Annotated in this window: 195 protein-coding genes, 2 tRNA genes, 2 pseudogenes and 1 riboswitch (2 of these 200 running past the window's edge); of the genes and pseudogenes, 93 read left to right on the forward strand and 106 right to left on the reverse strand. The window is 69.2% G+C overall.

What is annotated here, in order from left to right:
* Both F4553_RS14440 and F4553_RS14445 read right to left on the reverse strand, forming a co-directional pair.
* Nucleotides 1-1362, reverse strand: the 5' portion of a protein-coding gene (locus F4553_RS14440; RefSeq protein WP_184836249.1) for a pyridoxal phosphate-dependent decarboxylase family protein. It extends 30 nt beyond the left edge of the window; only the first 1362 of its 1392 coding nucleotides appear in the window; the start codon lies at nt 1360-1362; the stop codon falls past the left edge of the window.
* Nucleotides 1363-1388: 26 nt separating this feature from the next.
* Entirely contained in the window at nt 1389-3251 is a 1863-nt protein-coding gene (locus tag F4553_RS14445) for an FHA domain-containing protein (protein WP_184836251.1), read from the reverse strand.
* A gap of 143 nt (nt 3252-3394) precedes the next feature.
* Between F4553_RS14445 and F4553_RS14450 the strand changes: the two genes are divergently transcribed.
* Entirely contained in the window at nt 3395-3799 is a 405-nt protein-coding gene (locus F4553_RS14450; RefSeq protein ID WP_184836253.1) for a YjbQ family protein, read from the forward strand.
* 180 nt (nt 3800-3979) lie between these two features.
* Here the strand turns inward: F4553_RS14450 and F4553_RS14455 are convergent, their stop codons facing one another.
* Nucleotides 3980-4627 (reverse strand): ThuA domain-containing protein, encoded by a 648-nt coding sequence (locus F4553_RS14455; RefSeq protein ID WP_184836255.1) that lies wholly within the window; start codon nt 4625-4627, stop codon nt 3980-3982.
* Nucleotides 4628-4704: 77 nt separating this feature from the next.
* Here F4553_RS14455 and F4553_RS14460 point away from each other — a divergent pair, with 77 nt between their 5' ends.
* Nucleotides 4705-6459, forward strand: coding sequence for an ABC transporter ATP-binding protein (locus F4553_RS14460; RefSeq protein ID WP_184836257.1), 1755 nt, complete (start codon nt 4705-4707; stop codon nt 6457-6459).
* Between the two features lie 129 nt (nt 6460-6588).
* Here the strand turns inward: F4553_RS14460 and F4553_RS14465 are convergent, their stop codons facing one another.
* Genes F4553_RS14465 through F4553_RS14475 form a run of 3 tightly spaced genes read right to left on the reverse strand, consistent with a single transcriptional unit; the run spans nt 6589 to nt 9361 of the window.
* Nucleotides 6589-7428 carry a fumarylacetoacetate hydrolase family protein gene (locus F4553_RS14465; RefSeq protein WP_184836259.1) on the reverse strand — a complete coding sequence of 280 codons (840 nt, stop codon included), beginning with the start codon at nt 7426-7428 and terminating at the stop codon, nt 6589-6591.
* A complete protein-coding gene (locus tag F4553_RS14470; RefSeq protein ID WP_184836261.1) occupies nt 7428-8348 on the reverse strand; it encodes an amidohydrolase family protein in 921 nt (306 codons plus the stop codon). Before F4553_RS14470 ends, F4553_RS14465 begins: the two co-directional genes overlap by 1 nt.
* Nucleotides 8345-9361, reverse strand: coding sequence for an aldo/keto reductase (locus F4553_RS14475; RefSeq protein WP_312875212.1), 1017 nt, complete (start codon nt 9359-9361; stop codon nt 8345-8347). The genes F4553_RS14470 and F4553_RS14475 overlap by 4 nt, the downstream gene beginning before the upstream one ends.
* Nucleotides 9362-9446: 85 nt before the next feature.
* Here F4553_RS14475 and F4553_RS14480 point away from each other — a divergent pair, with 85 nt between their 5' ends.
* The 12 genes from F4553_RS14480 to F4553_RS14535 all read left to right on the forward strand — a co-directional run bounded on the left by F4553_RS14480 (nt 9447) and on the right by F4553_RS14535 (nt 22203).
* On the forward strand, nt 9447-10064 hold the full coding sequence (locus F4553_RS14480) for a GntR family transcriptional regulator (protein WP_246466336.1): 618 nt from the start codon (nt 9447-9449) through the stop codon (nt 10062-10064).
* Nucleotides 10065-10106: 42 nt separating this feature from the next.
* A complete protein-coding gene (gene gltX / locus F4553_RS14485; RefSeq protein WP_184836267.1) occupies nt 10107-11531 on the forward strand; it encodes a glutamate--tRNA ligase in 1425 nt (474 codons plus the stop codon).
* A gap of 134 nt (nt 11532-11665) precedes the next feature.
* Nucleotides 11666-12334 carry a hypothetical protein gene (locus tag F4553_RS14490; RefSeq protein ID WP_184836270.1) on the forward strand — a complete coding sequence of 223 codons (669 nt, stop codon included), beginning with the start codon at nt 11666-11668 and terminating at the stop codon, nt 12332-12334.
* A 31-nt stretch (nt 12335-12365) separates the two neighbouring features.
* Entirely contained in the window at nt 12366-13142 is a 777-nt protein-coding gene (locus F4553_RS14495) for an LppM family (lipo)protein (RefSeq protein WP_184836272.1), read from the forward strand.
* A gap of 83 nt (nt 13143-13225) precedes the next feature.
* Nucleotides 13226-14059: a hypothetical protein gene (locus F4553_RS14500; RefSeq protein WP_184836274.1), complete on the forward strand. Its 834-nt coding sequence runs from the start codon at nt 13226-13228 to the stop codon at nt 14057-14059.
* Nucleotides 14060-14108: 49 nt separating this feature from the next.
* On the forward strand, nt 14109-15287 hold the full coding sequence (locus tag F4553_RS14505; protein WP_376776217.1) for a PucR family transcriptional regulator: 1179 nt from the start codon (nt 14109-14111) through the stop codon (nt 15285-15287).
* Nucleotides 15288-15318: 31 nt separating this feature from the next.
* Entirely contained in the window at nt 15319-16821 is a 1503-nt protein-coding gene (locus F4553_RS14510) for an MFS transporter (protein WP_221469891.1), read from the forward strand.
* Between the two features lie 300 nt (nt 16822-17121).
* Nucleotides 17122-18285 carry an acyltransferase domain-containing protein gene (locus tag F4553_RS14515; protein WP_184836278.1) on the forward strand — a complete coding sequence of 388 codons (1164 nt, stop codon included), beginning with the start codon at nt 17122-17124 and terminating at the stop codon, nt 18283-18285.
* Nucleotides 18282-19220 (forward strand): beta-ketoacyl-ACP synthase III, encoded by a 939-nt coding sequence (locus F4553_RS14520; protein WP_184836280.1) that lies wholly within the window; start codon nt 18282-18284, stop codon nt 19218-19220. Before F4553_RS14515 ends, F4553_RS14520 begins: the two co-directional genes overlap by 4 nt.
* Nucleotides 19221-19304: 84 nt before the next feature.
* Nucleotides 19305-19541: an acyl carrier protein gene (locus F4553_RS14525; protein WP_184836282.1), complete on the forward strand. Its 237-nt coding sequence runs from the start codon at nt 19305-19307 to the stop codon at nt 19539-19541.
* An 8-nt stretch (nt 19542-19549) separates the two neighbouring features.
* Nucleotides 19550-20776 (forward strand): beta-ketoacyl-ACP synthase II, encoded by a 1227-nt coding sequence (fabF, locus tag F4553_RS14530; protein ID WP_184836284.1) that lies wholly within the window; start codon nt 19550-19552, stop codon nt 20774-20776.
* Nucleotides 20777-20790: 14 nt separating this feature from the next.
* Nucleotides 20791-22203: an acyl-CoA carboxylase subunit beta gene (locus F4553_RS14535; protein ID WP_184836286.1), complete on the forward strand. Its 1413-nt coding sequence runs from the start codon at nt 20791-20793 to the stop codon at nt 22201-22203.
* A gap of 39 nt (nt 22204-22242) precedes the next feature.
* On the opposite strand, the gene F4553_RS14540 is transcribed toward F4553_RS14535, so the two are convergent.
* Genes F4553_RS14540 through F4553_RS14555 form a run of 4 tightly spaced genes read right to left on the reverse strand, consistent with a single transcriptional unit; the run spans nt 22243 to nt 26106 of the window.
* The gene (locus F4553_RS14540; RefSeq protein ID WP_184836288.1) at nt 22243-23115 is read right to left on the reverse strand and encodes an LLM class flavin-dependent oxidoreductase; all 873 of its coding nucleotides are present in this window, start codon (nt 23113-23115) and stop codon (nt 22243-22245) included.
* Between the two features lie 21 nt (nt 23116-23136).
* Entirely contained in the window at nt 23137-23910 is a 774-nt protein-coding gene (locus tag F4553_RS14545; RefSeq protein WP_184836290.1) for a hypothetical protein, read from the reverse strand.
* A 19-nt stretch (nt 23911-23929) separates the two neighbouring features.
* Nucleotides 23930-25594, reverse strand: a complete 1665-nt coding sequence (locus F4553_RS14550; RefSeq protein ID WP_312875214.1) for a glycoside hydrolase family 3 protein — start codon at nt 25592-25594, stop codon at nt 23930-23932.
* 20 nt (nt 25595-25614) lie between these two features.
* The gene (locus tag F4553_RS14555) at nt 25615-26106 is read right to left on the reverse strand and encodes a DUF3145 domain-containing protein (RefSeq protein ID WP_184836291.1); all 492 of its coding nucleotides are present in this window, start codon (nt 26104-26106) and stop codon (nt 25615-25617) included.
* 255 nt (nt 26107-26361) lie between these two features.
* Between F4553_RS14555 and F4553_RS14560 the strand changes: the two genes are divergently transcribed.
* Nucleotides 26362-26694 carry a hypothetical protein gene (locus F4553_RS14560; RefSeq protein ID WP_184836293.1) on the forward strand — a complete coding sequence of 111 codons (333 nt, stop codon included), beginning with the start codon at nt 26362-26364 and terminating at the stop codon, nt 26692-26694.
* 171 nt (nt 26695-26865) lie between these two features.
* Here the strand turns inward: F4553_RS14560 and F4553_RS14565 are convergent, their stop codons facing one another.
* Nucleotides 26866-27504, reverse strand: a complete 639-nt coding sequence (locus F4553_RS14565) for a carbonic anhydrase (protein ID WP_184836295.1) — start codon at nt 27502-27504, stop codon at nt 26866-26868.
* Nucleotides 27505-27733: 229 nt separating this feature from the next.
* Here F4553_RS14565 and F4553_RS14570 point away from each other — a divergent pair, with 229 nt between their 5' ends.
* The 3 genes from F4553_RS14570 to F4553_RS14580 all read left to right on the forward strand — a co-directional run bounded on the left by F4553_RS14570 (nt 27734) and on the right by F4553_RS14580 (nt 33025).
* Nucleotides 27734-28408 carry a DedA family protein gene (locus tag F4553_RS14570; protein WP_312875215.1) on the forward strand — a complete coding sequence of 225 codons (675 nt, stop codon included), beginning with the start codon at nt 27734-27736 and terminating at the stop codon, nt 28406-28408.
* Nucleotides 28409-28517: 109 nt separating this feature from the next.
* Nucleotides 28518-30677, forward strand: a complete 2160-nt coding sequence (locus F4553_RS14575) for a HelD family protein (RefSeq protein WP_184836299.1) — start codon at nt 28518-28520, stop codon at nt 30675-30677.
* 197 nt (nt 30678-30874) lie between these two features.
* The gene (locus tag F4553_RS14580) at nt 30875-33025 is read left to right on the forward strand and encodes a carbohydrate-binding module family 20 domain-containing protein (RefSeq protein ID WP_312875216.1); all 2151 of its coding nucleotides are present in this window, start codon (nt 30875-30877) and stop codon (nt 33023-33025) included.
* Nucleotides 33026-33124: 99 nt separating this feature from the next.
* Here F4553_RS14580 and F4553_RS14585 read toward each other — a convergent pair whose 3' ends face one another.
* Together F4553_RS14585 and F4553_RS43135 are read right to left on the reverse strand one after the other, a co-directional pair.
* Complete coding sequence (locus F4553_RS14585) at nt 33125-35677, reverse strand: ABC transporter permease (RefSeq protein ID WP_184836301.1); 2553 nt, start codon at nt 35675-35677, stop codon at nt 33125-33127.
* A 175-nt stretch (nt 35678-35852) separates the two neighbouring features.
* On the reverse strand, nt 35853-38576 hold the full coding sequence (locus F4553_RS43135) for a cellulose binding domain-containing protein (RefSeq protein WP_312875217.1): 2724 nt from the start codon (nt 38574-38576) through the stop codon (nt 35853-35855).
* 202 nt (nt 38577-38778) lie between these two features.
* Between F4553_RS43135 and F4553_RS14595 the strand changes: the two genes are divergently transcribed.
* Nucleotides 38779-39063, forward strand: a complete 285-nt coding sequence (locus F4553_RS14595; RefSeq protein ID WP_184836305.1) for a GNAT family N-acetyltransferase — start codon at nt 38779-38781, stop codon at nt 39061-39063.
* Between the two features lies 1 nt (nt 39064).
* On the opposite strand, the gene F4553_RS14600 is transcribed toward F4553_RS14595, so the two are convergent.
* Both F4553_RS14600 and F4553_RS14605 read right to left on the reverse strand, forming a co-directional pair.
* A complete protein-coding gene (locus F4553_RS14600) occupies nt 39065-40276 on the reverse strand; it encodes a type II toxin-antitoxin system HipA family toxin (RefSeq protein ID WP_184836306.1) in 1212 nt (403 codons plus the stop codon).
* Nucleotides 40277-40282: 6 nt separating this feature from the next.
* Nucleotides 40283-40555, reverse strand: coding sequence for a helix-turn-helix domain-containing protein (locus F4553_RS14605; protein WP_221469893.1), 273 nt, complete (start codon nt 40553-40555; stop codon nt 40283-40285).
* Nucleotides 40556-40723: 168 nt separating this feature from the next.
* On the opposite strand from F4553_RS14605, the gene F4553_RS14610 reads away from it, so the two are divergent.
* The 3 genes from F4553_RS14610 (at nt 40724) to F4553_RS14620 (ending at nt 45346) form a co-directional block, all read left to right on the forward strand.
* The gene (locus tag F4553_RS14610) at nt 40724-42922 is read left to right on the forward strand and encodes a transglycosylase domain-containing protein (RefSeq protein ID WP_184836308.1); all 2199 of its coding nucleotides are present in this window, start codon (nt 40724-40726) and stop codon (nt 42920-42922) included.
* Between the two features lie 65 nt (nt 42923-42987).
* A complete protein-coding gene (locus tag F4553_RS14615) occupies nt 42988-44406 on the forward strand; it encodes an ATP-binding protein (protein WP_184836310.1) in 1419 nt (472 codons plus the stop codon).
* A gap of 298 nt (nt 44407-44704) precedes the next feature.
* Nucleotides 44705-45346 (forward strand): PASTA domain-containing protein, encoded by a 642-nt coding sequence (locus F4553_RS14620; protein WP_184836312.1) that lies wholly within the window; start codon nt 44705-44707, stop codon nt 45344-45346.
* Between the two features lie 157 nt (nt 45347-45503).
* On the opposite strand, the gene F4553_RS14625 is transcribed toward F4553_RS14620, so the two are convergent.
* The 6 genes from F4553_RS14625 to F4553_RS14650 all read right to left on the reverse strand — a co-directional run bounded on the left by F4553_RS14625 (nt 45504) and on the right by F4553_RS14650 (nt 54807).
* The gene (locus F4553_RS14625) at nt 45504-46544 is read right to left on the reverse strand and encodes a LacI family DNA-binding transcriptional regulator (protein WP_184836314.1); all 1041 of its coding nucleotides are present in this window, start codon (nt 46542-46544) and stop codon (nt 45504-45506) included.
* A gap of 78 nt (nt 46545-46622) precedes the next feature.
* Nucleotides 46623-47891 (reverse strand): alpha-L-fucosidase, encoded by a 1269-nt coding sequence (locus F4553_RS14630; protein WP_184836316.1) that lies wholly within the window; start codon nt 47889-47891, stop codon nt 46623-46625.
* A gap of 92 nt (nt 47892-47983) precedes the next feature.
* Complete coding sequence (locus F4553_RS14635) at nt 47984-50080, reverse strand: glycoside hydrolase family 6 protein (protein WP_281395012.1); 2097 nt, start codon at nt 50078-50080, stop codon at nt 47984-47986.
* A 154-nt stretch (nt 50081-50234) separates the two neighbouring features.
* A complete protein-coding gene (locus F4553_RS14640; protein WP_184836318.1) occupies nt 50235-51872 on the reverse strand; it encodes a nickel/cobalt transporter in 1638 nt (545 codons plus the stop codon).
* Nucleotides 51873-52018: 146 nt separating this feature from the next.
* On the reverse strand, nt 52019-53203 hold the full coding sequence (locus F4553_RS14645; RefSeq protein ID WP_184836320.1) for a tetratricopeptide repeat protein: 1185 nt from the start codon (nt 53201-53203) through the stop codon (nt 52019-52021).
* On the reverse strand, nt 53200-54807 hold the full coding sequence (locus tag F4553_RS14650; protein ID WP_184836322.1) for a DUF4331 domain-containing protein: 1608 nt from the start codon (nt 54805-54807) through the stop codon (nt 53200-53202). The genes F4553_RS14645 and F4553_RS14650 overlap by 4 nt, the downstream gene beginning before the upstream one ends.
* 193 nt (nt 54808-55000) lie before the next feature.
* Here F4553_RS14650 and F4553_RS14655 point away from each other — a divergent pair, with 193 nt between their 5' ends.
* The gene (locus F4553_RS14655) at nt 55001-55561 is read left to right on the forward strand and encodes a hypothetical protein (protein ID WP_184836324.1); all 561 of its coding nucleotides are present in this window, start codon (nt 55001-55003) and stop codon (nt 55559-55561) included.
* Nucleotides 55558-56886 carry a DUF4407 domain-containing protein gene (locus F4553_RS14660; RefSeq protein WP_184836326.1) on the forward strand — a complete coding sequence of 443 codons (1329 nt, stop codon included), beginning with the start codon at nt 55558-55560 and terminating at the stop codon, nt 56884-56886. The genes F4553_RS14655 and F4553_RS14660 overlap by 4 nt, the downstream gene beginning before the upstream one ends.
* On the opposite strand, the gene F4553_RS42430 is transcribed toward F4553_RS14660, so the two are convergent.
* Nucleotides 56863-57873 carry an AAA family ATPase gene (locus F4553_RS42430; protein WP_184836328.1) on the reverse strand — a complete coding sequence of 337 codons (1011 nt, stop codon included), beginning with the start codon at nt 57871-57873 and terminating at the stop codon, nt 56863-56865. The genes F4553_RS14660 and F4553_RS42430 overlap by 24 nt on opposite strands.
* Nucleotides 57874-57936: 63 nt before the next feature.
* On the opposite strand from F4553_RS42430, the gene F4553_RS14670 reads away from it, so the two are divergent.
* Nucleotides 57937-58656, forward strand: a complete 720-nt coding sequence (locus F4553_RS14670; protein ID WP_184836330.1) for a PP2C family protein-serine/threonine phosphatase — start codon at nt 57937-57939, stop codon at nt 58654-58656.
* A 108-nt stretch (nt 58657-58764) separates the two neighbouring features.
* Here F4553_RS14670 and F4553_RS14675 read toward each other — a convergent pair whose 3' ends face one another.
* The 3 genes from F4553_RS14675 to F4553_RS14685 form a co-directional block, all read right to left on the reverse strand.
* Nucleotides 58765-60432, reverse strand: a complete 1668-nt coding sequence (locus F4553_RS14675; protein WP_184836332.1) for a serine/threonine-protein kinase — start codon at nt 60430-60432, stop codon at nt 58765-58767.
* A gap of 290 nt (nt 60433-60722) precedes the next feature.
* Nucleotides 60723-61382: a Crp/Fnr family transcriptional regulator gene (locus F4553_RS14680; protein ID WP_184836334.1), complete on the reverse strand. Its 660-nt coding sequence runs from the start codon at nt 61380-61382 to the stop codon at nt 60723-60725.
* Nucleotides 61379-63061 carry an adenylate/guanylate cyclase domain-containing protein gene (locus F4553_RS14685; RefSeq protein WP_184836336.1) on the reverse strand — a complete coding sequence of 561 codons (1683 nt, stop codon included), beginning with the start codon at nt 63059-63061 and terminating at the stop codon, nt 61379-61381. Before F4553_RS14685 ends, F4553_RS14680 begins: the two co-directional genes overlap by 4 nt.
* Nucleotides 63062-63137: 76 nt before the next feature.
* On the opposite strand from F4553_RS14685, the gene F4553_RS14690 reads away from it, so the two are divergent.
* The 7 genes from F4553_RS14690 to F4553_RS14720 all read left to right on the forward strand — a co-directional run bounded on the left by F4553_RS14690 (nt 63138) and on the right by F4553_RS14720 (nt 71548).
* Nucleotides 63138-63806: a hypothetical protein gene (locus F4553_RS14690; protein WP_184836338.1), complete on the forward strand. Its 669-nt coding sequence runs from the start codon at nt 63138-63140 to the stop codon at nt 63804-63806.
* A gap of 12 nt (nt 63807-63818) precedes the next feature.
* The gene (locus tag F4553_RS14695; RefSeq protein WP_184836340.1) at nt 63819-64388 is read left to right on the forward strand and encodes a DUF6529 family protein; all 570 of its coding nucleotides are present in this window, start codon (nt 63819-63821) and stop codon (nt 64386-64388) included.
* Between the two features lie 26 nt (nt 64389-64414).
* Entirely contained in the window at nt 64415-64888 is a 474-nt protein-coding gene (locus F4553_RS14700; protein WP_184836342.1) for a Rieske (2Fe-2S) protein, read from the forward strand.
* 57 nt (nt 64889-64945) lie between these two features.
* On the forward strand, nt 64946-65680 hold the full coding sequence (locus tag F4553_RS14705) for a lysophospholipid acyltransferase family protein (protein WP_184836344.1): 735 nt from the start codon (nt 64946-64948) through the stop codon (nt 65678-65680).
* A 65-nt stretch (nt 65681-65745) separates the two neighbouring features.
* Complete coding sequence (locus F4553_RS14710) at nt 65746-66681, forward strand: acyl-ACP desaturase (RefSeq protein ID WP_312875218.1); 936 nt, start codon at nt 65746-65748, stop codon at nt 66679-66681.
* Between the two features lie 334 nt (nt 66682-67015).
* Nucleotides 67016-70420, forward strand: a complete 3405-nt coding sequence (locus F4553_RS14715) for a glycosyl hydrolase (RefSeq protein ID WP_184836346.1) — start codon at nt 67016-67018, stop codon at nt 70418-70420.
* 90 nt (nt 70421-70510) lie between these two features.
* Complete coding sequence (locus F4553_RS14720) at nt 70511-71548, forward strand: damage-control phosphatase ARMT1 family protein (protein WP_184836348.1); 1038 nt, start codon at nt 70511-70513, stop codon at nt 71546-71548.
* 44 nt (nt 71549-71592) lie between these two features.
* On the opposite strand, the gene F4553_RS14725 is transcribed toward F4553_RS14720, so the two are convergent.
* Complete coding sequence (locus F4553_RS14725; protein ID WP_184836350.1) at nt 71593-72330, reverse strand: carbohydrate-binding protein; 738 nt, start codon at nt 72328-72330, stop codon at nt 71593-71595.
* A 141-nt stretch (nt 72331-72471) separates the two neighbouring features.
* Here F4553_RS14725 and F4553_RS14730 point away from each other — a divergent pair, with 141 nt between their 5' ends.
* Complete coding sequence (locus F4553_RS14730; protein ID WP_312875219.1) at nt 72472-72978, forward strand: SigE family RNA polymerase sigma factor; 507 nt, start codon at nt 72472-72474, stop codon at nt 72976-72978.
* Nucleotides 72975-73568, forward strand: coding sequence for a hypothetical protein (locus F4553_RS14735; RefSeq protein ID WP_184836352.1), 594 nt, complete (start codon nt 72975-72977; stop codon nt 73566-73568). The genes F4553_RS14730 and F4553_RS14735 overlap by 4 nt, the downstream gene beginning before the upstream one ends.
* Nucleotides 73569-73656: 88 nt before the next feature.
* Here the strand turns inward: F4553_RS14735 and F4553_RS14740 are convergent, their stop codons facing one another.
* The 12 genes from F4553_RS14740 to F4553_RS14795 are packed head-to-tail and all read right to left on the reverse strand — an operon-like array spanning nt 73657 to nt 83480.
* Nucleotides 73657-75747: a LysM peptidoglycan-binding domain-containing protein gene (locus F4553_RS14740; RefSeq protein WP_184836354.1), complete on the reverse strand. Its 2091-nt coding sequence runs from the start codon at nt 75745-75747 to the stop codon at nt 73657-73659.
* Between the two features lie 39 nt (nt 75748-75786).
* On the reverse strand, nt 75787-76200 hold the full coding sequence (locus F4553_RS14745) for a hypothetical protein (RefSeq protein ID WP_184836356.1): 414 nt from the start codon (nt 76198-76200) through the stop codon (nt 75787-75789).
* Nucleotides 76197-76634 carry a TadE/TadG family type IV pilus assembly protein gene (locus F4553_RS14750; RefSeq protein WP_184836357.1) on the reverse strand — a complete coding sequence of 146 codons (438 nt, stop codon included), beginning with the start codon at nt 76632-76634 and terminating at the stop codon, nt 76197-76199. The genes F4553_RS14745 and F4553_RS14750 overlap by 4 nt, the downstream gene beginning before the upstream one ends.
* A 1-nt stretch (nt 76635) precedes the next feature.
* The gene (locus F4553_RS14755; protein WP_184836359.1) at nt 76636-77055 is read right to left on the reverse strand and encodes a TadE family protein; all 420 of its coding nucleotides are present in this window, start codon (nt 77053-77055) and stop codon (nt 76636-76638) included.
* A gap of 3 nt (nt 77056-77058) precedes the next feature.
* The gene (locus F4553_RS14760) at nt 77059-77244 is read right to left on the reverse strand and encodes a hypothetical protein (RefSeq protein WP_184836361.1); all 186 of its coding nucleotides are present in this window, start codon (nt 77242-77244) and stop codon (nt 77059-77061) included.
* A 16-nt stretch (nt 77245-77260) separates the two neighbouring features.
* Complete coding sequence (locus F4553_RS14765; protein ID WP_184836363.1) at nt 77261-78136, reverse strand: type II secretion system F family protein; 876 nt, start codon at nt 78134-78136, stop codon at nt 77261-77263.
* On the reverse strand, nt 78136-79050 hold the full coding sequence (locus tag F4553_RS14770) for a type II secretion system F family protein (protein ID WP_184836364.1): 915 nt from the start codon (nt 79048-79050) through the stop codon (nt 78136-78138). Before F4553_RS14770 ends, F4553_RS14765 begins: the two co-directional genes overlap by 1 nt.
* Nucleotides 79047-80546: a TadA family conjugal transfer-associated ATPase gene (locus tag F4553_RS14775; RefSeq protein ID WP_184836366.1), complete on the reverse strand. Its 1500-nt coding sequence runs from the start codon at nt 80544-80546 to the stop codon at nt 79047-79049. Before F4553_RS14775 ends, F4553_RS14770 begins: the two co-directional genes overlap by 4 nt.
* Nucleotides 80543-81337 carry a P-loop NTPase family protein gene (locus tag F4553_RS14780; protein WP_184836368.1) on the reverse strand — a complete coding sequence of 265 codons (795 nt, stop codon included), beginning with the start codon at nt 81335-81337 and terminating at the stop codon, nt 80543-80545. The genes F4553_RS14775 and F4553_RS14780 overlap by 4 nt, the downstream gene beginning before the upstream one ends.
* 2 nt (nt 81338-81339) lie before the next feature.
* Nucleotides 81340-81996: an SAF domain-containing protein gene (locus tag F4553_RS14785; protein WP_184836370.1), complete on the reverse strand. Its 657-nt coding sequence runs from the start codon at nt 81994-81996 to the stop codon at nt 81340-81342.
* A 27-nt stretch (nt 81997-82023) separates the two neighbouring features.
* Complete coding sequence (locus F4553_RS40145) at nt 82024-82926, reverse strand: hypothetical protein (RefSeq protein WP_221469895.1); 903 nt, start codon at nt 82924-82926, stop codon at nt 82024-82026.
* The gene (locus F4553_RS14795) at nt 82920-83480 is read right to left on the reverse strand and encodes a hypothetical protein (RefSeq protein ID WP_184836372.1); all 561 of its coding nucleotides are present in this window, start codon (nt 83478-83480) and stop codon (nt 82920-82922) included. The genes F4553_RS40145 and F4553_RS14795 overlap by 7 nt, the downstream gene beginning before the upstream one ends.
* 230 nt (nt 83481-83710) lie before the next feature.
* On the opposite strand from F4553_RS14795, the gene F4553_RS14800 reads away from it, so the two are divergent.
* Entirely contained in the window at nt 83711-84385 is a 675-nt protein-coding gene (locus tag F4553_RS14800) for an A24 family peptidase (protein ID WP_184836374.1), read from the forward strand.
* Nucleotides 84386-84595: 210 nt separating this feature from the next.
* Here the strand turns inward: F4553_RS14800 and F4553_RS14805 are convergent, their stop codons facing one another.
* The gene (locus F4553_RS14805; RefSeq protein WP_184836376.1) at nt 84596-85999 is read right to left on the reverse strand and encodes a GH1 family beta-glucosidase; all 1404 of its coding nucleotides are present in this window, start codon (nt 85997-85999) and stop codon (nt 84596-84598) included.
* Nucleotides 86000-86298: 299 nt separating this feature from the next.
* Here F4553_RS14805 and F4553_RS14810 point away from each other — a divergent pair, with 299 nt between their 5' ends.
* From F4553_RS14810 to F4553_RS14835, 6 genes are all read left to right on the forward strand, one after another.
* Nucleotides 86299-89778 carry a discoidin domain-containing protein gene (locus F4553_RS14810; RefSeq protein ID WP_376776218.1) on the forward strand — a complete coding sequence of 1160 codons (3480 nt, stop codon included), beginning with the start codon at nt 86299-86301 and terminating at the stop codon, nt 89776-89778.
* Nucleotides 89779-89924: 146 nt separating this feature from the next.
* Nucleotides 89925-90977 (forward strand): LacI family DNA-binding transcriptional regulator, encoded by a 1053-nt coding sequence (locus tag F4553_RS14815; RefSeq protein ID WP_184836377.1) that lies wholly within the window; start codon nt 89925-89927, stop codon nt 90975-90977.
* Nucleotides 90978-91516: 539 nt separating this feature from the next.
* Nucleotides 91517-92809 carry an ABC transporter substrate-binding protein gene (locus F4553_RS14820; RefSeq protein ID WP_184836379.1) on the forward strand — a complete coding sequence of 431 codons (1293 nt, stop codon included), beginning with the start codon at nt 91517-91519 and terminating at the stop codon, nt 92807-92809.
* Between the two features lie 77 nt (nt 92810-92886).
* On the forward strand, nt 92887-93783 hold the full coding sequence (locus tag F4553_RS14825) for a carbohydrate ABC transporter permease (protein WP_184836381.1): 897 nt from the start codon (nt 92887-92889) through the stop codon (nt 93781-93783).
* A 107-nt stretch (nt 93784-93890) separates the two neighbouring features.
* The gene (locus F4553_RS14830; RefSeq protein ID WP_246467003.1) at nt 93891-94685 is read left to right on the forward strand and encodes a carbohydrate ABC transporter permease; all 795 of its coding nucleotides are present in this window, start codon (nt 93891-93893) and stop codon (nt 94683-94685) included.
* Nucleotides 94682-96076, forward strand: a complete 1395-nt coding sequence (locus F4553_RS14835; RefSeq protein ID WP_184836385.1) for a GH1 family beta-glucosidase — start codon at nt 94682-94684, stop codon at nt 96074-96076. The genes F4553_RS14830 and F4553_RS14835 overlap by 4 nt, the downstream gene beginning before the upstream one ends.
* An 85-nt stretch (nt 96077-96161) precedes the next feature.
* Here the strand turns inward: F4553_RS14835 and F4553_RS14840 are convergent, their stop codons facing one another.
* Together F4553_RS14840 and F4553_RS14845 are read right to left on the reverse strand one after the other, a co-directional pair.
* Nucleotides 96162-96965, reverse strand: a complete 804-nt coding sequence (locus tag F4553_RS14840) for an Fpg/Nei family DNA glycosylase (protein ID WP_184836387.1) — start codon at nt 96963-96965, stop codon at nt 96162-96164.
* Between the two features lie 9 nt (nt 96966-96974).
* Nucleotides 96975-98120 (reverse strand): ABC transporter substrate-binding protein, encoded by a 1146-nt coding sequence (locus F4553_RS14845; RefSeq protein WP_184836389.1) that lies wholly within the window; start codon nt 98118-98120, stop codon nt 96975-96977.
* A 127-nt stretch (nt 98121-98247) separates the two neighbouring features.
* Between F4553_RS14845 and F4553_RS14850 the strand changes: the two genes are divergently transcribed.
* Nucleotides 98248-98631: a DUF2784 domain-containing protein gene (locus tag F4553_RS14850; RefSeq protein ID WP_184836391.1), complete on the forward strand. Its 384-nt coding sequence runs from the start codon at nt 98248-98250 to the stop codon at nt 98629-98631.
* On the opposite strand, the gene F4553_RS43140 is transcribed toward F4553_RS14850, so the two are convergent.
* Nucleotides 98599-99846 carry an alpha/beta fold hydrolase gene (locus tag F4553_RS43140; RefSeq protein ID WP_184836393.1) on the reverse strand — a complete coding sequence of 416 codons (1248 nt, stop codon included), beginning with the start codon at nt 99844-99846 and terminating at the stop codon, nt 98599-98601. The two genes, F4553_RS14850 and F4553_RS43140, sit on opposite strands and share 33 nt — an antisense overlap.
* Before the next feature lie 162 nt (nt 99847-100008).
* Between F4553_RS43140 and F4553_RS14860 the strand changes: the two genes are divergently transcribed.
* Together F4553_RS14860 and F4553_RS14865 are read left to right on the forward strand one after the other, a co-directional pair.
* A complete protein-coding gene (locus F4553_RS14860; protein ID WP_184836395.1) occupies nt 100009-100284 on the forward strand; it encodes a hypothetical protein in 276 nt (91 codons plus the stop codon).
* A gap of 117 nt (nt 100285-100401) precedes the next feature.
* A complete protein-coding gene (locus F4553_RS14865; protein WP_184836397.1) occupies nt 100402-101679 on the forward strand; it encodes a diguanylate cyclase domain-containing protein in 1278 nt (425 codons plus the stop codon).
* A gap of 207 nt (nt 101680-101886) precedes the next feature.
* Here the strand turns inward: F4553_RS14865 and F4553_RS14870 are convergent, their stop codons facing one another.
* Nucleotides 101887-102222: an ArsR/SmtB family transcription factor gene (locus F4553_RS14870; protein WP_184836399.1), complete on the reverse strand. Its 336-nt coding sequence runs from the start codon at nt 102220-102222 to the stop codon at nt 101887-101889.
* A 117-nt stretch (nt 102223-102339) separates the two neighbouring features.
* Here F4553_RS14870 and F4553_RS40975 point away from each other — a divergent pair, with 117 nt between their 5' ends.
* The gene (locus tag F4553_RS40975; protein ID WP_184836401.1) at nt 102340-102552 is read left to right on the forward strand and encodes a DUF2795 domain-containing protein; all 213 of its coding nucleotides are present in this window, start codon (nt 102340-102342) and stop codon (nt 102550-102552) included.
* A gap of 293 nt (nt 102553-102845) precedes the next feature.
* Here the strand turns inward: F4553_RS40975 and F4553_RS14880 are convergent, their stop codons facing one another.
* Both F4553_RS14880 and F4553_RS14885 read right to left on the reverse strand, forming a co-directional pair.
* Nucleotides 102846-105011 (reverse strand): glycoside hydrolase family 3 protein, encoded by a 2166-nt coding sequence (locus F4553_RS14880; RefSeq protein ID WP_184836403.1) that lies wholly within the window; start codon nt 105009-105011, stop codon nt 102846-102848.
* Between the two features lie 218 nt (nt 105012-105229).
* Nucleotides 105230-109498, reverse strand: coding sequence for a discoidin domain-containing protein (locus tag F4553_RS14885; RefSeq protein WP_184836405.1), 4269 nt, complete (start codon nt 109496-109498; stop codon nt 105230-105232).
* Between the two features lie 694 nt (nt 109499-110192).
* Here F4553_RS14885 and F4553_RS14890 point away from each other — a divergent pair.
* Nucleotides 110193-110846 (forward strand): ribonuclease FAU-1 family protein, encoded by a 654-nt coding sequence (locus F4553_RS14890; RefSeq protein ID WP_184836407.1) that lies wholly within the window; start codon nt 110193-110195, stop codon nt 110844-110846.
* Here F4553_RS14890 and F4553_RS14895 read toward each other — a convergent pair whose 3' ends face one another.
* Together F4553_RS14895 and F4553_RS14900 are read right to left on the reverse strand one after the other, a co-directional pair.
* Complete coding sequence (locus F4553_RS14895) at nt 110847-111824, reverse strand: hypothetical protein (RefSeq protein WP_184836409.1); 978 nt, start codon at nt 111822-111824, stop codon at nt 110847-110849.
* Between the two features lie 9 nt (nt 111825-111833).
* Nucleotides 111834-113771 carry a caspase family protein gene (locus F4553_RS14900; protein ID WP_184836411.1) on the reverse strand — a complete coding sequence of 646 codons (1938 nt, stop codon included), beginning with the start codon at nt 113769-113771 and terminating at the stop codon, nt 111834-111836.
* A 603-nt stretch (nt 113772-114374) separates the two neighbouring features.
* On the opposite strand from F4553_RS14900, the gene F4553_RS14905 reads away from it, so the two are divergent.
* On the forward strand, nt 114375-115409 hold the full coding sequence (locus F4553_RS14905) for a hypothetical protein (protein ID WP_184836413.1): 1035 nt from the start codon (nt 114375-114377) through the stop codon (nt 115407-115409).
* A 381-nt stretch (nt 115410-115790) separates the two neighbouring features.
* Nucleotides 115791-116570 (forward strand): DUF4184 family protein, encoded by a 780-nt coding sequence (locus F4553_RS14910; protein WP_184836415.1) that lies wholly within the window; start codon nt 115791-115793, stop codon nt 116568-116570.
* On the opposite strand, the gene F4553_RS14915 is transcribed toward F4553_RS14910, so the two are convergent.
* The 6 genes from F4553_RS14915 to F4553_RS14940 all read right to left on the reverse strand — a co-directional run bounded on the left by F4553_RS14915 (nt 116559) and on the right by F4553_RS14940 (nt 128362).
* Nucleotides 116559-117596 (reverse strand): class I SAM-dependent methyltransferase, encoded by a 1038-nt coding sequence (locus tag F4553_RS14915; RefSeq protein ID WP_184836417.1) that lies wholly within the window; start codon nt 117594-117596, stop codon nt 116559-116561. The genes F4553_RS14910 and F4553_RS14915 overlap by 12 nt on opposite strands.
* A complete protein-coding gene (locus tag F4553_RS14920; RefSeq protein WP_184836419.1) occupies nt 117593-119122 on the reverse strand; it encodes an Hsp70 family protein in 1530 nt (509 codons plus the stop codon). The genes F4553_RS14915 and F4553_RS14920 overlap by 4 nt, the downstream gene beginning before the upstream one ends.
* A 43-nt stretch (nt 119123-119165) precedes the next feature.
* The gene (locus F4553_RS14925) at nt 119166-119942 is read right to left on the reverse strand and encodes a hypothetical protein (RefSeq protein ID WP_184836421.1); all 777 of its coding nucleotides are present in this window, start codon (nt 119940-119942) and stop codon (nt 119166-119168) included.
* Between the two features lie 61 nt (nt 119943-120003).
* On the reverse strand, nt 120004-123807 hold the full coding sequence (locus F4553_RS14930; protein ID WP_184836423.1) for a P-loop NTPase fold protein: 3804 nt from the start codon (nt 123805-123807) through the stop codon (nt 120004-120006).
* Nucleotides 123808-123891: 84 nt separating this feature from the next.
* Entirely contained in the window at nt 123892-124860 is a 969-nt protein-coding gene (locus tag F4553_RS14935) for a 50S ribosomal protein L11 methyltransferase (protein WP_184836425.1), read from the reverse strand.
* 691 nt (nt 124861-125551) lie between these two features.
* Nucleotides 125552-128362, reverse strand: coding sequence for an amino acid permease (locus tag F4553_RS14940; protein ID WP_184836427.1), 2811 nt, complete (start codon nt 128360-128362; stop codon nt 125552-125554).
* Between the two features lie 157 nt (nt 128363-128519).
* On the opposite strand from F4553_RS14940, the gene F4553_RS14945 reads away from it, so the two are divergent.
* Nucleotides 128520-129434, forward strand: a complete 915-nt coding sequence (locus tag F4553_RS14945) for a hypothetical protein (protein ID WP_184836429.1) — start codon at nt 128520-128522, stop codon at nt 129432-129434.
* Between the two features lie 123 nt (nt 129435-129557).
* Here the strand turns inward: F4553_RS14945 and F4553_RS14950 are convergent, their stop codons facing one another.
* From F4553_RS14950 to F4553_RS42975, 3 genes and pseudogenes are all read right to left on the reverse strand, one after another.
* Nucleotides 129558-130079 (reverse strand): DinB family protein, encoded by a 522-nt coding sequence (locus F4553_RS14950; protein ID WP_184836431.1) that lies wholly within the window; start codon nt 130077-130079, stop codon nt 129558-129560.
* Nucleotides 130080-130222: 143 nt separating this feature from the next.
* Nucleotides 130223-132145: a LamG-like jellyroll fold domain-containing protein gene (locus F4553_RS14955; protein ID WP_221469897.1), complete on the reverse strand. Its 1923-nt coding sequence runs from the start codon at nt 132143-132145 to the stop codon at nt 130223-130225.
* An 85-nt stretch (nt 132146-132230) separates the two neighbouring features.
* Nucleotides 132231-132722 (reverse strand): annotated as a pseudogene (locus F4553_RS42975) (ThuA domain-containing protein); the annotation flags it as partial.
* A gap of 50 nt (nt 132723-132772) precedes the next feature.
* Here F4553_RS42975 and F4553_RS14960 point away from each other — a divergent pair.
* Nucleotides 132773-134425, forward strand: a complete 1653-nt coding sequence (locus F4553_RS14960; protein ID WP_221469898.1) for a copper resistance CopC/CopD family protein — start codon at nt 132773-132775, stop codon at nt 134423-134425.
* 204 nt (nt 134426-134629) lie between these two features.
* Nucleotides 134630-136672, forward strand: coding sequence for a GmrSD restriction endonuclease domain-containing protein (locus F4553_RS14965; RefSeq protein WP_184836433.1), 2043 nt, complete (start codon nt 134630-134632; stop codon nt 136670-136672).
* Nucleotides 136673-136679: 7 nt separating this feature from the next.
* Here F4553_RS14965 and F4553_RS14970 read toward each other — a convergent pair whose 3' ends face one another.
* From F4553_RS14970 to F4553_RS14990, 5 genes are all read right to left on the reverse strand, one after another.
* A complete protein-coding gene (locus tag F4553_RS14970) occupies nt 136680-137159 on the reverse strand; it encodes a hypothetical protein (RefSeq protein WP_184836435.1) in 480 nt (159 codons plus the stop codon).
* Between the two features lie 2 nt (nt 137160-137161).
* A complete protein-coding gene (locus F4553_RS14975) occupies nt 137162-138094 on the reverse strand; it encodes a ParA family protein (RefSeq protein WP_184836437.1) in 933 nt (310 codons plus the stop codon).
* A gap of 469 nt (nt 138095-138563) precedes the next feature.
* The gene (locus tag F4553_RS14980) at nt 138564-139547 is read right to left on the reverse strand and encodes a hypothetical protein (RefSeq protein WP_184836439.1); all 984 of its coding nucleotides are present in this window, start codon (nt 139545-139547) and stop codon (nt 138564-138566) included.
* 65 nt (nt 139548-139612) lie between these two features.
* Nucleotides 139613-140176 (reverse strand): flavoprotein, encoded by a 564-nt coding sequence (locus F4553_RS14985; RefSeq protein WP_184836441.1) that lies wholly within the window; start codon nt 140174-140176, stop codon nt 139613-139615.
* The gene (locus F4553_RS14990; protein ID WP_184836443.1) at nt 140173-141516 is read right to left on the reverse strand and encodes a hypothetical protein; all 1344 of its coding nucleotides are present in this window, start codon (nt 141514-141516) and stop codon (nt 140173-140175) included. The genes F4553_RS14985 and F4553_RS14990 overlap by 4 nt, the downstream gene beginning before the upstream one ends.
* A gap of 1693 nt (nt 141517-143209) precedes the next feature.
* Here F4553_RS14990 and F4553_RS14995 point away from each other — a divergent pair.
* Nucleotides 143210-145000 carry a serine/threonine-protein kinase gene (locus F4553_RS14995; RefSeq protein ID WP_184836445.1) on the forward strand — a complete coding sequence of 597 codons (1791 nt, stop codon included), beginning with the start codon at nt 143210-143212 and terminating at the stop codon, nt 144998-145000.
* Between the two features lie 286 nt (nt 145001-145286).
* On the opposite strand, the gene F4553_RS15000 is transcribed toward F4553_RS14995, so the two are convergent.
* From F4553_RS15000 to F4553_RS15035, 8 genes are all read right to left on the reverse strand, one after another.
* Entirely contained in the window at nt 145287-147227 is a 1941-nt protein-coding gene (locus F4553_RS15000; RefSeq protein WP_184836447.1) for a DUF3987 domain-containing protein, read from the reverse strand.
* Entirely contained in the window at nt 147224-147421 is a 198-nt protein-coding gene (locus F4553_RS40990; protein WP_184836449.1) for a hypothetical protein, read from the reverse strand. Before F4553_RS40990 ends, F4553_RS15000 begins: the two co-directional genes overlap by 4 nt.
* Before the next feature lie 116 nt (nt 147422-147537).
* Complete coding sequence (locus F4553_RS40995) at nt 147538-147846, reverse strand: hypothetical protein (protein WP_246466348.1); 309 nt, start codon at nt 147844-147846, stop codon at nt 147538-147540.
* A 430-nt stretch (nt 147847-148276) separates the two neighbouring features.
* The gene (locus F4553_RS15015) at nt 148277-150367 is read right to left on the reverse strand and encodes an FtsK/SpoIIIE domain-containing protein (protein WP_184836451.1); all 2091 of its coding nucleotides are present in this window, start codon (nt 150365-150367) and stop codon (nt 148277-148279) included.
* Nucleotides 150364-151413, reverse strand: coding sequence for a hypothetical protein (locus F4553_RS15020; RefSeq protein ID WP_184836453.1), 1050 nt, complete (start codon nt 151411-151413; stop codon nt 150364-150366). The genes F4553_RS15015 and F4553_RS15020 overlap by 4 nt, the downstream gene beginning before the upstream one ends.
* Nucleotides 151410-151661, reverse strand: a complete 252-nt coding sequence (locus tag F4553_RS15025) for a hypothetical protein (protein ID WP_184836455.1) — start codon at nt 151659-151661, stop codon at nt 151410-151412. The genes F4553_RS15020 and F4553_RS15025 overlap by 4 nt, the downstream gene beginning before the upstream one ends.
* A complete protein-coding gene (locus F4553_RS15030; protein ID WP_184836457.1) occupies nt 151658-152065 on the reverse strand; it encodes a hypothetical protein in 408 nt (135 codons plus the stop codon). The genes F4553_RS15025 and F4553_RS15030 overlap by 4 nt, the downstream gene beginning before the upstream one ends.
* Nucleotides 152062-152334 (reverse strand): helix-turn-helix domain-containing protein, encoded by a 273-nt coding sequence (locus F4553_RS15035; protein ID WP_184836459.1) that lies wholly within the window; start codon nt 152332-152334, stop codon nt 152062-152064. The genes F4553_RS15030 and F4553_RS15035 overlap by 4 nt, the downstream gene beginning before the upstream one ends.
* 241 nt (nt 152335-152575) lie before the next feature.
* On the opposite strand from F4553_RS15035, the gene F4553_RS15040 reads away from it, so the two are divergent.
* The 4 genes from F4553_RS15040 (at nt 152576) to F4553_RS15055 (ending at nt 156344) form a co-directional block, all read left to right on the forward strand.
* Complete coding sequence (locus F4553_RS15040) at nt 152576-153415, forward strand: sigma factor-like helix-turn-helix DNA-binding protein (RefSeq protein WP_184836461.1); 840 nt, start codon at nt 152576-152578, stop codon at nt 153413-153415.
* Nucleotides 153408-154220, forward strand: coding sequence for a hypothetical protein (locus tag F4553_RS15045; RefSeq protein ID WP_184836463.1), 813 nt, complete (start codon nt 153408-153410; stop codon nt 154218-154220). Before F4553_RS15040 ends, F4553_RS15045 begins: the two co-directional genes overlap by 8 nt.
* Before the next feature lie 232 nt (nt 154221-154452).
* Complete coding sequence (locus tag F4553_RS15050; protein ID WP_184836465.1) at nt 154453-155763, forward strand: AAA family ATPase; 1311 nt, start codon at nt 154453-154455, stop codon at nt 155761-155763.
* Nucleotides 155760-156344, forward strand: coding sequence for a hypothetical protein (locus tag F4553_RS15055; RefSeq protein ID WP_184836467.1), 585 nt, complete (start codon nt 155760-155762; stop codon nt 156342-156344). The genes F4553_RS15050 and F4553_RS15055 overlap by 4 nt, the downstream gene beginning before the upstream one ends.
* Nucleotides 156345-156521: 177 nt before the next feature.
* Here the strand turns inward: F4553_RS15055 and F4553_RS15060 are convergent, their stop codons facing one another.
* The 4 genes from F4553_RS15060 to F4553_RS15075 all read right to left on the reverse strand — a co-directional run bounded on the left by F4553_RS15060 (nt 156522) and on the right by F4553_RS15075 (nt 160045).
* The gene (locus tag F4553_RS15060) at nt 156522-157790 is read right to left on the reverse strand and encodes a tyrosine-type recombinase/integrase (protein WP_184836469.1); all 1269 of its coding nucleotides are present in this window, start codon (nt 157788-157790) and stop codon (nt 156522-156524) included.
* Nucleotides 157791-157869: 79 nt separating this feature from the next.
* A tRNA-Ile gene (locus tag F4553_RS15065) sits at nt 157870-157946 on the reverse strand.
* A 45-nt stretch (nt 157947-157991) separates the two neighbouring features.
* Nucleotides 157992-159455, reverse strand: coding sequence for a DUF2207 family protein (locus F4553_RS15070; RefSeq protein ID WP_184836471.1), 1464 nt, complete (start codon nt 159453-159455; stop codon nt 157992-157994).
* Nucleotides 159456-159457: 2 nt separating this feature from the next.
* Nucleotides 159458-160045: a LemA family protein gene (locus F4553_RS15075; RefSeq protein ID WP_184836473.1), complete on the reverse strand. Its 588-nt coding sequence runs from the start codon at nt 160043-160045 to the stop codon at nt 159458-159460.
* 374 nt (nt 160046-160419) lie between these two features.
* Here F4553_RS15075 and F4553_RS15080 point away from each other — a divergent pair, with 374 nt between their 5' ends.
* Nucleotides 160420-161322, forward strand: coding sequence for a hypothetical protein (locus F4553_RS15080; RefSeq protein ID WP_184836475.1), 903 nt, complete (start codon nt 160420-160422; stop codon nt 161320-161322).
* Between the two features lie 52 nt (nt 161323-161374).
* Here the strand turns inward: F4553_RS15080 and F4553_RS15085 are convergent.
* A tRNA-Asn gene (locus F4553_RS15085) sits at nt 161375-161450 on the reverse strand.
* Nucleotides 161451-161612: 162 nt separating this feature from the next.
* Here F4553_RS15085 and F4553_RS15090 point away from each other — a divergent pair.
* Nucleotides 161613-161810, forward strand: a pseudogene (locus F4553_RS15090) (hypothetical protein); the annotation flags it as partial.
* On the opposite strand, the gene eboE reads toward F4553_RS15090, so the two are convergent.
* The 6 genes from eboE to dnaG form a co-directional block, all read right to left on the reverse strand.
* The gene (eboE, locus tag F4553_RS15095; RefSeq protein ID WP_184836479.1) at nt 161782-163041 is read right to left on the reverse strand and encodes a metabolite traffic protein EboE; all 1260 of its coding nucleotides are present in this window, start codon (nt 163039-163041) and stop codon (nt 161782-161784) included. The pseudogene F4553_RS15090 and the gene eboE overlap by 29 nt on opposite strands.
* A 150-nt stretch (nt 163042-163191) precedes the next feature.
* Nucleotides 163192-164013, reverse strand: a complete 822-nt coding sequence (locus F4553_RS15100) for an ABC transporter permease (protein WP_184836481.1) — start codon at nt 164011-164013, stop codon at nt 163192-163194.
* A gap of 5 nt (nt 164014-164018) precedes the next feature.
* Complete coding sequence (locus F4553_RS15105; RefSeq protein WP_184836483.1) at nt 164019-164786, reverse strand: ABC transporter permease; 768 nt, start codon at nt 164784-164786, stop codon at nt 164019-164021.
* 3 nt (nt 164787-164789) lie between these two features.
* A complete protein-coding gene (locus tag F4553_RS15110; RefSeq protein WP_184836485.1) occupies nt 164790-165719 on the reverse strand; it encodes an ABC transporter ATP-binding protein in 930 nt (309 codons plus the stop codon).
* A gap of 45 nt (nt 165720-165764) precedes the next feature.
* Complete coding sequence (locus tag F4553_RS15115; protein ID WP_184836487.1) at nt 165765-166193, reverse strand: hypothetical protein; 429 nt, start codon at nt 166191-166193, stop codon at nt 165765-165767.
* Entirely contained in the window at nt 166190-168043 is a 1854-nt protein-coding gene (gene dnaG, locus F4553_RS15120; RefSeq protein WP_184836490.1) for a DNA primase, read from the reverse strand. Before dnaG ends, F4553_RS15115 begins: the two co-directional genes overlap by 4 nt.
* Before the next feature lie 103 nt (nt 168044-168146).
* Here dnaG and F4553_RS15125 point away from each other — a divergent pair, with 103 nt between their 5' ends.
* Nucleotides 168147-168848 carry a hypothetical protein gene (locus F4553_RS15125; protein ID WP_184836492.1) on the forward strand — a complete coding sequence of 234 codons (702 nt, stop codon included), beginning with the start codon at nt 168147-168149 and terminating at the stop codon, nt 168846-168848.
* Nucleotides 168849-168921: 73 nt separating this feature from the next.
* On the opposite strand, the gene F4553_RS15130 is transcribed toward F4553_RS15125, so the two are convergent.
* The 3 genes from F4553_RS15130 to ppdK all read right to left on the reverse strand — a co-directional run bounded on the left by F4553_RS15130 (nt 168922) and on the right by ppdK (nt 173237).
* Nucleotides 168922-170124 carry a deoxyguanosinetriphosphate triphosphohydrolase gene (locus F4553_RS15130; protein WP_184836494.1) on the reverse strand — a complete coding sequence of 401 codons (1203 nt, stop codon included), beginning with the start codon at nt 170122-170124 and terminating at the stop codon, nt 168922-168924.
* A gap of 10 nt (nt 170125-170134) precedes the next feature.
* Nucleotides 170135-170494, reverse strand: coding sequence for a VOC family protein (locus F4553_RS15135; RefSeq protein WP_246466350.1), 360 nt, complete (start codon nt 170492-170494; stop codon nt 170135-170137).
* Between the two features lie 70 nt (nt 170495-170564).
* Entirely contained in the window at nt 170565-173237 is a 2673-nt protein-coding gene (gene ppdK, locus F4553_RS15140; protein ID WP_184836498.1) for a pyruvate, phosphate dikinase, read from the reverse strand.
* Between the two features lie 343 nt (nt 173238-173580).
* Between ppdK and F4553_RS15145 the strand changes: the two genes are divergently transcribed.
* The 3 genes from F4553_RS15145 to F4553_RS15155 all read left to right on the forward strand — a co-directional run bounded on the left by F4553_RS15145 (nt 173581) and on the right by F4553_RS15155 (nt 176049).
* Nucleotides 173581-174765, forward strand: a complete 1185-nt coding sequence (locus tag F4553_RS15145) for a cytochrome P450 family protein (protein WP_184836500.1) — start codon at nt 173581-173583, stop codon at nt 174763-174765.
* A 21-nt stretch (nt 174766-174786) separates the two neighbouring features.
* Complete coding sequence (locus tag F4553_RS15150) at nt 174787-175356, forward strand: DNA-3-methyladenine glycosylase I (RefSeq protein ID WP_184836502.1); 570 nt, start codon at nt 174787-174789, stop codon at nt 175354-175356.
* Between the two features lie 63 nt (nt 175357-175419).
* Entirely contained in the window at nt 175420-176049 is a 630-nt protein-coding gene (locus F4553_RS15155) for a pyridoxamine 5'-phosphate oxidase family protein (protein WP_184836504.1), read from the forward strand.
* On the opposite strand, the gene F4553_RS15160 is transcribed toward F4553_RS15155, so the two are convergent.
* The 3 genes from F4553_RS15160 to F4553_RS15170 form a co-directional block, all read right to left on the reverse strand.
* Entirely contained in the window at nt 176050-177537 is a 1488-nt protein-coding gene (locus F4553_RS15160) for a long-chain-fatty-acid--CoA ligase (RefSeq protein WP_184836506.1), read from the reverse strand.
* A gap of 11 nt (nt 177538-177548) precedes the next feature.
* A complete protein-coding gene (locus tag F4553_RS15165; RefSeq protein WP_184836508.1) occupies nt 177549-178418 on the reverse strand; it encodes an alpha/beta fold hydrolase in 870 nt (289 codons plus the stop codon).
* A 91-nt stretch (nt 178419-178509) separates the two neighbouring features.
* A complete protein-coding gene (locus F4553_RS15170; RefSeq protein ID WP_312875220.1) occupies nt 178510-179157 on the reverse strand; it encodes a TetR/AcrR family transcriptional regulator in 648 nt (215 codons plus the stop codon).
* 115 nt (nt 179158-179272) lie between these two features.
* Between F4553_RS15170 and F4553_RS15175 the strand changes: the two genes are divergently transcribed.
* Together F4553_RS15175 and F4553_RS15180 are read left to right on the forward strand one after the other, a co-directional pair.
* Nucleotides 179273-180274, forward strand: a complete 1002-nt coding sequence (locus tag F4553_RS15175; RefSeq protein ID WP_184836512.1) for an extracellular catalytic domain type 1 short-chain-length polyhydroxyalkanoate depolymerase — start codon at nt 179273-179275, stop codon at nt 180272-180274.
* Between the two features lie 99 nt (nt 180275-180373).
* A complete protein-coding gene (locus F4553_RS15180) occupies nt 180374-180820 on the forward strand; it encodes an NUDIX domain-containing protein (protein WP_184840772.1) in 447 nt (148 codons plus the stop codon).
* A 143-nt stretch (nt 180821-180963) separates the two neighbouring features.
* Here F4553_RS15180 and F4553_RS15185 read toward each other — a convergent pair whose 3' ends face one another.
* On the reverse strand, nt 180964-182319 hold the full coding sequence (locus tag F4553_RS15185; RefSeq protein ID WP_221469901.1) for a flavin monoamine oxidase family protein: 1356 nt from the start codon (nt 182317-182319) through the stop codon (nt 180964-180966).
* Nucleotides 182320-182499: 180 nt separating this feature from the next.
* Here F4553_RS15185 and F4553_RS15190 point away from each other — a divergent pair, with 180 nt between their 5' ends.
* The 7 genes from F4553_RS15190 to F4553_RS15220 all read left to right on the forward strand — a co-directional run bounded on the left by F4553_RS15190 (nt 182500) and on the right by F4553_RS15220 (nt 191652).
* A complete protein-coding gene (locus tag F4553_RS15190) occupies nt 182500-186246 on the forward strand; it encodes a S8 family serine peptidase (protein WP_184836514.1) in 3747 nt (1248 codons plus the stop codon).
* A gap of 220 nt (nt 186247-186466) precedes the next feature.
* Nucleotides 186467-187432 (forward strand): helix-turn-helix domain-containing protein, encoded by a 966-nt coding sequence (locus tag F4553_RS15195; RefSeq protein ID WP_184836515.1) that lies wholly within the window; start codon nt 186467-186469, stop codon nt 187430-187432.
* 154 nt (nt 187433-187586) lie between these two features.
* Nucleotides 187587-188006 (forward strand): DUF4259 domain-containing protein, encoded by a 420-nt coding sequence (locus F4553_RS15200; protein ID WP_184836517.1) that lies wholly within the window; start codon nt 187587-187589, stop codon nt 188004-188006.
* Between the two features lie 8 nt (nt 188007-188014).
* Entirely contained in the window at nt 188015-188812 is a 798-nt protein-coding gene (locus F4553_RS15205; RefSeq protein ID WP_246466354.1) for a YunG family protein, read from the forward strand.
* A 227-nt stretch (nt 188813-189039) separates the two neighbouring features.
* Nucleotides 189040-190551 carry an alkaline phosphatase family protein gene (locus F4553_RS15210; protein WP_184836519.1) on the forward strand — a complete coding sequence of 504 codons (1512 nt, stop codon included), beginning with the start codon at nt 189040-189042 and terminating at the stop codon, nt 190549-190551.
* A 244-nt stretch (nt 190552-190795) separates the two neighbouring features.
* A complete protein-coding gene (locus tag F4553_RS15215; protein ID WP_184836521.1) occupies nt 190796-191500 on the forward strand; it encodes an alpha/beta fold hydrolase in 705 nt (234 codons plus the stop codon).
* A complete protein-coding gene (locus F4553_RS15220) occupies nt 191497-191652 on the forward strand; it encodes a hypothetical protein (RefSeq protein WP_184836523.1) in 156 nt (51 codons plus the stop codon). The genes F4553_RS15215 and F4553_RS15220 overlap by 4 nt, the downstream gene beginning before the upstream one ends.
* On the opposite strand, the gene F4553_RS15225 is transcribed toward F4553_RS15220, so the two are convergent.
* Nucleotides 191637-191993, reverse strand: coding sequence for a hypothetical protein (locus F4553_RS15225; RefSeq protein ID WP_184841284.1), 357 nt, complete (start codon nt 191991-191993; stop codon nt 191637-191639). The genes F4553_RS15220 and F4553_RS15225 overlap by 16 nt on opposite strands.
* Nucleotides 191935-192915: a helix-turn-helix transcriptional regulator gene (locus tag F4553_RS15230; RefSeq protein WP_184836525.1), complete on the reverse strand. Its 981-nt coding sequence runs from the start codon at nt 192913-192915 to the stop codon at nt 191935-191937. Before F4553_RS15230 ends, F4553_RS15225 begins: the two co-directional genes overlap by 59 nt.
* Nucleotides 192916-193007: 92 nt before the next feature.
* Between F4553_RS15230 and F4553_RS15235 the strand changes: the two genes are divergently transcribed.
* Nucleotides 193008-193733 (forward strand): alpha/beta fold hydrolase, encoded by a 726-nt coding sequence (locus F4553_RS15235; RefSeq protein WP_184836527.1) that lies wholly within the window; start codon nt 193008-193010, stop codon nt 193731-193733.
* 16 nt (nt 193734-193749) lie between these two features.
* Nucleotides 193750-194400: a class I SAM-dependent methyltransferase gene (locus tag F4553_RS15240; protein WP_184836529.1), complete on the forward strand. Its 651-nt coding sequence runs from the start codon at nt 193750-193752 to the stop codon at nt 194398-194400.
* Between the two features lie 97 nt (nt 194401-194497).
* Here F4553_RS15240 and F4553_RS15245 read toward each other — a convergent pair whose 3' ends face one another.
* On the reverse strand, nt 194498-196675 hold the full coding sequence (locus F4553_RS15245) for a hypothetical protein (RefSeq protein ID WP_184836531.1): 2178 nt from the start codon (nt 196673-196675) through the stop codon (nt 194498-194500).
* 164 nt (nt 196676-196839) lie between these two features.
* Nucleotides 196840-197772 carry a threonine/serine dehydratase gene (locus F4553_RS15250; protein WP_184836533.1) on the reverse strand — a complete coding sequence of 311 codons (933 nt, stop codon included), beginning with the start codon at nt 197770-197772 and terminating at the stop codon, nt 196840-196842.
* Nucleotides 197773-197829: 57 nt separating this feature from the next.
* Between F4553_RS15250 and F4553_RS15255 the strand changes: the two genes are divergently transcribed.
* Nucleotides 197830-198678, forward strand: coding sequence for a PhzF family protein (locus F4553_RS15255; protein WP_184836535.1), 849 nt, complete (start codon nt 197830-197832; stop codon nt 198676-198678).
* Nucleotides 198679-199024: 346 nt separating this feature from the next.
* Here the strand turns inward: F4553_RS15255 and F4553_RS15260 are convergent, their stop codons facing one another.
* A complete protein-coding gene (locus tag F4553_RS15260; protein ID WP_184836537.1) occupies nt 199025-199996 on the reverse strand; it encodes a quinone oxidoreductase family protein in 972 nt (323 codons plus the stop codon).
* 112 nt (nt 199997-200108) lie between these two features.
* Nucleotides 200109-202217, reverse strand: a complete 2109-nt coding sequence (locus F4553_RS15265; RefSeq protein ID WP_184836539.1) for a DEAD/DEAH box helicase — start codon at nt 202215-202217, stop codon at nt 200109-200111.
* Between the two features lie 164 nt (nt 202218-202381).
* Between F4553_RS15265 and F4553_RS15270 the strand changes: the two genes are divergently transcribed.
* The 7 genes from F4553_RS15270 to F4553_RS15300 all read left to right on the forward strand — a co-directional run bounded on the left by F4553_RS15270 (nt 202382) and on the right by F4553_RS15300 (nt 207672).
* Complete coding sequence (locus tag F4553_RS15270) at nt 202382-203044, forward strand: hypothetical protein (RefSeq protein WP_184836541.1); 663 nt, start codon at nt 202382-202384, stop codon at nt 203042-203044.
* A 42-nt stretch (nt 203045-203086) separates the two neighbouring features.
* A complete protein-coding gene (locus tag F4553_RS15275) occupies nt 203087-203470 on the forward strand; it encodes a VOC family protein (RefSeq protein WP_184836542.1) in 384 nt (127 codons plus the stop codon).
* Nucleotides 203471-203766: 296 nt separating this feature from the next.
* Nucleotides 203767-204087: a hypothetical protein gene (locus F4553_RS15280; RefSeq protein ID WP_184836544.1), complete on the forward strand. Its 321-nt coding sequence runs from the start codon at nt 203767-203769 to the stop codon at nt 204085-204087.
* 9 nt (nt 204088-204096) lie between these two features.
* Nucleotides 204097-204420 carry a hypothetical protein gene (locus tag F4553_RS15285; RefSeq protein ID WP_184836546.1) on the forward strand — a complete coding sequence of 108 codons (324 nt, stop codon included), beginning with the start codon at nt 204097-204099 and terminating at the stop codon, nt 204418-204420.
* A gap of 13 nt (nt 204421-204433) precedes the next feature.
* Nucleotides 204434-206581: an AAA family ATPase gene (locus F4553_RS15290; RefSeq protein WP_246467029.1), complete on the forward strand. Its 2148-nt coding sequence runs from the start codon at nt 204434-204436 to the stop codon at nt 206579-206581.
* A gap of 16 nt (nt 206582-206597) precedes the next feature.
* The gene (locus tag F4553_RS15295; protein WP_184836550.1) at nt 206598-207293 is read left to right on the forward strand and encodes a hypothetical protein; all 696 of its coding nucleotides are present in this window, start codon (nt 206598-206600) and stop codon (nt 207291-207293) included.
* 10 nt (nt 207294-207303) lie between these two features.
* Entirely contained in the window at nt 207304-207672 is a 369-nt protein-coding gene (locus tag F4553_RS15300; RefSeq protein ID WP_184836552.1) for a hypothetical protein, read from the forward strand.
* A 46-nt stretch (nt 207673-207718) separates the two neighbouring features.
* Here the strand turns inward: F4553_RS15300 and F4553_RS15305 are convergent, their stop codons facing one another.
* Nucleotides 207719-208885 carry a DUF5685 family protein gene (locus F4553_RS15305; RefSeq protein ID WP_184836554.1) on the reverse strand — a complete coding sequence of 389 codons (1167 nt, stop codon included), beginning with the start codon at nt 208883-208885 and terminating at the stop codon, nt 207719-207721.
* 33 nt (nt 208886-208918) lie between these two features.
* Complete coding sequence (gene dusB / locus F4553_RS15310; RefSeq protein ID WP_312875221.1) at nt 208919-210040, reverse strand: tRNA dihydrouridine synthase DusB; 1122 nt, start codon at nt 210038-210040, stop codon at nt 208919-208921.
* Nucleotides 210041-210107: 67 nt separating this feature from the next.
* Here dusB and F4553_RS15315 point away from each other — a divergent pair, with 67 nt between their 5' ends.
* The 3 genes from F4553_RS15315 to F4553_RS15325 all read left to right on the forward strand — a co-directional run bounded on the left by F4553_RS15315 (nt 210108) and on the right by F4553_RS15325 (nt 213012).
* Nucleotides 210108-211139, forward strand: coding sequence for a S66 family peptidase (locus F4553_RS15315; protein ID WP_184836558.1), 1032 nt, complete (start codon nt 210108-210110; stop codon nt 211137-211139).
* A 155-nt stretch (nt 211140-211294) separates the two neighbouring features.
* A complete protein-coding gene (locus F4553_RS15320; RefSeq protein ID WP_184836560.1) occupies nt 211295-211825 on the forward strand; it encodes a SigE family RNA polymerase sigma factor in 531 nt (176 codons plus the stop codon).
* A 5-nt stretch (nt 211826-211830) separates the two neighbouring features.
* Nucleotides 211831-213012: a hypothetical protein gene (locus tag F4553_RS15325; RefSeq protein ID WP_184836562.1), complete on the forward strand. Its 1182-nt coding sequence runs from the start codon at nt 211831-211833 to the stop codon at nt 213010-213012.
* A 148-nt stretch (nt 213013-213160) separates the two neighbouring features.
* Here F4553_RS15325 and F4553_RS15330 read toward each other — a convergent pair whose 3' ends face one another.
* The 3 genes from F4553_RS15330 to F4553_RS15340 all read right to left on the reverse strand — a co-directional run bounded on the left by F4553_RS15330 (nt 213161) and on the right by F4553_RS15340 (nt 215510).
* Nucleotides 213161-214537, reverse strand: coding sequence for a glycine--tRNA ligase (locus F4553_RS15330; protein WP_184836564.1), 1377 nt, complete (start codon nt 214535-214537; stop codon nt 213161-213163).
* A 138-nt stretch (nt 214538-214675) separates the two neighbouring features.
* Nucleotides 214676-215167 carry a hypothetical protein gene (locus tag F4553_RS15335; RefSeq protein WP_184836565.1) on the reverse strand — a complete coding sequence of 164 codons (492 nt, stop codon included), beginning with the start codon at nt 215165-215167 and terminating at the stop codon, nt 214676-214678.
* Nucleotides 215168-215180: 13 nt separating this feature from the next.
* Nucleotides 215181-215510 (reverse strand): antibiotic biosynthesis monooxygenase family protein, encoded by a 330-nt coding sequence (locus tag F4553_RS15340; RefSeq protein ID WP_184836567.1) that lies wholly within the window; start codon nt 215508-215510, stop codon nt 215181-215183.
* A gap of 154 nt (nt 215511-215664) precedes the next feature.
* Between F4553_RS15340 and F4553_RS15345 the strand changes: the two genes are divergently transcribed.
* From F4553_RS15345 to F4553_RS15365, 5 genes are all read left to right on the forward strand, one after another.
* A complete protein-coding gene (locus tag F4553_RS15345) occupies nt 215665-216558 on the forward strand; it encodes a metal ABC transporter substrate-binding protein (RefSeq protein ID WP_184836569.1) in 894 nt (297 codons plus the stop codon).
* Entirely contained in the window at nt 216555-217352 is a 798-nt protein-coding gene (locus F4553_RS15350; protein ID WP_184836571.1) for a metal ABC transporter ATP-binding protein, read from the forward strand. The genes F4553_RS15345 and F4553_RS15350 overlap by 4 nt, the downstream gene beginning before the upstream one ends.
* The gene (locus F4553_RS15355) at nt 217349-218242 is read left to right on the forward strand and encodes a metal ABC transporter permease (RefSeq protein WP_184836573.1); all 894 of its coding nucleotides are present in this window, start codon (nt 217349-217351) and stop codon (nt 218240-218242) included. The genes F4553_RS15350 and F4553_RS15355 overlap by 4 nt, the downstream gene beginning before the upstream one ends.
* Nucleotides 218239-218625: a Fur family transcriptional regulator gene (locus F4553_RS15360; RefSeq protein WP_184836575.1), complete on the forward strand. Its 387-nt coding sequence runs from the start codon at nt 218239-218241 to the stop codon at nt 218623-218625. The genes F4553_RS15355 and F4553_RS15360 overlap by 4 nt, the downstream gene beginning before the upstream one ends.
* Nucleotides 218626-218700: 75 nt before the next feature.
* Complete coding sequence (locus F4553_RS15365) at nt 218701-219225, forward strand: YcxB family protein (protein ID WP_184836577.1); 525 nt, start codon at nt 218701-218703, stop codon at nt 219223-219225.
* Between the two features lie 54 nt (nt 219226-219279).
* Here the strand turns inward: F4553_RS15365 and F4553_RS15370 are convergent, their stop codons facing one another.
* The 3 genes from F4553_RS15370 to F4553_RS15380 form a co-directional block, all read right to left on the reverse strand.
* Complete coding sequence (locus F4553_RS15370) at nt 219280-221175, reverse strand: acyl-CoA dehydrogenase family protein (RefSeq protein WP_184836579.1); 1896 nt, start codon at nt 221173-221175, stop codon at nt 219280-219282.
* A 76-nt stretch (nt 221176-221251) separates the two neighbouring features.
* Nucleotides 221252-221989 carry a TIGR03943 family putative permease subunit gene (locus F4553_RS15375; protein ID WP_184836581.1) on the reverse strand — a complete coding sequence of 246 codons (738 nt, stop codon included), beginning with the start codon at nt 221987-221989 and terminating at the stop codon, nt 221252-221254.
* 127 nt (nt 221990-222116) lie between these two features.
* Nucleotides 222117-223130: a permease gene (locus F4553_RS15380; protein WP_184836583.1), complete on the reverse strand. Its 1014-nt coding sequence runs from the start codon at nt 223128-223130 to the stop codon at nt 222117-222119.
* Between the two features lie 78 nt (nt 223131-223208).
* Nucleotides 223209-223312: riboswitch (TPP riboswitch) on the forward strand.
* A 99-nt stretch (nt 223313-223411) separates the two neighbouring features.
* On the opposite strand from F4553_RS15380, the gene F4553_RS15385 reads away from it, so the two are divergent.
* The 4 genes from F4553_RS15385 to F4553_RS15400 all read left to right on the forward strand — a co-directional run bounded on the left by F4553_RS15385 (nt 223412) and on the right by F4553_RS15400 (nt 226655).
* A complete protein-coding gene (locus F4553_RS15385) occupies nt 223412-223990 on the forward strand; it encodes an ECF transporter S component (RefSeq protein ID WP_184836585.1) in 579 nt (192 codons plus the stop codon).
* 4 nt (nt 223991-223994) lie between these two features.
* Nucleotides 223995-225335, forward strand: a complete 1341-nt coding sequence (locus F4553_RS15390; protein WP_184836587.1) for an ABC transporter ATP-binding protein — start codon at nt 223995-223997, stop codon at nt 225333-225335.
* Entirely contained in the window at nt 225332-226087 is a 756-nt protein-coding gene (locus tag F4553_RS15395; protein ID WP_184836590.1) for an energy-coupling factor transporter transmembrane component T family protein, read from the forward strand. The genes F4553_RS15390 and F4553_RS15395 overlap by 4 nt, the downstream gene beginning before the upstream one ends.
* Before the next feature lie 115 nt (nt 226088-226202).
* Nucleotides 226203-226655: a cupin domain-containing protein gene (locus tag F4553_RS15400; protein WP_184836592.1), complete on the forward strand. Its 453-nt coding sequence runs from the start codon at nt 226203-226205 to the stop codon at nt 226653-226655.
* 82 nt (nt 226656-226737) lie between these two features.
* Here the strand turns inward: F4553_RS15400 and F4553_RS15405 are convergent, their stop codons facing one another.
* From F4553_RS15405 to F4553_RS15425, 5 genes are all read right to left on the reverse strand, one after another.
* A complete protein-coding gene (locus tag F4553_RS15405; RefSeq protein ID WP_184836594.1) occupies nt 226738-227391 on the reverse strand; it encodes a DUF1345 domain-containing protein in 654 nt (217 codons plus the stop codon).
* A 177-nt stretch (nt 227392-227568) separates the two neighbouring features.
* A complete protein-coding gene (locus tag F4553_RS15410; RefSeq protein ID WP_184836596.1) occupies nt 227569-228378 on the reverse strand; it encodes an isoprenyl transferase in 810 nt (269 codons plus the stop codon).
* Nucleotides 228379-228387: 9 nt separating this feature from the next.
* Complete coding sequence (recO, locus tag F4553_RS15415; protein WP_184836598.1) at nt 228388-229140, reverse strand: DNA repair protein RecO; 753 nt, start codon at nt 229138-229140, stop codon at nt 228388-228390.
* A 209-nt stretch (nt 229141-229349) separates the two neighbouring features.
* Nucleotides 229350-229931: a DUF4276 family protein gene (locus F4553_RS15420; protein ID WP_184836600.1), complete on the reverse strand. Its 582-nt coding sequence runs from the start codon at nt 229929-229931 to the stop codon at nt 229350-229352.
* A gap of 20 nt (nt 229932-229951) precedes the next feature.
* Nucleotides 229952-230686, reverse strand: the 3' portion of a protein-coding gene (locus tag F4553_RS15425; protein WP_184836602.1) for an AAA family ATPase. Its footprint extends 549 nt past the window's final position; the window shows 735 of its 1284 coding nt (coding positions 550-1284); the start codon falls outside the window, past its right edge; it ends in the stop codon at nt 229952-229954.

Genomic DNA, 230686 nt, shown 5'->3' on the forward strand with positions numbered 1-230686 from the left:
GCCCAGCGCCTCGTCGACGTGGCTGCGGTGGGTACGGTGGCTCAGCACGCACAGGCGCAGCGCGTAATCGCCGTTGATGCGGGTGCTCGTCAACGCCACCCGGCGGCTCGCGTGGATGCGCTCCAGGAGCTGCTGGCTCTCCTTCTCCCCGCCCGGCGCCCGGAAGGTGTGCACGGTCAGGTCCGGCTCGCTGGTGGCGATCACCGGCAGCTCCCGCAGCTCCCGGCGGACCACCTCGGAGAGGTCCAGCTTCTCGTCGAGCTCCGACCGGAAGGCGTCCACGCCGTAGAGGTGCAGCGGCAGCCACAGCCGCAGGCCGCGGAAGGGGCGGGTCAGCTCCGTGCCGTGGTCGGCCCAGTTGGGCAGCTCATCGCCGAGGGCCAGGTCCTGGAGGTAGTCGGCGTCCATGCTGTGCGCGGATCGCAGCAGGCGCGGATCGCGTACCAGCAGGATGCCCGTGCTGTAGGGCATGAAGAGCGACTTGTGCGCGTCGAGGGTGATCGAATCGGCCTGCTCGATGCCCGCGAGCTTGACCCGGCCGCGTGCCGTGAGCTGGAACGCCCCGCCGTAGGCGGCGTCGACGTGGAACCACAGCCCGTGCCTGCGGGCGACCTCGGCGAGGTCGGCGAGCGGGTCGATCGTGCCGGTGTTCGTGGTTCCCGCCGTACCGATCAGCAGGAACGGCCGCAGCCCGGCTGTCCGGTCCGCGGCGATCATCTGCTCGGCGGCGGTGGGATCCATCCGGAAGTCGGCGGTGACCGGCACCAGGCGTACCTGGTCGGGGGTGAACCCGGCGATCATCGCGGCCTTCGCCACCGAGTGGTGCGTGTGCTCGGTGACATAGAGCGTCCCGGTCCGGTCCGGCCCGCCCAGCCGGTGCTGCCGTGCCGTGACCAGCGCCGAGAGGTTGCCGCTGGAGGCGCCGCTGCTCAGCACCCCGCCGGCGGTCGGCGGCAGGCCGAAGACGGAGCAGAACCACTGGATCACGCCGTGCTCCATCGCGACCAGCTTGGGCGCCATCGCGCCCGAGCCCGTGTAGCGGTTGACGGTGGCCGCGAGCAGCTCCGCGAGCGCCGAGGCGAAGAGGCCGCCGCCGGGAAAGTAGGCGTAGAACCCCGGACTCACCGTCTCGGCCGCCTGCGCCGCCGCGTCCCGGAAGGTGGCGAGCAGGTCGTCGAGGTCACCCGGCCGGTCGCCGGGCGGGGCGAAGAGCTCGGTCAGCTCGCTCGCGGGGAAGTCGAGCGGGGCGGTCGGCGCGGTGTCGACGGAGCCGAGGAAATCGGTGACGAGCGAGGTGGCGGCGGCCATCATCGCCGCCACCTCGTCCCGACCCGGCTCCATGGCTGGATGGCGATTGGACATGCCGGTCACTCCTGGTGGCTCAGGGATCAGCGAGGCATGGGCGCGGCGAGCTCGGCCGGCATCTCGTCGCGGTCCTCCGGGTGCGAGTCCTGCAGCGGCGGCAGCGGGAAGGCGTAGCGGCGTCCCGGGTACATCACCGGCCGACGCCAGTCGGAGTGGTCCAGCGGCAGCAGCGAGTGGCGGTGCCGCCGGGTGGCGTCGATCGCGGCGGCCCGGTCCGAGGACTCCTTGCCGCTCGCGCGGGCGATCTCCTCGATGCGCGCCGAGCCGAAGTTGATCGGGGCGGCCTGGCTGAACTCCTGGGCGCTGACGTGCAGCCAGTCCTCGGTGTCGGTCTTGATGCCGTCGGCGAGCCGCCGGATCGCCGGGGCGGGCTCCACCCCGTCCAGCCGGTCCTGCCAGTAGTGCAGCACCCGTACGCCGTGCCCGACCATGCCGGTGATCGCGCCACCGCTGGTCATGAAGTGGCCGTTGCCGAACGAGTCGCCGCCGACGACGCCGTTCGCCGCCACCAGGGCGTCGGCGCCGATCCGCTCGATCATGCTGAAGAGCTTGGGGCCGTAGCCCATCTGCACCTGGGCGAGCTCCTTCTTCGGGATCTCCAGGATGTGCGCGCTCTGCTCCAGGTAGAAGTCGCGCATCAGGTGCTGGTAGCCGGCGAAATACTCCGGGGAGTTGCGGTCGGTGCCGGCCGGGACGAGGCCCGCCCGGATCGGGTCGAAGGCCTTGAAGTCCGGCACCTGCACCAGGACCCAGCCGACCGCCGGGTCGCCCTCGTGGCCCACGGCGATCTGGCGCACCCAGTACTCGTTGCCCTGGCTGTCGAACTCCGAGGCGATGCGGCGCCGCAGCCGGCCGTCGACGAGCACGTCCATCAGCCCGGCGAGGTAGTCGGCCTGCGCGACGACGGGTCCGCGACCGTCCTCGTGGTCCACGAGCACATCGCTCTGCTGGAAGCCGAGCCGCCGCGCGTCGGTGCTGTCGAAGCCCTGGGCGATCATGAAGAGCTCCGGCACGCCCAGGTCGATCACGCCCGACCCCGGTGCGCGTACCCGGCGGAATTTGCCCTTGTAGTCGAGCTCGCGGATCGCTTCGATCCGGACTCCCTTGCGCCCGCCGGGCCTGTCGACGAAGCCGCCGCCGCGCGAGCCGCGCCGGAACAGGCGCCGCAGCCGGCCGCCGCCCTCCTCGTCGGCGTCGGGGATGACCCGGTGGCTGGTGAACAGGCGGACCCGGGGCACGGCGACGCCGCTCGCCAGGTCCATCCGCTCGATCTCCTCCAGGTAGCGGCGGAGCAGGATCAGCACGTCGGCGGCGCGGGCCTGGAACATGGACGGTCCGTCGAGGACCTCCGCCATGCTCCCGCCCATCCGCTGCGGGTCGGGCCCCGCCGGCGGGCTCGGCGGATCGAGCACGGTGATGATCCGGTGCGGCCCGCCGTCCTTCCAGCGGTCGTCGATGAACTCGGTGTGCTCGATGGTGCCGACGATGCGCGCGTCGGCGTTCATCGAACCGAGAAACCCGCTGACCAGGTCGTCCGCGGCGACCGGACCGGCCGGCCAGTCGGAGCGGTACATGCTCTCGGCGAGCAGCAGCAGTCGGCCGTCGCCGCGGCGGGGGATCCCCTGCTCGCCGTAGCGCTCCATCATCATCTGGTCGATGAGGCCGAGGTGGTGGTAGAGCTCCTCGCGGATGTTCCAGTGCACGCCGAGCGAGGGGCAGACCCGGATGTCGACGCCGACGGCGCGCTTGCCCATCGCGACCGACCAGAGCATCGCCATCATGTTGGTGCCGCCGAGGCCCAGTGCCAGGAAGTCCGGGTCGCGGACACCCTTCAGGTCCACTTCCTGATCACCCTGGTCGATGCGGACGAAGTCGAGCTCGTCCACTGCTTTTCTGCTTTTGCTCATTGCGTATTCACCACGTCCACCTGGAAAAATGCGCCGAATGTAGATAATGCATCGACATATATCGTTGATCTATGGCGCGGGGAACCGCACCCTCTGGCGTGCGCTGCCCTAGGGTGGTCGGCGTGGAGAGCATCCTGATCACGGTTCGCACCGGGTCCCGGCCCAGCGTGACGGACCTGACCGACGAGGCGGCCGGATTCGTCGCCGGCAAGGGTGACGGGCTGCTGCACGTCTTCGCGCCGCACGCCACCGCCGGGATCGCGATCATCGAGACCGGTGCGGGCAGCGACGACGACCTGCTCACCGCACTCGACGACGTGCTGCCGACCCACGACCGCTGGCGGCACCGGCACGGCTCAGCGGGTCACGGCCGCGATCACGTGATGCCCGCCTTCATCGCGCCCCATGCCACGCTGCCGGTCCTGGGCGGTCGGATCGCTCTGGGCACGTGGCAGTCGATCTGCCTCGTCGACCCTAACGGCGACAACCCCACCCGCCAGGTCAGATTGAGCTTCCTGGCCGGCTAGCAGGTCCCGCGCCGTCGGCTGATCTCGTAATCTGCCGCGGAGCGTATCGACCTGGAGGTGTCATCGCGGCGCGACCGGTTCTCCCTGAATTTTAATGCTGGACACGCCGTCCACAGTGCAACAAAGGTCAGGAAGCTGAGCTTCCTGACCTTTGTTGCGGATTTCTCGGCGTGTCCAGCATTAAAATTCAGGGCGGGCGGCCCAGAGCAGGCCGCGCTCGGTGATCGTGCGGATCTCGGGGACCTCCAGGTCGGGCAGGTGGTGGCCGACCGTGCTGACGAAGACCCGGCCCCTGCCCCACCGCCGGGTCCAGACCGCGGGGTGCGTCGTCGGGCGCGACCACGGCTCGCCGGGCTCGACCGGGAAGGTCACCGTCGCGAGCACGTCGCTCGCCGGATCGGCGAGCAGCCAGTAGCGCTCGGTGTTGAGCGCGACCCGGTCGATCCCGGCCACGATCGGGTGGTCGGCGACGACGACCAGCTCATGCTCGACGAAGTCGCCCGGGTGGCAGACGAAGCAGGCCCCGGTCATCCACTGGTAGCCCCGATCCGCGAAGGCCGCGACCACGCCGCCGTGCCAGCCGCCGAATCCGGTCCCGGCCGCGACCGCTGCGCGCAGCCCGGCCGACTGGTTCGCCGTCAGCTCACCGTCGGTCCAGCACTGCACGATCAGATGGGTACGCCGCAACAGCCCCTCGTCGAGGTAGACGTCCAGATCCTCGGCGATCTCGACGTCGAACTCGGCCGACCGCAGAAACGGCAGGAAGCTCTCGGTGGTCCGGACGGGCTCGTGGAACTCCGCCCCGCCCCGGACGATCAGCGCACGCATCCGCGCAGAGTAACCGTTTTCCACGCGGCGTACCAGCGCAGCGGCATACTTACCGGGCGGCAGGTAGACTCGCGCGCATGCCTCCTGAGCCAGCGCAGCCCAAGGTCGGACTTCGCACCCTGGGTCCCTACGTCCGCGCGCACCGAGGGTCCCTCATCGTCGTCGGAATCCTCTCCCTGATCACCGCCGGCGGCACGCTGATGCAGCCGCTGCTCACCCGGGATGTCCTCGACGCCCTCGGTGCCGGCGACCCGATCGGCCGGGCCGTCGGCGCCCTCGTCGCCGTGCTGCTCTTCGTGGCCGCGCTCGACGGGATCCGCTCCTACCTGCTCCAGCGCACGGCGGAGGGGCTCGTCCTGACCGCTCGGCGCCGACTCGCCACGCACCTGCTGCGCCTGCCGATCGCCGAGTACGACGGTCGGCGTACCGGTGACCTCCTGTCGCGCGTGGGGGCCGACTCGACGCTGCTGCGCGCGGTCGTGACATCGGGGCTCTTCGAGACCGTGACCGGCGCGCTGATGGTGGTGGGCGCGGCGACCGCGATGATCCTGCTCGATCCGGTGCTCTTCGCGGTGACGCTGGGCGGGCTCGCGATCGGCCTCGCCGGCGGCGTCTTCTTCGCCCGCAAGGTCCGCGGGATGTCGGCCGACGCGCAGGCCCGGATCGGCGAGATGACCTCGGCGGTCGAGCGGGCGATCAGCGCGGCCCGCACGATCCGGGCCAGCCGCGCCGAGGAGCGCGAGACGGCGACGGTCGTCGAGAGCGCCCGCCAGGCCTACGACGCGGGGCTGCGCATCGCGAAGCTGCAGGCGATCCTCGGCCCGGCGATGGTGACCACGGTGCAGGCGTCGTTCCTGCTGGTCCTCGGCGTGGGCGGCGCCCGGGTGGCGAGCGGCACGATCTCCGTCGGCGACCTGGTCGCCTTCATCCTCTTCGTCTTCTTCCTGGTGATGCCGCTGGGCCAGGCGCTCAACGCCTATACGCAGCTCCAGGCCGGGCTCGGCGCGCTGGGCCGGATGGAGGAGATCCTGGAGGTGCCGCTGGAGGCTGCGGTCCCGCTGCGAGGATCGGCCGCACCGAGCCCCGGTGCGCCCGCCGTCGAGTTCCGCGATGTCTCCTACGGCTACGCGACCAGCGCCGACACGGTGCTGCGAGAGGTCACCTTCACCGTGCCCGCCGGGACCAGGACCGCCCTGGTCGGCCCCTCCGGTGCGGGCAAGTCCACGCTGCTCTCCCTGGTGGAGCGCTTCTATGAGATCGACTCCGGCGAGTTGCTGATCAACGGTGTCGACGTGCGGGCACTGCGCCACGACGAGCTGCGCGCGCAACTGGGCTATGTCGAGCAGGAGGCACCCGTGCTCGCGGGCACGCTGCGGGAGAATCTGCAGCTGGCGACCCCTGCGGCGACCGATGCGCAGATGCTGGACGTGCTGCGCGCGGTCAACCTGAGCGACCTCGCCGAGCGCACCCCGCTCGGCCTGGGCGAGCAGGTGGGCGAGGGCGGGGTCCTGCTCTCCGGCGGCGAGCGGCAGCGGCTGGCGATCGCGCGGGCGCTGCTGTCGAAGCCGCCGATCCTGCTGCTCGACGAGCCGACGAGCAACCTCGACGCCCGCAACGAGATGGCGCTGCGCTCGGCGATCGACACCGTCTCCACGGGCCGGACGCTGCTGATCGTGGCGCACCGGCTCTCGACCGTGGTCGACGCCGACCAGATCGTGGTGCTGGACCAGGGCCGGGTGGTCGCGACGGGAACTCACACGGAGCTGCTGACGAGCAGTGCCCTCTATCGCGAGTTCGCCGAGCACCAGCTCCTCGTCCCGGCAGCCGCCTGACGCGGCGATGATCGCGCTGTTTCCCGGAAGCAACGCCCTCGCACACCTGCGGAGGGGCCACCTTCCGGGAAACAGCGCGATCATGCCCGTTTTAGCACCAACTCTTGAAGAGTTGCGCCGATCGTGACGTCAGGCCGCGGTGACCGGGGTGCGCTGGCGGCCCAGGCCGGCCACCTCCACCTCGACCACGTCGCCCGGAGCCAGGTAGGGGAAGCGGCCCGAGAGCCCCACCCCCTCCGGCGTACCCGTGTTGAGCAGATCGCCCGGCTCCAGCACCGTGAACTGCGACAGGTGCCAGATCAGGAACGCCACACCGAAGATCATGTCCTTCGTGGACGAGTTCTGCCGTGCCTCCCCGTTGACCCAGGACCGCAGCGCCAGCTCGTCCGGCGACACCCCCGGCACGAGATAGGGCCCGAGCGGGTTGAACGTCTCGCAGCTCTTCCCCTTGGACCACTGCCCGCCGGACCGCTCGATCTGGAACTCCCGCTCCGAGACATCGTTGCTGGTCACGAGCCCGGCGATGCACTCAAGGGCGGCCTGCGGCGAGTCGAGGTAACGGGCCGTCCGCCCGATGACGACGGCGAGCTCGACCTCCCAGTCGGTCCGCGTCGAGCCACGCGGGATCCGGATCTCGTCGTGCGGGCCGACGATCGTGTTCGGCGCCTTGTAGAAGATCACCGGCTCCACCGGCGGCAGCGAGCCGGACTCGGCGGCGTGCGCCGCGTAGTTCATCCCCACGCAGAGCACCACGCCCGGCCGGGCGATCGGCGCGCCGATCCGCTCACCGGCGACCTCGGTCTCCGGCAGCTCTCCCCGGTGCAGCGCGGCGCGAGCCAGCTCGATCCCGCCCGCACCGAGAAAGCGCCCGTCGATGTCGGCGGTGAGCCCCCGCAGGTCATAGTGGCGATCGTCGGCGAGCAGCACCGGTCGCTCGGCCCCGGCGACCCCGACACGCATGAACTTCATCAGTCGATCTCCAATTGGTATGTCCGTGCGGCATTGCCGCCGAAAACCGCGTCGTGGTCCTGCGACGGCACGAGCGCGCGGGCGGTGGCGAGCCAGCGCACGGCGTCGGTGGCGAGCTCCGCCACCGGCCAGTCCGAGCCCCACAGCAGCCGCTGCGGCCCGAAGACGGCGAGGGCGTGCGCGACGACCGGTGCGAGGTCGTCGTCGGTCCAGCGGGCCCAGTCGGCCTCGGTCACGAGCCCCGACAGCTTCGCGACGACATTCGGTCGCTCCGCGAGCCGCGCGACCTCGTCCCGCCACGAGGCCAGCCCCGCGCCGCCCGCTGCGAGCGGCGGCTTCCCCAAATGATCAAGAACAAACCGCCCCAGGGGTACGCCGTCAGCCGCCACCCCGGCACCCGCGAGCTGGTCGGGCCGGACGACGAGGTCGACGACGAGCCCGAGTTCGGAGATCCGCCGCAGGCCCGCCACCACCTCGGGCCGGGCGAGCCACCGGGGATCCGCGTGCGCCTGCACCTGGTCCCGCACGCCGACGAGCTTGGCCGGCCGCTCATAGGACCAACTCTTCAAGAGTTGCGACGATGGGGGCGCCGCGCCGGGGATGGCGGCGAGGGCGGCGATGGCTGCGGGATCCGTCGAGGCGCCCGCGGCCGTGGGATCGGCGAGCGCGGCGAAGTCGAGCCAGGCGACCACACCGGCGATCTCGGGGGTCTCGGCGGCGAGCGCCAGGAACTCGATCGACTCGGCCGTGTCGCAGCGGGCGGCCTCGACCAGCACCGTGCGGTCGACACCGGTCGCCGCGAGGTGTCCGCGCAGGTCGGAGACGGTGTAGTCACGGCGGATCGGCGCCATCGCGGGCTCGTCGAGCCAGCCGTAACCGCCGTCGAGGCGCCACAGGTGGTGGTGCGCGTCGATGATCATTCGCGGATGAACCCCTCGTCGGCGAGCGCGGTCCAGAGTGCGGCCGGGACCGGGGCGGTGATCGCGTCCACCGCGTCGTCGACCTCCGCCGGTGACCGCGCTCCGACCAGCACCGAGACGACGGCGGGGTGCCGCAGCGGGAACTGCACCGCCGCCGTGCGCAGCGGCACGTCGAAGCGGGCGCAGACCTCCCGCAGCGCCTGCGCGCGGGCGAGGATCTCCGCGGTGGCGGGTTCATAGTTGTAGGTGACGCCGGGCCGGGGATCGGCGAGGATGCCGGAGTTGAAGACCCCGGCGGCGATCACGGCGACCCCTCTCGCCTGCGCGAGCGGCAGCAGCTCGTCGAGGGCGACCTGGTCGAGGAGGGTGTAGCGCCCCGCGAGCAGGACGCAGTCGAGGTCGGCCTCGCGGATGCAGCGGGCCAGCACCTCGGCGCTGTTGGCACCGACGCCGATCGCGCCCACCCGGCCCTCGGCACGCAGCCGTTCCAGGGTCGGCGCGGCCTCGGCGAGCGCCTGCGGGAGGTGGTCGTCGGGGTCGTGGATGAAAGCGATGTCCACATGCGACAGATTGAGCCGGTCGAGGCTCTCCGCCAGCGACGATGCCACCCCGGCGGCGGAGAAGTCGAAGACCGGCGCGATCCCCTGCTCGACGCCGGACCAGAACTCCTGCGCAGCTTCCGGCGCGCCCTGCGGGGCTTCCTCGCTCCGCTCGGTCACTCCTCGTGCCGGCGCATCCTCACCGGCAGCGCGGAGCAGCCGTCCGACCTTGGTGGAGAGGGTGAACTCGGCACGGGGCCGATCGGCGAGGGCTCGTCCGGCGCGGCGCTCGCTGTGCCCGTACCCGTAGAGGGGAGCCGTGTCGAAGTAGCGCACGCCGCGCGACCAGGCGTGGTCGATCGTGGCTCGCGCCTGCTCCTCGCTCACGGCGGAGTAGAGACCGGCGATCGGCGCCAGGCCGAGGCCCAGCCGCGTGACCTCGAGGTCCGTCCGCCCCAGGGCGACTCGCTGCACTGGATCTCCTTCCACCGTGCCCCGAAATCCTATAGGATCGTCCCCGCGAGACGAACCGGTGTCAAGTGCGGAAAGAATGGTCCCCATGCGGTCTGCGCTCAGTGACGATGTCTACTCCGCCCTCAAGTCCCTCATCATGGATCACGAACTCGCGCCGGGCACCCGGGTCACCATCGACACCGTCGCGAAGAAGCTGAGCGTCTCGCCGACCCCGGTCCGCGAGGCGCTGGCCCGGCTGGAGGCGGACGGGTTGGTGACGAAGCGCCCGATGGCCGGATACACGACGACGGCGCTGCTCACCCGGGAGGAGTTCGAGCACCTCTTCGAGATGCGGCTGCTGCTGGAGTGCGCAGCCGCCGCCCACGCCGCGGACCTGCGCTCGACCGCGGACTTCCCCGATCTGCCGACGATCTCGGAGGGCCACGGCTACGCCACCCACGCCGACTTCACCGCCGCCGACGCCGCGTTCCACGACGCGATCGCCGCCGCCTCGGGCAACCCGCTACTGCACGACGCGATCACCCGGCTCCACTCCCATCTGCACCTGCACCGGCTGCACTCGCCCACCGACGTCGGCGGGCGCAGCCAGCAGGAGCACGACTCGATCGTGGCCGCGATCCGGGCGGGCGAGGCGGCCCGGGCCGACATCGCGATGCGCCTGCACCTGGAGGCGTCTCGCGACCGCCACCTCGCCAAGTGGTAACCCACAAGCCATGACCCATGGGTACCCCGTAGGCTGGGTGGCGTGACGGTACGCGTTCGTTTTGCCCCCTCTCCCACTGGAATGTTCCATGTCGGCGGAGCCCGCTCGGCCCTGCAGAACTGGATCTACGCCAAGCAGCACGGCGGTGCCTTCGTGCTGCGGATCGAGGACACCGACGCGGCTCGCAACCGCCCGGAGTGGATCGAGGGCATCCTCTCCGCGATGGAGTGGATCGGCATCGAGCGCGGCAGCTACGAGGGCCCCTACTTCCAGTCGTCATACGCCGACGAGCAGCGCGCGGCGGCGCAGCGGCTCTTCGAGGGCGGCCGGGCCTACTACTGCGAGTGCACCCGGGAGCAGGTCCAGGCCCGCGGCGGTAATCAGTACTCGGGCTACGACGGCTTCTGCCGCGAGCGCGGCCTGGGCCCCGCCGAGGGCCGGGCGCTGCGGTTCAAGACGCCGACCGAGGGCGAGACGGTCGTCGTCGACCTGATCCGGGGCGAGCCGACCTTCGACAACAAGCTCATCGAGGACTTCGTCATCGCCCGCGGTGACGGCTCGCCCGTCTTCCTGCTCGCCAACGTCATCGACGACATCACGATGAAGATCACCCACGTGATCCGGGCCGAGGAGCACCTGCCCAACACGCCCAAGCAGCAGCTGCTCTGGGAGGCGCTCGGCGTGACGCCGCCGACCTGGGCCCACGTGCCGGTCGTGGTGAACGAGAAGCGGCAGAAGCTCTCCAAGCGCCGCGACAAGGTCGCCCTGGAGATGTACCGCGACGAGGGCTACCTCGCCGATGCCATGCGCAACTACCTGATGCTGCTCGGCTGGGCACCGTCGGGCGACCGCGAGATCGTGCCGTGGCAGGTCATCGAGGACGAGTTCCGGCTGGAGGAGGTCAACTCCTCCCCCGCCTTCTTCGACGAGAAGAAGCTGCGCGCCTTCAACGGCGAATACATCCGCGCGCTGTCGACCGAGGATTTCATCGCCGCCTGCCGGCCGTGGCTGACCGGCCCGTTCGTCACGGCCGAGGAGAGGGCCGAGTCCGGCTTCGGCATCGTCGCACCGCCGTGGGCACCGCAGGACTTCGATCCGGAGACCTTCGCCCAGGTCGCGGAGCTGGCGCAGACCCGGATCGCGGTGCTCGCCGAGATCTCCTCCTATGTGGACTTCTTCTTCCTCGACCAGCCGGTGATCGACGAGGCCGCGTGGGCCAAGGCGTCGAAGGACGCCGGGATCCTGCCGGATGTCATCGCCGCATTCGAGGCGTTGCCGTCCTGGGACGCCGACTCCATCAAGGCCGCGGTCGAGACGGCCGGCACCGCCCGGGAATTGAAGCTGGGCAAGGCTCAGGCGCCGGTCCGGGTGGCCGTGACCGGCCGTTCCGTCGGCCTGCCGCTCTTCGAGTCGCTGGCGGTTCTGGGTCGCGAACGAACGATTGCCCGCCTTCGCGCCGCCGCATAGCAGGAGAGATCCCAATTCGTGACCTGATTGAGATCTCACCGTCGCAACTATGACGCGTTCTGGATTGTCTTTGCATATGGACTCTTAGAAGCTAGAAGTCCGTTTACAGCGACATCCATCGAACGGGGCAAGGCATGGATCGCAACGTCACCCGCCGCCTGTTTCTCCACGGCGCCGTGCTGGCCGTCCTCGCCGCGCCCGTGGCGGTCGGCCTGGCCACACCCGCCGCCGCGGCACCCGCGGCAGCACCCTCGGCCGCGCCGAATCCGGTCAACAGCATGACGATCGCCGGTGTCGGGCTCACCGAGCCGCTCACCATCGACGCCACCGACAACCAGCGTGAGTTCGAGGCGATGCTCAGCGAGGTCGACTGGCTCGCGGTGCGGCCCGGCGTCTCGGTGAAGTCGCCGACCGCGGAGAAGCTCGGTCCTAAGTACACGGTGACGCTGCTCGTCGACGGGGTCGCCAAGCAGCAGTACGACCTCTATCCGCTCGCGACGGGCGGGCCCCGGGCGTACCGGTCGGACAAGCAGCCCGACAAGCGCAAGGTCGCCGCGGGCTGGTTCTACGGCCGGTTCACGATGCCCACCGCGATGCGCGCGGCCGGCGTGCCGCTGACCGGCGTCTCCCTGCCGCCCGGCGCGGGCGGTGGCGGCGGTGGCACCGGCGCCACCGAGCAGGAGCAGGACATCAGCTCGATGTTCGGCGAGTGGCGCGGCGTGGTCGCCCTCAACGGCGTGGTCGCGCTGCTCATCGCGGCCGGCCTCTTCGGCATCGCCTTCGGCATCCGCCGCAAGATCTGATCCGCTGGACGCGCTCGCGCATACTGTGCGGATGCCGATGCGGAAGCTGACCACCCCCCTCCGGTCGCTCGCGATGCTCGCGATCGCGGCCGTCACCCTCAGCGGGTGCATGAAGGTCGACATGGCCTTCACGATCAACCCGGACGACACCGTCAGCGGCACCGCGGTCTTCGCCGTGGACAAGCGCCTGGCCGGGCTCGCGGGCAGCGAGGACAACCTCGTCCGCGAGATGACCAACCGGCTCGGCAACGTCCCGACGGCGACCGAGGAGAAGCGCTACTCCGAGGGCGACTTCATCGGCACCACGTACACCTACACCAAGACGCCGCTGAGCAGCTTCTCCGGCAGCATCCTGAAGATCGCGCACCGGGACGGCAGATACACCCTCGACGCGGTGCTGGACCTCAGCGCCTACCGCCTCGACGACCCGGCGATCAAGGCCTTCGCCGACAGCTTCACGGTGAAGATCGCGATGACCTTCCCCGGCAAGGTGACCTCCGGCAACGGCACGATCGACGGCAACACGGTGACCTGGACGCCGAAGGCCGGTCAGAGCACCAGCATGCACGCCGTCGCCGAGGAGGCCTCGACCTTCCCCGTCCTGCTGGTCTCGCTCTTCGGCGGGGTCCTGCTGCTGCTCGTCATCGTCGCCGTGGCCATCGTCCTGGTGGCCTCGCGACGCCGGAAGGCGACGGCCGACGAGCTGCCGGCGATCGGGCACACCGCGCTGCCCACCACCGACTCCACCGTGATCGAGGAGCTGCCGACCGGAGACGCGCACTCGCCGTCCGGGGAGGCCAGACCCTGATGGCGCGGGGGCACAGCCATGCGGCCGGGCCCCCGCCGTGCAATGCTGGCTCCCGGTCGTGACCGTCGTATGAAAGGCGTTCGATGCGGCAACTCCTCGCACGTCTCACCACCCCGACCGGATTCCTGCTGGCCGGGCTGTGCTTCCTGCTCCCCTTCGCCGCCGTCTCCTGCGAGGCACCCGGCGGATACGGGCGAGCGGCACCCGGCGCCACCACCACCTACAGCGGGCTGACCCTCGCCGTCGGCGGCGTACCGAAGGTGGACAAGCCGACGCAGCTCCTGCCGAAGGCGCAGCGCAAGGAGGACGAGCTTCCGCCGCAGCCCTTCGCGATCGTGTCGCTCGCGCTGATCATCGTCGGCCTGCTCGCCTCGATCGTGCTCTACAACCGGCGGTCCCGCTTCCCCGTCGCCGCCGCCGTCTCCACGCTCGCCACGGTGCTCGTGATCGCCAACCAGGCGATCGTCGAGGCCTCGTTGGAGAGCCGGCTGCAGGAGCAGCTCAGAGTGGCGATGCCGGCGGGCAAGCACCCGACGGACTACGTCAACACGGGCAGCGGATTCGGGCTCTGCCTGCTGATCCTCGCCGGCCTCGTGCTGGGCAGCCTGATCGGCTGGGCGCGCCGGCCGCCACCGCCCCGCGCCGTGCCGATCCCCTTCCAGAGCCGCCGGGAGATGCGGGCCCGGGGCGAGGTGAAGGCCGCCGAGAAGGCCGCGCGGATCGCCGCCCGGCTCGCGGCCCGGACGGGTGACGGATCGCGTACGGATCCGACGCCGACCCCGACGCCGGTCCTCTCCGAGCCGTGGCTGGACGACCCGCTCCTGCCGGTCGACCCCGTCGCGGCACCGGATCGGCGGGCCGACGAGGAGCATCACGGGCCGCCCGGCGTCGATCCGTGGCCGGACGCACCGGTCTGAGCCGTCTCGCTCGGCCAGGACCGGCCGACGGACGCCCTAAGCTGTGGCTGTGACCGGTGAACCAGCGCTCGCGGCGACGCTGAAGCAGATCGAGCGGTCCGCCGGTGCGCTCGCCACGTCGAGCGTCTCCCGGATGGACGATGCGCTGCCGTGGTTCCGCGGGCTCCCCGCCGACCAGCGGGCCTGGGTCATGCTGATCGCGCAGTCCGGCGTGCGCTCCCTGGTGGAGTGGCTGCGCCAGGGCGGCGGCGCCTCGGGTACGCAGGAGATCTCCGACGAGGTCTTCGACGCGGCACCCCGGGCGCTGGCCCGCACGATCAGCCTCCAGCAGACCGTGGCGCTGATCAAGGTCACCATCGATGTCGTCGAGGAGCAGGTCAGCCACCTCGCCGCGCCCGGCGAGGAGACCGCGCTGCGCGAGGCGGTGCTGCGCTTCTCCCGCGAGGTCGCCTTCGCCGCCGCCCGCGTCTATGCCCGCGCCGCCGAGACGCGCGGCGCATGGGATGCCCGGCTCCAGGCCCTGCTCGTCGACGCGCTGCTGCGCGGCGACTCCTCCGATGTCGTGGCGAGCCGCGCAGCCGCGCTGGGCTGGTCGGACGCGCCGCCCGTCGCGGTCGCGGTCGGCCGGTCCCCCGGTGGCGAGTCGGCGGCCGTCCTGCACGTGATCTATCGGCTGGCCCGGCGGATCGGGGTGGAGACGATCGGCGGCGTGCACGGCGACCGGCTCGTCGTCGTCATCGGCGGCGCCACCGACCCCTTCGCCGCCACCGAGAAGATGATCTCCGGCTTCGGTGAGGGTCCCGTGGTGGTGGGGCCGACCGTGGCGAGCCTGGAGGACGCCACCGAGTCCGCGCGGGCCGCCATCGCCGGGTTCCGCGCGGCACCCGCCTGGCCCGCCGCGCCGAGGCCGGTGGAGGCCAACAACCTGCTGCCGGAGCGCGCGCTCGCCGGGGACGCCGAGGCCCGGCGCAGTCTCGCCGCGGTCTTCAGCACGCTGGCCCGCTCCGGCGGGGAGCTGCTCGCCACGCTCGACGCGTTCCTCAACGCGGGCAGCGTGCTGGAGTCGGCGGCCCGTGGCCTCTTCGTGCACCCCAACACCGTCCGTTACCGGCTCAAACGGGTGTCCGAGCTGACCGGCTACGCGCCGATGACGCCCCGGGACGCCTTCACCCTGCGCGTGGCGCTCGCGATCGGCCGTCTGGACCCCGCCGCGCCCCAGCACCTCTAGAATTTGCCCCACCATGGGGCATATTTCCAGTTTGAGCAAGAGTGGTCGCTGGACCGTCCTCGCCGTCCTCTGCGCCAGCCTGCTGCTGGTCGCCCTGGACGCGACCATCCTCAACGTCGCGCTGCCGTCGCTCATCGACGACCTGCATCCGGACGCCATCCAGCAGCTCTGGATCATCGACATCTACGGGCTGCTCCTGGGCGGCCTGCTCGTCACCGCCGGGGCGGTCGGCGACCGCTGGGGCCGCAAGCGGCTCTTCCTCGTCGGGGTGGCGGCCTTCGGCATCGCCTCGATCATCGCCGCGACCTCGTCGAGCCCGGGGCAGCTGATCGCCGGACGCGTACTGCTCGCCTGCGGCGGCGCGATGATCATGCCGTCGACCCTCTCGCTCATCCGCAACGTCTTCAGCGATCCGCAGGAGCGGACCCGGGCGATCGGCGTGTGGGCCTCGGTCGCGGGAGCCGGTGCCGCGATCGGGCCGGTGCTCGGCGGGCTGCTCGTCGAACGGTTCGGCTGGGCCGCCGCCTTCTGGGTCAACGTGCCCATCGTCGTGATCACGCTGGTGGCCGGGTGGTTCATCCTGCCCGAGTCGAGAACGCCCGGCGAGTCCCGGCTCGACTGGTTCTCGGCCGCGCTCTCCGTCGCCGGCACGATCACGATCGTCTGGGGCATCAAGCACGTCGCGGCCGACGGGGTGCTCTCCCCCGCCCCGCTCGCGATCATGGTCGGCCTCGGCCTGCTGATCGTCTTCGCCCGGCGGCAGCTCCGCCTCGACGACCCGCTGCTCGACGTGCGGCTCTTCACCAATCCAGCCTTCACCGGTGCCGCGATCACCACGCTCGCCGCGATGATGGCGATCGGTGCGGCGCTCTTCCTGCTCTCCCTCTGGCTGCAGTATGTCGAGCAGTTCAGCCCCCTCCAGGCCGGCCTGCGGATGCTGCCCGCGGCGCTCGCCACCCTGCTCGCCGCACTCGCCACACCACGGCTGGTGGCCCGCCTGGGGGTCCGGACGGTGATCGGGTCGGCGCTCGCCACCCTCACCGCCGCGTTCGCGATCCTGGCGCTGGCGCCGCTGACCTACCCGGTGGTGGTGATCGCGCTGGTCGCCTTCGGGATCGGTGACGGCATGGCGATCACGGCGGCGGCGACCACGATCGTCTCGGCCGCGCCCGCCGAGCGGGCCGGAGGTGCCGCGGCGGTCAACGAGACCTGCTACGAACTCGGGGTCGGATTCGGGGTCGCCATCCTCGGCAGCATCGCGGCGGTGGGCTACCGCAACGGGCTCGACGGGCTCCGCCTGCCACCACCCGTCCGCGACGTGGTGAGCGGCTCCATCGGCGGCGCGCACGAGATCGCCACGGATCTGGGCGGACCTGCCGGTGAACGGATCATGGTGGTCGCGAGGGCCGCCTACGTCGATGCGCTCACCCTGACGAGTGTCATCTCGGCGGTGCTGGTCGCGGCTGCCACGGTCGTCGCCCTGTGGCTGATCCCAGGCGGCTTCCAGCAGGCCGACAACCCCCCTGAATTTTAATGCTGGACACGCGGTACGAAGTGCAACAAAGGTCAGGGAGAAGGTGATCCTGACCTTTGTCGCGCTTTCCGCGGCGTGTCCAGCATTAAAATTCAGGGGATGGGGAGCGGGGAGTGTCGCAGAACACTTCGGTACGGGTCCGCCGGGGGGAAATGCCGCAGATCTTCGCGTACCGGAGCTGGCCTGGAAGAATTCGCTTAACCTTCCATCAATCCTTGTAGGGTTCCTACAAAGACTCTCGTAGGATTTGGTCCTCGCCGACAACGCGCGCTACCTGAGTGATCCCTCAGGGTTGAAGACGTGCTCGCCGTACTCTCTCCCGGCCAGGGTGCCCAGAAGCCTGGCTTCCTGGCCCCATGGCTCTCCGTCGATGGCGTGGAATCCCAGCTCCGCTGGTGGTCCGCGCTGACCGGCGTCGACCTTGTCCATCTCGGCGTCGAAGCGGATGCCGAGGAGATCAAGGACACCGCCAAGACCCAGCCGCTGCTGACCGCCGCCGCGCTCGTCGCCGCCGGCCAGCTCCGGCTGCCCGATGTCTGCGTGGTGGCCGGGCACAGCGTCGGTGAGCTCGGCGCCGCCGCCGTCTCCGGTGTCCTCGCCCCGGAGAACGCCATCGCGCTCGCCGGCATCCGGGGACGCGAGATGGCCGCCGCCTGCGCGCTGGAGCGGACCGGCATGGCCGCGATCCTCGGCGGTGACGAGGCGGAGGTGCTCGCCGTCCTCGCCGAGCTGGGCCTTTTCCCCGCCAACCGTAACGGCGCTGGCCAGATCGTCGCCGCCGGTTCCCTGGAGGGCATCGCGAAGCTCGTCGCACAGCCGCCGGCGAAGGCGCGGATCCGCGAGCTGCAGGTGGCGGGCGCGTTCCACACGCCCTACATGGCGAGCGCGGAGCAGGCCCTGGGCCTCGTCGCCGCCGGGATGCGCCCCGCCGACCCGCACAAGATCCTGCTCTCCAACGCCGACGGCTCCTCCGTCGCGAGCGGCACCGACCTCGTCGCCCGGCTCGTCCGCCAGGTCACCGCCCCGGTGCGCTGGGACCTGGTCATGCGCACGCTGGAGGACCTCGGCGTCACCGCCGTGATCGAGCTGCCGCCGGCCGGCACGCTGGCCGGGCTGGTCAAGCGCAGCATCAAGGGCGTCGAGATCGTCACCGTGAACACCCCGGACGACCTCGCCGCCGCCCGCGACCTCATCTCGCGCCACGGCAACGTGCCGAGCCACGAGCCGACCCTGCACTTCATGGTGGTCGTCGCGGCCAACTCCGGTACCTTCGCGCCGATCGAGGGCCTCAGCGAGGGTGACGAGGTCAAGGCCGGCCAGGTGATCGGCCAGGTCGTGACCCGCCAGGGCGGCGTCGACGTGGCCGTCAACAAGGCGGGTGTGCTCACCGAGTGGCTCGCCAACCACGATGACCCGATCGCGCAGGGCCAGCCGTTGGCCCGCATCGAAGGAGTAGGCCTGTGACCGGCAGCAAGATCGTCTCGATGGGTCACTACCAGCCCTCCCGAGTGCTGACCAACGCCGAGCTCGCCCAGATGGTCGAGACGAACGACGAGTGGATCCAGTCCCGCGTCGGCATCAAGGAGCGGCGCATCGCCGGGGACGAGAGCGTCGCGGACATGTCCGCCGCCGCCGCCTCCAAGGCGCTCGCCGCATCGGGGCTCAGCGCCGCCGACATCGACCTGATCATCGTGGCGACCTGCTCCTCGTCGGACCGCAGCCCCAACGTGGCGTGCCGGGTCGCGGAGCGGTTGGGCGTACCCTCCGCTGCTGCTTTTGATCTGAACACCGCGTGCTCGGGCTTCGCCTACGCGCTCGCCAACGCCGACCACGCGATCCAGGCCGGTGCCGCGAAGCATGCGCTGGTGATCGGCGCCGAGAAGCTCTCCGAGATCACCGACTGGACCGATCGGTCGACCTGCGTCATCTTCGGCGACGGCGCGGGAGCGGCTGTCGTCAGCGCCACCGCCGACGGCGAGCCGACCGGCATCGGCCCGGTCGTCTGGGGCTCGGCCCCCAGCAACGCCATCGCGATCGAGGGCTGGCGCCCCTACATCTACCAGGAGGGCCAGACGGTCTTCCGCTGGGCGACCACCGCGATCGCGCCGATCGCACTGCAGGTCTGCGAGCGCGCCGGGGTCGACCCGGCCGAGATCGCCGCGTTCGTGCCGCACCAGGCCAACCTGCGGATCATCGACGGCATCGCGAAGAAGCTGGGCATGCCCAACGCCATCGTCGCCCGCGACATCGTCGAGTCCGGCAACACCTCCGCGGCGAGCATCCCGCTCGCCTTCTCCAAGATGCTGGAGCGCGGCGAGGTCAAGTCCGGGAGCCCCGTGCTCATCATCGGCTTCGGCGGAGGCCTGACCTACGCAGGTCAGGTCATCCGCTGCCCGTGAGGCGAGGCTGCAGAGCCGAGCCGCACGAAGTCAGCGTTCACGCCGTCCGGGCCTCACCGGCCGGTCACCTAGGAAAGGAAAAGTATGACCCGCGAAGAAATCACCGCTGGCCTCGCCGAGATCCTCGAGGAGGTCGCCGGGGTCAGCCCCGAGGACGTCTCCGACGAGAAGTCGTTCACTGAGGACCTGGACGTCGACTCGCTGTCGATGGTCGAGGTCGTCGTGGCGGCCGAGGAGAAGTTCGGTGTCAAGATCCCGGACGACGAGGTCCAGAACCTGAAGACCGTCGGCAACGCCGTTGATTTCATCCTGAAGGGCTGATTTTTCCCTTGTCTCGTCGTGACGTAGTCGTCACCGGGCTCGGCGCGACGTCCCCGCTAGGCGGGGATGTCGCGTCCACCTGGGACGCCATGCTCGCCGGCCGCTCCGGAGTCAGCAAGCTGACCCAGGACTGGGCGGAGCAGTTGCCGGTGCGGATCGCCGCTCAGCTCGCGGTCGAACCGTCCGAGGTGCTCGATCGGGTGCGGCTGCGCAAGCTGGACCGGTCCGAGGCCGTGGCGCTCATCGCCGCAGCCGAGGCCTGGGCCGACGCCGGTTTCGCCCCCGACTCCATCGACACCGAGCGGCTCGCGGTCGTGGTGGGCTCCGGCATCGGCGGGGCACAGACCCTCCTCGCCCAGGACGACATCCTGGAGGCCTCGGGCGCGCGGCGGGTCAGCCCGCACACCGTCCCGATGCTCATGCCCAACGGTCCCGCCGCCTTCGTCGGCCTGGAATACGGTGCGAAGGCCGGCGTGCACGCGCCGACCAGCGCCTGCGCCACGGGCGCCGAGGCGATCGGCTGGGCGCTGGACATCATCCGGTCCGGCCGCGCCGACGTCGTGATCGCCGGTGGCACGGAGGCGGTCATCCACCCGCTGCCGATCGCCGGGTTCGCCTCGATGCGCGCCATGTCGACCCGCAACGACGACCCCGAGCGCGCCTCCCGGCCGTGGGACAAGGGCCGCGACGGCTTCGTCCTCGGCGAGGGCGCCGGCATCCTGATCCTCGAGTCGGCAGAGCACGCCGCCGCGCGCGGGGCCAGGGTCTACGCGCGTCTCGCGGGAGTCGGCATGACCTCCGACGGGTACGACATCGTCCAGCCCCACCCCGAGGGCGCCGGTGCCGTGCGCGCCATCCGAGCCGCCTTGCGCGACGCGGACATGGCCGGCCTCGACATCAAGCACGTCAACGCTCACGCGACGTCGACCCCGGTGGGCGACATCGCGGAGATCGTCGGACTGCACCTCGCCATCGGTGACCACCCCGTGATCACCGCGACCAAGTCGATGACCGGCCACCTCCTCGGTGCGGCCGGTGCACTGGAGTCGATCGCCACGATCCTCGCGATCCGCGACAGCGTGGTGCCGCCGACGATCAACCTGGACGACCCGGATGACGGGCTCACCCTGGACGTGGCCGCGCTCAAGGCCCGCCCGCTGGACATCCCCGCCGCGCTCAACAACTCGTTCGGCTTCGGCGGCCACAACATCGCGCTGATCTTCGCGCGAGCCTGATGGGGGAGACATACGTGACCACCACCTCCGCAACCACCGATGAACCCACGGTGGACTACCGCGACCCCGAGGTCCGGCTGAAGCAGCTCTTCGACCGCGGCTCGATGCGTACGATCAGCTCCATCGACGACTCCGGCGTGCTCGCCGGCCGCGGCGAGATCGACGGCGCCCCCGTCATCGCCTTCGCCACCGACGCCACCCGCATGGGCGGCGCGATGGGCATCGACGGCTGCCGCCACGTCGTGGACGCGATCGACGCCGCCGTCCGGGAGCGGGTCCCCGTGATCGGCCTCTGGCACTCCGGCGGCGCCCGCCTCGCCGAGGGCGTCACCGCGCTCGACGCCGTCGGCCAGGTCTTCGCCGCGATGGTCCGCGCTTCCGGCCGGGTGCCGCAGATCTCCGTCGTGCTCGGCCCGGCCGCCGGTGGCGCCGCCTACGGCCCGGCGCTCACCGACATCGTGATCATGTCCGACACGGGCCGGATCTTCGTGACCGGTCCCGAGGTCGTCCGGTCCGTCACCGGCGAGCAGGTCGACATGGAGCGCCTCGGCGGTCCCGACCCGCACGGCCGCCGCTCCGGCGTCGTCCACATCACCACCAAGGACGACGCGTCGGCGCTGGTCGAGGCACGCAAGCTCGCCTCGCTCCTGGGTCACCAGGGCCGGCTCAGCCCGGACGACATCGACGACGACGTGGACATCTCCGCGTCGATGCCGGCCGAGAACAACCGTGCTTACGACGTCAAGCCGGTGGTCAAGGCGCTGCTGGACGCCCCCGGTGTCGAACTGCACGCCAAGTGGGCGCCGAACATCGTCACCACGCTGGGTCGCTTCGCCGGGCGTACGGTCGGGGTCATCGCCAACAACCCGCTGCGCCTCGGTGGCTGCCTCGACTCGACCAGCGCCGAGAAGGCGGCCCGCTTCGTGCGGATGTGCGACTCGCTCGGCGTACCGCTGATCGTGCTCGTCGACGTCCCCGGCTACCTGCCCGGCCTCGGCCAGGAGTGGGACGGCGTCGTGCGCCGCGGTGCCAAGCTCCTGCACGCCTTCGCCGAGGCCGTGGTGCCCCGGGTGACCCTGGTGACCCGCAAGTCCTACGGCGGTGCCTACATCGCGATGAACTCGCGCTCGCTCGGTGCCACCGCGGTCTTCGCCTGGCCCAACGCCGAGATCGCCGTCATGGGTGCCTCGGCCGCCGTCAACATCCTGCACCGCAAGAAGCTCGCCGCCGCCCCGCCGGAGCAGCGTGAAGAGCTTCGGCAGCAGCTCATCGACGACCAGACCAAGGAGGCCGGCGGTGTCGCGCGGGCCCTGGAGATCGGTGTCGTCGACGAGGTGATCAAGCCGGCCGAGAGCCGTCGCCGGATCGCCCAGGCCCTCGCGGCGGCCCCGGCCGCCCGGGGCGCGCACGGCAACATCCCGCTGTAACGCACCCTCGAAATAGCACCGACTCTTGAAGAGTTGGTGCTATTTCGCGTTCAGCACCTCGGCGGCGACCTTGTCGAGAACGGCTTCGCTGCCCGCGTACCAGCTGGATTCGCGCGGCCAGTGGGTCATCACGTCGGTGAAGCCGAGCTCGGCGGCCCGCCCGGCCGCCTCGGCGAAGAAGTCCACGCTCACCAGCGAGAAGGTCGGGCCGGAGTCGAGCGAGAGGTGCTTGGTGACGGTGGCGGGATCGCGCCCGGCGGCGGCGAGGGCGTCGTCGAAGCGCTGGGAGCTCTCGGCGACCGACCGCCACCACTGCTCCTGATCGTCACTCGTCACCCCGGCGGTGACCCAGCCCTGACCGAGCTTCGCGGCGAGGGCGATCGACCGCGGGCCGTTCGCCGCCATGACGAACGGCACCCGGGGTGCCTGCACGCAGCCGGGCAGCGTCCGGGCGTCGACGGCGGCGTAGTAGTCGCCCTGCCAGGTCACGTGGTCGGTCCGCAGCATCAGGTCGAGCAGCTCGACGAACTCGGCGAAACGGTCGACCCGCTGCCGCAGGGTGAGCTCCGGCAGGCCGAGCACCCTGGCGTCGAAGCTGACCCCGCCCGCTCCGACACCGAGGGTGATCCGGCCGCCGGAGATGTCGTCGAGCGCCAGCACCTCGCGGGCGAAGTGCACCGGGTGGCGGAAGTTGGGCGAGGCGACCATCGTGCCGAGCCGGATCCGGGAGGTCACCTGCGCGGCGGCGGTGAGCGTCGGCACCGCGTCGAACCAGGGCCCGTCGACGAGGTCGCGCCAGCCGAGGTGGTCATAGGTCCAGGCGTGGTCGAAGCCGAGCTCCTCGGCTCGTTCCCAGCGACGCCGGGCGACGGACCAGGGCTGGTCGGGCAGGATGCAGATCCCAAAGCGCATGCCGAACACGCTACGGGACGGTCAGCGGGACTTGCGGAGTTCGGCCTGGCGGGCGGTCTCGGCCGCCGCGTAGGCGGCTCGGGCAGCCTGGTCCGCTGCGGCGGCCTCCTGGCCACGGGCACGGGCGATGGCATCCATGTGCTGGGCGTTGCGCCGCGCCGGGGCCAGAGCCTCCTCGGCGGCCTCCAGCGCCTTGCGCAGCTTCGTCTCCTCGACCCGAAGCCGGGAGAGCTCCTTCTCCCGCTCCTCGCGGACCTCGTCCCAGCCGTCGACCCGCTTCCACACGGCGTGCAGCTCATCGACGGAGATGTCGCCCCGGCGGTAGGCCGCCAGCGCCGCCCGGCCGACCTCCTTCTGCGCCTCGTCGACGGTGGGCTCGGGCATCGCCTTCTGTGCGGCCTTGACCTGCACGATCGATGCCTTCACCTGCTCGTGCGCCTGCGCGGCGGCGTCCCGGACGACGGTCAGCCGGGCCAGCTCACCACCGGCGTGGGCGGCCTGCTTGGCGGCTGCGCGGGCGGTGAGCACGGCGGCACCGGCGGCCGAGGCTATCTGCTGCGCGGTCACCTGGAGCTGCACGTAGTCGGGGCGGCTGGAGATCGCGATCGGGTTCTTGGGCGCGACGGGCTTCGATCCCCACCCGGGCTCCGCCGAGGCGGCCGGCTTGGTGACCTTGGCCGGCCGCTTCTTCTTCCGGCCGCCCGAGTCGGAGCGGAATAGAAGAACGAGAATGAGCAGGGCGATAGCCGGGCAGGAAATCAGAGCTATCCATGTCCCGATGCCCGTACCGCCCACGGCAAGAGCCTAGTGAAACCTAGGCGCATGCGGAACGGGGTAATCCGACGACTTCAACCGGTGACCGTCCGGATGGCTTCGCCGAACCCGCCAGCACCCGCGCCAGAGCGGTCAACGAGACCGCGCTGGACGAGTAGGTCGCGAGGAGAACGGGGGAATCGGCGTGGCGCAGGAGATACGGAGTGTCCATCGCCACCGTCACGGCGGCGCCCTTGTGGAGGTCGGCGCGCTGGTCGCCGTACCCGACGAGGTGGATGACCTTGCCGCCCTGCTCGACCACCGAGACGCCCGCGGCCTTGAGCTCGGCGACCAGCTTGGCCTGCGCGACCTCGCGACCGCCGGAGGCGGTGACCCGCACCGGGCCGGTGACGAGCGGTTTCGTGCAGGAGCCCTTCAGCAGGGTGATCGACTTCTGGGCCAGGCCGAGCGCGGCCGCCGTGTTCGCGGCGCTCGCCAGGACGTTCTGGCCCTCGGCCGCCGGAGCGAGGCCGAACTTGAGCGTGAGGACGCGGGTCGCCGCCTGGACGAGCCGCTCGCGCGGAACGCTGCCGTTCTTGACGCCAGCCAGGATCGCGTCGTAGGCGGCGGCCGGGTCCGGCGGCATCAGCAGCAGGTCGTTGCCCGCGAGCAGGGCCTTGACCGCGGCCTCGCCGGCCGGCCAGCGCTGCGCCGGTGCCATGTTGAGCGCGTCGGTGACGACCACTCCGGTGAAGCCGAGCTCCGTGCGGAGCAGGTCGATGAGGATCTTGCTGGAGAAGGAGGCGGGCAGGCCCGGGTCGATCGCGCGGACGTCGAGGTGGCCCGACATGACGAGCTTCGCACCCGCACCGATCCCGGCGACGAACGGCGCCAGGTCGGTCCGGGTCAGCTCCTGCCGGGACTGGCGCAGCTCGGGCAAGTCGTCGTGGCTGTCCGCGGCCGGGTTGCCGTGGCCGGGGAAGTGCTTGAGCGTGGCGGCGACCCCGCTGCCCTGCAGGCCTCGCGTCGCCGCGACCACCTGCTCGCCGACGATCTTGGGTTGATCGCCGAAGGAGCGGGAGCCGATGACGCCGGAGGCGCCCTGCACGTCGGCGACCGGGGCGAAGTCGACGTTGATCCCCATCGCCAGCAGCTCCGACCCCGCCGCCCGCCAGGCCGCCTCGGTCGCGGCCGGATCGTTCGCGGCGCCGAACGCCATCGCGCTCGGCAGCTGGGTCACCCCCGACTTGATCCGGGTGACGATGCCGAACTCCTGATCGGTGCCGATGAGCAGCGGCGCCTTGGCGGTCAGCCCGCCCGCCGCCGCCTGCAGGCCCGAGGTGAACTCGGTGACCTGCGCGGGGTCGGCGATGTTGCTGGTCTGCTTGGCGGTCGGGTCGCCCGCCTCGAACCCGACGAGGATGAGGCCGCCGAGGCGGTATTTCGCGATCATCTCAGCGGGTGTGCCGACACCGACCAGCTTCTTGTTGGCCGCCGCCGCGCCCTCGGTGACGTTCGTGGCGTGCTGGCCATAGGCGTAGGGCATCAGCACCTGGCCGACGAGGTCCTCGTCGGCCAGGGTCGCGACGAGGGCGGCCGCGCGGGCCGCCGGCTCCAGCTTCGGCTGCTCGGTCACGCCGCCGTGCCACTCGCTCGGCGCCGCCGGCTTCGAGCAGGCGGAGGCGAGGACGAGCAGACCAAGAACAGACCATCGGAGAGTACGCACACAGGGCAGGCTAGCCCGTATCAGCTAGCCCGCGTAAGCAGCGTGACGGGCGCACCATCCCCGGCCCATCGGTAGGGTTCGAGCTCGGCGTCCCAGGCGGAGCCCAGCGCACGCTCGACGGCGACCGCGAACGCCTCGGGGCTGCGGGCCTGCGTCATGAGCTGGCGGAGGTGGTCCTCGCCGATCTGGATGTCACCGGCGGCCCCCATCGTCGAGCGGTGCAGGCCTCGCCCGGGGACGTGCATGTATCGCTCGCCGTCGACACCGGCGCTGGGCTCCTCGGTGACCTCGAACCGGATCATCGGCCACTGGCGCAGCTCGGTGGCGATATCGGCGGCCGTGCCCGGACGACCGGTCCAGCCGGACTCGGCCCGGCGCGCACCGGGGTCGGCCGGCTGCAAGGTCCACTCCAGGCTCACCGGGACAGTGAGGACACGCGCTATCGCCCACTCGACGTGTGCACACACGGCGAGCGGGGTCGAGTGGACGTAAACGACGCCTCGCGTGGACACTTCGGACCTCCCTGGAGCGACAGGTGCGTCTTCCCCTACGACCTGGCGTCCTGGCGGATCGTGTCCGTTTTTAGCTGCTATGGGGTCTCGTGGATGGTGCTCGGCTGCTTCATGATGACGCCTGGGGCGGATGAGGCGCCAGCGAATCGGGAAACTCGTCACCGATTTTTCCTGCCCGCAGCACACGCGCTATGCTTTCTCGGGTTCGTCTGCGGACCTCATTGATTTTGACCGCCTGGCCCAAGGAGTAACTCGGTGGCTGCCAATACCTCCAAGACCGCGCGCGCGTCAGTCCGGGCCGGTGCGGCCAAGGACGGTTCCATCAGCGTGCTCGGTGAGTTCAAGTACGTGATCCCGCTGAACGGTGGCAAGCACGCTTACGTCCGCAACCTCACCAACGGCAAGACCAACCACCTCTCGACGACCTCGGACGCCTTCGTCGAGGAGATCCGGGTCCTCACCGCGGCCGGCCACGGCCCGAAGATCCGCATCGAGCTGGCCAACCTTGCGAGCGCGTACCCCGGCCACGGCTGGGACGCGACCGAGGAGCGCCTCGTCGCCGCCGGTGTCTTCGAGCCGGCCGCCTGATCTAAGCGCATACAGCAAAGGAAGCCCCTGCCGTCGGCGGGGGCTTCCTTTGCTGTATGCGTGAGCTGCTCGCTCGACATGAGCACGAGATTCAGGGAGTCAGACGTCATCACATTCCATGATGATGTCTGACTGCCCGAAGAAGTCGAGATCGTGAAACGCCGACAGAACTCAGAGCAGGTCGACGACGCCGGTGTCGAGGTCGTAGACGGCGCCGACGATGCGCACACCCGTGTGACGCATCGCCCGGGCCAGCGGGATCTCGTCCTGGAGCTCCTCGACCGTGTGCTGCGTGTGCAGGCGGAGGGCTCGGCTGTAAACGTCCTCGGCGTCGATCCCGGCCGCGACGACCGCCGGAGCGATCTGCTTGACCAGGTAACCGAGGGCGCCGGTGGGGGTGCGACCGCGTCGCAGAGCCTCCACCGTGGCGGCGATGGCACCGCAGCGCTCGTGTCCGAGGACGACGACGAGCGGCACGGCGAGTTCGGTGACGGCGAACTCGACGGAGCCGAGAACGGCCTGGTCGAGCACGTGAGCACCGGAGCGGACAACGCAGATGGAGCCGAAATTCTGGTCGAAGATCGCTTCCAGCGGAACGCGGGAGTCGATACAGCCGACCACGACCGCGTCGGGACGTTGAACTCCGGAGGCCGCGGCGGCGGCCGTGATTTGGTGACCGTACCGTGGCTGCCCTGCCACGAACCGTCGATTACCAGCGACCAGCTCAGCGAGCGCATCGTCAGCGCTCAGCCGCTCAGTGGTGGAGGGCGCGAGGCCGTCGGGCGTCGCGGTCGTTGACTGCGGCGTCATAGTCATAGCTTGTACGACCTTCGCGGGCAACGGAAGGCGTTGTTGCAAAGCTGCGAGACTTCTCACGCCAGCGACAACCGTCGTTCGCCGACAGGTCACGATCCGATCGCTCCGGAAACGGACAATCGTCGGCGTACTTCTCAGGGTTTGCTCAGGGTGCGACCCGATGTGGTGCGCCGGGCGGACAGGTAGGGTTTCGGTCGACCCCAGAGAAGGCGAGCCCCCGGCCGTGTTCGAACACCTTCAGGATTGGCTGGCTGCGTTCCCGCCCGCCGTCATCTACATCATCGTCGGGCTCATCATCGGCGCGGAGAGCATGGGCATTCCGCTGCCGGGCGAGGTGACCCTGATCAGCGCAGCCCTGCTCTCCGCCTCCGGCGTGGGTGAGCCCTGGTGGGTGGCGATCGCCGCCGCGACCGGCGCGATCATCGGCGACACGATCGGTTACACGATCGGCCGCAAGGGCGGTCGGCCGCTGCTGGAACGGGTCGGCCGGCGCTTCCCCAAGCACTTCGGCCCGGCCCACCTCGCCAAGGCCGAATCGCTCTTCGCCCGCTGGGGAGTCTGGGCCGTCTTCTTCGGCCGCTTCGTGGCGCTGCTGCGCATCCTCGCCGGTCCGCTCGCGGGTGCCCTGCGGGTGCCTTACACCCGGTTCCTCGTCGCCAACGCCTCCGGCGGCATCGTCTGGGCCTTCGGCACCGTCTTCCTCGTCTATTACGTCGGGGCGAAGGTGGAGGCGTGGCTCAAGGGCGCGTCCTGGGTGATGCTCGGCGCCGCGCTGCTCTTCGGTGTGATCACCACCATCATCCTGAAGCGCAAGGCGCAGCGGGCGATGGCAGATCCGCAGGTCACAGCCTCGGAGGTCAGCATCGTGCCTACCGATTCCAGCCTATCCGGCAAGTGATCGGGTCCGCATCGGCCCCGTGCTCGATTTATTCGGCGGCGGATACCCGTAGGCTTTTCTCCTCAGCCCGCCGCCCACGGGCCGAAGAAGACAAGACCCCGGGAGTCGCATGTCAGCCACGCAGTCCGATCCCAGCCCGCTCGAACAGGAGATAGCTGCCGAGCAGCGGCACGTGGATCGCGTCTACTCGCAGCTCACCAGGCTCCGCGAGACTGCGGCCCGCTCCGAGGCTGAGGGATACCGGATGGCCGGTGCCCGAGTGCCCGGGTCGCTGGTCGAGCGCGACGCGATGGTGTTCCACGCGGCGCGGCGGCGCCTCGTGCTCGACACCGAGCACGAGGGGCTCGTCTTCGGCCGGCTCGACCTGCGCGATCACGAGGCCCCCCGCTATGTCGGGCGCATCGGGATCCGCGAGGAGCAGACCCACGCCGAGTCGCTGCCCGACGCCGAGCGCGCCGAGCCCCTCGTCATCGACTGGCGGGCACCGGCTGCCGAGCCGTTCTACCGGGCCACCGCCGCGCATCCGCAGGGCGTGATCCGGCGCCGCATGATCCAGTCGGCGGGCGAGACCGTCATCGGCATCGAGGACGACCTGCTCGACCCCGAGGCCGCGCCGCCCGGGATGACCGTGATCGGCGACGGTGCCCTGCTCGCGGCACTCAGTCGGGCCAAGGGCACCGGGATGCGCGACATCGTCGCCACGATCCAGCAGGAGCAGGACGTCGCGATCCGGGCACCGGGCGGCGGCATCACGATCGTCGAGGGCGGCCCCGGTACGGGTAAGACGGCCGTGGCCCTGCACCGTGCCGCCTACCTGCTCTACTCCGACCGGGCCCGCTTCGCCGGAGGTGGCGTGCTCATCGTCGGCCCCTCCCCCGTCTTCGTCGACTACATCTCCTCGGTGCTCCCCTCGCTCGGCGAGGACACCGCGACGCTGCGCTCCCTCGGCCAGCTCGTCGACGGGCTGAAGGCCCGCCGCGAGGAGACCCCGGACGTGCACGCGCTCAAGGGGTCGCTGCGGATGCGGCAGGTGCTGCGCCGGGCCGCCGAGGACGCCGCACCCAGCGCGGCCGGGCTGGGGCTGCGCATCCGCTACCGGGGCGAGTGGCTGGAGCTGCCGGCCCGCGAGGCGGAGCGGATCCGTCGGCGCGTCGGCAAGGGCGCCAAGCGCAACGAGATCCGCGCCCGGGCCTTCACCGCCGTGCTCGACGTGCTCTGGGCCCAGGCCGCACCCCGGCTGAAGACGCTGGAGCAGTCCCAGTTCGACGAGGAGCTCGCCGACCACGAGGAGTTCCGCACCTTCCTCAAGCGCTGGTGGCCCCGACTGCGCCCGATCGATGTCCTGCGCTTCCTCGCCGAGCCCCGCCGCCTGCGGTGGTATGCGGAGGGCATCCTCTCCCCCGCCGAGCAGCGGCAGCTCATCGCCTCGATCCCGGACCTCGACACCGAGCCCTCGATCGACGACGTGGCCCTGCTGGACGAGATCGACGAGCTGATCGGCCGCCCGCCGAAGACCCGCAAGCGGGCCGGGCAGGCGTTCACGGTCGGCGGCGTCCGGGAGGTCACCACCTTCGCCGATCGCCAGCGGGCCACCCGCAACGTGGAGCCGCGGGAGGGCGACTACCGCGACTTCGCGCACGTGATCGTGGACGAGTCGCAGGACGTGACGCCGATGCAGTGGCGGATGCTCGGCCGGCGCGGGCGGATCGCCTCCTGGACGATCGTCGGCGACCCGGCCCAGTCGGCGTGGACCGGTGACGCGACCGAGGTCGCCCGGGCCCGGGACACGGCGCTCGGCTCCCGAGCCCGGCACCGCCACGCCCTCACCACCAACTACCGCAACCCGGCCGAGATCTTCGAGGTCGCGGCGGAGGAGATCCGGCGGATCGCACCCGATCAGCCGCTGCCCCGGGCGGTCCGGTCGACCGGCGTGGCGCCGGTGCACCTCATCGTCGAGCCGGGCGACCTGGAGAAGTCGGTCCTCGACGCGCTCGGCGACCTGCGCAACGAGGTGGCGGGCACGGTCGGCGTCATCGCGCCGGACCAGTCCACCCGCGACCTGATCATCGGGTGGCTCGGGGCCGAGCTGCCGGATCGGGTCCAGGTCGTGACGGGTCTCCAGGCCAAGGGCATGGAGTACGACGGCGTTCTCATCGTCGAGCCGGGCGTACTGCGTGCGGACTCGACGGCCGGCGTACGCACCCTCTATGTCGCCCTGTCCCGCGCGACCCAGCGCCTCACCACTCTGGCGACGACGCCCTGGCGCTGAAATCTCTTGCAATAGATCCTCTGTGTACGGCATGGGGCTCCAGCTGCGGCTGGGGCCCCATGCCGTTGCCCGCACTGATTTCGGCACCAGGAAGGGCTTCACGGGACTGAAACACGGTGCTAACGTTCCGGCAACTCCTGCAAGACTTTGCAGGAACCCACCCGCTCTGACTCCCCCATCCTTCCGAGGGAGCAACAGTGAAACATCGCCATCTAGCGGCGGCGCTCGCCAGCGCGCTGTTCGCCGCAACGGCGGTCGCGGCGTTCGCCCTGCCGCAGACCGCCACCCCGCAGACCGTCCCGGTCAGCGCCAACTCCAGTCCCGGCACCCGCGACGTCATCGTCCACCTCTTCGAGTGGCCGTGGGCGTCGATCGCCAGCGAGTGCACCAACGTCCTGGGTCCCAAGGGCTTCGGTGCGGTGCAGGTCTCGCCGCCGCAGGAGCACGTCGTGCTCTCCGGCCAGTCCAACCCGTGGTGGCAGGACTACCAGCCCGTCAGCTACCAGCTCGTCAGCCGCCGGGGTGACCGGGCGGCTTTCGCGAGCATGGTCTCGACCTGCCACGCGGCGGGCGTGAAGATCTATGTCGACGCGGTCCTCAATCACATGGCGGGCGGCGCGTCCACGGGCGTCGGCTCGGCGGGCTCGACCTATTCGCAGTACAACTACCCCAACGCCGGATACACCACGAACGACTTCCACCACTGCGGACGCAACGGCAACGACGACATCGTCTCCTGGGGCGACCGCTGGGAGGTGCAGAACTGCGAGCTCGTCGACCTGTCGGACCTGAAGACCGAGGCGGGCAACGTGCGGGGCAAGCTCACGGCGTACCTCAATGACCTGGTCGGGCTCGGCGTGGACGGCTTCCGGGTGGACGCGGCGAAGCACGTGCCCGTCGCCGACCTGCAGGCGATCTACGGCGGCGTCAGCGGATCGCCCTACATCTATCAGGAAGTGATCGAGGGCGGTTCGGGCGAGATCTCGCCGAGTGAATACACCGGCATCGGCGACGTGACCGAGTTCCGCAGCGGCGACGTCGTCGGCAACGCCTTCCGGGACGGCAACCTGTCGGGCCTCAACGGCCTGCCGGGCAGCATGCTGCTGAGCTCGGGCGACGCGGTCACCTTCGTCGACAACCACGACACCCAGCGCAACGGCCGGGCGCGGCTGACCTACAAGAACGGCAGCACCTACGGGCTCGCCGAGGCGTTCCTGCTCGCCTACAACTACGGCACGCCCGCGCTGATGTCGAGCTTCACCTTCAGCAACAACGAGGCCGGTCCGCCCACCGCGGGCAACGGCACCACCAACCAGGTGACCTGCGGTTCCGGCTGGGAGTGCGAGCACCGCTGGCGCACCATCGCCAACCTGGTCGGCTTCCACAACGCGGTGGCCGGAACCTCGGTCACCAACTGGTGGAGCAACGGCAGCAGCCAGATCGGCTTCGGCCGGGGCGCCAACGGCTACGCCGTCTTCAACCGCGGATCGTCGCTGACGCAGACCTTCACCACCGGCCTGCCGGCGGGCACCTACTGCGACGTGGCGAACGGCGACTTCAGCGGCACGAGCTGCTCCGGTGCCGTCTACACGGTCAACGGGTCGGGCCAGTTCACCGCCACGGTGGCGGGCGGCTCGATGCTCGCGCTGCACATCAACGCGCGTACCAGCGGGAATCCGTCGCCCAGCCCGAGCAGCACGCCGAGCGGTTGCACGACCGTGGCCGTGACCTTCTCCGTGACCGCGGCCACCACGAGCGGCCAGAACGTCTTCGTCACCGGCAGCATCACGCCGCTGACCAACTGGAGCACCACCGCGCCGGTGGCGCTCACCTCCGGCGGCAACCAGATCTGGTCGGGCACGGTCAACATCCCGGCGGGGCAGGCGTTCGAGTACAAGTACATCAAGAAGGACGGTGCCGGGGCGGTGACCTGGGAGAGTATCAGCAATCGCAGCCGCACCGTACCGACCGGGGTCTGCGCGGTGACCGTCAGCGAGACGTGGAACAACACGACCCAGCCGAGCCCGTCCCCCACCGGTGGCGCCTGCACCTCGGTCGCCGCGACCTTCGCGGAGAACGCGACCACGGTCCTGGGCCAGAACGTCTACGTCGTCGGCAGCATCCCGCAGCTCGGCACCTGGGCTCCGGGCAGCGCGATCCTGCTCAGCTCGGCGACCTATCCGGTCTGGACGGGCACGGTCACGCTCCCGCCGAACACGACCTTCCAGTACAAGTACATCAAGAAGGACGGCTCGGGCAACGTGATCTGGGAGAGCGACCCCAACCGGTCGCGTACCACCCCGAGCACCGCACCCTGCACCGCCACCTACAGCGAGTCCTGGCGCTAGCCAGACCCAAGATCGCCGCAACTCTTCAAGAGTTGGTGTTAAGGCCCGGCGGCCTGAAGCACCAACTCTTGAAGAGTTGCGGCGATCTTGCCCGGCGGCTCACTCGGCGGCGAGGCCCGCGATGATCGGGGCCCGGGCCGCCCGGCGCGCGGGCAGCAGTGCCGCGATGATCGCGGTGACGACGGCGAGGCCCAGGTAGAGCCCGAAGTCCAGCCACGGGATCACCGGATCGGCGTGGCCGTAGGTGTCGATCAGCCCGCGCGCCGCGAACCAGCCGATCCCGCCGCCGAGCACGATCCCCACCCCGCCGCCGACGAGCGCCACCAGGACCGCTTCGGTGAGCAGGGCAAACCTCAGCTGAGCACGCCCCAGCCCCAACGCCCGCAGCGTCGAGGACTCCCGGGTCCGCTCGAAGACCGACAGCGCCAGGTTGTTGGAGATGCCGAACATCGCGATCAGCACCGAGACCGCGAGCAGCCCGCCGAAGATCGTCATCAGCTCGCTGAACTTGCCGCTCAGCTCGTCCCGGCGCTCGGCCTGGGTGTCGATGCGGACCAGCGGATGAGCCGCGAGCGCCGCCGTGACCGCCGCCCGTCCGGCCTCCAGCGTGACGCCCTCCTTCAGATCGACGAGTGCCCGATCGGCGTCGCCCTGGCCGTAATCGCTGGTGAACTGCGCCCAGTCGAGCAGCACCTGCGCTCCGGTCGGCCCGTCGTCATAGACCGCGACGACCGTGACCCGCCCGGATCGCTCCAGCTCGAAGCTGTCGCCGACACCGAGGTCGAGCGACGCGGCGAGGTTGCGCCCGATCGCGACCGAGCCCGGCGCGAGGCCGTCCAACGACCCCGCGGTCACCTCCGGCCGGATCTTCCCGGCGAGCTGGTCGACGCTCCAGACATCGGTCCGCTCACTGTCCGCGAAGACATATTCGCGGGTACGCACAGCAGCCACCGCCGCGAACTCCCCGCCCGGGTGCCCCCGCAGATCGGCGAGGACCGACGGATCCAGCGTCGGCGACGGCCCCCCGATCCGAGCCGGGATCGGCGACACCTGGAAGTCGATCGGGAAGTTCTCCGCCAGCTCTCGCTTGGACTGGTCCTGTGCCGTGGCGACGAGCACGGTGAGCGTGGACATCAGCGCCACCCCGATCATGAGTGCCATCGCCGTGGCCGCCGTACGCCGGGGATGCCGCCCGGACTGCGTCGCCGCCAACCGCGCCGGTACGCCGAAGATCTTCCCCGGCAGCCAGCCGACCCACTGCACGATCCTCCCGGCGACCAGCGGAGCGATGATGACGACGCCCGCACCGAGCGCGGATCCCCCGGCGAAGACGACCGGCATGGCGATGAACCCGGGCGGCGCGACCGCGATGAGGGCGAGCCCGAAGAGGGCGAATCCACCGGCGACGAGGATCCGGATGATCCGGCGCCCGGGCCGCACGGCGGCGAGCTCGGCCGTCCCCGACTGCCCCAGCGCGCCGAGCGGCGACACCTTGCTCGCCTGCCAGGCCGGGAGCAGCGCGGAGAGCACGGTGACGACGGTTCCGGTGATGAGGGCGATCGCGACCGTGGCGGGCTTGAGGACCAGCGCGTGATCGGGGATCTCGGTGGCGACCGCCTCCCGCCCGGTGAGCAGCACCCACCCCATCAGCAGGCTGGCGAGCACCCCGACGGCCGAGGCGGCAAGCCCGACGACCCCGGATTCGAGCAGCACCATGCCGTAGATCTGCGATTTGGTCGCCCCGACGCAGCGCAGCAGCGCCAGCCGGCGGGCACGCAGGGCGCCGAGGATGGTGAAGGTGTTGATGATGACGAAGCCGGAGACGACGAGCGCCACGATCGCGAAGGCGACCAGCACATAGAGGAAGCCGTCGACATACTTCGCGGCGTCGACGGCGAGGTCGTGGCGCAGCTCGGAGCCGGTGATGATGTCGACGTCGCGGCCGCGGTTCTCGATCTCGGCACGGATCGCCGCGGCGAGCTCCTCCTCGTCGACGCCGGGGCGCGCGGTGGCGACTATTTCGGCGTACCCCCAGGATTGGGTCAGGTCCACGAGCTGAGCGGGAGTGAGGACCGCGACCGAGAGGCCCGACCAGCGCTTGTTGATCCCGAAGTCGAGGATGCCGACGAGCGTGAGCTTGGTGGTCCGCTCGTCGGTGCCGATGACCGTGACGGTGTCACCGACCTTGAACTGCTGCTCCTCGACGGTCCGCTTGTCGACGGCGACCTCACCGGCGGCCGCGGGGAGCCGACCGGTGCGGAGGTCGAAGACCGCGAGGGTCGGGTCGCCCGGCACGGAGAGCCCGACACCGGGCCGGTTGAAGTTGGTGAGCAGCTTGCCGTCGGCTCCGAGCAGACCCAGCTGCTCGACCCGCCGCGCGTCGACGTGGGCGACCTCCGGTACGCCGCGGACCCGGTCCAGATAGGCCGGTTCGAGGCGGCCGATGCCCTGCCAGCCGGTCTGGACGGAGACGTCGACGTTGCGCGCCGCCCGGGCGAGGTCGTCATAGAACGCCGCCGAGGCGGTGTCGCCGTAGACGAGCGTCCCGGCCAGGAAACCCACGCCCCCGATGATCGCCGCCGCGGTCAGCAGCAGCCGGGTCACGTTGGTCCGGCACTCGGCGAGCGCCAGCCGGATGATCGGATGTGTCACCGCGCCATTGTGCCCGCTTCACCTGTGAGCCCACCCCGTCACGTTGTGCAGCAAAGCGGGGCCATTCCCTTCAGAATGGCCCCGCTTTGCTGCAAAACGTAGCCGTGGGGATGGGAGCGGATCGGCCGCCGAGCCGACCCGCTCCCTTTCTCCACCGCCCGAGGAGGATCCTTGGTCAGCTCGCGGTGCAGGTCACGTTGGTCGGCAGGGCGTTCGCCGTCGTCCAGACTCCGTTGAAGCCGAACGTGGTGGTCGCCGACGGGGTGAGTGCTCCGTTGTAGCTGAGATTGGTGACCGTGACGTTCGCCCCGGTTTGGGTGAGGTTGCCGCTCCAGAGCGACGAGATCGTCTGGCCGTTGGCGTAGGTCCACTTCACGGTCCAGCCCGCCGTCGCCACGGTGCCGGTGTTCTTCACCGTCACCGTGACCCCGAAGCCACCGGGCCACTGGTTGGTCTGGACGTACGCCGCCGAGCAGGACTTACCCGGTTGCGGGCTGCTGCTGGGCGACGGTGAGGTGGACGGCGACGGGGAGGCCGAGGGCGATCGGGACGCCGACGGCGACACCGACGGGGAGGCGGACGACGACGCCGACGGCGGGGGCGACGCGGAGACCGAGGGCGACGTGGTGCTGATCCGGTCCCCGACGATGATGCCTCGTCCGTTGGTGCCGACGTAGACGCGGCCGAAGATCCTCGGGTCGCCGGTGATCGCCTCGCCGATGTTGCCGTACTGGTGCTGGTCGTCGTTGATGCGCAGCCACGTGGTGCCCGAGTTGTAGGAGGCGTAGATGCCGCGGACGCCGTCGACCTGCGCCACCGTGAACAGCGTCGGATAGGTCGACCCGCTGGCCGCCTTGCCGAAGCCGATGTTGTTGGCCTGCTGCACGTTACTGAGCTTGGTGAAGCTGGCCCCCGAGTTCGTCGAGTGCCACAGCCCGTAGACGCCGGTGACGGTGTCGCCGCCCGCGAGCCAGATGTCGCCCTCGCGGCCGGCCACGGCCTTGAAGTGCGTGCTCACGGTCGGCAGGCCGGTCGCGGCGGTGGCGGTGAAGGTCTGGCCGCCGTTGGTGCTGACGTAGAAGGTGCCGCCGGACCAGGCGTAGAACTTGTTGGGGTTGACCCGGTCCGACTCCACGATCGCCCCGGCCGGTACGCCGGTCGACGAGCTCCAGGAGCTGCCGCCGCCGTAGCTGACCGCAGCGCCCTGCGGTGCCCAGACGATCTTGCTGCCGTCCGACGCCACCGCGACGGTGCCGCCGCCGGTCACCCCGGACGGCTCCTGCCCCTGGTACCAGTTGGCGCCGTTGTCGTTGGAGATCCCGATGCGGTTGGTGTTGGGGCTCGCCGTCTTGTCGACGTTGCCCACGCGTACCACATAGTTGGGGTTGAGCTCGGCGAAGTCGGTGCTGGTGGTCGAGACGAACGCGGGCGTGGTGAACATCATCGACGGCACGGCGTCGAGGTTGGTGTGGCGGAAGCCGCCGATGTCACCCAGCGACGAGATCAGGTTGGCGCCGCTCGGCGGGCTGTCGAGATCCAGTACCGCCGTCTCCTCCAGGCCCTTGGCGAAGACCTTGATCGAGAACGGCGTGTTGGTGTCCCAGTTCTTGAGCTGCTCGGTGCCGTAGATCGTGGCCCCGGTGCCGTAGAGCATCCGGTTGCCGTTGAACGGGTCGATCTCCAGCGCCTCGTTCATCCAGCCCAGCTTGGGCGTGACCTCGGGCAGCTGCGGCTGGGCGCCGAAGGTGAGCCACGGTGCGGCCGAGATGTCCATCGTGTAGCGGTAGGTCCGGCTGGGGTAGCTGCCCCAGTCCCAGATCCGGGTCCAGGTCGCGCCGCCGTCGGTGCTGCGGAAGAACTGGGCATCCGGCCACCAGGAGATCTGCGTCGCCACCATGATGGTGTTCGGGTTCTGCCGGTCGATCGTCAGACCGCTGTAGCCGAAGTAGTCGTCGGTGCTGCTGGACGGGATCGGGCTGATCTGGGTCCAGGTGCCGGTCGCGGTGGCGTACTTCCACACGTCGCCCTTGGCGCCGTCGTAGGGGCCGCCGGTGTCGCTCGTCGCGATGTAGAGGTAGCCGCCGGTGGTGTCCAGAACACCCTTGTGCGCGATGTACCCGGTCGGCTGGCCGGCGACGCGCTCCCACGTCGTACCCCCGTTGGTGGTGCGGTAGACCGTGTTGGCCTTGTCCGCGACACCGACGTAGATCGTCTGGGTGGTGTTGCCCGCGGTGCCGGTGCGCTTGTCGAAGGTCACCCAGACCACGCCCTGGTTGTCACCGAGGTAGGGGTCTCCCGGCGACTGGACGTAGTTGCCCGGGTTCGGGAACGCGGTGACCTTGGCCCAGGTCACGCCGGAGTCGGTGCTGCGCCACAGGCCGTTGCCGCTCGGCGCGCCGAAGTAGAGGACGCTGTTCTTGTTGGGGTCGATCGCGAGGCGCTCGCCCATGCCCCGGCCGGGCATGTTGCCGCCGAGCTTGAACGGCAGCGGGCTCGTCGCCCAGGTCGCACCCTTGTCGCTCGAACGCAGGATGGCACCGTTGTTGGGATCCCAACTATTGGTATACATCCCGGCCGCGACATAGACCTTATTGGGATCCACGGAGTCGGTCGCGAGGCTGACGACGCCGTTGTAGCCCCAGTTGTTGAAGCCCACCCAGTCCAGCAGCGGGATCCACTTCTGCCCGGCCTGGTCCCAGCGGTAGGCGCCGCCGATGTCGGTCCGGGAGTAGATCAGGTTCTGCTGCGTCTGGTTGAAGATGATGCCTGGGACGAAGCCACCACCAACGACCTGGGCGTTCTTGAATGCGTAGGGGTCCGACGCCGCTGCCTGCGCGGGCGTGGCAGGCACGAGCTGGGTCACGACCGCGGTGACGGAGGCGACGAGCCCAGCCGTCACCGCACTGATCAAAGTTCTTCGCAGCTTGCTGTGTTGCATGTGGGTGTCCCTTCTGGACGCGTCCGTGGAGTGGCGCGCTTGGGCGTGGGAGCGTTTCCATCAGATTTCACAATCAGACGCTGTCAATGTCAATAGTTTGGCGTGCCAACGAACTAGTTCCCTGCCGCGCGGCCGGTCCCGGCCGCGGATTAAGATCGATCCCATGGAGATCACCGTCGTCGACTCACTCGATAACAACCGATTCGAGGGGTACGCCGACGGCACGCTCGTCGGTTTCCTCAACTACTCGCGCCGGGACCCGACCGTTGTCGCCCTGACCCACGCGGAGACCCTGCACCCCCACGGCGGCCAGGGGGTGGCCTCGGCGATCACGAAGTTCGCGCTCGACGCGATCCGCGCCGAGGGAGTGCTGGTCCGGCCGTCCTGCCCGTTCGTGGCCGGTTACATCGCCGACAACCCCGCCTACGCCGACCTCGTGGCCAGGTAACTCAGCCGCTGGTCAGCATCCGTCGACGGAAATCGACTATCTTGCGCAGCTTGCGTATCTGACCGCTGTCGAAAGGCAGCGAATCCAGGCCTGGCAGCCACAGGTCAGCTCGGTCGCAGAGTTCGGTGATGGCGCTGCGCGTGGAGCGCTCGGGCAGCCCTAGCGAAGTCCCGAGCGCGATGAAGCTCCGAAGAGGGATATCAGGTCCACGCCTCCCATTGATCGACAGTGCCATCGTGTGATCGTTGTAGATCGCGGAACTCGGGACGTCGAAGGCGGGCGAGATCCGCCACTCGCCGCGTGGATTCTGAAGTACCGCGAGGTTCTTGGCATGGGCATCGCCGTTGCCGGTGAGGTAGGCGAAGGAGAGCTGGCGCAGCAATTCTCGACCGGCCACCCCTCGCGATCGGGTGAGGCTCGCAAGCGTCGCGCAGACCGCCTCGGATGTCAGCCCGTACTTCTGTGCCGGATAGCGGCCCATCGCCTGGCACGCATCCTCGAAGGCGAGCGGGCGGAACCCGCCCTCGCCGGGGATACGGTCGAACCGGCGTACGAGCAGCCCCACTGCTCCCTGATTGTCCGTCACGAGATTGGCATCGGATGCCGAGAGCCCACTCTCGCGCGCGGCGCGCAGGAAGAACGCCTCGTTCTCAACGAGGTGGGCAAACTCGGGCGGATTGAGTTTCAGAATGAAGCGAGCGTCCCTGTCCGCCACCGGCAAGGAGATCATCCGGGCGGAGACCTTCTCCTGCACACCCGGCAAGCCGACGCGATCGGGATCCTCTCCGATCGACATGGCGAAGACCTCCGCGAAGGAGATCTGAGCGAAGTCGGGTACCTCCAGTTGCGGCCGAGGCTCCTCCAGCTGATCGCCCTCCGGCACCACGGTCACATCGCCGGGCATGTCGGAGCCCACTGCCAGGAGCAATGAAAGATCATCGTCCGCCGACGTTTTGACCGCCCGGCGCAGTGCCGACAGACGCCGCCCTTCTGGCAACAACCCGGCGAAGAACGGCGGCACCGCGCCGGCTGGATACATAACCGCCTGCGGTCCCATCGGCAGCGTCGTGGCGACCGGCGGGCCCTCGTAATCGGTGACGTAGCGAAACTCAACCCCCTCAGCCAAGCGAGTCAAGGTGGCCGCCAACACCCCCTGCTTGTAAACATCGGCCCGATCGACGGTCGGCAATGATTGGAGTTCCGGAGATGCCATCTCGGGTTACACCTCACCAACGATGAGGCCACCCGGGCCGGGCTGCAGTTCAAGGGTGAAGCCCAGCACCTCCAACACGTCGAGCATCTTGTCCAGCCGCATCGTCTCTTTGGCGTTCTCCATCGAATGGACGAATCGGGCCGAGCACTCGGCGAGTTCGGCGAGTTGGTCCTGCCGCAGTCCGAGTTCTTCTCGACGCGCGCGCACGGCGATCGCCAACGCGGCAACCCTGGATGCACGATCGTGCAGCGGCGGCTGCGCTTCCCTCGGCTGGCCCATGCCGCCGACCCTAGCATGCACGATCGTGCATGCTAGGGAACTATCTCGGCTCTCAGCCCGCAAAAGAGGAACCGTAGTGCACGATCGTGCATCCTGAGGGGATGTCGGTGACGCGACAAACGACACACATACCAGACAACTCCCAGGTCGAGCGGGCACTGTAGGCGGGTGACCGCCCCCAGCCGCCGCAAAGCCCTGTCCAAGCTCGCCCTCGCCGTTCTCATCGCGAGCGGCCTCATCGCCGGTGTCGCGATCCCGGTGACCGCGGCCGCTGCCTGGGCCCTGGACCACGCCGGGGTGGCCTACGACGAGTTGCCCTCGGAGCTGCGCAACCCGACATCGGTGCAGGCGAGCTACCTCTACGCCAACGACGGCAAGACGCTGATCACCACCTTCTACGACCAGAACCGGCGGGACGTGAAGCTCGCCGACGTGGCCGAACCGATGCGCAAGGCGATCGTCGCGGCCGAGGACGCGCGCTTCTACGAGCACGGCGGGGTCGATGTCAAGAGCATCTTCCGGGCCGCGGTCGCCAACGGGACCAGCGGTGACGTGGAGCAGGGTGCCTCGACGCTGACGATGCAGCTCGTCCGCAACGTGCTGAAGAACGACCCCAATCTGACGGCGGAGGAGCAGGCCGAGGCCGTCGAGCAGACTCCGGGGCGCAAGCTGCGCGAGGCCCGGTACGCGATCACGCTGGACCAGACGCTCAGCAAGGACGAGATCCTGGAGCGCTACCTCAACATCGCCTACTTCGGTGCGGGTGCCTACGGCGTCTACGCCGCGAGCCACACCTATTTCGCCAAGGACCCGAGCAAGCTGACCGTCGCGGAGTCCGCGCTGCTCGCGGGGCTGCTGCAGTCGCCGGAGGCGGACAGCCCGATCAGTGGTGACGAGACGAAGGCGCTGGGTCGGCGTACCTATGTGCTCCATGCGATGAGCGCGATGGGCGCGATCAGCGAGACCACCGCGAAGGCCGCCGATGCGGAGAAGCTCGTGCTCACGCAGGGCGCGACCCCCAACGACTGCACGGCGGTGCCGTCGGCCCACAACGACTGGGGCTTCTTCTGCGACTACTTCCGCGACTGGTGGAGCGCGCAGGCCGCCTTCGGGGAGACCGTCGCCGACCGGCAGACCGCGCTGCGCACCGGCGGATACCGCATCGTCACGTCGCTGGACCCGACGGTGCAGGCCGCGGCGCAGAAGCAGGCGCTGACCGTCTACGGCTACAGCAACAAGCGCGCGGCGCCGATGGCGGTCGTGCAGCCCGGCACCGGGCGGGTGCTCGCGATGGCCGTGAACCGGAAATACAGCGTCGCGCCGAACCCGAAGGGGCAGAAGAACTACCCCAACACGGTCAACAAGCTGATCGCCGGTGGCGGTGGCATCCACGGCTACCAGGCCGGCTCGACCTTCAAGATGTTCACGATGCTCGCGGCGCTGGAGTCCGGCCAGACCCTCGACACCGGTTTCAACGCGCCCGGCAAGCTCGTCACCGAGTATCCCGACGGCGGCGAGAACGCCTGTGACGGCTACTGGTGCCCCGGCAACGCCAACCCGAGCTGGATGAACGGCTACCGCACCATGTGGACGGGCTTCGGCAGGTCGGTCAACACCTACTTCGTCTGGCTGGAGCAGCAGATCGGCGCCGAGAGGGCCGTCGCGATGGCCGAGAAGCTGGGCATCAAGTTCCGCGACGAGGAGAGCGCCGACCTCGCCGCGAACTCGCCCGGGTCCTGGGGTGCCTTCACCCTCGGCGTGGCCCTCACGACGCCGCTGGACCTCGCCAACGCATACGCCACGATCGCCTCGGAGGGCACCTACTGCTCTCCCCTGCCGGTCGAGTCGATCACCGATCCGGCGGGTAAGGCCCTCGACGTCGCCAACCCCGCCTGCCACCGGGCCATCAGCGCCGACGTGGCGCGCGCGGCCACCGACGCCGCGCGCTGCCCGGTGGGCCAGCAATCGGCTTTCAACCGCTGCAGCGGGGGTACGGCCACCCAGGTCGACTCGCTGCTCGGCGGCCGTGACGTGGCGGGCAAGACGGGCAGCACCGACGGCAACACCACGGAGACCTTCGTCGGCTTCACGCCTCAGCTCGCGGCGGCGATGATCGCGGCGAACCCCGACGACACCCGCGATGCCGTCGGCGGACCGATCCAACAGGACGTGATCGAGGCGGTCGCGCGTACGCTCGCCGCCTCGCTGAAGGGCCAGCAGAAGGCCGAGTTCACGGCACCGTCGCTGAAGCTGGCGTTCGAGTCCGGGCACAACTGGACCCGCCCGAAGAAGCGTGACGGCGACGAGGCGCCCAACAGGACGCCGACGCCCGGCACCACCAGCCCCAGCCCGCCCTCCGTACCCTGAGATACTAGCGGTGGCGATACTATTCCTTAAGATAGTATCGCCACCGCTAGTATCTGGAGGCTGGAGTGGCCGACTTCATCGGGCGGCAGCGCGAGCTGTCATCGTTGACGCAGAGCCTGGACGAGGTGCGGGCGGCGGTCGCCGCTGAGCGCCCCGGGCAGTGCCTCATGCTGCGCGGGCGGCGCCGCATCGGGAAATCCGCCCTGGTCGAGGCGTTTCTCGAAGCGAGCGGTGCACCCTACGTCTTCCACACCGCCGAGATCGGCACCGGCGGCGACCCGCTGCTCGCCTTCACCGAGTCGGTGAGCTCGTCGTCGCTGCCCGAGGCGGCGGTCTTCAGCGAGTCCACCCCCGGCAACTGGAACGCCGCCCTGCGCCAGCTCGCGAGCATCCTGCCGGAGGACCAGGCCAGCGTCGTCGTCATCGACGAGCTGCCCTACCTCATGGACGAGTCCGGCTCCTTCGAGAGCGTGCTGCAGCGGGCCTGGGACCGGGAGCTCTCCCGCAAGCCCGTGCTGCTCATCCTGGTCGGCTCGGACCTGGCGATGATGGAGGCGCTGACCTCCTACGGCCGCCCGTTCCACCAGCGGGGCATGGAGATGCCGATCGGGCCGCTCAACCCGGCCGACGTCGCGGCGATGACCGGACTCGACGCCGCCGAGGCCTTCGACGCCGCCCTGATCACCGGCGGCCTGCCGATCGTCTGCGCGCGCTGGAAGCACGGCGAGGGCATCTGGTCGTTCCTGGCCCGGGAGCTCGCCAACCCGGTCAGCCCGCTGCTCGTCTCCGCACAGCTCTCGCTCGCCGCCGAGTTCCCGGAGCAGGCCCAGGCCCGGGCGGTGCTGAGCGCCATCGGCTCCGGCGAGCGGACCTTCACCAACATCGCCCGCGCCGCCGGCGGGATCGCGCACACGACGCTGACCAGGGCTGCCGAGCTGCTGGTGGCGAAGCGCGTCATCGTCGGCGACCTGCCGATCTCGCTGCAGGTCTCCAAGGAGCGGCGCTACCGGATCACCGATCCCTACCTGCGGTTCTGGTTCACCTTCCTCGGTCCGCACCTGGCCGAGATCGACCGGCTGCGGTCGGACCTCACCCTGGCGCGGATCAGGGACGGCTGGACCGGGTGGCGGGGCCGGGCGATCGAGCCGCTGGCCCGCGAGGCACTGGCCCGGCTCCTGCCCGCACACGGGATCCGGGCCGCACCGGCGGTCGGCGGCTTCTGGACCCGCAGCAATGACATCGAGATCGACATCGTCGGGGCGGACCGGCCGGCGATCGCCAAGGAGCTGCTGTTCCTCGGCTCGATCAAGTGGTTGGAGCACTCGTCGTTCGACAACCACGACCTGGCTTCACTGCAGCAGCACCGGGCCCGGATCACGGCCGAGCCGCTGCCGCTGCTCGCGGTGACCCGCTCGGGCAGCACGGCCCGCAACCTCGACGCCGTCTTCGGCCCGACCGACCTGCTCAGCGCCTGGCAGGCGTGACCCACTTAGCACCAACTCTTGAAGAGTTGCGCCGATCTTGGCCTTCGGCACTGGGGCCCGGAGGCCGGCAAGAGTGGCACATGCGTTCTGTCGCTGAATCGAGATGTTCAGGTTGCTGGATTGACTAGACGGGGTGGCCTGCGGATCATCGAGGGATCATGGCCGCCCGATAGTCCGGAATCTGACCACGTCCTGACCATTCAGCGGACCAATACGTACCTGGCGGGCGTTGCCCTGATCAGGTTGTTGGACGACGATGTCTTGCTGTACGCGCGTACAAAGGACTTGAGAGGCCCCAGTGTCGGAAACCCCCACCCCAGAGCCGTCTGAGCCCACGCCGCCACCGCCGGCCGACGGCTCTGACCTGCCCCGCGATGCGCGGGGCCGGTACCTCACCCGTCAGCAGCGCGAGGAAGCGAAGGCTGCTGCGGCTGCCGGCGCTTCCGAGGAGAGCGAAGAGGAGCGCGCACGCCGGCGTCGTCGGCGCATCATCCTGCTCCTGCTGCTGTTGCTGATCCTGCTGCTCGTCTGCGGCTGCGTCGGCTACTGGTGGCGCAACAAGAACACCACCGCAGACCCGGCGACGTCGCCGAGCGCCGTGGCGACCAGCGCTGCCGCTTCACCGACGGGTGCGGCCTCGCCGAGCCCGTCCGCAGCGGTGACGCCGTCCGCCAGCCCGTCTGCCGCTCCTTCGCCCTCGCCTACGACCGCCGCGACCATCGCGGTGCCGAACGTCGTGGGCAAGAAGTCCAACGCCGCCGAGTCGATCCTGACGGCCGCCGGGTTCACGAACGTCGTGTTCCAGGACGCCTCGGGCGCGACCGTCACACCGTCGATCAGCTTCGTCGTCGTGAGCCAGACGCCGAAGGCCGGATCGAAGGTGACCGCGGACACCCAGATCGTGGTCGTGGTCAAGCCGCAGAGCAGTGGTCTCGGCTGACCCAGCACCGAAGCAGATCGTGATGAAGGGGCGGAGACGATGTCTCCGCCCCTTCATCACGTCCGGCCGTAAATTCGCGTTGATCAAGGGAAGACTCACCATCTCAGGTGTCCGATATGCGGCGAGTCTTCCCTTGATCAACGCGAATTTACGGGGGTTACCGCGTCGCGGGGCGGACTGAGTTGCGGATGACGACGTGGGTGCCGAGCATTACCTGCTGCCTCGACGGGGCTCCGGTGCTCTTCGCCAGGGCCAGGCGGACCGCCGTGCGGCCCAGCTCGTCCAGGGGGACGTGGACGGAGTTGAGGGCCGGCCACAGGTCCTGGGCGAAGGGCGAGTCGTCGTAGCCGATGATCGAAACGTCCTCGGGGCAGCGCAGGCCCGCCGCCCGCAGCTCCATCAGGGCACCGGCCGCCATCTGGTCGTTGGCGGCGAAGATCGCCGTGAACGCCGTCCTGCCCGCGAGCAGCTCCCGGACGTGTCGGCGGCCCTCCTCGTGGCTCATCCAGCCGTGCCGGATCAGCGCGGGGTCGATCGGCGCCCCGAAGGCGGCCATCGCCCGGCGGTAGCCGTCGATCCGCTCGTCGGAGGTGGTGAGGCCGGGCTCGCCCGCGAGCATCGCGATCCGCCGGTGACCGCCGGAGAGCAGCTGGCTCGTCGCGGCGAAGGCGCCGCCGGCGTTGTCGTACTCCACCGAGATCGCCGGGAAATCGGGGCCCAGCGACGGGCGGCCGCAGAGGACCAGCCGGGTGCCCGCGTCCTCGAGGCCCTGGGCGTAGCGGTACATCCGCTCGCGGTAGTCGGCGTTCTCTACCACGCCGCCGACGAGGATCACGGCGTCGGCCTGCTGCTCGCGCATGAGTTTGATGACCTCGAGCTCGCGGTCCGGGTCGCCGTGGGTGGTGCAGACGAGGCAGAGCCGGTGCGCCTCCGTCGCCTGCTCCTCGACACCGGCGGCGATCCGGGCGTAGAAGGGCGAGACGACCTCCCGGACGACGAGGGCGACGACCTTGGAGGTGGTGCCGGAGAGTGCTCGGGCGTGCGCGTTGACGACGTAGTCGAGCTCGCGGACCGCCCGCTGCACCCTGGTACGCGTGGCGCCCGCGACCGGGTAGTCGCCGGAGAGGACCCGGGAGACCGTGGCGACCGAGACACCTGCAAGAGCCGCGACATCCCTGATCGTGGGTCGCTTCGTCATGGGTCGTGGGCTCCAGAAACAGGTTGTGTAATCGGTTTCTCGGGATCCTACGCCCGCGGGTGCGCGTTGCGGCTGTGGTCAGGCTCGACCGGTGCCTCGGTAGAGGTCCAGCTCTCCATCCAGCTCCACGGCGATGATCGTGGCGTAATCGTCGAGGTCGGCCGGGGCGGGTGCGGTGATGACCGTGACGCCGGGGACCTCGCCGTGGCCGCCGGACCCCCGGTGGGCGAGCTCGGCGCCGGAGCCGACCACCCGGACCCGCCGCACGGCATTGCGCAGCCCCCGGATCGTGACGATCTCGCGGGGGATGTCCAGGCAGGTCAGGTAGATCGTGCGCCGGTCCGCCGAGAGCGTGCTGGGCCCGTAGTGGTGCCCGGGCGGCAGCCCGGCGACCGTGCCGTAGACCGCCTCCGCGTGCTTCGCGATCCAGTCGCCCAGGCCTTCCAGGCGCTGTACCGACTCGGGCGGGATCGTGCCGTCCTCGCGCGGACCCACGTCGAGCAGCAGGTTGCCGCCCGCGCCGATCACCTCGGTGAACCAGCGGACCAGCTCCCGCACCGACTTGAAGTTGGTGTCGCGGTGCTGGAAGCCCCACGAGTCGTTGACGGTGAGGCACAGCTCCCAGGGCCCGTCCGGCGCCACGATCGGCAGCCCCTGCTCCGGGGTGGCGTAGTCGCCGTAACCGCCCATCCGTCCATTCAGGATGGTCTCGGGTGCCCACTCGGCGAGGGTGTCGCGCAGCTCGCGCATCCGCCACTGCCGCTCGCCGCGCTCCCACTCGCCGTCGAACCAGAGCAGATCCGGCCGGTACGCCGACACGAGCTCCCCGATCTGCGCCTCCCGATAGGCGAGGTACCGCTGCCAGCGAACGGGATCCGAGGTCCCGGGGGCCGCCGTGGCGAACCGGTTCCCGTCGTCCCACTCCCGGTCCGGGTCGACGAAGGGCACGCTTGCGTAGTCGGGATGCGACCAGTCCGAGTGCGAGTAGTAGAGCCCGACCCGGAGCCCGACGGCGCGCAGGGCGTCGACGTAGGGTCCGATGAGATCCCGCCCGGCCGGGGTACGCATGACCGACAGGTCCGAGACCGCGGTGTCCCAGAGGGCGAAGCCGTCGTGGTGGCGGGCGGTGAGGACGGCGTACCGGGCGCCCGCCCTGGCGAAGAGGCGGGCCCACTCGGCCGGGTCGTACTTCGCCGCGGTGAATCCGGCCGCCTGCCTCAGATAGGTCTCGTAGGGGACGTCGCCGGTGTAGAAGGACCACGACTCGGCCACCCCGTCCACGGCGTAGATCCCCCAGTGGATGAAGATGCCGAGCTTCGCGCCGGGGAACCAGGGCTGCATTGTCATGGCGTTGCCTCCGATTTCTGGACTCTGCGGCGGGCACGAAGAAGGCGGGGCGCCCGCGATGGACGCCCCGCCCTTCCTACTTACCGTGCGAATTACGAGAGCGGCGGGTACGCGTTCTGCATGAGCTGCTGGAACTGCGCCGAGAACCAGGCACCGGAGATCGGGGCGCCCGAGAGCGCACCGGTCATGCTGTTGCCGTTGCGCTCGTTACCCGTGTAGGTCGGGTCACACATCCGGTCGAAGCCCTTGCCCTCGTTGTTCGGGATGAGGGAGCTGGAGCCGTCGGACTCGCCCGGAGGCTTCACCCAGACGTAGGCGTCGATGCCGGTCGCCGGTGCGGCCGTGGGACGCTCGCCGAGGCCGGCGCCCGCCTGGTTGCACCAGTTACCGGCGTGGATACGCCGGTCGATGCGGCCACCGTTGACGAACGCGTCGACGCTGGTCGTCGGGCCGGGGCCCGTCGGACGGGCGGAGCCGCCCCAGCCGTTACGCGAGGTGTCGATCAGCATGCCGATGTTGGCGTTGAAGCCGGTCTGGACCAGCTTGGTGCGGAACGCCTGCGCGAACGAGAGCTCGTCGACGTAGAAGTTCCAGTCGACCCACTTGGCCTGGCGGACCGAGGTGCCGTTCACCGTCGAGTTGATGGTGAAGTTGGGCTCGACCAGCGCGGAGTAGTTGGCCGTGTTGGTGATGAAGCCGTGCACGTTGTTGACGTTGCCCGAGGCCACCGCGGCCTCGTACATGATCTGCGCGGACGGGCCGAAGTTGGTGTCCCAGCCGATCCAGCCGTGGTGCGCGGCGTCGATGTAGTTGTAGGTGTTGGCGAGGGCGCCGAGCTTGTTCAGGGCGTAACCGATGCCCTGGACGTAGCCGCCGTTCGCCTTCATCGTGGCGCAGGTGGCCACGTTGGTGTTGGTGACGAGGTTCGGCAGGGAGTCGATCTCGATCACGTTGATGATGCGCAGCGGGGCGTACTTCGACTGCGCCTCGATCGCGGCGATCGGGTCGATGTACTCCGCCTTGTAGCGGGCCAGGTCACCGGTGCCGAGCTCGCCGTTGGAGGCGAGCGCCGAGCAGTCGCGGCCGGGCAGGTTGTAGATGACGAACTGGACGGTCAGCGGACCGGTGCCGGCGTTGTACTGAGCCAGCGCGGCGTCGAGGTGGTCAGCGAGACCCATCGAGCCGTTCGAGCTGCTGCCCGAGGTCCCCGCGATGGCGGCGATCCGGTCCAGCCACACCGCGGTCGGGGTGTTGGCGATCCGGCTTCCACCGGTTTCGGCCTGCGCCTTCGCCTTCCACTCCGGGTTGACGTAGCCACGGGCACCCGCGTACGGGTTGTCCACGCGACCGACGATGTCGTTGTCCGCCTCGGTGATGTTGACCGACGCGCTGGTGTAACCGCTGGCGGTGGCCGCGATCGTGGCCGTGCCGTTGGTCTGGTCGCTGTCCTCGGCCGCAGCGATCGACGCGTTGACGCCGGTGCTCCAGTTGGCCGAGGTCAGGGTGACCGACGCCGGTGCGGTGATGCTCGTGTCACCGGTCCGGGCCAGCGCCACCGTCACGTTGGCCGTGGGGGCCGCGCTCAGCTTGACGTTGACCGTGCCGGTGCCGCCCTCGGCGACGACCAGGCTGGTCGGCGTCAGGATGATCGACTTGACGCTGGTGCTCGGGCTCGTCGACGGCGAGGCCGAAGCCGAGGGAGACGCCGACGCCGAGGCCGACGGGGAGGTCGACCCGCTCGGGGTGACACCGCCGGTGCAGATGACACCGTTGAGCTTGAACTGCGCCGGGACCGGGTTGCTCGTGGTCCAGGTGCCGTTGAAGCCGAGGCCCGTGCTGGCGCCGGTGCCGAGGTTGCCGTTCCACGAGAGGTTCGTGACGGTCACGTTCTGGCCGGACTGCGACCAGTTGCCGCTCCAGCCCGATCCGACGGCCTGGCCGGCCACCGGGAAGGTCCAGGTGAGGGTCCAGCCGGAGATCGGGTCACCGAGGTTGGTCACGGTGACGTTGGTGGACGATCCTCCGGGCCACTGGCTGGAGATCGTGTAATCGACGCGGCAGCCAGCGGCGGCGCTGGCCGAGGTGGCCACGCTGACTACCATGGTGGTGCCGAGCGCCACCGCTGTCGCGGCGACCAGCGCCCGACGCAGCGGTGACTGCGCGATACCACGCAGGGGGGTGAATCTCATCGGGTGCTCCTCGTTGAGATTTTGTCACGGTCCGTGGAGTGGGCTGTGACGCATCCGTGGGGGGTGAATTGACCGCCATCATGTCATGGGAACGCTCCCACCGCAACAGTCTGGAAACGTTGGCGCAACTCCCGGCAAATGTCGGTTGTGGAGCTCAACCGAGCAGGCCAGCGGCCCTGCCGATGAGTCCACAGCCGAGCGCGATGACCAATCCGGCCGTGACGGAGGGGTGTGTCGCCGTCAACCGCGACATCCATCGCCGCCCAGCCCAGCGGTCCCGCAGACGCAAAATCACCAGTCCGGCGACGGTGAGTGTCATCGCCATCCCGAGGCCGTAGGCGAGAACCAGAAACACACCGAATCCCGTTCGCCCCAGACCCACCGCGCCGAGCAGAACGACGAGCGCCGAAGGGCTCGGCACGAGCCCGCCCGCGATCCCCATCCCGGCCAGTCCCCACCCGCCGTGCCGATGCCCGCCGTGGCCGTGTCCGCCATGGGTGTGGTCGGCTCCATGTCCGTGGCCGTGTCCATGGTTGTGGCCGTGGACATGCTGGTGTCCGTCGTGGCCGTGCTCGTGACCTGCCGGATCATGATGAGGTCCGATGTGGGCATGATCGTCGCGGTGCTGCCCCTGCCCGCCGTGCGTATGCGCGAGCATCGGGTCGCCGTGGTCGGTCCCCCGGCTGCGGCGGTGCCGCAGCGCTCCCAGCAGCATGCCGCCACCGACGAGGATCACCAGCGCTCCGCTGGCGATCCCCAACCAGCCGAGCAACGACTCACCGCTGAGACTCGCGGTCGTGGTCAGCAACAACCCCACGATGAGTACGCCACCGGTGTGCGTCGCCGTCACCGTGAGGCCGACGGCGAGCGCGTCCCTCGGCCGGCCCGCCCGGCCCGCCAGGTAGACCGCCATCACGGTCTTGCCGTGGCCCGGCAGCGCGGCGTGCCCGGCACCGAGCGCGAGGGCGAGCAGCACAGCCAGCACTCCGACCAGCGGCGTGATCCCGTCGGACCCCACCACGTCCCGCAACCAGATCTCGGCCCCCCACAGCCCGGCACTCTCCATCGCCGACGACGCCCCCGCCGCCCCGGCGCCTCCCGCAGCCCCGGCGCCTCCCGCAGCCCCGGCGGCGGTTCCGTCACCACCGCCCGCCCCCTGCCACGTTTTGCTGCAAAGCGTGGCATCGGACCCCTGCGGAGACCCCGTTCTGCTGCAAAACGTGGCGGGGGTGGCCGTGAAGGTGGCTGCTCGCATGTCGAGCGGGGAGGTGAGCAGGTCGCGGGGGTAGTCGCGCAGTTCGTCGCTGACCGAACGGCTCGGCGGGGCACCCGCGCCGAGCGCCACCCCGTCACCGGTGGCGGTCAGCTCCCGCCAGCCCACCCGATCGGCGAAGACCCCGTCGGCGATCCGGACCTCGGCCACCGACCTCAACCGGGCTGGTGCCGTGAACCCGCAGGTCAGCAGACTTGTCTCCAGCCCGGCCGCGCCCGGGTGATAGGCGAGGGACGCCGTCGACAGCGTCCAGCGCAGCGGCTCGCCCGCCACGGTGACGGCGAGGTCGGTGGCGAGGGCCGCGCAGGGCCGCCTACCGGTGGTGTCCATCGTGGACTTCGCTTGCAACGTCGGCAGCTCGGCGAAGTCGACGATGACACGCAGGTCCACCCGCTCGGGGTGCAGTTCCAGGGCGGCGAGATGGTTGATCGAGAAGTTGCCGAGCGGGTGCGCGCTCGCGGCGGCGGCCGGGCCGAGCAGCACCAGGGCGACACCGGCGAGCAGACCACCCAGGATCACGGACATCACCCGCCCACGCCGCCCGTCCCCTGCGCGCCGGCCAGGCACGCCGCGCAGCCTGGCCAGCCCCCAAGATCGCCGCAACTCTTGAAGAGTTGGTGCTAAGGGGGCAGCGCCGCCAGCGGCCACGTGGCGGGCGATCGGTTTCATGACAGGCTCCGTTCGATGGCGGTCAGGTGCGTGGCGTAGGTGGCGCTGCGGTTGCCGAGCGCCGTCGCGCGGCGGGCGAAGGTGAGTGCCGTGCGGTCGTCGCCCGCGAGGTGCAGCGCCCAGCCGAGGACATCGGCCACGTCGGCGTGCTGGCGTCGCTGCCACTCGCGACGGGCCAGGCGTACGGCGTCGGCCGGTTGCCGCCGGGCGATCGCGAGCTCGGCGGCGGTCAGGTCGTCGGCACCGCCACCGGCCGCGAAGAGCTTCAACGCCGCCTCGGCCAGGTCGAGCTGGGCCGCCGCCTCGGAGGGGCGACCGGCGTCGTGCAGGCGGTGGGCGTACTCGATGAGGAGGGTGGGGGTCGGTGCCGCCTGGACCAGCGACGCCCACTCCGTGAGCGAACCGCTGACCCGGGCCCGGCCGTGCCGCAGGCCGATCAGGGTGGGCTGGGCGGCGAGCCCGAGGCCGTATTCGCGGGCGGCCGTGACGGTGTCGCCGGTGTTCCAGGCGAGATCGCCGAGCTGCTGGCGGACATAGGCCTGCTCGGCGGGGCCGGTCGCGTCGGCGAGGGCCCGGCGCCACAGGTCGCCCGCCTCGTCGACCCGCCCGTGCTGCTCCAGGTCATAGGCGGCCCTCGCATAGGCGGGCAGCCCCGGCCGCAGGTCCAGCATCCGCTGCACCGCGTCGGTCGCCGCAGCCGCGTTGCCGAGCTGCGTCTCCGCATCGGCGAGCACCCCGGCAGCCTCCGCGGACCAGGCGTTGGCGGCGAGCGCCGTGCGGGCGAGGGTCCGGGCCGCGCCGAAGTCGTGGCGGGCGTTGGCGAGCGCGCCCAGGCCGGTGAGCGCCTCCGGATTGCCCGGACGCAGCCGGGCGGACTCGGCGAAGGCGCCCTCGGCCCGGGCATAGAAGCCGGGATCGACGGTGATCCGCGCCCGCTCCAGGTAGGCCATCCCCAGCGCGGCCCAGGTCTGCCAGTCGCCGGGCAGGTCGCGCAGCCGCCCCTGCATCCGGGTGATCGAGGCTTCGAGCTGATCGTCGGCGCTGGTCAGGACCACGGTCTGCCCGGTGTCGTCCGGCGCGGTGGCGGGGCGGACGGCGAAGGCGCCCAGGGCGAGCAGCGCCGCCACCACGGTGAGGAGGAGGGGGGTGCGGCGAACCGCACCCCCGATCGACGTTCTCATGGACTGACTTCCCCCGCGGGCTTGCGGCGCATCCGCCACCACCAGCCGGCGACGAAGAGCAGCAGCAGGGCGAGCCCGCCGCCGACGGCGACGATCGCCAGCGTGTCGTCACCCGCACCCGTCGCCCCTGCGGCCGCCAGGGAAGGGGTGGCCGCAGCGGTGGACGGGCTCGGCGCGGCCGCTCCCGGTACGGCGCCACCGCCCCTGGTCAGGTGGGGCAGGGCCACGAAGGGGAAGGTCTCCCCGAACGCGGTGTCGTTGGCGTCGACCTTGTCACCGGTGGCGATCGCGTCGACGATCTTGCCGGTCTGCGCGGCGCCCATCAGCGCCTGCAGCCCGATGTCGACGACGTCGTCGGTGAGCCGCCGACCGTTGGGGAAGCCCTGCAGGTCACCCGCGATGACGCCGAGCCGGTTGGGCGTCGCGGCCTGCGGGACGGAGAGGTTGAGGCGCAGTTCCTCGGCCGGCTGGAACTTCTTCGGATCGACATCGGCGTTGTTGAGCTGCGAGTTGAGGTCCGCCTTGATCGGACCGTTCGCCTTCGTTGTGATGCCGGTCAGGAAGATCTCGACCAGGTCGTTACGCGGTGCCGCCGGTGCCGGCACGTTGTAGATCGCCTGGATGAGCTTGGGTACCTCGGGATCGGTCACCCGGGCCACGACCGCCGGGATCTTGGCGTCCTTGTCGGGGCTGATCGAGTTGAAGGCGTCCTTCAACCCGGCCGGTACGACCACCTCGTTGACGAGCGGGTTGCCCAGGCGCGACACCTGCACCCGGTCCTTGCCGACCGGCGCCGCCTTGCCGGAGACGCGGACGCGGGCCCGGTCGGTGGTGCTCCAGACACCGATGACGGGATTGCGGCTCGCATCGGCCTTCAGCGCCACGTCCTTGAACGGCACCTCCAGCACGATCGTGTTGACGTTGTAGCCCGCGAGGGTGTCCCGGCCGACCTCGCTCAGGTCGCCGCCGTAGAGCAGGTCGAAGACCCGCAGGTCCAGGAAGAACGGGTCGTCCGCCTGCCCGGCGAAGATCCGCCAGCCGCCCGGCAGCTTGATCGCCGCCTGATCGCGCAGGACCTTGTAGTCGGGCATCGAGGCCTTGCCCACCCGCGACGGCGCCACCGGGGTCTCGGTGCTGCGTACCTTGAAGGGCTCGCCGTTGAACGACGACTCCAGCGTGTAGGTCTGCCTGAAGAGCAGGTTCTCGTCGTCGAGCGAGGTCACCGGCCCGTTGGCGTAGAGGAAGGTGCCGTTGCCGCGCTTGTCGACGTTCTCGAAGGTCCACCGGAAGACGGCGTCCGCCTTGGCGTCCCCGTCGTTGTCGACATTGATGTTGTAGACGGCGTCGGTGGCGAAGGGGTAGAAGTTGGGGCCGCCGTCGGGGTCCTCGAACGGCACCCAGTTGGCCACGAAGGTGACGTAGCCGGGGCGGTCGGGGCTGACGAAGGCGTAGAGGTCGGTGTTGTCGGCCGCGGGGTCGGCGGCGATCAACGGTGCCTCACGGTGGCTGGACGCGACTGCGCCCGAGGGGCCGAGCCCGTGCCACGCGGCGAGAAGGAGCACGCCGCTCAGCGCGGTCAGGGCCACCGCTCTGCGTCGGATCATTGGTCGTTCCTCCCAGTGTTCGCGGCCGCGAGGGGCGCGTCCGCACGAGCACTTCGACACGGTGACGGCCCTGGATGTGCGCTTGTCGGCCTTCGGTCACCCACCCATCCACACGGTGAACGGCATCGAATGCTCTACTCGGGACGGCCGGTGGGACAGCGCGATGGCCACCGGCGCGGATACGATCGCGCTCATGGGGGAGCCGTTTCCGGTGCTGGAAGAGCAGATCCTCGCGCCCGCACCGAGATCGCGGCTCGGCGTACGCAGACGAGACCTCGATGACCTGCCCGTCCGTCGACCCGGCACGACGCTGGTGTTCGATGTGGACGGTGCCTACCGGGTGCGTCCGGTGCACGGACCGCTGCGGCCGAACGAGCACCACGTCGTCGTGGCGACCGCCGTCGCGCTCGTCGACATGCGGCCCAGGACCGTCGAGGTCGAGTTCCCGGTCGCCTCGCCCGATCCGGCCGCCGACTTCTCCGCCCGGATCAGCTTCCTCTGCCGGGTCCTGGACGCCGCAGCCGTCGCGCAGCAGGGCCTGAGCGACCTCGCACCGCTGCTCCTCGGCCATCTCGGCCAGGATCAGCGGATGCGCTGGCTCGCCACCGAGTTCGACGCCACCCGGATGCCCGAGGCGGCCCGGCAGGTGCACCGCCGCATCATCGCGCAGCTCGCGCTGGCACCACCCGACATCCCGGGCCTCGCGATCCAGGTGGTCCAGGTCGAGATTCGCATGGAAGGGACCGGCCTGTGACGACGACCGACGACCCCACTCCCGCTCCCCCGCCGGCACTCGCGCCCGCACCGGGCGGACCGGCACCGATGCCCGGCCGGTGGAACGTCGGGCGGCTCTTCCGCCGCTTCGCCGGGGTCGACGAGCAGCTCCTCGCCTGGGTGCCGCAGGAGCGCCCCCGCTACACCGGGCTCGGCGGCGCGGTCCTCACCACCGCCACGCTCGCCTTCTTCTCGATGTCGTTCGCCGTCTCGCAGGCCCTCGACATCGACAGCCCGCTGGTCATGCTGCCCGCGCTGGTCTGGTTCGTGCTGATCCTCAACTTCGACCGCTGGCTCGTCGCCACCCCGCTCGGACCCGACCTGCGCCGCCGCCTGCCCACGCTGCTGCTGCGCATCACGATGGCGGTCTTCTTCGGCATCGTCATCGCCGAGCCGCTCGTGCTGCGCGTCTTCGAGACCGCCGTCGAGCAGCAGGTCCGTGACGACCGGACGCAGGCGGTCGCCGACTACCGCAGCAGGCTGGAGACGTGCAACCCGCTGCCGCCCGTCGCGAAGGCGCCCGCCGGGTGCGACGGCTACCTCGTCCCGGTCTCCAAGGACCTCCAGGCGATGCGCGACGAGCTGGCGTCCAAGAGCGCGCTCGCCGCGACGCAGAAGGCCGAGGTCGCCGACTTCGACAAGGCCCTGGCCGTCCTGCGGGAGAACGAGCGCCGCGAGTGCGCGGGAGTCTCCGGCAACGGGCTCACCGGCCGGTATGGCTACGGTCCCAACTGTCGCCGGTTGAAGGCCGAGGCCGACGCCTACGAGAAGAACCACCAGGTGCCGCTGCGCCACCAGCAGCTCTCCGCCCTCGACGCCACGGTCGTCAGCCTCACCACGAAGATCAGTGATGCGACGGCGTCCTGGGGGCAGACCCGGGGCGCCTTCATCGAGGGACAGGTCGCCGAGAAGCGCGACCACCAGCGCGGCATCGGCCTGCTGGAGCGGATGGAGGCGCTGCACAAGCTCGGCGAGCAGCACTCCAGCCTGGGCCTGGGCATCTGGGCGGTCCGGCTGCTGTTCATCCTGGTCGACTGCGCGCCCGCGCTGGTCAAGTTCACCGGCGGTGCCACGACCTACGACCGGCTCTACGCCCGGCGCCTCGCGGTCGGCGAGCAGAACTTCGAGGCGGCGGCGGGCGCCGAGGCCGACGGCTCGCGGGCCTGGTCGCAGCGGCGGCGCAGCGAGCTCGCCGTCGACGACGTCCGCCACTCCGCCGGGCTGCTCTCGCAGCGCGACGGGATCGTCGAGGACCTGGAGCAGCGCTGGTCCCGGCCGGGCTCAACCCCGTCGCAGCGCCCATAGCGCGACCTCGGTCCGCGAGGCCGAACCGGTCTTGCGGAGCAGGTTGGAGACGTGCACGGCGACGGTCTTGACGGAGATGTCCAGCGAGCGGGCGACCTGCTTGTTGGACATCCCGGCGGCGAGGCAGGCGAGCACCTCCTCCTCCCGCCCGGTCAGGTCCGCCCCGGCCGAGGTGAAGAGCGTCTCGGCCGACTCCGACAGCGGTGCCGCGTCGAGGCTCAGGTGGGCCGGGAGCGGCTCGGTGACGAGCGCCTGCGGTTCGTGTCCCCGTACGGCGGCGAGCAGCTCCATCAGCCAGTAGGGGTTGCCGTTGGTCCGCGACCAGACCGCCTCGGCGAGCTCCGGCGTCACACCGTCGCCGAACCGGTCGTCGAGGAACTCCGCCACCTCGGCCACGCTGAGCCGGCCCAGGTGCTGCCGGATCGCACCGGGGGCACCGGCGAGCCGGGCGACCGTCCGCGCCACCAGCGGATGCTCCGGTGGACGGCTCGTGATCAGCAGCAGCGCGGGCAGGCCCGGCTCGTCGGCGAGCTCACCGAGCAGGTTGAGGCTGGCCGGGTCGAGGGCGTGCAGGTCCTCCACGACGAGGCAGGCCGGTCCGGTGCCGATCAGGGCCCGGACCGTCCGCACGGCGATCCGCAGCAGGGCGCCGGGGGCGTAGCGGACCGCGGGCGCGTCGGGGTGCTGGGCAAGCCAGGCGAGCCCGTCCGGCGGCAGGGAGGCGTCGTGGACGTCCCGGCGGCTCAGCACGGCGGCGAGCCAGTCGTAGGGCGCCGGATCGTGCAGCCTGGCCGTCCCGGCGAGCACCGGCACGGGCGCGGGGGTGAAGGAGTGCAGCGCCTCGCGTACCAGTCGGCTCTTGCCGATGCCCGACGCGCCGGTGATGACCGCGACACTGGGCCCGGCCTGGACCGACGTCACGCGGGACCAGGCCCGGGTGAGCTCGGCGAGCTCCCCGCGCCGGCCGATGAGGGCTGTCGGTGTCACCGGCTAACAATAGGCAGAACTGCCTAGAGACAATTCGACGGTCGACAGGGCAGGCTATGGACCATGAGCCTGATCCTGCATTCCGTGGCCGTGACCGACCCTGGTCTGATTCGGCCAAATAATGAGGACTCGGCACATGCCGGACCGCACCTGATCGCCGTCGCGGACGGCATCGGCGGGCAGCCCTCGGGTGAGGTCGCAAGTCAGATCGTCATCGCCGCCCTGGCGAAGGTCGAGACCATGGTCAACAACGAGGACCCGTTGACCCTGATGCGAGCCGCCATCGACGCCGCCAACCAGCGGATCCGGCAGGTGGCCGAGACCGATCGGGCGACCGACGGCATGGGCACGACGGTGAGTGCCCTCTTCCTGCGCGAGGAGCGCCTGGCGATCCTGCATGTCGGCGACTCCCGCGCCTACCGGTTGCGCGACGAGAAGCTTGAGCAGCTCACGAGGGACGACACCTACGTGCAGTCGCTCGTCGACCAGGGCCTGCTCCCCCGCGAGGAGGCCCGGCACCACCCGCAGCGTTCGCTGATCACGCAGGCGGTGCAGGGCGGTCACTTCGAGCCGACGGTCGCGATCATCGACGTGCGGGTCGGCGACCGGTTCCTGATCTGCAGCGACGGACTCTCGGACATCGTCACCGACCAGGCGATCACCGAGGTGCTCGCCGCCCATCCGCGGCTGCGCCTGTGCGCCGACCGGCTGATCAAGCTCGCGCTCCAGGCGGGCGCACCGGACAACGTCACGGTCGTCGTCGCCGACGCAGTCACCGCCTGACCCAACCACAAGATCGCCGCAACTCTTCAAGAGTTGGTGTTAAGGCCTGGCGGCCTGAAGCACCAACTCTTGAAGAGTTGCGGCGATCTTGGCGTGAAACGCGCTACGTCAGGACGACGGGCTCGCCGACGGCGACGCCGGCTGGGTGCTGCCGGAGGTGCCGTAGATCCGGACGTTGGTGAAGTGGGCCTGGTGCGCCGGGTCGTTCGAGCCCTCGTCCTTCTGGAAGGTCCCGAGCGAGACCCAGCCCTTCGCCACTTCGACGTTGGTCCAGGCGCCGATGGAGACGCCGTCCTGGTAGAAGGTGATCTGGCTGCCGATCATCACGACGCCGATCCGCGTGGGCTTGTCGTTGACGGGAGCGTTCAACGTCATCGAGTAGTTGTCCGTCGACGCCTTCCGGTGCACGCCGAACTGGGCGATCAGATCGCAGAGCTGCAGGACGTAGCCGACCGTGTTGCTCTTGCGCCACCAGATCGCGGCGCAGGTGCCGGGCGACGCCCGCACGTCGACGAAGACGGCGGTGTCGCCGAGGCTGTCCTTCGGCCCGGGGCAGGCGTAGAGCACGGCGGCGACCGTCGCCGTCAACCCGTCCGCGCTGAGCTTGCAGGTCGCCTTCTTCGGCTTGTCCTCACGCTCGATCCAGAGGCCGATCTTGGTGAGCGTCTCGTTGTGGAGGAGCGGCAGCCCGGCGGCGAGCTGCTGCTCGCCGCTGAACGCGGTCGACGGCGACGGCAGCGGCGAGGGCGACGCGGTGGTCTGAGCGGTCGGCGTGGTGATCGGGTCGGCGCTCGCTCCGCCGGGGGTGAACAACCCGCTCGCATAGGCTCCGGCACCGGCGATCCCGGCCACCAGCACGAGGGCGGTCGCGATGAGCGCGATCCGTCGACCCCGCCCGGCCGGTCGCTTCTCCACAGTGGAGCCGAGATCGACCGTGGTCGCGGCCCGCACCGCGGCGACATCCTTCGGCACCGCCACCGTACGCGCGGCGACGGACCCGGTCAGCAGGAAGTCGAGCAGCTCACGGGCGGTCGGCCGCTCCTCGGGATCCTTGGCGAGGGTGCGCTCGACGATGTCGCGCAGCGGACCCGTCAGCCCGTCGAGGTTCGGCGGCTCGGTCATGATCCGGATCGCCGTCGTGGCGGGGGTGTCGCCGCCGAACGGCGTCCGCCCCGTCGCGGCGAAGGCGATCACGGCACCCCAGGCGAAGATGTCGGCCGCCGCGGTGAGCCCGCTGGACCCGGCGAGCCGCTCCGGCGAGATGTAGGGCACCGTGCCCATCACCTGGTTGTGGCTGGTCAGCGCGGTGGAGGTGTCGACCTCCCGGGCGATGCCGAAGTCGATCACCTTGACGCTGCCCCGGGAGAGCAGCACGTTGCCGGGTTTGAGGTCGCGGTGCACGACACCGGCGCCGTGGATCGCGGTCAGCGCGGTGGCGACCCCGACGGCGAGGCTGTGCAGCGCGGCGCCCTTGAGCGGGCCCGACTCGCGCATCGCCTGGGCCAGGTTGGGTCCGTCAACATACTCGATGACCAGGTAGGGAGGATCGTGATCGGGGTCGGCCTCGATCACCTCGGCGGTGCAGAACGGCGGCACCGTCTGCGCCCGGGTCACCTCGCTGCGGAAGCGGGCCCGGAACTCCTCACGCTCGAGCAGCTCGCTGCGAATCACCTTGACCGCGACCTGGCGCCCGTCCGGCGCCTCGGCAAGATAGACCGATCCCATGCCGCCTTCGCCAAGACGGCGCACGATCTGGTATCCGGCTATTTCCCGCATCTGTCTCCCCCATGTCGGGCGTCAGAATGCCATACGGCCTGCCGCGTGAGAAGTCCCGTCGGGCGGTATCGCACCGATCGCAATACTGTCGCGATGTGCGCATCTGACAGAGGAGTCCGCCGCTGCGGCGCATTCACATTAGACGATAACCATCGGGCCTGGTCATCCCACGATCTGTCGGATTGGAGCGCCCGCTTCGCGGCAGCCGGCCTGGCGTACGGCGCCGCCGTGTGCGGTTTTTGCACATAATGTGACGAGCAACGCCGCCGGCGGTCACGTGGCGGGTGCTGCTAGCGGGCCCGGTCGCGTAATGCTTCGAGATCGAGGACGACCACCGACAGCCGGCTGGTGCGGATCCAGCCCGCACCGCGCAGCACGCCGAGCGCCTTGCTCACCGCCTCCCGCGAGGCCCCGACCCAGCCGGCCAGCTCGTCCTGCGACAGCGGCAGCGCGATCTGGATGCCCTCGGCGACCGGTGCGCCGAACCGCTCCGCGAGCTCGACCAGACGGGCGGCGACCCGACCGGTGCTGTCCTGGGCGCCGAACTCGATCCGCTTGCGGTCGGCGTCGCGCAGCCGCTCCGCGAGCACCCGCATCAGCAGCAGCGCCACCCGGCCGTTGGCCTGCAGATATGCCTGGAACTCGTGCGGCGGCATCACCAGCGCGGTCACCGGCTCCAGCGCCTGCACCGTCGCCGACCGGGGCTGCGCGTCGACGGCTGCCAACTCCCCCAGCAGCGCACCGGGTCCCCGGACGGCGAGCACCACCTCGGATCCACCGGCGGTGTGGTTGGAGGCCTTGACCCGGCCTTCCTCGATCAACGCCACCCAGTCGGAGTCGTCGTCCTGGCGGCAGAGCACGTCGCCCCGGCGCCAGTGCCGCCGACCGCTGCGCCGGATGAACTCGGCCTGCTCGGCCTCGGTGAGCTGGGACCAGAAATCCGAGGTCACGCCGGTGTCCACCCGGTGACGGCGAACGCGCGTACCGGCTGGATCCTGCCTTTGACCGCAAGCTCGCCGAGCGGGACCGCCTGGACCGCCGACGGGCCTGCCAGCGCGAGGGTCGCCGCGCCGACGACGACCTGGCCGGGTTCGGCGAGGGTCTGCAGCCGCGCGGCGACGTTGACCGCGTCGCCCATCGCGTTGAAGCCGCGCAGGGTCTCGCTGCCGATGTTGCCGACGAGCGCGGGTCCGGTGTTGAGGCCGATCCGGAACCTCGGCCAGTCGGGCTGGCCAGCGGCGATCCCGTCGACGGCTCGCTGCATCGCGAGCGCGGCCCGGATCGCCCGCAGGGCATGGTCGGGCTGGCGGGCGGGCGCGTTGAAGAGCGCGAGCAGCGCGTCGCCGACGAACTGCACCACCGTGCCGCCGTTGTCGAGGATGCACGGCACCGCCACGCCGTGATAGCGGTTGAGCATCTCCACGATCTCGCCGGGCGCCACCCCTTCGGAGAAGGTGGTGAATCCGCGTAGGTCCGCGAAGAGCGCGGTCACCTCCACCACCGAGCCGCCCAGCGCGGCCTGCTCCGGGTCCGCGAGCAGGGCCGCGGCCACGTCGGGCGAGAGATAGTGATGGAAGAGCGTCCCGAGGCGGCGGCTCACCTCACGCTCCGCGGAGAGCGCGGCGGCGGCCCTGTCGAGTACGGCGGTCTGCCCCTCGGTCAGCCCGAACTTCTCGGCGAGCCGGGCGGCGATCGGTGCACTCGATTCGGTCACCCCGTCGCGTTCGCGCTCCTGCAACTCCGTGACCAGCTCCTCAAGCGCCGCGCCGTATTCGGCCCGGATCGCGCGGGCCGTCTCCTCCAGCGTGATCGCATCGAAGATCCCGGCGCTGGACCCCTCCCGCTTGTACTCCACGTAGGCGCTGTAGGCGACGAACCCGAAGGCGAAGGCGAGCAGGACGTGCCACTCCCACCACGACAGCGCCCACTTGCGGGCCAGCACCACCGCGAGCGTGGCCTCGGCGAGCAGCGCAAACGCCGTGAGCACGCTGACCAGCATCGCGGCCGGAGCCCGCCGGTGCATCCGGTGGTAGCGGAACGCGGCGACCAGGAACAGCACCACCGCGCCCAGTGCGATCCAGGTGAGCGGGCCGTCCACGTCGCGGGGCCCCGGGCGGGCGCTGAGCGGCGGCAGGTCGAGCTGGCCGACGAGCCCCCAGACGAGGATCACCAGGGCGAGCCCGGCCTGCAGGGCGAGCTGCGAGCGCAGCACGGCGGCGGCCCGGGCGCCGTCGAGCCGCAGCGACGAGGCGAAGGCGAAGACCGCGGCGACGACGAGGCCGACCGGCTGGGAGATGTCGAAGCCCATGTTGGCGTGGTGCACCAGGACGCCGGGCGTCGCGAGCGCGTGCAGCATCAGGAAGCCCGCGCTGGCGAGGAAGGCGAGCGAGACGAGGAAGAGGCGCGCGTCGCCGCGGAACTTCGCGGCGGCGCTCATCCTGGCGCCGAGCACGACATTGATTCCGGCGATGACGAGGACCAGCCAGAAGTGGCTGACGGAGTCGTGCCACTCGATGTCCACCGCCGGCTGCGCGAGCAGCAACCACAGTCCTAGCAGCGGAAGCACGAGGTGAACTGCCCACACCGCGACGCGGACCGGCGGCGCGGCTGGCGGAGACTGGCCCGGCACCCGGTGAGACTGTCACAAATCCGCTGTGCGTACTAGTACGCAGACGGACCCCCTCCGGCACGATTCGATGGGTGCCATGAAGCGCAACACTCCTCTGATCACCCTGCTGGTCGGCGCGGCCATCGCGGTGGGGCTGATCGCGGCGAGCTCGATCGCAACCGCGCAGGACTTCCAGCGGCAGGCGGGCGCTGACGGCGATCCCGTCGTGGTCGCCACCACGCAGGCTGCGCCCACCGCGGCGGCCAGCTCCGCCGCGCCCGCGCCCGCCACGGTGAACGCGGTCTGGGCGGGCTCCACGAACGGTGGCGCGGCGTCGATCGCCATCTCGGTGAAGGACGGCGTCGCGGTGGCGTACCTCTGCGACGGCAGGCGGGCCGAGGCCTGGCTGCAGGGCACGGCCGCGGACGGGAAGCTCGCGCTGACCGGGGCCAAGGGCGCTGCGCTGACCGGTACGTTCGGCGGCGGCAAGGCGACCGGCACGGTGACCGCGGCGGGCAGGACGTTCACCTTCACCGCACCCGCGGTGAGCAAGCCGTCGGGCCTCTACCGCGCCGTCGCGCAGGTGCGTAACGCGAAGGTGGTCGGCGGCTGGATCGTGCTGCCCGACGGCAGCCAGGTCGGCGTGGTCACCACCGACGGCGAGCCGGCCCCGGCACCGCCGATCGACCCGGCCACCGGCGCGGTCACGGTCGGCGGGGAGCCGATCACCGCGGCGCCCGTCGACGGCTCCCTCACCGCAAACTAGAAGGACACTGAGATGACCACTGATATCGAACGGGGACCGCAGCCGACGTCGGCGCCGGTCGCGGCCGGCCTGCTCGTCCCGATCCTGATCGGCGCGGCGGTGAGCGTGGTGCTCGGTGCCTACGGGAGCCTGCACCCGCCGACCGGGATCGCCGTCAGCGTCGCCGGCTTCTCCGGCCCGCTGACGGTGAAGGTCTGGCTCGCCACCGGCGCCGCCTTCTTCGCCGTCCTCCAGCTCGTCTCGGCGCTGGCGATGTGGGGCAAGCTCGGCTCCTTCGCCCCGAGCTGGGCCGCACCGCTGCACCGCTGGTCGGGGCGGATCGCCTTCCTGTTCACCCTGCCGGTGATGGTCCACTGCCTCTACGCCGTCGGCTTCGCGACCTTCGACCTGCGAACGACGTTGCACTCCCTGCTGGGCTGTTTCTTCTTCGGCGCCTTCACCGTGAAGATGCTCATCCTGCCGAGGAAGAACCTGCCCGGGTGGGTCCTGCCGCTGGTCGGGGGGCTGGTCTTCACCGTGCTCATCGCCCTGTGGCTCACATCTTCGGTCTGGTTCTTCACGACCGTCGGCGTCAAACTCTGACACTCTGATCATCAGGAGGTATGGCTATGAGCGAGGAAAATCGGACCAGGCGTGCGGTGCTCGGCGGCGCGGGCGCCATCGGCGTGGCGGGGGTGGCCGCGCTGGTCGCGGGCTGTGAAGCCTACGGCGACACGGACGCGGCGCCCACGCAGAGCGCGCAGCAGCCCGCACCGGGCACCTCGACGGGCGGCGCCACCACCGCGCCCGCCGCGGGCAAGGAGCTGGCGAAGACCACGGACATCCCGGTCGGCGGCGGCAAGATCTTCGAGTCCGACGACATCGTCGTCACCCAGCCGGAGGCGAACGTCTTCAAGGCGTTCTCGGCAACCTGCACCCACCAGGGCTGCCTCGTCTCCTCCGTCGAAGGCGGCACGATCAACTGTGCCTGCCACGGCAGCAAGTTCAAGATCGCCGACGGTACGGTCGCCAACGGACCCGCCGCGAAGAAGCTCGGCTCGGCCCGGATCACCGTCGAGGGCGACAAGATCATCAAGGGTTAATCACACATGGGTACCGCGCGGGGCTCGACAGCCCCGCGCGGCACTACTCTTGCCCCCATGTCCGATTTCGTGTACCCGCCGGTCATCGCGTTGGCCAAGACCTTGTTCCGCGTGCTCGATCTCCGGATCACGATCGACGGTGCCGAGCACATCCCGCGCCAGGGCGGCGCGGTGCTGGCCAGCAACCACATCAGCTACCTCGACTTCATCTTCGCGGGCCTCGGCGCCAACCCGGCCAAGCGCAAGGTGCGGTTCATGGCCAAGCAGGAGATCTTCGCGGACCGGATCGCCGGACCGCTGATGCGCGGCATGCACCACATCCCGGTCGACCGGGACAACGGACTCGCCTCCTACAAGGCGGCTCTGGCGGCGCTGAAGGGCGGGGAGGTCGTCGGGGTCTTCCCGGAGGCGACGATCAGCCAGTCCTTCACCGTCAAGGAGATCAAGAGCGGCGCGGCGCGGATGGCGGCCTCGACGGACACGCCGCTGATCCCGATGGCGCTCTGGGGCACCCAGCGGCTCTGGACCAAGGGACGCAAGCGGGAGCTGACCAAGCGGCACGTGCCGATCTCGATCCTCATCGGCGAGCCGTTCCAGCCGACCCGCCGCGACAAGCAGGACGTGGTCGCCGCCGAGCTGCACAGCCGGATGAGCGCGCTGCTCGACCGCGCGCAGCAGGAGTACCCGGACAAGCCCGCCGGCCCCGACGACGAGTGGTGGGTTCCCGCCCACCTGGGCGGTTCGGCACCGACGCCCGAGTCGCTGGCCGGTTCAGAAGATGAGATCGACTGACGCCATCCTGGCTACGGTGCCGTAACCTACGGTACCGTAGATTCGGACCCGACTGGAGGCATCCCGTGACGACCGAGATCACCGACACCAAGACGCTGCTGCTGGAGCTGGAGCCGGTCGTCGAGGTCAACCTCAACCGGCACTTCGCCACCGCCAAGGAGTGGTTCCCCCACGAGTACATCCCGTGGAGCCAGGGCACCGACTACGACGGCGTCCTCGGCGGCCAGGCCTGGACCCCCGACCAGTCCAAGCTCAGCGACGTCGCCCGCACCTCCCTCATCGTCAACCTCCTCACCGAGGACAACCTCCCCAGCTACCACCACGAAATCGCCGCCCTCTTCGGCCGTGACGGCGCCTGGGGCACCTGGGTCCACCGCTGGACCGCCGAAGAAGGACGACACGGCGTCGCCATCCGCGACTACCTCACCGTCACCCGCGCCGTCGACCCCATCGCCCTCGAACGCGCCCGCATGGTCCACATGGGCGGCGGCTTCACCAGCGACTACGACGGTGCGATCGAGTCCATCGCCTATGTCTCCTTTCAGGAGCTGGCGACCCGGGTCTCGCACCGCAACACCGGCCGGATCAGCGGCGACCCGGTCTGCGACCAGCTCCTCGCGAAGGTCGCGGCCGACGAGAACCTGCACATGCTCTTCTACCGCAACCTGCTCGCGGCGGCGTTCCAGCTCGCGCCCAACACGGCGATGCGCGCCATCACCGAGGTGGTGAAGAAGTTCCAGATGCCCGGCTACACGATCGAGAATTTCGGCCGCAAGTCCGTGCAGATCGCCCTCGCCGGTGTCTACGACCTGCGCATCCATCACGACGAGGTGATCTGGCCGGTGCTGCGCCAGCTCGGCGCGATGGAGGCGACCGGGCTCTCCGGCGACGGCGAGGCGGCCCGCGAGGAGCTCGTCGCCTATCTGCGCGGACTCGACGAGCAGGCGACCCGCTTCACCGAGCGCCGCGACGCGCTCAACGCCCGCAAGGCAGCCCTCTAGATCTTCCCGACAACGGCCCGGTCGCGCCCCGCGCGGCCGGGCCGTTGCGCGCTATGAGCACGGGAGAGCGCGAACAGTGCGCTTTCGCCGAGGGTACGCGCACCCGTCGATGTCCGTGAGAGCGCTCTCACGGACATCGTCAACCAACCTCGCAGCGACCGCGACGCCGGATACCCCTGCCAGCAAGGATTTCGGTTACTCGACTGTCATCGACGGGAAACATTGACGTCTTCACCTACACGGGTTAACTTCCTCGCAAAGAGAGCGCTCTCACGTCCCTCGGGATCGCTCGCCCCACCCGCCCCCGCCCACGCTCTCCATATCGGAGGAACCCATGGAACTCTCGATCCGGGATACGTCCCCGGGCGGCGAGAATCCTCGAAGCCACCGCGCCGGTCCGCTCAGATCCGGCCTGCTCCGTACCCGTCGCCACCGGTCCGGGCTGCGCGCCCTCGCCGTCAGCACCGCTGTCGGTCTCGCCGTCGGCCTCGCCGGTTTCGTCGCGTCCCAGCCCGCCGAGGCCGGGACCGTCGGCGCCGGCAGCTACGCCGACACCCTGCCGCCGGGGGCCGCGTCCCCGGTCGGCTGCGGCAGTGTCGGCAGCAACCCGCGCGCCTACGTGACCGCCAACGCCCCGGCCGGTGCGATCCCCACCAACGACTGGTGGTCCTCGCTGCTGTGGAAGAAGTTCGACTGCACCTTCAGCGAGCCGCTGCACGCGCACCCGGTCTCCTACGACACGTTCAACAACGGCATCGGCCTGTCCTACAACACGACCGCCGCGATCAGCGGTTCGGCGACCGGGCCGGGCGAGTACCACTACCCCTACACGGAGAACATCCGGGTGGGCGTGGCCGGGCTCAACGCTCCCGACGTGCGGGTGGACGGCTGGACCGACTGGACCGTCACGCCCTACTGGAGTGACGGCACGCGGACGATGAAGGCCACGATCGGTCACGGCCTGCCGTTCAGCTACTACCAGATCACCGGCGGCAACGCCCAGATCACGGTCAACGGCACCCCGACGGTGTGGTCCAACTCGGGCACCACCATCGGCTTCAGCATCGCCGGCAAGGACTACGTCGCCTACGCGCCGACCGGCGCGACCTGGACGGTCTCCGGGACGGTGATCAGCTCGACCCTCGCGGGCAAGGGCTTCTTCTCCGTGGCGGTGCTGCCGGTCGGCAGTGACCGCACGGCGCTCGCCGCGACCTACGGCCAGGTGGCGCACGCCCACGTCACCGGCACCCGGGTGAGCTACGCCTACAACCAGGCGGCGGCGACGCTGAACACCACCTACACCTACACCACGACGGCCCGTGAGGGCTCGGCGAGCGGCACGGTGGTGGCGCTCTACCCGCACCAGTGGAACAGTCTCAGCGGCTCGACGCCGATCGCCAACACCTACGTCTCGGCGCGCGGCACGATGAAGGTGCTCACCGGCACCTCGGCGTTCACGACGAGCATGAAGTACCAGGGTGTGCTGCCGGAGATCCCCGCCGTGGCCGACAGCAGCGGTGCCGACCTCACCACGATCACCAACTACCTCAACGCGGAGCTCGCCAACCCGGCCGACTTCCGGGGTGACGACACCTACTGGAACGGCAAGGGCCTCGGCCGGGCGGCGCGCGTCGCCGAGATCGCCGACCAGCTCAACCTCACCAGCATCCGGACCGCGGCGCTCAACGTGATCCGGACCCGGCTCACCGACTGGTTCACCGCGTCGCCGGGCGAGGCGGCGCACGTCTTCTACTACAACCCGGCCTGGGGCACCCTCATCGGCTACCCGGCGTCCTACGGCTCCGACCAGGAGCTCAACGACCACCACTTCCACTACGGCTACTTCATCGCCGCGGCGGCGACCCTCGCCAAGTTCGACCCGGCCTGGGCCACCACCGGCCAGTACGGCGGCATGGTCGACATGCTGATCCGCGACGCCAACAACTACGACCGCAGCGACACCCGCTTCCCGTACCTGCGTGACTTCGACATCTTCGCCGGTCACGACTGGGCGGCCGGGCACGGCGCCTTCGCCTCGGGCAACAACCAGGAGTCCTCGTCCGAGGGGATGAACTTCGCCAACGCCCTGATCCAGTGGGGCCAGGCGACCGGCAACGCGGCGGTCCGCGACGCCGGCATCTTCATCTACACCACGCAGTCCGCCGCGATCCAGGAGTACTGGTTCGACTCGCGCAACCAGAACTTCCCGAGCACCTTCGCGCACAACACGGTAGGCATGGTCTGGGGCGACGGCGGCGCCTACGCCACCTGGTTCTCCGGCGAGCCGGAGATGATCCAGGGCATCAACATGCTCCCGGTCACCGGCGGCCACTTCTACATGGGCGAGAACCCGGGCTACGTGACGACCAACTACAACGAGCTGGTCACCAACAACGGCGGCCCGCCCACGGTCTGGCAGGACATCATCTGGGAGTTCCAGGCGCTCGGCAACGGCGACACCGCGCTCGCCAACTTCCGGGCCAACCCGGGCTTCACCTCCGAGGAGGGCGAGAGCAAGGCGCACACGTTCCACTGGATCCGCAACCTCGCCGCGCTGGGCAACGTGGACACGACGATCACGGCGAACCACCCGCTCGCCAAGGTGTTCCTCAAGGGCTCGGCCCGCACCTACGTCGCCTCCAACATCACCAACGCGGCGATCACGGTGACCTTCTCCAACGGCACGACGCTCGCCGTACCCGCGGGAAAGACCGTGACCTCCGGGGCCTTCACCTGGAGCGGCGGCAACGCCAACGGCGGCGGCAACCCGAGCCCGCAGCCGTCCACCTCCACCCAGCCGTCGCCCTCCCCGTCGGCGAGCTGCGGCGGGGGCGGTGCCGTCCTGCTCTCCCAGGGCAAGCCGGCCACCGCGTCCAGTGTGGAGGGTGCCTACACGGCGGACCTCGCGTTCGACGCCAGCACCACCACCCGCTGGGGCAGCGCCTTCAGCGACCCGCAGTGGATCCAGGTCGACCTGGGTTCGGTGCAGAACATCGCCTCGGTGGCGCTGCTCTGGGAGGCCGCCTACGGCAAGTCCTACCAGATCCAGACCTCGACGAACGGGACGACCTGGACCACGGTCTACTCCACCACCACCGGCGACGGTGGCACGGACAACGTGACCGCGACCGGATCGGGCCGCTACGTGCGCCTCAACGGCACGGTCCGCGGCACGGCCTACGGCTACTCGCTCTTCGACTTCAAGGTCTGGGGCGGTTGCAGCACCCCGCCGACGAGCCCGTCCCCGTCGCCCTCGACCCCGCCGACGTCCTTCACGGCGGTCCGCTACCCGCAGGCCGGCGGCACGCTGCCCGGCACCCAGGGCACCGCGGCGAGCGCGACGATCAGCGCGGCCGCCGGTGAGTGGAACGGCACCCCGCACAACCCGCTCACCTACACCGCGACCGGTCTCACCGCCACCTACAGCGGCGGGGCGACCACCTTCGACCTCTTCGTCGACGCCGGCACCAACGTCGGCAACGCCACGCAGGTGCGGGTCTCCTACGACCTCACCGGCAACGGCAGCTTCGACCGGGTCGAGACGTTCAGCTACTTCCCGACGGATCCGGTGGCGGGCTGGGAGCACTACACCCAGGCGTCCGGCTCCTTCTCGGCCACCGGCGCCCTGGGCAACCTCGCCGGCGGCATCGTGAAGGTGGAGGTCTGGAACGCGATCGGTTCCACCACGACCAACCTCGGGATCGGCAACCAAACCAAGATCACCCTCCCGTTCAGCTGACCGCGGGGTAGGCAAGATCGGCGCAACTCTTGAAGAGTTGCGCCGATCTTTTGCCGGTTATCGGGCCCCGGGAACGGGCATAATCGCGGCGTGGACGCACCGGAGATCACCAGCAGCGAGCCCGGTTCGTTTCCGTGGCGGGTGCTGCACGAACGGCACCCAGCGATCATCAAGCAGCTCCGCAGCCACACCGACCTCACCCTCGACCAGCACACCGCGCTCGTGTCGCTGGGTGCCGAGTTCACCAGCGGTGCCTGGGACCCGTCGCCGTTCCTGCGCGCCGAGAACTACTTCTACCGCCGGATCCTCGCGATCACCCGCTGGTCGGAGCACCATCGCGACCCGTTCGGCTTCCTCAAGCAGGGTGAGCTCACCGATCCCGGGCTGCCGCACTTCCTCGACACGATGCCGCACGAGCTGCCCGACCTGCTCGCGGCGGCGGTCTGGGGCAACCGCTCCGACCTCAGCTTCCGGCTCCAGAGCGGCGCGAGCGACGCGGCCACCGGCTTCGTCCGCGACGACCGGTCCGAGGTGCTCGGGTTCCTCTCCATCGGTACGCCCACCGTCGCCTACTTCGCCGACAACGCCGGTCGGGAGCTGATCGCCGACCTCTTCCTCATCGACAGCCTGCTCGAATCGGGGCTGGCCGGAGTCGTCGACCTGCACGTCAAGCCGTTCCCCTACTTCGTCTCCGACGTGATCGCCGCCGATCTGACGGCCACCGTGGACCGGCTCGCCGCAGAGCCGGGACGCCCCGCCGAACTCGCCGCCCGGCTGGTGCGCGCCCGGCACGACGGGCGGCTCAACCTCCGCCGGGACGCCTTCCAGGCAGCCCCGATGTCGTTCAATCAGATGCCGCCGGAGTTCGAGGCGCAGATCGCGGATGCGGGGATCACCATCCTCAAGGGCGACCTGCACTATCGGCGGCTCGTCGGGGACCGGCTCTACCCGCCCACCACGTCGTTCGCCGAGCTGACGGAGTATTTCCCGACGCCGGTGCTGGTGCTGCGTACCCTCAAGTCAGAAGTGATCACGGGCCTCGCGCCGTCGACGGTGGCCGAGCTCGACGCGACCGGCGAGCCCTGGCGCACCACCGGCGCCCACGCCCTCATCCAGCACCGCCCCTGACCGCATCGCGCACCAAGACCGCCGCAACTCTTGAAGAGTTGGTGTTATGCGACCTCGAGGTAGTCCACGTTGGGGCCGCCCTCGCCGTTCGTGGCGACCAGGCGGATCTGGTTGGCGCCAGCGACCAGGGTGACCGTCAGGGTCCGGGTGTCCCAGTTGGGCCAGCCACCCGTCTGCGGGAAGGCCAGGTCGTCGGCCGCGAGCGTGCCGTTGACCAGGATGTCCATCGGCCGGGACGCACCACCGCCATTGGCGAAGCGGATGCGCAGCGTGACCTTGCGCGCGCTCGGCGCGGTCACGGCGAACTCCACATAGCTGCCGGCCACATTCTCATAGTCGACGAAGCCGGAGCCGGAGAAACCCGCGTGGTCGCTGGCGGTACGCCCCCGGGACGCCGTCGCCGACTCGGCCTCATAGCGCACCGGCGCCAGGACCAGCGGAGACACGCTCGCCGACGGCACCGGGGACTTCGAGACCCCCGGCGACCGGGAGACCACGACGCGGACCGGGCTCGGCGACGGCGACGCGGAGACCTGGTCGGTGGGGCTCGACTCCGGCTGCGGATCGGCACCCGTCGGCAGCGGACCCGGGTCGATGGGCAGAACCCCGCGGGAGGCCGACGGCTTCGCCAGCAGGCTGCTCACACCGATGAGGAGCACGACCGTGGCGAGGGCCGCCCCGACGATGGAGATCGCCGCGAAGCTGCGCAGCCAGCCGAAGAAGCCACGCTTGGTGCGTGGGGCGTCCGTCGGCTCGTCATTGGGCCCGTCGGCGGCGGTCATGCACGTCCCTCAATCCGGGGAGCCATCTCGCATGGCCCCTCGGCGAAGATAGCCGCTGCTCGACGCTACCGGGACTGTCCGGTCGGTCAGCATTATGGGTAACCGTGCAACCTTCCGGGTGCCCGTTTGCATGGAGAGGACGTGAGAGAGATCGCGAGCGGCTTCCGCGAGTACGCGACCGCCCGGCGCAGCGCGCTGCGGCGGACGGCGTACCTGATGTGCGGTGACTGGTATCTGGCCGACGACCTGGTCCAGGATGCCCTGGCCAAGCTCTACGTGCACTGGCGCCGGATCAGTGCGGCGGGCGAGGTCGATCCCTACGTGCGCCGCATGCTCGTCAACGGCTACCTCGCCACGCACCGGCGCACATGGCGGCGGGAGATCACCACCGCCGACCTCCCGGACCGCGCGACGAACACCAACCCCGACGACGGTACGCGTGACCTGCTGCTCCAGGCACTGGCGAGTCTCCAGCCCTCCCAGCGCACGATCGTGGTGCTGCGGTACTGGGAAGACCTCTCGATCGAGCAGACCGCTGCCGCCCTCGGGTGCAGCACCGGCAACGTCAAGAGCCAGGCCGCCCGTGGCCTGGACCACCTGCGCGCGGCGCTGGACAGCTCCGGCGTCCTGAAGGGAGAACCAGCATGACCAGCAACGACGATGATGTGCGCTCGGTCCTGTCCACCCTCGTCCGCGACGAGCCACCACTGCCGACCGGTTCGGCCGACATCGAGCGCCGTGGTGCCCGACGGGTCTATCGGCGGCGAATGGCGTTCGGGGCGGCGGCCCTGCTGCCGGCACTCGCGGGCGGCGTCGCCTTCGCCGCGTGGCCCGGCTCGACCGTGGCCGGGATCGGTCCGTCGGTCGCCTCGCGGCAGGAGACCGGAACCGGCCTGGAGTCGGGTACGCAGCTCGCGCCCGGCTTCCCCGTCGGGAGCGCGGTGGACGCGGTGAGCGGCGCTCTGCCCGCCGGTGTCACGGTCGGCGAGCTGCCGACGGACATCGGGTGGCGCGAGGGCGGGACCCTCAGCGTGCCGCTGGCGGACGGATCGGCGCTCCTGGTGACGGTGTCCGGCGGCGCCTGCTCGGTGCAGGCGGCGACGCTGACCGGCCCGCAGGGGACCGTGGTCGCCGATGCGGTCTGCGCGGCGTGGCAGGCCGCGGGCTCGCCGCCGATCCTGCCGGCCGGTCCGCCGGAGGCTCCCGGCACCGAGCACCCGGAACTCGCCGCCCAGTAGCGCATCCCGGCAAGCACTCACGTTTTGCAGCAAAGCGGGCCCATTCCTTGAGGAATGGGCCCGCTTTGCTGCAAAACGTGAACGGGGGCTAGACGCGCAGCCGGTGGCGCGGGCCGACCTCGGACGGCTCCGAGTCCCGGGCGTACCGGATCGCCTCGGCCTGCTCGATGAGCTGGTCGCTGCTGAGCTGGCACGCCGTCGTCCCGGTCACCGCGAGCCACGCCATCTCCAGGCTGCCGTCCGCACTGATCTGCGCCGACCATCGGGTCGGCGACGGCTGGGTGGCGACGACCACGACACCGACCCGGCCGAGTGCGGCGAGCTGCGCGTCGAGGCTCTGGAGCTGGCGCGAATACTCCCCCCACGCGTCGGCGATGAAGAGCAGATGGGTCGACCACGCGGTGTCGGTGATGTTGTTGACCCGGGCCGCGATCGTGTCGGTGGTGCGGGCGTCGCGCAGCATCGCCGAGTTGATCGCCGCACGCTTCGCGATCCGGGCGATGGCGTCGTCGACCGAGACCGCCACCCGGACCCGGCGCGGGTTGAGCTCGGCGAGCGCGCCCATGTCCGCGGTGCTGAACCCGGCGACCACGACCGACGTGTCATCGGCCCAGGAGACCGTGGCGGCCTCGGCGGCGAGGAAGCGCAGCAGGTCGTCGCAGCACTGCGGGTTGCCGACGAGGGAGATCAGACCGGTGCGCTCGCCGTCGACGAAGAGCTCGCCACCCTGCGCCCAGGTGCCGACACTCAGCAGGCCGGGCAGGAGCGACGGCGCCGGGCTGGACTCACTGATGTGCGCGGTCGCGGGCAGTGACCAGGTGTTGGGCGAGCGCACCTCGAACGGTGACGGCGGATCCTCGCACGGTGTGGCGAGGATGACGGCGAGATCGCCGCCGTGCTGCCACGCCGCGGCGATGTCCGGCATCTCCCAGGCGGCCCGTCCGCCGAGCCCGATGGTGAGCCGCCGCAGACCGGAGTCGAGCCGGTCGGCGGCCCGGTGCTTGGCGGCCTGACGGGCCTCGCTCTCGGTGGTGTGGCGGTAGATCGGCGCGTTGCGCCTGCGCTTGACGCGAAGCTGGTTGATCCGACGCGTACGCCGGCGCCGCAGCACGACATGCGCCGCGAGCACGCTGAAAGCGGCGAAACCGGCGCTGGCCGCGAGGACCTGCATCCCCGGATCGGCAGCACTGTCCGTCGTGGAGTGATCGGGCTGGGCGGCACGGGTCGGGGCCTGCGCAACCGGGGCCTGCACAACGGGGGCCTGCGTGGCGGGTGCCTTCGACGGCGGCGGCGCCTTCGAGGGCGCGACGCTCGGCGTGACGGCCACCGACGGCGACGGCGCGGGAGTGGACGGTGCCGGAGTGGGTGCCGGCGGGGCCTGGGTCGGCGGAGCGGGCGGCTTCACCGAGGGGGTGACGAGCCGACCGGTCGCGTGCCGGGTGACACCCCGGTCGCTGGCGTCGGTCGGGAGCACGATCCGCCAGCCGGGCTGGATGTGGTTGGGGTTGCGGATCAGGCCCGGGTTGAGCGCCGCGATCTGCCGGTACCGGTCGAAGTCCCCGGTGAACCGCTGCGCGATGCGGCCCAGGTAGTCGTGCTTGCGCACCACGTAGACGGGTCGGGTGATCTGCGGCTGCGTCGGCTCGGCCACGTGTGCGGCACCGGCGTGCACGGAGGCGTAGACGGCGGTGTAGATCGGCGCGTGCGTGGGCGGGCTCACGACGGTCGGGTCGGCGAAGGTCGGCGTACCCGACGAGACGACCGAGACCACCGGGACGGGCGGCGCCGCGGTGGAGACGCTGACCCCGGCGAAGACCGCGATGACCGCGCCGACCAGGATCGCCGCGAGGCGCTGCTGGAAGCCGAGGCCGGGCAGGCGGGGCGCGCGGCGCCCGCGGAGCTGCGCGGGGATCTCGACGAGCACGCTCAGCGAGAAGGTGAGCCAGGCGAGCCAGGCGACGACGGCGAGCAGCCTCATGAAGAGCGAGCCGTTGTCGGGCGAGGTCAGCAGGGTGCCGATCTCCTCGAAGCTGGGCACGTGGCGCGGCAGCGGGTTGCCCGCGACCTCCATGAGCAGCAGCGGCACACCGGCCACCACTGCGACCGTGCCGACGAGGGCGGTCAGACCCGCGACGAGGCGACTGAGCCAGTGCCGTCCGGAGCGCTGTCGTTGTGCCATGGTCCCCACCCTTCCTGGCCGATCTTAATAGAGTCAGGTCTATCTAACGACTAGCGTAGCGGTCGCCTTGCCGATTGCGGTCCACGTCGGACCACCGATTGGTGACAGGCCGATCGGGTTGTTGTAAGTGACCCGCGCGGTCACCGTGAGCATCTGATTGCTGTCGACCACCACCGTTCCGGTGGCACCCGCCGCACGAAGGTAGTTCTGGGCGGCGGTCACGGCGAGGCCCGGATTGATCCGCTTGGGCTGGCCCAGGATGGCCGACCCCGGATCGATCGCCTGTCCCGCCGCGCGGGCCGCCTCGGCCGCGATGTTGTAAGCCTTCTCGTGCGCACGCACCCGACCGCCGCCGATGATGACGAGCGAGACGATGGCCATCCAGGCGGGGGCGATGATGGCGAAGTAGACGGCGATGGCCCCGGCATCTCGACCGCGGCGAATGCGCATCATGTCCGGCTCCGGTAGGTGTCGAGTGGACTCACGAAGGAGGAGTTCAGCGTGATGAAGTCGCTGATCGGCAGGCCCGGCAGGTCGAGGATGTCGCGCAGGTCGACTCTGCAGCTCACGGTGACGGTGACGGTGGCCGTCTGGCCCGGAGGGACCGCGAAGCCGGTCAGATTCGGCGTCACCGTCAGCGGCTGGCAGGTGAAACCCTGCCCGGCGAAGGAGGCGTTCGCCGCCGTGTTCGCCTGCGCCCGTGCCGTCGCCTCGGTACGAGCCAGGCTGGCGCTCCGCGCGGCGTCGTATGCTGCCGAGTCGGCGACCTGACGCGCCATGGCGACCCGGCCGGTGAAGGTGATCATGGTCATCATGGCGGCGGCGACGGGCAGCATGAGCACCAGTTCGATGGTGGCCGAACCACTGTCCGACCCGCGACGCCACATCTCAGCTCACCCTCTCGATCGGACGGACAGCACGCTGCAGGACGCGGATGGTGATGCCGGGGACGAGCGTCGGCATGTCACCGCTGACGATCACGGTGACCGACGTCGGGGTGGTGATCTGGTTGACCTGCACGTTGTTCAACCCCGGCCCCATGGCGTCGATGAACTCGCGCGCCTTGGCCGCCCCGGTGGTGCGCTCGCTGGCGTCATAGGAACGCGCCGCGTTGACTCCCTGCGATGCCGCGCCGATCGCGATGGAGCGGGCATAGAAGTAGAGGCCGGCGTGGATCACCATGAGGGTGATCAGCACCGTCGGGACGGCGATGATCACCATCTCGATGGGGCCGTCACCTTGGTCGTGTCTCCCGCTGCGACCGGCCGGCCGCAGCGGGAAACGCCGACGCTCAGTCGTTCCGCTCATGGCTCACGGAAGGGTGGTGAGGCGGGTGTTGGCGTAGGTGATGAGGACTGCGGCGATCGCGGCGGCGCCGATCGCGATGACCGTGACCATGATGACGTAGGGCACGGGGCCCTCGCCGGCCTCACGGCGGGTCGGGCTGGTGAGTTCCTGAATCCGGGTGGAGAGTGCCACCGTCATCTTCAGCAACATGGGGGTGTCCTTCCTTCTACTGGGTGAACATGTTGGACATCAGCGGGTACCCGATGAGCACGAGAAGAATGATGATCAACATGGTTGCTGGGATGTCCAGCTTGGAGGTGCGGGTCTTCGCCAGCTCCACGGCCTTGGCCCGGTTCTGGTCCTGCAGTGACGACGCCTGAGCACGCAGCGTCTGGTAAACCTGCGCACCGTCGTTGCCGGCGCTGCGCATGATGTCGGCGAAGCTGGTCAGCTCCACCACATCGATATCGGCCGCCAGGTTCTTGATCTCTTCCCATGGCGTACGCATCTGAAGCTGCGCGGTGAGCAGAGCCGTCCGGAGCCGGACGTAGGGCCAGCCGTCGCAGATGCCGGCCGCTCGCTCCATCGCCTCCACCGCGCCGTGTCCCGACCGCACCTGGTGCGCGGTGAGCGCGCAGTAGGTGCACAGAGCCCGGACGAACTCGGAGCGGGCCGCCTTGGCCCGGGACCGCATGTCCAGGTGGGCCATGAGTCCGAAGAGGACCGTCAGCACGAGCGTCGCGCCGACCGGGATCGCTATCGGCACCGAGATCCGGGACACCACGAGGAAGACCGTGATGATCAGCGGCAGGAAGAACCCGAGCGCGGCCGAGAGCCCGACGCTGAAGAGGTGGCGCTCCGGCGTGCGACCGAGGATGTTCAGGTCGGTCGCCGGCATCCGGATCGGCAGCTCCCGCGGTTTCGGCGGCGCGGCGGCGACCTCGGGCGCGATCTGCACGCCGGCCGGGTGCAGCCGCCGCAGCGCCGGGCCGAGCGCGGGACGGCCGGGGACGAGCTGCACGACCAGCAGGAAGAGTCCATAACCGACGACCGCGCCGGCGGTGACGGCGATGCCGAGCCAGACATTGGGCTGCAGGACCATCAGCGCACCAGCTCGAGCTCGGTGGAGGGCGCCTTGGGCTGCTGGTCGGCGCGGAGCAGGCGCGGCAGCTTCGGCGGCAGGGAAAGGGATCTGATCCACAGCATCAGCGCGATGTAGAGACCGGCGAGGACCACCAGGATCGTCTGCCCGAGGAACGATTTGTAGGGCGCCGCGTAGTTGGCGTTGAGCGCGCCGAAGACCAGCAGCACGAGGGTGAATCCGGTGAGGAAGCGCACCGTGAAGCGCGCGGTCGACCGCTCACTGTCCACCATGGCCCGGGAGTTGACCTCCTCGGTCAGGGCGTGCGCCACATCGACGAGCGCTGCGTGCAGACCCTCACCCGCATCGGCGAGCTGCAGGATCAACGGCGCCACGACCTCGTCGCAGCCGTAGTCGTCGAGGTCGTCGGCGAATGCCCGCAGTGCCGAGATCGGGTTGACACCCGCCTGCAGCCGGGCCGCGAGCGTGCGGATCTCGTCCCCGATCAGCGGGGGCGCGTTGCGCGCGGTCGCGACGATCGCCGCCTGGAGGCCGATGCCGTTGCGCACGTAGTCGCTCAGGCGCCGGGTCCACGCCTCCAGCGCCGACAGCCGCGCGATGGCCTTCTTCTCCGCGGTCGCCGAGGCGAAGAGCCAGGGCAGGCCCGGAATCGCCAGCATGATGACGAGGCCGCCGATCGGCCAGCCGGTGAAGATCCAGGTCAGCGCTCCCGCGCAGACCGCCACGATCAAAAGCGTCTGATGGGTACGCCGTTCCGCCGCCGACCGCCCGGGCCCCTGCCAGAATCCCCGGAACCACAGCGCGGTGGGGGAAGCGGGGCCGATGGGCTTCGTCGTACCGATGATCCACACCACGACCAGCGCGATACCGGACCCGAGCAGCAGGAAGGCGAAGATCGCCAGGAGCTGGATCATTGCCGCCTCACCCGCTGTACGTGGAGGTCACGAGTCCACGAGCCCCGGTTGTGGGGACCGGCCTCGATATAGGGGATCAGCTCACGCGGGTCGTAGCCGACGTCCATCAGGTCGTCCCGGATCCGCTCCGGCAGGTGCTTGGGGACCGCCCGGCCGTCGGGTCCGGGGCTGAAGACGCTCGTCATCACGACCCGGTCCTCGCGCATGCCGCCGACCTCGATGACGTGCGAGACGAAGCGGTGCTCCTGGCCGCCGATGGCCCGCTCGTCGACGACCGCGACGTAGACGATGAGGTCGATGCCCTGGGCGGCCATCCGCATCGCCTGGTCGGGGCCCATGTCGTTGCCGTAGGAGCAGGCGAGCTGGACGATCGAGTCCATCACCTCGCGAGCCGCCCGGGCGTGGATGGTGCACATCGCGCCCCGGCTGACGGTCATGGCGCGCAGCATCGGCACGATCTCCCGGCCGCGGGTCTCACCGACGATCACCCGGCGTACGCCGAGCCGCTGCGTGATCGGCATCATGTCGTGCAGCGTCTTCTCGCCGCGCCGCTTGCCGCTGGCGTCGTATTCACCGTGGCCCTGCAACGCCTCCAGGCTGATCACCCAGTTGGCGCCGACGGGCTCGTGCAGGCCGAGCTCCCGGGACTCCTCCAGCGTGATGTAGGGCTCGGCGGCTGGAATCGTCCGCCCGAGCGCCCGGAGCAGGGTCGTCTTGCCCGAGCCCGCGAGCCCGGCGATCATGATGTTGGCGCCGGACTCCAGCGCCTTGGTGAGGAATCGGTAGAGCAGCAGGTCGATCATTCCGAACCGGTCCCGCAGCTCCTCCAGCGACGCGTCGAAGAGGCTGTGCTTGCGGATGTAGACGATCGGCCGGGGCGAGACCTTGTAGAGCACGGTCATCCGGGACCCGTCGGGGAGCTGCATGTCGAGCTCGGGGTTGGACTCCGAGAGCTGCCGCTCGGTCGCCGCGACCCGCATCGCCAGCACCTGCAGCATCGTGATCAGCTCGTCGTCGCTCTCGGCGACGGGCTCACCCCGGGTCCGCGAGCCGTCGGCGTGGTGCAGCAGCACCTGGTCGCAGCCGATGATGTGGACGTTGGTGATCCGCGGATCGTCGAGCAGCCGCTGCAGGCGTCCCGCACCGAACATGCCGGCGACCAGGGCGTCGAGCAGCGCCTGCTCCTGTGCGGGGCTGACGGGCTGACCGGCGTGGGCCATGCCGACGGCGTAGTCGGCGATCACCTCGCGGCCGACCCGCTCGGCCATCTCGCGCCGATAGGCCGTGGTCACGTTGGCCGCGTCGGCGAGGAGCCGGGTGAGGGTGTCGGTGACCCGTCCGTGCAGCAGCCGAACGACGTTGTAGTCGACCTCGGGCGGCCGGGCGGCGTGGGCCGGCACGACCTGACCTCGGTAGACCGGGTTGTGCCCGTTGATCCGCACCGGTTCGAGGGCGTCGTGAGCTGAGGGGATGGGCACGAAGCGGGGCTGGGTCATCGGGTCACCGGGATGGGCTGGGTGTCCCACTGCGCGATCGGGGTGATGTTGCGCAGGGTGCGGATCGCGGTGTCGATGGTGCCGAAGGCACCCATCGCCGACTTCATCAGCGGTCCGTTGCGACGCCCGCGACCGTCGCCGCAGAGCGCGGCGGCGGTCTTCGGATCCCAGGCGATGTTGGCCACGACGGGAGTGTTGAGGTTGCGGGTGATCTCGCGAGCGGAGATGCCGCCGCCGACGAGGACCAGCCCGAGGTTGCCGCTGGGCCCTTCGGCACCGGGCAGCTCACGGCGCAGCGTGCTGATCGCCGCGACCGCCGGTGAGACGGTCCGCAGCGAGGTGGGACGCATGACCAGCAGGACCAGGTCGGCACGGTGCAGCAGCGGCCACGGCGCGTAGTGCGTCGAGAGGCGGCCGCAGTCGGCGATGACGAGGTAGGGCGAGTGGGCGAAGAGCTCGCCGAGCCGGGCCCAGGACGGCTGCAGCGAGGCGGCCTGGGTCGGATCGGCGATGCCCTGCAGGGCCAGCCGCTTCTGCTTGGGCGGGTCCAGGTCGATGAGCTGGCCGGTGAGGTCGTGCTCCGCGCTGCCGCGCAGCACCGAGCCCGCCAGCGGGAGGATGCCCCGGTCGGCCGGGAGATCGTATTTGGCGAGGTAGCCGGCGAGCAGGTCGCCGCCGGCCGGATCGCACTCGGCGAGCAGGGTCGGAGCGGGCCAGGCCAGCGTGCAGGCGAGCGCCGCGGTGGAGACACCGGGCGAGCCCTTGGCAGAGACCATGGCGATGAGCGGCATGATCAGTTCTCCATCAGCGAGACCACGATGCGGTCGTCCGCCGAGAGGCTCGCGACCGTCGGCGCGTCGGTCACCGCGACCTGGACGTCGACGAGCGTCTCTCCGGGCTGGACGCCGGGAGAGATGTCGACGACCGTCGCCACGATCGTGCGCGGCGGGGTCAGGTCACTGGGCTGGCCCTCGCCACCGACGACGGTTTTCGAGGGCAGCACGACGAGCAGGACCGAGGCACCCGCGGTGAGGCGGCTGGCGGGCAGGTGCCCCTCCTTGAGCTTCATGCCGATGAGCTGGAACCCCGGCGCCGGGATCGGCGAGTCGGTGAGCTGGTCCATCGTGATGAGCGCGCCGGGAACCAGCGCCATCTTGGCGTGCAGGCCGACGACCGAGCGCAGCTTCGTGGCCGGAACCGGCTGGAGGCCGACCGCCTCGTTGATCCGCACGATGATGAGGTCGCTCGCCTGGATCTCGGCACCGGAGGTGATCGGCCGCGCCACGGCCAGGTAATCCTGCGTCGTGCCCATCCGCAGCACCACGTAACCGGCGGTCAGCGCCCCCACGACGATCAGCAGGACCGCAAGGGCGCCTTGCATGATCGATCGACGTCGCGGCGCCGACCTGGCGACCGCGATCGGCGCGGCCGACGGTCGGTTCGTCGTCATGCTGGTCATTGCGTTACCACCTGCATCTCATCGATCCTGATCGTTGCCGTGGAGCTCCGGGTGATCGTGACCGACCCGGACGCCCCGCCACCGGACCAGGTCACGTTCCAGGTCGTGGTGGCCGTGATGGTGTATCGCCCACCCGGCTGGCTGTGCGAGTTCTTCAGATAGCGCGCGTAGCCGCAGTTGGGCGACGTCCTGTTTCCGTAACTGGCGACGTAGGCGGTGCCCCGATTGGCGCAGGTCACAGAGTGACCGTCGCCCATGTTCCAGACGATCTTGCTGGGTGTGGCTCGCGCCGTGACCGTCCGGCCCGGCACGGAGGCCGATGCGGTGGCCGTGTTCCACGAGGCGGCGTTGGTCCACATCCAGACCGGGAGGCCGACCAGTCCGGCCCCCGCCCGTGTTCGGCGCGATCTGGATCACCGGAGCCCGGACCGGCAACCGGTTGATCGCCTGGAGGGCGAGACTGATCGCGGACGGCAGACCGCCGTAGCCCGGTGGCGGGCTGGTCAGGTAGACGGTGTTGACCGCCTCCCAGCCCGCACCGCCGCCGCCCCAGCACCACACCGTGTACATGTAGCCGTTGGCGGGGTTGTGGCCGCCCCAGGCGGGGTCGTTGAAGGGAAGGTCGAGGCGGTCGTAGAAGCAGGAGTTGGTCGGATTGAACCAGCCGAGGCCGTTGCGGTGGCAGTTGATCCAGCCGAGCTGCTCGTGCAGGCACTGACCGGCGCCGCCACCACCGCCTCCGCCGCCTCCCCCACCGCCGCCCCCGCCACCGCCGCCACCACCGGTGACGACGATGTAGCAGGAGCCGCTGTTGGGCGGGCAGTAGATGTAGTCGGCATGCGCGGGCGCCTGGGCGATGACGACGAGGCCACCCGCGACCAGGAATCCGGTGAGAAGCTGTGCCACACGACGGATCAACATGATGACCCTCTATCTCCGGCCGACTCGACCCAGCGCCAGACGCCGTCGGCGTAGAGGCCTGCGCGCAGCGTGACGGGGTAACGCTTGTTCTGGCCGGGTGCGGCCACCGATTTGCGGGTCTGCTTGACGATCGTGTCCGTGCCGGAGTCGTCCACACATGCCTCCACGACGATGGAGGTCGGGCTCACGGAGACGACCCGACGCAATGTGATCTTGGGAGCTCCGGTACGGATGAGCCCCTGCTCCTTCATGAGGTCCAGGTCCCGCTCCAGGGCGGAGCCGAACCGGCCACCGGCGTAGCGGAAGAGGGGTCGCTTCTCGGGGTCCGCGTTCCAGTCGTACTCGCCGCGCTGACCGGCCTTGACATAGATGTCGGTGAGGGCCATGTAGGCTGCCCATGCCTTGTCGACCAGCGCCTGCTCCTCCGAGCTGAGCGCGGGCCCGGCGGTGACGGGTGTGATCGGCCGGACCGGCTTCGAGGGGGTCCCCTCCTCCGCAGGTGCCGCGCAGCCCACCAGGGCGCAGGTCAGCGCCGCTGCGGCCAGGGCTGCCACCGCGGCCGACCGTCCTTTTAGGCTTGCTGGCTTCACATCGACCCCCCGGTCACCACAGCCGTTAGAATTCCCACCCGATCATGCATGCGTATACGTAAACCCTGGCGTCCCCGAAGGGCCGATCGTACGATGACTCGCGCCTATGTAACAAGGGGTGAGGAATGGCCATACGTACAGTATTCGATGACGAATATTCTGAGCGGCCAGAACGTCGCGCACTGTCGAATGTGGTGCGTTTCGCGCTGGTGACGGGGCCGCTGCGGTGGCTCATCGCAACCCATCAGGTCGCGGGCGGTGAGCCCGCCCGGCGGACCTGCGCGGAGTGCGGCACCCGGCTGTGGCCGAGCGTCGGCAACCCGTTCGGACGATGCCCCTTCGGCCATCGGGTCGGCGCCCCGGCATGGCTCGTCGAAATACTGGTAATCGTCTCGATTGCCCTGGTGGTGCTGCTTTCCGGACCGCGGCCCGCGGCGGCCTTCTGGCTCGGCTGCGCCATCGTCCTGGGCACCATCGACGGCCTGGTGCACCGGTTGCCGCTGCCGCTCGTCGGAGTCATGGCGGGCGGCACCGCCGCGCTGCTCGCCCTCGACGCGGCGCTCGGCGGCGGCTGGGACAACCTGGTCCGGGCGGGTCTCGCCGCGGCGGGGCTCGGCGTCCTGTTCTTCCTCCTGTGCCTGCCCCGCAACGGCTTCGGCCTCGGCGACGCCACGCTCGCCGTGCCGATCGGCCTCGCCCTCGGCTGGTTCGGCTGGTCCGCGGTGCTGATCTGGGCGCTGCTGGCGAGCCTGCTCGCGGGGGCCACCGGCGTGGCGCTGCTCCTGCTGGGCAAGGCGTCGCGCCAGACCCGGATCCCCATGGGCCCTTACATGCTGATAGCCACCGTGCTCGCGGTGGCTATCAGCTGAGTCCGTTCGGGCTCGTCCACAGGGAAAGCCGTGGCAGGCCCGAACGGACCCATCTGGAGGGAAACCCTGCCCGGTCGCCCTCCGTGGATCGTTTCCCGGCCCGTCTTCCGGGCCACGATCCGGTGTCCCCGTCCCGCTTCGTGGCGGAGCGTGCCCACGTCACCTCTGCCTGGACACGCTCCGCCGCGAAGCGGGACGGGGTGGCTATCTCTATCGGCGGGGCAGGCCACCCTCCGCGATGGTCCGCCGGTACCAGTGGGCGCTCTCCTTCAACGTCCGCTGCTGCGTCGCGTAGTCGACGTGGATCAGCCCGAACCGCTTGTCGTAACCGAGTGCCCACTCGAAGTTGTCCAGCAGCGACCAGACGAAGTAGCCCCGTAGGTCTACCCCGGCCTCGATCGCCTCATGCGCGGCCGCGAAGTGCGCGTGGAGATACTCGATGCGCTCGGCGTCGGGGATCCGGCCGTCGTCGTCGATCCGGTCGGCGTAGGCTGCGCCGTTCTCCGTGATGATGACCGGCACGTCGTTGTAGTCGCGACGGAGCCGCAGCAGCAGGTCCCGCAGGCCAGTGGGGTCGATGGTCCAGTCCATCGCGGTCTGCGGGCCGGGCGTCTTGTGGAACGCCACCGACTCCGAGCCCGGGAAGGGCCACGGACCGGTCGCCGGCTCCTCGGCCGCGCTGACCAGGTCGGGCTGGTAATAGTTGGCGCCGACCATGTCGATCGGCGTGCTGATCACCGCGAGGTCGCCCGGCTGGACGAAGGCCCAGTCGGTCACGTCCTTGGTGTCGGCGAGCACGTCCGCGGGGTAGCTGCCGCGCAGGATCGGGTCGAGGAAGAGTCGGTTGAGCAGGCCGTCGATGCGGCGGGCCGCGTCGAGGTCGGCCGGGCTGTCCGTGACCGCCCGGACGGCGCCCTGGTTCAGGGCGATGGAGACCTGCGCCGAGGGCGCGATCGCGCGTACCCGTCGAACCGCCAGTCCGTGTGCGAGGAGCAGGTGGTGAGCCGCGGCGAGCGACCCGGCGGGGTCGATGCGGCCCGGCGCGTGCACGCCCGAGCCGTAACCGAGGAAGGCCGAGCACCAGGGCTCGTTGAGGGTGCACCAGAGCTTGACGCGGTCGCCGAGGCGCTCGGCCATCAGCGCGGCGTAGTCGCCGAAGCGGTGCGCGGTGTCCCGGTTGAGCCAGCCGCCCTCATCCTCCAGCGCCTGCGGGAGGTCCCAGTGGTAGAGGGTCGCGACGGGGTTGATCCCGCGCTCCATCAGCTCGTCGACGAGCCGGTCGTAGAACCCGATGCCGGCCGGGTTGGCCGGACCGCGGCCACCCGCCTGCACCCGGGGCCAGGAGACCGAGAACCGGTAGGCCGAGAGCCCGATCTCGGACATCAGCGACACGTCCTGGCGGTAGCGGTGGTAGTGGTCCGTCGCCTCTTCGCCCGTGTGCCCGGCGACCGTCTTGCCCGGAGTCGCGCTGAACGTGTCCCAGATGGATGGCGATCGGCCGTCCACGCTCGCGGCGCCCTCGATCTGATAGGCGGCGGTCGCTGCACCCCACCAGAATCCGGTAGGAAACCGCAGGTCAACGCGGTCGTCGGTGGCGATTACCTCGGTCTGCATGAGGGTGGTCATCCCTTCGGCACTGCTACGTGGGCATTGGAGAGCGCTCTCCAGGCGTGTCCACAGGTTCCCGCCTCACTCGCCCCCTGTCAAGTATGTGGACGCGGTCATCCTGACGAATCTCTGAAGAGTCCGTTCCGATCGCCGATGCCCCCGCCGGTACGCCCCCCAATGCCGTTTGCCAGCGGCGATAGCGGTCACTCCTTGACAGCGCCGAAATTTTGCCGTAACACTCCGGAGAGCGCTCTCCATGGTCGATACACCCCGGATGCACCTTGGATTAGGCAGGAGATCCCCCCATGCAACCCCGCTCCCCCGGCATAAGATCACTCAAAACCTGGCACTGGCGTGCCATAGCGCCCGCCGCGGTCGCGGCCCTCGCCGCCTCGCTGATCATGATCGCCCCGCTCACCTCGGCCAACGCCGCCGACACCCTCATCTCGCAGGGCAAGCCCGTGCTTGCGTCCTCCCTCGAGACCGCGGGCGACACCGCCGAGAACGCCGTCGACGGCAACGTCGGCACCCGCTGGGCCAGCGCCCACAGCGATCCGCAGTGGATCCGCATCGACCTCGGCGCCACCGCCAGCATCAGCCAGGTCATCCTGCGCTGGGAGGGCGCCTACGCGACGTCCTTCCAGATCCAGACGTCGGCCGACGGCACCACCGGCTGGACCCCGATCTACACCACGACCACCGGCCCCGGCGGGTTGCAGACCCTCAACGTGACCGGCAGCGGTCGCTACATCCGGATGTACGGCACGGTCCGGGCCAACGGCTACGGCTACTCCCTCTGGGAGTTCCAGGTCTACGGCTCCTTCGGCGGCACGCCGCCGGCGACCTGTGGCACCGTCAACGCCGCGCTGAACCAGCCGGCCACCGCCTCCTCCACCGAGAACGCCCAGGCCAACCCGGCCTCGGCAGCGGTCGACGGCAACGCGGGCACCCGCTGGGCCAGCATCTTCGCCGACCCGCAGTGGCTGCGCGTCGACCTCGGCAGCACCAAGTCGATCTGCAAGGTCGAGCTGGTGTGGGAGGCCGCCTACGCAACGAGCTTCCAGATCCAGACCTCGGCCGACGGCACCACCGGCTGGACCCCGATCTACACCACCACCACGGGCACAGGCGGCACGCAGTCGCTCGACGTGACCGGCTCCGGTCGCTACATCCGGATGAACGGCACAGCCCGGGGCAGCGGCTACGGCTACTCGCTGTGGGAGTTCCGGGTCTTCACCGGCGCCGGCCCCAGCACCTCGCCGAGCACGCAGCCGAGCACCTCCCCCAGCTCCTCGCCGCCGCCGCAGGGCAACTGGACGACGATCTGGAGCGACGACTTCAACGGCGCGGCCAACACCTCGCCGAGCGCGGCCAACTGGCTGCTCCGCACCGGTACGCAGTACCCGGGCGGTGCCGCCAACTGGGGCACCGGCGAGATCGAGACCGCCAGCGCCTCCACTGCCAACGTCTACCTCGACGGCAACGGCAAGCTCAACATCAAGGCGATCCGCGACGGTGCCGGTGCCTGGACCTCGGGCCGCATCGAGACCCAGCGCCTCGACTTCGCACCCGCCCCCGGTGAGCTGCTGAAGTTCTCCGCCACCCTGCAGCAGCCCAACGTGGCCAACGGCCTGGGCTACTGGCCCGCCTTCCGGGCCACCGGTGCCGCCTACCGGGGCAACTACAACAACTGGCCGGGCGTCGGCGAGACCGACATCATGAGCGGGGTCAACGGCCGCAGCCAGTCGTCGAACACCCTGCACTGCGGCACGGCGCCCGACGGCGTCTGCGGTGAGTACAACGGCCGCACCAGCGGACTGGCGAGCTGCACCGGCTGCCAGACCGGCTTCCACGAGTACTCCCAGGTCATCGACCGCACCAAGACCGACGAAGAGATCCGCTTCTACCTCGACGGCTTCCAGACCTGGGTCGTCCGGGAGAGCCAGGTCGGCGTCGCCGCCTGGCAGGCAGCCATCCAGCACGGCTTCTACCTCCGCTTCGACCTGGCGATCGGCGGCCTCTACCCCAACGCCATCGCCGGCGAGACGGTCCCCACGCCCAACACCACGTCGGGCGGCATCCTGAGCGTCGACACGGTCTCCGTGTCGAAGCAGGTCGGCACCACCGCGCCCGCGATGACCGACCCGGCCGTCCCCGGCGGTCCGAGTGTCGTCGCCGTCACCGGTACGCAGGGCAACTGGCAGCTGCGCGTCGGCGGCCAGCCGTGGACCGTCAAGGGCCTCACCTACGGCCCGCCGCAGGCGGCGGCCGACGGCTACATGCGCGACCTGAAGAACATGGGCGTCAACACGATCCGCACCTGGGGCGTGGATGACGCCAACACCCCCACGCTGCTCAACAAGGCGGCTCAGCAGGGCATCAAGGTGATCGTCGGGCACTGGCTCAACCAGGGCGCCGACTACGCCAACGACGCCGCATACAAGAACGCGACGAAGACCGAGATCGTCAACCGGGTCAACGCGCTCAAGAACAACCCGGGCGTCCTGATGTGGGACGTCGGCAACGAGGTCATCCTGACGATGCAGGACCACGGTTACACGCCGGCCGAGGTCGAGGCCCGCCGGATCGGCTACGCGAAGTTCGTCAACGAGCTCGCGGTCGCGATCCACGCGGCGGACCCCAACCACCCGGTCACGTCGACCGACGCCTACACGTTCGCCTGGACCTACTACAAGGCGTACTCCCCGGCGCTGGACCTGCTCGCGGTCAACTCCTACGGTGCCGTCGGCAACATCAAGCAGGACTGGATCAACGGCAACTACAGCAAGCCCTACATCGTCACCGAGGCCGGTCCGGACGGCGAGTGGGAGGTGCCCAACGACATCAACGGGGTGCCGACCGAGCCGACCGACCTGCAGAAGAAGGCGATGTACACGGCGAGCTGGAACACGATCATCGGACACACCGGGGTCGCCCTCGGCGCCACCGAGTTCCACTACGGCCTGGAGAACGACTTCGGCGGCGTCTGGCTCAACACCTTCACCGGTGGCTGGCGGCGTACGGGTTACCACTCGCTCAAGCAGGCCTACACGGGCACGCCCTCGGCGAACACCTCGCCGGAGATCAACAGCATGACCGTGAGCAACCAGACGGCCGTACCCGCCGGTGGCACCTTCACCGTCAACGTGGGCGTCAGCGACCCGCAGGGCGACCAGATCCGCTACAACCTGATGTTCAGCAACAAGCACATCACGGGCGGCACCGGTTTCAGCAACGTCCGGTTCACCCAGACCGGCAACGGTGCCTTCACGGTCACCGCACCGGAGCAGCTCGGGGTGTGGAAGGTGTACGTCTACGCCTTCGACGGCCAGGGCAACGTCGGCATCGAGCAGAAGTCCTTCAAGGTGGTGCCGCCGACGATCCCGGGCACGAACATCGCCCTGGGCAAGACGGTCACCGCGTCGAGCTACCAGCCGACCGGCACCAACGGGCCGCAGCTGCCCTCCTACGCCGTCGACAACAACTACTCGACCCGCTGGGCGAGCGAGTGGCTGCCGACCGCATGGGTCCAGGTCGACCTGGGTTCGGTGCAGACCTTCAACCGCGTGCTCCTCGCGTGGGAGGCGGCCTACGCCACCGGCTACCAGCTCCAGGTCTCCAACGACGGCACCAACTGGACGAACGTCTACACCACCACCAGCGGTAACGGTGGCTTCGACGACATCACCGCGACCGCCACCGGACGCTACGTCCGCGTGAACGGCACGGCGAAGGCGACCGCCTACGGCTACTCGCTGTGGGAGTTCGGCATCTACAAGAACTAGGTGCTCCACCTCGGCCCGATCATCGACCTTCCGGAACGTCTCCAGGAGTGCGATGATCGGGCCGATCCTGTAGGCAACGGGCCTGACCAGCGCAATCGGACATCAACCGGAGAGCGCTCTCCACTCCTTGTGGTATAAAGGCCACCATGAGCAATGACGTGACCCCCGCGCCGCGGCTGCCAACCCTCGAGGATGTGGCGTTGGCGGCCGGAGTCTCCCGGGCCACCGTCTCGCGCGTCATCAACAACACGCGCAACGTCGATCCCGCCCTGCACACGACCGTCTGGGAGGCGGTCGCAGCCACCGGATACGTGCCCAACAAGGCAGCCCGCTCTCTCGTGACCCGCCGCGCCGGAGCCGTCGCGCTGGTCATCTCCGAGGGCGAGAGCCGCACCGCCGACGACCCCTTCATGGGGCGCTTCCTCGGCGACCCCTTCTTCGGCCGCGTCGTCTGGGGCACCCTCAGCGTCCTCAGCCCGGCCGGGCTGCACCTGCCGCTGAAGCTCGCCGGCAACGACGAGTCACGCACGCAGCTCATCGGTGAGCTGCGCCAGGGCCACTTCGACGGTGCCCTCGTCATCTCGCTGCACCCGCAGGACACCTTTCCGCGACAGCTCACCGAGGCCAACGTGCCGTCGGTGCTCTTCGGCCGGCCCGCCGAACCGCTGCCGATCAGCTATGTCGACATCGACCATGCCGTCGCCGCTCGGCTCGCCGCCGACGCGTTGATGCAGCGTGGCTGCCGTTCGATCGCGACGATCTCCGGATCGCTGGACATGCCCGCCGGTCACGACCGGCTGACCGCTTTCCGGTCGGCGATGGCACAGCGGGGGTATGCGTACATCCCCTCCATCGAGGGGAACTACACCCAGGAGAGCGGCGAGCGGGCGATGGAGCGGCTCCTCGTCGAGCATCCCGAGGTGGACGGGCTGTTCGTCGCCAACGACCTCATGGCTCAGGGCGCCCTGATGGTGCTTCGTGATCATGGGAAACGCGTTCCTGGGGATGTCGCCGTGGTCGGCTTCGACGACTCCAGCGCCGCGCTCGCCAGCCGGCCGCCGTTGACCACGGTGCGGCAGCCGGTCGAGGAGATGGCTGCGGAAATGGCTCGGCTGCTGCTGGCGCAGATCGATGCGCCCGAGCATCGGACCACTTCGGTGATCTTTGAACCCACGTTGGTCGCCCGCCAGTCGGCTTAGGTCCGGTGACGTGGGGTACGCAGCCGGTTCGGCTCGGCGCGTGCCTCCGGAGACGGCCGGGCGTGCTTTCTTCGCGGATGCACGCCCGGCCCCCGTCCCGATCGCCCGTGAATGCGCGCTCAGGGCTCGGGCGCGCTTACCGGCCCCTACAGCGGGCAAGATCGTGCCGCTTCGCGGAAGTAGGCCCTACCAGCATGCTCCGAGGGGACTGTTTCCCGGAACTGGGCTGATCATGGCGGTCGTCCTGGCGACGGAGGCGGGGAGTGTGGATCACCACGCACCGACCGTCGGGCGGCGCCCCTTCAGCACCAACTCTTGAAGAGTTGTGGCGATCTTGGGCTGCTGAACACCGCCCCTGGAGTGCATCGCCTCGACCGTTGAGCTACGCTCCCAAGCCCGCAAGCAGCGAGCTTGTAACGAAGCGGAAATCACCTCTTGACACCCAACGTGACGAAGACCATGCTGCCTGGGATGGGAGAGCGCTCTCCCATCACCTAAAGAGCAGACGAACACACCCCAGTCTCCTGTTGGAGGAATCCATGCGTCTCATCAACGACGGCGGGATCCGGCGTCGCCGGATCGTCGCCGTGGCGGGCTCCTTGCTCGCCGCCACCCTGGTTATGACGACTGCCGCCTGTGGTTCGGACTCGGACACCGCGAGCAACGAAAAAGTGAAGCTGACCGTCGCGACGTTCGGTGAGTTCGGGTATAAGGCGTTGTACACGGAGTACATGGCTGCGCATCCGAATATCGAGATCGTGGAGCGGATCACGAAGACCGAGGATCACCAGAAGAACCTGGCGGCGCACCTCGCCACGAATAGTGGTGCGGCGGATATCGAGGCGATCGAGGAGGGTTGGGTCGGTCAGTTCACGTCGCAGCCGGGGAAGTTCTATGACTGGATGGAGTACGGCGGGGCGGAGTTGAAGTCGGCGTGGCCGGCGTGGAAGTGGCAGCAGGCGTCGTCTCCGGATGGGAAGGTCATCGGTCTGGGTACGGATGTCGGCGGGATGGCGATGTGCTACCGCAAGGATCTGTTCGCGAAGGCGGGTCTGCCGACGGACCGGGCTGAGGTGTCGAAGCTGTGGCCGACGTGGGATGAGTTCATCGCGACGGGTGTGAAGTTCGAGGCGGCCAAGCCCGGTGCGAAGTTCATGGACGGTCCGGCGGTGATGTACCGGTCGATCCTGGGTCAGCAGCCGGTGGGTATCTACGACGGTGACAAGGTCGTGGTGGACAGCGCGCCGGGTGTGAAGACGGCGTGGGATCTGACGATCAAGGCGATGAACGCGGGGTTGTCGGCGAAGATCGCGGCGTGGACGCCGGACTGGAACACGGGTATGGCGAAGGGGACGTTCGCGACCCTGGCGTGCCCGTCGTGGATGATGGCGTATATCCAGACGCAGGCCAAGGACACCGCGGGTAAGTGGGACATCGCTGATGTGCCCGGTGGTGGCGGTAACTGGGGCGGTAGCTTCCTGACGCTGCCCAAGCAGGGCAAGCACGTCAAGGAGGCCAGTGAGTTGGCGAAGTGGCTGGTGGCTCCGGAGCAGCAGGCGAAGGTGTTCCGCGCGGTCGGCAACTTCCCGTCGACGGTGTCGCTGTACGAGGACTCGGTGATCAAGGACTTCAAGAACCCGTTCTTCTCCGACGCCCCGGTCGGCGCGATCTTCTCCAAGAGTGTCAAGACGATGGTGCCGCAGTACATGGGCCCGAAGTCCGGTGACGTCAACACCGCGGTCATCAACGGCCTGACCCGTGTCGAGCAGGGCAAGCAGACCCCCGACGAGGCCTGGACCCAGGTCCTCAAGGACGTCAAGGCCCTCCTGTAACACCCCACCCGGGCCGGCCCCCACGCACACACCGTGCACCAAGGGGCCGGCCCGGCTCGACGAGAGATGTGCCGAGAATGAAGAACTTCCTCTACCGCATGGACTTGAAGGGGTCCCCGTACCTCTACATCGCCCCCTTCTTCCTGGTCTTCGCCGCGTTCGGACTCTTCCCGCTGGTCTACACCGGCTGGGTGTCACTGCACGACTGGGAGCTGATCAGCGACGATCACACCTGGGTCGGATTCGCCAACTACACGAAGCTCTTCGGCGACACCTACTTCTGGAACGCGCTGTGGAACACCCTGTCGATCTGGGTGATGTCGACCATCCCCCAGCTGCTCATGGCCCTGGTCCTGGCGCACGTGCTCAACCAGCGGCTACGCGCTCCCACGTTCTGGCGGATGACCGCCCTGCTGCCGAACATCACCTCGGTGGCCGCGGTGGCGCTGATCTTCGCGCAGATCTTCGGCCGGGACTACGGCCTCGTCAACTACCTGCTCGGCGTCTTCGGACTCGGGCACATCGACTGGCAGTCAGGCACCGCGTCCTCGCAGATCGCCATCTCCGCGATGATCATCTGGCGCTGGACCGGTAACAACGCCCTCATCTACCTGGCGGCGATGCAGGCGGTCCCCCGCGACCTCTACGCGGCGGCCTCGCTCGACGGCGCGAGCAGCTTCCAGCAGCTCACGAAGATCACGATCCCGGCGATCCGGCCGACGATCCTCTTCACCGTCATCATCTCCACCATCGGCGGCATGCAGGTCCTCGCCGAGCCGCTGCTCTTCGGCGGCGCCAGCCCCACCGGCGGCTCCGATCGGCAGTTCCAGACCCTCTCGCTCTACCTCTACGAGGTCGGGTTCAGCCGGTTCGACTTCGGCTACGCCTCGACCGCGGCGTGGGCCATGTTCGGCATCATCGTGATCGCCGCCCTGATCAACTACCTCATCACCAGCCGCCTGCGGAGGTCATAATGACTACCACCACCGCGGCCCGGCCGGCCGCCAGCACTCCCCGTGTCGATGGCACGTCCAAGAGCAGGAAGACGGTCTTCCGGGCCGAACGCCGTCCCGGCAAGTTCATGTACCTGTGCTTGATCGCCCTGGCGTTCTTCTCCGGATTCCCGCTCTACTGGTCGCTCGTGGTCGCGTCGCACGACAACTCGGTGCTCGGCCAGACCCCGCCGCCCTTCGGCCTGGGCTCCAACTTCTTCATCAACATCGGCCGGGCCTTCGACACGGTCCCGTTCGCGAAGGCGCTGCTCAACTCCTTCATCGTCTCGACCTCCATCACCGTCAGCGTGGTGCTCTTCTCCACGCTCGCCGGGTTCGCCTTCGCGAAGCTGAAGTTCCGGGGCCGCAACGCCCTGCTGCTGATGATCGTGGCGACGATGATGGTACCGACGCAGCTCGGGATCATTCCGCTCTACATGCTGATGGCGAAGACCGCGATGATCGGGACCCTCTACGCGGTGATCGTGCCGAGCATGGTGAGCGCCTTCGGGGTCTTCTTCATGGCCCAGTTCCTGCAGGAAGCCGTACCCAACGAATTGCTCGAAGCCGCGCGGGCCGACGGCTGCAACACCATCCGGATGTTCTGGCACGTCGTGCTGCCGGCCGCTCGGCCGGCGGCGGCGGTCCTCGGGATGCTGACCTTCATGACGGCCTGGAACGACTTCTTCTGGCCGCTCGTCGTGCTCACCCCCGAGGAGCCCACGGTCCAGGTCGCTCTCTCGACCCTGGCCAGCGGTTATGTCCAGGACTTCTCGCTGTCGCTCACCGGAACCATCATCGCGACAGTGCCGCTGCTGGTGCTCTTCGGCCTGCTCGGCAAGCACATCATCGGAGGCATCATGCAAGGGGCGGTTAAGGGATGACCATCACGCAGGAGCACGTCGAGGTCGATCTGCTGCGCTTCCCCACGGGTTTCCGGTGGGGTGCGGCGACCGCCTCCTACCAGATCGAGGGCGCGGCGCAGGAGGACGGCAGGCAGCCGTCGATCTGGGACACCTTCGCCCGGACGCCGGGCCGGGTCTTCCGCGGCCACACCGGTGACGTCGCGTGCGAGCACTACCACCGCTACCGCGAGGATGTCGCGCTCATGGCCGAGCTGGGCCTGGGCACCTACCGCCTCTCGATGGCGTGGCCGCGGGTCAAGCCCGACGGTTCCGGCCCGGTCAACATCCGCGGCCTGGACTTCTACGACCGGCTCATCGACGAGCTGCTGGCACACGGCATCGACCCGATGATCACGCTTTACCACTGGGATCTGCCGCAGACCCTCGAGGACGCGGGCGGCTGGACCAACCGGGACACCGCCTACCACCTGGCGGACTACGCCTCGGCGGCGATCGGCCGCCTCGGTGACCGGGTCGCGACGTGGACCACGCTCAACGAGCCGTGGTGCTCGGCGTTCCTCGGCTACGCCAGCGGCGACCACGCGCCCGGGCGGCAGGAGCCGACCTCGGCCTACCTGGCCGCGCACCACCTGATGCTGGGCCACGGCCTGGCGACGCAGGCGTTGCGGGCGGGAGGCGCGCGGGAGGTCTCCTACACCGTCAACCTGAGCCGGGTCAGCCCGCTCGACCCGGCCGACCACCACGACGTGGCGGCGGCGACGCTCATCGACGGACTGCAGAACCGGCTCTTCCTGGACCCGCTGCTCAAGGGGTCCTACCCGGCCGACATGCTGCGGCTCTTCGACCGCTTCGGTGCTCGGCACGCGATCTCCGACGGCGATCTCGCGATCATCTCGTCCCCGATCGATCTGCTGGGGGTCAACTACTACCAGCCCGCGCTGATCGCGGCGCAGGTCGGGTCGCCGGGCAACAAGGTCTACCCGGGCAGCGAGGGCACGATCGACGCGCCGCACGGCCTGCCGGTCACCGACATGGACTGGCCGGTCGACGCGACCGGCCTGTCCGACCTGCTGCTGCGCCTGTCGGCGGATTATCCGGGTACGCCGATGATGATCACCGAGAACGGTGCCGCCTATGTGGACACCGTGGTCGACGGGCGGGTCGCCGACATCGAGCGGATCGCCTACCTCGACGGTCACCTGCGGGCGGTGCACACCGCGATCCAGGGCGGCGCGGACATGCGGGGGTACCTCGCCTGGTCGCTGCTGGACAACTACGAGTGGGGCTACGGCTACGGCAAGCGGTTCGGCCTCGTGCGGGTCGATTACGACACCCAGCAGCGCATCCCCAAGGACAGCGCCTACTGGTACGCCAACGTGATCCGCCAGAACGGCCTCACCGCGGAGTAGTCCCAAGGTCGCCGCAACTCTTCAAGAGTTGGTCCTAAATGAACCTCTTAGGACCAACTCTTGAAGAGTTGCGGCGATCTTGGCGTCAGTGCTGGCAGACGGGGCACCAGTAGAAGTTGCGGGCCGCGAGTTCGGCGAAGCGGACCGGGGTGCCGCAGACCAGGCACGGCTGCCCGGTGCGGCGATAGACATAGACCTCGCCACCGTGCCGGTCGACCCGGGGCGCGCGCCCCATCGCCTCGGGCAGGTGCTCGTCGCGGACCGTGTCGATCCGCCCCGTCCCGACCGCGAGCGCCATCAGCACCCGCAGATCTCCCCAGATCCCCTGCCAGCCCTCATGGGTGAGCGCCCGGCCGGGAGTCGTCGGCAGCAACGCCGCGCGGTAGAGCACCTCGGTCACGAAGATCAGCCCCGTCCCGGCGACGATCTCCTGGTTGAGCAGGAGCGCGCCCAGCGGCGTCGGGCTGCGCCGGATCCGTTCGAAGGCCGCCTCGTGATCGCCGTCGTCGCGCAGCGGATCGGCTCCGAGCCGCGAGACGAGCGCCTTCACCTGCAGCTCGTCGACGATCTCGCACGCCGTCGGGCCGCGCAGCTCCAGCCAATTCCGCCGGGTACGCATCCGCAGCCGCACCTGACCCACCGGCGCCGGAGCAGCACCGGCCCCGTCGGCGAACTTGCCGTAGAGCCCCAGGTGGATATGGACCGTGCCGCGATCGTAGTGATGCAGCAGATGCTTGCCATAAGCCTCGGTGGAGCGCAGCACCGAGCCGGACAGCCGCCCGGCGCCGTCGGCGAACCGGCCCTGCGGGCTCTCCACGGTGATGCGCTGTCCGGCGAAGAGCTCGCGGTGGCGCGCGGCGAGCCGGTGAATGGTGTGTCCCTCAGGCACCGGCCGAGACTACAGGGTCGTCCACGCGCCCGACTTCGCGACGAGCGGCGACAGGGCACCGTCGTCGAGCCCGGCGTGGTCGTCGGCCATCATGTTGTAGACGCCGGTCACCCCCACGCAGCACATCTCCTCCAGCTGCATCCGGGCCATCTTCCGATCCCGGTGCCCCAGGTAGGCGAGGTAGAGCAGGCTGATCGCGTCGGCGGCGTACCCGGCTGCGGCGTCGGCGGGACCGTGCTCGGCGGCGAACCCCTCGGTGAAGCGCCGCAGCGTGGCGAGGTTGGGCACCGTGTCGGGCGCGGCGGCCGGAGCGGCGAGCCAGGGCGCCGGTGCGGTGACCCCTTCGGCACCGTCGCCCGCGACCGGGAAGAAGTCGGGGTGCACGGCGTCGGGCGGCACGATGATCGGCCCGGTGAAGCCCCCGGCGCGGGCGTCGCGGACGGCGTACGCCACCTGCGGCGGGACCGCGCTGATGACCAGGGCCTCCGGTGTCTTGGCGAGCAGTGCGGTGACCGCGGCGGCGAGGTCGGTCGCGTCGGCGGGGAACTGCTCGACACCCGCCACGGACAGGCCCGCCGCACTCGCCGCCTCGGTGAGCGCGGTCTGCTGGTCCGGTCCGGCGAGCGGTGCCGTGGCGAGGACGCCGACCTTCGTCACCCCGGTGGCCGCCTTCGCCGCGCGCATCATGGCCTTGGTGACCTGCTCGGCGCTCGGGGCGGACTGGAACGCGTAGGGCTGGGTCGGTGCGGGGCCGGAGGTGGGGAGGAGGGTCGGCGTACACGATGTCTGCCCTGCTTCGGTGATCGCTCGGCCGAGCCAGGGCGCCGACGGCCCGATCAGCGCGTGGACCCCCTCCTCCAGCAGGCCCGACGCGGCGGGCGGGATCGCCGCGTCGGTGCTCGCGGTGTCGCGGACCAGGAGTTCGAGCTGGTGCGCGGCGCCGTGTCCGCCGAGGGCGTTGATGGCGTCGGCCCGATACTGGATGCCCATGAGCTGCCGTTTGCCGACGGCGGCGAGCGGGCCGGTCAGGTCGGCTATGACGCCGATGCGCAGCGGTGGCAGGGGCATCGCGATCGCCCTCGCCGCCCTGGGGAGCGGCGACAGCAGGCCGAGACCGGCTATCAGGATCGCGCGCCGAGACAGTGCACCACTCATCGCAACCAACCTCCAGAAGCGGGCCGACTGAGGAGAGCATTCACGTCAAATGTGGACAAAGTCAATGATCTGTCCCGCTTTGGGATGGCGGGCCTTGCGACCCCGCAGAGCGGCCCATACTGTCACCGTGGCCTATCGGATCCTCGCCGGCGCCATCGTCGTGCTGCACCTCGCCGTCCTGGCGTACGTGGTCTTCGGCGGCTTCCTCGCGTGGCGCCGGCCGCGCACGATCTGGCTGCACCTCGCTTTCGCGGGCTGGGGCTTCTCCTCGATCATCTTCGGCCTCGACTGCCCGCTCACCGCCGCCGAGGACTGGGCCCGGCGGCACGCGGGCCTGCCCAGCCTGCCGGGCGGATTCATCGACACCTACCTCACCGGCACGCTCTATCCGGAGTCGGCGAAGACGCTGGTGCAGTACCTCGCCGGTGGCCTCGTGCTCGCCTCCTGGACCGGGTTCGCGCTGCTGCGGCGACGGGCCTCACGTGAGGTGGCGGGCAAACCAGGCGCTTGACCGGTGGATCACCGCCGCGAGCGCGCCCGGCTCGCCGAAGAGGTGCGTCGCGCCGGGCAGGACCGCCAGCTCATAGGGGCAGCGCATCCACACCGCCGCGAGCTGGTTGAAGCGGATCACCTCCAGGTCGTCGCCGCCGACGATGAGCAGCGTGCGCGCGGTGACGAGCGGCAGGCAGGCGAGTGCCAGATCGGGTCGGCCGCCCCGCGAGACGACCGCCGAGACATGGGTGTCCGGGGATGCCGCGGCGGCGAGCGCCACCCCGGCGCCCGTACTGCCGCCGAAGTAGCCGATCTTGCCGTGCGGCCAGCGGCGCCGCAGCCACGCCGTCACATCGATCAGCCGCTCGGTCCGCGCCACCAGCCCGACCTCCTCGTCGTCCTCCCCCGGCGCCAGCAGGTCGAACAGGAGCGTCCCGAAGCCGTCCCGCCCCAGCGCGTCGGCGACCGCGCGGTTGCGCGGGCTGTGCCGCCCGCTCCCGGTCCCGTGCACGAAGATCACCAAACCACGAGCCCCCGGCGGTACGCCGAGATGCCCCGCGAGCAGCACGCCGTCTGCCGGGATGAGCACGGGACCGTCGACCGCCACGGGTCGGAGCAGCGCTGTCACCTCGGCATCGGTGACCTGTCGGAAGTCCTCGTACCACTGCCCCACGGCACTGAAGACCGGCGGCGTCTCCAGGCAGACGACCTCGTCGGCGATCTCGGCGAGCTCCGCCACCACCTCCGGCGGTGCGACCGGTGCCGCGATGATCACGCGTGCTGACCCGGCGGCCCGGACCACGGCACACGCCACCCGGACCGTGGCGCCGGTGGCGATGCCGTCATCCACGATCACGACGGTCCGCCCGCGGATCGCCACCCTCCGCGCGCCCGGCTGCCGCAGCCGATCGACCCGGGCGAGCAGCTCCGCGCGTTCGGCCCGCTCGACGGCCGCGAACTGCACCGGAGTGACCCCGGTGACCTGCAGGACGTAGTCGTTGACGACCCGGGCGTCGCCCTCGCCGATCGCGCCCATCGCGATCTCCGGCCGGCCCGGGACCCCGAGCTTGCGCACGATCACCACATCGAGCGCCGCACCCAGCGACTTCGCCACCTCGGCGGCGACCGGCACCCCGCCCCGGGGCAGGCCGAGCACGACGAGATCGGTGTGGCGCAGGTGCCGCAGCGCCCGTGCCAGCTGCCGCCCGGCATCGATCCGGTTCCTGAACGGCATGCCCCCAGTCAACCGCAGCCGCACCCGGCCGTCTTCTTTTGGAGTGGGTCAGGTTTGCCGGTTCGCCGCATCGCGGACGCCTGATCGGATCACGATGTGTGGTGGGGAGTAACGCAGCACGCGCTCATGCCGCTTGATTTCTTTTCCTAGAGGGAGACCATGATGAAGACCGGCATCGACTACCCACGGACCGGCACGGAGTCGGGGTCCGAGCCAGCCGCGCTGGGCACCGTTCGCCGGTACCTGGCCGAGAATTACCGCAGCGCCGACGGCACTCCGCTCGGCGAGCCCGGGGCGGCCCGGATCTCGCTGCGGCGGATCACCATGATCGAGCACGGCGTACGCCGCCTCTGTCGAGCCCGCGACGTCGGCGACGAGATCGCCCGCATGGAGGGACTGGTCCACCAGGACGGCGACGACGAGGGCGACGGCTGGTAACTCCCAGCCACTGGAGGTCATGTCGCCTTCCGGCCGGAGCCGAGCTAGCGTTGTCACTGACCGTCACCGAGGCGCAACCCCGGGCGGTCGGGGAGGCCAGAAGGCGTGATGGACGGCGTGAGAGTAGAGCCCGGGATGATTCCGGTGGTGGAGTTCGACTCGGATGCGGGTTTCCGCGCCCTGGTGGAGCTCTCCCCCGATGCGGTCTTCGTCATCGCGGGCGGTTACCACACCTTCGCCAACTCCCGAGGCCTCAAGCTGCTCGGCGGCACGACCATCGACGACCTGCGGGTGAAGCCGGCCGTCGACTTCATGCACCCGGACTATCGAGCCGTCGCGTTCGAGCGGCTCGGCGTGCTGCTCGACGACCGCCAGCCGCTCGACTACGTCGAGGAGAAGATCGTCCGGCTCGACGGGACCGTCGTGGAGATCGAGGCGGCCGGGACCGCGATCCTGCTCTACGGCGAGCCTGCGGCGCTCGTCGTCGTGCGGGACATCACCGGTCGTCGTGCGGCGGAGAAGGCCGTACGCGATGCGGAGCACCGCCTGCAGGCCGCGTTCCGGCAGGCACCGACCGCGATGCTCATCGTCGACCGGCACGGCACCGTGATCGCCGCCAACCCGGCACTGGGGCGGCTCATCGGGCGCGATCATGACGAGCTGCTCGGCCAGGCCTGCTGGCAGATCGTCGCCGCGGCCGATCGTGATGTGGTGCGGGAGCGCTGGACCAGCCTCATCGCCGACGACGCGCAGACCCATGACGGCGAGTTCCGCTACCAGCGGGCCGACTCGTCGATCGGCTGGGTCTACGCCCGCGCGGCGTCACTCGGCGACGACCACGCGTACGTGATCCACCTGACCGACGTGACCGCATCGACGCTGGCCAGACAGCACCTGGCTCGGCGGGCGACCCGTGACTCGCTCACCGGGCTGCCCAACCGCTCGGTGATCCTGGACCGGCTGCACGGGCACTCGGCCGTCTCGCCGCAGCCGGTCGCGCTGCTCTTCCTCGACCTCGACGGGTTCAAGCAGATCAACGACCAGCACGGACACCACGTCGGCGACGCCGTACTGACGATCATCGGCCGCCGGTTGCAGAGCGTGGTCGCCGATACCGACATCGTCGGGCGGCTCGGCGGTGACGAGTTCGCGGTGATCATCACGGGATCCGAGAGCGCTGCTCGCGCCGACGCGGTCGCCGAGCGGATTCAGGCGGTGATCGCCGAGCCCATCCTCGTCTCGGGCATGTCGCTGCGCATCGGCGTCAGCATCGGGGTGGCCCACTCGACCACCGAGTCGCATCCGGCCCAGCTCCTGTCCAGCGCCGACGCCGCGATGTACCGCGCCAAGGCCGCCACCGCCCGCCAGCCCACCACCGACCCGGCCCCCGCCTGACCCATCCCACCCGCCCCAGGATCGCCGCCCAAGATCGCCGCAACTCTTCAAGAGTTGGTCCTAACCACGGGTCCTCACCACGGGTCCCGATCCCCGGGTCCCGATCCCGGGTCCTGTGCCTCCGGTGTCACGCATTAGGGCCAACTCTTCAAGAGTTGGTCCTAACAAACCCGGACTCCGAGCACTCCGGCGCGGGGCCGGGTGAGGTCAGGCGCGTTGGGCGGCGCGGAGGTCGTCGAGGAGTTCGGTCTGGCTGGCGAGCACGTCCGAGAGGATCACCCTCGCCACCGCGAGCAGGTCCGCGACGTGCGGGCTGACGAGACTGTAGAAGACCGTCGACCCCTCGCGTCGTGCCGCGACCAGGTTCATCCGGCGCAGCAGGCCGAGTTGCTGCGAGAGATGGGCGGGCTCGATCCCGACATTCGGCAACATCTCGGCCACGCTGTGTTCCCGCTCGGCGAGCAGCTCCAGCACCCGGATCCGGGCGGGATGCCCCAGCGCCTTGAAGAACTCCGCTTTGGCCTGGTAAAGCGGTTTGGTCACAGTCCTTGCCCTCCAGCCACCTGCGCTAACGGTTAGTCTTATGACTTGCTAAAGTTAGCAAATAACGACCACGTAAGGACCGCACGACCCGGCTATATCTAGCGCCAAGGAGCACTCGTGCTAACGGTCACCCGCACCGAGGTCGCCGACCACGTCCTCGCCGCCTTTCAGGTCGGCCCCGCCAGCCGGGGCGACGTTCTCGCCGCAGCCACCGCCACCCACGCCCGCCCCCAGGTGCTGAGCATGCTGCAGTCGCTGCCCGAGCGCTCCTACGGAAACCTCCGCGATTTGTGGTACGAGTTGCCCGACATGCCGATGGGCAGCATGTGACCAGCCCAGACGCGACGTCCACGGCTCCCGTGCCGTGGACGCCCGGGACCGCTACCCCCTCGTCCACCACACCGGTCATCCGGTGCGCGACGTGCCGCCGCCGCGCCGTTCCGACCGCCTGAGCCACTCCTTACCCGAGCTACCTGAGCTACCCGAGCCACCCGAGGGGCATCCGAGCGCCCAGGCCCTGCCCACAGCAAGATCGGCGCAACTCTTGAAGAGTTGCTGCTGAACGGAGGCCGGGCAGGGCCCCCTTAGCACCAACTCTTCAAGAGTTGCGCCGATCTCGGGGTCTAGCTGGCGGCCTTGAAGAGCAGCTTGAGCGCCTTCACGTTGTCGCCGGTGAGCAGCGCGTGGTCGGCGTCGGCGATGAGCGCCGCCCAGTTGGCGGGAGCGCCCCCCGCGACCACGTTGGCCTGAGCCGCGTCACGCACCAGCGAGACGAGCTCGTCGACGAGGCCGTCGCCGTGGGCTCCCTTGGTACGCAGACCCCACCCGAACGGGAACAGCGGCTGGTAGTCAGCGTCGCCCACGTTGATCGGCACCTGGTCCGCACTGCGCGGCCAGCTCACCGAGAGCCGACCGGTGAAGGGCTTCTTGCCGAAGAGCACGTCCGCGACACCGGCACCCTCGCTGCCCGGCAGCCACGACGCCACCAGCGCGTCGATCGAGCCGAGCTGGTCGGTGACGAGCTGCGGGCGGCCGGAGACGACGAGCACGACACAGGTGCTGATCGCGGCGCAGACCTTGTCGATCGCGGCCTTGTCGGCGGCCTGCAACGACAGGGACTTGCTCGCCTGCTGCGGCACGGAACACCAGCCGCACTCGGGTCCGCCGACATCGCCGTACCCCTCGGAGTAGGGCGACTCACCGACCACGACGACCCCGACGTCGGAGCCGGCGGTCGGCGCGGAGGCGTCGGCGCTGTAGGTGACCGACGGCGCGACGGCGCGGATGCCGTCGAGGATCGAGGTGCCCGGGATGACCGCGCCCGAGTCGCCCTGCCAGGTCATGGTCCAGCCGCCGGCCTGGTGGCCGAGGTTGTCGGCGTTGCTGCCCGCGACGTAGATCTTCGACGACGAGCGCAGCGGCAGCGCCTTGCCCGCGTTCTTGAGCAGCACCTGCGACTCGGCGACCGCCTTGCGGGCGATGGCCCGGTGTGCGGCGCTGCCGACCTCGTCGATGTTGTCGGCCGAGGCGTAGGGGTGCTCGAAGAGGCCGAGCTCGAACTTGACGTGCAGGATGCGACGCACGGCGTCGTCGATGCGGGCCTGGCTGACCCGCCCGGCGGCGACCTCGGCGAGCAGCAGCTCCTCGAACTGCGGGGCGCTGTTGGGCTCCATGAACATGTCGGTGCCCGCGTTGACGCCCACCCGCACCTTGTAGGGCGTGAGGCCGCCGTTGGTCGGTTCGGCCGGGTCGGGGATCTGGTGGATGCCCTCCCAGTCGGAGATGACGAGGCCGTCGAAGTCGAGCTGCCCCTTCAGCGTGCCGGTGATCAGCTCGTTGCTGGCGTGCATCTTGACCGGGTTGCCGATGCCGTCCTCGATCCAGTCCACACTGGAGAAGGAGGGCATGACGCTGCCGACCTTGCGCTGCTTGATCGCCGGGCCGTAGGGCGTGAGCGCGAGCCGGTTGAAGTCGGCCCGGCTCGTCACGTTGACGCCCTGGTCGATCGTGTACTTCTTCTCCCACCAGTTCTTGCCGGCGTTGGCGGCGGCGGTCGCGGTGTCGTAGACCGTGTAGCCGTCACCGGCGTAGTGCTTCGCCGTGGCGAGCACCCGGTCGTCGTCGTCGAGCTGCCCGGGCCTTCCCTGGAGGCCGTCGATGACGGTCGCCATCTTCACCGCGAGCGCCGGGTCCTCGCCGAAGCTCTCGTAGCTGCGGCCCCAGCGCTCGTCGCGGGAGACGCAGACGCAGGGCGAGAAGTCCCACGGGATGCCGGTGGCGCGCACCTCGGCGGCGGTGGCGTGGCCGATCTGCTCGGCGAGCTTCGCGTCGCGCGTCGAGCCGAGCCCGACGTTGTGCGGGAAGATCGTCGCGCCGTAGACGTTGCCGTGGCCGTGCACCGCGTCGATGCCGTAGATCAGCGGGATGCCGAGCCGGGTGCTCAACGCCTGCGCCTGCAGCTCGTTGACCATCGCGACCCAGGCGGCCGGGGTGTTCTGAGCCGGTGTCGAGCCGCCGCCGGAGAGCACGGAGCCGAGCGACCACTGCGCGACCCGGGTGGGGTCGTCGGCGACTGCCGCGCGCTCGGCCTGCGTCATCTGGCCGACCTTCTCCACCAGCGTCATGCGCGCGAGCAGGTCCGCGACACGACGATCAATGGACAAACCCGGATTCTTGTACGCCATGGGCGCCGCCGCCGACTCCGCGGCCGCCGTCGAGGCGGGCGCGAAGGCGCTGGCGAGGACGGCGACGCTGAGCGCCGCGAGGATTCTTCTGTGACGGGTGGACATTGCGGAGAGCCTCCTCGTTCGGAAGCGGACCTGGATCGGCGACCGGCAGAGGGCATCCAGCCTGGGACGAAAGGTCCGCACGAATCGACTAAAGGCTATTGTTCGTTTCCTACGCGAGTCAATATAAGTAACAAAGAAAGTTTCCTGTTACCTGCCGGACGCGGCGGTGCCCCGCCGGAGAAATCTCCGACGGGGCACCGCTCATTCCAGAGCCCGTGTTACGGGTTGATCGTCAACGTGAATGTCGACGTCGTGTTCCTGATGTTCTGGAAGTTGTTGCTGAACACCAGGTTGTTGAAGGTCGCCGAACCCACCGCGGGGCCCTGGCCGGGCTCGGGCAGCTCGTTGACCCAGATGCCGATGCCGGACTTGGCGTCGTAGGCGTCACCGCTCTTCTGCGCACCCGAGATCCGGATGTTGGTGAAGATGGTGTCGGTGATCGGCTTCGCTTCCGGGTACTTGCTCTGGAACATGATGCCCGAGTAGGTCGGGTCGATGATGTCCACGTCGGTCACCCGGATGCACTTGAAGTCCTTCGAGGCCGCGAAGACCCAGATGGCACCGAAGGCCTGCTGGCCCCAGAAGTGGCCACCCGCCCGGACGAGCGAGATGTTCTCGAACCTGGTTGCCGGGCAGCTGAAGCCCACGAACGGGTAGCCGAAGTCCAGCGAGCTGATCGTGATACCCGAGTAGGTCAGCATGTCCGCGATGTACATGTTGCGGAACACGTTGTCGTAACCGCCGTAGACCGCGAGGCCCGCGGCACGCCAGGTCAGCGTGGCCGTGAGGTTCTCGAAGACGTTGTTGTGGTTACCGACCGAGCCGCCGCCGTCGATCGCCGAGAAGAGCGCGAAGGCGTCGTCGCCGTTGCCGCGACCCTCAACGTTGCTGATCAGCAGGTTGGTGGAGTCGCTGGTGAAGTTGACACCATCGGCGAACGTGTTGCGGATCCGGGTGTTCGTGATCTTGATGTTGTCGTTGTGGACGCCCCAGTAGAAGCAGACGGTGTGCTCAGCCCAGATGTTGTCGAACGTCAGGTTCGCCACATCCTTGAGCTCGCCGAAGACCTTGCCGGGACCGTCGTTGCGGATGTCGTAGTTGCCGAAGAACGAGAAGTCCTTGAACGTGGATCCGTTCGCCGAGGTCTCGATCCGGAAACCGGCATCGGTGTTGGCCTGGGCCACCGGCGTCTGGAACCTGGTGTACCAGATACCGGCGCCGACGACCTGCAGCGGCTTGCCGTAGACCGAGAACTTGCTCGCGGTCTCGTAGAGGCCGGCCGGGAGGTAGACGCCGACCGCCGTGGCGGACTGGCGAGCCGTGTCGAACGCCGCCTGCACCTGCGACTGCGAGGTGCCCGCGGGGACGACGTACTTCGTCGGGTCCGGGTTGGCCTTCGGTGCCGTGAGCTCCAGGTTGATGAAGTCGACAGCGTAGGTCGTGCCGTTGGCGGTGTCCTTCTGCAGCTTGATGACGCTGCCGGCCGGGACGGTGCTGTTGAGCATGATGTTGGCTTCGTCGTAGATGTGGCGCGGGCCGGCACCGGGCGAGTTGCTCGGTGACGCCTCGTTGCCGTAGAGCCACGAGTGCTTCGCGGTCAGCGGGATCGCCTTGTGGAAGGCGCCGTTGACGTAGATGTTCAGCGTGGTGTCCGGACCGTCCGGGATGGAGAAGCGGACGACCAGGGTGTTGGTCGCGGCCCGGGTGGTCCACTGGACGTAGGCGCCGGTGCTGTTCAGCGTGACGGCCTTGCGACCGGACGCCTCGCCACCGAGGTCACCGATGGTGCGGTTCGGGCCGACCTGGCTCGCGCCGCCGCCCCAGGTGCCGTCCTCGGCCTCGTACATCTCGTAGGGCAGGTTCGCCCCACGACCGACGAAGAAGGACTGGGTGGAGGTGTTGTTGGCCTGCTTGACCGCCAGCTCGTTGGCGTCGACGGCGATGACCGTCTTGACCGTGTACTTGCCGTTGACGGCGACCCAGGTGCCGAGGCTCACGGCCGGAGCCGTGGCGCCCGCGTTGATGACACCGGTGTAGGCGCCGGTCAGGGTCTTGACGACCGTGCCCGTCGTCGTGTCGGTGACCGTCACCGTGATGTTGTGCGCGCCACCCGCCGAGGCGATGGTGCCCTGGTTCTTGATCGCGACCGTGAAGGTCACCGTGTTGCCGGCGGCCGGGGTACCCGGGGTCCACGCGGTCGGTGCCGAGATCAGGTCCGAGCTCGCCACCTGCGCCACGACCAGCTGGGTCGGGTTGGTGTAGGCGTTGTTCGACTCGAGCTGCTCGACGACCGCGTTCGACTCGTCGACCTTCGCGGTCAGCGTGTAGCTGCCCGCGTCCTTGGCACCGATGTTCGCCGAGACGGTCGAGGTGCCGTTGGCGGCGAGGCCACCGACGGTCGCCGTGCCGACGAGCGTGGTGCCGAGGTAGAAGTTGACGTTCGTGGTGCCCGAGTTGGCCGTACCGATGTTCTTGACCGTCGCCGACACGGTGATCGCGTCGGTCTCGATCGGCGAGGCCGGGGACCAGGACGAGCCGGTGATCGTGAGGTCCGGGTTCGGCGCGGGAACGCCGAAGACCTGGAACTCGGCGATCTGGCCGGCCGAGGAGCCGGTGTTCGAGTTGATCTTCAGCTGGACGTCCGCCACCCGAGCCGTGACGTTGATCGTCACGGTGTTGCCGGAGCCCGGGTTGAAGGTGTAGTCCGCACCGGCCACGAGGCTGGTGTAACCGGTCGCGCTCTGCTCACGGCCGAGCACCTGGATGTTCTGAACGCGCTGGCCCCACGCGGTGTCGGGGTTGAGCTTCAGCACGATCGAGCTGATGTCGTGGTTGGCGCCGAGCGCCACCGTCAGCAGGTTCGGGTAGGCGCCGCCGGCACCCTCCCAGTAGGTCGTCACGCTGCCGTCGTTGGCGTTCGTCGGGATGAAGGTGAAGACCGACGAGGAGGCCGTGATCGGCTTGTTGAGCGCGACGTTGGTGCCGGTGGGCGGGTTGCCCGTGCCCGTACGCGTCACGGTGTTGCTGTTGGCCGACGTGTTGCCCGCCGGGTCCTTGGCGTTGACGTAGTAGCTCACGGTCGCCGTGTCGGGCTGGCTGTCCGTGTAGGTGAGCGTCGTGCCGGAGACCGTGCCGCGCAGCGCGCCGTTGGCGAAGATCTGGTAGCTCGCGATGCCGTTGGCGTCGGTGGCGGCGTTCCAGGTCAGCTTGATCTGGCCCGAGGCGGGCTGGGTGTAGGCGAGGCTGCCCGGCGTGGTCGGCGGCGTGGTGTCCGGCGGCGTGGTGCCGGTCCGGGTGACGCTGTTGCTCTGGCCGGACTGGTTGCCGGCGGCGTCACGGGCGATCACGTAGTAGGTGACCGTCGCGGTGTCGGGCTGGCTGTCGGTGTAGGTCAGCGTGGTGCCGCTGACGCTGGTCCGCAGGCTGCCGTTGGCGTAGACGTCATAGCCGGTCACGCCGACGGCGTCGGAGGAGGCGTTCCAGGTCAGCTTGATCTGGCCCGACGCCGGCTGGGTGTAGGCGAGGCTGCCCGGAGCGGTCGGCGGCGTGGTGTCGCCACCGCCGGTCGGCGCGTAGACCTCGAACTCCGAGATCTGCCCGGCCGGCCAGGCCGTGTTCGCCGTGATGTTCAGCCGCACGTACCGCGTGGTCGCGGCGGTGAAGTTGATCGTCACCGTGTTGGCCGACGGGTTGAAGGTGTAGCCCGCCGACGCGACGATCGTGGTGAACGTCGAGCCGTTGGTGCTGCCCTGGACCGTCAGCGTCTCGGTCCGGGAACCCCAGCCGGACGGGATCTTCAGGACCACCTTGTTGACGGCGACCGCCGCACCGAGGTCCACCTGGAGCCACTGCGGGAAGGCGTTGTTGGCGCTCTCCCAGTAGGTGCCCTGGTTGCTGTCGTTGGCGTTGCTCGCGACGTAGGTCTGCGAGACGCTCGACGCGGTCAGCGTCTTGCCGAGGGCGAGGTTGGTGGAACCGCCGACGGCGCCGTAGACCTCGAGCTCCGAGATCTGCGCGGAAGGCCAGCCCGTGTTCGCCGTGACGTTCAGGCGCACGAACCGCGTCGAGTACGCCGTGAAGTTGATCGTCACCGCGTTGGTCGAGCCGTTGAACGAGTAGGTCGCCGAGCCGACGATGCTGCCGAAGCTGGTCCCGTCCGCACTGCCCTGCACCGAGAGCGTCTCGTTGCGAGCGCCCCAGCCGCTGGGGATCTTCAGCACGACCTGGTCGATGCTGGTGCTGCTGCCGAGGTCGACCTGCACCCAGGCGGGGAAGGTGTTGTTCGGACCCTCCCAGTAGGTGCCCTGGTTGCCGTCGTTGACGTTGCCCGAGCCGTAGACGTCGTTGTGGCCGCTCTCAGCGGTGGGCTTGCCCACCGCGAGGTTGGGCCCGCCGGCGGCGAGGGCCGGGACGGTCGGCACCAAGCTGATGGCCAGGCCGGTCGCGAGGAGTGTCGCGAGTAACCGCGGTACATGCCTCTTTCTCATTGTTTCCTTCTGTCTCTCGTCAGGGACGACAGCAGGGAGCGAGGGAGGCGTGAACCGGGCGAATCCGTGCGGCGCACCCCAGTGCAGACGGGGTGCTGTCCTGCCCGGGAGCCATGGTTCAGCCCCGGGATCCGACAAACAGGCCGAGCGGTGCCCGTCATGTCGATCCGCGAGTCTCGCTCCCCCGGTCGCGGGGAGCGTTGCCGATCGAAGCGCTGTGAACTGCGATGACCACCAAACTTGCGAGGGACGCAAGTTAAATGGACCGATGCTTGTAGGTTTCTTGCACTGCGTTGGCCAAATGTTACATACGTGCTACGGGCGAGTCAACGTCTTGGTATCGATGCGCTTCTTCGCACCCTTGATCACCTGCACGGCAACGGTTAAGTCAGCACCGAAGTGACGCGGAGATCGACGCCCCACCGCCCTACGGTCGCCGTCCAGGGGCGATATCGCTCCACGATGGACATATCTGCTCGGGTACCGCACCCCGACGCCTCCCACGACCATGATCGCCGCAACTCTTGAAGAGTTGCGGCGATCGTGAAGGAGAACTGCGTCGTGGCCGACGTGAAGTGTGCGGCGTCGAGCTCGTCCCACTCGTACGGCAAGGTTGCATAGCCCGACGGCCAGTCGGCGGACCGCCCGCATGCCGATCTCCCGCTGATCCGCGGCGACTGCCTACCATGGGTCGATGACGACGTTCGAGCCCGGCCAGTTGGTGCTGCATCGCGGGTTCGTGGCCGAGCGGCTGGTCTTCCTCAAGGTGGGCAGGGTCGTCGGGCACGACGAGCGCGGCCTGCGCCTGTGGTTCGCCTACGGTACGCCGATGGCGATCAGCCTCGCCGAGGACGGCCAGGGCATCCGCGACATGCCCTTCGCCGACTGGATCACGCAGCGGGAGGAGCTGACGGTCGGCGTCCGCCGGGCACCCGACATGCTGATGCTCGTCCCGCCGGGGACGGCGCACTCGGTCTGGTGGTTCTGGGACCTGCGCCGGGCCTTCTACGGGTGGTACATCAACCTGGAGGAACCCTCGGTCCTGTGGCGCGACGGCGATCTCGCCGGGGTCGACACCACCGACCAGGACCTCGACGTCTGGGTCTACCCCGACCGGAGCTGGGAGTGGAAGGACGAGGACGAGTTCGAGGAGCGCCTGGCCCATCCGGACCACTACTGGGTCGCCGACCCCGACGCGGTCCGCGCCGAGGGCAGGCGCATGACCGAGCTGGTCGAGCGAGCCGCGTTCCCCTTCGACGGCACCTGGTGCGACTACGCTCCCGACCCGACCTGGACCTGGCCGACATCCCTCCCCGACGGTTGGGACCGCCCCCGGTACTCGCGCTGATCAACTCGACGTGGTGCCCGCCGGGCGCCAGCCGACACCGTAGGCGAAGCCCTGCTCCAGCTGCGCGAAGTCGAGGGTGACCTCACCGGCGCCGTCGAGTTCCAGCAGCTCGCTGGTGGGCTGCCCCTCGTCGAGCTGTCTCGGTGCGAGGTGCCGGAGCCGCCAGAGCGATTCCGGCCTGCGGGCCAGGTCGAAGCGGACCACCAGGTGGAACTCCTCGCACGGCACGAGCGGCACGAAGGCGTAGTGGTCGCGGATCCGCTGCCCCGCCGCGACACCGAAGACGATCGTGTAGGTGTGCTCCTCGCCGTAGTTCAACGGCCGGGGCAGGGCCAGCGTGTAGTGGAAATGGCTGCGTCCCTGCCGCTCGCTGCGCTCCAGCCGGGCTCCACGCTGGACGTCGATGAGGAGGTCCGGCCCGGCCTCAGCGTCATTGGGCGTCGGAGGCAGGCTGAAGCGCACCGCGATCCGGTCGAGGTCGTCGCGGAGCGCCACGATCGTGCGCTCCTCGATGAGCTCGGGTGCGTCGCCGTCCAGCCGCAGCAGGGACCGCAGGCGGCGTACCTGCCATCCCTTGGCGGGATCGCCGTGCTCCTCCTCGGCCCGGTGGTTGCGCAGCGCCGTCTCGGCGAGGCGGGCGAAGGCGGTGTCCACCCGCCGCCGGGCGGTGCGCTCGCTGCAGCGCAGGGTCTGTGCCAGCACCGCGATCCGGTCCCGCAGGTGGGCGAGCTGCACCCCGTGGTCGATGCCGAGGGCGTGACCGATCGCGATCCGCATGTCGGCCGGGAAGTCCGCGGCGAGGCGGGTGAGCTCGCTGCCCACGTGGTGCCGGATCGCCGCGTCGTTGGGCGAGCCGTGGATGTGGCAGAGCTCCGTGAGTCCGGGGCCCAGCCGGTTACGCAACCCGTCCGCCTGCAGCCCCCAGCCACGGCGCAGCCTGACGAGTTCGGTGTCCAGTTGCGCGACACTGACCTGCACACTTCCTCCTTAGTCGGTCCCGGTCGGTGGCGGGACGACTGTCTCCAGTCGGATGATGGTCGTTGCCCAGTCATGCACCCGCAGGTCGGGCGTGACCGGCGGCTCGGCGAACTCGCGATGGATCGCGGCGAACCCGAGCCGGTCGATGAGTCCGGTGATCGCGAACCTGTCGCGAGCCGTCGGCAGCGGCTCACCGAGCGGCGGCATGACGAAGAACTCCGGGTTGAACGCCGCCTCGGCGACGATCAGCATCAGGTGGTCCGTCGAGCGGGCGCCCGGCGCCACGGCCCGGCCCGGTGGCAGCGACAGGTCGATCGGGTCGCCCCAGGCCACGGCGGCGCTGGAGAGCGGCGCGACCCACTCGCCGTCGAAGAGGCCGGCCTGGATCGCCAACTGGTCGGTGAGGTTCAGCAGCGCGCAGAACACCTCGCGGTCCCCGGTGTTGTCCAGCCGGAGGAAGACCGAGGGCGGGCGGCCGCGGTCGTAGGCGAGCTCATAGGCGCCGTCGGCGCGAGCCACGAGCGGTTCCCGGCCGCGGGGCAGCGCCAGCTCGGCGGGCTCGGCCGGATAGACCCTCACCTGTACGCGGTTGGCGAGCCGCGACAGCGGATTCGTCAGCCGCCGGACGCTGCGCCACCGGACGATGTGCTCCAGAGCGGCGACGACCCGCGCCGGACCTTTCTCGTCGAGCGCGATGTCGGAGCCGAGCTGAGGCCCCTCGCGATCGACGATGCGGGCGCCCCCGGGCGCTGCGACGACCCGCAGATCGGCGGTCTCGACCTCCTCGGCGAGGCGCAGATAGGGCGAGCCGGTCGCCCGCAGCACGGTCGCCACCGCGGCGGCCTCGGGCACGACGTCGATCGCCGCGGGTGGCAGCGGCACGCTGGTCAGGACCACGGGGTACTGCGTCGTGAGCTCCGGCCACCAGCCGATGGGCTCGACGAGGCTGCGCTCGACGAGCACCGTGACCACCCTCGCCTCGCCCGCCGGCAGGCCGGGGCCGGTCACGGCCACCCGGGCGGCGTCGGCGCCGGTGCCGGTGACGAGCCCGTGGCACGAGCCGATGTCGATCTGCCAGGCCCGGCCGGCGTAGCGCATGGTGATCGGGGAGGCCGGCGTTCGGAGGCGACCGCCGAGGAACGGCCGGTCGGCGAGGTCTCCCGGCTGTGGACGGAGGGTCGGGACCTGGTTGCGCACCGAGTTCTCCACCTCGCATCCGGCCGCCGCGAGGAGCTGTCGATAGGTGGCCTCCGGCCCGAGGCGCCCCATGGCGTGCAGGAGATGCAGGCTGAAGGCGCCGCGAGGGCCGTCGGGTGAGCGGATCTCGTAGGCGGACTCGTTCTCCCGGCAGGCCGCGAGCAGCACGTAGGAGGGCGCCTGCTCGGCGGCGGTCCGGGACCGCAGGCCCGCCAGCTCCGGCAGGAGCGAGTCGAGCCGGGGCGGACCGTCGGCGGGCGGGCCGAACCGGGACCGCAGCATCGGCAGTCCTTCGCGGGCGATACCCGCCGAGTGGCAGGAGTCGAGCACGACGGTGACGTGCGCGCCGCTCGCCGCGACCTCACCGATGAGGACGGTGAGCTCCTTGTCGAAGAGGTCCGGTACGCCGTCGTGCCTGCTGTCGGCGCAGATCAGCGAGTGCATCCGGCGGGTGGGTTCGAGGTGCTCCCACCGGGGCGGCGCGGGTGACCACGATCCGTGGCCGCTGAACCAGAAGAGCGCGCTGTCCTCGGGCCCGGCCCGGCGCAGGTGATCACGGAATCCGGCGATGATCGCGGCCCGGGTGGCGTCCTGGTCGAGGAGCGTACGGGTCGCGAGCGTGGCGCCCGCTCCGAGCCTGCTGCGCAGCAGGGCGCCAATCGCCTCGACATCGTTGCGGCAGCCCAGGAGGGGTGGCATCGGTGCGCGATACTGATTGACGCCGACGAGCAAGGCGTAGAGGGCCTTCACGATCCCCTCCTGACGGACAGGCTCACCGCCCTCGCGGCCAGTCCGGCCGAAGAACGGCACGCGATTGGCCACTCATCGATGCATCGACAAACCACCATGACTGACACGTCAATGACATGGTGCAGCCCCTCGATGCCTCACCGTAACCGGTGACGGCCGGACTCGTCGTGGCCACCGCCGCAGAATTGGCCCGCACATGGCCACTGCGGCGGCCTGTCTCGCGCGAGGATTGCGCATCATCCCAGTAGCCCCGCACAGCCCCTCATCACTCGCTCCACATTGGTGGGACGAGCTGAAGCCGCACACAACGACAAACCGACCAACTTACCGCAATGGACAGCGGCATGGTCCATGTAGCCCATTCGGGCTACGCCAACGCGTCGATGGCGGATGGCGATTCCGCGTTGTCGTGCCGTCCGGAACCCGACCGTCAGGGGCGTTCCGGGCACCGACGACCAACCGGCCATCGACCGTGAGTGACGAAGGAATCACCTTGTGGAGCCGCGAGATTCAGCGACCGACCCGTAAGGGCGTGGTCAGGCACAGGCGTCCGCAGGCAAGCTCATGTGCGTTCGTCAATGAGATCCGCAAAGGAGCCATATCGTGAGCGAGCGACCCCAGGGTGCGGGCTCATCGAACCAGATCCGGCTGAGGAAGTTGGCCACCGACGGCCGACTCACCGAATACGCCATGGCGGCGCCCGCCGACGACCGGGCGCTGCTGGTGAGCGCGGCTTACGAGATCACCTGGCCGATCGTCTTCGGCCGCGTCACCCGCCGGGTCGAGCTCGCTCGCGGGCACCTGGCCTGCTACAGCTCGATCCGACACCTCGCCGACGAGTGCCTCGACGGCTTCCACGACGACGTCGAAGCCGTCGTCGAGGACCTGCTCACGCACTCGACCAAGCCGATCATCAACCTCGAGGCCTGGATCACCAGCCGGCTCAACGCGGCGACAGTGGATGCATATCGCCGCAGACGCGGGCAAAGAGGAGCATTGCAGCGCCCGCGATTGCCGAAGTGGCTGGCCGAGGCGGTCGGCAACGACCCCTGGCTGACCGAGCTCGCCACCCAGATCCTGGTCTGGGTGGGCGTCGACGCCACCGCCGGTGCCGCGATCTGGCCGCTCGACAGCTGGTCCCAGCGCCGCGCGGCGATCACCGGTGATCAGTCCGGCAGCGACGCCGCGACTGTCGCCCGCGAGATCGAATTCGTGCTGCGGGCGATGCGCCGCAAGCACGAGTGGTTCACCCAGTACGTCGAGGAACCCCAGGGACGCAAGCAGCCGCCGATCGGCGGTGGCGTCTACCTCGCCGACCACGACATCGGAGACCAGGCCATGCCAACCACCGCTCGCGACGACGTCGACGACGGCCGGCTGATGGAGCTCGCCGCCACCGCGGTCGACGTCATCGCCCACCGACTCGCCCAGGGCGAGGACATCACCACCATCGCCGCCGAGGTGGTCAAGAAGGTCTTCTGCCTCGGCACCGGGGCGGGCGACATCGATCGCGCACCACTGGAGGGCCGAACCGACGACGAGCAGATCTCAACCTTCATGACCGACCCTGCCGTCATCCAGCGCATCATCGACGCGGTCCACAGCATCGCCGCGCTGCAAGGCAGCACCACCACCTAGCCCATCGCCGGAATCCTCGCTCACACCCAGTGCCCGCAGGCGCTGGGTGATCAGCTCGTCCAGGGCTGCCGCGCTCATCCCCTGCGCCGCCAGGCCGTCAACGGCCTGGCGGAGTTCGGTGGTGAGCAGGCGGAGCAGTTCCTCGCGCTGCTGCGGGGTAAGCACTACAGACATGCTGATCCGCCACGGCTGTCAGCGTCCGCCTTCGTGCCCATGGTCATTTCCGATCATCCCATCGCCGATCCGGCGAAACCGGAAGCTCCGGTCTCCTAGTCCTGACGGACGTCTCCCGAATGACGACCCGTCCAAGCATCGCATCCGTTCGCGTTACCCGGTCAGGGCCCACTCAAAACAGTCCTGGCCTGCGCGTAAGGTGCTCCCGTGCCGTTCACCCTCAGCCATGTCGCCGCCGTCCTGCCGCTCCTGCGCCCGGTGGCGCGGGTGCCCTATGCCGCGAGCGCGCTGGTGATCGGCTCGATGGTGCCGGACACGGCGATGTTCGTCCCCGGCTGGCCCGGTTACGACACGACGCACTCGGTCACCGGGATCCTCACCGTGGACACGCTCGCGACGTGTTCGATGGTTGTCGTTTTCCATCTGCTTTTTCGGGCGCCGCTCACAGCGCTGCTCCCGGCCTCGGCCGGCCGACGGATCCCGAGCCCGCCGCCCCTGCGCCGGCCGGTGCTGCTGCTCCTGGTGCCGCCGGCCGCCGCGGTCGGCGCCGCCACCCATACCCTCTGGGACAGCTTCACCCACGCGCGCAGCAGCACCATCTGGGGTTGGCAGTGGCTCACGGCGACGCCGGTCGCCGGACTGACCGCCTACCACCTGCTGCAGTACGCGTCGACCGTGATCGGTCTCCTCGCCGTGGTCGGGTGGTCGCTGCTGAAGCTGCGCGGCCTGCCCGCCGCCGGGTCCGCGCCGAGGATGCCGTCCGCCGTCCGGGTCGCCGTGTGGGCCGCGCTGACAGCGGTCACGGCGGGCTGCGCGGCGCTCTGGCCGACCCGCCTGCACCAGCCGCGGAGCTTCGCCTCAGCGGTCTTCTGGACCGGGATGGGCGCGCTTACCGGCCTGGTGGTAACGCTCACCGTTTACTGCGCGGCCTTCATACTGATCAAAATCCTCGCCGGTACGCCGACCGCCGCGCCCTCAGCCCGCTGACCCGCCCAGACCCTCGCGGAACTCACGTTTGCGCTGCTCCCGAAGCTCTCTGTCGCGCCGCCGCCACTCCTCCATGTCCGTCTCGGACCGCTGCCGCAGCTCCTCGCGGGGATCCCAGTCCGGATCGAGCCCCTCCAGCTCCCGATAGATCAGCTCGACCGGGACCTTCATCTTCAGCAGCTCGACCAGGAGCTGGGGCGGGCTCATCCCGAACGGGGACTCGACCAGCTCCGACGTGTCATAGGCGACGGTCGCGAAGTAGCCGGCGGGCGAGGTCCCGTGGACGCGGACGTCGAGCACCCGGCGGGGCGTGGCCGCGGTGGCGAGGAAGTAGAGGTCCGGTGCGCCGCTGTCCATCGGATCGACGTGGAACCCGGCGTCGGCGAGCGCGTGGATCAGCCAGGCGTACGACCGGAACCGCAGCTCGTTGTGGGAGACGAGCTCCTCGCCGCCGGGCAGGAGGTAGTGGATGTCATAGGTGACGAGGTCACCGCTGACCTCCGTGTCCTGGGACCACACCTGCACACCGCTCGCCAGGGTCCGCCGGGTCGCCGCCGGGGTCCACTGCGTCCAGCAGCGGGCGGCCGGGTTGCGGCTGTCGAAGGTGAGCCGGCCGCCCGGGCGCAGTGCCTTTCGGAGCGCGGCGAGGGTGGCGATCAGTGCACGGTCGTCGGTGATGATCTGGACCACGTGACCGGAGAGGACCGCCAGGTCGAACTGGCCGTCGAACTCGGGGTCGCGAAGGACCGTCGCGTCGCCGTGCACCCACCGGACCTGGTCACCGTCGGGACGGTTGCGGGCGAAGTCCAGCATCGCCGTCGACGGATCGATCGCGGTGACGCGGTGACCGCGTTTCGCCAGCTCGACGGCGAGCAGGCCGGTGCCGCAGCCGAGATCGAGGACCGAGGCGGCGTTGACGTGCGAGGCGAGGTCGATGAGGAAGGGTATGTCGGGACGATCCGGATCCCAGCTGTCATAGACGGCAACCAGCCGGGGATCGATGAACTCCGCAAACGTCCCGGTCACGCGGACAGTCTAAGGTCTGCCCCGGTCACATGCCCCTCGTAGGCACCGCCGGCGTCGATCAGCCGGATGCGCCCGTCCGGGAAGATCGAGAACTCGAACGCCTGGTCGCTCAGCGCCACCGGGAAGCCGTCGAGGTCGGTGCCGCCGAGGGTCGCCGGGACACCGTCATCGGCGTACGCCACGACCCGCAGCCTGCCCGTACCGGATGGGGGCAGATCGAGTTCCCGGCCGGTGCGGATGAAGCGCAGGTCCCGTCCGCCCCGGCTGAGCTGCCCCGGTGCGATGAGCGGCGTGTAGGCGTCGTAGACCGTGCGGGATTGCTGCCCCCCGTCCCATTCCAGCAGGATGTCGAGGGCGGGGCGATACATGTTGATCCGGCCGTACCGGGTGGCCTGGGCCAGGCCGAGGGCGACCGCGTTCTCCGACGGCGTGCAGGCCGTCTCGATCCTGGTCGTGGGCGGGAAGAGGGCCGCCAACCGCTGCGCGACATAGGGAATCTGGCTCATACCGCCGGAGAGGACCACCACGTCCACATCCTCGACGAGCTCGTCGATCGACATCCGCAGCACGTCGTGGGCGGAGGCGGCACCCCGCTCCGTCAGGCGGGCGGCCCGCAGGGCGGCGCCGACGTAGAGCTCGGCCCGGTCCATCTGCGGCTCGAAGGCCTCGTCGAGCTGGTCCCGGCGGTAGCCGACCGAGGCGATCCCGAACTCCCGCCGCGACAGCTTGACGTCGAACTCCGTCTCCGTGGTCAGACCGATCTTCGCAGCTCGTGCGGCATAGGGCAGGCGAGCCCTCGCCCGGCGCGGGTTGGCGAGGCCGCCGATGTCGACACCGGCGGCGGCGAGCACGAATTCGAGGTCGTCCGCGATCGCGTCGTCGAGGGTGTCGCCCGCCTCGTCGATGCCGATCGCGGCGAGCACGGCGACGTCGTGGTGTTCGGCTCCGCTCACGTCGAGCACGGCGATGTCGAGGGTGCCGCCGCCCATGTCGAAGACGACCACCCGCAGCGGTCCGGCGGCGTCGGCGGGGCGGCCCGCGAGCCAGGCGATGCCCGCCGCCACCGGTTCGTCGACGAGGCTGGCGAGCGTCACCGGCAGGCCCGCCCGACGGGCCAGTTCCACCAGTCGCCGCCGCTGGCCGCCGTCCCACATGGCGGGGCAGCCGAGCCGCAGGGCGTCCGGGTCGCTCATCTCCTGGCCCCGAGCACTGCCACGCGCGGCGGCCTCCCGCATGATCGCGATGATCAGATCGTCGGCGCGGACATTGCCGGGCCCGTTCGGCGAATCGACCCGGACGAATTCACTTCCCTCGGTGATCGCCCGCTTGACGGATCGGACCACCTGCTCTTGGCGCAGCTCAAGGGCCTGCTCGCCGACGACGGCGGTGCCGCTGTCGTCGTGGCCCACCACGGACGGCATCCACGTCGAGGTGTCGCCGATCGGCACGACGCCGTGAGGGGAGGCGACGAGGGTGGTGGAGGTGCCGAAATCAAGCCCGACCCCTGGCGTCTTCTCGCTCTTCACCCGTCCCCATCTCTCGGCAGTGCTGCATGCTGTGCCACGTCGACTACTCCTCGACGATGGCCTTGCCGATGAGTACATCCGTGCCGGGCGTCTTCCAGACATACCCGGGTCGGACAACAATGACAGGCGCTCCGTCGCCGATAGCAGGCCCGATCGGTTTGTGCAGCTTCCGATCGAAGGTGGTTTCCTCGCCCGCGCGATCGATCGGTTCCAGGCCGCTGCGCTTCACCCACGCCCTGACCTGACGGGTCATCACGGCGGGTTCGGTCTCGTTGGCGAGCAGCTCCTCCACCTCGCTGGCGAGCTCCGCGAGCGCCCGGACGCCGTCGATCTCGGCCTGCCGCTGCCGGGCCGCCGCTTCTGCGCCTTCCGGGCCGACAGGCTGCGTATCGGCGGGCTTCGGGTCGGCGGGCTTCGGGTCGGCGGGCTTCAGCAGCGCGGTGCGGACGATCTCGGCGAGGGCCGCCTTGCGCGCGGCCGCCAGCTTGCCGCTGAGCAGCAGCTCCAACGCCTCCTCGGCGGAGAGCTCGGCGGATGGTTCGGGGTCGGGCTCCGGCACCGGAGCGCTCTGCTCCACCCAGCGGTAGCGTGCACCCTCGACACTCACCTGGCCAAGCGTTTTGAGCCGCTTCTGCACGACCGGCCAGGCCCGGTCCGCATCGACCTTCGCCACCCCGACGACGAGCAGCGCCGCCTTCACCTCGGCCGCCGTGAGCGCCCGGCCGGCCTGCCGGAGGACACCGAGCACGGCCGCGTCGGCATCGACGGCGAAGAGCCCGGCGAGGGTCTGATCGCGGGGAGGCTTGCCCGGTCGAGTCACGACAGCACTGTAAAGCCTTGACAATGCCGAGTGGAACGGTCGCTCGGACCTAACGGGATCGCTACATCAGGCGGGCCGCGAGGTCGGCGATCCGTTGGCCGTCGTGCTCGCGCAGCAGCGATCGCAGGTTGACCAGCGCCCGGCCGCTCTCCGGGATGAAGCCGAGCTGCTGCACGATGCGCCGCCAACTGTCGTCGTCGTCGACCGCGGCGGCGAGCAGCTGCAGCCCGCGCCGGGAGCCGACGAGCTGGTGCAGGCCGCGTTGCAGGGCCGGCCAGCGGGTGACGATCTCGGAGAGGCCGAGCAGCCGCTGCGCCCGGGTCAGCGCGTCGGCCGGATCGCTCACCGGATCGATGTCGTCGAGCATCCTGACATAGAGCTGCCATACGTTGAGCAGCCTCTTCGCCTCCCGAAGGCTGCGGTCGGGTTGTGCGACGATCCGGCGTACCAGCAGATCTCCCACGCCGGGATGCAGCTCGAGTGAGGGCCAGGCGGGGTTGGTCGGCGGCGACGGCGCGAGAGGGGCCGCAGCCTCGGCGAGGCGGGTCGGCTCGGCGGCGGCCTCGGCCGACGGCGCAGCCGGTGCGGCCGGGACCGGCGGATGCTCGGTGGCGGCGTCCGCGACCGGTGGCGGTGCCGGTGCGTCCGCGACCGGCGGCAGCGGATCACGGCCGGTGACCGAGTCGACGAAGGCCCTGATCCCGTCGTCGAGGATGAGCGGCACCACGACCGGGAGCTGGATCAGCTTGCGCAGGAACGCCCACCCGGGCGACGGGTCGTCGGCGTGCAGCCCGGCCACCGCGCCCTGCTGGTTGCCGTAGACGCTGTCGAGGTGCGCCACGACGACGGTGGAGTCGAGACCGACGACGAACCGGGCCCGCAGCCCGCTGCGCGAGGTCACGTTGGCGAGGAAGAGGTTGATCGCCTCGAAGACGTCGGCGGTCGTGGAGGCGCGGCACCGGTCCAGGTCGTCGACGAAGACGACCAGGTCGTAACCGGCGGTGTCGAGGTCGTCGACGATGTCGCCGATGTTGTGCTGGTAGAGGTAGAGCGACCCGGCCCGGGCCCGGCGCAGCGGATCCGGGGCCGGGTCGACCGTTCCGTCGTCGTCGCCGACGTTGAGCCCGTCGAGCACCGGCCCCTGCAGCAGTTCGCTGGGCAGGTAGTGGGCGGCCTTGCCGAAGCGGCGGCGCAGCGCGGTGTGGACCACGCCGCCGATGACCGTGGCCACCGCGACCAGGATCGCGATCCAGGACGGCGGGACATCCTCGTGCCCGATCCGCAGCGGCGCACCGAGCTGCGCGATCGCGATCGCCACCGGCGCCACCACCGCCGCGCTCGTGGCGAGCCCGAGGATCGACGACCGCGTACGCCGCTGCAGGGTGAGCCGGATCGCGTGCCGGTCGATCCGCCCGAGGTTGCGGGCGAGCCAGTAGCGTTCCCGTTCCCGCTCCGTGGGGTAGAGCACGACCGCGGCGGCCTCGATGATCTCGTTGGCGAGACCGGCCCAGACCTGCTCGCCGGACTGGTGCGCCCACGGGTTGAACCACGCCGTCACCACGCCCCGGGGCCGGGCCTCGGGCCGCGTCGGCAACACGGGTGCCGCGTCGCTGTAGCGGTGGATCTGGCGCAGCACCTGGTCGACGGTGAGCTGCTCGCGTGCGCCGCCGTTCGGCGGTTCGGGCATCGGCGGCGGCAGGTGCCGGCGCACCAGGTACATCAGGGTCGTCTTGCCGCAGCCCCAGGGCCCGTCGATCCCGATCACCGTCGGTGCCGGGCTGCTGCCGCCGGCGTCCGCGGGCCGGCGCAGCTGATCGGCGAGGACCCGGGCCATCCGGTCCCGGCCGACGAGGTCATTCTTGGTGGGTGCGTCCGAGATGCCCCACATGGACACCGGACCCACCTCGATGGTGCGGATCACCCGGCCGCGCTGCGGATCCCACAGCCGCACGGCACCGTCGTGCCCGGCCGAGGCGAGCCGGACATCGTTCCCCTCCGACCAGCAGATCAGCGACCAGATCCCGCCGCGATGGCCGGTCATCGGCTCGCCGATCTGCTCACCGGTCTCGATGTCCCACACCCGGATCGTGCCGTCCAGCCCGGTCGACGCGAGCCGCGACTCCCCGCTCGGCATGACCCACGCGGCCAGCGCCGCGACCCGGCCGACGTGGCCGAGCAGCGGCGCGCCCACCGGTTCGCCGGACTCGGCGTCCCACCGGCGGATCGAGCCGTCGTAGCTCGCGGAGATCAGGAGGGTACGCCCACCGCGGTCGACCGTCGTGATCAGCGCACGCACCCAGCCCGTATGGCCCGTCAGCGGCTCCCCGATCGGCGATCCCGTCTCCGGGTCCCAGCGCCGGATCGTCCCGTCGGCGCTGCCCGAGGCGAGGCAGGGACCCGCCGAGCCGGACCATGTGGTCACCGCCATCACCCAGCCCGTATGCCCCAGCAGCGGCTCGCCGAGCTGGACACCGGCGGTCGGGTCCCACCGCCGGACGGTCCCGTCGAGCCCGCCGGAGACCAGCGCCACCTCGCCGCTGGGCCGCCGCCACGAGGCGAGCGCGGGAACCCAGCCGTCATGACCGGTCAGCGGCCGACCGAGAACCTCCGACGTGTCCGGACGCCAGATGCGGATCGTGCCGTCGTCACCCGTCGAGGCGAGCCGCCGCGGACCGGCGTGATCGCGCCAGCTCACCAGTCCCCAGACACCGGCGGTGTGCCCCACCAGCGGCCGCCCGACCAGGTCACCGGTCTCGACGTTGACGATGCGGATCACGGCGTCGTCGCCGCTCACGGCGAGCACCCGGCCGTGCATGCCCGCGTCCCAGCTCGCCAGCGCCCACAGCCCCGCCGTATGCCCGACCAGCGGCTCCCCCTGCAGGACACCGGTCTCCAGATCACAGGTACGGATGGCACCCCGGGCACCGACGAAGGTGAGCCGCCCCCGGCCGTTGGAGGCGGTCCACAGCGTCAGGGTCGGCAGCGATCCGGCGAACTCGGCGAAGGGCTCGCCGACCGGCTGACCGGTCTCCACGTCCCAGCTCCGGATCGTCCCGTCGGTTCCGGCCGAGACGAGCCGGGTGCCCCCGTCCGGCAGCGCCCAGGTGACCAGGGTCGGCACCCAACCGCTGTGACCGCGCAGCGGCTCGCCGACCGGTGCGCCCGTGTCCGGGTTCCAGACCCTGATCAGCCCGTCGTTGCCGGCCGAGGCGAGGCGGGGTGAGCCGTCGGCGGCGATCCAGGCGACCATGGTCCACAGGCCGGCGCCGTGTTCGAGCCGGACATCGGTGACCTGCCGCCGCAGCTCGGGGTCCCAGATCCGGATCGCGCCGTCGTTGTCGGCGACCGCGAGCCGGGTGCCCTCGGTGCCGTGCCAGCTCGCCATCGCCGCCAGGCCGTCATGCCCCTCGACCAGTGGTTTCCCCACCATCGTGCCGCGCAGCGGATCCCAGATCCGGACCGCGCCGTCCGTGCCCGCCGAGGCGAGCCGAGGGCTGCCGCCGACGCCGTTCCACATGGCTACCGCTCGCACCCACCCGTCATGGCCGGCCACGGGAGCGCCGATCGGTTCACCGGTGGTGTCGCCCGAGCCGAGACTCCAGGTACGGATGGTGCCGTCCTCACCGGTCGAGACGAGGATCTCGCCGCCGGACCAGCGCCACATGGTGAGCAGCCAGACCGCAGCCGTGTGGCCGATCAGCGGTGTTCCGATGCCGACTCCGCGTTCGGGGTCCCAGATCCGGATGGTGCCGTCCGTGCCGGAGGAGGCGAGGCGGGGTTCACCGTCGAGCGTGTTCCAGGAGGCGAGCGTGCCGACCCCGCCGGGGCGCGGGGCGAGCAGCGGAGTGGTGGCGCCGTCGAACATCGAGCGCTCCGATCATCAGCGGAGGCTCCATTGTCGACGATGAATGCGACTAACCCTGCAAGTCTGCTATGCCATGTCGCATTGCTAGACGGGCGCCGGGACCAATTCCCGCTTCACGGAGCGCTCTTCCTCAGCACTGAGCATGGTCATCGGATTGTCGACGCAGCGGGCGGTCACCGTCGATGTCAATGGCGAAGAACTGGCCTGATATGTCAGGCCGATCTCGCACTCCTGCTCGGCGACGACGTCGACCGGCTGATCCAGGAAGACGATCTGCGGATTGAGCAGGAAGTCCGTCGGCTCAGATGACCAGTCCCCGCCCTCGACGAACTGCAGCCGGTAGCCGATCTGGACGGCATTGGCCACGCCGTCCCTGGTGGCGACCACCCGTGCGGTCTCCCGGATGCCGAAGTCCTGGGGCGCGACATCACCGAAGGTCGTCTTCAGGTAGGTCGCGCGCTCGGTCAGCGACACATCGCCGGGAAGGGTTCGGAAGCGGGAGTCATAACTGAACGTGAGCCCGTACAGCTTGTCCTCGGCGCTGATCAGCTGAACGTCGTTCTCCATCGCGTACGGGATGACGGCGCCGCCCGGTTTCAGGAAATGCTTGAGGTTGGCGACGATCTGCAGCTGCGGCTCATAGAAGAACCCGGCGCTGATGACCTCGCTGATGATGACGTCGACTTCCTCGCTGAGCCGCACCGTGGTGGCGTCGGCCTGGATCGCGATGATCCGGTCCTGGAGGTTGTTGCGCTTGGCGTTCTCATTGATGACGTCTATGTAGTCCTTGTTGAGCTCCACGCAGTAGACACGGGCGGCACCCGCCTGTGCCGCGAGCAGTCCGAGCAGCCCGGTACCGCTACCGCCGTCGACGACCACATCGCCCGGCTTGACGACCGCGCGTATCGCCTCCTGGAAGAGTTCCACCCGCCGCACGTCATAGAGGCAGGACTGGATGTCGTAGGAGGTGAATATCTTCTCCCGGTCATTGCGGCGGGAGGCCGACAATCTGCGAATCAGACCGGCCGACATCCTGCCGATGAACCTCAACACAATTCCTCCATGCCAAGAGCCACGGCAGGGCCGCGCCGTTCGACGTACCTACTGTTGTGCGGCCAAAGCCCCGGAACGGTAAACGACAAAACATCCCGTAAGTGACTAGATAGGCTAAAGCTAGCCAAAGCGCACTCACGGGATCAGCCGCTTCCCGTCGATGGCATCGACATGTGTGGCTATCACAATAGAACATAAGCTGTCCGGGGCTCATCCCCTAACGGGTCGATTCCCGGGCCTACCGAGCCGCCGACAGCAGCGAGCCGTGGGCCGGCGAGCCGGCAGGCAACGATAGGACACCTGGTAAAGGCCGGTGTTCACACGACAGTTCGATCATCGGCTGAACGATGGTTCATTAGTGCCGACCTTCAGTACCCCACCGGATGGCGAATTGATGCATCCATGCGGACGAGCGCTTATGGCTACCGGCGTACTGGAGATTGATGACTGGCCACTTCCTGCCAACGGCCGCAGCGACGGGTCTCGCCTCAGCGGTTCACGGCTCGGGGATGAAGCCCGCACCTCCTCGTCAACGACCGGACCCGTCGAAGACCACGGAACAGTCCGGATGAGTACACATCCGGCCCACGAGCGGCCGTAGCCCCGAGATTTCAGCCTAGAAGGGCTCTCCACCACTTTCTTCTCCTCGACGGTGCTGCGATACCCGCGAGCCACACCCCTTGTCGGCGACCTACGCCGTGACGGTCTCCGTTGTCCGGACCGGGGCCGCCGCGCCTGGCGTGTAACCGAACCGGTCGCACACATCGCGCAGCAGCACCTGGTAGGCATGGTCGTCGACGAAGTACTCGTGCTTGGGCGAGTCCACGAACCGCTTGCCGCCGCGCAGGTCCGGCCGGTCGATCTGCTTCGACGCCCGCCAGGCCCGCCACTCCACGCCGCCGAGTTCCCGCAGGGTGATGTCGACGATCGCGGCACTCGCCATGTCGTCGAAGCGCGGGAACGCCGCTCCGGCGAAGTCGCTGAGCCCGAGCACCGTGAGCCCGTCATGGCTGCGGCTGAACATGTTGAGGTAGAGGTCGGGTCGGCCGGTGGAGCCCTGGTAGAGGGTCGGTGCCAGGAACGGGAGCTGCCGCTCGAAGCCGGTCGCGGCGATGATGATGTCGATCTGCTCGGCTGTCCCGTCGGCGTAGCGGACCCCGTGCGGGAGGAGTTCCGCGATGTCGGGACGGGCCGCGATGTGCCCCTGCGCCAGGTAGCCCAGCAGGTCGCTGGTGATCGTCGGGTGGCCGTGGAGCACCGTGTGATCCGGGGCCGGCAGCCCCAGCCCGGTGACGTCCCCGGCGAGCTTCTCGATCAGCTCCGCGGTGTCCGGCGGCAGCGTCATGGCGTCGGGAAGGTCGAGGATGCCGGCGAGGATCGCGTCGGTCGGCACGTCGCCGACGTGTCGGGGGATGAAGCGGTGGCCCCGGCGTACCGACAGGCAGACCGCCGCTCCGGCCCGGGCCACCTCGCAGGCGATCTCGGCGCCCGCGTTGCCCGCGCCGACCACCAGCACCCGCTTGCCGGCGAGCCCGGACGCCGACTGATAGCTCGCCGAGTGCCAGACCTGGCCCTGGAACTGCTGCAGACCGGGCCAGGACGGCAGCGTCGGGTTCCAGGCCGTCCCCGGTGCCGCGATGACGCCGGAGTAGTAGCGGAAGTCGCCGTTGGTCAGGGTCACCAGCCAGCCGATGCCGTCGGGCTTGACCCAGGTGACCGCCGTGTTGAACGTGACGCGCCGGGTCAGGTCGAAGGCGTCGGCATAGGCGCGGACGTAATCGCGCACCTGCGGCCACGAGGGGTAGTCCGGGTATCCGCTCGGCATGGGGAAGTCGGCGAATCCCGAGGTGAGCTTCGAGGAGATCGCGACGCAGCCGTCGTAGACCGGGCTGCCGAACCGCTCGGAGTTCCAGATGCCGCCGATCTCGTGGTGGCTCTCGAACCAGTCGAACGGGATGCCCTCCTCGGTGAGGCGGCGGGCCATCGCCAACCCGGCCGGACCCGCCCCGATCAGGCAGTAGCGGCGGGTCCACTGCGGGGGTCGGCGTACCTCGCGGGCCTGCGGGCGCATGCGGCTCTCGGCGATGCGGGCATAGCGGGCGGGACGCCGGGCCCGGATCACCAGGCCCGTCACCACACCACCGGCCATCACGGCGACGAAGAACCAGGGCAGGGCCGTGACGATGGCGGACGGGCCGCCCATCAGGCCGGTGAAGTTGAGCAGCAGGAAGATCGTCGCACCGAGCAGGCCGACCGCACCGACTCCGGGCAGGATCAGCGTCTTCCAGTAACGGCCCTGGCCCCGACGGCGGAAGAAGGCGACGATCGCCACCGCCGCCACCGACTGGAGACCGACGATGCCCAGCGTGGCGAGGGTGACCGCACCCTGGGCCAGGACCCGGTAGGGGTCGAGGTCGGCCAGGACGGCGACGCCGACGATGACCGCCGAACCGATGCTCACCACCACGCTGCCGAGCTGCGGGCTGCGGTGGCGGGAGTGCAGCTGCCCCAGCGCGGCGGGCAGGATCCGGTCCCGGCCGAGAACGAAGAGGTAGCGGCTGGCGGCGTTGTGGAACGCCAGCATCCCCGCGCACGCCGCCACGATGAAGAGCACGGCCGCGGCCGAACGAAGGGCCTCCCCGCCGTACGCGGCCATCTGGTCGAAGACGAGGGCGGACTGCCCCGACACCTTCTCCTCGATCTCGTCGCCGCCGATGGAGCCGACGAGGATCCAGGTGCTGAGCACGTAGAACAGGCCCATGCAGGCCACGGCGGCATAGATGGCCCTCGGCACGGTCCGTTCCGGCTCGACCGTCTCCTCGCCGTAGAGCGCGGCGGTCTCCAGCCCCACGAAGCTCGTGAAGGCGAACATCACCGCGATCCCCGGCGAGCCGGAGAAGACCGTCCCCGGCGAGAACGAGGTCGCCGGGAAGGCGTCGAGGCCCTTGGAGAAGATGACCGCCACGTCGAAGACCGCGATCACCGCGAACGCCAGCACCATGGCGGTGCCGAGGACCTTCGCCGACAGGTGCAGGGACCGGTAGCCCATGAGGCTCACGAACGCCAGTGCCGCGACGCTGCCCCAGACCCAGCTGATCTGCGCACCGAACTCGGCGGCGATGACGGTGAGGAAGTACCCCGTGGCGCCGGCGATCCCGGCGACGTTCACCGTGTAGGCGACGATGGCGAGCAGGGCCGCACCGATCGCCGGTGGACGCCCGATGCCTCGCGCGATATAGGTGTAGAACGCACCCGTGTTGATCACCCGGCGGCTGATCGCGGCGTACCCGACTGCGAAGCAGAGCAGGACCACCGTGACCGCGAGGTAGGCGGCGGGGTATCCCGCACCGTTGCCCTGGTCCAGCCCGAGGGATGCCCCGCCGACGAAGGATGTCAGCGGCGAGGCCGCCGAAATGACGAGGAAGAAGATCCATGCCGTGCTCAGCCGCCGGTGGCTGGAGACTTTGCCTTGCGGCGCCGAACCTGGTCGCGAACGTGTCATGGATCCTCCTTGACCAGGAAATGTGCAACCGTCGATGGCAAAATTCCATGGTCATAATGACGACCAGCAGACCCTACGAGCCCGCAAGCTCACCGCACCTCATACATATGGACCCAGATGATCAACGATCGCCCAATACGTCCGTGAAATGCCCAGCATGCGGGCTCGAAACGGAGTGGCCGACCGGGGTTCGGTCGCCGATGATGGCCGTGATGACATCCCCGCAGCAGTCCCGGCACTACGCCGACCCCGCGACGCTGGAGGGCGGCCTGCAGATCGGCCACGGCCGCGCCGCCTACCAGGCACAGCACACCGACGCGGCCGGTCCGGCGGTCTACCGCTGCAGTGGCAGCCCTTCGCCGGTGCCAGCGCGACCCGGCCCCGGCCGCTGCGGGAGTCCGCCGACCGGGCGCTGCTGGACCTGATCGCCGATCGGGCGGCGAAGACCGACGATCTCCGCACGGCGCTGGCCGAGCTGCGCCATCGACAGGCGAGCAGCGAGCTGCTCGGCATCGTCGACGAACGCGGCCCCGGCTGGTGGGTCCCCGGACTGGGCCGAGCCGTCGAGCACGCCGCCACCCGCGACCCGATCCGGGCGGTCCCCCTCGCCCGCGGCTGGATCGTCAGCGGCGATCTCCAGCTGAGCTGGTTCGGCGGCGTGATCCTGGCGCGGTTCGGCGCCGTCGCGGACACGGCGCTGGTGGTGGCCGAGATGGAGCGGATGTGGCAGCGCGACGACCTGTGCCATGAACGGCTCATCGAAGCGCTGGCCAGGCACGGGCCTGCGGGCTCGGAGGCGCTGCCGTTCATCCGCATGCTGTGGCGGCGGTCGCCCCACGCTCGGGTACGCGTCGAGTGCCTGCGAGCCTGGCTGGCGATGGATCCGGCGACGACCGACGAGCCGCTGACGCACGGTCTGCGCGACAGCCAGGAGGACGTCCGATTGCTGGCGGTCACGCACAGCCCTCGGCATATGCCGGCCCGGGGTCAGCTGGCCTACCTGCGCGACGATCCGCTGGAGGCCGCCGAGGTGCGCGCCGCCGCCCGCGCCCGCCTGCTGGCCCTCGGCTGATCGGGCGGTCCGGCGCGGTGGGCGGTCCCGGTCAGATCAAAGCCACAAACCCTCGGGGGTACGCGGACCGCAGCGGGCATGGCGGGCACAGCCATCGACAGATGCACCCGCCGAGATCTCGCGCTATACGCCGGTGTTGCCGTCGATCTGCTCGCGGATGATGTCGGCGTGGCCGTTGTGCCGGGCGTACTCCTCGACCATGTGCACGTAGACCCAGCGCAGCTCGAAGTCGCGCTCCTCGAACGGGTAGAAGAACGTCGTCTCCAGGGAGCAGTCCACCGCCGCCGCGTCGGCGAGCCGCACCTCCTCCAGGTAGAGGGCGAAGTCGGCCTCGGCATCGGCGGTGTCGACGTCGTCCAGGTCCGCGCCGGGGCTGGACTCGGTGCGGTAGATGTCGCCGAGCGGCTCGCCCTGCAGGCACCGCCGGAACCACCAGCGCTCCACCTCGGCCATGTGCCGCACGAGGCCCAGCAGGCTCAGGTTCGACGGCTTGGCCGGGCGCATGCGCAACTGTTCGATGTCCAGCCCGGAGCACTTCCACAGCAGGGTGTCCCGGTGGTGGTTGAGCCAGCTCTCCAGGACCGCACGTTCCGTGCCGATCCGCAGGGTAGGGCGTCGTTGTATGGCGGGTGCCGTCCAAGTCATGGCATTGAACGTATGGGTACGGCCAGATGGGCGCTCTATTCGTTCATGCGCTGTCGGCCGCCGGACAACAGGGAAAGCGGAACCGGCACCGACCAGGCGATCGTCTGGTCGGTGCCGGTTCAACTCAGGCTAGAACGGCATGCTCATCGGCGGCCCGCATACAACTGCGTCACGTGATCGGCGCTGAGCTCGTAACCGTAGAGCCGGAAGTCGTCGATCAAGCCGTCGAACCGGTCGTCACCCCAGCTCGTTCCACCGATGAAGTTGGCCGTGGTGTTGCCGCCCACGCCCACGTCACCCGTGTTCTCGTCGAAGGTGTAACGGACCGAGACGCCCTCGTTGTACATCGCGACGATGTCCGCCGAGGTCAGCGCCGACGGGTAGACCCGGACGTCGTCGATCAGGCCGTCGAAGGCCGCGTCGCCGTATCCGTTGCGGCCCAGCCAGTTGTTGGCCGTCGGACCGATCTCGGTCATCCCGATGGTCAGGTCGGTCCGGGTCGCGATCACCACGCCGTTGAGGTAGAGCGTGCCGATCGAGCCCTGGCGGGTGAAGGCCACGTGGTTCCACTGGCCCGCGACCACGTCCTGCGCGGGACTCGCGTAGACCCGCTCCTCGGGACCGGTCTTCGCCTTGAAGGTGACGGCGAGGCCGGTGCTCCCGTTGGCCTGGGTCTGCATCTGGATCTGGTAATAGCTCCCGGCGGAGCCGAGTCCGTCACCGATGTGGAACAGGCCGGTCCAGTTGTTCTTGACATCGGGACGCACCCAGAACCCGGTGGAGAAGTTCACCGCGCCCTGGAGCAGGTTGTCCGGCAGGTCGACCGCGTTGGCGGTGCTGCCACCGGGCAGGTTGACCGCCTTGCCGATCACGCCGTTGGCGGACCAGCCGGCCGTCCCGGTCAGGACGGCGGCCCCCACCGAGGAGACGGAGCCGGTGTTGGCGGCGGTGGTGCCCGTACCCTCCTCGAACTCGTAACGGACCGGGATGCCGGTGGCCGGCGGCGGCGCGTTGTCGCCGACGATGACCAGGTCGTCGACCATCAGGCCGACGGCGGTTCCCCGCAGCGTGAGTGTCTGGTTGGCGGTCGCCGCGGTGAAGGTGCCGACATACGTGCCGTAGGCAGCCGTCGAGGGCTGTGCCGTCGTGGCGGTGATGGTGGCGTTCAGGCTGCCGATCGCCACCGTGCCGGTCGCCGCGGCGGTCCCGGCTGCCCGGGCGTCGCGGGCGTAGCGCAGCGATAGCCGGTAGGTCGCGCCGGGGGTGAGATCGCTGACGGTACGCCTGATGTTGCCCGTGGCACCCAGCGCGAGCTGGTAACCGGTGAAGCCGAGGCCACCCTGGCCGGTCGCGTTGCCGCGCACCAGCTGGACCTGGCTGTCGACCGCCCACGGCACCATCCGGCTGTTGCCCGCGGCCACGTCGACGGTCGCGGGCGGGTTGTTGGTACGCCACTCGGCGGGCAGGCGCGGGTACTCGAATTGGTCGACGACCCTCGGGTTGAGCTGCGTCATGATGACCGCAGGATCGATCTTGATGAGCTTCGCGACCGACGGCGTACCGGCGGCGTCGAAGACGTGGAGCATGTATGACCCGGGCGGGGCGTAGTTGCCGTTGAGCGGCGAGGTGATGGTGACCGTGCCACCGGACTGGCTGAACGCCAGCTCCTGGAAGTTCTGGTCGTTGTTGAAACCGTGCGTCACGGAGCCGTTGCGGAGCAGCGTGACCCGGGAGACGGTGCCGGTCGCGGTGATCTGGAAGGAGCCGTTGTAGCCGATCTTCGCGGGCGCGGCGCTGATCACCGGACGCGGAGCGGCGTTGTTGCCGTCGAACAGGTAGTTCGGCGAGTAGTACTCCACGTCCGTGTAGTTGCGCGGACCGGGAGCGCCGCCGCCGACCATGACCCGGCCGTCGGGCAGGAGCAGGGCCGTGGAGTGGTAGAGCCGGGCGTGCTCCTGCGGGATGACGACCTCGGTCCAGTTGCCCGTGTTCGGGTCCCAGATCTCGGGGTTGGTGACATATCCGCCGTTGCCGTTGTTCTCCCGGGCACCGCCGGTGACCAGCACCCTGCCGTCGGGCAGGAGCGTCGAGGTCGCTGCGGGTGATGCTGGCCGGCACGCCCGCGACGAGCGGGTGACCGGTGGCCTTCACGAAGACGCGGCCCGGCCGGACGCCGGGGTTCTCCGGGTGCCCTTCGGAGGCGGCACCGACGAGGCGGGCGTAGAACGGGTTGACGTCGTGCTCGCTCTCCCCCACCGACCAGCCGGTGTAGTGCATGCCCATGAAGCCGCCGCCGCCGCGGATGTAGGTCTCGAGCGCGGCACGCTGGGCGGCGTTGAACAGGACACCACCGGTCTGGACGAAGACCACGGTGTCGCAGATGGCGAGGTTCGCGGTGTTGAACGCGGCCGGGTCGTCGGTCTCCTGGATGTCGACCGGCTGGCCGTACTGCGCGCCGAGCTGGGTGGCGAGGTCGCGCACGGCCTGCCGTCCCTGCACGTTGGAGGCGTGGAAGTTGGCCTTGTAGAAGAGCAGCACGCTGAGCCGGCCGTCGTTGTCCGGTGCGGCGTGGGCCACCGCGGCGGGCATCGATCCGGCGATCAGCAGCAACGCGACGAGCGCTGTGGCGGCCCGGCCGAACATGCCTCCAGACGAGCGACCGGCGCGGCCCTCGTTCGACGGCGCCGCCAGCCATGACCAGCCGACGGCTACTGCTGTTCCTGGTCTTCGTACCCGCGATGCTGCTCGGCTTCGCCCAGCCGGCCCACGCGCACGCGCACCTCGTCAGCACCGACCCGGCCGCGGGCGACGTGCTGCAGACCGCACCCGACCGGGTCCTGTTCACCTTCGATGAAGCCGTCCGCGGTGTCCCGGGCGGTGTCCAGGTCTTCGACTCGCGAGGAGCGCTGGACGAGGCGAGGCCGACCGCCACCGGCACCGAGCTCGAAGTCGTGCTGTCGGGAGAACTGGGCACCGGTACGACCGTGATCACCTGGCGGGTCGTCTCCGAGGACGGGCACCCCATCAGCGGCGCCCTCACCTTCTCCGTCGGCGCGCCCACCCCCGTCATGACCCCGCCTCCGAGTGACTCGAACAGCGTCCCGCAGGTCCCCTGGACGCTGACCCTGGCCCGGGTGCTGGGCTATCTCGGCCTGCTGCTCGCCGCCGGGCTGGTCGCGTTCGCCGCCCTGTTCCTGCCCGCCGATCCGGACATCGACCGTCCACGGCGCCGGTTGGCCACCGCCATGCGTGCCGCTGCGGCCGTCGCGGCCGGGGCGTGGCTGGCGGCGTTGCCCATCACCGCGGTCTATCTGCTCGGCGGTGGGCCGAGCCTGCTCAGCCAGGGCGCGACGTGGTCCTCCGTGCCGCCGACCGAGTACGCCGTCACTGCGGCCGTCGTCGGCGGATTGGTGCTGGCTGTGGTCCTGCTCGGCCCCGGACGGGTATCGCGGCACCGACGCATCGCGGCGGTGGCGGCCGCCGGGATCGCGGTCATGGCCCCGGCATTGGTCGGGCACACCCGGGCGGCGAGCCCCGAACTTCTCGCCATCGGTGCCGACGCGCTGCACCTCGTCGCGGGCAGTGTCTGGCTCGGCGGACTCGTCGGGCTGGCGCTGACGTTGCCGGCCCTCGCCGGTCACGGCACCGTGGCGGCCGAGGTGCTCGCCCGATTCTCCACCGCCGCCGCCGGTGTCCTCGCTGCTCTGGTCGCCACCGGATCGCTGCTCGTCTGGCGGATCCTCGGCTCGTGGGCTGCTCTCGTCGACACCGCCTATGGTCGGCTGGTCCTGGCCAAGGTCGGCATCGTGCTGGCTGCTCTCGCCATCGCGGCGTGGAACCGGTGGTCGCTCCTTCCCCGGCTTCAGCAGGCGGCTCACAAGGCCGGCCGGCAGACGCTTGCTCGACCGGTGGTTCGGGCGACCGCGATCGAGGGCTTGATCCTTGCTGTTGCGCTGCTCTGCACCGGCTTTCTCGTCGACACGAGTCCCGAGGGAGCGCCGCCTGCTGGTGCGGCGGCCGAGGCTGATCCTGGCACGCGCACGACGACGCTGGGCGACATCCGGGTGCAGGCTTCGCTGGCGCCGCTCGTGCGTGGGTCCAACACGCTGACGCTTCGGCTGAGTTCTGCGGCCGGGGAACCTGCTGAAGGTGTTGCGCCGCCGGTGGTGCGCCTGTCCTCCGACAGGGCGACGCTGGGGGCGGTGCCGCTAACGCAGGTGTCGGCGGGCTTTTATACGGCGCAGGTGACGCTTCCGGTGGCCGGGACGTGGCGGATGCAGGTGTCACTGCGGGTCAGCGAGTTCTCCAACCCGGTGGGCGAGCTGGAGTTCGTCGTCAAAGGATGACTTCGCCCGTCGGGAGGTCAAACCCGGCGGGCACGCCGCACTAACGTGCCCGCACGTCGACCCAGACATGGTCACAAACCAATCTTCAGTGCCCATTCGACCAGTGCGCTGCCAGCTATTGACTCATTACGCTGAGTTGCTCGGCGAGTACATCGTGCGCTCGCATTCCAGGGCGTCAATGGCGCCGACAGCAGGAGGGCAGGCGTGTACGCCGACAAGGTCTCCCTTTCCGGACTTCTCCACGGACCCAAACAGTTCGTGATCCCGCCATACCAACGCGCCTACGTGTGGTCCGAAAGGCAGGCCCGCCAACTGTGGGACGACATCCTTACCGAGGCCAAGCGCCTGGCGAACGGCGAGCGGGCGGGACACTTCCTCGGCTCACTCGTCCTGGCGCCCAGCCCGTCCTTGGCGCCGGGCGGCATACAGCAATGGCTGGTCGTGGACGGACAGCAGCGTCTCGGCACGCTGATGATCGCATTGTCAGCGATCCGAGACCATGTGATCCACTCGAACCCGCAATTGGCCGGGAGCATCAACGACAGCTTCCTGATCAGCGCAGATCACAAAGGTGACAAGCGCCCGAAGCTGCTTGCGACACTCGATGACCGCGCCGCTTTTGCGAGCGTGCTACTCAACCACGACCGCTCACACATACCGAACACAAACAAGATCATCCGAGTGTACGAGCTCTTCCGCTCATGGATCAAAGAAGTCGATGAGCAGCCCGAAGGGCAGGAACTCGTCTTCGAGACGCAGGCCATCCAGGACCATCTTCATCTCGTCCAGATCGTCGCCCACTCCGATGACAACGCCTACCGGATTTTCCAAACCCTCAACAGCACTGGTCTCAAGCTCACCGAGACCGATCTCATGCGCAACCACCTTTTCATGCGACTGCCACATCGCATCGACGATATTCACCGCGATGTCTGGACGCCGATGCAACAGGCGATCGGGGACGACGGAATCGAGACTCTCCTCTGGCTCGACCTGGTGCTACGGGGAAAGGACACCGCAGCACAGTCTGACGTCTTCCGCCTCCAGGTTGAGCGATTTGACGATCTCCTACACGAAGACCAGGTCGCGCAGGAGATAGTGGAACTCGCTCGCCGGTCGCGCTACCTTCGCCTCATCCTCGATCCAGGTCTCGAACCGGATGCGAACCTGCGGATGCGGCTGGCCCGCCTGAAGGAATGGAACGCAAAGACCACATATTCCACCACCATGTTCGTCCTCGAACTGCGTGACAGAGGAGAATTAAGCGTCGACGACGCAGCGAGCGCACTGCTTCTCGTGGAGAGTTTCTGCGTCCGTCGGGCGATCGCCGGAGTGCCGACGACGAACATGGGTCGGATCCTCAATGCGGTTCCGCGCGAGCTCGCCGGCAGCAAAGACCTGGTCGGAGATCTCCGTGATTACCTCTCGGCTTCCAAGAGGAACTGGCCCGATGACGCACGGCTGGTCGATGCGATTCAGACCCAACCGTTCTACCTCAACGTCAGAAGTTCGCAGAAGGCATTCGTCCTGCGCCGTTTGGAGGAGGCCTCACGGCCGAAAGAGGTCGTCGACTGGAACGGTCCGACCCGGATGACGATCGAGCATGTGTTGCCTCAGTCACTCACGTTGGATTGGCGCCAGAGCCTCGCCGTCGAATCCGAGACGTTCGGCATCGGTGTCGACGAACTGCACGGCCTCGTCGTGCACACCCTCGGTAATCTGACCCTGAGCGCATACAATCCCAAGCTCTCCAACTCTGCGTTCCCGGAGAAGCGGGAGATACTGCGCGTCAGCGCGCTCGCCATGAACCTCGAGATTGCCGCCAGCGACACCTGGGATGGGTGGAAGATCTCCCAAAGGGGTCAGCAGCTTCTGGCTATGGCCATAGCCATCTGGCCGGGGCCGACAGCGCGCCCCGGCCAAACCGCTGATCGCGATTGGAGTCCCCTCTATCAGGCGGTCGCCGCGATCCCGATCGGGAGGTGGACCACTTTCGGCGACCTTGCCAAGGTGATCGGCAGCCATCCCGTCTCGGTGAAAGCTCACCTGGCGTCCCGACTCGTGGAGAACTCGTGGCGTGTCCTGTTGAATGACGGAATACCGTCGCCGGATCTGGCCAACGCCGTGCAGGGTGGGCAGCGTCACCGATTGGAGCATGAGGGGATCAGGTTCGGTGCGAACGGCCAGGCCTCGTCAGATCAGAGGTTGAACGCAGCCGCTATCAAGGACCTGCTCAACCAGGCTTGACCGTCCGTCAGAAGCGGACTGCCGAAGTCGTCAGCCGTCCCGTGACGAATATCTTCACCATCGTCTCGATGATCGTCTTGGCCGAGCTGGTTGCCGGAACCTCCAGCTCCGAAGCAACCGCCTTGAGCTCCGCCGGCTTCAGCTTGAGACCGGTGAGGTACGCGCGGGCCGATTCCTCGTCGCTCGCGGCCGAGAGGGCGCTGCGGATCTCTGAAGCGGTGGGCGGGGCAGCCTTCGCCGACGGAACCTTCGTCACCTTGTACCCCTTAGGCACCAACGCGTACGTGGCTTCGCCGTCGGCGAGCTGCTGCAACTGCTCATCGCTCAGCTTCGTCAGCTTCGTGTAGTGGCTCGCCAGCGTCTTGGGGACGAAGCGGAACTCGCCGGTGCCGGTCACGAGAGACTGAGCCTGCTCCTCGGTGAGCTTCTTGATCTGAGATAGCACTGCGCTGAGTATCGCAGCGACATCCGTTACCGCACCTGCCATGGTCACGATCCTCCACTGTCCTTAATACGCTTCATAAGTTCGTTCGCTATCTGTGCCAAATCGGCCGATACGTCAGGATGGATTCTCGCCATCAACGCCACCGGAATACCCAGCTCGCCGGCATCGCCGTAAAGGGCATTGTTGTACCGCATCATCGAGTCGAACACTTCGAATTCCTGGCGGATCGTCGTGATCGCAGCCTGTTGAGCAGCGAAGAGCCGCTCCCTGGTGTACTGCACCATGGTGAAGATGACGCCGAGCGCCCGTGGGTTGATCGCCCCGACGGCGTCATTACTCGACGCCTGAACGTGCAGATTATGGTTCTCGATGAGCTTGCCGTAGCTGTTGGCCAAGAACCGTAAGCCGATCGTCGACAGGTAGTCGGCACGAGCGGGTACGACATAGTGCGTACTGGCCGCCATGGCGATGCGCGTGGGCAAGCTGTAGTTCGGCGGGCAGTCAATCAAGATCAGGTCGTAGTCGGCGAACGAGTCCTGCTGTAGCGCGACGGTAAGCCGTCGGTGAATTTCGACGTAGCGCTGCGCGAGCTGCTTGACACCATTTCCCTTGAGGAGAAGTGCAGCCAGGCGCACATCGGTCTGGATAAGATCGAAGTGCGAGGGTATGAGGTCGAGCTGACCGCCCTTGTCGGCAAGTAGTTTGTTCGCCTTTGGTGGCGTGCTGATGAGCTTGCTCAGATCAGCTCCCACGCCTGTTCGATCGAACGCATCAAACCAGGTCTTCAGGGTCTTCTCCCGAAGTTCCGTGTTCCATTCCTGCGGAGAATAGAAGGAGAAGGTCAGGCTGAGCTGCGGATCGAAGTCGATCAGAAGGATCTTTCTGCCTTGAGAAGCGAGCTCAGCCGCGACATTTGCCGACAGGGTCGTCTTTCCCACCCCGCCCTTGTAGTTGATGACAGACACAACCGCCGTCATGGTCCTCCCTGGACGTTCACGCTCGCATCGGCAAGCTTCACCATCGTGGACGTTAAACCACTGCCTCGGCGAAGGCACTCAGCCTAAAGTCGCTACATCGCACACGGGTGGCGCCATCATTGCCACCGATCGAGGTACCGTCGATCAGTGGCCGTGTGTCGTCAGCCGAGGCTATGCAGATCTCGCCGTGACGTAACAGGCAACAAATCGATCAGGCAACGCTCGTATGTCAACCGCATCCGTCAGCAGGCGGATCATCGTTCCCACTCACGGCCGGGCATGAATTCTGGACCCCTGTCGCGCCGCTGCGAGTATGCGATCTTGAGCTACTCCAGTGCCGCTTCACGCGAGGTCGCATCGCTACGAGACTTGGGTAGAACCCTGATATCGGTGCTGGTCACGGTGGCCTTTCTATCAGCCGCCGTGACCAGCACCATGAGTCGGCTGCTTGCCTCCGACTGGCTCCTGTTCACCAGGCCTGGTGGCGTAAGGCATGTTGAAGGACGTAGCGGCTTTCCACACTCAGCCCGCCGATCCGCACATGGCCGTCCTCAACCAGGTAGTCGCCCTCAAAGCCGTACTCGGCGAGGGCACCATCCAGTTCGGTCGAGGTGGGTTCCCGGTAGCCGCCAGCGCACCGCAATCGCTGGGCCGCCGGACAGATGTCACAGAGTGTCGGTATGCCGAACTGGTCGTTGTAATCGGCGGTCCGGTGGGCGAAGGAGACCCCGCAGGAGGTCTTGCGAAACAGCGGCGTGCTGATGCCCGACCTCCGCCAGGCTGCGACGACCCTATCGTCCAGCACAGCCGGGTCGCCCAAGCTGTCGAGCTGGTGTCCGGTGAAGACGATGGCGTCGGCGAACCGGGCAGCATTGAAGACGAGGCTCATCTGCTCATCCGAGTCGTTCCAGCCGGGCACGATCGGCCGCCAGTCCAGCACGACACCGGTCCGGCGTTCCCCGTCTGCGGCGGCCCGCTGGAGCGAGGCGAGGACGGCGGCGGGTTCCACCCGAGTGTCGGCGAGGCCCGAGTAGCGGAAGAGCAGCGTGACCCTCAGATGTCGCATCGCTCCTAGCTCCGCCAGGTCCTCGGCGGTGACCTCGCCGCCGGTGGTGATCTGGACGTGGTTGGTCCAGCCTCGCCGGTCGAGGTCGCGGACGACGTGGAGGAGATGCTGCGCCACTCCGGGCTGGAACGGCTCGACCTTGTCGAGAAGCCGGATCGGCGTCGCGTGAGGTCGGAACGCCTGATGGCTGATGAGCTGGTCAACGGCCTCGCCGGTGGCACAACGCACGTGCGGAGTGCCAGCACCGTCGATCGGCCACTCGACCATGTGATCGAGGCTCAGCCCCATTTCTCCGTAGCGGAGGATCGGCGCCGTGCGCGGATCGAGATCAACTGCCACCTCGGGCGGCAGGGTTGGTAGGTCCTGTTGCGGGTCCTCGGTCTGCATGGGCCCAGCGAACGCGATAATAGTGATGCTCAGGAATGTCCCACCGGTGAATTCGCGGGGCACCCTCAGGGCAAGCGGCGCTCCGCCATCGCCGATGCCGCCAGGAATGCCGCCTCCCAGGGGAAAGCGGTCTGTGCCTCCGGCCCGGTCCCCGGCGCATGCGGCTCCCATCCCGCACTCCGCCCGGACATGACGTGCACGCCCTCACCCCGCAAGGAGGCCACCGCGCGTGCGAACGGTTCGCGGCTCGCGAACGCTGAGTTGGCGAAGGGCACCACCACGGTGGGTACGCCACGACCGATCATCTCCGCCGCCAGCGTCAGTGCATAAGTGTCCGCGATTCCAAGCGACAGCTTGGCGACGGTGTTGGCCGTCGTGGGAGCGATGATGAGCGCGTCCACGGGCGGGAGTGCCCGACCGCCCTGCTGCGGCTCGGACCAGCGGAAATCACTGCGGACTCGGCTACCGGTGAGGCGCTCCAGCGCAGTCGTGTCGATGAAGTGCAGGGCTGCTGCTGTCGCCGCCACTGCGGTTGTCCACGAGTGCCGATGCGCGACTGCGATCAGCCGATCCAGGTCGGCCGCCGGCCCGGCACCGCAGGCGATGATGAGCAGGTGACCGCTGGTCACAGTGCCATCCCCGCCGCAGCGGCGAAAGCATCCACCTCGGCACGGATATGACCGCGAGTCCGGGCGGCGAGGTCTGTGACCGTCCGGCGTACGGCGGGCCGGGAACGGATCTCTTCGGGGGCGATGCGGTCGGCAGTGTGCAGCGCCGAAAGCGCCTGCTCATAACGACCCCACTGCGTGTAAGCCTGTGCCACGTTCGTGAAGAGGCTGACCTTGCGCTCGGCGAGCGTGACCCGGTCCAGCTCGACCTGACGCGCGAGCGCGATCGCCGTACCGGCGTCTCCTAAGCTCAACGCCACCTCCACCCGGTGGAGCAGGACGTTGGTCGGGCCGAACCCGGTCCACCTGTCGTTGCCGTCATGACCGAATCGGGCTGCTGCTCGGGAGGCCTCCCCCAGCAACGTGTGGGCGGTGTCGCGATCTTCGTTTCTCGCCGCGCCGACTGCTCCCATCAGGGCCAGCGCACCGTAGGTGGCCGCAGCGTCACGCGTACCGAGGCCGCTGGACCGATCGAGTGCCTGCGCCGCACTCTCCACGACCTCGATGGCCCGGAGCGAGTGCTTGTTGCTCATCAACGCATGCGCCATGACCCGAGCGCTGCCCGCCACCGCGATCGGATCACCGCTGGCCCGGGCGTACCGCACGCTGCGCTCGGCTGCGAGCAGCGCCAAGGGCGGGTCACCTCGTTTCAGCAGTACACTGCCGGTCACGTGATAGGCCTCCGCAGCCAGGACCCGAACCTCGCGAAGGTCGTCTGCACCGGCCCTGGCCTCGGCGCTGGAGACTGCGGCCAGAAGCGGAGTCAGCAGGCTGACGACTCGCTCGTAGTGGCATGCCTGATAGCTGACCTTCGCGCTCGCGACCGCCTGTCGCAGCTCGGCCACGGTCCACGGCGTGGCGTCGTCCACCTCGTGCGTCGGCACCATCGCGTCGAGCAGGCTGATCACCGACGGTGCCGCCATGGCCTGCGCCATCGCCGTCACCGCAAACGGGAGGAGGTTCCTGCGTCGCACGTCGCCTTCCAGGTCGAAGGTGCATAGCCCGGTGCGTTCAGTATCTACCAACTTCGGGTCGGCGATGACCGTCGCCTTTGTGCCGCTGGTGTCCGCTGCCAGCAGACGCTCGAAGCGCTCGGCTACCTCCGCCGATGCGCGGCTGAGGACGGTGTCCATCGCGGCCTGCATGTCCGGTCGGAGGGTGACCTGCGTACCTCGGGTGCTCCACTTGACCACCGTCCGGCGAGCGGCGCCGACGTGCTCGGAGAAGTCGGTCACGCTCATGCGATGGGCCTTGCGCAGAGCGTTGGCTTCGCGGCCTGTCCAGGTCGGAACCGTGATCATCCGTCATGTCCTTCCGGGTCATGACCATGATGCCGGTCAGCAGATGTCCACGTCATCAGGAGTGCACCGGAAGTGCACCACCGGCCGCAGCAGCATGGTCACTCCCCGCGCTTCATTACGGGGATGGCTATGCAATTGACGTCTGGTGGGGCGGGCGGGGCTCGAACCCGCGACCGAGGGATTATGAGGCCAGCTTTCGCGGTCCAACATAGCCTCTACCAGCACCTATAGACACACGGAAGATCCCCAAGGCCGCCCCTGACCGCCCCCGTCATCACCATTTCGCGTCACAACTCGTGTCACGGCGTGTCGTCTGTTCCAACCACGAGCATTGCCGGAGCGAGGACCGCCTGGAGTATGCACAGGCGGTCCACACTCAGAAGCCGTTAGAGCTGCGGGGTTTGCGGCTCCTGTCGACATCGGGCGCACAGCGGACGCGACGCTAGACCAATGCATGACATACCGTGCGGCGCTCGATTTGCAGGGCGGTGCTTGAGGCTCGGGCCAAGGCCCGGGACACACGAGAGCGCCACACGTCGTCAGCGAGCGACCGATAGCGGCAGGACGCGTAAGCAAGCCGACAAGCTGAACCTGGCGTTGCGGGAGGCGGTCGCTCCGCTGCCCGGAGCTCCGCTTCAACATCAGGGTGCGGTGACCCATCGCCTCAGTAGAGTTCGCAATATGGAGATCTCTAACTCTGATGGCGAGACCTACCCGATCGTCGCAGGATTCCTGCACCGACAGGAGCAAGGCCTACGCCTTCGTGTCTGGTGCCTGTACTGCTGTGTCTGGCACACGCACGGTGCCGATCCAGTGGGCAGCGAAGAACACCGGCACGCCCACTGCTTCGCTCCCGACTCGGAGTACCGCCAAAACGGTGGATACATCGTCCAGGTGTCAGGTCGATCATTTACGTCCGTTCGCAGCAAGGTAAAGGCAGCGACACCTTCCCAACAGGAGGCGATCCGGGACGGACGCCTGTCTGAAGCGATCTGGAAGTTGCGAGCGCAGGTCCCACCAGCAGCATAGGAATCGGTACATGGTGGCATGTTCCAACCGCTGGAATAGGTTCCCACCTCTCCAGCCTGGGCAAACCGGCTGAGAGCCACCAGGAGCCAAGATCCAGGCCAGCCGTACCTTCGCACCTCAGGCGAGCTAAGCCGGCCAACACGATGATCTTGCTTAGATAGCTCTCTATTCGTTGGCGTGGAGAGCGTTCAGAGCCCGGGACAGAATTGACAGAATTGACAAAATTCCTGCAGGACCGGGATTTTGTCAATTCTGTCAATTCTGTCCCGGGCATCAGGCGGTCTTCTGATCGGCTGATCGCAGTGCCGTCACGGTCGCAGCGGGCCGGTACAGCTCGGGATTGACTAGATAGGTAGCTGACGGTGGGCCGTCGGCACCGGTACGCGGCGCCTGCCCGGCGGGCCGGATGTACCAGTGCAACTCCAGCGACGACAGCACCGGATCGAGATTGCAGCGGCGGGCTCTGCACCAACTCCGACGCGGCAGGTCCCGCTTCGCGAAGGTCGTTGTCAATGTGCACGAAAGCCCACGTGCGGCTTCCAGCATGATCGCGTGCCGACTACCTCCTGAACCTAGCCACCTGTAAGCCGGCCGCTCCGCTCCACCCGGCCGGCGGTCACCAACGCCAAGCGCGGCGTGTCGGTTCATCCCGGACAATGAAGGCGTGGAAAATCCAGAAAGGATTGCGGCCGTACAGAACATCGATCAGCTGAAGCAGCTCCGGATCGACGGCCAGAACATCATCGGCGGGGGCGTTAACGCCCCAGATGCACTACGGCACCGCTACCTTCAGTGGCATGACTCGGTAGAGCGCCTGGTGGCCCATGTCTCTACGGACTCTGCTGAGGTGGTGAATCTTCACACACCACGGCATCGGTCTCTCGTTGCCGGCGCCGTCACGGTCGACCAGATGTATCGCGAGGTATCGGCCGAGGTGAACTTCGTGATCCGAGCGATCGATGATGCCTCGCAGAGGCTGCTAACCCCAGAGCCGTCAGCCATGCAGGAACGTGAGTTCATCGGCGATTCCGGCACGACCTACAGATACGACACGATGTCTTCACTTGGTGAAGGCGGTTACGGGAAGGTCTTCTCTGGATATGACTCCAGCGGCAATCCCATCGCAGTCAAGGTTGTCCATCTCAGTAGCCGGACCGGCGATCGGCGTCTCGCCCAGCGCGAGCTTGAGATCTCACGGCAGCTCAAGAAGCAGCCAAATGATCACCTTGTCCACCTTCTTGACGCAGCCGACACCGACGATGCACTGCTGCTGGTAATGCCGAAGGCTGAATCTAGTCTGGCCGAACGTATCGGAGCAGGTCCTATTCCTGACGACGAGGTTCGTGACATCCTCGTTCAGTTAGCACGCGGAATGGTATCGCTCTCCAAAGTGGGGGTCATACACCGAGATATCAAGCCTCGGAACGTCCTCCTGATCGCTGGCCAATGGTGCCTCTCGGATTTTGGAATCTCTCGGAACACACTGCAATCTACTGCGACTTATACGTGGCACGGAACGGGAACCCTTGAGTACCGCGCACCAGAGCTTTGGCGCGGTGATTCGGAAACAGTTGCTACCGACCTCTACGCACTGGGATGTGTCGCATTTGAAATGATCACCGGCAGCCCTCCTTTCCCGGGGCCTGACTTCCGGGAACAGCATTTCATGAAAGCACCAGTTCTTCCCTATTCATGCGACTCCGGCCTGGTCTCGATCGTGCTAAGCCTCTTGGCTAAAGACGCTGCTGGGCGTCCCGAAGATCCAAGGCAGCTTCAAGAGCAGCTTCAGGTTAAAGGTCTATCGGCGGGGCAACATGCCCTGCGTGATCTCTTAGCACGGATGGATCGAAAAGACTTCGAGATCGAAAGCCAGAACGCCGCAACCCGCGAACATTTTGAGCGTCAGCGACAGGCGAAAGTCCGACTCATGGCTTTCTGGCAAATACTTGTCGGAAAATTCGTGGATCTCGTCCCAGGCGCAACAGCTGAAAATGACTCAGACCAATGTCTTCTGGTTTTCCGAGGCAATCGCGTAACACTAGAGATAAAGACTACGAACTCGCCGAGCCCTGGACGCTCCGTCGCCCACGACCTGCTGCTATTCGGAACGCTTACCGCAATTCCTCGGTCTTCGCAGAGGACTGTCCTCGAAATCTGTAACGTGCAGCTCGTTTGGCAAGACAGCCAGCCGCGAATGCAGCTAGTTAGGTTCATTGTCGACGAACGAGCGGTACCAGAGAACGACAGCGCGCGAACAGCGGCCCCTAAAGGCGTTGAGTGGTCGTTGTTTCACGACATGTGGATGGCGCGCGGAGGAAACTTCAGCTCGAACGACCTAGCTATTGTCGAAGAGGCCAACGAAGATGCTGTTATCAGCATGATCACTGCGGCACTAAATCCATTCTTCGAGACGAAGGCCCCACCCGAGAACGCCGATCACGACGCCGAGCGCTAGTGAAAACGCCATATAGGAGTCCCCCACCGCCTACATAAATGTCCAACCGCCAACAGGTGCCGCATCGCCCACAGGCAGTTAAAACGTCCTGAGAGCCACAGAGCCAAGATCTCGTTTACCCGCAGGCCCTTCTCTATACCCAGCTGGGGAAAATGATCATCTGGACATCTGAGGGGATTCGGCAGCGCAAGGATTCATCCGTGTCCTATCAGCCTTAGGCCGTGGACCCGGGACAGAATTGACAAATTCCGCTGCGACAGGGATTTTTATCAATTCTGTCCCGGCATCAGGCCGTCTTCTGGTCTCCTGTTCGCAGGGCCGTCACGGTGGCAGCGGGCCGGTAAAGCTCGGGATTGACGAGATAGGTAGCCGAGGCTGGGCGACCGGCGCCGGTACGCGGTGCCTGCTCGGCGGGCCGGATGTAACCGTGCAGCTCCAGCAGCGACAGCACCGGATCGAGATCCGCAGCGGTGGGGCTCTGTACCCGCACCGACCGCAGCAGGTCCCGCTTGGTGAACGCAGTGGTCAGTGTGCGCGAAAGCCAGGCCAGCACGTGCCGGGCGTATTGGGTGGTGCGGTCGGCGCCCATGTCGTCGAACGCGGCCAGGGCGTGCGCGGTGAAGTAGGCGCCGATGCGCGCGGCCCGGTCGATGGTGTCGGCGCTGATCGGCTGCGCCCATCCGTCGCGCAGGTGCTCAGCAAGGTGGATCAGCCCGGCGATGCGCACGACAGCACCGACGTACTTGCTGCCCCAGTCCACGATGTGCGCCCAGGCTCCCGTGGGTGCCAGCAGCGGCTCTACCTCCCGTTCGAGGTTCAGCACAAGCTCGTTCGCCTCCTGGGTGAGCGTGAGCACGGCCGGATCGGTCCACTCGGCGAGGCTGGCGACCAGCGCGGCGAGGTTCGTCGCGTAGACCTCGGCGACATCAGCCGGCACCGGGTCGGCACCGATCTTCCGGTGTCCGACCGTGTTCTCCGGTATTGCGAACAGGATGCGGGCGAGCAGGCCCTTTCCGCGGAATCCTGGCATCCCCGCGATGTCGCGCAACACATCTGGCTGCACGGCCAGGCCGAGGGTCAGAGCCGGCTTGTCGATATGCTCTGCTGGGCGGCCCTGCCGATCGACCCTCAGCATGTCCCCTGCGTGGCCCTTCAGGAAGACTTCGAGGTTCGGCGTACCGGAGTAGCGGCCTGCGAGCGTGGCGAAGATGCCGCCTTCCGGCGAGAGCACTGCCAGCCGGCCGCCCTGCTCGGCGAGCAGCGATGCGGCCTTCTCGCTGGTCACGTCGTCGGCGATCAGCCGTGGTACCGGGGGAACGTTGATCGCCTCGGCCTGCATCGCCGCAGCAGCCGCATCCGCGATCATCGAGTCGCGTACCGATGGATCGGAGGCGTTCGCGGCGACGTTGGCGGCCCGCTCTGCTGCCTTGCCTGCGACCTTCGCCAGCAGCTCAGTCTCGATGATGACCGGCCGCATGCGCTCCGCCAGGGCACGCTCTGCGCACAGCAACGGGGAGATCATGCACGCGAACACAGCGCTCTTGCGCGACCCGGGCGGCAGCACCGACACCAGGAACAGGTTCACCGGTTCCCGCCACGATCCGCGTACCTCCACCTCGGCCCGGCCGCCTGCGGCGGTTGAGAGAGCGGCCAGAGCGATCGACCCGGCAAGGTCGATCGGCGTCTGCGTGAACTCAGCGACCGCCGCAACCTGGTCAGCGACCCAACCGGGCAGCATCTCGGCCGGGAACACCGGCAGATGCCGCCGCTCCCCCAGCGGAACCAGCGCCGGCCAACCCGAACCGGTGTCGAGCTCGGCCAGCTCGGCGAGCACGCTGCCCGGGTCGCCGGTCGTCGCGGCCTGGGTGAGCTTGTGCCCGAGGGTGACGACCCGGCGCCGCTTGGCGTGGTCGGCGACGGTCCGTGCGTAGTGGCCGGCGTTGGCGACGCTCGGCACGGCCTGGATGAGCGTGTGCAGGTACGAGGCACCGCCCAAGCGCTCCAGTTCACCAGCGGTCGCGAGGTTCGCGGCCACGGTGAGCGGATCGACCGGCACACCTTCGGCGCGCATCCGGGTCAGGTGCTCCCACAGGCCAGCGTGTGCGGGCCGGTAGAAGTCGTTCGGGGTCAGCGTCTCCGCCAAGCTGTCGAGCTGGTCAGGTGCGAGCAGCACGGCACCGATGACGGCCTGTTCGGCTGCGATGTCGTGCGTTGCGGGGGTGCTCACTGGACTCCCTTTCGATGGCTGAGCTGTTCGAGTGCGATGCAGACGGTGGCGACTGCCACGCGGGCCTGCTGCTGGGCGTGCGTGGGGTTGCTGGGGTCGAGGTCCAGGACGACGCGGACTTCGACCCGGTCGCGGCTGGCGTCGGCTCGACGGAACCGGGTGGCGACGATCCGGCCGGCGCCGGTCTGCCACACCTCGGGCACGCTGGCGTGTTCGCCAGTGCCACCCAGACGCCCCGTGGTGCAGTGGTGCCCCTCGGCGCACCAGTCCGGATGGCCAGCACTTCGCCTGCCAGCCCGGGCGGGAACGGTCATCGCGTACCTCTGGTGTGCTGGTCAAACAGCCGAGCGGCCCGTTCGGGCGTGTCTTGGTCGCGCCACGCGAACGGCGGCAACGTCTGCGCGAGCTCGAAGACGGCGATAGCTGCGCCGTTGACCCGGCAGGGGTAGACCCGCGCGCCGATGAGGCTGGCCAGCATGACGGCGCCATGCAGCACACACCCGGTGGAGGCGTCGCCCGCAGCTGCGCGGATCGTCACGGCATCGGCTGGGCCGATGCATGGCCGGCTGTCTTCGCAATGCTGCGCGTCGCACGTCATGGCCAGAGTCCGGGCAGTCATCGCGTACCGCCTCGGGTGCTGTCGCGGCGCAGGCGACGGGCGTGGTTGGCCAGACGCCAGCCGAGCCGCAGCCGTAGCCCGGTGGTGCGGCAGCGGTGGCAGGGCCTACTTCGGCCGAGCATCGCGCGTGTGTGGCCGGCACCGTGGCAGCGGCGGCAACGCCGGTAGGGCGCCACCGAGCAGAGAGCGGCGTAACCGAGTGTGACGATCACGGCGAGGATGAGCAGGGGCATAGCTAGGGTCGCGAGCCTGGTCACGGTTGGCCTCCAGAGCCGTTTTCGGGGTGCGGAAGGCTGGCGCTGCTAGGTTGCTAGCGCGCTGGCCAGGTTTGGGTTTGTGGTCCTAGGGGAGGTCCTAGGTCTAGGGGCTCCGGCTCCTAGACCTAGGACCGATCCGCTGTCGTGTTCAGACGGTTATGCCGTTTTCGAGGTCAGGGCTTCCCGCCCCGGAAACGGTCACGCTGGGTGATGGCGTTGACGATGTCGGCCCGAGTGAGGCCCTGTCGGTTCTGGCCCTGCCGGAACACCTGCCCGGAGGTGATGCCGTACCGGCCGAGGGTTTTGGTGACCTGCTCCCCCGTCCAGCCCGCGTAAGCGTCGGGCCGGTGGTCGGCGAGCCGTTCGGCGACGGTCACGCACCACACCTTGGGCTCGCTGGCCGGGATCACGGCGAGCACGTCGTCGAGGACCCGGTGCTCGTCGGCCTTGCGGGCCGCCTGCTCCTGGGTCGGGTCCTGGGCGTACCCGGTGAGGGTGCCCGCAGCTTCGCGGGCGGCCCTTGCCCTGGCCACGACCACCTCAGCTGCGGGGCCGTCCATGTAGAAGGTGCGGGTGATCTGCGGATCGTCAGCTTCACCGGCGAGGTAGCCGATGCCCCTGTCCGACCTGGCGAACATCGTCGCCTTGATCCCTGAGCTGTGCGCGCCCGTGCCGAGCACCATGTCGTTGGGCTGGTGCCCGACCACCTTCAGGCAGAACCGCAGCACCGCGTTCGAGCTGATGCCCGTGGGCAGGCTCTTCGCGTCGACTCGCTGTGTGGCGAACAGTGCGCTGATCCCGCAGGCCGGGCCTCGCCGCACCAGGTCTTCGCAGATCTGCTCGATCTCGTCGCCGTAGACCGGGTGCTCGAACCAGCGCTGGCACTCGTCCACTGCGACGACGATCGGGTGTAGCCGGTAGGCCGGCATCGACGCCAGCTCTGGCGTGACCTTGTTCTCCGGGCACAGCTCCCGAGGCAGCTCACGGATCACCCGCGTACGCCGCCGCAGCTCGCCCTGAAGTTCCCGCAGGTCTTCCAGGGCGTAGAGGATGTCTTCGTCCTCGTCGCCCGCTCGGTACCGGTGCGAGACCGGGGCCAGGGCGGAGAAGTCGCCGGTTCCCTTCAGGTCGTAGGGATGCAGCTGCGCGCGAGGGTCGAGCGCAGCTGCGAGCAGGATCAGCCGCAGCGAGAACGTCTTGCCCATGCGCGGGATGGCACCGATGACCATCGACGCGAACATGAGCGTGATCGTCACGACCCGCCCGCGCGGGTCGGTCCCGAACGCGAACGGCTCGAACAGGTCCACCTTCCCCGCCTTGGCCAGCGGCCAGACGGGCGGCTTCGCCGCCGACATCTCCTGATCGCCGACCCACAGCACCAGGCGGCCCGGATGCACACCGGGCACCGCCTCGGGCCAGACACAGCCCAGTGGCCGGCCGAGCGCGGAGGCCAGCTCGGTGCGCTTCTCGATCACCGCCGAGGCAGTGGCACCAGCGGGCAGGTCAACGGTGGCGCGCCAGCCGTTGCCGTCCCGAGCGATAGGCGCCGGGAACCCGATGGCGTTCGGGTCCTTCGCCAGCCGAGCCGTGATCGACGAAAGGCCGAGCACGGACAGGGCGTAGACGACCCGATCCGACTCCAGGCGCGGCACGCGGGCCGAGATGACGGCCCGCCCCATCAGCGGCTTGTCGAGTGGCCGGCCAACCATGCCCAGCACGCCGACCACTGCCGTGCCGATGGCGACCAGGGCGAGCGTGCGGGTGCCCGGTTCGAGCGTCAGCCACCCGGTCAGCCCGCCGCAAATGACGAAGACCGAACCGCCAAGGAACAGCGCCGTGCGCAGCCGCACCCGGCTGTCGCGCTGCATCGACAGCTTCAGGTAGTCCTGCGGATCGTCCCGGTGCACCGCCGACAGCCGCAGCGCGTGGCCCTCCAGGTCGAGCACCCAGCGCACCAGGCCGACCCCGGCACGCCAGCCGCCACGCGGTGAGTACGCGGCCAGCTTGCCCGCGTAGACCGGCACCCGCACCAGGTGGAACCCGGCAACGTGAACGCCGTAGCCGGCCGCCCACTTCATCGTGTCGGCGAAGGTCGCTCGCGACCGCAGCCAAGGCGGTAGCACCGGCTCACGGCGTGCCGGCCGATCCGCCCACGCACCAGCAGGCAGGTTCGGTCCGTCCACCGACACCAGCGGCTCCGGCTCGTCCAGGAGTTCGGCAAGACCGGCATCCCAGTCACGCGGGTTGTCCTCGTTGGTCGTCATCGGGTCACCTCCACCAGTTCAGCCGTGCCGACATTCGTCGATGCTGTGTCCGCGTCCACGGCGGTCGCCGTGTCCGCTCGGTTCGCCGACAGCACCCGGCGTACGGTGCGGTCGGTCGTCTTCGCCGCACGCGCGATGTCCTTCTGGGTACCGGTCGGGTTCTCCGCCAGCGCAACCGCCACGCGAGCGGCTGCATCCGGCTTCGCCGTACGGGTACGCGGAGCGCGAGCAGGAATCGTGCGCTGGGGTTTGTCCGCTTCTCCGTCCGTCGCTGGCTGCGCCATCGCAGCGGTCACGGAAGGCTGGCCACCATTGATGCGATCGGGGTCGATGTCCGCTGCCAGCAGGCCAGTCAATCGTCCGTAGTCCACCGATGCGGCGAGCCGCGCGGCAACCTCTTCCAGGTCGTAGGAGACCATCGCGATGTCCGCACTGACCGAGTCGAGAGAAGCGGACAGCTTGCGCCGCAACGCTGCGGCAATCGCCCTGTGCCGATCCGTCGTGGCCTTCTCCGAGAGCGCGGCCCCGATCGAGTCGTGCACACCGAGCGCCGTGTTCGCCGTGGCGAGCGTCCGAGCGCGCCAGACCGTACGCGGCATCCGCAGCCACAGCCCCAGGCCGTAGACGGGCGGCTGCCCGGTCAGCTTGCCCGCTGCACGCAGCGAGTCACGGCGTCGAGCGTTGGTGTGCAGCACCCACACCGCGTACCCGGCGAGGCTGGCACCCGTGTAGAGCGCACAGGTACCTACCGAACCTTCGTGGCCGTAGAAGTTCATCGCCGCGACGCCGAGCGCCACCGCGACCGACAGCAGCCGGGCCGCCACCGCCTGCTCCCCATGCTGGGTACGCCGCCAGTCGGCGAACGCGAACAGCACCGCCGCCAGCAACTCCACCGCGAGGGCGACCGCCAGGGCCACGGGCCGGTTGACCCCGACCCACGTCATCAGCCCGTCCGACTGGCCGTAGAGCGCGATGCCGGCCATCCCGACGTAGAACACGCCGAGCAGGTGAAGCGGCCCGGTCGAACGCATCTGCGTACCGTTCATCGGGCACCTCCCGACCAGCGAGTGCCGAGCGCGAACCCGGTCACCCCAGCACCGATCACCCGGTCGGCCGGGCCGTTGCTGGTGTTCTCGTCGTCGACCCGCTCATAGAGCCAGCCGCCGGCCTTCAGGTCCACCTCGGCCGGGCCGGTCAGCGCTAGCTGAGCAGCTGGCACGCCGAGCGCTGTCGCGATCATCGCCAGCACATCGGCTGACACTGTTACCGAATCCGGGATGAAGAGAGTGGTCACAGCCACCACCGCCGAGGGCGACGGACCATCACGAACTCTTCGCCGTCATCGGTGTCGCCCATCACCGCGGCTTCATCGTCCGCAGACTTCCCGATGGCCTGACCAACAGCGACCAGCCCGAACGCGATCGCAGCGCCGATCAGCCCTGCGCGCACCGGCTGGCCCGCCAGGACTGCGCCGATCCCGCAGAGGACCAGGGCGCAAGTCGAAACCATGCCGGTCACGGTCACGTTCTCAGCCTCCGCGTCGTCGCGGATCGTCACGTATAGCAGCGCCGAGCCCCACATCAACGGGGCCGCCGGCTTTCCGAACCGCGCGACAAGCTCGGCATACGCGGCCTGGCGGTCCACACCCGGCTCGTGCGAGCCGACCAGGCGGATAACGTCTCGCATCGGCGTGCTCATCGCGTCACCGCCGACACGAAATCGGCAGCGTCCACCACAGTCATCGACGACCAGGCCGCATCGACCATCGCGTCGATCGCCTTGACCGGCACGCAGACCCGCCCCCGTACACGGACGGCAGGGAACTCGCCAGCCTTGATCGCCCGGTAGACGGTCATCTCGGAAAGGCCCAGCATTTCGGCGGTTTCGGCGACGCTGTAGAAGCGCCGTTCCGAAGGAGTCTTGCCCCCGCTGACCGAAGCAGCGAGAGCGCTAGCCTTGTTGTGCATCGTTCCTCCACAGGCTCGGTGTCCAGGCCTGGGCGAGTTGCACCTCGCTCAGGCCCCTTCATTAGCCCGGTAACCATCGCTGTTTACCGGGGTTAACTTGAGTCACTAGAGCATCATGGGCACCACTGGGTTGTCAAGCCCCATAAACAGATTTGTTTATCCGGGCGAACCACCTGGGATTTCGCTACCCCGCTACACCAACTACGCTTGCGCTAGCCCTCTTAACAGACGGAGTAGCGACATGCCGAAGGCAGGCACCGACACGCGAGCCAAGCTGCTCGCGCGGGCTCAGAGCATCAATGCAGAGATCGACGAGCACCAGGTCGCCATCGCTGAGCTTTCCCAGGAACGACGAGACTGCCTCGAATCGCTGATCGAGGACGGCATGACACAGTCACAGCTCGCCGACCACCTTGGCATGTCTCGCGGTCGGGTCTCGCAGCTGCTCTCGGCCGGCGCCCGACCCGAGCGAGCCTTCTTCGGCACCGGAAAGGTCACGGTCGCCATCGGCGGTAAGAACGAGACAGGCCGCAAGGACGGCAAGCCGCTGGTCGTGGCCTCTGGTGAGGCCTTCGGAGCCTTCGAGCATCTGGCCACGCTGGTACGCATGCTCGGACTCGACGCCGAATCGGAGATCGTGCCGCCGCCCGGGATGGTTCAGCTGAACCGCGCCAACCTCGTCGTGCTGACGAGCCCACGGCTGCTTCCCTTCGTCGGCCAGGTCCTCGACGCCGATCCGCACCTCGGGTTCTCCCACGACGAACGCGGCTGGTTCCTCGTCGACAAGACGACGGGAACCGAGCACCGTTCACCCAGCGACGAAGGCGAGAGCGGCGACTACGCCTACGTTGGCCGGCTACCTCGACCAGACGGCAAGGGAACGTTCCTCTACCTCGCTGGCATCCACGCACCCGGCACCGTCGGCGCGGTCCACTACATCGAGAACCACCTGCCGGAGCTCTACCGCGAGGTGAAGACTCGCCGCTGGTCAGCCCTGGTCAGCTGCCAGTTCAACCCCGACACCCGGCGCATCACCAGCAGCCAGCTCGTCTCTCCGATCTACCGGCACGAACATGCCTAACTTCAACAACCTCCAGTACGCCAGCGAACCCGGCAGCCCGACATCACCGTCCGAGGACTGGGCGCAGGCAACCGCTGACCTCATCGTGGTGCTCGACGGGGCTACCGCCCGTACCGAAACCGGCTGCTCACACGGCATATCCTGGTATGCCGAACACCTGGGCAAATCGCTGCTGTTGGCAGCTGCGGACACCACTCTGTCCTTGGTGGGGGTGGCCAAGTCCGCGATCTCCCGCGTAGCTTGCCTGCACCCCGAATGCGACCTCACTCATCCTGGTACGCCATCCGCTGGTATCGCGATGCTCCGACCCGACGGCAGATACTTCGTGCTCGGCGACGTGGCCATCGTCGCCGAGTCGACGGACGGTATTGCGGTCATAGTGGACGAACGAGTGAGCCAGACCGGCGTCGCCGAGCGTGCCGAGGTAGACCACTACCTCATCGGCACGCCGGAAAAAGCCGCTGCGCTACTGCCCATGAAGCGGGCGGAGCTGGCGGCCCGCAACATCCCTGGCGGCTACTGGATCGCAGCGGCGGACCCAGCCGCCGCCGACCACGCGCTCGTCGGTCATCTCGGTCTCGACGACGGCGCCCCAGTCGCAGTGCTTACCGACGGGGCCGCGCGTGCCGAGGTATTCGGACTACTCGACTGGGCGGGCCTGCTTGATCTCGCCGTGGCTGCCGGACCACTCGAACTCATACAACGAGTGCGCGCCGCAGAAAACAGCGATCCGCTGGGCGCTAAGTGGCCTCGCAACAAGGCCAGCGATGATGCAACGATGGTTACAGCGTCCGTGGCCAGCTAGCGTACCTGCTTCGCCAGCCCACGGATGCTCGTTACATCATTGACAGCTGATATCCAGATACACCTTCACACTGTTCAGCCTTGTGGGAGATGCTTGATGGCATGACCAGGACTTAGCGATCAAACTCCGTTAGACATATGAGGCGAAGCGCGACAACGTAAAGCTACGCCGATAATTATGCTTAGCCTAGTTTTCGCAGTGACCACATAGACAGACCCAGGCACTAAGGACGGTGAGAACGATCCTAGAACAGATTACCCTCAGAAATTTTAAGTCGTTTCGCAACGCCACCTTCGATCTCGAACCATTTTCTGTTATCTATGGCGCCAATGGAGCGGGGAAATCCAATTTCAACGACGCATTGAGATTCCTCCGAGCGATCGGCCGAGGTCAGTCAATTCGTGACGCAATCGAGGGCCACTTCGTTTCGAACTATGGTACAGCACAGGGCGACATCACCGAGGGCGTTCGCGGCGGCGCTGCTAACATTACAAACTTCAGCACTCGTTCCAAAATATTTAGCATTAACCTTTTAGCCACCATAGAAGGTATCCGATACCGCTATCACATTTCAGTAGACGCACAAGAATATCGAATTGCGGCAGAATGGCTGCTCGCAAGCAATCACCCTGGCAACTATGTGTACGATACGCACCCTGACATTGAGACATGGGAGGACATCGAACCAATCGATGGCCCAATAGTCCATGCACACGTATTTAAGAACTCCCCCGGACGAAACCCTCGAAGGGTATTCTCCTCGGGTGAATCAATCTTAAGTCAATTTGATGGCCGCAAGGCTGAATTTGTCTACAATGAAGAACCTGCCGCTTTGTTACGAGCCGAACTTGAGTCTATCCAGCCATTGGAACTACGCCCAGAGGTGCTAAGAAACTACTCACCACTGGGCAGATCTGACATCGGCGAGCACGGCGAGTACTTTGCGTCCGGCGTATGGGCATTAATACGAGCAGCATCTGGACACGCACTCGATAACATCGAATCGCAAGATGCAAGAATGCGTCTCGGCGCCATACAGTCCTGGCTCAATGAGCTTAGCCCTCGCGCAGTGAAAAGTATTTCGACCATCGCAGCGCCTACCGGTGAGGTCATCTTCGCCGTCAATGAGGCCCCTCACAGCAGACGACAAGTTTCTGCCCGAAGCCTTTCAGACGGAACACTTAGATTTGCCGCCTTAGCATTCGCACTTCTAGGTACTCCAGATCGGCACACATACGTCGTAGAGGAGATAGAAAACGGCATCAGTACCGCACGCCTCGGACTTATGCTTCAAATGTTCTCAACCGCCACCAGAGAGGACAGAAGCAAGCAAGTTATCGCCACTACGCACAGCCCAACTATCCTCGACCTTGCCGAACCAAAACTGGTTAAGGGAATGCTTTTCATTTACTGGGACGAATCTGAGAAATCCTCGAAGGTAAAACCAGTATCTGCTCTCACACCTGATGAGATCGGAGATGAACAGAGCCTAGGTGACCTCCTTACTAACGGCTATTTTCAAATGGCAGCTGATGCCGAGTGAGCTTCAAGGCTGCCATCCTCATGGAAGATCATTTGAATGACCAATACATACTGAAGCCGTTAATCGAAAGCATGCTGGCTTCTATTGGTAAGCCGAACAGCAAGGTTACCGTCGTTACTAGTCCAAGAATTCAAGGGATTGATCAACTAAAAAGGAACCTCTGCGGCATCGTCAATACATTCGCCGCCAAAGTGGACTTGATGGTGATTGCATTCGATCAGGACGGACAGGACGGCGCAAACGGCGGGAAGAGCAGGAACACGCAAGTAGAAGATTGGCTTTCTCAATGCGCCAACAGCAAGGTGCAACTACTGTGCGCAATTCAAGAGGTCGAGGTTTGGTGCCTTTGGGGTAATCGAAAGGATCTGGGTGTTCCTTGGAGCACTGTCAGATCAGAGCGCGATCCAAAGGAGCGATTTTTCGATAGCCTCACCACTCGCGAAGACCGCCTGAGGCCAGACAAGGGTCGCAGCCGGCTGATTACAGCATCACTCTCAGGGGGCTTTGATTCCATCGCGCAAGGATGCTCCGAACTCGCCGATCTCAGACAGCGAGTGAAGCAGATGATCGACGCGAAATAGGCTGAAACACTAAGGCAATCGTCGCCCGGCGTTGACGGCTGTTGATGACAATGCTCTGGCTGTCCAGCTCGCCCTGACGCGCTCACATGAACCCGATCGGAAGGCATCAGAGCATGTAATACCTTCGCGCCAGAGGCTGCTGCCGAGAGGCCATAACCAAATCAAGCATCGATGCACCTATTGCCCAGCAGGGCGAGGGCGAGGAGGCATGCGGGCCGCCAGCGTCGCAGCTGCACGCTGGTCAGCCTCCGATCTCCATGCGGCATAGACCCGCAATGTTGTGGCTCCTCCGCCGCCATGCCCAAGGCGGCCCGCAACAGTACGGATATCGACGCCGGCTGTGACTAGTTCGGTCGCCGAGTAGTGCCGAAGGCTGTGCAGCACTGATGAGATGCTCAGCCGGCTAGCCATACGCCCGAACCGCTGCGTTGCCGTATCCGGCACCAACGGCACATCCCCAACCGGGCCAGTCGAGAACACGAACGCGTTAGCCGGCAGCTCGTAGTCGAGCGCCTGGGCGCGCTCGACGCACCTACCGTGGTGCTCCTCCAGCACCGCGACAGTCTCGGAGTCGAGCACGATGCGCCGCTGCTGGTGCGTCTTGGTGTCTTTCTCCTTCAGCTCCCCGTCGTCGTCAACGAACAGCGACCGCCGCAGCACAACCACGCTGTTATCAAGGTCGAAGTCATCCCACCGCAACGCGCACAGCTCGGCCCGGCGCGCGCCGAGGTTCATCGCGCACCACACGAACGTGCCCCAGTCCGGGTCCTTCCACGCCTCGTTGACGAGCCGGGCCGCCTCCGCAGCCGTAGGCGGGTGCGGGTCAGGGTGCGGCAGCGGCGGCTTGTCAGCGGCATCAGCCGGGTTGATGGCCAGCCAATTCCACTTCACCCCGCGCGCCAGGGCGCCGCTGAGAATCCAGTGAATCTGCCGCACCGTCGAGTCAGCCAGCCCACGGCACTTGTGCGGCCCACATCGCCCATCGCACTCATGGACGGCAGCGGTCCGATGCTGAACGAACCGCTGACCGCCACAACGGTCCCGGCACTTGCGCAGCATCGCGTAGAACGACTCCAGCAGTTCCGTGTCGACCTTCGCCACGGGCAGCTTCCCCAAGACCGGCCGCACGTGCTTGTCGAGCTTGATGACGTAGCCCCGGCGCGTCTGAACGTCGACGTCCAGCACTTCGAGCCAGCGATCGAACAGCTGGTTCATCGTCGCCTTGGTACGCGGATTGCGCTTCTCATCCACCTGCGACAGCAGCCGAGTACGAGCCTTCTCGGCGTCACGGGCAGCCGTAGGGCCGGGCGGGATGACCTCCACAAGGTCGTGGCGCTTGCCCGTCAGCGGGTCGATGCCGGCGTGCACCCGCACGCGCATCGCTCCGCTGGGGAGGGTGTCGATGGCACCTCGTTGCCGCTTGAGCTTGCTGTTGCCCTGCGTCATGGAGGGAAGTGTAAACGGGTTCGTGTCATGAACCGTGTCACGCAAGATCGAGAAAGCCTTGATCTGAAAGCAAAACCGCTGGTGGGGCGGGCGGGGCTCGAACCCGCGACCGAGGGATTATGAGTCCCCTGCTCTGACCAGCTGAGCTACCGCCCCGGCATCAACACGTGCGACCAGCCTAGCGGCTAACGCAACCGTGATCTACCGAGGCACAGCCCCCGCCGTGTCGCCCACGACCTGCCGAGGCGAAACCCACACCGCCACCACCCGCCGCGACCACCGCCGACACCGGATCTTGACCGAATACCCCACGTCGAACCGCGAGTTCAGCGCCGCCGGCAGCGCCCAGGCCGTCGTCCGGTCCCCCGTCCCGTCATCCACCGCCAGGTAATAGGTCACCGGCACCGAAGGCGAGTCGTCCCCGCCAGACGAAACATGCCAGCTCTCGATCCACAGAACCTGCCCCTCCACAACCACCGGAAAAGCAAGATCAAGAACCCAACGCACCAGTGAGTACGCAGCCCAGAAGAGCAGTCCGACCCCGAACAGGAATCCGCCCCACCCCACAAGATCGGCAACACTCCGATAGTCGGCGACGGACTCGAACGAGGCGACATCCTCGACAACGGGCCGCCACACCCGAGCAGCCAGGTACCCCGCGAACCCGATCATCGCCACCCGCAGCAGCAGCTTAGGTGCCGTGACGCCGTAGCGGCCGCCGCCCGGATAGCGCACTCGCACCCGGTGCCACGTCCCGCCGAACGACGACCAGACCAGCTTCCGGTTCCCCATCCCGAGGTCGACGACGGCACTCGCGACCCGGCTCACCCCGAGCGCCGCTCCATAGCCGATGTACCGGTTCCACACGGCCACGGCAGCGGGCGGCAGCTCCCCGAAGGCCTTGTCGGCGCGGAGCTGATCGCGTACCCCCAGCCATCGCGCCGCGACCAGACGACCGGCGGGAGTGTCCCGCTCACCGACGTCGCGCAGCGCGAACGCGCCGAGGAAGAGCAGGCTCATCCCTCCGGCGACGAGGATCGTGCCGAAGTCGTCCTCGGTGTCGGTGTCCCGCAGGACGTTGTGCGCGACGGCATAGGCGATCCCCGCCGCCGCGAGCGTTGCCGCGGCGAAGAGCACTCCGATCACCACCCGGCCGAAGCGGCGCCGGGACAGGCCCCGAGCCCGCGTGTCGGCGATGATCTCCTTGCGGAGATGCTTCCACCAGGTCTCGGCCTTGCCCTTGTCGCGGAAGGTCAGCGCGGTCATCGGCAGCACCCCGCCGACCGCGACCCGGACGACGTGGTCGAGCACCCGACGCTCATAAGAGGTCAGAGTCGACACGTCCGCTTCACTCCCGGCACTCCTCGTGCCGGCACCGGGACGCAGGTGGATCGTCGTCTGCATCGGATCGTTCGCGGGCTGGCGGAATTCGAAGAAGCCTCGCGCACCGAGGTCGAGCAGGGTTGCCTCGATCGGGTCCTCGGTGAACTTCCACCCGCCGCAGAGGAGTCCGACGACGGCGGGCGGCTCGGGGCCGAGCTCCTGGGCCGCGGGCGCGGCCCGGATCGGAAGCGGCCGCGTGACCAGGAGCATCAGCGCGTAGACGGCGAAGAACCCGGCGACGGAGATCGCGACGACGCCGAGTTCCAGGACCCACGGCCGCATGGCTAGAACCGGACCTGGACGGGTCCGCGCTCGCCGTCGCCGGTCTCGAAGAACTCCTTGGCCCGGAAGCCCAGCATTCCGGCGATCATGTTGGTGGGGAAGGTCTGCGTGAGGTTGTTGAAGGTCTGCACCGCGCTGTTGTAGAACTGCCGCGCGTAGGAGATCTTGTCCTCGGTGTTCGCCAGTTCGGCCTGGAGCGCGCTGAAGTTCTGGCTCGCCTTGAGGTCGGGGTAGGCCTCGGCGAGCGCGAAGAGGCGGCCGAGGGTCTGGGTGAGCGCGTTCTCGGCGGTGGCGCGCGCGGCGGGGTCGGCACTGGCGGCGGCGACCGCGGCGTTGCGCGACTGCACGACCGCTTCGAGGGTGCCCTTCTCGTGTGCGGCGTAGCCCTTCGCGGTCTCGACGAGGTTGGGGATCAGGTCGTAGCGGCGCTTGAGCTGCACGTCGATCTGAGCCCACGAGGCCTGCACCTGATTGCGGTTACGGACCAGCTTGTTATAGGTCACGACCAGCCAGATCAACAGCACGATGACGAGCAGGCAGAAGCAGCCGCCGATCAGGCTGAGGACGGAGCCGAAGGTGAGACTGCTCATGGAGATCCTCCAGGAAGGACGCCGGTAGACGTGACGATCCTTCACGCCCGACCTGATCATGCGTACCAGGGGTGGCCCTGGCTTCTATGCGTCCGTGATCCGACAACCCGATAGGGATCTTCTGCGACCCATGTGGAGCCACGGAATCACAAAGATGGATGACCGACACGGCCTGTTCAACTGATTGCGTGGCTGCGGTCCGTGGTGATTGGGTGACACCCAAACAGCCCCAGGCGATCATCAACGGGGGTTTGAGACTTGGTCAGCCATTCCGGCGGAGGCGGCACTCGCGGCGATGACCGGCGCGAGGGTCGGGTGGGCGGCGGGCCAATGAGGACACGACACACCAATGCCCACAATCTAAAGGATCGTCCGTGGACTATTTCGTTTACGCGGTAGCACTGCTGCTCGTCGTGGCGGTCGCTCTCTTCATCAAGAGCGTCTTCTTCGACAAGCGCCCGCAGAAGCTCGGCCTCGCGTTCGCCGTGCTCTCGGTGCCACTGTTCATGATCTACTACGCCGACAGGTGGCCCTGGGGCAACCTGCCGATGCGCAAGCTGGTGAGCTGGCTGGACAACTTCGAGGGCGCCGACTCGTCCTTCAAGTCCGACATCTCCCCCGCCTTCGTCATCGCCGTGGTGCTGCTGATCCACCTGGTGGTGCTGCAGCGCGTCGCGGCCGGCCGTCGCCTGGAGCGACTGCAGGACCCGATCGCCACCTTCTTCGCGAGCACCTTCTTCGCGTCGTCGGCCGGCGGCGTCCTCGTCTCGACCTTCCACTGGGGCTGGACCGGCGCGGTCATCGTCGCCGTCGTCTACACCCTCGTCTACCTGGGCGCGCTCGCGCTGCTCGCGGCGATCATCGAGGTCCTGGTCGAGCTCGTCAAGCTCGCCGTGGTCTGGCTGAAGCGCCGCGCGTTCGCCATCGCGACCGCCATCACCCGTGGTTCGAGCTTCGTCTCGTCGCTCTCCGGCCGCCTGGGCCTGACCTCGCTCGCGGACAAGATCCGGGCCGAGAAGGACGAGCAGGAGCTCACCTTCACCAACGAGTCCGACATGCAGGACAAGGAGCTCTACGCGGCCTTCCTGCGCGACCGGGCCAGCCAGCGGCGCATGGCCGGCCGCTCCGAGGAGGAGGTCGCGGCGGAGCTCGCCGAGCTCTCCGCCCCCGAGGCGGAGGCGCCCGTCGTGGTGAAGCCTCCGCGGCAGTCGCGGAAGAAGGCAGCGGAGCCCGTGGCCGAGCAGCCCGTCGTCGAGCCGGTCTCGACCGACGCCTAGCCCACCGAACGCGAAAGCGCCCGGCCCCTGCGGGGGCCGGGCGCTTTCGGTATGGCTCCCTGACTTGGACTCGAACCAAGAACCTGCCGGTTAACAGCCGGCTGCTCTGCCAATTGAGCTATCAGGGATCGATTCCGGCGGGGATATCTCCCTGCCGGGCGCGACTGGACAAGACTACACAACGCGCGGGGTTCCGTGCGAGGGGGTTACCCCATGACTCGCCCCACAAATATTCGGGATAAAAGCCCTCCGCGTGGAAGATCAGGCCGAAAGGCGTCAGGATGTGGGTCATGAGCGGAAAACTGTGGTTCGTGAGTGGCCTGGCCATCGGCTATGTGCTGGGGACGAGGGCCGGGCGTGAGAAGTACGACGAGCTGGTCGCCAACGCACGCCAGCTCTGGCAGCACCCGACGGTGCAGGAGGCGGCGGGGGTCGTCCAGGCGCAGAGTCAGCGCCTGGTCAGCGAGGGTCGCCGCCGGTTGGAGCAGCAGGCCTGACGGCGGATTCACCCTGTCGGGGGGCGGGAATCTGCCCCTCGGCACTGACCGCGCCGCCGACGCCGAGCCGGCGCAGCTCGGCCCGGGCGAACTCCATCTCGGCCACGACCGAGTCGATCACGTCGTCGTGCGAAGCGCCCTCGTGGAACGCTCGCACGCCCCACGTCGCCGTCTCGACCTCCAGCTGATCCGTGCGGGCGGTGAGGCCGCCCAGAAGCTCCGCCAGCGCCGCCCGCACGACGGGGAGGGTGGAGGTCAGAGGTGGCGGCGGCTGCGTGTGCAGGGGCACGTGGAGGTGCACTCGCCATGGCCCGGGAAGGTCGTCGGTGACCGCGTCCTCCAGGTCGTCGGTGCCGGCGCCCGATGGCGTGCGAGCGGGGTGTGGGAAGCGGGTCCCGGCGAAGCCTCGCAGAGCCTCGATCGCGGTGTGCGGGTCGTCGGCGACGAGCGCGCTGGAGAGCTGGACCTTCACGATCGGCAGCCGGGCGGTCGTCAGCGTCTCGATGGCGGCCTCGGGCGACTCCCAGACGCAGGCGAGGTGGGCCAGGTCGATGCAGATGCCGAGGAACGCCGGGTCGATGTCGGCCAGATAATCCACGGCCTGGGTGGTGGTCTCGATCAGGCAGCCCGGCTCGGGCTCGAAACCCACCCGGACCAGTCGGCCCGTCTGCCAGGTGATCTCCGCCAGGCCGTCCGCCAGATCTTCCATCAGCCGGTACGCCCGGTCGGCGCGCTTGCCGTCCCACGGCTCCCGCCAGGCGATCGGGACGGTGGAGACCGAGCCCCTCTCGGCATCCGGTGGCATCAGATCGCAGAGCACCCGCGCCAGGTCCAGGGTGTATTCGAGGCGCTCCGGGCTGGTCCAGTCGGGCCGGTAGAGGGCTCGTTTCGCCGGGGCGAGCCGACCGGCCGGCTCCTCGGGCACGGGTCGCTGCTCGGTGGGCGCCCGATAGGGGAAGCCGTTGAGCGTGACGACCTCGAGCCCTCGGGCGGTGAGCTCGGCGCCGAGTCGTTGCCGGAGCCGGGCCGAGGCCGCGAGCATCCCGGCGACGGGCGCGGAGAGCCACAGGCCGAGTCCGAGCCGGTCGACTCCCAGCCGCTCGCGCACGATGACGGCGTCGCCGTCGAGTTGAGCGAGGATGCCCGGGAGGTCCGCCGCTGGGCGCACGTTGGTGCCATAGGCCAAGTGCACGGTCTGGCCGTCCCGATGGTGCAGCCTCATGAGCCACCTCCACCAGCTCCGATGAGGTCACACCGTCGCCAAGTTGTCCACATGAGACACCTTGTCGGTGAGCTCATCTCAGCCTGCCATGCCAGGGCTGCGAAAGCAGCATCCCGTTCGGCTGAGGTCGGATGCGCGACAGAGGCTTGACTACTTCAGCAGGACCTTCTCCAGTCGCCGCCCGGTGAAGAAGAGACCGATCGCCATCATTCCCGCCAGGTAGGCGGCGTGCCCGAGCGTCGCCCACCCGATCGTGCCGAGGGTGATCGCGCGAACCATCTCGACCGCGTGCCACAGCGGCGTGATCCGGATGAGCACCTCGAAGACGGTCGGGTAGTTGGAGATGGGTGCGAAGGTGCCCGAGAAGAGGAAGAGCGCGAACTGGGAGGTCATCAGGATGTCGAAGTCCTGCCAGCCGCGCAGCATCGAGCTGATCGCCATGCCGAGGGCGCCGAAGGCGAAGCCGACGAGGATCGTCGCGGGGAAGGCGAGCAGCGCGCCGCCGATCGAGGCGAGCCCCATCGCGACCATGATCATGAGGAAGACGGCGGTATAGAGCGAACCCCGCATGATCGCCCAGGTCAGCTCGCCGAGCGCGATCTCGAAGGGACGCACCGGGGTCGCGAGGATCGCGTCGAAGGTGCGCACGTATTTCATCTTGAAGAAGAAGTTGAAGGTCGTCTCCGCCATCGCCCCCGACATCGCCGAGGTGGCGAGCATCGCCGGGGCGACGAACATGGCGTAGCTGACGACCGAGCCGTCGCGCAGGGTCAGGTCGCCGACGAGCGCGCCCACCCCGATGCCGATCGAGAGCAGGTAGAGCAGCGGCTCGAAGAAGCCGGAGACGAGGACGAGCCAGTAGGACGGGCCGGAACGCAGGGCACCGATGTTGCGGTTGATGACCGCGCCGATCCGGCTGGGCGAGACGAGCCCGGCACGGACGGCGGTCCCGGTGATGAGGGTGGTGACCATGGTCGTCAGTTCTCCAGCTTCCGGCGGAACGCGCGGGTCGCCAGCAGGTAGCCGACGACGAGCCAGGCCAGCAAGTAGGCGACGTGCAGCGCGACGGGCCAGGTCGGCGCGACGCCGAGGGTGGCGGACCGGCAGAGCTCCACCCCGTGCCACAGCGGCGACGCGTAGGCGACCGGCCGCACCAGCAACGGGAGCTGATCGACGGGGAAGAAGACCCCGGCGAAGAGCGTGGACGGGATGACGCCGAAGCGGAACAGCAGCGCGAAGTAGTTGTCGTTGTCGATCGTGGCGGAGAACGCGGTCACCGGGGCGGCGACCGCGGCACCGAGCAGCCCGCAGACGAGCGGGGTGACGACGGTCCACCACGAGTGAAGGGCACCGAACAACCCCGCGACCAGCAGGAACGCGAGGCACGCGACCAGGACCCGGAAGACGATGTAGAGCAGGCCGCCGCCGACCATGTCGCGGACGCCGACCGGGGTGGCCCGCATCGCGTGGAAGCCGCGGGTCCAGCGGAAGTCGCCGAGGATCGGGAAGGTCGACTCCCCCACCGCCATCTGGAACGCCGTCGAGGCGAGCACGCCCGGCGCGATGAAGGAGAGGTAGTCCATTCCGTCGAGGCCGCCGTTGGCATTGACGTAGCCGCCGACCCCGACACCGATGCTGAGCACGAAGAGGACGGGCAGCACGAAGGCGGAGAAGGCGGACGCCCAGAAGAGGCGCCGATAGCTGGTGAGCTGCCGCTCGAGGACGGCGATGGTGGGGTGTGCCACGGCCTAGTCCACCAGCGTCCGGCCGGTGAGGTGCAGGAACACGTCCTCCAGTGTGGAGCGGCGGACCAGCACGCTGGTCGGGGCCAGCTCGCGCAGGTGCACCTCTCCCACGGCGGCGTCGCCGTCGGATGCGTAGAGCAGGATGCGGTCGGGCAGCACGTCGGCCCGCTCGCCGATCCCGGCCAGCTTGCCTGCGTACTCCTCCAGCGGGCCGTCGCCGAAGCGCAGCTCGACGACCTCGCGGGTGGAGTACTTCTCGATCAGGGAGCGGGGCGAGCCCTCAGCCACGATCTTGCCCGCGTCCATCACGACGAGCCGGTCGCAGAGCTGCTCCGCCTCATCCATGTAGTGGGTGGTGAGCACCAGGGTGACGCCGCGCTGCTTGAGCCGGAAGAGCCGCTCCCAGAGCAGGTGCCGGGCCTGCGGGTCGAGGCCGGTGGTGGGCTCGTCGAGCAGGACCAGGTCCGGCTCGTTGACCATGGACCGGGCGATGGTGAGCCGCCGCTTCATGCCGCCCGACAGCGGCTCGACCTTGCTGTTGGCCCGGTCGGTGAGCTGCACGAACTCCAGCAGCTCGTCGGCGCGGCGGCGGCCCTCGGTGCGGCTGATGCCGAAGTAGCGCGCATAGGTCGTGAGGTTTTCCCGGACCGTGAGGTCGGGGTCGAGGTTGTCGAGCTGCGGGCACACCCCGAGCCGCGCCCGGATCCGGGTGCCGTCGCGCACCGGGTCCATCCCGAGGATGCTCAGCTCGCCCTCGGTGGGCCGCGAAACGCAGCTGATCATGCGCATGGTGGAACTCTTGCCCGCGCCGTTGGGCCCGAGGAAGCCGAATGCCTCGCCCGGTGCCACGTCGAGGTCGATGCCGTCGACGGCGGTGAAATCGCCGAAGCGTTTCACTAGGCCACGGGCGCGAATCAGGGGCTGCTCTGTCACATGCGCGACCCTAGACCTAACGTCCGACAGTCGAGCAACCGGATTTCACTCCGCAGGCAGGTGCAGCATCCAGACCGTGCCGTCCAGGCCGGGGATCCGGCGCCGGACCAGCCGGGACCCGTCGTCCTGCAGCTCCGAGCTGAGAATCGTGGCCGTGACGCGTTGCCGGATCGCGTCTGGTACGCCACCCGGCCGCTCCAGCACCACGCGCTGCGAGGCCAGATCGCGCAGCACGGTCACGTGCTCCCGCTCCTCGACGACCTCGGTCGGCGTGACGATCATCGCCCGGCCGTCCCAGACCGCCTTGCTGATCTCGTGCCAGCCGATCCGGCGCCCGGCGAGCCACAGGCCCCGGTTGGTGGCGACGGCTGCGCCGCCGTCGGTCACCGGCGCCCACGCGAGCACGCGCTCCTCGGGGGCGAGCTTCGGCCGCAGCTCGGCGGGGATCCTGTCCCGCCCGAATAGCTTGATCACCAAGCACCACCCACTGCCGTCTCCTTCAGCGCCCGTGCGGTCGCCTCCAGCGAGACGAGCTCGCTGAAGAGCGCGAAGTAGTCGTCCTTCTGCGAGACCGGGTTGACCCGCTGCAGCTTGGACTTGAGCGTCGCGACCCGCCGGTTGACCGCGGCGAGCTGCAGCCGGGCGACCGTGACGTTGACGTAGTGCGGGTCGGGTTCGCCGTCGTAGCGGACCTGCTCCACGGCGAGCTGCATCACCATCGACTGCGCGGCGAGATCGTTGCACTCGGTCCGGATCGCGTCGATCCAGACCGGTCCGGCGGCACCCCGCGCCGCACCGCCGACCGCCGCGATCGCCTCACGGACGGCGATGTGGACCGGATCGGTGTAGCACTCGACCTCGGTGTTGTCGAAGAGCGGACCGGCGAGCGCGGGTGCCTGGATCGCGAGCTTCAGCGCCTCGCGCTCGACCAGCAGCATCGGGTCGTCGGGGCGGGTGGCGGGCTGGGGGCGCTGCCCCTCGGCGGGGCCGCCCTTCGTGGCGTCGGTGACGGCCCGCTGGACCACCTCGACCTCCATGCCGAGGCGTCCGGCGAGCAACCGGCCGTACTCCGGGCGCAGGGAGCGGTCCTTGATCTGCGCGACCAGCGGTGCGGTGGCCCGCAATCCGCCGATCCTGCCCTCCGGACTGTCCAGGTCGAATTTGGCGAGCGTCGTGCGCAGGGCGAAGGCGACCAGCCGCTCGCGGGAGGCGACGAGATCGCGTACCGCCAGATCGCCCTTGGCGAGGCGCAGCTCGCAGGGGTCCATCCCGTCCGGGCCCACGGCGATGAACGTCTGGGCCACGAAGCGCTGGTCGTCCGCGAAGGCCCGCAGCGCGGCCTTCTGCCCGGCGGCATCGCCGTCGAAGGTGAAGATGATCTCGCCGGAGAAGGTGTCGGTGTCCATCAGCATCCGCCGCAGGACCGAGATGTGGTCGGAGCCGAAGGCGGTGCCGCAGGTCGCGACAGCGGTGGGTACGCCGGCGAGGTGGCACGCCATCACGTCGGTGTAGCCCTCGACGATCACTGCCTGCCCCCGCTTGCCGATCTCGCGACGAGCCTGGTCGATCCCGTAGAGCACGTGCGACTTCTTGTAGAGCGGGCTCTCCGGCGTGTTGAGGTATTTCGGCCCGTCGTCGTCCTCGAAGAGTTTGCGGGCGCCGAAGCCGATCACGTCGCCCGACGAGTCCTTGATCGGCCAGAGCAGCCGCCGCCGGAAGCGGTCGATCATGCTGCCGGAGCGGGCCGGTTTGGCGAGGCCGCCGGTCTCGATCTCCTGTGCGGTGAATCCGCGCTGCCGGAGGTGCTTGGTGAGCTGGTCCCAGGCGTCGGGGGCGAAGCCGCAGCCGTAGCGCTCGGCGGCCTCCCGGTCGAAGCCGCGCTGGGCGAGGAACTCCCGCGCCATCCGCGCACCCGGCGTCAGCAGCTGCTCGGCATAAAACTCGGCGGCGGCGGCGTGCGCGGCGATGAGGCGCTGGCGCAGACCCTGGTTCTGCTGGATCGGGGCGGAGCCGCCCTCGATGTAGCGCAGCTGGATGCCGACCTTGGACGCGAGCTTCTCGACCGCCTCGCTGAAGCGCAGGTGGTCGATCTCCATGATGAAGGTGATCGCGTCGCCACCCTTGCCGCAACCATGGCAGAAATAGACATTCCGCCCGGCAGCCACGGTGAACGACGGGGTCTTCTCATCATGAAACGGGCATAGGCCCTTGAGGTTGGAGCCGCCGCCCGGACGCAGCGTGACGTGCTCGGAGACGACATCGGCGACGTTGGCCCGCTCACGCACGAGCGCCACGTCCTCGTCCCTGATCCGACCCGCCGCCATGGGATACATCCTGCCCCGTCGCGATGATCATCGCCAGCTCAACCCTGCCGGGTGTGACTTCATGATCACCTAGACCTGGCCCGGAGCCGATACCCTCTGCGACGTGTCCTCTCCAGACTGTGTGCCGGACGACCTGACGATCGCGCTCGCCGAATACCAGCAGCTCGCCGACGCCGGTCGCAAGGTGACCGAGCAGTCCGGTGCCCGGTTCAACTTCTTCCTCGTCGTCGCCACTGCCGTCGCGGCGGTCTCGGCGGGCATGGTCTCCGGCGGTGGCATGACGGATGCCAAGCTCGGCGCGATCGGCACACTCGGCGTACTCACGCTGATCATGGGTTTGGCGATCTTCGTGCGGCTCGTCGAGTTCTCCAAGCGCGGGATGCGCTACGGTGCGGCACACGAGGCGCTGCGAACCTATCTCGCGCGGCGATCACCGCAGCTCGCACCCTATATGATCATGCCGATCATCGGTGATCACGCCGTGCTGCGGACCCGGCCGGGCTGGCGGCGCGACGCGATCAGCCTCGCCGGGACGGTCGGCCTGCTCAACAGCATGCTCCTCGCGCTCGCCGGTGGGCTGCTCGCCGGCGGCACGATCACCGGCTGGGTGCCGGTCGCGGTCACGATCGCCCTTTTCACCGCCTCCTATGTCCTGCACCTGCGGTATGTCCGGCGCGCGATGCGGACCTGCGCCCGCGAGATCGCCGACCTGATCCGCGAGCGCGGACTCGATGAGCCCGCCGCGCCTGCCGCTGCCGCCGTCGCCGCTTCGGAGATCACGTCTGGTTCGAGGAATCAGACGTGATCAACGACCAAGGTCGCGTCTGATTCCCCGAACCAGACGTGATCTTCCACCAGGCGACGCGGCCCGGGCGCTGCTAGCGGACCAGGCGCTTGTGCCAGGAGACCGCGCCCAGGTCCGTCAGGGACGCGACCTGGTCGATCACCACCCGCAACCTCGCCGCGTCGTCGGCGGCTTCCTTCCACAGCGACGCGAAGACCGGGTCGAGTGCCGCCGGTCCCCGCTGCACCAGCACCGAGACGAGGTCGGTGAGGATGACGCGCTGGCGGGCCGGCTCGTCGCCTCGGCGGTTCATCACGTAGCGCCACGCGATGCCCTTGAGCAGCGCGCACCGCACCCGGTCGGCGAAGGGCACGATCAGGTCCGCGTCGTAACGCGACAGCGTGTCGTCGCCGAACCGCTCCCGGGTCGCCGCGACCGCACCGTTGACGAACCGTCCGGTCAGGACAGACGTGACGCCCTTCAGCGCGGCCTGGGCCCGGTGCGAGCCGTCGTAGTCGCGCAACCGCAGCAGCACCGGATCGGCGAGCAGCTCCCGCAGTGCCTCGCCGAGCGTCGCGGTGGACTCGCCCGAGTAGAGCGCTGCGACATCGGCGCAGACCGCCGCCTGCTCATCGGGGTCGCGCAGCTTCTCGAAGAGGATGAGCCCGCAGAAGACGCCGTCCTCCACGTCGTGCACCGAGTAGGCCACGTCGTCGGACCAGTCCATCACCTGCGCTTCGAGGCATTGGCGCTGGTCGGGGGCACCCTCGCGGAGGAAGGCGAAGACGGGGGCGTCGTCGGCGTACACGCCGAATTTGCGTTTGCCCTCGACCCGGAACCACGGGTATTTGCAGATGGCGTCGAGCGAAGCACGGGTCAGGTTGAGACCGGCGCCCTCGACCTTGGCCTCCAGCCGGGAGATGACCCGCAGCGTCTGCGCGTTGCCCTCGAAGCCGCCGCACCGGCGCGAGACCGCGTTGAGCGCGTCCTCGCCGTTGTGGCCGAAGGGCGGGTGGCCCAGGTCGTGGGCGAGCCCGGCGACATCGACGACATCGGGGTCGCAGCCGAGCCGGGCGCCGAGCTCCCGGGCGATCTGCGCGACCTCCAGGGAGTGCGTCAGCCTGGTCCGCAGGAAGTCGTCGCGGCCGTCAGCGGTGTGCACCTGCGTCTTCGCGGCGAGGCGGCGGAACCCGGCCGAGTGCAGCACCCGGGCGCGGTCGCGTTCGTAGGGGCTCCGCGCGCCGCCGGTGTCCTTGGCCGGCTCGCTGACGAACCGGGCCGCGCCGTCCGCATTCACCTGTTTGACTCTAGTCAATGATCGGGTCGGGCGCCTTGAGCACGCAGAACTCGTTGCCCTCCGGATCGGCGAGCACCACCCACGGCACGGTCCCCTGACCGATGTCGACGTGCCGGGCACCCATGTTGACGAGGCGCTCGATCTCGGCATCCTGGTCGTCGGGGCTGAGGTCGAAGTGCAGCCGGTTCTTGCCGGCCTTGCCCTCGTGCGCGGGGGTGAAGTAGAGGCAGGGCATGCCCAGATCGGCACCGATCATGATCTCGCCGTTGCCCTCGTGCAGGATCGGATAGCTCAGCACCTCGGCCCACCATCGGCCGAGCCTCGCCGGATCCGCCGCATCGACGACCACTCCGTACCACCGCAGCCCCAAGACACACCTCCGCCGCAATCCCGCATGGCTGGTCCGACCCAGGCTACTTGTTTCCGACGGGTTGCACAGCCTATCGAGTGTCCGATCCGCCATCGGGCAACGCGGCACGCCCCGCCTCCAAGCGCGCCACCGGTACGCGGAACGGCGAACAGGACACGTAGTCCAAGCCGGCCTCATGGAAGAAGTGGACCGAGTCCGGGTCGCCACCGTGCTCGCCGCAGACACCGATCTTCAGATCCGGCCTGGTGGCGCGGCCCTCGTCGACGGCGATCCGGACGAGTCGGCCGATGCCGTCGCGGTCCAGGGACTCGAAGGGCGAGACGCCGAAGATGCCGAGCTCCAGGTACCGCGTGAAGAACGCACCCTCCACATCGTCGCGGGAGAAGCCCCAGCCCATCTGGGTCAGGTCGTTGGTGCCGAACGAGAAGAACTGGGCGCTCTCGGCGATCTGTCCGGCCGTCAGGGCGGCCCGGGGTACCTCGATCATGGTGCCGATGAGGGTCGGCACGTCGACGCCCGTCTCGGCGGCGACATCGCGGAGGACCTGGAGGGCTTCGTGGCGGACCGCCTCGAGTTCTTGAACCGCTCCGACCAGCGGGACCATGATCTCCGGATGCGGGTCACCGCCCTCGCGTGCCACGGCCGCGGCCGCCTCGGCGATCGCGCGGACCTGCATCGCGAAGAGGCCGGGGATGACGAGGCCGAGGCGGACACCGCGCAGGCCGAGCATCGGGTTCTGCTCGTGCATGCGCTTGACCGCGGCGAGCATCGCCACGTCGTGCGGGTGCGGCGTTCCGGTCGCCTCCGCGACCGCCACCTGCACCGCGAGCTCCTCCAGCGGCGGCAGGAACTCGTGCAGCGGCGGGTCGATCAGCCGGATCGTCACCGGCAGCCCCGACATCGCGCGCAGGATCGTGACGAAGTCGGCGCGCTGCAACGGCAGGAGCGCGGCGAGCGCCGCTTCCCGCTCGGGTGCGGTCGAGGCGAGGATCAGGGACTCGACGAGCCCGCGCCGGTCGCCGAGGAACATGTGCTCGGTGCGGCACAGGCCGATGCCCTGCGCGCCGAAGCGCCGGGCCCGGGCCGCGTCGTCACCGGTGTCGGCGTTGGCCCGGACCGCGAGCCGCCGCTGCGCGTCGGCGTGGGTGAGCAGCCGGTCCACGGCGAGGACCAGCGGTTCGCCACTGCGGTGGCCCTCGAAATACTCCACCACCGGGCTCGCCTGCACCGGCACCTCGCCGACGTAGACGCGGCCGGTCGTGCCGTCGATCGAGATGACGTCACCCTCGACCACGGTCGTGCCGTCCACAGTGAACTGTCCCTTGGAGACGACGATGTCGTCGGCGCCGCAGACGCAGGTCTTGCCCATGCCCCGGGCGACGACGGCGGCGTGGCTCGTCTTGCCGCCCCGGTTGGTGAGGATGCCCTGCGCGGCGATCATGCCGGGCAGGTCGTCGGGGTTGGTCTCGCGGCGGACCAGGATCACCTTCTCGCCCTCGGCGGCCCACTGCACGGCCCGCGCCGAATCGAAGACGGCGCGACCGACGGCGGCACCCGGCGACGCCGCGATGCCCCTGGTCAGCGGCCGGATCTGGGTCGCGGCGAAGGCCGGGAACATCAGGTGCGCGAGTTGCCCGCCGGTCACCCGGCGCAGTGCCTCGTCGAGGTCGATGACGCCCTCGTCGACAAGCTGGGTGGCGATGATGAAGGCGGCTGCGGCGGTGCGCTTGCCGACGCGGGTCTGCAGCATCCACAGCTTGCCGCGCTCGATCGTGAACTCGATGTCGCAGAGGTCGCGGTAGTGCTGCTCCAGCACGTTCATGATGCGAACCAGCTCGGCGAAGCTCGCCGGGTCGAGCTGCTCCAGATCGGCGAGCGCGACGGTGTTGCGGATGCCCGCGACGACATCCTCGCCCTGCGCGTTGGCGAGGTAGTCGCCGTAGACGCCACGCGCGCCGGTCGCCGGGTCGCGGGTGAAGGCCACCCCGGTGCCGGAATCGGAACCGGTGTTGCCGAAGACCATCGCGACCACGTTGACGGCCGTGCCGAGATCGGCCGGGATGCGCTCCTGCCGGCGGTAGAGCACCGCGCGGTCCGCGTTCCAGGAGTCGAAGACCGCGAGGATCGCCAGCTCCAGCTGGTCGCGCGGCTCCTGCGGGAAGTCCCGCCCGGTGTGATCTTTGAAGATTCGCTTGTACGCCGAGACCAGCTCCCGCAGATCGTCCACGTCCAGGTCGAGGTCGTCGGTCGTGCCGCGGTGCAGTTTCGCCGAGTCGATCGCGTGCTCGAAGGACTCCCCCGGCACCCCGCAGACCGTCTTGCCGAACATCTGGATCAGGCGGCGATAGGAGTCCCACACGAACCGCTCGTTGCCGGACCGCTTGGCGAGCCCGTGCACGCTGACATCGGTGAGCCCGACGTTGAGCACGGTCTCCATCATGCCGGGCATCGAGAATTTGGCGCCGGAGCGTACCGACACGAGCAGCGGATCGTCGGCGTCGCCGAGGGTCTTGCCCATCGTCGCTTCCAGCTGGCGGAGATGCGTGTCGATCTCCTGCGCGAGCTCGGCGGGCTGCCGCTTGTCGGCGAGGTAGGCCCGGCAGGCCTCGGTGGTGATCGTGAACCCGGGCGGCACGGGCAGCCCCAGCCTGGTCATCTCGGCGAGATTCGCACCCTTGCCGCCGAGGAGATCCTTGAGATCCCGATTGCCCTCGGCGAAGTCGTAGACATATTTGGTGGTCATTGCTGGCCTCCCATGGCGCCTTAACGCTCCCTTAGGCCGGACGTTATATCCGATGGGTCCGGGCGGGAAACGCTTGGTGATACATGGCACAGCTGTCACCTTTGTCGCGTTCATACTAGTTCATGGACACGCTCCCACGAGCACAAACAAGCCGATATGTTGCCGCCGGAGCAGGCCCCCCAAGATCGCCGCAACTCTTCAAGAGTTGGTCCTAAAACCCCGTTAGGACCAACTCTTGAAGAGTTGCGGCGATCTTGGGGCGGCCGCGGACCGTGAGGACGACGTGTCTCACGGAACGATCTCCGTCTGGCGTGGGGATCGATGATCGTGGAGACTCTGTGGCATGGATTTCAGCGAGGCCGAGCTCACCGCCAACCCGCACGAGGTGCTCACGCGGCTGCGTGAGGCCGGACCGGTGCACCGGTTCGATCTCATGCCGGGCACGGACGGCTGGCTGATCACCGGCTATGACGACGCGCGCCGTGCGCTCACCGATCCCCGCCTCTCCAAGACCGCGATGATCAACGGTCGGCTCGGCGGCGGCGTCTTCCCCGCCGAGATCCAGCGGGCGATCAGCCTGCACATGCTCAACGCCGACCCGCCCGATCACACCCGGCTGCGCCGCCTCGTCTCGGCCGCCTTCACCGCCCGCCGGATGGAGGGGCTGCGGCCGAGGGTCCAGGAGATCACCGACGCGCTCATCGCCGACCTCGCCGGCCGGGAGACCGCCGACATCATCGACGACTTCGCCTTCCCGCTGCCGTTCACGGTGATCTGCGAGCTCATCGGCGTACCGCAGGTCGACCGGGACAACTTCCGGGCCTGGTCCAACACCCTCGTCGGCGGTGCGACCGATCCCGAGCAGGCGTTCCACGCCATCACGTCGATGACCTCATATGTCCGCGGCCTCGTCGAGCTCAAGCGCAGCGAGCCCGACGACGCGCTGCTCAGCGCCATGATCGACGTGACCGACAGCGGTGACCGGCTCAGCGAGGACGAGCTCACCTCGCTCGTCTTCCTGCTCCTCGTCGCCGGGCACGAGACGACGGTCAACCTGATCGGCAACGCGATGTTCCTGCTGCTCTCCCGGCCCGACGACGCGGCGGCGCTGCGGGCGGACGAGTCGCTGCTGCCGGCGGCGGTCGAGGAGTTCCTCCGCTATGAGAGCCCGGTGAAGACGACGACCTACCGGATGACGACCGAGCCGGTCACCGTCGGCGACGTGACGATCCCGGCCGACGCGATCGTCATCGTCTCGCTGCTCTCGGCCAACCACGACAGCGGGACCTTCGCCGACGCCGAGGTCTTCGACCCGGCCCGCGTCGACGCCCAGCAGCACATCGCGTTCGGCTACGGCATCCACTACTGCCTCGGCGCTCCGCTGGCCCGGCTGGAGGGGCAGATCGCGGTCGGCTCGCTGCTGCGGGCGTTCCCAGCGCTGGCTCCGGCCGAGCCGCTCGACGAGCTGACGTGGCGCCCGGGCATCCTGCTGCGCGGGCTCAACCACCTGCCGGTGAGACTGTCATAGCCTGGTCGTAGCGTTGTCGGTGTGAACGATCTGATCATCGGCACCGATGGACTCGCCCGCTGTCGCTGGGGTGGCAGCACCCCCGATTACGCCTTCTATCACGACAACGAGTGGGGTCGGCCGCTGCACGGCGACGACGCCCTCTTCGAGCGGGTCAGCCTGGAGGCGTTCCAGTCGGGGCTCTCCTGGATCACGATCCTGCGCAAGCGGGAGTCGTTCCGGGCCGCCTTCAGCGGCTTCGACATCAAGCGGGTCGCCGAGTTCGGCGACGACGACGTGACCCGCTTGCTCGGCGACGCGGGCATCGTGCGCAACAGGTCCAAGATCGAGGCGACGATCGCCAACGCTCGGGCCGCGCTCGATCTGCCCGACGGCCTGTCGGAGCTGCTGTGGTCCTTCGCGCCGAAGCCCCGGAAGGCGCCGAAGGATTTCAGCGGGGTGCCCGCGACCACGCCCGAGTCGATCGCGATGGCCAAGGCGCTCAAGAAGCGCGGTTTCCGCTTCGTGGGCCCCACCACGGCCTATGCGTTGATGCAGGCCACCGGCATGGTCAACGATCACCTGGCGGGCTGCCACGCACGAGGGGACTGACGTCGGCCGCCCGTCCCGCTAGGGTTGGCAGCGGTAAAGGATCACATGCGGAAGGTTTCGTCGATGACGCACGCAGAGATCACATCCGATGAGCAGCTACGGGAGCTGCTCGGCCCGGCGATGCCCCGAGCCGTCACCAAGGAGCGCTTCAGCCTCCACGACCTGGACCGGCAATGGCTGGCCGCGTCCCCGTTCGTGCTGATCGCGACGTCCGCGGCCGACGGCACCTGCGACGTGTCGCCCAAGGGCGACCCGCCCGGCTTCACCGTGGTCCTCGACGACACGACGCTCGCGATTCCGGAGCGGTCGGGCAACCGGCGGGCCGACGGCTATCACAACATTCTGAGCAACCCGCACGTCGGGCTGATCTACTTCATTCCCGGGCGCAACGAGACACTGCGGATCAACGGTCGAGCCAGGCTCGTCAGCGACGCGCCGTTCTTCGACGAGATGATCGTCAAGGGCCACCGGCCGCAGCTCGCGGTGATCGTCGAGATCGAGCAGATCTTCTTCCACTGCGGCAAGGCGTTCCTGCGCTCGGACCTGTGGCAGCCGGACTCATGGCACCCGGAGGTGCTGCCGTCGCACGCGAAGATCTCCCAGACGTTGCAGCCGTCGGGGATGACCCTTGAGGAGCTGGAGAAGTATTACGGTCCCGACTACCTCAAGGGCCTCTACCCGGCGACGACCTGATCAGACCGGCGGGCGCACCTCACGGCGGAGGATCTTGCCGGTCGCGGTCTTGGGCAGCGCCTCCACGATCCACACCTGGCGGGGATATTTATAGGCCGCCAGCCGCTCCTTGACGAAGGCGATGAGCTCCTCCGCCGTCGCGGTGGCACCCGGTTTGAGGGCCACCGCGGCGGCGATCTCCTCGCCCCACTCCGCGTGGGCCACACCGACGACTGCCGCTTCGGCGACGGCCGGGTGCTCGTAGAGCACCTCCTCGACCTCCCGCGGGTAGACGTTGTATCCGCCCCGGATGATCAGGTCCTTCTTGCGGTCGACGATGTAGAAGTAGCCGTCGTCGTCCTGCTTGGCGAGGTCGCCGCTGCGGAACCAGCCGTCCGGGATCGCTTCCGCGGTCGCCTCGGCATTGCCCCAGTAGCCCTTCATGATGTTGTGGCCGCGGATCGCGATCTCGCCGACCTCACCGACCGCGACATCGCCGCCGTCGGGCCCGACGAGCTTCATCTCGACTCCCTCGATCGGGGTGCCGATCGAACCGGCCTTGCGCTCCCGGTCAGGGTGGTTGAAGGAGGCGACCGGCGAGGTCTCCGAGAGGCCGTAGCCCTCCAGGATGATCGCGTCGAACGCCGCCTCGAAGGCGTGCAGCACCTCCACCGGCAGGGCCGAGCCGCCTGACGCGCAGCAGCGCAGCGAGCTCAGGTCGAACCCCGCCCGGTCCGGGTGGTTGAGAAGTGCGGCATACATGGTGGGTACGCCTTCGAAAAGCGTCACCCGATCCCGCTGGATCACCTCGAGCGCCTTGCCCGCATCGAACCTCGGCACCAGGGTCAGGCAGGCGCCGACATGGACCGCCGCGTTGAGCGCGCAGGTCTGCCCGAAGGAGTGGAACAGCGGCAGGCAGCCCATGACGATGTCGTCCGGCCCGAGTTGCAGCAGCGTACGCGTGGTCACCTCGGCGTTGACCGCGAGATTGGCATGCGTCAGCTCGGCACCCTTGGGCTTCCCCGTCGTGCCCGACGTGTAGAGGATGACCGCAGTCTCCTCATCGGACCGCTCGACCACCTCGGGAGCCGCGGTCTGCGCGCCGAGCAGCGCACCCCAGCCGGAGTCGGTGACGATGACCTGCGTGCCGGCGGCCTCGCCACCCTTGACGGCGTCCTCGGCGAAGTCGGGCCAGACGAAGAGCAGCTTCGCGCCGGAGTCGTGGAGGTAATACTCCACCTCACGCGCCTTGAGCAGCGGGTTCATCGGGACGACGACGGCACCGGCCCGCAGGATTCCGTAATAGATCGCCGGGAAGTGCGGCACGTTGGGCAGCATCAGGCCGACGCGGTCGCCGGGTGCGATGCCGTTGGCGGTGAGGAGCCCGGCGACCAGGGACGACTGGGCGTCGAGCGCGGCGTAGGTCGTGATGTGATCGTCAAGCTTGATCGCGGGCCGCTCGGGGAAACGGGCGGCGGAAGCGGCGAGATTGCCCGCGAGATTGGACATCATGCACCTGCTTACTTATCAGTAATGTGTGCCGCGATGGTAGCCGCGGGCCGGTCCGTCATCAAGATCGTATAGTGATTCGTCTCCGCGATCAGCTCAGTCCGCAGCTGTGGGGCCTGCTGCGCCCAGTGGTCGACGAGCGGCTGCGGCAGCATCCCCGGCTCCTGGCCGAACATGCCCTTCGGCGCGTGCAGCAGCACCGTCGGCACCCGCAGATCGATCAGGTCCGCGCCGAAGCTCGCGGCACCGACCAGCAGATCCCGGCCGTCCTCGGCGACGGCCGCCGGGTTGGCCTTGGAGTGGATCGCGCCGGGCTCCCCCGCCGCGTCGTAGCGGGCGTAGGCCTCGATGTCGTCGTTCCACTCCGTGCCGAGGGCCGGGTGGGCGCGGAAGAAGTCGACATAGACCTCCTCCGACGCGTAGGTCTCGCTCAGCCGTGCCAGCGCCGGGCCCAGGGTCAGCTTGAGCAGCTGGTCCAGGTCGGCGCCCTCCGGCACCGGCAGCGGCAGGCCGCCGTCGACGAGAACCATCTTGCTGAAGAGATCGGGGCGGGCGACGGCGGCCCGCAGCGCGGCGTAGGCACCCATCGACTGGCCGGTCAGCACGATCGGCTCGGCCGCCGCGCCGAACTGCTCGGCGGCGGCGCAGATGTCGGCCGCGTGCCGGGTCATCCCGAAGGGTCCGGCCAGCCCGTTGCTGCCGCCGCGACCGCGCAGGTCGAGCGAGATCAGACTCCACTCGTCGGGCAGGTGCCGGGCCACGGTCCGGTAGGACATCGCCGAGGCGGTGATCCCGTGCGCGGCGAGGGCGATCCGCGGTCCGCTGCCGAAGCGCAGCGCCCGCAACGGCCCCGCCGGTACGTCGATATCCAGGTACTCCATGCTCATCCAACCTCTCAAGATCGCCGCAACTCTTCAAGAGCTGGTCCTCGAACGGGCCTCCTCAGGACCAGCTCTTGAAGAGTTGCGGCTGTTAGCGGGCGCCGACGATGTTGTGGGCGTAGGTGATGAAGGCTTCGGCCACCTGCTCGCGGGTGTAGGGCTGATCGGGTCCGAACCAGCTCGCCACGCGTACCCCCATGCTGCCGATGGCGATGCCGGCGAGCGTGACGTCGGCGACCGAGAAGGCGCCGCTCGCGACGCCGTCGATCAGGACCTCGTAGAGCAGCTGGCGAGAGCGCTCGCGCAGCGTGAGGGCGGGTGCGGCGCTCTCGGGCGAGAGCGCGTGCAGCTCGCTGTTGGCGACGAGCGCGAGCAGCGGGTAGTCGGTGTGGCTGTAGACCTGGGCCCGGACCAGGGCCGCGAGCCGCTCGGCCGGGCTCGGACCGGCGTCGGCGAGCGCCTGCTCCAGCTCGCGGAAGAGGCCGTCGTGTCCGATGTAGACCAGCTCGGCGAGGATGTGCTCCTTCGACGGGTAGTGCGCGTAGAGCGTCGCCGAGTTGATGCCGACCTCGGCGGCGATCTGCCGGATCGAGGTGCCGTGGAAGCCCAGGTCGGCATAGAGCTTGAGACCGGCGTGCAGGATCCGTCCCCGGGTGCCCGGCGGGGCGACGCCCTCGGGCAGCTCCACCGCGACAGCGGTGAGGCGGCGCGGTTCCCAGGTCGGGTTTGTCGTGGTCACGAGGCTCCTACCAATCGATTGGTTGACACGATAGCGCCTCAGGCGGATAGTGACCAGCACCACCCATCCAATCAACCGATTGGATGGGCTCTCACAGTCGAGAGGAGGAGTGGGCATGTCTGTCTCGTCCCCAGACCGTCCCGCTCGAACCCGGTTCCGCCGGGCCGTCACCGCCCTCACCATCGCCCTCATCGCGGCCCTGCTCCCGGCCGTGCCCGCCCGCGCCGCCGGTGGGAGCTACTTCGCCGGCGTCTATGTGAGTCTCACCGGCACGCGCGACTACCACGGTTACGTGCCGTCGAGCTATCGCGCGGGGACTCCCATGCCGCTGCTCGTCGCCCTGCACGGCTGCACGGAGAACGATGTCGGCTTCGACCTGCTCTCCGGTTGGAGCGCGCTGGCGGAGCGGCGCGGCTTCATCGTCGTCTTCCCCGACCAGGCCACCATCGTCAACCCGGCCCAGTGCTGGAACTGGCCGCTCGGCACCAATCAGCACCGGGGCTGGGGCGAGCCGTCGATCATCGCGGGGATCACGAGCCGGATGCGCTCGCAGTTCACCGTCGACTCCCGGCGGATCTTCACGACCGGGGTCTCCGCCGGTGGCGTGATGGCGAACATCATGGCCGTCACCTACCCCGATGTCTTCGCCGCCGCGAGCATCATGGCCGGCTGTGAGTACGAGTGCGATCTGCTGCGGCTGCGCACACCCGACCAGGCCGGACGGGATGCCTATCGGGAGATGGGCAGCCGGGCCCGCCCCGTGCCGGTCATCATCTTCCAGGGCACCGCCGACCTCATCGTGCCGCCGGTGACCGCCGACCGGATCGCCGGGCAGTGGGCGCAGGCCGACGACCTGGCGGCAGACGGCGGGATCGACGACGGTGACGTGGACGCGACCGCCGACGAGGTGATCGCCGGACAGGTGCCGGGCGGGCGCAGCTTCACGCGTTCGGTCTACCGGAGCACGTCCGGCTCGGTCCTCATCGAGAAATACCTGATCGACGGGGCCGGGCACGCCTATCCGGGCGGGTGCTCGTGCAGCCTCTTCGGAGATCCCTCCGGTCCCGACGCCAGCGGCCTCACCTGGGACTTCTTCCTCGCCCACCCGAAGGTCTGACAACGAAGAGCCGCAGCCCTTCACGAGGTGGTCCCAAGGAGGCGCCACCTCGTGAAGAGTTGCGGCTGGAGGCTGCGGCCTAGAGTGTTCGGCGTGGAGATACCGATCGCGCCGAAGCGGGCTAGCGTACGCGTGGTGTGCCTGGACGCCGCCGATCGAGTCCTGCTGCTGCAGTGGCGCGATCCGCACAGCGGCAGGTTGCTCTGGGAGCCACCCGGTGGTGGCGTCGAACCCGGCGAGGCGCCGGTCGACGCGGCCCGCCGGGAGCTGCTGGAGGAGACCGGCCTGGTCACGGTGATCGAGGACCGGCCGGTTCTGGTCGACCGGGACGTGATCTGGAAGAGCCGTCGCCATCTCGTCACCGAGCCGTTCTTCCTGGCCCGCATCGATGCCGACGCGCCGGTGCTCAGCCGAGCCGGCCTGGAGGTCGAGGAGCAGGTCAATCTCGGCGGCTACGCCTGGGTCGCCATCGACGAGTTCGCCGGCCTCCCCGATGCGCTCGAACCCCCGCACCTCGCCGAGGTCGTCGCCGAACTCCGCACCTAGTCACGTTGTGCAGCAAAGCGTGGCCATTTCGCTGCGCGAGGCCACGCTTTGCTGCAAAACGTGCCAGGGAGCGCGCAGCCGCGCGGGGAGTGCGCGGCATGGCCGGACGGCCGCGTGGCAGGAGTCCTTGGCCGGTGTGCGGGTCAGGGGGCGGCGGTGAGGACCTCGGTGGCGGCCCGGACGCCGGAGGAGATGGCGCCGTCGATGTAGCCGCACCAGCGTTCGGCGGTCTCCGTTCCGGCGAAGTGCAGACGGCCGACCGGCGCCCGCAGTGCCGCCCCGACCTGCGTCCACGCTCCCGGCGGCAGATGCGCGCCGTAGCAGCCGCGGGTCCACTCCTCTGCGTTCCAGTCGCGCTCCAGATAGGCCACCGGCTCCATCGCGCGCGGCCCGACGAACCGGGTCAGCGACCGCAGCACCGCCTCCCGCCGCTCGGCCTCGGGCAGCGCGCCGAGCCGCAGCGACTCCGGCCCGTCGAGGAAGGCGAGGATGATGCCCGGTCCGCCGTCGGGCGGCGACGCGTCGAAGGCGACCTTGACCGGCCCGGTGTCGCTCGCCGCCTCCGCCGAGAGCCCGTCGGCCCGCCAGAACGGCTCCGCATAGACGGCATGGCACTTGATGATGCCGCCGTGCGGCGTACGCTGCGTCAATTGGTCCCGCTCAGCGGGCAGAGCCGGGGTGTACACCACCCGCCCGGCGAGTGCCGGCGGCACCGCCACGATGACCCGTCCCGCGTTGAAGCTCCGGGTCTCCGTGGTGACCGTGACCCCGTCGTCATGCTGGTCGATGGAGCGGACCGGCTGGTTGAGCTCGATCCGGCCGCTCAGCGACGCGGCGAGCCGCTCGGCGAGCCGGCCCATGCCGCCCAGCACCCGGTCCTGCTGGGCGCCGCCGTCGGTGCTGATCAGGGTCTCCAGGCTCGTCCCGCTCGCCGCGTAGAAGAGCGCGTGCAGCAGCGACAGGTTGGCCGGGAGCGTGGCGAAGACCGCCTCGGTGGCGGTGCGGAAGAAGTCGCGCCCGCGCGCCGTCCAGCAGGTCTTGCGCAGCCACGTCTCGAAGGTCTGCCCGTCGAGCCACTCGGCGCGCGGTGTGCGCCACGGCTGGGCGAGGTCGACCGTGGCGGCGAGCCGGTCGAAGCGGGCCTGGGCCTGGCCGATGTCGAGCAGCGTGATCGGGTCCAGCTTCGGCACCCGGCCGGTGTAGCGGCGCGCCTTGCCCCGGAAGACCACGAGCGCGGAGCCACCACCCGTGGACTGCGGAAACGTGACGAGGCCGAACCGGGAGAGCTCGGCATAGACCAGCTCCTGACCAGCGCCGACCCACTGTCCACCCTGGTCGACGACGACCCCGTCGAACCCCGGTACGGGCATGGTGAGGGTGCGGCCGCCGACGCGGTCGCGGGCTTCGAGCACCAGCACCCGCTGCCCGGCGGAGACGAGCCGGTCCGCGGCGACGAGCCCGGCGACGCCGGCACCAACGACGATCACGTCAGCGTCCACGAACCGGGATCGTAGTCCCCCTTGACACCAACTCTTCAAGAGTTGCGGCGATCTTGGGGTGGTCCGGGACGGGCGTGGCGGTGGCGAGGAGGCCGCGTAGCAGTGGCGGGGATGTGCCGTGGCGGCTTTCTGCCACGGTCAGCCGTTTGTTTAACGGCAATGGGCCGGTAGGACCATCACATGACTTCCCCCCTCCGGCGCCGCGGCGCTGCGGTGCTCGTCGCCGTGGCCACGTCGTTCCTGTTGACCGGACCGGTCGCGCAGGGCACAGCCGCCAACGCACATCCCGCACCGAGCGCCCCGTCAGGAGGCGCCACCACCGTCACCCTCCTCACCGGCGACGTCGTCACGGTCACCGCACTCGCCGGTGGCAAGTCCGCCGTCGAGGTGACCCGCCCCCGGGACGCCGTCGGCGGCTACCGCACCGAGTCGGTCGGCAAGCACATCTTCGTGCTGCCGGACGAGGCGCTGCCGTTCCTCGCCGCGGGCACCGTCGACCGCAGGCTCTTCGACGTCACCACGCTGCTGGAGTCGGGCTACGACGACGCGCACAGCGGCGGCATCCCGCTGATCGTCGCGGGCGCACCGAAGACCCGCACGCTCATCCCGAGCACGGCGGCGGTCCGGTCGCTGCCGAGCATCGACGCTACGGCGATCAAGGCCGACAAGGCCGGTGCCCGGTCGGTGTGGCAGCACCTGACCGGCTCGCTCGCGAACCCGAAGCTGCGCAGCGCGGGCTACACGAAGATCTGGCTCGACGGCAAGGCCAAGGCGAGCATGGTCGAGAGCAACGCGCAGATCGGCACCCCCGCCGCGTGGAGCGCCGGGCTGGACGGGCACGGGGTCAAGGTCGCGGTGCTCGACACCGGCGTCGACCAGAACCACCCCGACCTCGCGGGCCGCATCAGCCAGGCGGTCAGCTTCGTCCCCGGCGAGGACGCCGGTGACCGCAACGGGCACGGTACGCACACCGCCTCCACCATCGGCGGCAGCGGGGCTGCCTCCGGCGGCGCCGAGAAGGGTGTCGCACCCAAGTCCGACCTGCTCGTCGGCAAGGTGCTCAGCGACGAGGGCTTCGGCCAGGACTCGTGGATCATCGACGGCATGGAGTGGGCGGCCGACCAGGGCGCCAAGGTGATCAGCATGAGCCTCGGCTCGACCGAGGCCTCCGACGGCACCGACCCGATGGCGGCGGCCGTCAACGAGATCACCGAGCGGACCGGCGCCCTGTTCGTCATCGCGGCCGGCAACACCGGCACCGAGGCCGGGATCGGCTCCCCCGGTGCGGCCGACTCGGCGCTCACGATCGGTGCGGTCGACGCCGACGACGCGCTGACCTGGTTCTCCAGCAAGGGCCCGCGCTACAAGGACTACTCGCTCAAGCCCGACCTCACGGCTCCCGGCAACGAGATCCTCGCGGCGAAGGCCGGCGGCAACGCCGAGAGCGGCTGGTACGAGTCGATGAGCGGCACGTCGATGGCGACGCCGCACGTGGCGGGCGTGGCGGCGATCCTGGCCCAGCAGCACCCGGACTGGAAATGGGCGCAGCTCAAGGACGCCCTGATGAGCACCTCGAAGAAGCTCGACGGACTCACCGCCTACCAGGTGGGCGCCGGCCGGGTCGACGTGCAGAACGTGATCACCGAGAAGATCACCGCGACGGGCTCGGCGTATTTCGGGTTCTTCGGCTGGGCGCAGGACCGCAGCACGCCGGTCACCAAGACGATCACCTATGCCAACGCGGGTGACTCGGCCGTCACCCTGCACCTCGCGGGTGCGCTGGCGGTCGCCGGCGGGCCCTATGACGTGGCGGGCGGTGCCGGGGGCCCCGGTCCGCGTACCAATCCGGAGGTTTTGGGGTTGTCGGCCCAGACGGTGACCGTGCCCGCGCACGGGACCGCGACCGTCGACGCGACCGCGGATCCTTCGCTCGGCGCGGCCGGTACGCGCTACCTCGGCGAGGTCGTCGCGACCGACGCCACGGGTGCGGTGCACGCCCGCACGCAGGTCGGGTTCTACATCGAGGACGAGCGCTACACGCTCGACATCAAGGTCCTCGACCGGTCGGGTAAGCCGCTCGGCGGCTTCCTGGAGCTGCAGAAGTTCGGCCCGGGCTCGCCGTGGCTGGAGATGGTCGACGAGACCACCGGTACGGCGACGCTGCGGCTGCGCGGCGGCGTCTACAGCGCGCTGATGCTCGCCGACGTCGCCGGGATCGACCCCGACGCGCTCGGTGCGGCGGTCCTCGGCGACCCCGAGATCGTGCTCGACCGCGACCGCTCGATCGTCCTCGACGGCCGCAAGGCGGTCCAGGCGACGGCGACCGTGCCCGGCGGTCAGCGCACCGAGGACCAGGTCCTGCGCACCGACTGGTACCGCTGGGACGGCACCAACGAGCCGGTCCTGGAGCGCTGGCAGGTGAGCCCGCACTACGACAGCATGTTCGTCCTGCCGACGAAGAAGGTCACCCGCGGCGAGTTCGAGGTGACGACCCGCTGGCGCAAGACGGCCCCGCTGCTCGCCGTGCGCAACGGCAACCGCGACATCGCCGTCTTCGGTCAGGGCGGTTCGCAGCTCTACAGCGGCAAGGGCAAGGTCGACGGGGTCCTCGTCGGCAACGGCACCCCCGCCGATTACGCGGGCAAGCAGCTCAAGGGCAAGGTCGCGATCGCGAAGCGCTCCGATGACATCGCGGCGCCGCAGCGGGCACAGGCCGCCGCCGACGCGGGTGCCGTCCTGCTCCTCGTCATCAACGACGAGCCCGGACGGCTCCTGGAGTGGGTCGGCGGCGACGACGACTACAGCAGGATCCCGGTCGCCTCGATGACCGCCCGCGACGGCGCCGCGCTGATCGCGTCGGCACGCAACGGCAAGATCCAGATCACCGCCGACGGTACGCCGAACTCGCCCTTCCTCTACGACCTGCTCGACCCGCACACCGACCAGGTGCCGGGCAAGCTGGCCTACAAGCCGCGCACCGACCAGCTCGCCCGCGTGGAGATGGTCTTCCACGGCGACGCGACCGGACCGGGCAGCGACTTCCGCTACGACCTGCGCTCCAACGTTCCCTTCGGCGTCGGTTACCGGTTCCGCAACACGCTGCCCGGCACCCGCACCGACTGGGTCTCCGCCGTCTCGAAGACCGAGTGGCACGAGGTCACCACGATCGAGGCGGTCCTGCCCTTCCACGACCCGGTGGTCGAGGAGCGCTCCGGCCTGATCACCTACCGGGGCGGCCAGCGGGTCAGCACCGACTGGTTCAGCCCGGTCGTCCGGCCCCGGCTGGGCCTGGGCGCCTGGCAGCCGGTCCGCTACGCCGGCTACATGGCGGTCAACATCACGCCGTGGACCGACGGCGGCGCCGGTCACGCCGGGTTCCTCACCACCGATCAGGAGCAGCTCCGGCTGCGCATCCGCAAGGGCGACACGGTCCTGGAGGACACCACCTGGCAGGCCGGTTACGCCGACACCGACCCGGAGAAGGCGACCTACACGATCGATCTGGAAGCGGCCCGCGACCCGTCGATCTGGAAGCTCTCGCCCAAGACCCACACCACCTGGGTGTTCCAGTCACAGGCACCCGCCCAGGAATTCGGCGATGACCTGCTGCCCCTCGTGCAGCTCGACTACGACGTCGAGACCAACCTCGCCGGGGCGGCCTGGCCGGGCCTGCAGGTCATCGGCGTCAAGGCGAGCCACATGCCGGGCGTCGTCGGCGCCGGCAAGATCGGTCAGACGACCGTCGCGGTCTCCTTCGACGACGGCAAGACCTGGAAGAACGTGCCGTTCATCGGCGGTAAGGCGCTCTTCTTCACCCCGCCCGGCGCGACGTTCGTCTCGCTGCGCGCCACCGCGAAGGACTCGGCGGGCAACTCGGTGAGCCAGGAGGTGATCCGGGCGTACGCACTGCGCTCGATCCACTCCTAGGGCTTGCCCGGCAGATCATGGACGGGCTGCCTCGGCCATGATCTGCCGGACGGGCCTGCGGTAGCGCGCCTGTTTTCCCCTCCGGGCGCGTCCGCGCGGCGAAGCGGGTCCACCCAGCCCCCGGGTAGGCCCGCTTCGCTGTCTCGTGCTGTCCCGGTCGTTGTATCGTCTGGCGCGTGACCAGCTTGACCAGCGCGATCAGGTGCGACGGGGCGGAGCCGTGCTGACCTCGCTCGGCATCGGTCCCGACGAGGAGCAGGTCTATCGCGCGCTGGTCCTGCGCCCCTCCGCCACCGTCGCCGACCTCGCCGCCGCGACCTACCTCGCCGAGGCCGACGTCGCCGCAGCCCTGCGCCTGCTGCGGGAGCGCGGGCTCGCCTCCGCCGACGGCACCGAACACCTCGCGGCCCCGCCCGCCGTGGCCCTCGGCCAGCTCGTCCGCGACCGCCGCGACGAGCTGCGCCAGGCCGAGCTCGACCTGATCCTGCTCGCCGAGGCGCACCGGCTCGCCGGGGACGGCCGACGGGCCAGCGACGTCGTCGAGGTGATCACCGGTGTCGACGGCGTCCGGCATCGGTTCTTCCAGATCCACCAGGCGGCCCGGCACGAGTTCCGGGCCTTCGTCCGCCCCAATCCGGCCGTCGTCGAAGCCGCCGACCACGCCGAGGAGGAGCACGCACTGCACCGGGGAGTCCGCTACCGCGTGGTGCTCGACCGGGCTGTGCTGAGCGGGCCGGGGATGGCGCAGCGGGCCACCGACACGATCGCGGCGGGCGAGGAGATCCGGATCGCGGACTCCCTGCCGCTGAAGATGCTGATAGCCGACAACGATCTGGCCCTGCTGCCCCTGGCGCCCGACTCCGGCGGGGCGGCCGCGATCCTCGTGCACGCCAGCGGCCTGCTGGAGGCGCTCGTCGCGCTCTTCGAAGGGGTCTGGGAACGCGCCTATCCCCTGCGGACCTCCCCGACCGGCGACGATGTGATCGGCCGTCCCGCCGAGGTCGAGGAGCTCGACACCCGCATCCTCGCGCTGCTGCTCGCCGGGCTCACCGACCAGGCCGTCGCAGGTCAGCTCGATGTCTCGCTGCGGACCGTCCAGCGCCGCGTGCACGCGCTGATGGAGATCGCGGGCGTACAGACCAGGATCCAGCTCGGTTGGGCCGCGGCCCGGCGCGATTGGGCCTGACAGCCAGCCTTCCGGTCGGTTTCAGGGGTTCATCCTCGATGAGTAAGCTCCGGGACGGCGATGCGAAGAGCGCCCGCCAATCGGCCGCTACTGCACACAAGGTGACGAGCAACCCCGCCGGCGATCAATGGGCGGACGCTCTTAGGGAGGCGTGATGGGCACCTGGGGATATGGCCCCTTCGACAACGACACGGCTGCCGACTGGATGGCCGATCTCGAGGAGGCCGGACGGCGTGAGCGGATCACCATGGTCCGCGAGGTCCTCAAGGCCACCGTCGCCGAGGAGGAGTTCCTCGACGGCGCGCTGGCGGCCGAGGCGATCGCCGCCGCGACCGTGGTCGCGGCGCTGCTCCCCGGCGGTGAGGAGCTCGAATCCGGCTTCGACGAGGACATCTTCGGCGAGCCCGACGACAACGGCCCGCACGTCCCCGAGGACCTGCCCGGCCTCGCCCAGGCGGCGCTCGACCGGGCGCTCGGCGGCGACTCGGAGTGGGTCAAGATGTGGCTGGACAGCGGCGAGATCGACAACGCGCTGGCCGAGCTCGACCCGATCCGCGAGATCCTCGGCAGCTAGACCACTCGATGACGACCACCTGGACGATGCCGAGGTTCCAGGCCGCCGTCGCGGCAGCCTGGGGCCCGGACACGTGCGACCCGAGCGACCTCACCGACTGGCACGAGGACAACCCGTCCCGGGGCCAGTGCGGCCCGACCGCGCTGGTGCTGCACGATGTCTTCGGCGGTGAGCTGGTCCTCGGCGAGGTGCATGTCGACGGTGTGCAGCACGGTTTCCACTGGTGGAACCGGCTGCCCGACGGCACCGAGGTCGACCTGACCCGCCAGCAGTTCCAGCCGCACGAGGTCGTCACCACGGTGCGGACGAAGCTCCGCCCGGCCGGGGCGCCCGGCCGCTGCCAGGGGCAGTATGAACTGCTCCGCCGCCGGGTGCTGGAGCCGCCGCCGATCGCTGTGGCCGATCCCGTGCGGATCGCCCTGGTGCTGCTCACCGACGCGGGCGGTGCACTTCTGCTCCAGCACCGCAGTGCCGACGCGCTCGCCGAGCCCGATCAGTGGAGCCTCCCCGGCGGCCACATCGAGCCCGGCGAGACGCCGCAGCAGGCGGCCCGGCGCGAGCTCTTCGAGGAGACCGGGCTGCGCGTCCCCGGTGAGCTGCGCCCCTTCTGGAGCGGGGTGCGGCCGGACGCCGTCGATGCGGCGGTCACCGCCGAGTTCCACGTCTTCACCGCGGAGACGCCGCTGCCCTGGCCGACGATCACCGTCGGCGAGGGCCAGGCGGCCGAGTTCGTCGCCCCGGAGCGGGTGGTGGAGTTCAACCTGAGCCCGACGGCGGCGTTCGTGCTCTGGCACGCGCTGCGCTGAGTCCCGCGCTGGTTTCGTGGCGGGTCCGGGGCCCGGCTTTCGTGGCGGGCCCGGCTTTCGCGGCGCTGGCTTTCGCGGCGCTGGCTTTCGCGGCGCTGGCCTTCGCGGCGCCAAGATCATTGCAACTCTTCAAGAGTTGTTGCGGTGGAGTCATTCCATCGTTCACGGATGATCGTTGAGATATCGATGGAAGTGATATCTCCAATCATCCGAAGGAGCGATGCCCCGTGCTCGCACACCCCCGCCATCGGCTCATCGCGGCAGCGGCCACCGTCGCGCTCGCCGCTGCCGCGCTGGTCGCGACCGCGCCGACCGCGCACGCCGCACCGCTGACCAAGAAGGTTCTCGTCGTCGGCATGGACGGCCTCAACTGGGCCAAGGTCGTCGATGCCACCGCACCCACTCTCGACAGCCTCGCCGCCGGCGGCACCCTCGGCGAGAGCCTGCTCTACTGCTCGCCCGTCGCCGCCTCCTCCAGCGGTCCGGGCTGGTCGACCATCGCGACCGGCGTGTGGCCCGACAAGCACGGCGTCAAGGACAACACCTTCGCCGGTAAGCAGTACGCCACCTACCCCGACTTCCTGACGCGGCTGGAGCAGACCGACCCGTCCCTGTCGACACTCTCCATCCTGGACTGGGCGGTGCTGCACACGCAGGGCACCTTCGGCCCGGCGATCGACACCCGGATCACCTATGACGGCGACGCCAACGGCTATGTCGGCGAGGATGCCAAGGTGACCACGGACGCGGTGCAGCAGCTGCGTTACAGCGACCCCGACGCCACCTTCGTCTACCTCGGTAACACCGATGTCGTCGCGCACGCAAGCGGCACCGGCACCGCCTACCGCACCGCGATCGAGAAGCAGGACGCCCAGCTCGCGCAGATGCTCGCCGCCATCTCGGCCCGCCCGACCTACGCGACCGAGGACTGGCTGATCGTCGTCACCACCGATCACGGGCACAACAACCCCGGTGGCGGGCACGGTGGCTGCGGTGTGGACGCGGAACGGCGTACGTGGGTGCTCGCCAAGGGCACCGGCCACACCGCCGGTCTGCGGCCCATCGACACGAAGCTCGCCGATGTCGCCGGGACGGTCTTCGCCCACCTCGGTTACCCGATCCCCGCCGCGCTCGACTCCAAGCCGCTCAACGTCCGCGCGACCGACCCCTTCGACTCGCTCAACTCCACGCTGCAGGCTCGCGTGCACGAGACCGGCATCCCGGCCACGGTGAAGGGCTGGACGCCGACCGGACCGGCCGGCTGGTCGGTGAACCGCGCCGCGATGCCCACCGGCGGTGTCGACGAGTGGCGCGGCTGGTCCTTCACGAACGAGGAGTTCTGGTCGCGTACGCAGTCCGGCCAGAACCGCGAGAACGGCCTGCGCCTGCGCGGCGTCTTCGCCGTGGCCGACTCCGACGAGTTCGCCGACCGGTCCGGCGGTGCCTCGTTCGACTCGACGCTGATCTCACCGGCCTTCGCCGTGACCGGCGGGACGACGCGGACGCTGCGCTACGTGACGCATTACCTGCAGGAGGGCTCGCAGACCGGGGACGTGCTCGTCTCCTACAACGGTGGTGCCGACGTGCTGGTGAAGCGCTACAGCGCGGACGCCCGGGCCAAGGTGGAGGCGCTGTCGATCACGGTGCCGGCCGGGGCGACATCGGTGGTGGTGAAGTTCCGCTACTACAACGCCAGCAACAACTGGTACTGGGCGATCGACGACCTCAAGCTCGCCTAGCTCACCGATACACACCCATGATCGCGCTGTTTCCCGGAAACAACCCCCTCGACGAGGTCGGGAGGGGCCAAGTTCCGGGAAACAACGCGATCATCCTTCCACGCCAGGACAGGGCGACAGCGGGGCGCGCTTTTTAGCACCAACTCTTGAAGAGTTGCGCCGATCTTGGGCGCCCCGCGCGCGGGGAGCGCGGGGAACGCAGCGGGCTCTCGCGCGGGAGTAGGGGAACGCATAGGCTCGCGCCATGTCCTACCGCACGGTAACCATGGATGACGGCGTACGCCTCGCCGTACGCGAATCGGGCCCCGCCGACGCCCCGATCATCGTCTGCGTGCACGGTTACCCCGACGACGGCACGGTCTGGGACGGCGTCGAGCAGCTCCTCAACGCCGACCACCGCGTCGTGGTCTACGACGTACGCGGAGCAGGGCGATCGGACCGTCCACACTCCAGGGACGCCTACCTCCTGGACCGGCTCGCCACGGATCTCGCCGCGATCATCGAGGAGGTCAGTCCCGCAGCGCCGGTGCACCTGCTCGCCCACGACTGGGGGTCGCTGCAGGCCTGGCACGCCCTCACCCGAAAGATGATCACGGTCCGGAGCTATACCTCGATCTCCGGCCCGAGCCTGCACCAGGCCGGGAGGTGGATGCGGTCCCATCTCCGGACCCGGGCCGGTCTCCGGCAGGCGTTCAGCTCGACCTATATCGGATTCTTCCGGCTCCCCCTGCTTCCTGAGGCCGCCACTCGCATCGGCGCCCTCGGCGGGCTGATCCGGCGGGACACCTCACGCCTGGGCAAGCCCGCGAGCAGGGAGGACATCAGATGGGGCCTGGAGTTGTACCGGGCCAACATGGGCACGAAGAAACCGGCACGCAGCGGGCCGCGACCGGATCGCACGGTCGGCGTACCCGTCATGGTTCTGGCGCCCTCCGCGACCGCTACGTGACGGTGGACCTGCAGGCCGACATCGCTGATTGGGTGCCGGACCTGCGGGTCCACCGTCTCGACGCGGGTCACTGGGTGCCGATCAGCCACCCGGAAGTGGTCGCCCGGCACGTCCGCGAATTCATCGCGCAGGCAGCTCAGCCCTTGGGCTGATTGCCCTTGTAGATGCGCTGCACCTTGGACTGCCCGACGGACATCTGGGTGCGCGAGGTCGCCTTCACCCGGGCGGCCATGGCCTGCTCGCGGGCCTCTTGCGCGATCCGTTCGGTCGCGTGGCCGTCGGTGTCGGACGGGTCGTCGACGTGGAGGTCCGGGGTCTCGCCCTTGGCGGCGTGGTCGGTGGGCGCGTGAAGCTTGATCTTGTTACTCATTGCCTGCCCCTCTGGAATGGCACCGACCATGCGGCCGGTGCCGATCTTTGCTGGCTCCACCACGCTAACCGCGATCAGGTCGAACCGCAGCGGAACGGGCCCAGCCGACGAGCCGATCGGCATAGTCGATCATCTCTATCCGCAGCTCCTCGGGGCGCAGAATCGTGAAAGAAAAACCCAGACCGGCCAGCAGCGGCGCCATGCCGTCGAGCCGCTCGGCCCGGCAGCGCAGCAGCACGCCCGTCCCGGCCGAGCTGAGTTCCGCCACCGATGGAGGTACGCGAGCCCGCGCGCTCGCCAGATCCGTCGCGAGCAGCACCTCCACCTCCCATGCGTAGGGCACCCGGGACAGCGACCGCACGACGTGGCCGACGGGATCGAACCCGTCGGGCACCGCGAAGACCTCCGCCAGCGCGGCGACCCGGACCACCCGATCGATCCGGAACGTGCGGATCTCCCCCGACCGGTGATCGTGGCCGACCGTGTACCAGTGCCCCGCATGAAACACCAGGCCATAGGGGTCGAGGTCACGCTCGGAGTCCTCGCCGCGCCAGGACCGGTAGGCGAGCCGGACGCGGTGCCGGGTCCGGGCCGCGGCACCGAGGCCGAGCAGCGTGTCCGTCGCCGGCCGGGCCGGATCGTCGCGGCGCCGCTGGGTGAAGCCGAGGTTGTCGAGGACCCCGGCGAGCCGGTCGGCGAGGGCGGTCGGCAGCACCCGCTGGATCTTCGCGAGCGCGGACGAGGTCGCCGGTGCCGCGGTGGTCAGCCCCATCTGGTCGGCGGCGGCGAGGCCCAGCGCGACCGCGACCGCCTCGTCGTCGGTGAGCATCAGCGGCGGCAGCTTGTAGCCGGGGGCGAGCCGGTAGCCGCCGTGTCTCCCCCGCGACGCCACCACGGGGACGCCCAGCTCGGCGAGGGTGGCGGCGTAGCGGCGGACGGTGCGCTCGTCGACACCGAGGTCGGCGGCGAGCTGCACACCGGTGCGCACGTGATGCATCTGCAGGAGCTCCAGCATCGCCAGCACCCGCGAGGCAGGATGTGACACGGACCACTCCTCTGCGATATCCGGACTGATTCAGCCCGGATTCGATCCTACGGTCGATCAGGACACGAAGACCAGATGAGGGAGTCACGATCATGAGCAGCATCGTTCTTATCCCCGGGGCCTGGCTCGGCGGCTGGGCCTGGGAGCGGGTCACCGACGAGCTCCGGAACCAGGGGCACGACGTCTGGCCGGTCACCTTGAGCGGCGTCGCCGAGCGGGCCGCCGAGGCCGGTCCCGAGACCGACCTGGAGCAGCACGTCAGCGAGGTCGTCGGGCTGATCGAGGGCGAGGACCTGCGCGATGTGCTGCTGGTCGGGCACAGCTACGGCGGCATGGTCGTCTCCACCGCGGCCGGGCGGATCGCGGACCGGATCGGCCGGGTGGTCTACGTCGACAGCGGGCCACTGCCGGAGGGGGTGTCGCAGTTCGACACCAACGGTCCGCAGGAGCAGGTCGCGATCCGGGAGCAGGTGGGCGCCGGGTATGTCGTACCCCCGCCGCCCTTTGATCCGGCCGCGGAGCCGCAGACGCTCGCGGGCCTGAGCGACGCGGACCTCGCGACCCTGCGGGAGCGCGCGACGCCGCACCCGTTCGCGTCGCTCACGCAGGGCGTCAGCTACACCCCGGAGTATGCGAAGCTTCCGGCGACGCTGTTCGCGTGCACGATTCCGGGCGACGCGGCGCGGCAGATGATCGAGGACGGGCACCCCTACTTCGCGATGCTCGCGGGCGCCGACGTGATCGAGCTGCCGACGGGCCACTGGCCGATGTTCAGCGAGCCGCAGCGGCTGGCCGAGATCCTGGCCACGCTCACCTGATCGGTAAGGTCACCCCATGACCAGTGCGGAAGCCTTCGTTCGTGAGCACACCTTCTTGACGACAGTGCCGTTCTTGCCGGAGATGAAGATGTACCTCACGGACGAGGCGATCCCGCTCTGGGAGAAGACCGAGGAGGTCACGGGCGGTCCCGGCCTCGCGCCGCCGTTCTGGGCCTTCCCGTGGGCGGGCGGTCAGGCACTCGCGCGGCACATCCTGGACAACCCCGCGCTGGTCGCGGGCCGCCGGGTCCTCGATCTCGCCTCGGGATCCGGGCTCGTCGCGGTCGCGGCAGCGCGGTCCGGTGCGAGCCACGTCATCGCCAACGAGATCGACGGGTACGCCGACGCGGCCATCGCGCTCAACGCCGAGGTCAACGGCGTGCAGATCGAGCGACGGCTGGAGGACCTGCTGGACCGTCCGGCGTCGGACTTCGACGCCGAGGTGGTGCTCGCGGGGGACGTCTTCTACAACCGGGAGATGACCCGGCGCATGCTCGCGTTCCTGCAGCGGTGCAAGGAGGCCGGTGCGATCGCGCTCGCGGGCGACCCGGGCCGGGCCTACCTGCCCCGGGACCACTTCGACCTGGTCGCGGAGTATGACGTGCCGGTCATCCGCGACCTCGAGGACACCGACATCAAGCGCACCACCGTCTGGCGCCTCCGCTAGGCGCGCCCAGTCACGCTGCTCCCTGTCACGCTTTGCAGCAAAGCGTGGCCTCCGCTCGCGGAATGGCCACGCTTTGCTGCAAACGTGCGAGCGACGGTCAGAACGTGGCCGGATCCAGCTTGTAGACGACGACCTGCTCGTTGCTGAAGACGAGCTCGGCGAAGTCGGCGAGCTTCGGCGAGACGGTGCCCTCCCCGACATCGGCGACGAGCCAGCGCACCTCGTACTCGTCGTAGAGGCGGCGCAGGTTCGGGGCGGTCGGGTCGGTGAAGGCGCCGTCGTTGAGCTTGAGCAGGTCCTGGTCGTGGTAAGGCTGCCGCCACGCCACGATGTCGTTGACCCCGGCCAGGCGCAGGGCGTTGGGCGAGACGCCGTAGCCCTCCAGCAGCACCCTCCGACCGCCGTAGCCGGCGAGCCAGAAGCTGCGCGCGTCGCAGTGCTCCAGGTGGTCGAGGCAGTGGCTGTTGGTGGCGAGCGTGTCGAAGAGCGGCGTGTTCGCCTCGATCCACCGGGCCGCCCGGGCCTGGTTGGGCCAGCGCGGGTTGTTCCACGGCGAGGGCTGGACCGGGGCCGCGATCAGCGTCGACGGCACGGACATCGCCATCACCGCCACGGCGCCGAGGAGGACGGCGGTCTTCGTCGGGATCCGCAGCCGCCACGCGAAGAGCGCGACCACCGCGATCGTGACCCCCAGGGCGAGCCAGCCGTAGAGCAGCGGTGATGTGCGGGTCGTGACGAACTTGACGATCGTCATCGAGCCGAGGAACGCACCGCAGGTCAGGACCGTGAAGGTGAGCACGGCCCGGCGGCGCTCAGCCAGCGAGTCGAGCGCGAGCACCAGGCCCCACGCGGCGAGGATGCCGGCGAACGGGATCGCCGAGTGCCAGAAGAAGAGCTGGCTGCGGCCCGGGTGGAAGATGATCCACGCGGCGCCGAAGCCGACGATCGAGATCGCGCCGAGGAACTGGGCGGCCGCGTCGTTGCGCAGGCGGCGGCCGACGAGCGCGAGGGCGGCGACGAAGAGCAGCAGATAGCCCTTCATCAAGCACGTCACGATCAGCGCCGGGAGGCTGGAGGACCGCTTCCACGCGATCGCCTGGACGAGCGACGGCTTCAGGGTCGAGCCGCCGGGGCTGGCGAAGACGAGGACCGAGATGCCGAAGACCACGACCATCGCGACCACCGCGACGATCTGCCACACGCTGGGCCGGTTGCGGAGCACGAAGCGGTAGGCGAGCACCAGCAGGAACGCCGGCAGCAGCAGGAGCAGGTTGGACGGCTTGGAGCCGACCGCGGCCACGGCGGTGGCGAGGAAGAGCACCCAGCGGGCCGCCGAGAAGGACTCCCCCCGGACGAGCTCCACCAGGAAGGCGGCGAAGAGGCAGGAGATGCCGATCGCGTACATGCCGGTGGGGCTGTCGGGGAAGACCACGTGCAGCTTGAACATGCGGTACCAGTACTCGGCGCCGGCGGTCGTCGAGACGACGAGGATGCCGGCGATCGCGCCGACGAGCGGCCGCTTGGTGATCTTGATGCCGAGAGCGACGACGGTCGAGACGAGCGTGAAGATGATCGCGAAGAGGCCGGTCCGCACCACGATCGTGGCGAGATCGACACCACTGATCAGGCTCGCAGCGCCGAAGTGGGCGTCGGCGAACCAGTGGTAGTGCAGCACGCCCTCGGCGGTCGCCTCCGGGGTCATCAGCGGCACGGAGCGCGTCGCCTCATAGGCCACGCCGAGGTGCCAGGGCAGGTCGACGAAGTAGCCGGGCCCGTTGGGCGGAAGCTGGCTGTAGGGGTAGTAGGTCACCGCGACGTAGGCACAGGCGAGCAGCGCCCCGATCGCCGTACCCCACGAGGCGACCAGGCTGGTCCGCCCGCTGTCCACGGGACGCCGCCACATCGGGCGCAGACCCGGTACGAGCGCGAAGAGCGCCACGATCAGCAGCGGCCAGGCCCAGAGGAACCGGTTGATCCCGACGACCGTGAAGATCGCCCAGCCCAGCAGCTCGACCATGAACCCGACGACGGAGCCCCACGCCAGATCCGACAGCAGCGATTCCGAGAAGCCGAGCATCCGCCGATAGATCAGCGTGCCCGGCAGCACCACGGCGAGCGCGAAGTACGCCGTGTAGACGACGATCGGCACGAAAGGCGTACCCGTCGCCACCAGCATCGCCCAGGCGCCGAGCACCCCGACCACGACAGGCGCGTAGGGGGCGACGCCCCGACCCGTCCTCGATTCATCGATCAATGTCGCCCCGGTTTCTGACACCGGAACCCCCTGTCAACATGAGCACGACTCGGCTCGGCCGCCGAGTGATGTTATACGGCGGTGGACTCGCCCGGCGCCACCGGCCTGGGCAGCCAAAAGTCTTTTGTCCGGTTCACCGGGGACGTTCCGCCACCCCGGTCCACCCGTTCTCGCGGGGTAAGCGGCTAAAGGTCCGACGGATCGGTGTTCGCTCCGCACAGGATGACCGCGACCCGCTCGTCCGGCTCCGGCCGGTAGACACCGCTGGTCAGCGCGGCCAGCGCAGCCGCGGCGCCGTGCTCGACCACGATCCGCCGCTCCTGCCAGAGCCGCCGACGGGCCTCGATGATCTCCTCGTCCGCGACGAGCACGCTCTGCACCCCGGTCCGCACCGCCACCGCGTAGGCGATGTCGCCGATCCGGCGCGCCCCGAGCGAATCGGCGGCGATCCCGGAGACCGCCACGTCGACCGGCCCGCCCCGATCCAAGGCCGTGTGCAGGGTCGGAATCGTCACCGGCTCGACGGCGACCACCCGAGCGACACCCTCGACCGCTGCCGCCACCCCGGCCATCAGGCCACCGCCGCCGACCGCGACGACGATCGTGTCGACTCCGGCACCCCGCCCGGCAACCTGCAGCAGCAGCTCGGTGGCGGTCGTGCCCGCCCCGGCGACGATCTCGGGCTGGTCGTAGGCGTGGCAGTAGACGGCACCGGTGTCGGCGGCGAACTTCACCGCGGCCTCGTAGGCGACGGCGTACTCGCTGCCGTGCTGCACCACCGTGGCGCCCATCGCCCGCAGCTTCGCGACCTTCACCGCGGGCGCCGTCTCGGGCACGAAGACCGTCGCCGCCACCCCGATCGCCCGCGCGGCGTAGGCGTTGGCGAGGCCCGCGTTGCCGCCCGAGGCGACCACGATGCCGCCGGTCGCCGTCAGCTCGCCGCTCTCCCGCGCGCCCAGCACGCGGTTGACGGCGCCACGCGCCTTGAAACTGCCCGTGTGCTGCAGGTATTCGAGCTTCAGCCAGCTGGTCGGCCGGTCACCCTCGATCAGTGGGGTACGCCGGACGCGGCCGGCGATCCGCACCGTGGCGGCGTCGACGTCATCACGTGTGATCACCGGCTCACCGTACTAGGCAGACCCGGCCCGGCCGTCGCAGCGACATAGCATCGATCCATGACCGAGGTACTGCGCTACTCCGCCTTCGCGACCGACCCCGATGCCGGGAACCCCGCCGGGATCGTCCTCGACGCCGAGGCGCTCACCGCCGACGAGATGCTGGCGATCGCCGCCGAGGTGGGCTACTCGGAGACGGCGTTCCTGAGCCCGCTGCCAGGGGACGATCGCCGCTACGCGGTGCGCTACTTCAGCCCGCAGGTGGAGGTGCCGTTCTGCGGGCACGCGACGATCGCGTCCGCAGTCGCCGTCGCCGAGCGGTTCGGTCCGGGGACCCTGCACTTCGAGACGAAGGCCGGGCTGATCGTGATCGAGACCAGCCTCGACGGGGACGGCCAGCCCACGGCCACCCTGACCAGCGTGCCGACCTCGGTGTCGCCGATCGCCGGTGCCGACCTCGACGCCCTGCTCGACGCACTCGGCTGGGCACCGGACGACCTCGACCCGGCGCTGCCGCCGATGGTCGGTTACGCCGGTGCGTTCCACCCCGTGCTGGCGGCCGGCACCCGGGAACGGCTCGCCGCGCTGGACTACGACTTCGACGCCCTGCGCGACCTCATGCTCAGCCGGGACTGGACCACGATCGCGCTGGTGTGGCGGGAGTCGGCGACCACCTTCCACGTACGGAACCCGTTCCCGGTCGGCGGAGTCGTCGAGGACCCGGCGACCGGGGCCGCCGCGGCGGCGTTCGGCGGTTATCTGCGCAGCCTGGAGCTGGTGGATCCGCCGGTGACGCTGACGCTGCACCAGGGCGAGGACCTGGGCCGCCCCGGCCTGCTCACGGTCGGCATCCCCGCGGACGCCGACACCGTCCGCGTCACCGGCAACGCCGTAGCCATGCCCGCCTGACACCCGCGCACACCGCGCACACCGCGCACACCGCGCACCCCGCGCACCCCGCGCACCCCGCGCACCCCGCGCACCCCGCGCACCCCGCGCACCCCGCGCACCCCGCGCACCCACGCACCCACGCACCCACGCACCCACGCACCCACGCACCCACGCACCCACGCACCCACGCACCCACGGCATGATCGCGTTACTTCCCACATTTATCGCGAATCTTGACCACGCGAGGGGCCTATTTCCGGGAAGCAGCACGATCATGCGGCGCGGGGGCGACGGATAGCACCAACTCTTGAAGAGTTGCGGCGATCTTGGTGGGCGAGGACGGGCTTGGTGGGCGGGCTTGGGCTCAGGGGAGCAGGAGGAGCTTGCCGGTGGTGCGGCGGCCCGCCAGGTCGGTGTGGGCTCGGGCCGCCTCGGCGAGCGGGTAGCGCTCGGTGATGCTCACCGCGAGCGTCTTGTCCGCCACCCAGCCGAGCACATCGGACGACCGGCGCAGCAGTTCCTCACGCTCGACGATGAAGTGGCCCAACGTCGGCCGGATCAGCGAAATGGAGCCCGACGCCATCAACCGCATCGGGTCGAAGGGCGGCACGGGACCGCTCGCTCCGCCGAAGAGGGCCAGCGTGCCGCGCAGGTGCAGGCTGGCGAGGCTGGCGTCGAAGGTCTGCGCACCCACACCGTCATAAACGGCGGCGACTCCCCGGCCACCGGTGAGGCGGCGCACCTCGGCGGCGAGATCGTCGACCTCGGTGTAGCGGATCACCTCGGCGGCACCGGCGGCGCGAGCCAGCTCCTCCTTGGCGGCGGTGGAGGTGGTGCCGATGACCCGCCCGCCGAGGTGGGTGATGAGCTGGGTCAGCAGCAACCCCATGCCACCGGCGGCGGCGTGGACGAGGATGGCGTCGCCGGGCCGCACCGGGTAGACATCGTGCGTCAGAGCGTGTGCCGTCATGCCCTGGAGCAGCACACCTGCTGCCGTCTCGTCGTCGACGCCGTCGGGCAGCGGGACGAGGAGCTTGGCGGGGACGACGGCGCGTTCTGCGTACCCCCCGGGGTGGCTGACCCAGCCGACGCGGTCACCCACCGCGAGGCCGGTGACCCCCGGACCGAGGTCGGCGACGCGGCCCGCGGCCTCGACGCCGGGGATGTAGGGCAGCGCGACCGGGTAGCGGCCCTCGCGGTGATAGATGTCGATGAAGTTGACCCCGGCCGCGGTGATCTCGACGGCGACCTCACCGGGCCCCGGCTGCGGTGCGTCGACCTCGGTGGCGACGAGTACCTCCGGTCCGCCCGGCTCGGTGATCTGGATTGCGCGCATCGGTCTGCTCTCCTCCTGTGCTGGATCGTCCTGCTCGACAGTGCCAACGATGGTGGGGCGCCAACGCTTCCGGGTGTGGCACAGAGCATCGCCACCGCAGCCGGACGCCCGCTCAGCTCGCGCTGGCGAGTGCGAGCGGCAGCACCGCCGCCGCTCCGGCGAGCCGCAGCTCGCGGGCGGCGAGCGCCATCGTCCACCCCGAGTCGACGAGATCGTCGACGAGCAGCACGGGACCGCCGAGGCCCGCGAGGGCATCGGCCACTTCGGACCCCACGACGAAGGAACCGTGCAGCGAGCGCACCCGCTGGGCACTGTTGACGCTGGCCGGAGCCGCGTCACCGGTCTGGTCGATCGTGCCGAGCAGCGGCAGCCGACCGACCCGGGAGACGTGCTCCGCGACGCTCGTGACGAGGCGGGATCGGCGGCGCGAGGCGAGCATCACGACACCGCGCGGCCGCTCGGGCCACGGGTCGTCGCCGTGTGCCCAGGCCTTGAGCACCTCGATCACCGCGGCGAGCACCTCGGGCGTCGCGACTGTATCGGGTGTCCCCTCGGCGAGCAGCTCCCGCAGCCGGGCTCCCCAGCCGAGGTCGGTGAGCCGCCCGACGGCTCGGCCCGGCCACGCCTGCTCGTCTGCCGGAATCCGTCCGCTGAGCGGCACCCCCACTGCGGCGAGACCGGTCGGCCACAGCTTGCGCGGCTCGATCTGCAGGCCGGGACGGCCGAGGAAGGAGTATGCGGCGTCGAGCGCCGCCGCCGAGACCTCGGCGCTGAGTCCCGACCCGGTGCAGCGGTCGCAGCGTCCGCACGGCGCAGCCGCCGGGTCGTCGAGGCAGCGGCGGAGGAACTCCATCCGGCAGCCGGTGAGCTTGGCGTAGTCGCGCATCGACTGCTGCTCGGCCGAACGGGCGGCGACGATGCGCTGGTGGCGCTCGGTGTCATAGCGCCAGGGCTCGCCGGTCGAGGTCCAGCCGCCACGGACCTTGCGGACCGCGCCGTCGACGTCGAGGACCTTGAGCATCAGCTCCAGCCGGGCCCGGCGCAGCTCGACCTGGACCTCCAGGGCCGGGGTCGAGAGTGGACGATCGGAGGTCGCGAGCGCGTCGAGGACCCGCCGCACCTGCTCCTCCGGCGGGAAGGCGAGTGAGGCGAAGTATTTCCAGATCGCCTCGTCCTCGGAGCCGGGCAGGAGCACCACCTCGGCGCTCGCCACGGCCCGGCCGGCCCGGCCGACCTGCTGGTAATAGGCGATCGGCGAGGCGGGCGCGCCGAGGTGCACGACGAAGCCGAGGTCGGGCTTGTCGAAGCCCATGCCCAGCGCGGAGGTGGCGACGAGGGCCTTGAGCTTGTTGTCGAGCAGGTCGCGCTCGGCGACCCGCCGATCGGCGTCCTCGGACTGTCCGGTGTAGACGGCAACCGGGTAGCCCCGCGCCCCGAGGAACTCGGCGGTCTCGTGGGCGGCGGCGATGGTGAGGGTGTAGATGATGCCGGATCCGGGCAGCTCGTCGAGGCGGTCGGCGAGCCAGCCGAGCCGGTGCGCGGCCGATGGCAGCGAGATCACGCCGAGGCGCAGCGACTCGCGGTCGAGCGGGCCGCGCAGCACCAGCGCCTCGCCGAGCTGCTCGGCGACGTCGGCGGTGACCCGCTCGTTGGCGGTGGCGGTCGTCGCGAGGACCGGGGTGCCCGGCGTGAGCTCGGCGAGCATCGTCCGCAGGCGGCGATAGTCGGGCCGGAAATCGTGCCCCCAGTCGGAGACGCAGTGCGCCTCGTCGACGACGAGCAGCCCGGTGGTCGCGGCGAGCTTGGGCAGGACCGAGTCGCGGAAGTCGGGGTTGTTGAGCCGCTCGGGGCTGATCAGCAGCACGTCGACCGAGCCGTCGGCGATCTCGGCGGTGATCTCGTCCCACTCGTCGAGGTTGGCCGAGTTGATCGTGCGGGCCTGCACTCCGGCGCGGGCCGCCGCCTCGACCTGGTTGCGCATCAGCGCCAGCAGCGGCGAGACGATAACGGTCGGCCCGTGACCACGCGCTCGCAGCAGCGCCGTGGCGACGAAGTAGACCGCGGACTTGCCCCAGCCCGTGCGCTGGACGCAGAGCACCCGCCGCCCCTCGATGAGTGCCTCGATCGCGCGCCACTGGTCCTCGCGAAGCCTGGCGTCGTCTCCGGCGAGGCGCCGAAGCACCGCCTCGGCCTGGTCCCTGACTGCTGTGTCGACCGCCATGCGCCCAGTTCTATCACCCCACCCCGACACCCGCCGGGAGCTGACCGTCGGGGCGGTACCGCGGGAGATGGTTCTCACACGATTCCGCGAAGATGCTCACCTACCCTGGCCTGCACCTTCGGCTACCGCTGGACATATATCGATCTGCGACTACGCTCGGGGAGATGTCGCAGCCCGGGCCGATCCTGTGGGGTTTTCTGGCGATATTCACTGCCCTCGGGATCCTGGCTCTGATCCGGATGATCCGGGTCCAGCGGCGGCGGCAGTCCAGCTTCGACGACCGTCCGGTGATCCGCGACGAGGACGACGTGGTGATCGACCCGGACGGGCTGGAGGCGATCGCCGCCAACGCAGTCGTCGCTGCTCAGCGAGCCGCGATCGTCGCCGCCGAGGCGCTCGCGGAGCATGCCGAGGCCGAGGCGCTGCGCGACGCCGTCTGGCAGGAGCACGGCATCGCCGCCCGGGCGCTCGAGACCGCCACCACGGCGACCGGCTCCTTCCCCGTCATCAGCTCCGTCTCCGGCACCGATCAGAAGGAGATATCGCGGGCGGCTCGGGCGGCGTACCGTCGGGGGGAGATCTCCGTCGATGAGCTGCAGGCCGTCTGGCAGCGCGTGGGCGGCTGGGACCCGGTCTGGGCGCAGCGCGCGCACGAGCTGGCGAAGCTGCGCGCCGACGGCGCCGAGACCTGGCGGCGCTACGAGCTCGCCGCCCTCGCGGAGCGCGCGGCCCGGATGCGGGCGGACGTCGCCGTGATCGCGGCCCGCGCCCTCGCCGACGAGGCAGCCGAGGCGGCCCGCGAGGCCGAACTCTCCCATCGCCCCTGAGCGAAAAGGCATAAAATCGGGGGGAATGAGGGAGGCGATCGTATGACGGTGACCGGACGGGTCCTGGGTACGCTGCCGGCTTCTGATCTGGCACGCGCCAAGGACTTCTACGCACGCAATCTCGGCCTCAAACCGGTCAAGGAGACCGATGCGGGCCTCGTCTTCGAGTGCGGCGACAACAGCCGCATCCTGCTGTTCCCGTCGACCGGGCGGGCCAGCGGCGACCACACGCAGGCGGTCTTCGAGGTCGCCGACGTGTCCGGCGAGGTGGCGACGATGAAGGCGAACGGCATCACCTTCGAGGAGTTCGACCTGCCGGGCATGAGGACCGAGGACGGGGTCGTGACGATGGAGGGCGTCGAGTCGGCGTTCTTCCACGACTCGGAGGGCAACCTGATCTGCATCAGCCAGCACGTCGACGTCTGAGCGCAGGCGCGGTGCGGGCCGGCGCTGCGCGGTGATCACGTCTGGTTCAGGGAATCCGACGTGATCACCGCAGTAGGCATTGACTTACATCATTTCAATTGCCACCATCGCCCCAATCGGTAAGCATCACGTCCCACTCCGGGACTGCCGACGATCGGCGCTTATAGCCGACGCCTCACCCCACTCCTTGAAGGATCCTTAACCAGTCCCCATCAGGACACATTCATTGAGATGACCATCGCGGACTCCTACGATGCCATTCATGATCAGCCCCATGGCTAACGCGATGAGTCTCCGTGGCTCAATACTTTGATCTAGTCATTCGCTGTCCCGCCTGCATCGCAGACGGCAAGGATGGCAAAGTCCCTGCTCCGTGGTATCACCACTCCTGCGGCGGCGGCCTGCAGATCGGTGATGATGCGAACTACCGTTGCAAACGATGCAACGTGTCAAGTCACGTGCAAAACTGGCGGTACGCGTGCGAGGCGCACGAATCAGATTTCCGCCCGACCAGTTCGGCGCACCTGGCGAATGCCGTTTCCACCGCAGGACAGATAACCAGCATCGCCGGCCGGCAATGGTTATTGACATTCCTGCAGAACCTAGGCGACTGGTGACGATCGGGTATGTCGGTCGTCTATCACCGGCTCTATTTCAGCTGCCCGGCCTGCGCCGCCAGCGGGCAGCGGGCCGGGCCTCCCACCTACTGGTACCACTCCGACTGCGACGGCCCCCTGGACATCGGGAGCGACGCGACGGTCCGGTGCTCCCGATGCTATTTCGCCAGCCATATCCGGCACTGGCGGTACTCCTGCGCCAATCACCAGGGTGACTACCGCAGCACCACCTCGTCCCACTTCGCGAGCTCCATGAGCATGTCCGCGGCCCTCCTCGCCGCAGGGGGTCGCTCGTGGCTCATCAGCATCCTCGGCAACCTCTCAGATTGGTAGGCGCGTGACCGATATGTTCGAACAGGCCCCCGCCGGCGTGGTTCGCCTGACGGCCGCCGTCGATGAGCCACGACACCGCGGCATGCACCTGGCCGCGGTCTGCACCGCCGTCGCCGAGCAGCTCGGCGTCGCCACGGTGATCGCGACCAAGCCGGTCCATGCCCGCCTGGTCAATCCGCGGACGGGGGAGCAGGGCTTCGCCCGGCTGCACATCTCGGACGAGGTCAAGCCGACGACCATCGCGGCGCAGGGCTACATCCTGCGCAATGCCGGGGCGGTCGAGGGCGACGACCTCGACATCGAGCTCTGGGATCCGATCACACAGGCCGCCCCGGCGACGTCGATCACCCTGCACCGGGTCGACAGCGGGCTGAGTTTCGGCGACGGACGGGAGCAGGCGCACAACACCCGGCAGCGGCTCACCGATTCGGCGCTGTCGCTCACCGTGGGGCACGGTTTCTCGCTGCCGCTCGGCGGTGGTGAGGCCACCTTCGAGGTGACCGCCGCCGAGCCCGCCGCGGCAGCGGTGCGCTGCACGAGCGAGACCGAGGTCGTCATCGCCCTCCCGGACTCCGATCACCTGACCGGCTCCACCAACCGGCCGGTGCCGCAACGCGCCGTCTTCGACGACATCGGCGGCCTGGACGGTCCGCTCCAGCAGATCGCGGAGCTCGTCGTCTGGCCGGCCAAGTACCCGGAGCTGTTCGAGCGGCTCGGCATCCGGACGGCGCGAGGGATCATCCTGCACGGCCCTCCCGGCAACGGGAAGACCCTGCTGGCCCGCTCGGTGGCGCGGCTGCTCGGCGCGAGCTTCTTCGCCGTCAACGGGCCCGAGGTCCTGTCGAAGTTCTACGGGGAGAGCGAGCAGCGGCTGCGCAAGGTCTTCGAGGACGCCGCACGCGAACAGCCGAGCGTGATCTTCCTCGACGAACTCGACTCCCTGGCCCCCTCCCGGGACAACGTCTCCGGGGACCTGGAAGTACGCCTGGTGAGCCAGCTCCTCACCCTCATGGACGGCCTCACCGATCGCGGGCAGGTGGTCGTGATCGGTGCGACCAACCGGCCCTCCGCCATCGATCCGGCGCTGCGCCGGCCGGGGCGGTTCGACCGCGAGGTCGAGATCGGACCGCCCGACCACGACGGCCGCCACGCCATCCTGCTGGTGCACACGAGGGAGATCCCGCTCGCGGACGACGTCGACCTCATGGCGATCGCGGAGATGACCGTCGGCTACGTCGGCGCGGACCTGGCGAGCCTCTGCCAGGAAGCGGCGATGGCCTCGGCCCGCCGCACCCTCGACGACCATCGGCGGCAGGCCGCGGTCGGGGACGCACTGCCGGTCGCCGCGGTCAGCGTCTGCCAGGCGGACTTCGTCGAAGGGCTCCGCCACGTGCAGCCGTCCGCGTTCCGCGAGCAGCGTCAGGTGGTGGTGGGTCCGGACTGGGACGACCTCGTCGGACTGGCGAACGCCAAACGCGCCCTCACCGAGCTGATCGACTGGCCCATGAGCAAGAGCACGAGCCTCAAGCAGCTCGGCATCGACCTCGGCGGCGGGATCATGCTCTCGGGACCGGCCCTCAGCGGCAAGACCGCGCTCGTCGCGGCTCTCGCCAAACGGCTCTCCGCATCGCTGATCCACCTGCCCAGCGTCGACTTGCTGAGCCCGTGGGTCGGCGAGAGCGAGCGCCTGGTCCGCAACGCATTCACGAAGGCCCGCCACGCGTCGCCGAGCATCGTGCTGATCGACAACTTCGAGCAGCTCGCCGCGGCCGGCTCCGACCTCTCCCGCCGAGTCCTGGCCCAGGTCTCCAACGAGCTGGCCCAGTTACGGCTTACCACCTCGGCATTCGTCGTGGTGGCGACCCGCGACGACCTCGCCGTGGGCGACGCCCTCTTCTCGGATGTGGTCCACATGGACCAGCTCACCAGGGCGGATGTGGAGGTGGTGCTGGAGCGCCGCCTCTCGGCCCATCTGAGTGCGGAGGTCGCGATCGACGAGGTGGCGTCGCAATTGGACGGACTCCCGATCGGTCAGGTGTTGCGGGTCTGCCACGAGGCGCTCGTCTGTGCCCTGTGGGAGGACCCGGACAAGCTCGTCGTCGAGGCACGTCACGTGTCGACAGCACTGGCACGTGTGGCGCGTAGGCACCACGTCAGTTAGAGAAGGGTTTAGTTGAATGTCACAGCCATACAACATCGGCGAGCCACCGGTCGGCGGGCGCGGCGGTACGCCGCAGAAGCAGCAACTGGCCGCTCCCAAGAACGTCAACCTGCAGTTCCTCGACGACACCTGGGAGCGGCTGCTCAACGCCATGGAACGGCTTGAGCAGGTGACGGAGGGCTTCCGTGCCCTCAGCGCCACGCGACTGGACAACCACCTGGACCGGGACGCCATCGCCGAGGACGAGCTCGGTGTGCGTACCGAGGTGCACCTCCAGATCGTCTGCCTGCAGCGGATCGTGCACCCGGTGCGGTCCGAGGGCCAGTGGATGATCGACGACTTCCTGAGCTGGTTCGGCGGCCGGGCCGGGCGGGAGATCGCAGCGGCCGACACCTACGCCGTACCGATCCTGCTCTGCGTCCTGGGCGCCCCCTACCAACTCCCGTCGCTCGACGAGGTGCAGCCCTCGGAGCAGGACATCCTCGACGCCACGGAGGCTGTCGCCCGAGGCCTCCACGAGTCGGACCGGATCGAGGAGCGGTTCCTCAAGGACCCTGCCGCCGAGGCCAGCCAGCACCAGCACCAGCGCGGAGATGTCGACGCCGGGCTGGACCGGCTTGCGCTCCTCGATCCGCACCTCGCCGGGTACCTCGCCATCGCCCCCGCCGAGCGGCCCGAACGCTACGAGCGACCCGAAGCAACCCCCCTCTAAGGAGACGACAGTGTCGCAGATGCCCGATCAGTACGGTCCCGCAGTTCGGGAGCCGGAAACCAAGGAGTGGTTCGACCTGGTCATGCGGTGCCCGGCCTGCCTCGCCGACAACGTCGAAGCGGGCCCGATCGGCCAGTGGTACCACGCCGTCGACAACGGAACCGTGCAGGTGGGGAGCAGCGCCCACTACCGCTGCCTCAGCTGCCAGCACACCGAGCACGTACGCAACTGGCGGTACGCCTGTGCCGCGCACCAGACCGACTACCGCCCCACGAACGCGGCCCACCTCTCCAACGCCCTCTCGACCGCCGGGCAGATCACCAGCATCGCCGGCCGTCAGTGGATGCAGCAGTTCGTCTCCAACCTCGGCGAGTGGTGATCCACCGCAGCACCGTCTGAGACCCCCGGCGTGAGCGCCGGGGGTCTCAGCAGTCGCAGGGGCCGCAGTCGCAGTCGGCCTTGCCGCAGCAGCGGCAGCAGTCGCAGCAATCGCAGCCTGAGCAGTCACCGCAGTCGGAGCACGGGCCGCTGCGCTTGCGCCCGCTCCACGGTCCGGGCCAGTCGCTGCGGCAGCAGACCTGGCACGTGCAGCACATCCACGTCCCGATCGCGCATCCGGTGAAGAATCCGTTCGGCCGCGGCGGGTGCTCGCTGATCGGCCACCAGCACGACCCGCCGCCGGGCTTCCGCGGCTGCCGCGGCGGTTTGCCCGGCTGGATGACCGGCGGGTAGTACCCCGGATCGGAGGCGGAGAAGGTCCGGGTGACCGCGTGGTCCAGCTCGTGCACGAGCAGTGCGTGGACCAGCGCCTTCCGGGTGAAGGTGACCTCATGCAGGGCCAGCCGGATCCCGGCCATCGCGTCCCGGGCGAGCCGGCCGGCGTCGAGCGTCGTCGCACCGGTGGCGAGCAGCGGGTTCCACGCGCCGGTGAGCCGGTCCTGATCGAGATCCTCGGCGGCGTCGACGAGGTGCGCGATGCGCCCGAAGAGCCGGCCGGCCTCGGCGAGGGCTTCGGCGTTCTCCGGTCGACCGGCGAGGACGGCGGTGTGCGCGAACGCGGCGGCGGTGGCGATCTCGGTGGGCTCGGTGAGGGTGAGCAGTGGCGTACCCACCGATGCCGCGAGCTCCAGCGAGCGCTGCTCGGCGACTGCGGTGAGCAGGACTCCGGTGTCGAAGCCGACGAGCACGCCGGTCTCCCGCGCGGCCTTGGCCCAGCGGCGGGCGACGAGGTTGGCCCCGGCCGCGACGGGCTTGCGGCGGTAGATGCCGTCGCGGTCGTCCACGTGATCGCGCAGCTTCGCCGACGCCAGCACCAGCGAGACCGCGGCCGCGAGCTGCGCCGATCCCCCGATCGCCACCGAGGCGCCGCGCATCCCCCGCAGCGCGCACGGGCCGGCCGAGCGGCGCTGCGCCGCCGGTGCCTGTGCCTCGACGAGCGCGGAGATCAGCAGCCCGTCGTAGTTGGTGACGAGCCGGGCGGCGTGCCCGTGCTGGTCACGCAGGGACAGGCACATGCCGCAGAGGTGGCCCAGCCACTCGTCGCGCAGTGACGCGGAGAGGCTGTGCTGACAGGGGCGAATGATCCCGAACACGACCGGCAGCATAGGCGGTCATGGCTACTCGGGCTAACCGCCGGAGTCGTCCATCTCGGCGCCCTCGGGGACGCACATGTCGTCGCGGTCGTCGAGCCACCCGGCGGGCAGGAAGACCTTGCCGGGCGAGTTGGTCCGCCCGCGCGGCTGCCCCAGCTCCGACACCGGGAAGGGCACCTCGCCGTCGAGCTTGCCGAGCAGGTCGTCGAGCTCCATCATCGACGACGCCATCGCCATCGACCGCCGCAGCTCGGAGCCGACCGGGAAGCCCTTCAAATACCACGCCACGTGCTTGCGGAAGTCGACGACACCGAACTTCTCGGTCATCGCCAGGCTCAGGAACTCCGCGTGCCGCCGCATGATCACCGCGACCTGCCCGAGGTTGGGCATGACCCGCTCGGGCCGCCCGGCGAATGCGGCCTCCAGGTCCGCGAAGAGCCACGGCCGCCCCAGGCAGCCCCGGCCCACCACGACGCCGTCGCAGCCGGTCTCGGCGACCATCCGCAGCGCGTCGTCGGCCTCCCAGATGTCGCCGTTGCCGAGCACCGGGATGTCGAGGGCCTGCTTGAGCGTGCCGATCGCGTCCCAGTCGGCGGTGCCGGAGTAGCGCTCGGCGGCGGTCCGCGCGTGCAGCGCCACCCAGGTCGCGCCGACCTCCTGCGCGATCAGCCCCGCCTCGACATAGGTGAGGTGGTCGTCGTCGATGCCCTTGCGCATCTTGACCGTGACCGGGATGCCCGCGGGCTTCGCGGTGTCGACGGCCGCCGCGACGATCGCGCCGAAGAGCTTGCGCTTCCACGGGATCGCCGAGCCGCCGCCCTTACGCGTCACCTTGGGCACGGGGCAGCCGAAATTCAGGTCGATGTGGTCGGCGAGGTTCTCGTCGACGATCCGGCGCACGGCCTTCGCGGTGATCTCCGGGTCGACGCCGAAGAGCTGCAGGCTGCGCGGATTCTCGTCGGGGGCGAAAGCGATCATGCGATCGGTCTTCGGGTTGCGGTGCGCGATGGCGATCGTCGTCACCATCTCGCAGACGTAGATCCCGCCGCCCTGTTCCCGACACAATTGACGGAACCCGACATTCGTGATCCCCGCCATCGGCGCGAGGACCACGGGCGGGTCGACGGTGTAGCGCCCCAGGCGAAGTTCGGTCACACCATCGAGGATCGCATACGCGATAACCGGAGGCGGAAGCCCTGTGCGGTGCGTTACCTTCCCGGTCATGCTCTATCCGTCCAAGCCCCGCCCCGGTGACCGCGTCGCGATCCTCTCGCCCTCCGCCGGCCTGCCGGGACTCTTCCCGGACGTCTTCGAGCTGGGACTGCGCCGGTTGCGGGACGAGTTCGGGCTGGAGCCGGTGGAGTACCCGACGACGCGCACGATGAACGCCGATCCCCGTGATCGCGCCCGCGACATCAACGCGGCCTTCGCCGACCCGTCGATCCGGGCGATCATGGCGAGCATCGGCGGCGACGACCAGATCACCGTCATCGGGCACCTCGACGGCGAGCTGATCCGGGCCGACCCCAAGCCGTTCTTCGGCTACTCGGACAACACCAACCTGCTCAACTACCTCTTCCACCAGGGCGTCGTGGGCTATCACGGCGGATCGGTCATGGTCCATCTGGGCCGCGGCGGGTCACTGCAGCCGGTCAGCGCCAGGTCGCTGCGGGCCGCTCTCTTCACCTCCGACTGGTACGCGTTGAGCCCGGCCGAGGCGTACACGGATGAGCATGGCGACTGGGCCGACCTCGCGAACCTGGAGGTGGAGCCGGAGCTGATGCCGGGTGAGGGCTGGAGCTGGCACGGACCGCGACGCGCGGTCGAGGGCCGGCTCTGGGGCGGCTGCCTGGAGGTGGTGTCGTGGATCCTGCAGGCCGGACGCGTAGCGGAGAACGAGGCGTTCACCGGCGGCGTGCTGGTGCTGGAGACCTCGGAGGAGATGCCGTCGGCGGCCGAGGTCGGCTACCTGCTGCGGAGCATGGGCGAGCGCGGGTTGCTGGAGCGGTTCGCGGCGATCCTGATCGGGCGGCCCAAGGCGTGGGACTCGGAGACCCGGCAGGATCTCGCCGCCCGGCGGGCCTACGCGGCGGATCAGCGGGCGGCGGTGCTGGGGGCGGTGTCGGTCTACAACCCGGATGCGGTGCTCGTCTTCGACCTCGACATCGGCCACACGGATCCGCAGCTCATCCTGCCGATCGGCGGCCTGGCCCGGGTCGACGGCATCGAACGGCGGATCACCGTCCGCTACTGACCCCCCGCTCGCCCCCCGTCACGTTTTGCTGCAAAGCGTGGCCATTTCGCTGCCCGAAGCCACGCTTTGCAGCAAAACGTGACGGGGTTGAGTGTCTTCCGAGGGCTGTTAACCTCCGGTCTCCGCCAGGTCGTTTAGCCGTCGGGAGGAGATGCATGACGACACCAGCACCACCCGACGGGTTCGCCGACTTCGTCGCCAGCCGCTCCGCAGCACTTCTGCGCGCGGCCTGGCTGCTCACCGGCGACAACGGCAAGGCCGAGGATCTGCTGCAGACCGCGCTCACCGCCACCTGGCGGCGCTGGCCGCACGTCACCGAGGGCGGAAATCCCGAGGGCTACGTGCGCAAGGCGCTCTACACCACCTACGTGACGTGGTGGCGGCGGCGATGGCGGGCCGAGCTGCCGACCGAGGTGCTGCCGGAGCGGTCGACCGGCTCCGACATCGCCGATCGGCAGGCCAACCGCGACGCGGTCCGCCGGGCGCTCGCCGGGCTCTCCCGCCAGCAGCGGGCGATCGTGGTGCTCCGCTATGTCGAGGACCGCACCGTGGCACAAACGGCCGAGCTGCTCGAATGCTCCGCCGAGACGGTCAAGGTGCAGGCTTTCCGGGCGCTGGCGAAGTTGCGTGCCGACCCCCATCTGCGGCTGGCTGAGGCCGCATCGAGCTCGGCGACGAAGGGATAGAAGCGGTGAAGGACGAAACTCCCCCCGACAACCTGCGTGAGGTCCTGCTGGAATCCGTGCCCCCGCTGGGCGAGCCGGCCGACCGGATCGGCGACGTCGGACGGCGGGTCCGCCGGGCCAGGACACGCACCATCATGGCGACGGTGGCGACAACGGTGCTGGTCGGGGCGGTGGCTCTCGGCGTACCAACCCTGTGGCGCGGGACCACCCCGCAGCCGGTGGCGGACACGACGGCGCCGGTGTTCGACGCGGCGAGGTGTCCCGTCGCTCCGGCGAAGCAGAGCGGCGAGCTGGTCGACAAGCCGGGCGCGCTCGTGCCCGACGGCGCGCTCTCGGTGAGCCTCTGCGAGCTGCCGCTGGACCCGGCGGCCGGGACCGTGCCGACGCCGCGGACCGTGACGCTGCGCCCCGGTGAGCTGGTCGCGGCGCTGAACGCGCTGCCGACGAAGGAGGAGGTCGCAGCGAAGCTCGGCCAGCCCTTCAACCACGGCTGCACGATGATCGGCTTCGCCGAGGACCTCTCGCTGGTGCTGACCTACGCCGACCGGGCCCAGGTCACGGTGGCGCTCGACCGCAACTGCGGCACGGCGATCGCCGACGGCCGGACCCGCTTCATGTCGGGGAGCAGCAAATTCTCCCCCACGCTGCTCGACGGCTTCGTCGGGCTCTACCGCGAGCAGCTCGCCGCCTCGACCGACGCGGCGACGGTCCAGGCACCGGCCTGCCCGGCGACGCTGACCCAGGCCGCGGTGAGCGGGATGACCGCCAACACCGACGCCCGTGACGGCATCGCCCGCAACCGGGGCAGCGTCGACGTGTTCGCGCCGAGTGCGCTGGTCGAGGTGCGGGCCTGCCGCTACCTCGCCGGGAGCGGCGGGACGCTGAAGCTGACCGCACAGCACGCCGAGCGCTCGGCGGCGCCCGCCGTGCGCGACCTGCTCAACGAGGCGACGAAGGTGCGTGAGAACACCGACGCCGAGGGCGGCTCGACCGTGACCAACCTGGCCGGATGCGCCGTCGACGTGGCGATCGGCTCGCTGGACGTGATCTGGATCGCCGACGCGACGGGCGCGGTGAGCGAGGTCCGCGTGCTGCGCGCCCCGTGCGCCGAGGTGCGCCGAGCCGGGATGGGCGGCCTCGTGGTGCTGCCCGAGCTCGCCGGGCAACTCGACGGCTGGCTGCGCTGACCATCGCGGATCGGCCCGGTGCTCCCCCACCGGGCCGATCCGCTGAAAGACCACGGAGCCGCCGGGCAGGCCCGCTTCGACTGGTCTCCTCAGGCCAGCGCCCACCCCAGGGGGCTGGGGTGGGCGCTGACTCCGTGGCTGACGCCGATCAGGCGGGCAGGCGCTCCAGCAGGTAACGCTCGACCTGGTCGAGGGCGACCCGCTCCTGGAGCATCGTGTCGCGGTCCCGGATCGTCACCGCCTGGTCCTCGAGCGTGTCGAAGTCGACCGTGATGCAGTAGGGCGTGCCGATCTCGTCCTGGCGGCGGTAGCGGCGGCCGATCGCCTGCGCGTCGTCGAAGTCGACGGTCCAGCGGTCGCGCAGCTGCGCGGCGAGGTCCTTCGCCTTCGGCGAGAGGTCGGCGTTGCGCGACAGCGGCAGCACGGCGGCCTTGACCGGCGCGAGGCGCTTGTCGAAGCGCATCACCGTACGCTTGTCGACGCCACCCTTGGAGTTGGGCGCCTCGTCCTCGTCATAGGCGTCGAGCAGGAACGCGAGCACGGCCCGGGTCAGACCCGCCGCGGGCTCGATGACGTAAGGCACCCAGCGCTCCTGCTTCTCCTGATCGAAGTAGGACAGGTCGGTGCCGGAGTGCTGGCCGTGCGTGGTGAGGTCGAAGTCCGTGCGGTTGGCGATGCCCTCCAGCTCGGCGAACTCGGTGCCGCCGAAGCGGAACCGGTACTCGATGTCGACGGTCCGCTTGGAGTAGTGGCTGAGCTTCTCCTTGGGGTGCTCGAAGAAGCGCATGTTCTCCGGGTCGATGCCGAGGTCGACATACCAGTTCCAGCGCTGCTCCAGCCAGTACTCGTGCCACTGCTCGTCGGTGCCGGGCTCGACGAAGAACTCCATCTCCATCTGCTCGAACTCGCGCGTGCGGAAGATGAAGTTGCCGGGGGTGATCTCGTTGCGGAAGCTCTTGCCGACCTGGGCGATGCCGAAGGGCGGCTTCTTGCGCGACGAGGTCTCGACGTTCTTGTAGTTGACGAAGATGCCCTGCGCGGTCTCGGGCCGCAGGAAGTGCATGCCCTCCTCGCTCTCGACCGGGCCGAGGTAGGTCTTCATCAGGCCGTTGAACATCTTCGGCTCGGTGAAGGTGCCCTTGTTGCCGCAGTTGGGGCAATTGGCCTCCGTCAGCACGAAGAGGCCGTCGGGCTTCTTCGCCAGGAACGCCTCCTCCAGGTGGTCGGCCCGGAAACGCTTGTGGCAGCTGGTGCACTCGGTCAACGGGTCGGTGAACTCCCGGACGTGGCCGGACGCCTCCCAGACCTGGCGAGCCAGGATCACGGCGGAGTCGAGGCCGACGACGTCGTCCCGCTTCTGCACCATCGTCTTCCACCACTGGCGGCGGACGTTGTCCTTGAGCTCCACACCCAGCGGGCCATAGTCCCAGGCCGATCGCGTACCGCCGTATATCTCGCTGGACGGATAGACGAAGCCTCGCTTCTTGGCGAGGTTGACGACGGCGTCGATGCGATCTGCGGGCATCGGAGGGCTCCTTCCATGGAGTCGGCCGCCGGCTGGCTGTCGGCGGTTGTCCGTGGGCGCGCTCAGCGCACCCCGGACGGTCTTGTCAACGGTACGGGCAGCGCTGAGCCACCCGCAGCCGGATTATCGCAGGGGTGATCAGGGCAGCTCGCCGCAGACCTCGAGCTGGCCGGTATCGGTGTCCTGACTCAGCCGGAAGCGGACCGAATCGGTGCTGCCGTCCGTGTACTTGATGTCGGCGGGGAGCTCCAGCGCCTGGAGATCAAGCTCACCCAGGGTGTAGGTGGCGGGGCGGGGCTCCCCGTCGACCCGGTTGGTGAACTGGGCCTTCGTCTCCTCCTGCTGGAGATTGTTGCAGAGCAGGGCGTAGGCGTCGGAATAATCTTCGTCGCGCAGCGCGTCGAGGTAGTGGCCGACGACCACTTTGCCCTGCTCCTGGATGGCGCCGGTGAGGGTGACGGTGATCCCGATCAGCGCGGCGACCCCACCGCCCAGGCAGAGGACCAGGGCGACGGCACCGGCGCCGAGCCCCCACCAGAGCCGGGTGGACCTGCCCTCGGTCGGTGCGACGGCGAAGGGCGGCTGCGCGCCGGGGCCCGCCGGGACGGGCACGCGTGGGGTCTCGCTCATGACGTCGATCTAATCAGACATCCGCACGATCGCTGCCCCGCGTGGTGACCTCTCCGCCGGGCAGCGCGGAGGCGAGTCTCTCGTAGGCGCACGGCTCGAAGAGCGACTCGGCGAGCAGCGGCGTCGCGGTGATCTTCACATCGAACCCGCCCAGCGCCCGCCGATAGGCCCCGACGGACTCCCACTCGGTCAGCAGACACCACGACGAGGGCTCGTCCAGCGAGCGGGTGAGCTCGCCCCGCAGATACCCCGGCCGAGCCGCCAACGCGGCAAGCGCCGCGTGCGCGCGCTCCACAAACGCGCTCTCGCCGCCGTCGATCACAAACCGATTCATCACCAGCATGCTCCTATCCTCTCCTGCCCCCACTAATTCGCGTTGATCAAGGGAAGACTCGCCATCCCGGGTGCCCGATTTGCGGCGAGTCTTCCCTTGATCAACGCGAATTGGGGTCGCAACGGTTTTGACAATCATTCTCATTTACGGTTGAGTACAACTCATGCGACGCCTCCTCGCCTGCCTTACCGCCGCGTTGACGCTCAGTCTGGTCAGCGCCTGCGGGACCTCCGGCACACCCGCAGATTCCGACAAGGTCGCCATAACGGCTGCGTTCTACCCGCTCGCCTTCATCTCCGAGCGGATCGGCGGTGACGCCGTGAGCGTGACCACACTGGCTCAGCCCGGCGCCGAGCCGCACGACCTGGAGCTGACCCCCCGCCAGCTCGCCGATGTGCACGACGCCAAGCTCGTCGTCTACCTCGACGGGTTCCAGCCCGCGGTCGACACCGCGGTCAAGGCCGAGGCCGCCGACCACTCCCTCGACGTGGGCGCCCTGGTGCCCCGGCTGCAGGGCACCGACGAGGACGGGCACCCGGCGAAGGACCCGCACCTGTGGCTCGACCCGACCCGGCTCGCCACGATCGGCGACGCGCTCGCCCGGCGGCTCGGCGAGGTCGACCCGGCGCACGCCGCCGACTACACCACGCGGGCCGCGAAGCTGCACGCCGACCTCGCGGAGCTCGACATGGAGTATGCGACGGGGCTGAGCAAGTGCCAGCGCCAGGCGATCGTCACCGGGCATGAGGCCTTCGGCTACCTCGCCGACCGCTACAACCTCAAGCAGATCGGCCTCGCCGGGCTCGACCCCGAGATCGAGCCGACCCCGCAGCGCCTCGCCGAGGTCGCGGCCGCCGCCAGGTCCACCGGCGCCACCACGATCTTCTTCGAGACGCTGGTCAGCCCCAAGATCGCCGAGACGATCGCGAAGGAGGTCGGCGCCAAGACCGCCGTGCTCGATCCGATCGAAGGGCTCGAGCAGGGTTCCAGCGGGGATTACATTTCGATCATGCGGAGCAACCTCACCACCCTGCGCGAAGCGCTGGGGTGCTCGTGAGCGAGCCGGTCCTGAGCATTTCGCACGGGGTGGTCGCCTACAACGAGCGCCCAGTGCTCCGGGGCGTCGATGTCACGGTCTCGGCGGGCGAGGTCGTCGCGGTGCTCGGCGCCAACGGGTCCGGCAAGTCCACGCTGATCAGGGCGGCGCTGGGGCTCGTGCCGCTCGCGTCGGGCGAGGTACGCCTCTTCGACACACCACAGAAGCGGTTCCGGCAGTGGGCCCGGGTGGGATACGTCCCGCAGCGGTTGGGGGCCGGGGGCGGCGTACCGGCGACGGTTGGTGAAGTCGTCGCGGCGGGCCGGCTCGCGCGCCGCGGCCTGAGGTGGCAGAGCGCTCGCGACCGGGCCGCCATCGCCGCCGCGATCGAGGCGGTCGGGCTCACCGACCGCACCCGCGACCCCGTCGCCGACCTCTCCGGCGGCCAGCAGCAGCGCACGCTCATCGCCCGGGCACTCGCGGGCGAGCCCGAGCTGCTCATCCTCGACGAGCCGACGGCAGGCGTCGACGCGGCGAGCCAGGTCGCCTTCGCCGGCGCCCTGCGCGACTTCGTCGCCGACGGCTGGCACCCCGGCGGCGCCCGCCCCGAGGGGACGCTCGGCACGGTGATCCTCGTCGCGCACGAGCTCGGCCCGCTGCGGCCGCTCATCACCCGGGCGCTCGTCGTCCACGACGGCGGGATCGCCCACGACGGCGCGGTGCCCGAGCCGACCGCCGACCACGCGCACCCGGACCACGACCACGTGCACCCCCACGCCCCGCAGACGCCCGCCAACATCTGGGGTGACCGGTGAACATCTTCTCCTACGCCTTCATGCAGCACGCCCTGATCGGAGCGGCGATCACCGGGCTCACGGCGCCCGCGCTCGGCATCTATCTCGTGCAGCGGCGGCTGTCGCTGATCGGCGACGGCATCGGCCACGTGGCGCTCACCGGCGTCGGTGTCGGCCTGCTCGTCGCGGCCGGGCAGCCCCGCCCCGAGCAGCAGCGTTCGGCGATCCTCTGGGCGGTGATCATCGCCGCGCTCGGCGCCACCGCGGTCGAGCTGATCCGGCAGCGTTCCCGCACGTCGGGCGATATCGCACTGGCGATCCTCTTCTATGGCGGCATCTCCGGCGGCGTCTTCCTCATCGCGCTGTCGAAGACCAACGCCAACCTCAGCTCCTATCTCTTCGGTTCGCCGCTGACGATCACCACCTCGGACCTGTGGACCATGGTCATCCTCGGCGCCGTCGTGCTCGCGGTCGGTCTGGGGCTGCGGCCCTGGCTCTTCGCCATCTGCCAGGACGAGGAGTACGCCACAGTCGCCGGCCTGCCCGTCCGCACCCTCAACCTCGTCCTCGCCATCACCACGGCCGTGATGGTCACCACGGCGATGCGTGCCGTGGGACTGCTGCTCGTCAGCGCCCTGATGGTGGTGCCGGTCGCCGCAGCACAGCTCGTGACCCGCGGATTCGGCTCCACGATGGGGCTGGCGATGGTCTTCGGGCTGGTGAGCGGGGTCGCCGGGATCGTCATCTCCGGCCCCACCGACACCGCACCCGGCGCGACCGTGGTGCTGGTGGCGATCGCGCTATTTATCATCGTGGCGGTCTGTTCGGCTATCGTTCGCAGTGCCCGACGCCGTCGTGGCGGCCAGCTCCCGGCCGAATGCGAACCTCCCGAGGTGGTGCTAACCCGATGACGTCACCGATGCGGTCGACCCGCCAGCGCTCTGCCGTGACGACACTGCTCACCGAGGTCGACGGCTTCCACAGCGCGCAGGAGCTGCACGCGATGCTGCGGGACCGGGGCGAGAGCATCGGTCTCACCACGGTCTACCGCACGCTGCAGGCGCTCGCCGATGCCGAGGAGATCGACGTGATGCGCCCGCCGGGCGGGGATCACCTCTATCGCCGCTGCTCGGACACGCACCACCACCACCTGGTCTGCCGCAGCTGCGGGGCCACAGTGGAGGTCGAGGGTCCGGCGGTGGAGCACTGGGCAGACAAGGTCGCCGCCGATCATGGGTACGCGGACCTGTCGCACACATTGGAGATCTTCGGGACCTGCGCCAACTGCCGCTGATCGTAGGGCGCACGCCCATTGGTCGCGGGCAACGCGGCCAGCGGGCCACTGGCGGACGCACTAAGGTTTGCGATCATGCGAATCGAGCTCACCTTCACCCGGGACCGTGCCTACGCGGTTGCGCTCTTCAAATACCTGTGCCGCCGGGTCACGGGGCTGCGCGTCGTGCTGGGCTCGGCGCTCATCCTGCTGTCGGTGCCGTTCTTCGTCACGAAGACGTTGCACAGCCCTCTCGTCGGCGCCGTCTTCGCATACGTCGGCGCGCTGCTGCTGCTCTTCGCCGCGCTGACCGCAGGCCGGGCCGGCCGCCGGATGCCGCCCCACTGGTACGCCCCGCAGGCGATGACCTTCGACGACGAGACGGTCGTCTACCGGTCGGAGACGGCGAGCAGCGAGTTCGCCTGGAGCGTCTTCACCTCCGTGGACCTCTGCGACGCGGCGCTGATCCTGCGGGTGGGCAAGACGCAGTTCTGGGACGTGCCCCGATCGGCGCTCACCACCGAGCAGACCGTCACGCTGATCCGGCACCTGCCGCAGCGCAGCCTGCCCGCCGCGATGTTCCTCAACGAACACGACGCGACCCCGTCCTGGACCCCATGAAGCATGAAGATCGCCGCAACTCTTGAAGAGTTGCGGCGATCTTGCGGTGGCAGCTCAGACGTGCGGGAGGCGCCTGCGGACGTCGGGGAGCTCGGACGGGCCGGGCTGCCAGGTCGAGACCCATTCGCCCTGGTCCGGGGGCGGGAGCACGCCTGACTCCAGGAAGTCGTATCGGCCCTCGGTGATCAAGGCCGCCGCCCGCGCATCCGTGGCGTCGGTGTTGTGCCACAACGCGTGGAAGAGGTCGTCGACGCGCAGCCTCGCCTGGCTGCAGAAGAGCTGTGCCAGCTCCACCTCGGCGGGATTGCCCGAGTGGTGCGCCCGGACGCAGACGGCACTGATCGCGAAGAGCTCCGCGCCGATGTCGACCACCCGACCGAGGAACCCCTGCTTGCGCTCCAGCTTCCCCTGCCAGCGGGCCATCCCGGCGAAGGTGGAGCGGGCGAGGCGGCGGGAGGCGCGCTCGGCGTACCGCAGATGGGTCGCCAACGGGCCGAAGGAGCTGAAGCCCCAGAACGTGCCGCGACCCACGACGAGCGTGGGGAGCCAGCGGGCGTAGAAGCCCGCCGCCCGCAGCGCGGCCTTCGCCTTGCGGCCCAGGGGTGCCTTGGGGTCGATGATGTCCCCCGCGACGGCGAGGTGCTTGTCGACCGCCTCGCGGGCGATGAAGAGGTGCATGATCTCCGTCGAGCCCTCGAAGATCCGGTTGATCCGCAGGTCGCGCAGGAGCTGCTCGGCGGCGAGCGGCTTCTCCCCCCGCGCACCGAGCGAGGTGGCGCTCTCATAGCCGCGCCCGCCTCGGATCTGGATCAGCTCGTCGGCGACGGTCCAGGCCTTCTCCGAGCCGTAGAGCTTGCTGATCGCGGCCTCGATGCGGAAGTCGTTGCGGTCGTCGTCGGCGAGCATGCAGCACAGGTCCACCATGGACTCCATGCCGTAGGTCGTGGCCGCGATGAAGGCGAGCTTGCTCGCGACCGCCTCGTGCTCGGCGACCGGCGCGCCCCACTGGACCCGTTCGGCGGCCCAGCGGCGGCCCACGTTGAGGCACCATTTTCCGGCCGAGACGCACATCGCGGGCAGCGAGAGGCGGCCGGTGTTGAGCGTGGCGAGCGCGATCCGCAGGCCTCGGCCCTCACCGCCGATGACGTCCTCATCCGGGACGAAGACGTCGTGCAGCCTGGTCACGCTGTTCTCCAGGCCGCGCAGGCCGAGGAAGGCGTTGCGCCGCTCGACGGTGACGCCGTCGGCCTCCGACTCCACGATGAAGGCGGTGATCGACTTGCCGGTCTTCGCCATCACCACCAGCAGGGTCGCGACCGTGCCGTTGGTGGCCCAGAGCTTGACGCCGTTGAGCTTGTAGCCGCCCTCGACCTTGGTCGCGGTCGTCTGCAACCGCGCCGGGTCCGAACCCACGTCCGGCTCCGTCAGCAGGAACGCCGAGACCTCACCCCGGGCCAGGCGCGGCAGGAACCGCCGCTTCTGGTCCTCGGTGCCGAATTCCTTCAACGGTTGGGGTACGCCGATCGACTGGTGCGCCGAGAGCAGCGCCCCGAGAGCAGCGCTCGCCGATCCCGCCAGCCCCAGCGCCCGGCAGTAGTGCAGGTTGGACAGGCCGAGGCCGCCGTACTCCGGGGCGATCTTCATGCCGAAGGCGCCCAGCTCGGCGAGGCCCGCGAAGACCTCGTCGGGGATCCACGCCTCGCGCTCGATCTGCGCCCCGTCGACGTGCTCGGCGAGGAAGGCTTCGAGCTTGGGCAGGAACTCGTCGGCCCGGCGCTGGTGCTCGGCGTCGGACTGCGGCCACGGATTGATCAGGTCGAGCCGGAAGTCGCCCAGGAAGAGCTGCTTGCCGAAGCTCGGTTTGCGCCATTCGGTCTCGCGGGCGGCTTCGGCGACCTGCCTGGCCTGTGCCGCGTCGACGTGCGTAGGTGCCTGCTCTGTAGCGGTCATCGCACACCCCCGGTAGGGTCCTTCAACCACCCTACCGCCGCCCCTTACCCGTCGGTAGGGCCGTATCGGTGAGCGTCTACTCGTACTGTTGTTTGGGCGCGTCGACCTGTCGCCACTCGGCCACGTCGATGAAGGGGATCTTCTCGCCGTTGACGTCGTCCACCGACACCTTGTCGCTGTAGCTACCCACGATCTCGACCCACGAATCGTCGGCGAGCCCGGTCGGTCCGTCCCCGGCGAAGGCGACCTTGATCGGCCGGGCATCGGCGGCGCAGCAGGAGAGGATCATGCGGGCCAGGATCTGCCGGCCGTCGGCGCCGGTGGTGAGGAAGCCGGTCAGCTTGACCTGCCGGCCCCTCATCGAGACGCCGTTGTCGAAGATCGCCCGTGAGGCGTAGTCGAGCACGCTGATCTCGGCCGGATCACCGGCGGGCAGCGGTGCGAAGTCCGACTCGGCGACGGCGGAGAGGGCGGTCCCCGCCTGGCCGGCCGCGTAGGCACCCATCGCGGGCGGCGCCACGAGCAGCAGCCCGAGTACCGGCCCGATGATCATCCATCCGGCCTTCGGTTCGGCGTGCTTCGCGTGGTCGTGCTCGTCATCGTGGTCGGCGCACTCGGTGTCCACGACGGTGCCGTGCCGGAACTCGTAGTAGAGCGTCATCACCGCAGCCGCGAGCAGCACGATCCCGGCGAGGATGAGGAAGGGCCGCAACCCCTCCTTCACATACCGCAGGTAGACGTCGCCGATCAGCGTGACCTTCAGGATCGCCCCGCCGAGCAGCACCATCACCACAGCCTGAGCCTGCCGATTCACGGTGCACCCGCTCTCGTGTCGCAGCGGCGAGCTGTCGGCTCACCGCGTAGGCGCAACTCTTCAAGAGTTGGTGTTATCGCGCGGGGCGCGAGTAACACCAACTCTTGAAGAGTTGCGCCGATCTTGGTCATAGGAACAGCCAGCCGTACAGGCCGGCCAGACCGACGCCGACCAGGAAGGTCGTCGGGGCGAACCGGGCGGCGAACCGGCGGCCGAAGACCCCGGCCTGCATGGAGATCAGCTTGAGGTCGACCATCGGCCCGACCACGAGGAACGCCAGCCGCGCCGTCAGCGAGAACTGCGACAGCGAGGCCGCCACGAACGCGTCCGCCTCGGAGCAGATGCTGAGCAGCACCGCGAGCAGCGCCAGCACGAGCACCGAGAGCACCGGCTGGTCGGCGACGGTGAGCATCCACCGCTCCGGCACGACCACGTTGATCGTCGCGGCGGCAGCGGCACCGAGCGCCAGGAAGCCCCCGGCGTGGATGATGTCGTGCCGGCACGCGGCCCAGAAGGCCCGGGGCTTGGAGAGCCCGTCGAGCTCGGGCCGGGCGGGCATCCGGATCCACTCGGCCTTGCCCAGCCGGATCCAGAGCCAGCCCATCACCATCGCCACGATCAGGCTGACGACCGCGCGCGCCACCACCATGCCCGGCTTGCCGGGGAAGGCGATCGCCGTCGCCGTCAGCACGATCGGGTTGATCGCGGGCGCGGCGAGCAGGAACGCGAGCGCGGCGGCCGGAGTCACCCCGCGCCGGATCAGCGAGCCCGCGATCGGCACCGAGCCGCACTCGCAACCGGGCAGGATCACCCCCGCGCAGCTCGCGACCGGTACGGCGAGGGCCGGGTGCTTGGGCAGCGCCTTCGCCCAGAAGGACCGTGGCACGAAGACCGCGATCACGGCACTGAGCGCCACCCCGAAGACGAGGAACGGTGTCGCCTGCAGCATCACCGAGACGAAGACGGTGGTCCAGGTCGACATCTGCGGGCCGGAGAGGAGATCGGCGACCCGCGAGCGGAAGACGACGAGCAGGACGAGCACGACGGCGAGCACCTCGACGGAGCCGATCCGCCCGTCGAACAGGCCACGCCGCGGCGGCTGGGCATCGGTGCCCCGCGGGGGTGCTTCGAGAAGTGCCACGGTCGAATCTCGCCCCTTCGATGTGCCGACCGACACAACTTACCGCCCGCGAGCGGGTGTAGTCTCGCGGCACAAGTGAACATCCGACAGGGGAGCGCGAAGCGCTGAGAGTGCGGCACCAGCCGCAGACCCTCGAACCTGATCTGGGTAATGCCAGCGCAGGGAGTCGATTCTCAGTTATCGCGCCATGTCTTGATCTCCGGCTGACTCCGTCAGCAGGATAATCCGGACATGGCGTGCGTCTTCTCCTGGTTCCGCACCCCTCGAACCTGGAGCAAATCATGAACACTCGCTGGCGCACCGTCGACATCGTCGTCGCCTCGATCCTCGCCGTCGTCTTCGGCGTGATCTTCTGGGCCTGGGGCCTGCTCTGGAACGGACCCGGAGAGGTCCTCTTCGGCACCTTCAAGCCCGCCGCCGCCCTCATCTACGGGGTGTGGCTGCTGCCCGCCGTCCTCGCTCCGCTGATCATCCAGAAGCCGGGCGCCGCGCTCTACACGGAGTTCATCGCCGCGACGGTGTCGGCACTGCTCGGGACCGGCTGGGGCATCACGGTTCTCTGGTACGGCCTGGCCCAGGGCCTCGCCGGTGAGCTCGGCTACGCCGCGTCCGGCTACAAGAAATTCGGCCTCCCCCAGGCCGCGTTCGCCTCCGTCCTGACCGGCGCCGCGGCGGCCGGGCTCGACCTCTTCTACTGGTACGCCGACTGGCAGGTCTCCTGGCAGGTCACCTACTTCGGTCTCGTCATCGCCAGCACCATCGTCATCGCCGGCCTCGGCGGCCTCGGCCTCACCCGTGGACTGTCCTCCGCGGGCGTGCTCGACCGCTTCCCGTCGGGCCGCTCACGCGAGCTGGTCTAAACCCTTGATAACACTGGAGGGGTACGGGTGGCGTCACGCCGGCCGTCGTGCGTGGGCGATCCGGGGCGTCGACCTGCGGATCGCTCGCGGCGAACGGGTGCTGCTGCTCGGCCCCTCCGGTGCCGGAAAGTCCACACTGCTGCACGCGATGGCCGGGCTGCTCCCCGGTGACTCGGGCGAGTCCGAGGGGACCCTGACCGTCGCCGGGCACACCGGCATCGTCTTCCAGGACCCGCAGGCGCAGCTCGTCATGTCCCGCGCGGGCGACGAGGTCGCCTTCGGCCTGGAGAACCTCGGCTGGCCCGTCGAGAAGCTGTGGCCCCGCGTCGACGAGCTGCTCGGCCGGGTCGGCTTCCCCTACGGCCGGGACCGGTCCACCGACAGCCTCTCCGGCGGCGAGCAGCAGCGATTGGCGCTGGCCGGAGCGCTCGCCCCCCGTCCGGAGGTGCTGCTCCTCGACGAGCCCACCGCCAACCTCGACCCGGCCGGTGCCGCGCTGGTCCGGGCCGCGCTGCGCGACGCGGTCGACGCCGACACCACCGTCGTCCTGATCGAGCACCGCATCGCCGAGGTGCTGGAGCTCGTGACCCGCGTCGTGGTCCTCAGCCCCGGTGGCGGAGTTCGCGCGGACGGCCCGCCCGCCCTGCTCGACGGCCCGCTCGGCGACGAGCTCGCCGCCGACGGGGTCTGGGTGCCGGGGCGGTCCGTGCCGGTCTTTCCCAGCCGGACGACGCCCGGCGACACGGTGATCTCGACATCGGCGTTGCGGATCCGCGACATCACCTACGCCGATCTGGAGATCCACGCCGCCGAGGCGCTGGCGATCACCGGGCCCAACGGGAGCGGCAAGTCCACCCTGGCCCTGGCCCTGGGCGGGCTGACGAAGCCGAGCGGCGGGGTGGTGCGTACCCCCGAGGGGGAACCGCGGCGCTGGCGCGCGCGTCTCCTGGCCGAGCGGATCGGGTCGGTCTTCCAGAACCCGGAGCACCAGTTCGCGACGACGACCGTACGGGCGGAGCTGGCGCTCGGCGGCACCGCGCCGGAACGCGTCGACGAGCTGCTGGAGCGGTTGCGCCTGGCCCACCTCGCGGGTGCCAACCCGTTCACCCTCTCCGGTGGCGAGGCGCGGCGGCTCTCCGTCGCGACGGCGCTCGCGGCGCGGCCGAGGACGCTCATCCTGGACGAGCCGACCTTCGGGCAGGACCGTCGTACGTGGACAGAGCTGATCGGCATGCTCGCCGGGCTGCGCGACGACGGCCACGCGATCGTCGCCGTCACCCACGATCCCGACGTCGTCGGATCGCTCGCCGACCGCCACCTGGCCCTTCCGGCGCGGCAGTCATGACCGGCACCCGGGCACCGCTGGCCCGGCGCGCGCCGGTCGCGAAGATCGGTGCGGTGCTGATCCTGTCGATCGCCGTCCTCACCTCCCGCGACCCGCTCGCCCTCGGCCTGGTGATCGGCGTATCGCTGCTGCTCTCGCCGTTCTTCGGCATCGCGCCGTGGACGCTGCTCCGGCGCGCCTGGCCCGCGCTGCTCGGGGCCGCCACCGTCATCTTCTCCCTGGCGCTCTTCGCCGCCGACCGGTCCGGCGACGTCCTGCTGCACGTCGGCCCGCTGCTCATCACCACCACGGTCCTGGACAACGCCGTCTCGCTCGCCCTGCGGCTCATCGCCGTCGCGCTGCCCAGCGTCCTGGTCTTCAGCACCACCGACCCGACCGACCTCGCCGACTCGCTGATGCAGCACGCGAAGGCGCCGCCCCGGTTCGCGATCGGTGCGCTCGCAGCGTTTCGACTGGTCGGGCTCTTCAGCGACGAGTGGCGGCTGATCGCGATGGCTCGGCGGGCGCGCGGCATCGATGCCGGGCTCAATCCGATCGCCCGGTTGCGTACCTTCGCGAGCACGGCGTTCACCCTGCTCGTCAGCGCGATCCGGCGGGGCACCCGGCTCGCGACCGCGATGGACGCCCGGGGCTTCGACGCCGGGCTGCCCCGCAGCGTGGCGCGCCCGATGCCGTTCAGCCGGTCGGACTGGCTCTTCCTCGCCGCCGGCACCGTACTGGCGGCAGCGGTGGCCCTGATCACCCACCGCTGACCACCGCTGACCACCGCTGGCCCACCGCTCGCCTGCCCAAGATCGCCGCAACTCTTCAAGAGTTGGTCCTAAGACGGGTCGGCCCCGCTCCTCCGGTCGGTGGGATCATCACGGCATGACTGCTGTGATCCATCCAGGTCCGATCGAACGGCTCATGGTCGTCACCAACGAGGTGCTGATCCGGCTGCGCGGCGAGGACACCGGCGGTGAGCTCTCCATCGTGGAGTTCACGCTGCCCGCAGGCTCCACCGGCGCTTCGCCGCACATCCATCACGGGCACGCGGAGGAGTTCGTCATCATCACCGGCGAGGTGACGTTCGACCTGGTCACGGATGGGGAACCGGCGGTCGGGGTGGTGGGTGCGGGTGGCACGGTCTCCGTACCGAGCGGGGTGGCGCACGGCTTCCGGAACACCTCCGACGCCGAGGCGAAGCTGATCGGCCTGTTCCGGCCCGCGGGCTATGAGGCCTACTTCCGCGACGTCCACGAGATGGTCATGTCGGGCCACGTCCCGACCCCGGCCGACCTCGCCGAACTCCGAGCGCGCTACAACACGACCTCGCTGTAGCGCTCGCGATCACGCGCGATGTATGGGACCAACTCTTCAAGAGTTGCGGCGATCTTGCGAGACCGGGGCTACAGGCTGTGCGCTACTTGCCGGTCACGATGCCGACCGCGATCGCCAGCACGATCGCGTTGTAGAAGAAGCTGATCACGCTGTGCACCATCACGTGCCAGCGCAGCGCCCGGCTCTGCACCTCGACGTCGGACGCGGCGAAGGAGACCCCGAGCGTGAACGAGAAGTAGAGGAAGTCCACCACGTTCGGGTGCGGGCAGGCCGGAAACCGCCACTCGGTCCACTGGGCGTAAAAGCGCGCGTAGCCGAGGTGCAGCAGCATCCACGCGGCGACCATCACGACGACACCGAGGCCGGTGATGAGCGATGTGTACTCGTCCTTGTCGGAGTCGCCGAGGACATCGAGGGCAGCACCGAGACCGGTGAGGCTGGCGGCCGCTGTGAAGAAGAAGCTGAAGCGGCGGCCGAGCAGCACCGCGCTCCACTGCGGCGGCGCCGGTTCGGGGACATTCGGATCGCTGAGGCGCTGCCGCCGGATCCGGAAACCGCCGATGATCAGATAGGTGATCGCGACGGTGCTCCAGAGCAGCAGAAACAGCACCTGGGACTCGGAGGTGTCGCCGCCGAAGACGGTGAAGGCGAAGCCGCCGACGGCGAGCACCACCTCGGTGGCCCGGAAGATCAGCGCGCCGACCTGCCGTCGGACGGTGGCGATCGTCTGCGACATGACCACCCCCGTGCACCCTGTGTCCGGTTTGTCCCGGACGACGGAAATGCTAGCCGATGGTCGGCGCGACCGGCCGCGTCATGGCCCGATGGTCGGCACGACCCGGCTGTGTCATGACCCGATCGCCGGCGCGACCGGGCTGTGTCATGACCCGATCGCTGGCGCGACCGAGCTGTGTCATGACCCGATCGCTGGCGCGACCGGGTTTGGCAGCGCGCCGCCGAAGCGGCGGTCACGCTGGGCGTAGAGCTCGCACGCATACCACAGGTGGCGGCGGTCGAAATCCGGCCAGAGCACGTCGAGGTAGATCATCTCGGCGTACGCGCTCTGCCACAGCAGGAAGTTGGAGGTGCGCTGCTCCCCCGACGGGCGCAGGAAGAGATCCACCTCGGGCACCTCGGGGTGGTAGAGGTAGCGCGAGAAGAGCTTTTCATTGATCTTGTCAGGCTTGACCCGCCCGGCCGCCACATCGCGGGCGATCGCGGCTGCGGCATCGGCGATCTCGGCCTGCCCGCCGTAATTGACGCAGAACTGCAGCGTCAACGTCGAGTTGTGCCTGCTCATCGCCTGCGCCGTCTCCAGCTCGTCGATGACGCTCTTCCAGAGCCGCCCGCGCCGCCCCGACCAGACCACCCGCACACCCAACTCCACGAGCTGGTCGCGGCGCCGCCGGATCACGTCGCGATTGAAGCCCATCAGGAAGCGGACCTCCTCGGGCGACCGCTTCCAGTTCTCCGTCGAGAAGGCATATGCCGACAGGTAGGGGATGCCGAGCTCGATCGCGCCCTCGATGGCGTCGAAGAGTGAGTGCTCGCCCTGCTCATGGCCCTTGGTCCGGGGCAGGCCACGGTCCTTGGCCCAGCGGCCGTTGCCATCCATCACGACGGCGATGTGCTTGGGCAGGGCATCCTTGGGCAGCGCGGGCGGACGGGCGCCGGACACGTGCGGGACTGGCGCCTTCGGTGCCCTCACGGACTGCCGGGACATAATCACTGCTTACCGCTCTCCTCGATCAACCAACGGCAGCGAGCGTAGCGCTCTTTCCAGGTGCCACTGCAAGTGCGCCGCCACAAGTCCGCTACATTCCCGCCCCTCCGCGCGCGCGGCCGCGTCGGCGACCGACCAGTCGCCCCCCATCAGGGCGATCATCAGGTCGAGGGTGGCCGGGCTGGGATGGCCCGCGCCGGGCGGTCGGCAGTTGGAACACACCACACCCCCGGCCGGTACGGAGAAAGCCCGGTGCGTGCCCGGGCTGGCACAGACCGCACAGGCGGTGAGCGCCGGTGCCCAGCCCGCCTCCGCCATCGCCCGCAGCAGAAACGCGTCGAGCACCAGGCTGGTGGCGTGATCGCCGACGGAGAGCGCCCGCAGCGCCCCCAGCGTGAGCTGGAACAGCCGCAGCGTCGGCTCGCCCTCCTCCGGGCTCAACCGCTCGGCCGTCTCGACGATCGCCGACGCCGTCGTGTAACGCGAGTAGTCCTCGACGAAGTGCTTGCCGAAGAGGCTGATCCCCTCCGCCTGGGAGACCGTGTGCAGCCCGCTCCCCTGCGCCCACTGGACGTCGACGTGGCCGAAGGGCTCGAGCCGGGCACCGTATTTCGAGGTCATCTTGCGGACGCCCCGGGCAACAGCCCTGATCCGGCCGTGTCTGCGGGTGAGCAGGGTGACGATGCGGTCGGACTCGCCGAGTTTCTGCGCACGGAGGACGACCGCGTCATCGCGGAAGAGTGGTCGTCGCATCCCGGGCACGAGCTCATTCTGCCCTGTGCCCCCGACAGAGCTTTACGCCTACCAATACTTGATCAACAATCTTCCGGAAACAATCAATCGGTGCGATGCTGTTGCGGATCCGGTGGCGCCCTCCGCCGGCCCACGACGCCCCACCCGCCCCACAGAGATCGGGGTGGCTCGTCCGCCCGGACAAGCCACCCCGATCGCCCGTTTCAGCCGTCCCCGGTTCAGCGCATGAATCCCAAGCTCGATAGAGCAGCACGGGTGTCTTGCGCCCATCTCTGGTATGACGGAACCTGCTCCAACTGCTCCAACCTGATGTTTTCCGCCAGCAGGTTGTAGTGCGACTTCGTGTCTGGAAGCAGGCCCTGAACCAGGGTCTTGGGTGCGGGGATCCGCTCAACCTCCGAGGGGCGTCGAGGGACGCCCAACTGCCGATCACTCAGCCCAGAGGAGCCAGAGGCGACTCGCAGGGCATCGCCATCAGCCAGCATCCACGCTTCGGTGGTCTGGACAGGGATCACCTTGACCACATTGCGAAGGCCCAACGGCTCAAGCGTACGAAAGAACGAGTGGAACCACTCGTCGGCTTTCCGGTAATCCCGATGGACGAAGATCAAGTCGTAGTCGCCTCCGTCGGATTCGAGACTGCGGCGCAGATCGGCATGGTCAGCGATCGAGTACAGGCTGTACTGCTCGACCTCTTGCACATCCACGTGCGACGGGCAGTCCTGAATCAGCTTCTCCAGCCCTCTGCTCAGCACGCCGGGAAGGAAGTAGCAGTCTGAGGATCCCTCCGCGATCAGCACGGTCTGCAGATATCTCACCTTCACCGCTCACCCGCAGCGAGATACCTCCGCCACTCGCTCTTGGTCATCCTCGGCTCAGCAGCCGACGTCGAGTCCTCGGGAAGCCTGAGAATCTTCGACACCCTGCTCGCCGGGCCGCCGCCGCCCACCCTTGAGACGACATCGACGAAGACAACGACAGATGGGCGCAACGGATCGGTCCCGGTCAGCGCCTTGGCGACCACAGGAGCGTGAGTCGACGACAACACCTGCACCGGCATCCGGTCGACCTCGGATCGCCGCACGCGTTCGCCGATGATCTCCAGCAGGTTCACCAGATGAGGAGGATGAATGCCGTTCTCCGGCTCCTCCAGACAGACAAGGCCGCCCCGATTCTCGTGAACCGCCGTCAGCAAGCCGAGAGTCCTGAGCGTTCCGTCGGATGCCGCGACCGCCGGCACGGACTGCCTGCTGCGATCGGTGAAGACCACATCTCGCTGACGGCGCTTCGGGTCGTCCTCGATTCGCAGATCGATGATGTCCGGCACGACAGCATGCAGTTCCGAACGTAGGTCGTTGAAGACGCCCTCGGGCCGGTCGATGGTTCCGGTCTCAACCGCCAGGCGGCGAAGTGCGTTGGCGACGTTGGCGCCCCTCGGGGTCATCGGCTCGCGCTCGTCGTCGTAGCTGCTCGGCTCGCGGACGCAATCTGGTTCGATCTGTGCTGTCATCCACCGGGAAAAGACTTGGCGCAGTGCCACCAGCTCTGGATAGAC

The sequence above is a fragment of the Allocatelliglobosispora scoriae genome, assembly GCF_014204945.1.
In the GTDB taxonomy this organism is placed as follows: Bacteria; Actinomycetota; Actinomycetes; order Mycobacteriales; family Micromonosporaceae; genus Allocatelliglobosispora; species Allocatelliglobosispora scoriae.

Excerpts from the sequence above, each read along its gene's own strand:
- F4553_RS14500 (WP_184836274.1), top strand. The coding sequence starts at position 13,226 with ATGCGGCAACTCCTCGCACGTCTCACCACCCCGACCGGATTCCTGCTG.
- F4553_RS15155 (WP_184836504.1), top strand. The coding sequence starts at position 175,420 with ATGACGCACGCAGAGATCACATCCGATGAGCAGCTACGGGAGCTGCTC.
- ppdK (WP_184836498.1), bottom strand. The coding sequence starts at position 173,237 with ATGACCACCAAATATGTCTACGACTTCGCCGAGGGCAATCGGGATCTC.
- F4553_RS14980 (WP_184836439.1), bottom strand. The coding sequence starts at position 139,547 with ATGCAGACCGAGGACCCGCAACAGGACCTACCAACCCTGCCGCCCGAG.
- F4553_RS40995 (WP_246466348.1), bottom strand. The coding sequence starts at position 147,846 with ATGACTGCCCGGACTCTGGCCATGACGTGCGACGCGCAGCATTGCGAA.
- F4553_RS15035 (WP_184836459.1), bottom strand. The coding sequence starts at position 152,334 with ATGCACAACAAGGCTAGCGCTCTCGCTGCTTCGGTCAGCGGGGGCAAG.
- F4553_RS15160 (WP_184836506.1), bottom strand. The coding sequence starts at position 177,537 with ATGTCCAATCTCGCGGGCAATCTCGCCGCTTCCGCCGCCCGTTTCCCC.
- F4553_RS15255 (WP_184836535.1), top strand. The coding sequence starts at position 197,830 with ATGACCGAGGTACTGCGCTACTCCGCCTTCGCGACCGACCCCGATGCC.
- F4553_RS14700 (WP_184836342.1), top strand. The coding sequence starts at position 64,415 with ATGAGCGAGGAAAATCGGACCAGGCGTGCGGTGCTCGGCGGCGCGGGC.
- F4553_RS15395 (WP_184836590.1), top strand. The coding sequence starts at position 225,332 with ATGACCGGCACCCGGGCACCGCTGGCCCGGCGCGCGCCGGTCGCGAAG.
- F4553_RS14770 (WP_184836364.1), bottom strand. The coding sequence starts at position 79,050 with ATGATCCAGCTCCTGGCGATCTTCGCCTTCCTGCTGCTCGGGTCCGGT.
- F4553_RS14480 (WP_246466336.1), top strand. The coding sequence starts at position 9,447 with ATGCGGTCTGCGCTCAGTGACGATGTCTACTCCGCCCTCAAGTCCCTC.
- F4553_RS15045 (WP_184836463.1), top strand. The coding sequence starts at position 153,408 with ATGCCTAACTTCAACAACCTCCAGTACGCCAGCGAACCCGGCAGCCCG.
- F4553_RS15030 (WP_184836457.1), bottom strand. The coding sequence starts at position 152,065 with ATGAGCACGCCGATGCGAGACGTTATCCGCCTGGTCGGCTCGCACGAG.
- F4553_RS15345 (WP_184836569.1), top strand. The coding sequence starts at position 215,665 with ATGCGACGCCTCCTCGCCTGCCTTACCGCCGCGTTGACGCTCAGTCTG.
- F4553_RS15190 (WP_184836514.1), top strand. The coding sequence starts at position 182,500 with ATGACTTCCCCCCTCCGGCGCCGCGGCGCTGCGGTGCTCGTCGCCGTG.
- F4553_RS14725 (WP_184836350.1), bottom strand. The coding sequence starts at position 72,330 with ATGACCGCCGCCGACGGGCCCAATGACGAGCCGACGGACGCCCCACGC.
- F4553_RS15100 (WP_184836481.1), bottom strand. The coding sequence starts at position 164,013 with ATGGTCACCACCCTCATCACCGGGACCGCCGTCCGTGCCGGGCTCGTC.
- F4553_RS15225 (WP_184841284.1), bottom strand. The coding sequence starts at position 191,993 with ATGCCGATCGGCTCGTCGGCTGGGCCCGTTCCGCTGCGGTTCGACCTG.
- F4553_RS14740 (WP_184836354.1), bottom strand. The coding sequence starts at position 75,747 with ATGGCACAACGACAGCGCTCCGGACGGCACTGGCTCAGTCGCCTCGTC.
- F4553_RS15260 (WP_184836537.1), bottom strand. The coding sequence starts at position 199,996 with ATGCGCGCAATCCAGATCACCGAGCCGGGCGGACCGGAGGTACTCGTC.
- F4553_RS15340 (WP_184836567.1), bottom strand. The coding sequence starts at position 215,510 with ATGCTGGTGATGAATCGGTTTGTGATCGACGGCGGCGAGAGCGCGTTT.
- F4553_RS14735 (WP_184836352.1), top strand. The coding sequence starts at position 72,975 with ATGACCAGCAACGACGATGATGTGCGCTCGGTCCTGTCCACCCTCGTC.
- F4553_RS15290 (WP_246467029.1), top strand. The coding sequence starts at position 204,434 with ATGTTCGAACAGGCCCCCGCCGGCGTGGTTCGCCTGACGGCCGCCGTC.
- F4553_RS14705 (WP_184836344.1), top strand. The coding sequence starts at position 64,946 with ATGTCCGATTTCGTGTACCCGCCGGTCATCGCGTTGGCCAAGACCTTG.
- F4553_RS14810 (WP_376776218.1), top strand. The coding sequence starts at position 86,299 with ATGCAACCCCGCTCCCCCGGCATAAGATCACTCAAAACCTGGCACTGG.
- F4553_RS14890 (WP_184836407.1), top strand. The coding sequence starts at position 110,193 with ATGACGACGTTCGAGCCCGGCCAGTTGGTGCTGCATCGCGGGTTCGTG.
- F4553_RS15165 (WP_184836508.1), bottom strand. The coding sequence starts at position 178,418 with ATGGAGTACCTGGATATCGACGTACCGGCGGGGCCGTTGCGGGCGCTG.
- F4553_RS14695 (WP_184836340.1), top strand. The coding sequence starts at position 63,819 with ATGACCACTGATATCGAACGGGGACCGCAGCCGACGTCGGCGCCGGTC.
- F4553_RS15240 (WP_184836529.1), top strand. The coding sequence starts at position 193,750 with ATGACCAGTGCGGAAGCCTTCGTTCGTGAGCACACCTTCTTGACGACA.
- F4553_RS15200 (WP_184836517.1), top strand. The coding sequence starts at position 187,587 with ATGGGCACCTGGGGATATGGCCCCTTCGACAACGACACGGCTGCCGAC.
- F4553_RS15275 (WP_184836542.1), top strand. The coding sequence starts at position 203,087 with ATGACGGTGACCGGACGGGTCCTGGGTACGCTGCCGGCTTCTGATCTG.
- F4553_RS14945 (WP_184836429.1), top strand. The coding sequence starts at position 128,520 with ATGCGGGCTCGAAACGGAGTGGCCGACCGGGGTTCGGTCGCCGATGAT.
- F4553_RS14880 (WP_184836403.1), bottom strand. The coding sequence starts at position 105,011 with ATGTCCACCCGTCACAGAAGAATCCTCGCGGCGCTCAGCGTCGCCGTC.
- F4553_RS14630 (WP_184836316.1), bottom strand. The coding sequence starts at position 47,891 with ATGACAATGCAGCCCTGGTTCCCCGGCGCGAAGCTCGGCATCTTCATC.
- F4553_RS15215 (WP_184836521.1), top strand. The coding sequence starts at position 190,796 with ATGTCCTACCGCACGGTAACCATGGATGACGGCGTACGCCTCGCCGTA.
- F4553_RS14930 (WP_184836423.1), bottom strand. The coding sequence starts at position 123,807 with ATGTTCGACGGCGCCACCACTCCGCTGCTCGCCCCGCGCCCCGGCGGG.
- F4553_RS14655 (WP_184836324.1), top strand. The coding sequence starts at position 55,001 with ATGGGGGAGCCGTTTCCGGTGCTGGAAGAGCAGATCCTCGCGCCCGCA.
- F4553_RS15015 (WP_184836451.1), bottom strand. The coding sequence starts at position 150,367 with ATGACGACCAACGAGGACAACCCGCGTGACTGGGATGCCGGTCTTGCC.
- F4553_RS15405 (WP_184836594.1), bottom strand. The coding sequence starts at position 227,391 with ATGTCGCAGACGATCGCCACCGTCCGACGGCAGGTCGGCGCGCTGATC.
- F4553_RS43140 (WP_184836393.1), bottom strand. The coding sequence starts at position 99,846 with ATGCCGTTCAGGAACCGGATCGATGCCGGGCGGCAGCTGGCACGGGCG.
- F4553_RS15370 (WP_184836579.1), bottom strand. The coding sequence starts at position 221,175 with ATGACCGCTACAGAGCAGGCACCTACGCACGTCGACGCGGCACAGGCC.
- F4553_RS40145 (WP_221469895.1), bottom strand. The coding sequence starts at position 82,926 with ATGTTGATCCGTCGTGTGGCACAGCTTCTCACCGGATTCCTGGTCGCG.
- F4553_RS14540 (WP_184836288.1), bottom strand. The coding sequence starts at position 23,115 with ATGCGCTTTGGGATCTGCATCCTGCCCGACCAGCCCTGGTCCGTCGCC.
- F4553_RS14635 (WP_281395012.1), bottom strand. The coding sequence starts at position 50,080 with ATGAGATTCACCCCCCTGCGTGGTATCGCGCAGTCACCGCTGCGTCGG.
- F4553_RS15235 (WP_184836527.1), top strand. The coding sequence starts at position 193,008 with ATGAGCAGCATCGTTCTTATCCCCGGGGCCTGGCTCGGCGGCTGGGCC.
- F4553_RS15320 (WP_184836560.1), top strand. The coding sequence starts at position 211,295 with ATGACGACACCAGCACCACCCGACGGGTTCGCCGACTTCGTCGCCAGC.
- F4553_RS15265 (WP_184836539.1), bottom strand. The coding sequence starts at position 202,217 with ATGGCGGTCGACACAGCAGTCAGGGACCAGGCCGAGGCGGTGCTTCGG.
- F4553_RS15330 (WP_184836564.1), bottom strand. The coding sequence starts at position 214,537 with ATGCCCGCAGATCGCATCGACGCCGTCGTCAACCTCGCCAAGAAGCGA.
- F4553_RS15070 (WP_184836471.1), bottom strand. The coding sequence starts at position 159,455 with ATGCGGCCGTGGGTCCTGGAACTCGGCGTCGTCGCGATCTCCGTCGCC.
- F4553_RS14750 (WP_184836357.1), bottom strand. The coding sequence starts at position 76,634 with ATGTGGCGTCGCGGGTCGGACAGTGGTTCGGCCACCATCGAACTGGTG.
- F4553_RS14860 (WP_184836395.1), top strand. The coding sequence starts at position 100,009 with ATGAAGACCGGCATCGACTACCCACGGACCGGCACGGAGTCGGGGTCC.
- F4553_RS14645 (WP_184836320.1), bottom strand. The coding sequence starts at position 53,203 with ATGAGAACGTCGATCGGGGGTGCGGTTCGCCGCACCCCCCTCCTCCTC.
- F4553_RS15060 (WP_184836469.1), bottom strand. The coding sequence starts at position 157,790 with ATGACGCAGGGCAACAGCAAGCTCAAGCGGCAACGAGGTGCCATCGAC.
- F4553_RS14815 (WP_184836377.1), top strand. The coding sequence starts at position 89,925 with ATGAGCAATGACGTGACCCCCGCGCCGCGGCTGCCAACCCTCGAGGAT.
- F4553_RS14495 (WP_184836272.1), top strand. The coding sequence starts at position 12,366 with ATGCCGATGCGGAAGCTGACCACCCCCCTCCGGTCGCTCGCGATGCTC.
- F4553_RS15205 (WP_246466354.1), top strand. The coding sequence starts at position 188,015 with ATGACGACCACCTGGACGATGCCGAGGTTCCAGGCCGCCGTCGCGGCA.
- F4553_RS14780 (WP_184836368.1), bottom strand. The coding sequence starts at position 81,337 with ATGCCGCTCATCGCCATGGTCTCTGCCAAGGGCTCGCCCGGTGTCTCC.
- F4553_RS14455 (WP_184836255.1), bottom strand. The coding sequence starts at position 4,627 with ATGCGTGCGCTGATCGTCCGGGGCGGGGCGGAGTTCCACGAGCCCGTC.
- F4553_RS15315 (WP_184836558.1), top strand. The coding sequence starts at position 210,108 with ATGCTCTATCCGTCCAAGCCCCGCCCCGGTGACCGCGTCGCGATCCTC.
- F4553_RS14805 (WP_184836376.1), bottom strand. The coding sequence starts at position 85,999 with ATGCAGACCGAGGTAATCGCCACCGACGACCGCGTTGACCTGCGGTTT.
- F4553_RS14625 (WP_184836314.1), bottom strand. The coding sequence starts at position 46,544 with ATGACGAAGCGACCCACGATCAGGGATGTCGCGGCTCTTGCAGGTGTC.
- F4553_RS15400 (WP_184836592.1), top strand. The coding sequence starts at position 226,203 with ATGACTGCTGTGATCCATCCAGGTCCGATCGAACGGCTCATGGTCGTC.
- F4553_RS14845 (WP_184836389.1), bottom strand. The coding sequence starts at position 98,120 with ATGAGTGGTGCACTGTCTCGGCGCGCGATCCTGATAGCCGGTCTCGGC.
- F4553_RS14760 (WP_184836361.1), bottom strand. The coding sequence starts at position 77,244 with ATGTTGCTGAAGATGACGGTGGCACTCTCCACCCGGATTCAGGAACTC.
- F4553_RS14975 (WP_184836437.1), bottom strand. The coding sequence starts at position 138,094 with ATGACGGCGGTTGTGTCTGTCATCAACTACAAGGGCGGGGTGGGAAAG.
- F4553_RS15385 (WP_184836585.1), top strand. The coding sequence starts at position 223,412 with ATGAACACTCGCTGGCGCACCGTCGACATCGTCGTCGCCTCGATCCTC.
- eboE (WP_184836479.1), bottom strand. The coding sequence starts at position 163,041 with ATGAGGCTGCACCATCGGGACGGCCAGACCGTGCACTTGGCCTATGGC.
- F4553_RS14525 (WP_184836282.1), top strand. The coding sequence starts at position 19,305 with ATGACCCGCGAAGAAATCACCGCTGGCCTCGCCGAGATCCTCGAGGAG.
- F4553_RS14690 (WP_184836338.1), top strand. The coding sequence starts at position 63,138 with ATGAAGCGCAACACTCCTCTGATCACCCTGCTGGTCGGCGCGGCCATC.
- F4553_RS15020 (WP_184836453.1), bottom strand. The coding sequence starts at position 151,413 with ATGAACGGTACGCAGATGCGTTCGACCGGGCCGCTTCACCTGCTCGGC.
- F4553_RS15270 (WP_184836541.1), top strand. The coding sequence starts at position 202,382 with ATGTCGCAGCCCGGGCCGATCCTGTGGGGTTTTCTGGCGATATTCACT.
- F4553_RS14600 (WP_184836306.1), bottom strand. The coding sequence starts at position 40,276 with ATGGCATCTCCGGAACTCCAATCATTGCCGACCGTCGATCGGGCCGAT.
- F4553_RS14830 (WP_246467003.1), top strand. The coding sequence starts at position 93,891 with ATGTACCTGTGCTTGATCGCCCTGGCGTTCTTCTCCGGATTCCCGCTC.
- F4553_RS15365 (WP_184836577.1), top strand. The coding sequence starts at position 218,701 with ATGCGAATCGAGCTCACCTTCACCCGGGACCGTGCCTACGCGGTTGCG.
- F4553_RS14970 (WP_184836435.1), bottom strand. The coding sequence starts at position 137,159 with ATGGCAGGTGCGGTAACGGATGTCGCTGCGATACTCAGCGCAGTGCTA.
- F4553_RS15335 (WP_184836565.1), bottom strand. The coding sequence starts at position 215,167 with ATGAGCGAGACCCCACGCGTGCCCGTCCCGGCGGGCCCCGGCGCGCAG.
- F4553_RS14670 (WP_184836330.1), top strand. The coding sequence starts at position 57,937 with ATGAGCCTGATCCTGCATTCCGTGGCCGTGACCGACCCTGGTCTGATT.
- F4553_RS14575 (WP_184836299.1), top strand. The coding sequence starts at position 28,518 with ATGTCAGCCACGCAGTCCGATCCCAGCCCGCTCGAACAGGAGATAGCT.
- F4553_RS14460 (WP_184836257.1), top strand. The coding sequence starts at position 4,705 with ATGCCTCCTGAGCCAGCGCAGCCCAAGGTCGGACTTCGCACCCTGGGT.
- F4553_RS14960 (WP_221469898.1), top strand. The coding sequence starts at position 132,773 with ATGACCAGCCGACGGCTACTGCTGTTCCTGGTCTTCGTACCCGCGATG.
- F4553_RS14675 (WP_184836332.1), bottom strand. The coding sequence starts at position 60,432 with ATGCGGGAAATAGCCGGATACCAGATCGTGCGCCGTCTTGGCGAAGGC.
- F4553_RS14765 (WP_184836363.1), bottom strand. The coding sequence starts at position 78,136 with ATGGTCCTGCAGCCCAATGTCTGGCTCGGCATCGCCGTCACCGCCGGC.
- F4553_RS15040 (WP_184836461.1), top strand. The coding sequence starts at position 152,576 with ATGCCGAAGGCAGGCACCGACACGCGAGCCAAGCTGCTCGCGCGGGCT.
- F4553_RS14755 (WP_184836359.1), bottom strand. The coding sequence starts at position 77,055 with ATGAGCGGAACGACTGAGCGTCGGCGTTTCCCGCTGCGGCCGGCCGGT.
- F4553_RS14825 (WP_184836381.1), top strand. The coding sequence starts at position 92,887 with ATGAAGAACTTCCTCTACCGCATGGACTTGAAGGGGTCCCCGTACCTC.
- F4553_RS14715 (WP_184836346.1), top strand. The coding sequence starts at position 67,016 with ATGGAACTCTCGATCCGGGATACGTCCCCGGGCGGCGAGAATCCTCGA.
- F4553_RS15360 (WP_184836575.1), top strand. The coding sequence starts at position 218,239 with ATGACGTCACCGATGCGGTCGACCCGCCAGCGCTCTGCCGTGACGACA.
- F4553_RS15285 (WP_184836546.1), top strand. The coding sequence starts at position 204,097 with ATGTCGGTCGTCTATCACCGGCTCTATTTCAGCTGCCCGGCCTGCGCC.
- F4553_RS14990 (WP_184836443.1), bottom strand. The coding sequence starts at position 141,516 with ATGATCACGGTTCCGACCTGGACAGGCCGCGAAGCCAACGCTCTGCGC.
- F4553_RS14940 (WP_184836427.1), bottom strand. The coding sequence starts at position 128,362 with ATGACACGTTCGCGACCAGGTTCGGCGCCGCAAGGCAAAGTCTCCAGC.
- F4553_RS14785 (WP_184836370.1), bottom strand. The coding sequence starts at position 81,996 with ATGACGACGAACCGACCGTCGGCCGCGCCGATCGCGGTCGCCAGGTCG.
- F4553_RS14465 (WP_184836259.1), bottom strand. The coding sequence starts at position 7,428 with ATGAAGTTCATGCGTGTCGGGGTCGCCGGGGCCGAGCGACCGGTGCTG.
- F4553_RS14835 (WP_184836385.1), top strand. The coding sequence starts at position 94,682 with ATGACCATCACGCAGGAGCACGTCGAGGTCGATCTGCTGCGCTTCCCC.
- F4553_RS14775 (WP_184836366.1), bottom strand. The coding sequence starts at position 80,546 with ATGACCCAGCCCCGCTTCGTGCCCATCCCCTCAGCTCACGACGCCCTC.
- F4553_RS14650 (WP_184836322.1), bottom strand. The coding sequence starts at position 54,807 with ATGATCCGACGCAGAGCGGTGGCCCTGACCGCGCTGAGCGGCGTGCTC.
- F4553_RS15175 (WP_184836512.1), top strand. The coding sequence starts at position 179,273 with ATGTCTGTCTCGTCCCCAGACCGTCCCGCTCGAACCCGGTTCCGCCGG.
- F4553_RS14745 (WP_184836356.1), bottom strand. The coding sequence starts at position 76,200 with ATGATGCGCATTCGCCGCGGTCGAGATGCCGGGGCCATCGCCGTCTAC.
- F4553_RS14885 (WP_184836405.1), bottom strand. The coding sequence starts at position 109,498 with ATGAGAAAGAGGCATGTACCGCGGTTACTCGCGACACTCCTCGCGACC.
- dnaG (WP_184836490.1), bottom strand. The coding sequence starts at position 168,043 with ATGGCGGCGGGTCGGATCAGGGACGAGGACGTGGCGCTCGTGCGTGAG.
- F4553_RS15295 (WP_184836550.1), top strand. The coding sequence starts at position 206,598 with ATGTCACAGCCATACAACATCGGCGAGCCACCGGTCGGCGGGCGCGGC.
- F4553_RS15145 (WP_184836500.1), top strand. The coding sequence starts at position 173,581 with ATGGATTTCAGCGAGGCCGAGCTCACCGCCAACCCGCACGAGGTGCTC.
- F4553_RS14565 (WP_184836295.1), bottom strand. The coding sequence starts at position 27,504 with ATGACGCCGCAGTCAACGACCGCGACGCCCGACGGCCTCGCGCCCTCC.
- F4553_RS14820 (WP_184836379.1), top strand. The coding sequence starts at position 91,517 with ATGCGTCTCATCAACGACGGCGGGATCCGGCGTCGCCGGATCGTCGCC.
- F4553_RS14490 (WP_184836270.1), top strand. The coding sequence starts at position 11,666 with ATGGATCGCAACGTCACCCGCCGCCTGTTTCTCCACGGCGCCGTGCTG.
- F4553_RS15410 (WP_184836596.1), bottom strand. The coding sequence starts at position 228,378 with ATGTCCCGGCAGTCCGTGAGGGCACCGAAGGCGCCAGTCCCGCACGTG.
- F4553_RS14605 (WP_221469893.1), bottom strand. The coding sequence starts at position 40,555 with ATGGGCCAGCCGAGGGAAGCGCAGCCGCCGCTGCACGATCGTGCATCC.
- F4553_RS14950 (WP_184836431.1), bottom strand. The coding sequence starts at position 130,079 with ATGACTTGGACGGCACCCGCCATACAACGACGCCCTACCCTGCGGATC.
- F4553_RS14595 (WP_184836305.1), top strand. The coding sequence starts at position 38,779 with ATGGAGATCACCGTCGTCGACTCACTCGATAACAACCGATTCGAGGGG.
- F4553_RS14470 (WP_184836261.1), bottom strand. The coding sequence starts at position 8,348 with ATGATCATCGACGCGCACCACCACCTGTGGCGCCTCGACGGCGGTTAC.
- F4553_RS15075 (WP_184836473.1), bottom strand. The coding sequence starts at position 160,045 with ATGAGCAGTCTCACCTTCGGCTCCGTCCTCAGCCTGATCGGCGGCTGC.